A 230,686-nucleotide genomic window follows, 5' to 3' on the forward strand; every position below is an offset into this window, starting at 1 on the left:
ATAAAAATTAAAAGTTTAAAATCGTTTTTAGTGGTGTCATGGCTTTCAAGGCATTTGCCCTGCCCCATCAGCTGCAAAAAACCGCAATATCTTTGTCACTATTACTCAGAATAAATCATACAAGTGTATCTAAATGCGTCGATATGTTTTGTTCAGGCGAAAAAAAACCGAGACACTTACGAGTCCCGGTTCTCAAATTTTATTACTCGCCTGTAATTACACGACAGTATTACTCGCCAGAGTTGCGACGAGATTGACCACGGTCGCCACGAGGACCATTACCACGGTTTTCGCTGCCACGGTTACGGTCGAAACGACGTTCGCCGTCACGGTTACCACGGTAGCCACCGCCTTCACGGTTACCACGATGACCTTCACCACCACGACGGTTACCACCGTCACGACGAGGGCCACCATCGCGACGTGGACCACGAGACTCACGGAAGTCATCAAAGTCACACACTACAGCAGCGGTTTCTTTTTGACGAATACGCAGTTTACGCAGTTTACCCGCAGTTTCAGAGTTCATTGCTTTTGGAAGCTGAACAAACGTATGGCCTTGAGCCAGTTTGATTGCACCAATAGAACCTTTAGTTAAACCTAGTTCGTTTGCTAGAGCGCCAACGATGTCTTTAACTTGAACGCCTTGGTCACGACCCACTTGCAGTTGGTATGTATCCCAATCTTTGGTTTCGCCGCCGTAGCTACGACCGCCTTCACGACGACCATCGCGGCCACCGTCACGACCGCCTTCACGACGTTCAGTGCGACGTTTCTTATCGCGCTCGATAGCTGCGATCATTGGGTCATCACCTACGTAGAATAAAGGACGTTTGCCTTGTTGACGACGTAGTAGGATTGCCGCAAGTGTTGCTGCGTCAATTTCTAAATCATTTTGTAGCGTTTCAACTAACTCAGCGAATTTCTCTACAGAGCTGTGTTCTTTATCAGCAGCAAGTTCAAGACCTAGCTTAGTTACACGAGCTGCTGCTACTTGGTCACGCAATGGAAGTTGGATTTCTTCCATAGATGACTTAGTTACGCGCTCAATAGTGCGAAGCATACGCATTTGGTTAGTACGAACCAATAGGATCGCTTTACCCTTACGTCCAGCACGGCCAGTACGACCAATACGGTGAATGTAAGACTCAACATCAAATGGAATGTCGTAGTTGAATACGTGAGTAATACGAGGCACATCAAGACCACGAGCCACAACGTCAGTTGCCACTAGAATGTCGATTACGCCACGTTTAATGTTGTCTACAGTGCGCTCACGTTGAGACTGAGGAATGTCACCGTGTAGTGCAGAAACTTTAAAGCCACGGTCAGCAAGGTAGCCTGCAACGCGCTCAGTATCTTGGCGAGTACGTACGAATACGATAGACGCATCGGTTTCTTCAGTTTCAAGAAGACGAGTCATTGCTTCATCTTTCTCGATACCTTTAACAACCCAGAATTTTTGCTCTACTTTATCAACTGTGTGGTTTTTACCCGCAACGTCAACAAACGCAGGATCACGCAAGAAGCGCTCAACAATTTTCTTAAGCATTGGAGGCATAGTTGCAGAGAACAGTACGCGTTGAGCCGTCGCTGGAGCGTGCTCAAGGATTGCAGTTACGTCTTCTACAAAGCCCATGTTTAGCATTTCGTCCGCTTCATCAAGAACGAAAGTTTTTACTTCGTCTAGGTGCAAACGGTCACGGTTAATCAAATCTTGAACACGGCCAGGAGTACCTACAACAATGTGAGTACCATTTTTAAGGGCGCGCATTTGATCAACGATAGAAGTACCACCGTAGATTTCAAGAACTTTAAGACCACGGATGTTGCGGCCAAGGTTTTTGATTTCAGCAGCTACCTGAATCGCTAGCTCACGTGTTGGAGCAAGGATGATTGCTTGAGGTTTACGCTGGTCTAGTTCCAATTTGTTAAGAAGAGGAAGAGAGAAAGCGGCTGTTTTACCAGTACCTGTTTGTGCTTTACCTAGTGCATCTTTACCTTCAAGAAGGAAAGGAATTGACGCTGATTGAATTGGTGTTGGAGAAACAAAACCCATTTCATCAAGGGCAGAAAGGATTTGTTGGTTTAGTTCTAAATCGCTGAATTTAATTTCAGATTCTTGCATCGGGATCCCACTATAAGTCAGTGTGTTCATTAATACGGTCCCAGGTGCTCTCTAAATTCATACACCGATCCAGCAATACACACTAAATCCATTCGGAAGGAAAAGTATATAAAACGCATCAAGCCGCTAGGGACAAAATAAGGTGGCGAATTCTGCCCTAAAAATCAGACAATTACAAGAAAATATTGAAATAGATCACAAATTCAAGCAAATCCGCCCCTCACACGTCTTCCAAAAGCAACATTAATCCCCTATTCTGACCTGTGCATTTTGTCAGCAAAGCCTTTTCAAACCCTTACTCGGCTTAACGATTACTTCCTATATCCCTGCATATCTGAATGAGTGTATTTAACCAAGTTTTGGCGATCCTGCTGCGACATATTATCTGAGCCAGAATGAGCACAACCCGCTACAAAGCCTACGCATAACATAATTAATACTATTTTCATGACGCTTCCTCTTCATCTGCTTTCACATAACTTTTGTTATGTTGTGTATGTTTACGCGCAAACTCAGAAAATGGATCGAATTTCATCGACTTTATAGGCCGCTCAGCGCAGATTCTCGGTGAATTCAAAAACTTACACACTCTTTGTAAGCAGGTGCTCCCTATCACAGTCATAAATAGTTCAAAGTAACGTAACAAAAACACTTAAAACCAAGGCGCAATTTTCAAACAAAAAGCCTCGGTAAGTCGTTATTTTACAATCAAAAATTATAGCGAAATGTTCAAGTGTTTTATCAAGCTAAAGTAAGCTGTTAATTGCTAACGATTGGTATTATACATTTGTATCAAGAGTCGGTAAGATGGCGCGTAAATCACTGCCTTTCCTATCAACCTTGCCTAAGGGTTGCAATAATAAAGGCATAAATTAGCCCCCACAATTGTCAAAGATTATAAAGTATTCAATGTTTGCAGATAACCCGTTGCTTGCTCAACTAAAACAGCAAATTAAAGAAAAGATCCCTACTAAAGAAGGGACGATTAAAGCGACAGACAAAAAGTTTGGTTTTCTAGAAGTAGACAACAAAACCAGTTACTTCATTCCGCCTCCTTATATGAAGAAGTGCATGCACGGCGATCGCGTTGTGGCATTAATTCGCACTGAAAACGACAAAGAACTGGCCGAGCCAGATCAACTTGTCGAACAAGCCGTGACCCGTTTTATTGGCCGAATCAAACTGTTTAAAGGACGCTTAAATGTTGTTCCAGATCAGCCACAGTTGCGCAATCTTTCTCTGAAAGCCAAAACGGCGAAAGGCCTCAAACACGATATGTTCGCTGAAGGCGATTGGGTTGTTGCGCAGGTTATTCAACACCCTCTAAAAGGTGATGCAGGCTTCATGGTCGAAATCACCGAGAAAATCACCGACGCCAATGACAAAATTGCACCTTGGTGGGTAACACTGGCAGAAAACGACCTGCCAAAAACCGAACCTGCTGGCATTGACCATTGGCAGTTGCATGACGATGCCGATCTTATCCGAGAAGATCTTACCCATATTCCTTTTGTCACCATTGATGGTGAATCAACAAAAGATATGGACGATGCGCTGTACGCTCGTAAAACAGAAAATGGCCAGTTTGAACTGACTATCGCTATTGCTGATCCTACCGCGTACATCACGCCGGATGATGAGATGGACAAAGTGGCTCGTGAACGTGGATTTACTATCTACTTGCCGGGTCGCAACATCCCAATGTTGCCTAGAGATTTAGCTGACAATCTTTGTTCGTTAATTCAAGACCAACAGCGACCTGCACTGTGCTGTACGGTAACCATAGATAGCGATGGCACCATACAAGATGATATTCGCTTCTTTGCCGCTAATATCCAATCTCACGCACGTCTTGCGTACAATCATGTTTCAGACTATTTAGAAACGGGCTCTTGCGAACACTGGACACCGAGCAGTGAAATCGCCACCGTCGTCAATGCGCTGGCGGATATGGCAAAAGCACGCAGTGAGTGGAGAGAAAGCAACGCGGTTATCTTCCCTGATCGCCCAGACTACCGTTTTGAACTAAGCGAAGATAACGACGTGATTGCGATTCATGCCGATATGCGCAGAACAGCAAATAAATTGGTTGAAGAAGCCATGATTACCGCCAACATCTGTGCCGGTCGTGTTCTTAGCCATAAATTAGGCATGGGCATCTTTAATACCCATTCGGGTTTAAAAGAAGACAAAGTCAATAACGTTATCGACTTAGTGACTGAATACGGCGCACAAGACTTTGATGCACAAAACGTCACCACTCTTGAAGGCTTCACCGCGCTACGTCGTTGGTTGAACAATCAACCGACCCAGTATTTAGACAATCGCATCCGCAAACACCAAAGCTATGGCGAAATGGGTAACACCCCTGCTCCACACTTTGCAATGGGATTAGATATCTACGCTACTTGGACATCACCGATTCGTAAATACAGCGATATGGTCAACCATCGCCTGCTTAAAGCGATCATTCTAGATAAAGCGTCAGTACAAACCCCTGATGACGAAGTGGGTGACGAATTGGCTTTGCATCGTAAACATCACCGAATGGCGGAACGTAAAGTCAGTGATTGGCTGTACGCTCGTACTCTGAAGAAAGACGTTGCAGCGCAAACTAAATTTAAAGCCGAGATTTTTGATATTGGCCGTGGCGGTATGCGCGTACGTTTAATTGAAAACGGCGCGGCGGCATTTGTGCCAAACTCTTTGATTATGGATAACAAAGAGCGCATCGAATCGAGCACTGAGCAAGGCACAATTTCTATCGATAAAGAGCAAGTGTATAAACTCAGCGATACCGTTGAAATAGTCCTAACGGATGTTGATATCGAGAAACGTAATATAGTGGGTAAACCTACTGACGTTTTTGCAGATCTTCCTGCTGAAGAAGATCAAAAGCAAGATTAGACACAAACGTTAAGCTTTAAAATGACCACCCTGCAGAATGCTGATAAAGCTCTGCAGGGTTTTTTATTCTTTTTAGAATGTACATAGCAAAATCTACACAATCATTGCTTCACTTAACTGAGCAGTTAGATAAGATAATAACACTCACTTAAAAAGGCTTTCTTGTGTCGCCGTTAGTATACTTATCGCTGTCTCACCTACCTTCTGCACAGCAGCATGACTCGTTGGCAATGCCACTGGCATTTGTGCGTGTGCACAACGGCACGACAACGCCTCATATCAAAGACGCACCACCAGCGGCAAACTCTATTCAACTACACTGTTGCCTAACTAAAGATCTCAGTCACTTTTTATCCTCAAATAGGCAAAAGGATGTAGCAATAGACGCTGTGCTATTGGAATTTGCCAGCTTAGAAGCATTTCTTGAGTCTCCTTATTTACTAGAGCACGATTCATCTCAATATCTGCAATTAGAAGATAATGAAAAACAGGGCCCTGACATAAAGCCCAGTGCACTTGCTAGGATGGAAACATCAATTGAATGTGATGTACTGGAACAACAATTGTTTGATGCTTTAGTGACTTGCGCACAAAGCTCTGATTATCTAGCACAAGTGCAATGTGGGTTATTAAACAGTTTTTTGCTGCAAGTTGCGCACCGCAATCCCAGAGTTATCGACACTATAAAAGAGGCAACAGGGACTTACCTTTCAGAAAGTGCCCGTTTTTCCGAAAAAGTGTCCTTCTTTCTTGATATGAGATTGGATAAAGAGATAAGCCTGCCTATGCTTGCACAACACTTGAAGCTTTCTATTTCAAGCGTGAAACGAAAACTGGCCGATGAAGGACTCTCTTTTTCACAAATGCTTAAACAGAAAAGAACTTACAAAGGTGCCACTATTTTACGCGCTGGGCGTACTAATATAAATGCTATAGCAAGCCTGTGCGGCTTCAATAGCGCCACCCAATTTACTAATGCCTTTAAAAGTGTTTATGGCTGTACGCCAAAAGTATTTCGTAAAGAGCGCAGAACACCATAACGATACGATCTCGACCCAGTACCTAAGCAACTAAGTAACTAAGTAACTAAGCAAATTCAAACATGGACGCTACCGACACCTTGCGCACATGACGACAGCAACGAAAAGGAACGATGACATGCAGTTTAGCTATTCAAATCCAACCAATATCTATTTTGGACAGTCTCAAATCGCCGCCATTACTCGCGCTATCCCAAGTGATAGCAAAGTATTGGTGATTTACGGTGGTGGCTCTATTAAAAAGAACGGCGTGTACGATCAAGTTGCCAACGCCCTATCTGATCACCAGTGGCAAGAATTTTCTGGCGTAGAGCCAAATCCTTCCGTCGAAACCTTAAACAAAGCCGTCGAAATTGCCAAAAAAGACAACATTACCTATTTACTGGCCGTGGGCGGCGGTTCGGTAATTGACGGCACTAAATACGTGGCCGCCGCTTCACATTATGAGGGTGACGGTTGGGATATTCTCACCGGCAAGCACAAAGTTAAAAGTGCTATTCCACTTGGCGCTGTATTAACACTTCCTGCAACCGGTTCTGAATCGAACAAAGGTGCAGTCGTCACCAGAAAATCCACTCAGGATAAATTGAGCTTCTTATCTCCTCATGTACAACCCAAATTTGCTGTCCTTGATCCTGATGCAATGAAAACACTGCCGCAACGTCAAATGATCAACGGTCTTGTGGATGCATGGGTACACGTGTGTGAGCAGTACATTACTAAACCGGCTGAAGGTATGGTGCAAGATGGATTTGCGGAAGCGATTCTTAAAAACCTCAAAGCACTGGGTGAAGACTTTGCCAATCACGACAGCAATGCGTGGCGCGCCAATTTAATGTGGAATGCTAACCAAGCATTAAATGGTCTTATTGGCGCAGGTGTACCACAAGATTGGGCAACGCATATGATTGGGCATGAGCTTACCGCCTTGTACGGCGTTGATCATGCTCGCTCATTAGCTATCATCCAACCTTCATTGCTGCGCAATCAAATAGAGTTTAAACGTGCTAAGTTGGAGCAAATGGGACAAAACGTGTTTGGTCTAGCGCAAGGGGCCGATCTTGCTGAGCGCACTATCGACCAAATCGAGAGCTTTTATCTCAGCTTGCAGGTTGCCACGCAACTTACCGAACATGGCACAGATAAACCAGCGGCAGTGCAAGCCATCCTAAATCAATTGCAAGCCCATAACATGGTGACGTTAGGAGAAAATCAGTCCATTACGCTAAAAGAGGTTGAACAAATCTTACAAGGAGCGATTGCGTAAACTGAGCGCTTTCTTCTTTCATTAAGCACTCTGTTATTAAGAACGTTTTCATTCAGTGCTTTTTCATCAAGTGCTTTCGATGAGAACCGAGATACTGAGGAGACAAACACGTCTCCTCAGATTAATGATTTAAGAGAAACTAACGCCTTTAAAGACGTCATTTAAAAGCGATAATAAGAAAACGCCCCCTGTCAAGGCTATATACCTAACAGTAAATGCCGCCAAAAGTTATGAAGCACGTCACAGTTTCAAATAAAACCTTTAAGCTAACTGCACATAATTATCTTTTAGTTACTTAACCATTAGACATAAAAGTTAATAAATCACAGTAATAACACCAAACACAAAACATACACACAACATTCCAATCAAAGCAAATAACAATAAAATACAAAATAACACAATAAATGTATTTTAATTAATATAATGCCTTGTTAGATAAATAGTGATACTAGAAATAAATATGTAATTCATATGTAGATTAAACTCAACCTAAACGAAAGAAAAATACGCATTTAACTGAAATAATTAATCATAATAGAAAATATTTTACCTTACGAACCGAATAATATTCATAAGCTGAATTTGTCACTTAAAAAAGCGTTCAATATTTACTCAACTAACAAGAAAAGTGACAGCTCACACAGAAAAACAACTGCAAGCCTTTGTTTTTAAAGAACTTAAAAAGCCAGCCTTCACCTATGCTGAGGCTATTTTTCTGCGAGCAATAAATTGAAGTACTGTAAATCAATGATATAAGAGTGTAGATTAATTAATTAATAGAAAATTAATGCTTAAATATTAATCCATAATAGCATTTTGCACATACGCCACAGCGTGCATAAAAATCGGTTAACTTTTGTAAAATTTTGGATTAATAAACATAAATTATCGGCATAAATGCATATATAAATAGCGCCATTTTTCCGCATTACTTGATCTTTTGGTCTATTGCCTTTATTTTCGAGCCTTGCTTTCGTCTCTTCATTGAGACTTAAAAATAAGGAAACTCGCAAACATGAAAAAGATTTCAATTACATTTGCAATGCTTCTGGCTGCTCTGACAACCACTACAGCATTTGCAAAAGACAAAGTTTATAAGATCGCGACTGATGCAGCTTACGCTCCTTTCTCGTTCAAAATCGATGGCGCATATACTGGTATTGATGTTGAAGTACTAGACGCTATTGCAAAAATCGAAGGCTTCGAATACCAACTAAGCCCAATGAACTTCAATGGCATTATCCCAGGCGTAGTATCTGGTCAACTTGATGGTGCTATTGCTGGTATGACAATCACAGAGAAACGCGCTAAGGTTTTAGACTTCTCTGAAGGTTACTACGAATCAGGTGTTATCCCTGTCGTGACAGTAGACAGCAAAATTGCTTCAGTTTCTGACTTCAAAAACAAACGTTTTGCAGTTAAGAAAGGCACAACTTCTGCGGATTGGGCAAGTGCTAACCGTAAAGACCTAGATGCAAGCATCCGTTACTTTGACGATTCTGCTTCTATGTTCCAAGAAGTAATGAACGGCAACGCTGACATCGCTTTCGAAGACTACCCTGTTATCGCTTACAAAATTTCTCTAGATAAAACTCCAACTCTAAAACTTGTTGGCGAGAAATTAACAACAGCTAAATTCGGTTTTGGTGTTAAGAAAGGCCAAAACGCTGAGCTTCTTCAGAAGTTCAATGAAGGTCTAGCAAAAATCAAAGCAAACGGTACTTACGAGAAAATTCTTAGCAAATACCAATAATATCTAGTTTAAAAACAAGATGTTAATAACACTGCTTTAAAATAAAAATATTTACTCAGGAAGGAGTTTATTGCATAAACTCCTTCTTTCTTTTCTAAATAACCTCTTAGATGAGCGCCTTATTTTGAGGTCAACATCTTTGCGACGAGGTTAAGTAGTTTTAAAAGGAAATTCGTATGTTTGAGCTATTCATGGATAGCCTACCTGCCTTTATCGAAGGGATGAAAATCACCCTGATCATAACGGTATGTTCGCTGTTCTTGGCAACTGGCATTGGTCTAGTATTAGGCCTTATTAATATTGGCAAAAACAAGTTTTTACGCGCGATTGCTAAAGTCTATATCGATATAGTCCGTGGTACACCTCTTATCGTTCAAGCCTTCTTCTTATACTTTGGCATGACAGGTTACCTTGGCTTTCATATGACAGCTGAAGTTGCAGGTACCATTGTTATCAGTATTAACGCTGGTGCTTACATGGCTGAAATCTTCCGTGGCGGTATTCAAGCTATTGATAAAGGTCAAATGGAAGCAGCGCGTAGCCTTGGTCTATCATCGACACAAGCAATGCTGAAAGTAGTACTTCCACAAGCATTCCGTCACATGATCCCGGCAATTTTGAACCAGTTCATTATTTCACTAAAAGATACATCAATCCTTACCGTTATCGGTGTAAGTGAATTAACACAATCGGGTCAAATCATCATTTCTTCAACGTACCGTTCGTTTGAAGTGTGGACAATGGTCGGCATTTTGTATTTTGTTCTTATCTATATTTTGAGCACTATCTTTAGACAAATTGAGGCGCGTTTGAACAATGATTAAGGTATCAAAACTAGTAAAAGCTTATGGCGATAACGTTGTTCTAAATGGTATCGACTTCAATGTTGGCGAAAATGAAGTAGTTTCTCTTATCGGTCCTTCAGGCTCTGGTAAGTCTACCCTACTTCGTTGTCTAAACGGTTTAGAAGAGCTCAATGGTGGTCACATCATTATTGATGGTGACGACTTAGCGAACAAAGATCTGGATATCAACAAGTTCCGTGAACATGTTGGCATGGTATTCCAATCTTTCAACTTGTTCCCGCACCTAACGGTAATGGAAAACATCACGCTCGCGCCATTAACACTGAAAAAAGCCAACAAAGCAGAAGCGCAAGCAACTGCGTTTGAACTGTTGGACAAAGTAGGTCTGCGTGACAAAGCGGATGCGTATCCGAAAAGCTTATCCGGTGGTCAAAAACAGCGTATTGCAATTGCACGCGCACTGGCAATGAACCCAGATATCTTGCTTTTTGATGAGCCTACTTCGGCACTTGATCCTGAGATGGTTGGTGAAGTTCTGCAAGTAATGCAAGATCTTGCCAACTCACACGGCATGACAATGGTTGTTGTAACCCACGAAATGGGCTTTGCTCGTGAAGTGTGTGACCGCGTAGTCTTCATGGCTGACGGAAAAATCGTAGAACAAGGTAAGCCTTGTGAAATCTTCGATAACCCGCAAAACGAACGTACTCAAGACTTCTTGTCTAAAGTTCTGTAAGCATTTTGCTTTACCCGTTCTCCATCTAAAAGTTTGGGAGCTGATTTTAATCAGTTCCCATTTTTTTATCTGGAGCTAGCGACATGAATTTTGGACAATAAAAAAGGACCTAAATAACATTTAGATCCTTAATCAATCGTTCAGTTTACGACTTATCTTTTTCGCAATTATCGCCGAAATTAAAAGAAGTTGATGGATTTACGCCCTGTTTTAGCGTTTTTATCACTGTCATCATCTTCATTGTTCTCTGCTACTTGAGTCTGCACTTTAGCGTCAGAGTGGTTGTCGGCAAAATGCTCTTCAACATATTCAGGCTCATCGTCATAACCTTGATCGCCAGCATCGTAATCCGTTGCCACCCCATCGTCTGCATAATCAGCTTCAACAACATCAGCAGGATCAACATAGATCACTAGGTAGAATTCTTCGTTAAATTGAACCAAATCACCGTCAACCAATTTACGACGTTTACGGGTTTCTATTTCGCCATTTACGGCAACATAGCCTTGGCTAATAGCTTGTTTCGCTTCACCGCCACCACTGACTGCATCGGCAATCTTTAGTACTTTGTAAAGTTCCACCGGTTGAGTTGACACCTCAACACCAATTGCTTCAATTTCAATTTCTTCTTCTAAGTGATCCACTGCATTTCCAACTTAAGTTTTCGAGCGATGCTCGTTAATTGGCGACATTCTAACTGCTATTGGAACTCAGGCATAGCACCAAGTTTATTGTGCCAAACTTGGATATGGGAGTATTGCTCATCAAGCTCCACTGAAAATGCGCCTTTCATTAGGTTAATAAACAAAAACCCAGTGATATCTGCAACTGACAGCTCGTCACCCGCAAGATAAGTCGAATGGGCCAATCGGTTTTCTAGTTTCGTTAAAAAGGCAATCGCACGACCTTTTGACTCTTCGCCCCACTCGCTTACGCAATTTTCTCGGTCGGAATAAAAGCCTGTAATGTTTCTAAATGCCTGAAAACCAGCGATAAGTCCTTGAAACTCAACAATGCGGTGCCACATTTCAACTTGCGCACTCTGCACACCTGGCGCGCCAAATAGATTAGCCTGATTAGGCACAATATGATCAAAGTAACGACAAATTGCGACAGACTCACTGATGTAAGTACCATCGTCTAACTCCAATGCAGGCACTGTGCCGCTAGCGCTCTTTTGTTGGAACTCAGGAGTAATATTTTCACCACCCTTTAGATCCACTTGAACACGCTCAACCTCAGCCCCAATCAGCTTGAGAAAAATCGAAACACGTCTACAGCTTGGCGTTGCCGCCGACTCATACAATTTCATTTCATATTTCCTTATTAAAATTTCGCTTTGCAGCGCTTTTGAATCAGCTCTATAAGGCATTGTGATTTTAGGCAATGTTCCATCAATTACCTGACAAACCACTTCCTCATAACTGACAATACAAACTTACGATATTTCAAAATTAACCGAGCTCTGGGTAAATAGCTCGGCGTATACAACACTGTTTTAGCATGGCTAAAGGTTCTAAACCCTTCTTCACCATGATAACGCCCCATTCCCGAATGCCCTATCCCGCCAAACGGCGCATCTTCAGCCGCGACATGAAAAATGGTGTCGTTGACCGCCACTCCTCCAGAATGAGTATTTGCCAAAATATAGTCAACCGTCGGTTGTTCATTACTCATAACATATAGCGCTAAAGGCCGCTCATGGGCATTCACATACTCAATCGCTTCTTCAACTTTGTGATAGGTAATGATAGGTAAAATAGGGCCAAAAATTTCTTCCTTCATCACCGCTAAATCATCGCTTGGATTAAAGATAAGATGGGGCAATAACTGGTTTGGTTCTGTGGTGCTATTACCGGCAGCGACTTCTATTACCCGTACGCCATCAGTCGCTTTAGCTTGCTCTATATATTGCTGTAAACGCTGGTATTGATGACTATTAATAATATGACTGAACTGGCTGAGATCTTTGGCAAAATAGCGATTAAAACGCTGGGCAAATAGCTCGGCAAATTCATCGGCTCTGTTTTGATCAATCAGTACATAATCTGGCGCAACGCAGATTTGTCCTGCGTTGACACATTTGCCAAACACAATTGAATCGATGATTTTGTCTAACTGCGCATCAGGCGCGATTATCACTGGCGATTTACCACCTAATTCCAGCGTAACTGGCGTTAAATTTTTGGCTGCTGCTTGTGCGACCATGCGCCCAACCGATGTTGAACCGGTAAACAGCAAATGGTCAAAAGGTAACGCACTAAAATTCGCGGCGATCGTCGCTCCGCCTTGTATCACCACCACTTCTTCATCTAAAACCGACAAGATGTTAGTGAGCACTTCATTGGTCGCAGGAGTAAACTCGCTGAGCTTTAACATCACTTTATTTCCAGCAGCAATGGCAGTTGCTACCGGCGGTAGGCTCAGCATTACCGGGAAGTTCCACGGCGAAATCACTCCCACTACCCCAAGAGACTGATACTCAACTTTCACTTTTGAAGGAAACAGCATTAATCCTGCATGGCGCTTCGACGGTTTTGCCCATCGATTGAGGTTTTTTAAAGTGTATTTGATGTGATTGATGGTTGGAATAATATCAGACAGAACAGAATCAAACTCAGAGCGATTGCCAAAGTCTTTTGCCAGTGCCGAGACCAGTTGCGACTGCTGCTCTAATATTGATTGTTTGAGTAGTAATAAGCGCTGTTTTCGTTGCTCTAAACTTGGATTTGGTGCGTCTGCGTAACTCTTTTTTAAAGCGGTTAATTTCAAGTTTAAATCACCTGAGTCCCCTAAAGTGTCACTTGAAACCAAATTAAGTCGCGCCATTACTGCCTCTCATTAAATCTTCAACCGTCATCATGATTGTTGCTTGTGCAATCGATTGTAGGCGATGAGAAGCATTACACCTAACTCTGTTATCCAAAATTTTTACCCTTAGCAAAAACTTGCCTTAAATAGGTAACAATATGGGAGCAATTAGACATTTGTTGCTATCTGTTTTTTGTTCGACAATGAAAATTAAGCGTCACGGGCGCAACGCTTAATTCTTAATTCTTATTTATTACATGATATTTCTACGACGAGCTTCTTTCTTATAGCTGGACTCGCGATAAAGCCAAAGCAACCCGTTCGCGACAATCATTAGCCCAGTAAACAATACATAGTTCACCCACTGGCTCTTCACAAATGACGCAATACCCTGCTCACCGATAGAAGAATATTGAAAAGCGATACTAAACACTAAATAGAAAGCAAAAGAGCCAAGAGTGCTCTTAGAAAGCCAACTGAAGAAACCTTGCTCTCGTTTCTGATGCCAAATTTGAAACACTTTATCGTTCATATATTTACCTAACTTGATTATTTCTGTACTTAATTCAGTGCGTGTCACTTGTGTCGTTTCACACTAAATAAAGAAGCAAGCAACGCTTGCCATAATACTAAACCTTTTTACTATAAACTCGAACCCCAACGAAGAACGGGTAATACAAAAAGCTTACGAAAATTTGCGATACGCACTAACAAAGGGCGACATTATCTCACGATGTGCGTCTAACTGAATACACAAAGCTGACATTTGACGGATTTAACCTAACAAAACAGCTTTTGGTGGACGGAAAACCGTAAATTAGACTAACGAAGATCGTGAAGCATGAATCGCTAGTGACGAAAAAGCTTAGGTATGGAGAGCCTAAGTACGACCTAGCTTTCGCAACAAAAGTGATTACGTTATTCTTGCCAGTTGTATTCCATTTGCTTGGCTACTGTCTTGGCAAACGATAGGCCGCAATGTTTTGATAGCAAATGTAAACTCATATCGATACCAGCCGAAATACCACCGGAAGTAGTAAATTTTCCAGATGTGACCCAACGTTGATCTGTGATTACATTTAGATTTGGAAACTGCGAGATTAAATCCGGAATATCCTCCCAGTGTGTCGTCACTGTTTCTTCCTTAATGACACCCGCTTCTGCAAGAAGAAATGCACCAGTACACACTGACACCACTTCATTTATATTTTTAGCTATAGAAGCAAGCCAACTTAAAATATGGGGTTTGCACATTTCATCGATATGAACGCCCCCGACTACAATGAATAAATCAATATTAGGGTGATCATATATGGTGTAGTCAGCCAATACTTTAAAACCGCCACGGGCAATAACAGGTTCAGAACTCTCAGCAACTAAAAACACATTTAAATGCTTAGCCCCTAACCTTTTCGCTGTACTAAACACTTCATATGGGCCCGAAAAATCAAGGACTTCTGCTTGGTCGTAAATATAAATACCTATGTTCATCTTCCCTCCTTGGATAATGTTCAAAACACTAGCAAAACGCTTCGAATCCGTCACTTTTACACATTGATACGAACCATAACGTACAACGAATCTCTATCCCCTATCGATAAGATAGTCGAGACCAGTATCAATGAAATCATCTATAAATATCATTGAGTCAATAGTCTATGGTTTGTCGATTGACAAGGGTAGAACAAACGCTCTACTATAAAGGTAGAGCATTCATTCTACCCAATGAGATACATTATGCTAAAAGAGCAAATCGCATCCAGCCTAGAGCGAGAATTTAGTGAGTTTGGTTTTGCCGAGCCCAGTGTCGCACAACTCAAAGTAGCTTGTGGTGTCAGCCTAAGAACTTTATACAAACACTACCCTTCAAAAGAAGAGATGATTGTAGGTGCTTTACAACACCGTCACCAACGTTACCTAGCGTTCTTATTGGCTGACGTTCCTGAGACAGGTATTCACTCTCTAAAACATATTTTCACTAAGTTGGGTGTATGGATGAAAGAATATGCACCGCACGGCTGTATGTCTATGAATGCACTAGCAGCATTTCCTGAAAATGACTTCATTTACCAAGCAGTCAAATCCCATAAGAAAGACGTGCAAAGATTTCTAGGTGAACAAAGTGTACGCCCAGATTTATCAACACAGCTATTTTTGCTTCATGAAGGCGTGTCGAGTGCTTGGCCGGTTATTGGGGAGCAAGCTCTCGATGCCGCCCAACACACAATTATAAAATTATTATCTGAGAACTAATCATGACAACAATACCAACCGCTATACCGGACACAATGAAAGCGATACTACTTAATGGTCATGGTGGACCTGATATGTTGGAATATCGCCAAGATATTCCTGTCCCAACGCCAAAAGATCACGAGGTGTTGATTCGTGTATCAGCCGCTGCTGTAAACAACACCGATATTAACACCCGTATTGGTTGGTACTCGAAAAGTGACCACAGTAAAGACGATGCTAGTTGGGGTGGAAATGCATTAAATTTGCCCAGAATCCAAGGCGCTGATGTCTGTGGAGAGATCGTTGCGGTAGGCGATTGCGTTGATAACATTCGTATTGGAGAACGAGTGTTAGTTGAACCCTGTTTAAGTGACGTGAACGGTGAAAGTGTTTCCCCTGCATGGTATTTAGGTTCGGAGTGCGATGGTGGTTTTGCTGAGTATACCGTGGTGTCTGCAAAGCACGCTTATAAGATCGACTCAGATCTCACTGACATCGAACTGGCTTCTTTCCCATGCTCCTACTCTACCGCAGAAAACCTGTTAACGCGCGCTCAAGTCGTTAAAGGTGATCGCGTCTTAATATCTGGAGCATCTGGAGGCGTGGGTTCTGCAGCCATTCAGCTTGCAAAAGCACGTGGCGCAACGGTTATAGCGATCACAAGTGCTAGTAAACATGATTTGGTATTAGGGCTTGGCGCAAATACTGTGGTTAATCGAAATGAAAACCTCGGTGAGACTCTAGGCACAAACAGTGTAGATGTTGTTATTGATCTTGTGGCGGGTGAACAATGGCCTCAATTTTTTGACGTGTTGCGGCCTAAAGGTCGTTATGCCGTTTCCGGTGCAATCGGCGGAGCATTAGTTGAGCTTGATGTACGCACACTCTACTTAAAGGATTTAAGCTTCTTTGGTTGTACTGTTCTAGAACCGGAGGTTTTTTGCAACTTAGTGAGCCTCATTGAACAAGGTAAGATAAAACCACTCGTGGCCAAAACTTTTCCTCTTGAAGCAATTTCACAAGCCCAGACTGAGTTTCAAGAGAAGAAACATGTCGGAAAAATAGTGCTGACAGTCACAGAATAAAAATAACTTGCTCAGCACTACATAAGTGCAAGTAAATCACATTCAAAAAATCAAGATACAAAGCCCAACGATGGTATGAAAGATGCTAAATGTTGGGTAGCGCCATGTTATTGATTATGGGCGTACTGCAATGTCTTAGTATAAAAACGCTTTGTTCTGGTAACAGGTTCTGGAATTCCGCAGCGTATTAGGTATTAAGTTAAAATTTTGAAGTATTGCCCAAATTAGCAGCCAACTTTCTTGTAAGTGGAGCAGCTAAGCTCAAAACTCCCTGTCAAAACCCCGTTAAACAAAGATACCAAGGCTACACACAATAACGGGTTCAGAACTCTCAACAACTAATAACACATTCAAATGCAGTCCCTTCGTCTTTTTGCTGTGCTAAAAACTGCAAATAAATCTAAGAAACCAAGGACATGTACTTAGCCATCTCATTACCTTTTAACTTTCTGACAAAGCAAAGCACGTTTATTTTTTATCGATCACTAAAAAATATATGACGTTTGCTATTGACAATGTTTAGCGATCAATACAGAATGCGCGCATCCAATTCAGTAGCGAACACTACAGAATATTAATCAAACAAGTTCTCTTACTAAGATCGACAGAATATGCAGGAAATAACAATGACTAAAGAAACCGCAATCCAAACACGTAGCAACATGAAAACAGTCGTAATTACAGGCAGCAGCAGTGGCTTTGGTAAAATGGCAGCAAAACAATTTGCCGATAAAGGACACAAAGTTTACGCCGCGATGCGCAACGCAGACGGCAAGAATCAAGCAGTGAAAAATGAACTAGAATCATACTCAGAAAACATTGTTGTAGTTGAGATGGACGTTCTTAGTGATGAGTCTGTAAACACAGCGATTGCACAAATCATGCAAAAAGAGAGTGCGATTGATGTACTGATCAACAACGCGGGCATCATGCACATGGGTATAACTGAAGCATTCAGTGTTGAGCAAGCACAACAACTAATGGATACCAACTTCTACGGTGTTATCCGCTCAGTTCAAGCCGTTGCGCCACATATGCGTAAAGCAGGTAAAGGCCTAATCATCAATACGACCTCTGTTATTGGTCGCGTTTCATGGCCATTTACTGGCACCTACAGCGCAAGTAAAGCAGCGGTAGAAGCTTACTCTCAGAGCCTAAAATTTGAATTAGCTCCAAGTGGTATTGAGGTGGTAATTGTTGAGCCAGGCCCATCATCAACTAATTTGGGCGGCTCATTTAAACCAGAAGCACACACTCAAGTGGTCGCTGAAAACCCACAGCTTAAAGCCACCATCGACAACATGATTAACTCTGTTGGCCAAGGCTTAGAAGATCCAAAAACCGATCCGCAAAATGTGGTAGATGTGTATCTAAACTTGGTGGATATGGAACACGGCACACGCCCAACACGCACAGCGATTGGTCTGGTGAACAACGTGGATAAAATCAACGATTTCTTCCAACCACTTCAAGACCAAGTGATCTCAGATTTCCAACTCGATTTCATGCTAGAAACTAAAGTTAACGACTAATTACTTCGCTATCTCAACGTAATAAAACAAGGTAAAAGCTTATGTCATTCAACATTTCAAATAAAGTTGTGTTCATCACTGGTGCAAACCGAGGTATTGGTAAGTGTATTACTGAGCACTTTATTGATCAAGGCGCGAAGAAAGTGTACTTAGCAGTTCGCAATCCAAATTCAACTAAGGCTTTAGAAGAGCGATACGGCGAAAAAGTAGAGACAATTCAAGTCGATATTACCGATGAAGCATCTATTCTGGAAGCGGCAAAAAAAGCAACGGACGTTGACGTTGTCATTAATAACGCAGGAATTATTTCAACAGTGGCTCCTCTGGACGACAATGCGCTCGATACCTTGAAAGAAGAGATGGAAGTAAATGTCTACGGACTAATGCGCGTTGCCAAAGCATTTGAAGCGGCCTTGATTGCCAATCAGGGTTCATTAGTGCAATTAAACTCAGTCGCTTCAATCAAAAACTATGTGAATATGACCACATACTGCACATCAAAAGCGGCATCTTATTCTGTCACGCAAGGTTTGCGTGATCATTTTAAACCTCATAACGTTAGCGTTCTGAGTGTTCACCCTGGCGTGGTTGCAACCGATATGGCGGATCTTACGGGTCTTAGTGATATCGCATCGTCACCACAAATCGTACCAATCGAAATTCTTTCTGCATTGGATAAAGGCGAGTTCCACGTATTTCCCGATGCCATTGCAAAACAAAGAGAAGCTGGATTTAAATCTTACGCCGACAACGTCATCATGAAAGACTTTGCAGAAGAACGATAATAACGTATCTCTTGATTCATAAATTACCTTTTTAAGGGATATAGAAGCCAAATAGTTTCTATATCCCTTAAAAATACAACCTATACCGCCATTAACCAAACCAAATATCATGAAAAAGGGCCTATTGGCGCATCGACAATACTAACTTTTAGACATGAACACATTATTATCAATAGCTCGTAATATATAAAAGTGCTATGCATACCTCGTAAACACTTATGCATCTTTTTCATCTGCTAAATCGTCATATTTAACCTGTGTTTTTATTATAAAATGCATTTACAACAAGCACTTACAAGTGATATTTTGACGACGTGACTTACAAGAAAGCAGGAGGTTATCCTGCTGCTAATTAATAAGCTGTTATGTATAAATGATAATGCCAGAATTCGAGCTAGGAACTTTTTCTATAGGAACGTTAATTGGGCTTTTACTCGGGGCTTATGTTGGCCATGCATTAGCTATTCGTAGAGGTAAAATACAGTCTAGGCACAATGCTGCCATAGAGCTTAAAAAGGCATTTAGCCGTTGCGCCTTACAAATAGAAAATGGCGAGAATCCAACAATTATGGTTTCCGCTGAATACCATAAGCAGCATGAAGCAGCTATGGATTACTCAGCAACGCTCAATGGCAGAGCTTTAAAAAACTTTAATCGTGCGGTTAACGAATACACTGAGTGGTTTAAAGTGGTCTGTAATCGTACGGCTGCTCAAACTCTTTATGAAGAAGTGTAGTGGTTTAATGATCCCGGACACCCAATTAGGTGATAAAGTCACCACAATTAATGAGGTGTTCAATGACAAAACGACAACGACGTACATTTTCTTCTGAGTTCAAAATGGATGCAGCATGCTTGGTTCTTGATCAAGGTTATTCTGTTCCCGAAGCAGCACGCTCAATGGATGTTGGTGAAACAGTTTTACGGCGCTGGATCGAACAGCTTAAGATCGAGCGAGGTGGTATTACCCCAACGGCCAAAGCGCTTACTTCGGAGCAGATAAAAATCCAAGAATTAGAAGCCCGGATTAATCGACTTGAGAGGGAAAAGTCGATATTAAAAAAGGCCACAGCTCTCTTAATGTCGGACGAGCTCGAACGCTCTCGTTGATTGATCACTTAAGGGAGCATGAATCAGTCAAGTTGTTGTGTGAGCTTTTTGATGTAGCTACATCTTGCTATTACGAGTTTAAACAGCGTAAACCCGATGCTAATCGTGTTCGGCTTGCTAGCAGGATAAGAGAGCTTTTTAACATTAGTCGTGGCTCTGCTGGAAGTCGCACGATTGTGTCTATGCTTCGCTCAGAAGGCATCAAAATTGGCCGATTTAAAGTACGGAAGTTAATGCATGAGGCCTGTTTAGCAAGTAAACAACCCGGCTCCCATCGATATAAATCGGCTAAAACAGAACGTCCAGACATCCCGAATTTGTTGAAAAGAGAATTCTCGGTAACCATTCCAAATCAAGTTTGGTGTGGTGATATTACTTATATTTGGTCAGGCTCAAGATGGGTATATTTGGCAGTTGTTCTAGACCTTTATAGCCGTCGAGTTGTTGGCTGGGCTCTATCCAACAAACCCGATTCGGCTCTAACAACTAAAGCTTTAGATATGGCTTGGGAACAGCGAGGGCGACCAGATGGTGTTATGTTCCACTCAGATCAAGGGGTTCAATACGGGAGTCGCAAGTTCCGTCAAAGACTCTGGCGATATCGAATGGCTCAAAGCATGAGCCGACGTGGAAACTGTTGGGACAATGCGCCGATGGAAAGGTTATTTAGAAGCCTGAAAACAGAATGGATTCCGGCAACTGGTTACATGAACCAAAACCAAGCCCAAAAAGACATCAGCTATTACCTGATGAACTATTACAATCGACAGAGGCCACATCAAGCAAATGATGGGGTTTCGCCGGTTACTGCCGAAAATCGGCTTAAGATAGTGTCCGGTATTTGTTGACCACTACAAAGATGATCCTGAGTATCTAAAAATAAAAAATAAAGACCCCTTGGCACTAATCAATGGCATGCTTAAATATGCAAACACATAACAAACCCGCTTACCAAGACGTTATAAATCACTCAAGTTTCGTACCATAGAAAATTGGTGTTATACTCTGGTCATAACATCAGTTCGAGGTTAGAAATGTGGATGAGATTGACGTCCTATTAAGTATGCATGGCGAACAAGTTCATCGCGATGACGGGTATTGGTGGAAAATTGAGGCTTGGACTGTTCCACCAACGAAAGAGCGACCTCACGGTATTCGTTATAATCTAACTTTACATAATAAGTTTAATAAACGTATTTTTGGGCATGATAACGCTCATGCTGTAAAACCACCGAAAGGTAAAAAATTCAGTGGTAAACGTTATGAATATGATCATTTGCACAAATCAGCAATTGATCAAGGGACACTTTATGAATTCTCGGATTGTTACACATTACTTCAGGATTTCTTTGAAGGTATAGATAGAACCATTGCTGCAATAGAAGGTAAATAATATGAAAGCAAGAATCGGAATTATGTCTGAAAAGCTCATTCGTATGAGGTTGCTGGCTATGGCGCAAGGCAAGTACACACCTCAAAAGAATGAACCTAAGGTTTGGTATACATCAATTAACGCGATCTCACAGATTCTTTGTCCGGAGAATATCGAGTTATTACGTTTAATGGACTCGGAACGACCTGAAAGTTTGACTCAATTATCAGAATTAACCGGTCGTGCGAAGTCAAATCTTTCCAATACATTGAAGACATTAAGTGAAAAAGGTTTCGTGCGTTTAGAACAAGGTAGCGGTAAATCAGTAAAACCGGTTGCTCTATTTACAGACTTTGAAATTGTTACAAACTCTGAACTTGAACATTACTTATTACAGTTATCAATAGGTCAATCTGCAGCCTGATTTATAACAAATAAGGATAGATGTCGCCCATCTGATATCTATCCTGGTTGTTGAACAAGCACAGCGCGACTTTATTATGTAAATTGTACGATAGATTTTTAAGTGGACTTCACCTTGGCACTGCTCTTAAGGTAAGCGCAACAATCGGCATTTCGTAGCTTAGTGGTATGCCAACTTAACGTATTCACGATCAAACTTAATTGCCCACCTACCCCATCATCAAGAACAACGTTATCTTGAATCATAAGATACAAAAAAGGGGGTAAACCCACTATGGACACCCCGCTTTTTCGTATAGTGCTTATACAGCTTGTTAGCCTGTGCTACTGACCGCTGCGAGTCGGTATCGTATTGAGCGCATAGTCCATGACTGATTCTGCAACCTGTTGTGACTCTCCCGCGCGAACCTGAGTAGAGAGGCCATAAACAACTGATAACAAGTATTTTGCTTGCAGTTCTGCGGTCGCAGACTCAGTGATTACACCCTCAGATTCAATCAAGGTTGTGAGCAACTTTTTGGTTTTCAATCCAAATTGTTTAATGTACACCGTGGCTTCCTCAGGAAAGGCAACACTGTCAGACTCATTCACGCTTTTTACTAATAAGCATCCTAACGGAGTATCAGCATCCGAAAACTTTTGAATCAGCTCATAGAAACACGCTCGTAGTTTTTCTATAAAATGTGCATCAGAGGGTTCAGTGATATGGCGATAACACGGCTCACTGTATTGTTTGATGTAATGTGCAACCACTTCTTTGAATAGCTGCTCTTTATTGCCAAAAGCGGCATATAAGCTAGGCGTATTGATGCCAAGTTCTGAGGTTAGATTCGCAACAGATGTAGCGGCATAACCGTTGTTCCAAAATATGCGCATTGCCTTATCGAGTGCTATATCTCTGTCAAATGATCTCTTTCTTCCGGCCATTGCCTATGGTGCTCCTACCTAAAATAGCGTACTGATACATATTTTGTAGCATTCACTAAAAAATGTCAATTTCATTGTCGACTTTACTTATCGATCGGTACAGAATGTACTCATGAATTCCAACTGATGCAAATGATGACGCCGTTAGATACGGCCTGTCTACTATCAAGTTCTGACCGAAACACTTGGGGAGGCGACAGCTTTATGGCGATAGAAATGGAGGATTCAGTACTAGGCGAACCGGCGATGATGGCGCTAAGAAATGTTATTAAAGGCTGTCCCGAGCAAATGAAAATAGCCGAAGCAGGACACGTTTGTTAGCACATGAGTGCCGTGATTCTTTTTAACCTTGTAATAGATATTAAGTTAGAAGCTCTGTTGTGAGCAGAGCTTCTAATCTTTCGTTACATGTGCGTCATTATTTTTCGACACTAAGCAAACTGATTCATGGTGTTGTTTTCACCCGATGCTTTCAGTGCTTGGTCACCAGAGAAGTATTCTTTGTGATCATCACCTATATTCGAGCCAGACATGTCTTGGTGTTTCACCGAAGCAAGCCCTTGACGGATCTCTTTACGTTGTACCCCTTTAACGTACGCTAACATGCCCATTTCACCGAAGTAATCTTTAGCTAGATTGTCCGTAGACAGTGCCGCTGTGTGATAAGTTGGCAGGGTGATCAAGTGATGGAAGATACCTGCATCTCGGGCTGCGTCTTGTTGGAAGTTTTGGATTTTGATGTCCGCTTCTCTTGCCAACTCCGACTCGTCGTAGACGCTGTTCATCAGTTTTTCACGCTCATAAGCGGTCACATCCATGCCCTGCTCTTGCCACATATCAAACACTTGCTGGCGGAAGTTTAGCGTCCAGTTAAACGATGGGCTGTTGTTGTACACCAGTTTGGCATTCGGAATCACTTCCCGAATTCGGTTAACCATGCCTGCAATTTGTTGAACGTGCGGTTTTTCTGTTTCAATCCATAATAGATCGGCGCCATTTTGTAGCGAGGTAATGCAATCTAACACTACGCGATCTTCGCCTGTATTGGGTTTAAAGCGCACTAGACCATTCGGTAGACGTGTTGGCTTGATGTACTTGTCGCCTTGCTTGATCACCATCTCACCACTGGCTAGCTCTTCAAGTTTAGTCACTTCTTCGCCATCAATGAATGAGTTGTACACATCGGCAAGATCACCTTCGCTCTGACTCACAGGGATTTTCTGAGTTAAGCCTGCGCCAAGAGAATCTGTTCTGGCAACGATAACGCCATCATCTACACCAAGTTCCAAGAATGCATATCGAACTGCATTGATTTTCGCTAAAAAGTCTTCATGTGGAACCGTAACTTTGCCATCTTGGTGACCACATTGTTTGGCATCAGACACCTGATTTTCAATCTGAATACAACATGCACCAGCCTCAATCATTTTCTTCGCTAGCAAATAGGTTGCTTCTTCGTTACCGAAGCCTGCATCAATATCCGCAATAATGGGCACAACATGAGTTTCAAAGTTATCGATTTGATTTTGCACTGACTGAGCCGTGACAGCGTCACCTTCTGCACGTGCTTTGTCGAGCGCTTTATAAAGGTGGTTAAGCTCGCGAGCATCAGCTTGCTTTAAAAAGGTATACAGCTCTTCGATTAGCATTGGCACTGAGGTTTTCTCGTGCATCGATTGATCTGGCAGTGGACCTAGCTCAGAGCGCATGGCCGCCACCATCCAACCGGATAGGTATAAATAACGACCGCGAGTGGTCTCGAAATGCTTTTTCACTGAGATCATTTTTTGTTGACCAATGAAGCCATGCCAGCAGCCCAAAGATTGGGTGTAATTAGCATTATTTTCATCGTAAGCTTGCATGTCTTCACGCATGATTTTGGCGGTAAAGCGTGCGATATCCAACCCACAGGTAAAGCGATTTTGTAGCCTCATGCGCGCGACATATTCAGGATTGATTGCCGCCCACGTTTGCCCTTGCTGCTCAATGGTGCCTTTTGCTGTCTCTATTACTGATTTGTAATTATCCATAATGGTTCTCTCCAGTTATTCAGTTGGCTGTGTGTTGAATTATCGTTTTGCTTGTAGGCGGTACTCATGAAGTAGTGGTTCTGTGTAGCCATTTGGCTGCTCAGCACCTTGAAAAATTAAAGCTTTCGCACATTGAAATGCATAGCTAGTGTCTGTATTTGGCGTCATTGGTAAGTACCCCGGTGTACCTTGGTTTTGCGCATCGACGGTGGTCGCCATCTGCTCAAGCACATCGTTAACTTGATTTGAAGTACAAATGCCATGTTTTAACCAGTTAGCGATATGTTGACTGGAAATTCTTAAAGTCGCTCTGTCTTCCATTAACGCCGTGTTATTAATATCCGGCACTTTAGAACAGCCCACGCCCATCTCTATCCAGCGCACGACATAACCAAGAATGCCTTGAATGTTGTTCTCTAGCTCTCGAATCACGTCTTGTTCGGTTAGTTCGTTTTCTTGCGCCATAAGGGGAATGTTTAACATGCCACGCTGGTAGTCTTCGCTATTGGCAGACAAACGTTGCTGCTGCTGTTTTACGTCTATTTCCAAATAGTGCAAAGCGTGCAAAGTGGCGGCCGTTGGTGATGGCACCCAAGCGGTAGTTGCGCCCGCTTCAAGGTGAGCAGTTTTTTGCTCCATCATTTGCGCCATTTCATCAGGCATTGCCCACATGCCTTTACCAATTTGCGCTTTACCCGCAAACCCGGTATTTAAACCGGTAGAGACATTGTTTTTCTCGTAAGCGTCAATCCAAGTTTGATGTTTAAGCTCTTGCTTAGGTAAGAATGGGCCGGCTTGCATGCTGGTATGAATTTCATCCCCAGTGCGGTCTAAAAAGCCAGTGTTGATAAAGAACACGCGTGATTTTGCAGCGCGAATACACTCTTTTAAGTTCAATGACGTACGACGCTCTTCATCCATAATGCCGATTTTGATGGTGTTTGGCTCAAGCCCCAACATGCGCTCAACGCGATCAAATAACTCACAAGAAAACGCCACTTCTTCTGGGCCGTGCATTTTTGGTTTTACGATATAAATGCTTCCAGTGCGGCTGTTTTTCATACGGCACTGCGAAGGATTTTTGATTTCGATAGCGCCTATCATGGCCGTTACTACCGCATCGATAATGCCTTCCGGCGCTTGCTCACCATTGGCTAGGGTGATTAAGTCACTGGTCATCAAGTGCCCTACGTTGCGAATCAGCAGTAGCGAGCGACCGTGCAGGTTGTAATCTTCACCGCTGCGGCCGTTATAGCTTTTATCCCCTTCTAAGCGGCGGATTTGTGTTACGCCGTTTTTCTCAAAAGATGCACTCAATGAACCTGTCATCAAACCTAACCAATTACGATAGGCATCGATTTTGTCCTCGCCATCCACCGCGGCAATCGAGTCTTCCAAATCCATGATGGTGGAGATCGCTGATTCGATGTTGATATCATCAATGTGTGCTAAATCGTGCTTACCGATTTTCCCTTGACGGTTAATGATAATTTCAACGTGCAAGCCATTGTTTTTAAGTAGAATTGAGGTTGGCTCTCTTTCTGGATCACTGGCACCTACAAACTGACATGGCTGTTTAAGTCCGGTGTGTGTCCCATCAGGGAAATGTGCGAGCAAGCTATTGAAATAGATGGTGTAGCTTTCCACATCGTGATGCGATCCTTGGTCTAACGTAAACACTCTGTCTAGAAAATCTTTAGCGTATGCAATCACGTGTTTGCCACGTGCAGGGTTGTATTTTTTGCCCGCTTTCATTCCTGGCTCTGTTTGTGCAATCACATCTGTGCCATACAGCGCATCGTATAAACTCCCCCAGCGCGCATTAGCAGCATTTAGTGCAAAGCGTGCGTTTTTAATAGGCACTACCAGTTGCGGGCCTGAGATGCTGGCAATTTCTTGGTCTACGTTGGTAGTTTCGATAGAAAAATCATCACCCTCAGGTTTTAAGTAACCTATTTGAGTAAGAAAGTTTCGATATTGCTCAGCGTTAAACGAACGATGCTCGGCATGGAAAGTGTCGATTTGTTGTTGCATCTGCGTGCGAGTGTTTAGTAATGCTTGATTGATGGGCGTTAGCTCAGTCACCAGTTGTGTAAAATCATCCCAAAACTGTTCGACATTCAAACCCACAAGTGGCAGCACTTCAGTATTAACAAATTGGCAAAAGCTTTGTTGTATCTGGCATTCCTTCGTCATTGGTAGATTCATGGCTCTATTCCTCGTGATCATTATTGAAGTGCTTTTTTCACTCAACGTTGTTTCTATAACTTCGCTTTGAAGCGCTTTTTTCGTGCTGCTGTTGCAAACTAAACATTCAATCTGTTACTGAAGTCGAATATTTACTCTACACATTTTTACTTTAACCAATGTTTCACTAAAATTTCACAATAGAAATTACACAGTGTAAATTTTACAAAAATGAAGAGTAAAACCAGTTTGTTCAGACAGTCGCATTTTCTCGGTACGAAAATCCGTAATCTGCGTAAAAGAAACCACCTCACCCTTGAAGATCTTTCCTCACGGTGCGTCAAATTAAATCCAGAATCTGCCCCTTCGGTGTCGTATCTTTCGATGATAGAAAGAGGCAAACGTGTTCCGAGCGAGGACATGCTTGAAGTGGTGGCGGATGTGTTTCAAAAGCCAATAAATTGGTTTTTAGATGATGCTAACGAACAAAGTGAACTGGTTCCCGAAAAAGGCACGAGAGGCGGCGTAACAGGCATGGCGCTTGAGCCTAGCTTTTTGTTTTCTCATGAGATTTTACAAATTGCCATCCCAGAAATGTTAGCGCAAACAGGCACGACGGGGCGGCAATTTGCCCATCTATTGATTCGCGCACACCAAGAGCACAATCAAAATCACTTTCCTGATTTAGAGCGCGCCGCTGAAGAAATTGGGCAAAAGAAAATGCCTCTATCTGTGGACGATCTTCTTGAAATCTGCACTGGTGTTGGACTTAACGTAAAGTGGTTTAAAGAACTGCCGCAAAGCGTGATTGAAGAGAGCGGCGACAAAAAGCAGCGAGTGGTTCGCTCCTATTTTGAAGCGCCCAACATTGTGCATGTAAATAGCATTTTGAAGAAAGATCCCATCCGCCTTAAATACGATCTAGCGGTAAATATTGGGCATAAAGTGCTCCACCAAGGGGATGGAGAAAAGAGTAAGCTCATGTCTGATAGCAAGCCAAGCTACGGCGTAAGAGATGAAAATCAGCCTACCAGTTCCGCTGAATTGGACTCCACCAAAATTTTACACGCATGGCGCGACTTTGAATGTTCTTTCTTTGCCGGTGCATTGCTTTGCCCTAGAGTGCCTTTTCGCCAACTGCTTGATAGAAACGGCTACGACATCAGCGTTTGCAAGCTCGCAGGCGTTTCCGAATCTATTGCAATGCGACGCATGACTGCGGTCTCACCCTACCCTCACTGGCATTATTTCGACGCTTATTATCCGGGGACACTTAAAGCAGTGTATCGCGGAAATGGAATACCTCTGCCTTGGGGAAACATGAAGATGGTCGAAGATCCGTGTCAGCACTGGGCGGTTTTTCGCATGACCACTAAGGACACCGACTTTAATGTTAGCGTGGCGCAAATCTCCATTTTGATGCAAAACGATGTGCCGCATATTTATTGCTGTGAATCCGTTAAGGTCAAAGATTTTGCCGGCAACTCGCATGTATTATGCAGCGGCCTTGATTTAAACCCAGCCATCGCCGCACAAGGGTTTAACGCTATTGATGTTGCGCAAAGGCTTAAGCAATCTTGCATAGATAACGGCGGCACTGGGCCAATTCCGAAAGACATTAAAGAGTTGCTACTCACTGTGGGCAGAATTTTAAATATTAACTGGATTGAACGCGGCATAGATAACAGAGCAAGGCTCATCTGCTCAAGAGGCTCAGTCTGCCCTAGAGTGCCGCAATGCAAACGCCGTCAAAAAAAACCGATTAAAGTCGTACAAGAATAAACTCAATCGGACAAAAACAAAGAGGGTTGCCAAGTATAACTGGGCAACCCTCTTTTTTATTTTTCGTGAATAGCTTATTTTACGCCAGACTGCATTTTTATAGTGACTAAGATACTGAGCGCATCTTTGACAATAACTGCTGACTCGCCAAAGTAGGATCGCTAGCCGCCGAAATGGCCGACACAAGTGCGACACCATCAACACCTGTTTTTGCCACACTTTGGATATTGCTCTCATTAATGCCGCCAATAGCCACCAGCGGTTTGGTTGACGTTTCAACCGCGCTTTGTAGCCCTGCCAAGCCCCAGTGTTTAATGGTGTTGGTTTTAGTTGGCGTGGCAAAAATAGCGCTGACACCCAGATAATCAACAGGTAAAGACTGCGCTTCTAGCAGTTGCTGCTCGCTTTCCACCGATAAGCCCAACAACTTGTCTTTACCCAGTAAACGTCTGGCATATTCTACCGGCATATCAGACTGCCCCAAATGAACTCCGCAGGCATCAACCGCTAGTGCAACATCAACGCGATCATTGATAATAAGCGATACACCACTGCCTGCCATCACCTCTTTTACCGCGCGGGCACGCTCGATAAACGCACGCACATCGCCGTGTTTTTCACGAATTTGCACCATAGTGACGCCACCGGCAATAGCTTGCTTTACCACAGTGCACAGGGTGTCAAGATCTTGGTGATCGTCGGTCACAAAGTAGAGTTCATAAGGGTTCATGCTGCGTCCTTATACAATTTGCAGTTTTAAACGAGACAAAACCGTATCTGTGTCTAGCTGATACAAGGTATCTAACAAGTTCATTTGCAGTGAACCAGGACCGGCTGATTTCTCAGCGGCGATTTCACCTGCCACCCCTAAAATAGCGGTAGCGGCAACACCTGTCACTTCGCCAATGGCAGCAAATGCACCCGTGATCGCGGTGTGCGAACAGCCCATACCCGTTACATAAGGCATCATTTGATGACCATTATCGAGCTTATAAGTGGCTTGCTTAGTCACGACATAATCACTCGCGCCAGAGATCACCACGTTTGCGCCATAGTGCTCAACGCAGAACTTGGCGGCGTTGACCGCAGAGTCGCTGCTATCCAGTGCATCCACACCTTTTGATTGCGCTTGTTCACCGGCCAAAGCAATGATTTCTGAGGCGTTACCACGGATAATCAATTGGTCGGCTTGCTCGGCAATTTGACGCGACACTTCGGTGCGAAGCGTACTTGCGCCGCAACCGACAGGATCAAGAATGACCGTTTTACCGTTGATATTGGCTTGCTCTACTGCAAACAACATCCGTGGGATCCATACACTGTCTAGCGTACCAATATTGATCACTAAGCTGCCTGCAAAGCTCATCATTTCGGCCATTTCTTGCGCCGAATGCGCCATAATTGGCGAAGCACCAATAGACAACAAGGCGTTTGCGGTGTTGTTCATTACCACATAGTTGGTGATGTTTACCACTAGCGGTTTGCTGTCACGCAGAGTTTGTAAACTGGCTGCTATTTGATTTTTATCCATTGTTTAATCACCTTATGTAATGGCGTTACAACCTATTTGAGGACGTTGTAACCTTGCTCCCAAAACGCAATTTCCATACGAGTGGCAGTTCTAAATATCTCTATAAGCTCTTTGCCACGAGCACTATCAAGCGCAATATCTTTGATAAGATCATCAAGATTAGCGGTGCATTCTACCACTGATTGCTGAAAGTCTTGGTCCGAATACATTTCCAGCCAACTGCGATACGGATTGCCTTCTAGTTTGGTGCTCTCGCGACCAATCAAGTTCTTGCCAATCACTCCGTAACCGATGGCACAAGGCGCTAACGCTGTGTACAAATCCGTTAGATCGCCGGCGCTACCAGTATCCAGTACGTAGCGAGTGTAAGCGACCGTACCGAAATCTTCGGTTTCCGCTTCCATTTCTTGCTCACTGATGCCCCATTTCGCACAAAAATCCACATGATGACCAATCTCGGCATCCAGCAGTGCATGCAAACTGGATAACGCACTGCGCATCTGAGTCAGATTTTTGGCTTTATAAATGGCGAGTGCATACGCTCTTGAGTATTGGACTAAAAACAAAAAGTCTTGCTTTAAGTAGTGTAAAAACACTTCATGCTCAAGAGTGCCGTCAGCAAGCTGATGTACAAAATCATGCTCAATATAACCTTGCCACTCTTGCTGACAAGCTTGAATTAGTTGCTCTGTATTCATTGGACTGCCTTAGAAACTAGGTAGGTAGTTGGCACTGTTTGGCACGCTACCAATAATTTTATTGTCAAACATAAACTGTGCGTAGTTGTCATAACGCTGGCGATCGACCGCTGCTGGACGCAGAGCAAATCGAGTTAAAGTATCTTCCCAAGCGCGGCGGTTAAGCTCGTTGTTTAAGGTATCTGGTTTGTACGCAACAAACTCTTTCCATGCTTGCTCTGGGTGATTAACAATATATTGTGTCGCCAGTTCGATTGCGTGGTTAAAACGTTTTAACGCATCTGCGTCATAGCTGTTGGCATTGGCGACGAAAACCAATTCATCATAAGCCGGTACGCCATGCTCTTCAGGGAAGAACGCTTTCGCTTTATAGCCTTCAATAGCCAATTGGTTGGTTTCAAAGTTTCTAAATCCGCCCCAAATAGCGTCTACTTTTCCAGAAGCTACCGACGACGACAGCGCCCAACCTACGTTTACAATTTCAACGTCTGAGAATTTCAAACCTGCAGAGCGCAGCATAGTGCCGATGCTTGCCTCTTCGTTGCCAGCAATGGCAATACCCACTTTTTTGCCTTTCAGATCTTTGAGTGAGTTAATTTTACCGTTGTCGATCACCATCATGGTATTGAGCGGCGTTGAAACCAAAGTACCGCTGCGAATCAAAGGCAGTCCTGCCGCGACATCAATGGTCAGTGTTGGCTGATAAGATACCGCAAGGTCAATTTTGTTCGCCGCCACCAATTTTGCTGGAACGCTAGGATCAGCGGGCTCTTGAATATTCACTTTTAAGCCTTGCGCTTTAAACAAACCGCGCTCTTGGGCGATAACAATTGGTCCGTGATTTGGGTTCACAAACCAGTCCAGCATTAACGTGAGCTCTTTGTCTTTGGCTTTTGCGCTATCACTGGCAAGTGATAATGGGCTAAATAAAACAGAAGTAGTTGCCAGTAACGCAAGCAAAGTCGAGATAGATCGTTTCATTAGGGTTCCTTTTCCTTGAAATAATTATTACGGGTTAAAAATCAATAAGATAGGTATTACTATCCGGGATCGTTTTTATAATATTAAGCTGTTGCATAAAGTGGCTGTAGTCGTCATAGCGCTGTTTATTCATCGCCGAAGGACGCAGTGCAAAGCGGGTTAAGGTATCTAACCAAGCTCTATGGTTTAATTCGTTATCCAGAGTGTCAGGGTTGTAGGCCACAAACTCTTTCCATGCTTGCTCTGGATGATTGACAATGTATTGAGTGGCTAACTCAAGGGCTTTATTAAAGCGAGCAATAGCGTCTTTATCGTAGTGTTTCGCGTTGGCGACAAACATCAATTCATCGTAGGGTGGAATGCCGTGCTCTTCTGGGTAAAAGCTCTTGGATTTATACCCTTCAAGCTCTAACTGGTGCGATTCAAAGTTGCGCATTCCGCCCCAAATAGCATCAACGCGACCCGACGCTAACGACGACGAAAGCGCCCATCCCACATTCACAATTTTAATGTCTGAGAAATCAACGCCGTCGTTTTTTAACATGCGGCCAATAATGGCTTCGTCAGAGCCAGAAACGGATACGCCGACGGTTTTTCCTTTTAGATCCGCTAGCGTATTAATTTTGCCGTTGTCTAATACCGTCAAGGTATTTAAAGGGGTGGCCAGTAACGTGCCGCTCCACACCAAAGGTAAACCCGATGCTACATCAATCAAAAACGAGGGTTGATAGGAAATGGCCAGATCCACTTGGTTCGCCGCCACAAGCTTTGATGGAACGCTCGGATCGGCTGGCTCTTGAATAGTGACTTTTAAGCCTTCTTTGGCAAACATACCCTTTTGCTGGGCAATCACAATTGGCCCATGATTGGGGTTTACAAACCAGTCCAGCATTAACGTCAGTTGTTTCTCTTTAGCAAAAACCGCATTGCTAAATAAAAGCGCAACGCTTGCTAATACTGCGCTGAATTTTGTTTTAAACGAGGTCATGTCTCTTCCTTAATGACATAAATCCAACAGTTAATCGAACTGCCACGGGATAAATTTATTGAGTAATCGGTCGGTGATGAAATACAAGGTGACGGAGATCAGCGCCAAAATAAATAGCGCGGCAAACATCTCATCGATCATCATGCGAGCATTGGCTTGCAGCATTAAATAACCCAAACCGGCGCTAGAGCCTACCCATTCACCCACCACTGCGCCTATCGGTGCCACCACTACCGCAACACGGATGCCGGACGCTAATGCAGGCATTGCTGCAGGCAGTCTTACTTGAGTCAGTTGTTGCCAGCGAGAGGCGCCCATAGTTTTGCTTAAATCAAGGTACCCTTTGGGCGTATTACGCAATCCATCGTAACAACAGGTAGTGACTGGAAAAAAGATAATCAGCGCCGCCATCACCACTTTTGAGGCAATGCCATAGCCAAACCACAGCATCAAAATGGGTGCAATGGCAAATACAGGAATAGCTTGTGAGGCAATCAAAATAGGCAACAACCAACGGCGCAAAGGCTCAAACAACAACATTTGCAACGCAAACATCAGCCCCATACTTAACCCCAAAATCAAACCTAAGATGATTTCTTGGGAAGTGATAATGGTGTGTTGCCACAACACATCACTGCGGGTGCCTAAGCGGTTAAATACCGCCACCGGCTCGGGCAAAATAAAGCTAGGTAAATCAAAAAACGTTACCACGGCTTGCCAAATGCCCAGCACCACTAAGCACGAAACCACTAAGCGAAATACCATAGATGAATTGGCTTTCACGCGACTGGTTAAGCCTTGCTGAACCACGACAGGTTTACTCACCTCGGCCTCCTAATTGCTCAATAATGCTTTGTTGCAGCTGCGCCATTTCCGCGCTAATAAGACGAGGAGCATCCCCAACAGGGACGGCAACGGTTTCTACATTTTCAGAGGATTGCATCAGATAAATGCGGTCGCTCAAACGAAGCGCTTCTTGAGGGTCGTGGGTAATAAGCACCACGGTTTTTCCCGCTAACATTTCGCAGGCCAGATCTTGCAAGCGATAGCGCGTTACCGCATCTAGCGCCGAAAATGGTTCGTCCATCAGAACGATGGGCTTGTCTTGCATTAGTGTGCGCGCAAGGGCCACGCGCTGCTTCATGCCGCCGGATAGTTGCCTTGGGTACACCTGCTCTTGTCCAGACAAACCCAATTTATCTAGCAAAGCACTGGCTTGCTGTTTTCGTTGTGCCTGTTGTGGTTTGGTCAGTTTTGTAGAAGCGAATCGGTCACTAAAGCAGACGTTATCTATCACCGTCAGCCACGGCATCAATAAGTCTTGTTGCGCCATATAAGCGATGGACTCTGACAACGGATTGGCAAAACTGCTGTGGATAGTACCGCTCCAATGTACGCTGTCAGGTAACAATCCCGCCATAAGGCGCAACAGACTGGTTTTGCCACAGCCACTTTTTCCGAGCACACTGCTCCAACTGCTTTGTTGAAAGGTCAAATTGAGCTGGCTAAATAACGGAGCATCGGCATCAGCGAACTGCAAACTGCCATTATTAATCACTATGCCTTGTGCGTTCGATTCAACAACCGGATGAACACCATCTTGAGAAGGATGACTTTGCATGAGTCGATTACTTAGTGTTTAGTGCGTAGAAGTGATGTACAGGACCGTGTCCTTTACCAATATGAAGTTCATCTGCATGCGCAATTGCGTTAGAAATATATTCTTTCCCTAACGAAACCGACTCAAGTAAGTCCCCTGTTTGCGCCAAGTACGAAGCGATCGCCGATGACAAAGTGCAGCCCGTACCGTGGGTGTTTTGTGTATTAATGCGCTCTACGGTAAAAGTGTCTACTTTATCTGCAGTAATGAGCAAATCAGTGCTGGTGGCTTCACTTTCTAAGTGACCGCCTTTTAGCAACACCGCTTTGCAATCTAACGCCCGCAGATCTTCTATCATCGCCTTCATCTGCAATTCAGTCGTCGGTAACTCTTGATTTAACAAGGTGGCCGCTTCGGGCAAATTAGGCGTGATCACATCAGCAAGTGGCAGTAACTTAGTCTTTAGAGTTGCAATGGCCGATTGTTGCAGCAACAAATCTCCGCTCGTCGCTACCATCACAGGATCAACTACCAAGTATTTAGGTTGGTATTGTTTTAGCTTTTTCACCACAGCTTCAATCAACGCCGCTTCAGCTAACATACCCACTTTTACCGCAACCACGTCTAAATCGGTAAATACCGCATCCAGCTGTTGTTCAATAAACTCGGCAGAAATCGGCAAGATACCACTCACACCTTGAGTGTTTTGCGCAGTTAACGCGGTAATCACCGAACAGGCGTAACTTCCTGTGGCAGAGATGGCTTTAATATCGGCTTGAATACCTGCACCGCCACCACTGTCAGAGCCAGCAATAGTAAGGACAATAGGTGTTTTATTTGTTTGAGACACGAAGACATTTCCTTTTCGTTAGACGAACGAAACCAATGCCTACTGCGCTAGAAAAGTTGAGATCTATAGCTAGAATGGCGATTAGTTCCCTACGTCAGCACTAACTGAATCAGGTTCAACGGGTTCGCTATTGCGATCTCAGCCTATTGGCTCCCCGACTAATACGATGCAGCGATACTATCAGAGTCCCTATGGTGAGGGAACCAGAAAAGGAAGAAATTCAGAGCCTTGACAGTAAATGCTAAATCTGGACATACCTTCGTATACTCAAACTCAACAGAAATAAAACAGATACCCACAAATACCACTAACCAATACACAAATAAAAAATGATTGTCATTGATGAGTGAACGTTAGGTATATGGAGCAAACGTTGGTATTTTTCGCCGTGTTGCCAAGTGCGCACAACATCGACAAGTCAACACTTGCAGTACCTTCTACTCCTTACATGAGATAATTGCTTAATATTTTAAGGAAAAAATTGCCTCAATATCACATTCACTACAACATGGTGAGCCTGATCACATATTCAGCAAACGAATAGAAGCTCTCTAGCAATAAAAAATACAATTTGTTACGGTTTCAGCATTAACACTTACATATATTAACAAAACAACAAATTTACCCCCTTAAATATTAAGGATTTGCAGTATTTTTGTCCCAACATGGAAGTTTGGTGCATTTTGAAGTTATTACGGGTTTCCCCCTCTCTCACAAAACCGAGAAACAAACAAGCTGGCATCTCCCTTGTCGAGTTTTCTGTTGTTTTTAGCTTATTTTTCCTACTGTTGTTTACCATTGTCGATTTTGCTCTATTTGGCTACGTCAAACTCACTATGCAACATGCGGTTCGTGAAGGGGCTCGTTACGCCATTACCGGTAGAACAGATTCCGATCCAGACCAAGACAATCCTTTGCGAGAAAACGCTGTCCTTACCGTCATTGAGCATTCATCCATTGGCATATTAGAAAAAGTGATGGATATCAAAGATATTCGCGTTGAAGACGTTGATGGGCACAGTGTGTCTGGTTTTGGCTCTCCAGGACAATTGGTGTCTATCCATCTCGACTGTGAGTGGCACAGTCTTAGCCCGCTCATTATCCCGATCCTGACTGATGGTACATATAAATTTACCGTCAGTGCCACGATGAAAAACGAAGAATTTAACGAGCAAGTATAAAACATGCAGACACGATTCTTTAGAAAGCAAGCTGGATTAGCCGCCGTTGAAATGACCTTAGTCACCCCTGTGCTGCTGTTGTTATTAATGACTATTTTTGAGTTCACGCTCATTCTACAAGCCAAGAATATTATGCTTAACCTGAGTCGAGAAGGTGCAAGCCTGATCTCGCGCGCCAGTAGCTACACCGTAGAAACAGTAATGGACATCATCGCCAACAGTGCGACCCCGCTGGATATGCCTCACGATGGCACCATTATCATCAATCAAGTGTCTAGACGAGACAACGATGAAGGGGAATTTATTTACATCTCTAGACAAGTAAAGTGGATGGATTCGGCCATTTCTGCCACCAGCGCGATATGGGCCAACTGCCCCTCGTGGAGTAACGTCAATATTGATGACGACAATGAGGATGATATTAAAGAATGTAACCTGCCCGATAATGACGCGCAGATAAAAATAGATAACTTCCCGACCGTCACCATCGATAACGCACAAACCTCAGTCATCCAAGATGGCGAGTCCACCTATATTGTCGAGGTGTACTACCGCTATACCCCTATTTCTAGTTTTTTACTCAGCAATGATTTCATCATCAGTGAGCGTACGTACTTATAATGCAAGGAAGCAAAATGTATAAGCGTTGGATAAAGACCCCAACTAACCAGAAAGGCGCCATCTCGTTATTTATGGTAATCGCGCTTCCTTTTATGATAATTCTGGCGGCTTTCACCATAGACACTGGCCGTGCTTATATTGCAAAAACTAAATTATTTGCAGCGGTTGATGCTGCCGGAATTGCCGCCGCACGAGTGTCATCTTTGGGTGAAGATGCGGCGAAAAACGCCGCTCAGCGCTATTTTCAGGTCAATTTTCCTAGTGGTTATTTAGATACCTCAGCCTTTATAAAATCATGGAATTTTAGCGTCGATGAATGGGGAAAAGTCACTATCGATCTCATTGGACAAGCCGATATGCCCACAATTTTAGCTAAGCTGGTAGGTATTGACACTTGGACACTTACCGCAGAATCCCAAACCACCCGTCGCACCGTGGATATCTCTTTGATTGTGGACAACTCTAGCTCATTAAGTGGCGTGTTTGATACGGTCAAAACCCGCTCTAAAGAGTTCTTATCGCACTTTAACCCTGCCTATGACCGAGTTGCCGTAACCAAATATGGTTATGGCGCACAAACCGTAGTGCCATTTGATCCCGACGTTCGTCAGTACGATGCTAGCGCAGTAGAACAAGCCATCGACGACATGACCTATGACTATAACTACACCAATACCGCAGAAGGTTTTTACAAAGGCTACGGTCAATTCAGTGTCACCGGGGCGGCGCTGCCTGCCAATTTAAAAGTCATCGTGCTGTTTACCGACGGCGCACCTAATACCTTTAGCGCCAATTTTGATATAGATGGCGTCGATAATTTTGCTTCTATTTCTACAACAGGGTCAGCGGCAAGAGGCTTATGGAGTGCCAGCGAAATGGCCACTCGTATTAGTTACAATATTTGGAGCAATTACCAACATAGATGGGTCACCCAATATCCAAGTAACTACAACTCTGAAGAAATTTATCGTTATGTGAATATTTTATCCGATGACAGTTATGCCTCATTCTCTCTCCTAGGCGGCCCTAGAGCGGGCAACCAACCTTACAATGAAAATACGTACTCCAGCAGTTCTCATAAAACCGAGTTCCATAACTTAATTCGCGGTATATCACGGGATTTACCGGAAAAAATGGCGTATGCCGCGCGAGCCGATGACATTTATATTTTCACTTTAGGCCTTGGCAGTTCACTCACCTACTCGATGGACATCAACGGCAGTAACGTCGGCACCGGCGAAGATATGCTCTACCGAATGGCAAATGACACTCGGATGAGCAGTGCTAATGGCTATGATGCACAACTCTACCCGCAACTGCATTTTCAAGCCGATCAAACCCAAGGTCTGTATTGTTATGCGGAAGATGAGCGGGATCTTGGGCCGTGTTTTGACAAAATATTGGACTTTATTACTCGCCTGACTTTGTAATGCAGGAGCAGCACTGCAATTACGATTAATCAAACTAACTGCATATTATAAACTTATTGATTCTATTGCTTTTTTGCCATTGATTTTTTGCTACTCTTAATCCTAAAAGGAATTGATGGCGACAGGATGAGAATTACCGATCTAAATTCATTGAATGTGTTTTTAACTTTGATGCAAACACACTCAACACAACGCGCAGCCAAGAAGTTGGGGCGTTCTCAATCGTATATTTCAAAGGTACTGGCACAACTTCGCGAAGAGCTTGATGACCCCTTGTTCACGCGCAGTGCCGAAGGACTTTCTCCCACCTCTTACGCGTTAAGTATTCAACCCAAGTTGCATCGCGCCATTGAACAATTATCGCAATCATTAGAGCCCGAAACCTTTTGCCCCACCCATATTGACCGCATTGTAATTCACGGCCTAGAGCCACTGTTAATTCAATTTGGTAAAGCTATCATTGAAACCATTCGCCAAGAAACTGACGCGATCATTGAAATCCGTAATTGGACAAAGTTATCTGAAGGGATGATCTTAGATGAAGAAGTCGATTTAGGGCTACACGTTTTAACCGATAAGCCTCAAAGCTTATATCAAAAAAAACTCTACACCAGTTCAGGCATAGTCACTGGCAATGAAGACGGCGAATACATTAAATATATTGCACCGGGTGTCAACGAATATGAAAACCGTTTTCAGAGAGTTTTACCTGACGTGGAAGCTACCATTTTTGTCGATAACCATATGTTAATGAATAATTTAATGGAAATGGCTTATACAATGCGCCTCGCCAGCTACAGCCAAAATACTGACCTTCCTGAACTTGGCATCGACATTGCCATCATCCAAAAAACCTCTAAGAGAAAGTCACCTAAAAATCTATGGCTGGAAAAACTCATCACGCGCTGTGTTCGAGAGCAGAATAACAATGGTAAGTAATGAAGAATGCTAAATAATGCAGCTTAAAAATAGTGATATGTAACACGTTACAAAATTCATTGGCAGTGATGATGGTCTAATAGTTTCAGAATTCAACTCATGGGCTTCTACCAGAACTGATGGATCGCTAAACGAGTTATTGCGATTTTCAATGTTGCAGTTCTTCTTGCTACAACATACTAAAGGATAGCTAACGCCTACTTAAACTATAAGTGACGTGTACAATATTTAAGTGCTAGCTAGTTCGGCACGCGCCCACTCTCGCAACTCAGATTTAAAGCGTGATTATGTAACAACCTTTTCTCGGATTCTATTCAGTGAATCAGTTACATGGTCAGGGTAATTACCCGTAAAATACTCAAATATTAATGGATTGCCAGTGTAAAAATGAGAGCAAAACTCAACCCAGAAATCTACAGAAAACTCACCATTAAACTTAAATAATTTAATATTTTTTGCTTTAAGTGAGTTTAATGACTTACTGTCAAAGTTAAAGTCCATGTCAATTCTCTGATGGTATTCGTTGGGCAAGAAATGCTGAACAGCGCCGTCAAAATGTCTAAATGCTTTTTTATTAAGATCATATTCTGCATGAATATACCGGACAGGATGATAGGTTACACCATCTAGTTCAACTGTTACGTCTTCGTGTTTAAACTCTAAAGCCTGAAAGGTTCGAATATTACCTTTGCTACTCCATTTAACATCGAGAGAATAAGCATCGTTAAATATACTATTACTTAGCACTCTTTCTATATCAAGTGGTGGCCTTAATTTAGATATGCCGTCGGGAATGTTTTCTATATTTCTATCGAAAGGAGCTCCAAACCATGTGTCAGCCTCCATATAGAAAAATGATTCAGTATTGAGCCTAACGTTATCAAAATCTAGCGCAATATAAGCATCAATGTTGTCGTCCTCTACTCGCCAAAATAGCTCTACAAATAAAGGAGCCCAGTTGTTTAAAAGAAACATCCCTCTTCTAAAGTATGGGTGAACCATTACTACAAAGTCATTCAATCCAATATAACCCGCCATTTGGTTTGAGGACTGCAACTTATCTTTAATAAAATTCCAAGAGACTAGCCCATCTTTATCCACTGGTAAATCAGGGTATATATCTTTAAGAATGTTTTTCCGTCGCGCTACGACACCTATTGTTTGAATATAATCGAAATCATCTTTAAGGACTGATATGTTGTGCTGTTCACAGTATAGCGAAAACTCTTGTATTCTTTGTCTATGCCTATCCAACTCAAACTCTTTTTCTTTTTGGGGTTGCTGAGAATTCATTTCTTTTTGATAAATTTCCATATTGATTACCACATAGCGACGGTGTACGCATAATCACAAAACATTTCTTATTAATCGACTTTCTCGTTTTCCTTCTAGCCTAACTTTCATTCAAACTACCATAAATCATTAAAAGATCATGCGTATACATCACATTTTCCAATCATCATTTAGGTAAAAACGAGCCTGCATGCTATCACTTTCAACCATGCTCATTATCTTAAGTTAATGTTGCATTTAATCTGATATTAACAATCACTTACTCGATATCTCATCGACCAAACGAGGTTGAATTCTAAACAAACTATCTCATTTTAAAACATAAACGAGATCGAACTATTAAACCAACAAGCACCTATCTGACTAGAAAAAGTATCTCGAAGCTTTACTATGCCTGTTCTACTTTCTGTGTGAAATGCTCAAAAGCCGTAATCTTTGAATAACCCTCAGAAATATATAGCTTTCTAGCCGTTTCATTATCAACAGCAGTTGCTAGTTTAACTGTTAGAGCATTTGTTTCTAAAGCATACCTTTTTACATGCTGTAATAGTGCTTTGCCCACCCCCTTTTTTCTTGCTGGTTCAGCAACAAATAGATCATTTAAATACCACATGCGCTTCATTGCGACTGAAGAAAAAGATGGATAAAGTTGAACAAAACCTAACAGTTTATCTTGATGATCGATTGCTAGGAAAATGACTGAATCTGAACAATTTATTCTTTCTTCAATAAAAGCTCTAGAACCAGATAAGTTAGGCTCTTGACCATAAAACTGACGATATAAATCAAATAGTTGAGCTATATCTTCAAAATAAGATTTATCTACTTTTTCTATTTTCAAAATGACACTCCTTATCAATTTGTGAGGAAAAACTATTACGCTAAAACGACTAACAGCCGCTTTTCCTCTTACATAATGACGTCTTTCATTTACTAGTTCAACGCATAATCAATGACTTAGTCACTATGTAAAGTAATTAGATTGCTAAAATAAGCATGATTTTTAGATGAGTTGAATTCGGATAGTTTACTGTCTAGCAAACTCACCTTAATAAGGTTTGAATCGATACTGTGGCAGATTTACAGCTTTTCCAAGATAAAATGTTGAGTCCACAACCGTGTAGGGCTAGAACATCACGTATAATAGAGCGTTTCCAGTTCTTATTTGAAATAGATTTATTGGAAGGATTAAACTTTTTTACGAACAAAAAAATGAAAGCCTGATAAGTCTCCTCATCAGGCTTTATCGTTCTTGTAGTGGTCAACAAATACCGGACACTATCTTAAGCCGATTTTCGGCAGTAACCGGCGAAACCCCATCATTTGCTTGATGTGGCCTCTGTCGATTGTAATAGTTCATCAGGTAATAGCTGATGTCTTTTTGGGCTTGGTTTTGGTTCATGTAACCAGTTGCCGGAATCCATTCTGTTTTCAGGCTTCTAAATAACCTTTCCATCGGCGCATTGTCCCAACAGTTTCCACGTCGGCTCATGCTTTGAGCCATTCGATATCGCCAGAGTCTTTGACGGAACTTGCGACTCCCGTATTGAACCCCTTGATCTGAGTGGAACATAATACCATCTGGTCGCCCTCGCTGTTCCCAAGCCATATCTAAAGCTTTAGTTGTTAGAGCCGAATCGGGTTTGTTGGATAGAGCCCAGCCAACAACTCGACGGCTATAAAGGTCTAGAACAACTGCCAAATATACCCATCTTGAGCCTGACCAAATATAAGTAATATCACCACACCAAACTTGATTTGGAATGGTTACCGAGAATTTTCTTTTCAACAAATTCGGGATGTCTGGACGTTCTGTTTTAGCCGATTTATATCGATGGGAGCCGGGTTGTTTACTTGCTAAACAGGCCTCATGCATTAACTTCCGTACTTTAAATCGGCCAATTTTGATGCCTTCAGAGCGAAGCATAGACACAATCGTGCGACTTCCAGCAGAGCCACGACTAATGTTAAAAAGCTCTCTTATCCTGCTAGCAAGCCGAACACGATTAGCATCGGGCTTACGCTGTTTAAACTCGTAATAGCAAGATGTAGCTACATCAAAAAGCTCACACAACAACTTGACTGATTCATGCTCCCTTAAGTGATCAATCAACGAGAGCGTTCGAGCTCGTCCGACATTAAGAGAGCTGTGGCCTTTTTTAATATCGACTTTTCCCTCTCAAGTCGATTAATCCGGGCTTCTAACTCTTGGATTTTTATCTGCTCCGAAGTAAGCGCTTTGGCCGTTGGGGTAATACCACCTCGCTCGATCTTAAGCTGTTCGATCCAGCGCCGTAAAACCGTTTCACCAACATTCATTGAGCGTGCTGCTTCGGGAACTGAGTAACCTTGATCAAGAACCAAGCATGCTGCATCCATTTTGAACTCAGAAGAAAATGTACGTCGTTGTCGTTTTGTCATTGAACACCTCATTAATTGTGGTGACTTTATCACCTAATTGGGTGTCCGGGATCATTAAACCACTACAGAGACTGTCCTAAATTCTGTGTAATTGCCTAAACTAAGCCTTAAAGGCTAAGGATAGGCAATATGAATAAGAAAGAACTTGAAGCTTTCGCTAAGGAAGCTGCTAAAGGAATTAAAACTCCTGAAGACTTAACTGAGTTCAGCCAAATGCTGAAGAAAATAACGGTTGAGGCTGCTCTCAATGCAGAGATGGATGCGCACCTTGGCTACGAAAAACATAAGCCCTCTAAGTCTAATAATTACCGCAATGGCAAGAGCAGTAAACGCGTAAAAACCGAAGATGGAGAGTTTGAACTTGATACTCCTCGGGATCGCCTTGGCTCGTTTGAACCTAAACTGGTCAAAAAACACCAATCACGATTTACCTCTATGGATGACAAAATCTTGTGGCTCTATGCCCAAGGAATGAGTACTCGCGATATCGTCAATGCTTTCGATGAATGGTATGGCGCAGATATATCACCTAGCCTCGTATCACGAGTGACAAATGCGGTAATAGAAGAAATAGTTGAGTGGCAATCTAGGCCACTTGACGCCATTTATCCCATCGTTTATCTCGATTGTATTGTGGTCAAGATCCGCCAAGACAAACGTATTATCAATAAGTCGGTCTTCCTCGCTCTAGGTATTAACACTGATGGTCAGAAAGAACTCATGGGCATGTGGATAGCAGAAAACGAGGGCGCTAAATTTTGGTTGAGTGTTTTAACTGAGCTCAATCAACGTGGTGTTGAAGACATTCTTATTGCTTGTGTGGATGGATTAAAGGGGTTTCCCGATGCCATCAACACGGTTTTCCCCCAAACGCATATTCAGCTGTGTATCGTCCATATGGTACGAAACTCATTAAAGTATGTGTCATGGAAAGATTATAAGGCCGTCACAGCTGACCTAAAGCGTGTGTATCGCTCAGCTACAGAAGATGAGGCTTTACTTGAGCTAGAGCGCTTTGGCGAAGCCTGGGATAGTCAATATCCACAAATCTCCAAGTCCTGGCGCAATCATTGGCAGAACCTCAACACGCTGTTCAACTACCCTGAAGATATTCGTAGAGCTATCTACACAACTAATGCTATTGAATCTCTCAACAGCGTGATACGTAAAGCACTAAAAAAACGAAAGATCTTCCCAAACGATGAGGCTGCAACAAAAATGGTATACCTAGCGATCAAAGACGCCAGCAAGAAATGGACGATGCCCATTCAAAACTGGCGTCAGGCTATGAGTCGGTTTATTATCGAGTTCGAGGAACGTCTCGAAAAGCACATTAACTAAATGGCAATTACACAGAATCTGTTACAGCCTCCATAAAAACAGCAATATAGATATGAATGACTGTATAAATATACTTTGCACAAAAAATAGAACTAGGTGCATATGTGACTACTATAACTCAAAATCTAACCGCGTCTAACGTCGCGAATAAAACAACTACCCGACTTGCTTCAATAGATGTCATGCGTGGTATCGTCATGCTTATTATGTTGTTGGATCACGTCCGTGAACGTTTCTATTATCACCGACCCGTTGCCGATCCAATGTCTTTAACTGAAACTGAACCGGAATTGTTTTTTACCAGACTGCTTGCCCACCTGTGCGCGCCTTTATTTGTATTTCTTACTGGGTTGTCTGCTTGGTTGTATGCAAATCCAAACAACGGCATCAAAAGAGATCCAAGCGCATTTCTTTTAAAGCGTGGGCTATTTCTGATCTTTATCGAAGTTACGCTCATTAATTTATCTTGGTTTGGTAAGTATGAAACACTTTATCTACAGGTAATTTGGGCGATTGGGCTTAGTATGATCGCACTCGCATTGCTGTGTAAGTTGCCGCGAAACATGATTGCAGGTCTTGGGCTACTCATTGTGTTCGGGCACAATCTTCTTACACCAATTAACTTTGCACCGGGTGAGTTTGGATACATATTCTGGACCATCTTGCATGATGCAGGGTTCTTAGTCAGTGAAGGTGCACTAAAGATCAAGCTTTCTTACCCTGTCTTGCCTTGGATAGGAGTGATCTTACTCGGTTATGCAGTAGGCCCAATTTTTGGCAAAACGTATGATGCTAAAACTCGTCGCGCAATATTGATTAAACTCGGCGCCTCAAGCTTAGGCTTATTGATGATACTGCGTGGATTCAATATTTATGGAGAAACATTAGATTGGCAGGCTCAATCAACTTTCATACTAACAATTATGGACTTCTTTAACTTCAGCAAGTATCCACCGTCATTGCATTATATTTTAATGACATTAGGGCTAGGTATGATTCTTTTGCCGTGCTTTGAAAAAATAAACAATAGTGTAACCCGCGCATTACAAACCTTTGGTTCAGCACCTATGTTTTTCTACATATTGCACCTGTACGTATTACTGTTTGGCTATCGCCTGATGCTCAATACCTATGGGTCAAACTATGGTGATTTATTTGCTTTACCAAGTGTTGATTATATTTGGTTGACTACTATTTTGCTCGCCACCGCTCTCTACTTGCCAGTAAAAACGTTTGCCAATTATAAACATAACTCACAAAAAGCATGGCTTAAGTATTTGTAATTAAAGATAAAGATTAAAAAAGGCGAGCACTGCTCGCCTTTGTTTTACCTAACCATCTACGTTGTTATATTTTATTTGATTACGTAGTCTGGGCCTGCAACATCTGCTGTAATGATCTTAAGCTTAGAAGCGTCAGCGCCTGCATTTTCAGCTGTTTCAAAACCATTCACATGAGTAATCTTCGGTAACTTATTAGAGTAGTCAGAAATAAGCTCAGCTTCAGTCACTGCACCAACATACACTTCATCCGCATAAGTTGCGCCGACTAGTGGGAAATCTTTAGTTGCTCTAACCGCAACAAACTCTGGGTTTTTAGAGTTATCAATCAAGTTATGCTTGAAATGAACGTCTACGCCACCAAAGATATTAGACACTTCCTTGTTATTAAATAGGCTTACGCGGTGTGTTTGGTTGCCGTACACAATGCCCCACTCTGTATCAACCAAGGTATTGTTTTCTATTGTAATATTTTTTGGAGTCCACTGTTTATTCAGCTCTTTACCCTTAACCGATTGGTCAAGTTTCTCGCCGTTTTTAACATCAATAATACCCGTATTAATCACGATACCGCCACGCAGATCGGCATTACCTTCAATCAAACCATCACGTCCGCGAGTATTGGCAATGTAGTTATTACGGATCACATGATCTTCATCATAAATACGCATACCACCAGTCAACAGCTTTTTATTGCCCAAAATCACGTTGTCTTCAACAATGTTAGCTTTACCGTGGCGAAGAGAGATCAAAGAGCTGCTTTCAAAAATGGTATTGCCACCGATAACGTTGCCACCTGATTTAATAGAGATAAGCTCACGCTCACCGTCCATACTGATCAATAGGTTATCTACAAACTGGCTATTTGAAGGCCACTGTGACGATTTTGAATCACCGATACGAATGGCTTCCCAGCTGTTGCCGTTGTAACGAATCGCTTCTTTAATATCAAACTCATTAAATTGGTTTGGTTTTTGGTCAAGGAAGATGTTGTGCTTAATAATATGATTATCTGGCGTGTCATCTTTTTGCACACCGATTAAAGTGCCGCGTTTCTGCTTGCCTTCAAAACGGTTGTTGATGACTTGACCATCTTTACCCCACAAAGAAACCCATAGGTACTTCGGGTATTCAGAGCGACGAGCATCAGGCTCATAAGTGTAATCGTCATTAAAGTAGTAGAATGTCGAATTTTTCAGTACATTGCGATCGCCCATCATGCGAACGCCACCAAAACGCTCGTTTGGACCACCTTCAGTAAATACCAAGCCATCTAAGGTAATATCATTGCCCTTTAGCTCAAACTGAACAAGACCCGTTACCCAAGCCGTGCCTGCTTTTCTTGCTTTAATGGTAACATTGTTGGCTTCGATGGTTAGTTGACCCAGGTTACGATATTTGCCTGCTTCAATCTCGATGATATCGCCGTCTTTAGCATTAAGAAGTTTAGTGCGAAGTGCATCAACTTCCCCTTTATACGCATCTTCTACCGATGCACGCTCAACCACGTTCAAGCGTGGGCTGTCTAAAAGCATTGAACGATCAACTTGCGCTAAAGTGTTGGATTCAGTTTTGGTGTCACTAAATAGACTACAGCCCGATAATGTCAGCGCAGCGGCCAGTGCGATTGCTGTTTTTTTCATTTTTGTCCCTTCTATAAACTTAAGAATTGCAAAGCAAAAAAATGCGGGCACCAAGCCCGCATCAATTAAAAAGTCGTTATTGATTATTCTGCAGTTTGTTCACGCAGTTCTTCAACTGTGTCATCAACAGCTTTAACCAGTAGCAAACCAACACCTAGAACAATCGCGCCACACAATACGAAGATGAAGCGGCCCCATAGTGGGTTAGGTAGCAAGAACATTAGCATTACACCAACACCAGCTACTGCGATAAGAGTACCAAGCATACGACGTTGCTTGTTATCCAGTACTTTCTGCTCGTTAGATTCTGCAACTAGTGGTGTGTCTAAGTTTTCGAAGAACTTATCAACATCAGCTTGACGCTCAGCAGATAGTGGCTTGTAGAACAACGTCGTTAGACAGAAGAAGCCAGCAGTAAATACAAGGTGACCAATTAGACCAATTGCAACTTTAAGATCAGACCACTCACGACCTGTTAGCGGCTCAAGGTTGAACCAGTTTGCAACCATTTCTGCATTGATTACGAAACCAACGTAGTAAGAAACAACCGCACCAACCACTAGAGTTCCCCAACCTGCCCAGTCAGGAGTCTTCTTAATGAAGAAACCACAGAATGCTGGAATAGTCATCGGGAAGCCAATTAGCGCACCTACATACATCATGGTGTCAAATAGGCTCAAACCTTTCAGAGAGTTGATGAACAGTGCAACTAGAATGATTGCGATACCAAAGAAGGTAGAAGTTAGCTTAGAAACTACTACAAGCTCTTTTTCAGTCGCGTTTGGACGACAGATTGGTTCGTAGAAGTTCTTAACAAAAATACCCGAGTTACGGTTTAGACCTGAATCCATTGAAGACATAGTTGCAGCAAACATTGCAGCAATCAGTAGACCAACCATACCCGCTGGCATGAAGGTTTCAACGAAATATAGGTAAGCAAAGTCGCCCGCTTTAGAACCTGCTTCTGGGTAGATAGCCGCTAGATCAACACCTTGACCGGCAATAAACCAAGAAGGCATGAACCAAATAGCTGGCCCCATAGTCATTAGAACACACGCAAGCAATGCGGCTTTTTTCGCGTTCTTAGAATCTTTTGCAGCTAGGTAACGGTATGAGTTAAGCATGTTGTTCGTAATAGAGAACTGCTTAACGAAAATGAAGAACGCCCAAATGCCGAAGATGCTTAAGTAGTTTAGGTTGTTACCTGAAACGAATGATGCGCCGTTATCTGTTGGGAAGTTTGCAACGATTTCGCCAACGCCACCACCTTGAATGATAGCAACAACAGCACAAGTTACTGTTACAGCCATGATGATAACCATCTGCATAAAGTCAGATGCGATTACCGCCCAAGAGCCGCCAGTCACAGACATCACTAGTACTACAAGACCCGTTAGGATAATGGTCGTAGTCATGTCAAAACCGAAGATACCAGATGCAATAATTGCTAGACCATTTAGCCAGATACCCGCAGAAATAACACTGTTTGGCATGCCAGACCAAGTAAATACTTGCTCGTTGAAGCTACCAAAACGCATGCGAATCGCTTGAATTACCGTTACAACACGTAGCTGACGGAATTTCGGAGCGAAATACAAGTAGTTCATTAAGTAACCAAATGCATTGGCAAGGAAGATGACTGCTACTGCAAAACCATCTGCGTACGCTTTACCAGCCGCACCGGTAAATGTCCAAGCACTAAACTGAGTCATAAACGCTGTTGCGCCTACCATCCACCAAAGCATGCTGCCGCCGCCTCGGAAGTAATCACTTGTTGTGCTTGTAAATGTTCTGAACATCCAACCTATTGCAATTAAGAATAGGAAATAGACGCCAACAATAGTTGTATTGAGATCCATCGTTAAACCTTTTGGGATTGCTGTTTAATAAAATTTAGAAAAGTTTAACGAGAACCAAGATTAACTTGTACTACAATACGCTTTAATTGTGACAGGCACCTCGTGTTTCAATTATCTATAAATCATACAAGTGATCTGGATCTAAGATTCAATATCGTGACAAATCCTTTTAAAATTAGCGCTGAAATATCTCGTTACATTTAAAAACAAGCGCTTACCGCTATATATATTTTTAATTAATCATACCTATGGCCATCTATATTTGATTTTAAAATCCATTATCAATATATATTGTATTACTAATAACCATGAATTAAATGTAACGTAAACACATTGTTTTTAAGGACAGGCACCAATTCTATTCCGTAATACTATGCCACTGCATTAGTAATTTGTGACCGATGATTTAGGGACAGGCACTAATAATGGTCTTGAATAAACACCAATAACCCAGTGCAGGAAAGCGGTCGAATAAAGCATTGTTTATGCTTATTTGTAACCGCCGTACTCCCCTACCCAGGTTACAACAGGCCGAGTTCATAACAGCCAAAGAGGATGGCAGCTAATGTGATTGCTATTCCCAAAAGTTGGCACATTGCATTTAATGACACACCAATTTTCTTCTTTAATACCATGCTACTGATCTAGTAATTTGCGGCCGAAGATTTAAGGACAGGCACTAATAACACTTTGTTTATCCGTATTTGTAATCGCCATACTCCCCTAACCAGGTTACAACAGGCCGAGCTCATAACAACCACAGAGAGTGGCAACTAATGTGAATTCTATTTGCAACAGTTGGCACACTGCTCTTAAGGAAGCTTTTAAGGACACACACCAATTTTGTCGACCGGAGATTTAGGGACAGACACTAATAATGATCTCTAATAATGCACTCGAATAAACACAAATAAGTCAGTGCAAAAAAGTGCCCGAATAAAGCAATACTTATACGTATCGGCAATAGCCAAGCTCGCCACTCTACTTACAACGGGCCAAAGTCATAAATGCCGAAGAAGATGACGAGTATTGTGATTGCTGTTTGCAGCAGTTAGCGAAACATTCTATTGAACGCGTCATTTAACCACTTAAACATATTGGCTTTATAAGCAAAAACTAGAGTGCCGATAGACCTGAAGATAAAGCGCCACGCTGCAACTACAATAAATAGCTTTATGACACCAAATTTTGGCAAAAAAAATGCGGACATTTCTGTCCGCATTCATCAATTAATTTAGCTTAAGTGGGTTGATTACTTAGCAACACTCTCTTCTAAAGAGTCTACTGAGCTATCAACAGCTTTAACAAGAAGCATACCAACGCCGCTAACAATTGTACCACATAGGATGAAGACTAGACGTCCCCACATTGGGTTGCTTAGTACAGCCATGAACATGATGAACACACCAGCAACTGCAATTAGTTTACCTAGCATTTGACGCTGTTTGTTATCAAGTTTTTGTTGAGCAACTGATTCTGCAACCAACGGTGTAGCAAGGTTTCCGAAGAATTTATCAACGTCTACTTGACGCTCTTCAGAAAGAGGTTTGTAGAACAGAGTTGATAGGATGAAGAAACCACCAGTGAATACGATGTGACCGATTAGACCAATCGCAACTTTCACGTCAGACCATTCACGTTTAGTTAGCTCTTCTAGACCAAATGCGTGAGATACCATGTCAGCGTTGATAACGAAACCAACAACATAAGAAACGATACCACCAACAATCAGAGTACCCCAACCAGCCCAGTCTGGAGTTTTCTTAATGAAGAAACCTAGGAATGCTGGAATAGTCATTGGGAAGCCGATTAGAGCACCAACGTACATCATTGTATCGAACAAGCTCAACCCTTTCAGAGAGTTAATGAACTGTGCGATAAGGATGATTAGAATACCAAACACTGTTGAAGTGATTTTTGATACTGTAACCAACTCTTTCTCAGACGCTTGACCTTTACGAACTACTGTTTCGTAGAAGTTCTTAACGAAGATACCTGAGTTACGGTTTAGACCTGAGTCCATTGAAGACATTGTCGCTGCAAACATTGCTGCAACTAGAAGGCCTACCATACCTGCTGGCATGTATTCTTGTACAAAGTATAGGTACGCGAAGTCACCTGCTTTAGAACCTGCATCTGGGTAAGCAGCAGCTAGGTCTACACCTTGACCTGCAATGTACCAAGAAGGCATGAACCAGATGAATACACCACCAAGCATTAGCACACACGCTAGAAGCGCTGCTTTCTTAGCATTCTTAGAGTCTTTTGCCGCTAGGTAACGGTATGAGTTAAGCATGTTGTTCGTAATAGAGAACTGCTTAACAAAGATGAAGAATGCCCAGATGCTGAAGATGCTTAGGTAGTTAAGGTTGTTACCTGCGATAAATGAACCAGAGTCGCCTACTGGGAAGTTATTAATTACTTCACCAACACCGCCACCTTGAACAATCGCAACAACAGCACAAGTAATTGTTACCGCCATGATGATAACCATCTGCATAAAGTCAGATGCGATTACCGCCCATGAACCACCAGTTACTGACATTGCTAGTACAACTAAACCTGTAATCCAGATTGTCATTGTCATATCAAAGCCGAAGATACCTGATGCAATAATTGCTAGTGCGTTTAACCAAACACCTGCAGATACAACACTGTTAGGCATTGAAGACCAAGTAAATACTTGTTCGTTCGTAGCACCGAAACGCATACGAATTGCTTCAATTACCGTAACAACACGTAGCTGACGGAATTTAGGAGCGAAATACGCAAAGTTCATGAAGTAACCGAATGCGTTCGCTAAAAAGATTACCGCAACAGCAAAACCATCGTTATATGCTTTACCTGCCGCGCCTGTGAATGTCCATGCTGAAAACTGAGTCATAAACGCAGTCGCACCAACCATCCACCAAAGCATGTTACCGCCCCCACGAAAATAATCGCTTGTGGTACTTGTAAATGTTCTAAACATCCAACCTATTGCAATTAAGAATAGGAAGTAAATGCCAACAATCGTAGTATTGAGATCCATTGCATTACCTTATAACTGTAAATAATTATTTCAAATCCAGTACAGTTTAATCCTTAACTTAAATCTTTTGTATTACAATACTTCATAAATGTGACGCATGACGCAAGACTTTTTATAGGTTAAATCATACAAATATTCCTTCCTCTATTGACCTGCTTGTAATATAGACAACAACAGCTCTTGATCACCTTTTAAATAGCCAAATGGAGGCCGTAAATAGGCACTGCAGCCCTCTTAGCACCTGATACTTAATGTATTTTTTTGTAAGAAAGCTCAGTTCAGTTAAATGTAAGTGTCGTAACAAGCATTAACAATTGTAGGACTAAACAAATTTAATAAAGGTACTTATAATTAATTGGATTATCAGATTTGTTTTCTTATTTGATTTACGTATAAGAGGCCTAAGCTGCCACAAAAAATACAATTAATAGGCAGAACTTGGATGGCATTGGCGACTAAACCAGTGAAGTTTTGTCAAAAAAAAACCCATAGGCAAGTGCAAGCCTATGGGTTAAATCGGTGGTGTACCGAGCCTAAACACTAGAAGGGTATGCTTAGGCTATTCATAATAATTATGGAGCTTTACTAACAAGAGCCGGCTTAGGTTTAAGCCCACCCTATTTAGTATTCGTTTTTAAAGTCCTAGCTTGAAGAAACTTGACCTTGTAAAAACAGACAGTTAACAGGCGATATGTAGCCTGTTGCTGTCCGATAAATTATATTGTATTACAAATAGCAAAAGCAAGTTATATTCACAATAAAGATCCAAAAAATAGACAATTACACGACTTTTTCACTTAAATCGTTGCAAAGAAAGCTACGCATATAATAAGACGAGTGTTAAATCGTAAGAACAAACATCAGACAAGAACTGTTATTGACGCCATTAATGAGAATACATCTTAATTGCAATAATGGTATCTACCTCTGTATTGGAAATCCCCCATCAACCTTATGTTAAGCCACCCTTTTTCCCGTACCTCTATATCGCATGAGATACTCCTAGATATTTCGCTATATCAATCACTGTTATAAGTGTTCAGAGATAGCGTGGGAGTAAGCTAAGAACGCTAGGCGATTAAAGTGTTACCTTCATATAATCACAAATGCAACCAGTCGAAGCTGAAATTGATTTTATTTCTTTCGCTAAAATATAGTTAAAAAAAAGGCCGACAATTTATGTCGACCTTATTATTTATGCAGTCAGATAGATTTAGAACAAATCTGATGCTACGTTGTCAAAATAACTATAAGTACCCGCAGTGCCATTATCACCTACATACATAACAAATGTAGTTGGAGCCAGTCCATCATCAAATTCTGCTTTCAAATCACCCGGAATCACTTCACCGTTAACAGTTAGTGTGATGTCATCGCCAGACCACGCAATAGTAACATCAACCCATGTATCTTGTTCATACTCAGCAACATCTTGCTGAGAAGCATTTTCATCTCTAAATTTCACATCACTAGCTCCAAAAACTATTTCTGTGAAACGTTTTGATGAGGAAGCACCTTTATCTGTGCCTAAAAATAAATATGATGATTTAACATAGCCATCAGACGGGATATAAACAGATGCTGAAACAGAACCACTTTCCGCTGCACCATTTTTAAACTCTTTTGATACTAGAGGTTTCGTACCCTTAATTTCAGGGTCAGAATCTGCAACTAGCGCGCTGTTATCTTCAAGATATAGAGATTTTCCATTAGAGTCTGTTGGGTCAACTCTAACTTCAGCAAATGTAGTTGTACCATCAACATTTGTTGCAGTGTAACCGTTCAGACCGTCAATTTGAGCACCAATGTCGTATGATTCAAAATCATCTGCAATAACAACTTCTTCAGAACCACCGTCGTCCTCAGAGCCACCATCATCTTCAGAACCACCATCGTCCTCTGAACCGCCATCATCTGCAGCGCCAGATTGGTTTTGAACTGTTGCTTCATTCGAGTTGCTGTTATAAGGGTCAGCTGACAGGTTGTGGCCATCTGCATAGCTATCAAAGTTGTCTTCAAATACTAGCTCTTCTGTGTCACCTTCAATGTTGTAAACCTTGAAGTTGTCAGCAAGCAGTTCGAAGTGAGTCGTATTGCTGTTGTCGCCCATCTTAATTGCGATAACTTGTACTGCTGCATTTTCCATCGCGTAGTCAAATGGACCGTACGAAGTACCGTTGATGTTGAAAGAGTACTGGTTGTTTTCGCCCCACTCTAGTTCAACTTCAAGTTTTTCACCTAGAGTGTAGGTACCAATTGAGTCAGAAAGCTGAGGTTTACCATCAACAACAGTATTTGAACGGTAGAATACTTCACCATCATTCAGAACTAACTCACCGTATAAGTTAGAGTTACTAGTACCCGTGCCGTATAAGCTAATGTACGCATTGTTACCATTGGTATCTTCAGCTTCAGTAGTGTCTTCATGCTTTTGGTAAGTCAAATCAATGGTAATTTTACCTTGAGCAATTGAATCAACCAATGCACCCGTTGAGCCATCAGATAATTTCAGACGAAGTTCACCTGTATCGTCAGTCTTAGTATCGATGATCTGAACAACATTGTTAAAGCCAGCATCAGCATTTGCTTTTTCTACTGCTGCTTTAATGTCAGCATTATCAATTTGGTTTGTACCTGATAGGTCACCAAAAGCGCCAGTGCTTACAACTAGCGCACCGTCAGTCAAAGTATAAGAACCATCAACTTCAGTTGAGGTACCATCGTGGTAATAAGTAAATGTAATATCACCATCAGATTCAGTGTACGGAGTTACTGTGATTTTGTACTCACCTGGAGTTGCATCATCATCGTAATAAGTTTGATTAGTGCCATCAAACACATAAATATTAGGTAGGTCTACAGATTGTGTTGAAGAAGATGTACCTGCTAATTCCCAGTAAGCTCCAGACAAAGCTGAGCTAGGTGGTGTTACAGTCCCGCCACCTGAAGAGCTTTCTTCAGAACCAACATCGAAATCACAACCGAACAAAAGTCCGGTAGACAGTGCTACTGCAATCGCTGACTTAGAAACTTTCATATTATCTCTCTTTATATTTCACTGTTTGTTATGTAGGTGAGCGTCATCTATTTTTTATGAGCACTCACCCCATTTTGGATGTTATTTTATTTATTTTTAGAAGTCGTATTTCAGGCCTAGACGAGTTCTTGCCTGACGGTCACCAGAAGTTGAACCGTAGTCAACTGTCCAGAATTCTGCGTAAGGAGTAAAGTTGCCCACTTTGTAACCAACGATTAGACCGAAATCCCATTCCCAATCTTCATTGTTTGCTAGACGCTCGTTGTCATGGCTCTTGGTGTAGTTACCTTCATAGCTCAAACGTAGGTTTTTCAAGCTGTCTACTGGAATCTTGTAAGAGCCAGTAAGTGTGATTTTACTTTTCTGAGTTGTTTTACCAGAAACGTCAGTTGAACCGCCGCCTGCAAGAGAAATAGTTTGGCCGTCGTTTGTGTACTCACGGAACTCATGACGGTAACGAAGTGCAGTTGTTAGGCCGAAGTCAGCTTTGTAACCAACGCGGAACTGAGGTTTATAAGTTGTTCTGCCGTTACCAAATGTAATTGGCATACCAGGTTGTAGGTACCATTGTTTAGTCAATGCATAGCGAACACCCCAATCAAATTCTGAATCGCCACGCTCTACGTGACTCCAAAATGCTTGATGACCATTCTCATCTGCTTCACTTTGGAACTTTTGCTCAACACTAAAGTACAATTTCGTCTTATCTGCTACATTCACAGACTCACCAATTTTGATTCGGTGTGCGAAATCTTCGTCTTTATGTTTGTATTCGCCACGGTAGTTCAGTGATCCTGCACTTACCGCACCAGTGAACAGTGTTGCTACTACAACTAAAGCAATTTTATTTTTATTCATGATGAGATTTACCTTTTTTTATCCATCGACATTTGAATTAATGTATGACAATTAGTTTAGTGGAAGCCTCAGAGGCAAACTGTGATGTGAGTACAAAAAGTTAATTAGGCGCAATGTGCATACCAGAAGCGGGAGTCAGATCGCACATTTACCATGGAATTTAGGTAGTCAACTTGCTTGTTTTATGAATTTTTGCTTAAATTTTCGGTTTTTATTTTTTTAGGTGCTGATTTTCACCGTTCATAGTTGTCTTATTAAAGACGGGGCTGGTACAAGGTCTCACTGGATCGTTTAATTATTATGCGGTTATTAAGGTGGTGTAGATTTAAGAAAAAGAATACTGAGATACCAAACCACGCAGCACACCTCAAAAAAGTTCACATACAGAGCCCCTATTATAATGTGAACTACCTGATACGAACCTATTGACACTCCCCTATCCTCGTTTCCAACCAAGCATTTTCAATTACTCATTACATTCTTACGAGCAAAGATCTGTTCATATTGGATTGGTACTACAGCTATTAGTATTTCTTCGTAGAATGGCAAATATATAGATAGTGCTTAAAAGATTTTTTAAGGACACACACCGATTCTTAGATCGTTATAATAAGTGTTAGAACCTTAGTAGTACTATTTCCTCATACTCAACGTCTTCTATATAGCCTCAAGATAGCGAGTCAGATTCAATTCCGTATCATCTGAATTTTTGGGGACACACACTCAATAGCAGTAACAAAAGGATATAAACCTAAACGGACTGAACTACTATCCGAAATTAGATAAAGGCAATTTGGAGGGATAAGTTGAGATGAAGAACAAGTTGCAACCCTTGAACGTAAGAAGCGTGATGATGAAGCTTGTGGTAAGATAGAAACTGCATACCCTGGTTATCTAGGTTCTCAAGACACTTTCTATGTCGGGAACTTGAAATGTGTTGGTCGCATTTATCAACATACCTTCGTTGATACCTACATCAAAGTCGCTTTCGCTGGGTTGTACACAACCAAAACACACATTACGGCTTCAGACATGTTGAATGACAAAGTTCTACCGTTCTTTGAGGCTAAAGAACTACCAATGCTTCGAATCTTAACTGATCGTGGGACGGAATACTGTGGACGTGTCGACCGGCATGACTACCAACTCTATCTTGCAATTAATGATATCGACCACACCAAAACTAAAGCTATGTCACCACAAACTAATGGCATCTGTGAGCGCTTCCACAAGACCATATTGAATGAGTTTTATCAAGTGACTTTTAGAAAGAAACTGTATAGCGCAATGGACGAATTAAAGTAAGATCTGGACGAATGGATGGACTACTACAACAATCAACGTACTCATCAAGGAAAAATGTGCTGTGACAGAACACCGATAGATACATTAGAGGATGGGAAAACCATCTGACAGGCACCAAGTAAAAAGTGGGTAACTGTCAGATCAGGTCTAAATTAGTACAATTTAGCCCTGAACCTAGACTCTTCAGGATCATTTAGGTTCGTATGAATCCAAGCTAGTAAAAAACACCAGTTATGATTTAACTCTATAAATAACACACAGTCTCATGGACCTATGCTCAACTTAAAATGGCTGTAGATCGATTACAGTAGTTCAGAGCGTGTATGCCTTCCAGTATACAAAAGATGTGGCTTTCCTCTAATTGGGTCACTTTTATATAGCCTTGGACAGTCAATATCCAATCCACATCCATATCCATTTAGGTTCGGGTGCAATCACTGGCATAACTTCAATACACTCTTAACTACCCAGAAGATATCAGCGAAACGATCTACATAATCAATGCTATTGAATCTCTCAATAGAGAATACATAAAGCACCAAAAAAGAGGAAGATCTTCCCGAACGATGGGAGCCTAGCAAAAATGGTACATCTAGTGATAAAAAATGCCAGCAAGAATTTGACGATGCCTATTCAAAACAGGCATCAGGTTATGAGTTGGTTTGTTATCGAGTTCGAAGTACATCTCAAAAAGCACATTAGCTAAATGGCAATTACACAGAATCTATTGCAACCTCGTTAAAGCCTCAGTTTGGTACCCTTATACTAGATCAAAGGTCTAGCCATCAGGCTAGACCTTTACAAGGAATCTAAGACTATCTAATAGACCAGACTTTTTTATTGACTATATCGTTAATATCTAAAACAAGTCGGACTTCAAGTTGTCAAAGTATGCAGTATTTGCATTGCCAGACTTATCACCAGTGTATAGCGTTAACTGTGTTGGAATATTTGCTGCACCTAGACCTGTAGTTGACTGTTTGATGCCTGACTTCACAACCTTACCGTTCAACGATACTGAGAATGTACCATCCTGAGTCCAAGATAGATTTACTGTGTACCATGTATCAGGAGTAATATCAGCGATTTTAATATCGGTATCGCCTGCTTCATATTCAAGCTTTTTGTTAGTTTGTTTAAGCTCAAAATATCTATCTGCATTGTCTTTACCTACACCAACATTGATGTATGTAGATTTAACATTTGCTGAAGAAAAGTAAGCATCAATAGAGACAGAACCACTTGGGGCTGCAGCTTTAAACTCTCGAGTAGCAAACGGTTTAGTAGTAGTACTTTCATCTTTTAACATCAACGAATTAATACCACCATTCGCAACAACTTTACTAACTTCAGCGGTTGTTGTTCCGCTAGCATCTGCAACAATATTATTTGTTTTCCAAGCAGTAGATGCTTTGCTAATTAGTGTGCCTACTGTATAGCTTTCGAAGTCATCAGTAAGTGTAGCTGTAGTAGAACCAGCATTCGCTCCATCTGTAGCGCCTGTATCAGTATTACCTTCACCGATTACAACAGCTTCATTTGTATGATCATTGTAAGGATTACTAGTTAAACTATCTCCGACTAAATGACTTTCAAAATTATCTTCAAAAACCGTCTCTTCGCCAAGACTATCAATGCCAATCACTTTTACATTATCAATCAACAATTTATAAGGCGTCGTATTAGAAGTATCACCTAGCTTGAATGAAACAACCTGAACAGGTTTGGTAACAGGACTATTTATAGCAGCCCCAACCTGAGTACCATCAATTGAAACAAAATATTGACCGTCACCCCACTCAAGCGCAACTTCATGTTTTTTATTAACATCAAAGTGCCCGATGGCATTTGACATTTCTAGTTTACCGTTGTCATCTTTGTTATCAGTACGAAGTTGAACATCGCCCTTTTCGTTAAGAATTAATTCACCAACCAAAAAGTCGTTACTAGTTCCGCCAGCACTATAGAGAGAAATATATGCATAGTTACCTTTACCGTCGTCAGGTGCATTTTCTTCTACCGCATAAGTTAAATCTACAGTTACTTTACCTTTTGCAACTTCTTTAACAGACGCCTGCATTGCATTTTCAGAAAGTTTAAGGCGAAGCTCACCTTTTGCACTTGTCGATGTATCCGTAATTTGAGCCAGTTTATTAGAAACTGAACTACCAGTATCAGGAACTACAACACTACCCGCATTTCCTGTACTACCGTTACCTGCAGCAGGAGTGCTGCTTTGTGGGCCAACATCGAAATCACAACCAAATAACAATACACTTGATACCGCTACAGCGATAACTGATTTAGAAATTTTCATAGTATCTCTCTTATATTCTGTTAGCTACGTGCTGAAGGAGCAGAGCCCCGCTCCTTCAGTAGATATAATTCATATTTACGTTAGAACTTGTATTTCAAACCAAGGCGAGTTCTTAGCTGACGAGTATCAGTTTTAGTACCTGTTTTACCCTTCACATCCCAAAGTTCGATGTATGGTTGGAAGTTTTCAACTTGGTAGCCAATGATCACACCAGCATCCCAACCCCAGTTTTTACCGTTTTCAATACGGATGTTGTCGTAGTTGTGGTTGTAGTTAGCTTCATAGCTCAATTTCAAGTTTTTCAAACTTTTTTGAGGCAACTTGTATGAACCCGTTAAAGTAATTTTACCTTGTTGTATTGTTTTGCCTGCACGTTCGATTTTTTGACCATCAACGTCAGTTGTTGTGCCTGCTTCGCTTGTATATGTTTGGAATTCGTGACGGTAACGAATAGCTGTAGTCAAACCAAAGTCAGCTTTGTAACCAACACGGAATTGAGGTTTATACGTTGTTTTCTCTGTTGAGAACGTAATTGGCATACCTGGTTGTACGTACCAGTTTTTATTAAGTTTGTATTGCACACCCCAATCGAACTCTGAATCGCCGCGTTCTACTTCGTTCCAGAAATCTGATTTGTCATTACTATTCCATTTTTGTTCAACACTAAAGTAGACCTTAGCTTGGTCTGAAGCTTTTACTGAAGACCCGAGTTTGATGCGATGTTGGTATTCATCTGAGTTGTGTTTGTATTCTGCGCGATAATCAATTTGGCCTGCACATGCAGAGCCAGCAAAAATAGTAGCTACAACAGCTAGAGCAATTTTAGATTTAGTCATGAAGAATTTACCTTTATATCCGTTTGGGTATTGAACTTAATGTATGACAAATAGATTACGGTAACACTTAGTTACAAACTGTGACGGATGTAGGATTTTTTACTTTGATAATTAAGTCCACGGAACTTGGTGGAGAATTTGTACTCACCCTTTAAATTTACTGAAAAGCAACAAATAAAAGAATTAAATGCCACGAAAACACCAAATAGCGACACAAAATCCGCTCATAGACGCCAATTTAAGTGCATAATAAAAATATGCCAGATATTTCATATTGGCGATACAGGTCACACTTTTTGATTTCACTGGATAAAAAACATATCTAACCAGCATTTAATTTGTAATAAAGCATTACAAAAACACCAGTGGCATTATGAAATTACACGCATAAATAATACTATTATTGATCATTAAACAGACTGATAACTCTGTTAAATACTACTTAATGACAAGGATACCCTTTCCTTTCTTATCTATATTGGTTAGACATTTGATCTGAGATCCACTTTCTTCAAGGAAGAAATACACATCATTCTCAAGATGGAAAAGACAACAGGAAATATGAAGACTAAGGCTTAAGCGTTTCACTGTTTACGAGACGAGGCATGCATAACGCAAGGCGATAAATAGAAGGGAGAGTTCTCTACTTTCTTGTTGATAAAACTGCAATCAAAGCATTGGGCATCGGAGAATGAATTTACACAAAACAGCATGACAAAACCCAGAGTAGATCTATTCATTAGTTTACTGCAAAAAATATAACGCTTCTTATCTATAGGTGAATATTCAAGTTCAGTGCCATTGCTCTTAAAAAGGGGATTTAGGTCAGAAAACCAATAATGATAAAACCATCATATCAACCTAATTTAATGCACATTATTGCTTAAGATTGAAATTCTATAAGGTTTAAAGAATGGTTTGTGACTTCATTGCAAGGGAAGTTCAATTAGACATTGCGGTAACATATAAAACCTTAAAAGGTTATCCCCTCTATATACTCTACCGAGATCAGTGAATCTATTTCTGATTCTATACTTTTATAATTTCACCATTTTGTATTACTAATAAGTGTAAATACTTTAGATATGCAGCGAATAAAAACGGCTTTGAGTTTAAAATCAATGAGCTAAAAAATACCTACCGTTAACTACATTTAATCACAACTCATTAAAAACAATAACTTACAAGCACCCTCATAATATGACATTAATTTTCAACAGCCTAAATTTGAGTCGAGTCACAAAGCTGAGCACCTCAACTTTCATATGTATGACAATATGATTAGAATATTTATAAGTTTTTAGAATTAAGGTATATCAATATGAAGAAGCTGGCCTACGCAGTTGCACCACTTTTTTTAGCAATGGCATTAGCAGGATGTGGAGGTTCTGACTCAAATTCTAGCAGTTCCGATAACAGTACTCCTGATATTGGCAATGGTAACGGCGGTTCTGATAACGGCGACAACGGCCAAGTTGAACAAAATGCAGGTTGGGACATTAATCAGTGGAAACTTACCCTACCTGTTAGTTATGCCTATTATAAAGAGTTCCATGGTGAAGGTAATCTTAAAGATGATGACAGTGCTGCAGAACTAATTCCAGCCGATTGTAGTCACAAAAACGAACTCACAACTGACACCAAATTACCTTACTTCTATATTGATGCTAACAACAGAACTCACTTTATTGTTGATCTTGGCGGCGATGGCATCGCTACAACAGGTAATACTAACAAGGCTCGCTCAGAACTGCGTGAACTCTACAACTTTAATAGTTCCGATCGCTGTTCATCTAGCAACCAAAACTGGGCTATTAGTGACAGTGCTAATCATAAACTTAACGCCACTCTAAATGTTGAGAGGTACCCTAGCGGCATCAATAAAGATCCAAAAGTTGTCATAGGTCAAGTTCATGGCTATGACATCAAACAAGCATTGATCAAGTTGGTATGGGAAGGTTCAAATAAACCGGTTCGCGCTGTCATGAATGATAGTTTTGTATTCGGCAACGTTGAATGTAATAGCTGCAACTCATTTAGTGTTGACTTAGGTACTGCAAAATCAGGTACTGATTTTTCTTACCAAATTGACGTAAATAGCCAAGGTGTGGTTTTAGAAGCTGCCGGGGTTAGAAAGAGCTTTAATTGGGGTATAAACATTGAAAATACGGGTCATGCCCTGACACCAAACTGGGCAAATAGTAACACCAAATTTTATTTCAAAGCGGGCATTTACCCTCAAATCATCCCTAGTTCTAGCTATGCCGGCCAAGTGTTTGACGTGAGCTTTAGTAAAATTGTTATCGAGCATAAATAAGCAAGCACGTCTTATATTTTCATCAAAGCGACCTTTCAGGTCGCTTTTTTATGCCTATCGGATACACACTAAGACGCACTCACAAGCATTGATTTTATTAATATACATGCACACAAACTCATTTAAATAAAATGATGTATTTTCACCCTACCCATCTCTGCCCTCAGTTATACCACCAAATAAATATTCAAAAATACGGATAAAAATAATGACAAGCTGTTTGCTATCAGCGTATTATCGCGACTTTATTTTATTTGTCATACCGTAAGACAAAGTTACAGATTTATGAAAAATGATTAAAAAGCACCAGATTACGTTATTCATTACAGCTACCGTGGTTGCTGCATCCGCAAACGCTGCCTCAGTAGACTACCGTCAAGAATATAAACACAATGATAAAGCCTATGCCAGCCGTGTCAAAGTTGGCAGCAGTGTTGGCAATCACTTCTTTAGCCTTGAAGCTAAACAAACCGGTAAACCAATTTCAGATTGGCAAGCGGCAGATAATGAATTTGTCTATGGCTATAACTTCAAAGTAAATAAAAAATGGCGCATCACTCCCTCAATGCCCATCACATTCGGCAATGATCGCGTCACTTACAAACCGCAAGTTCGTGTTCAATATAAATTTGATTCGGGTTTAACCAGTAAACTTCGTTACCGTCACGAGTTCCGCGACTATACTGGCGAAAAGTCGGATAAAGACTCTATCGACCGTAGTAAGATAACCGGTAACCTAGATTATAAAATTGGCGCATTGCAATTGGGCTTTGAGGCTAACTATGCGCAAGATTTCTTCCATGACAATGAATGGTTTGGCGGTAAATCAGCGAAACGTCACAATGAATGGGATTACAACGTTAAAATTGGCTACAAAGAAGCGAGTTGGAGTTGGAGACCTTACATAGAGTTAGGTAACGTCCAATACAACAGCGGACCTAGTGCAACTAACAGTAACCGCCAATTGCGCACCCGTGTAGGCCTTACTTATAGCTTTTAAGCTTTGAAGATGTAAAGCGAACCAAACGATAAGGTCATACTTGGTGCTAGTAATAAAGTAACAAGTATGGCTTTCCCCTACTGCCAATCACTATCTTACTTGATAATAGTGATAGTGAATGTTCAAAACTAACCTAGCAGAAATACCCTAGCCTTAACCGACAAAAACAAAGCTGTGAAGCTCATCACCAAATGCCGGTTATGCTCATCTGGTTTCATATTAAAACACCTAAATTCAGTTCGATTACCCGCACATAACTGAAGGTTTAGTTGTTTTTATGCAACTTAATGCATCAACAATAAACACCCATAAAAACAATAACTTGCAATCAACAAGCACTGCATTAAAAAATATAAACGCCTAAAATCAATATTTTCAGTGAGCTGGCTCACATGCATATCCATCAGCGAATCCTTAAACTAATTGTCATACATTAACACCAACAAATGACTCCTAAGGGTTATCAAATGAAAGCTTTAAACAAAGTTACTCTTGCTCTAATTACCACTGTGGCAGCCGCTTCAGTAAGCGCTGCTTCTGTCGATTTCCGTCAAGAATATAAGCATGAAGACGAATCATACGCTAGCCGTATCAAAATTGGCTCTAGCGTCGGAAATCACTATTTTGGTTTAGAAGCTAAACAAACCGGTAAGCCGTTCTCTGAGTGGGGTTCTGCTGACAATGAATTTGAATACGGTTACAACTTCAAGTTAGACGATCATTGGCGCATTACCACTTCTATGCCTATCACTTTCGGCGATGATCGCATCACTTATAAGCCACAGGTGCGCGTACAATATAAGTTTGATTCAGGACTCACCACAAAGCTTCGTTACCGTCATGAATTTAGAGACTACGCAGATTCTACTGACAAAGACTCAGTTAACCGCAGTAAGATCACAGGTAACATTGACTACAATATTGGCGCACTGCAACTTGGCTTTGAAGCCAACTACGCTGAAGATATGTTCAATGACGACAAATGGTTTGGCGGCGATACCGCTAAAAGAACCAATGAATGGGATTACAACATTAAAGTGGGTTATAAAGAAAAAGATTGGAGCTGGAGACCTTACTTTGAGTTAGGCAACGTTCAATACAGCAATGGCCCAAGCAGCACAAATAGCGATCGCCAGCTTCGTACCCGTGTTGGTGTGACTTACAGCTTCTAATCGCCTAGTATGCCTTGCGTCTAATGCACTAAAGCAGAAATAATAAAGCCAGTAACAAGGTTACTGGCTTTCAAACTGAACTAGATTACTTGCTGAAAATTAACAGCTTAGCTTATACAAATAGCCAAATTTAATATCATGCTCGGGTTCTAAACGCTTCATCTGCGCCATTAATAGCTCGGCAGTGGCTAAAGCATCACTCAATGCATTATGTCCGTTATATTCTGGCAGCTTATAACGTGCTCTTGTGCCCGATAATGTCAAATCTACGTCTTCAGTATCGTTACGTGCTTTTGCCATTTTCTTCTCAATACATAAGGTATCGAGCCAAATTAACGGCAGATCCCACATGCGATAGTGGGTTTTTAGATACTGATTAATGAAATTAGCTTCCACAATACAGCCATGAGCAACAATGATTTTGCCTAACGCCGCGTCATAAAAAGCCTTCATCGCATCATGGATAGACACCCCTTCGGTGAGCATTTCAGGTGTAATATGATTAATGATCGCCGTTTCAGGTTTCACTTGTGACTCTTGGTTAATATAGAAATGACACGCACCCGATAGGTCGATCTTTCGTTTCGAGATCACAACCCAGCCAATGGATAAAATCAGGTCATTTACACTATCAAGTCCAGTGGTTTCTAGATCCAAAACAATATAGTCAAGCTCACTGGATAAGGTGCCCACATCTGGGTTTGGGCTTTCCAGCAATCGCCTAAATAACAAAGGCGTAGCCATATTATCGACCAAAGCTTTACGCTCACGTTTGGTACGCTCTAATACATGAAAATATTCAAACATAGCTTATCGTGTCCCAAAACGAACTTTAACTGCATCTTGCAGATCCGCAATGATCCTAAACGCATCTTTTAAGTGGCCTCGTTCAAAGCTACCGAAGCTGTTTGGATCGATATTGTTGTTCGGCTCTTCACCATTTTTCAGCGCAGTCAACTGATGGTTAAATCGGAACGACAAAATAAACTCATACGCGCCTAAAATATTTTTGTAAGAGTCTTCAGACAAAAATCCTTTCTCATAGGCGGCCTGGAAGCGCTTATCTGTCGCTGAATGATCGCTTTCTACGGCTAAACCATAAATACGTGCCAAGTCGATAATCAAGGTGATTGCGTATTTCTTCACATTCAAGGTTTTCTTATTTTCGCCAGATTTTTCAAGTACCAAGCTATTAAAGATACCCAGCGGAGGACTGGTGTTGGTTGCATCATGCGTTAGCATCAGCAAGAACTCACGACTTTGACGAATATTGGCATACATTTCATCACGCAATACTTTTTCAAAGTGGTTATTGCCGTAAATAGAACGGATTTCCAAGAACACACTGATATTAAGCAGGCGTTCGTATTCAGGATTGGCAACCCATTTTTTATAGTAATGTTTCCAAACACTGACTGGCTGACACCATTTTGGATTCATCGCCATATAGTCACCCGAACAAAGCGGGTAATCACAACTTGCCAAGCCATTACACACTAGGCTCGCCAAATGCTTAAAGTAGATCTTGTCATTTTCAGTCACATCATCGGCCAATACAATGGCGCTATCTTGGTCTGACAGCATGTGAACTTCATTACGTGCATGTGAACCGGCCACTATCCAAGCAAACTCACAAGGTGGTGGTCCCAATTTATCAATGGAAATTTGAATAATGCGGCGGGTATAGGCATCCATGATCATGGTCATTACCTGCCCTATCACTTCAGGGCCCACCTTACCTTCAACCAAGGCTTCAAATATGGCTTGTCTTTCTGGCGTAAAGCTCGCCAGTGTTGACACGCTCGTGGCGTATTTGATTTTTTCAATCAAGAAGATGGCTTGTACGCGGTGGTTTTGCACTAAGTGCGAAGTGGTCAATAGACCGATAACTTTATTATTTTCTACGATAGGTAAGTTGCGGATATTAAACTGCATCATGACCGATGCGGCGTGCAGTACCAAATCATCTGGCTTGATAGTCAAAGGTGAATACGTCATTACCGTAGAAATTGGCTGATCAATTGAAGCGCCTAATGCAATCACGCGTTTTGTCATATCACGGTCGGTAATAAGACCAACAATTTCGTCCTTATCATAAATTACCGCACAAGAGGTTCGCTTAACGATGCGCATCTCATGCGCCACTTCCTGAATGGTTTGATTGGCTTGTACCACCGCAACGCGACCGCTAGCCACTTCTTTAACGCGCTTGATAAAGAGGCCCTTCTCTTTATCAGACCACACCACATCTAACGCCGACTTAAGACGAACTTGAGCTTTAGAAGCAAAGTGCTCTGCACTCTCTGGCGAAGCTTTGAATAACTGCTGTAACGCTGAGTGAGGAATCAAATAAAGCAAGGTATGCTCAATCGCTACCGCTTTATAGCCTTTATCACTGTCAATCGTCCCGTCTAAGAAGGTAAAGCCGAATAAATCTTCCGCACCTAATCGAGCTCTTAATACGCCGTCAGATTTGCGTTGCTCCATCGAACCGGTGCGCACTATATAAAGGTATTTTTCATCCCCTTCAGTACACAGATCGACATTTTCACCTTTACTTAAATAAGTAATCTGTACTTGTGAGGCAAGTTCACGTAGCGCTGCTTTCGGGATCTTGTCAAAAGGGTCAATCTGACTCAGAAATTGAATAATATTGGGTAATAGAGATTCTGGCATATTAAGTCTCATCCACTATGCTGAAGGGGGAAATCCGCCGTATAGTATTATTATATAGCTAAAGATTGATTTAGTAAGCAAAATGTAACTAATGTGAAGTGTAATACCGAAAAATAAATTTCAAAAAAAATTGAAAAAAAATTAAAAAAAAAACACGCAGAAGCGTGTTTTTTGACTAAAGATGAGGTTTTGACTAGCTTACCGCAGGTAAACGGTGTTTACCTTCTTGCAGATGATTAGCAGAAGCTTGTCTCGCTTTATCGCTATTGCCTGCCATAATCGCATCGTAAATTTCACGGTGCTCATTAATACAGGTGTTACCTTCTTCTGATGAGTGAACAATAAAGTTGACAAACATAGTGGTAAGAATATTACCAAACGGTAGATAGAAATCGTTACCAGTTGAATTAAATATTAAACTATGGAAACGCATATCAACATCAGTCCAACGCTCAATATTTAATTCATCTTCAGATGCTACTTCTACCATCTCTTGAAACGTTTCTGAAAGCTCTATACGTTGCTCAGCTGTTGCAAACTGAGCTGCTAATGCACACGCTTCTGGCTCAATTGCACGGCGTAAGCCTAAGAATTGAAAACAAAACTGATCGATATCCGCTAGACCATCCATCCACTCAATCAATTGAGGGTCTAAAAAGTTCCAATAAGCACGGTCGACTACTTTTGTACCCACTTTAGGGCGAGACTCAAGCAAGCCTTTAGAGGTAAGTAGTTTTACCGCTTCACGTAATGCAGTTCGACTGATACCGAACTGTTCACAAAGCGTCATCTCACCAGGCAAAATAGAGCCTTGAGCAAGATTTCCAGAAAGAATTCCCCGAGCAATCTCTCGAGCAACTTGTACATGCAGGCTTCGTTTAGAGCCTGCTATTGAATTAAATGAACCAGCCATAATTTTAACTTACTTTTATAAATGTATTATCTAAGGTTGAATATAGCACCTTGAATCACATGCGTCACAACCAGACCCGACAAACGTGATACACCCCAGTAATTGCAAGCTTATTGCGACACAAAAACCGATAACCAATGACACTTTCTCGCTACACAAGGCATACAAGCGCATAACATTAGACTTGTTAAAATATTATGGCAATTTCTATTTTCGTGACTAATGTCTTAATTTAGACTTGCAATTTGCCAAATTAGAGATAATTAGTTGAAGTTGTAAAATGTTATTGTATTATTTTAATAGCATAAAAAGTCAGGTAGGATTATGAATATGAAAGGTTCAATCGAATCTAGCATCATACATATTCTCTTTATCCAATAACGTGCATTGATACAAATTAAAGTACGTAAAATAAAGACATCGAATGCGTTATATTTCTTTGTATTTATTAAAGTAAGCGATTATTTCTCCGCGCTACTTTAAAAGGCATATTCACCTATCTGAAATTTAAAAAGGTCTGCTAAAGATCTTGCTGTCGTTAATTAAATAATGACTTTTTAAGCTAGCTAAAGCTGGCTTTTTTAATATGACTCAGGTGGTAAAATGTCGTTTTTCGCGTTGGTAGAGAATTCAGACCGTAGAATTCACGTTCAAGTAGCAAGACAAATCGCTCGCAAGATTTTGTCTGGTGAACTCAAAGAAAATCAAAAGATTCCTTGTGAAACTGAATTATGTGAAGCATTCGGGGTAAGTCGTACGGCGTTAAGAGAATCGACCAAGCTTCTTTCTGCAAAAGGATTAATTGAATCTAAGCCTAAAGTGGGAACCCGTATTTGTCCCCGTGGCGAATGGCACTTCCTTGACCCTCAATTTATTGAATGGATTCAAGATCTAGAAGATATCAAACCATTTCTGGCACAGTTTCTAGGCCTTCGTAAAGCCATCGAACCAGAAGCTTGCGCACTAGCAGCCAAAAATGCCACCGTAGAGCAACGTAAAGACCTTTCTAAATACTTCCAGTGCATGACCATCGCTGCCAACGAGTTTGACTATGAGCGCTGGGGAATTAACGACCTTTTGTTCCACCAAACCATCTTTTTGGCGACAGGGAATCAATTTTACGTACCGTTTAGCAATATATTGTCGGCCATCTTTAAACAATTTATCGATTACTCAGCAATGGGTGGACGTTTTTGCATGACTGAGCACCAAGCGATCTATGACTCCATCATGTCTGGCAACTCAGAACAAGCACGCATTGCATCAAGAACACTGCTTGATGATGGCAACCAAACATTAGCTAAAGTTTCATAAGCTATAGCTTCATAAAACAAAGTTACGTTAAAAAAATATAAACTAACGTTTCATTTATTGATTACATGCTCATTCAGTGGCATGATCTGAGTCTTAAACGACCCTAATTGCGCTTTCGCCAGCGCATTTAATACCAATCACACTAAGTAAGTGATCAGAACTAGCGCCGGAAAAATGCTCAAGAACAAGGCAGAATTTTTCGATAAGTAGTTATTCTACAATCAAAAATTCTAACGCCGTTATCGAGTATTTTAACAAGCTAGAATGAACAGTTATTTAGTACGATTGGTATAAGTCAATGCTTTAAGACTCTTTAATCAATAAAGGTATCCTGTGGCCGCTCAATCCTACATCAAGAAAAACATTTCTATCGCTTGGCCACTGGCACTCAATGCCCTTCTGATGCAATCCATGCTGATGATCGATACCTTTCAGGTTTCTCCCCTTGGTGAAGTCTCACTTGCCGCTATGGGTATTGCAGGTACCATCGTTGCCTTTATTATTGGCATTCAAATGGCATTGGCCAACGGCACCCAATTAGTGCTTAGCCGCGCGGTAGGCTCAGGCGTTAAATCCTCATTAGCAAAAGGGTTTTGGGCGGGAATGAGCATCAACTTTACTGTTGCTGTTATATTTCTAGCGCTGCTACAAATATTCAATCATCAATTAATAGAAGCACTTACTAGTGACCCATCGCTTTATCATGAAGTGAATCAATATTTATCTGTCTCACAATATCTGGTTTTATTTAATGCGATTACCCAAGTTATTATTTCGCTATTTAATAGCCTTGGGCGAACTAAAATCCCCTTTAAAGGCTACTTAATTGAGATGCCGCTAAATGCGCTAATCTCTTATCTACTTATATATGGGTTTGCCGGCTTTGAAGGCATGGGATTGAAAGGCGCCGCCACCGGTAGCTTAATCGCGATCATGGTGCGAATGGCGTACTTATTGTTATGTGTTCGTTACGCCGATGACATTGAGCTGCCGTTTAAAAAGTACATAAATGGCTTGGCAATGAGCATTAAAAATCACTTTATTGAAGTGTTTCCTATTGCCGCCAACATGACCATTTTATCCATTGGCGCAACCGTATATCAACTGCTCTACTCACAACTGCACATCAACGCTTATGTAGCCATCACCCTAATTATGCCGTGGCTTCGCTCTGGTACGCAGTTTATTACCGCTTGGGCATTATCTTCCGCTATTTCTATCAGTCAGGCCATTGGCTCAAACAAAATGGACGATTTGGTGAAGAACGTAGACACGAGCATCAATATCGCGGTGGTCATTTCTATTATCTGTGCTCTGTTCTTTGGTGTATTAAGCTTGATCATCGCTAAAATCTACCCGCACCTTGATCCTGAGACGTATGTTGCTCTTGCGACCATTGCACCCTTGTATATCTTCTTGCCTGTTGTGCGTGGATACAACACAGTTCACGGACATGTACTGCGTGCTCTTGGCAAAACCTCTGCGGTATTTAAAATTAACTTCACTGGCCAATGGGTAATTTCAATTCCATTGTGTGCGCTCATCATTATGAGTTTCGGTGGGTCTATCTTCTGGGCATTTGCTATTCAACCTTTAGAAGAAATCGTCAAAGCCCTACCCTTTAGGCATTTAGCTCGCAAATCTTTGCGAGAGTTTGATGCCGAAAAAGCAAAGAAATTGATGTACGACTAATTTTAAGCGTACCTATTGCCGAGCAGATATTGCATACCCATACCTAAGCCAATAGCCTTACATGCAGGCCACGTAAATAAAATTAAAACATAAAAAAACGGATGTAAGCTAAGCCTACATCCGTTTCGTTTTTTGCGTTTTAGTTTACTAATCCAAACGGATTAGCTAGCTCTTAAAGTTGAGCAAAAGAACCTGTCCAAGTGAACGCACCAACTGTGTGCTCGCCTTGCTGAGCGCTTTCTTCTAGGTTAGAGATACCGAAGTGGTATGTGTTACCTGAAGTCGTCTTAATGCACACTACCGTGCCTACTTCATTGTTTTCAGCCACTGTTACTGATTCAACAAGGCCACGAGCATTAACAGATTGCTCGAACTCTTCGTTGAAGTAACCGTGAGTTTCAAGAACAGAAGCAAATACATGATCTTTACCAGATTGGCGGTGGATCATTGCAGGTTCGCTACGTAGGTTGAAGTCAGGATCGTTCGCGCCTAGACGTGCAAAGATCACTTCGCTGTCTGCAGTAGCGCTAGTCACTAGCGAGTAGTAGCTGTTGTTTACCAGCCAGCTCACAAGAGAACTGCCTTCTACTTTACCTGAACCTAGGTTCCAAAGGTGTTGGTAACCATCAGAATCGCCTACTGGTTTCAGTGTAGATTCAGTTTGGTATTCAAAATCAGTACGGATGATTTGACCTGTGTAGTGTACAGGTAGGTCGTATTGATGCTCTTGCTCTGATTGAATGCGGTACACATCAATAACCAATGGTTTTTCAAATTCAGGTAGATCAGCAAGTAGAATGCTACGTTGCATGTCCGTACCTTCATAGTAACCAGAAATACGACCAGACATACCTTGTAGCTTGTCGTTTTCAACGTTAAAGAAGTGTTTTGCACCAAACTTAGACTCAGCCAGCGCTGTGTTGAAGTTGTTTTGTGTTTTCTGATCAACCGTCACTGTGTTGTGGGCAACAGTTTGCTTACAGTAAGACTTGTTTTCAGGGATGTAACGACCGCCAAACTTAGGCTCAACGTTAACCCAACGGCCGTAACCGTAATCGTGAAGCACTTCAAGACCGCGGTTGAATACACTTAGGTGTAAACCGTCGTAGTGACCGTGATCCAGCGCTGAGTGATATTGGTGATCAGAACCGTGCTGACCAAACCAAATAAGCGCCATTGTGTCGTCATCTTGCTCATCACGATGACGTAAAATGCCTAGGCCGCCTTTGTCGCCTTTAGGGCCGTCGGTAATGTACAAGCTACCCCAGTTAAATGGCTTGATTTCGTCCGCCGCTTCAACCGCATTCGACAGAGTCAAACCTGAAGTGTGCACCCAAACATTTTGTTGGTGGTTAGCCATTGCAAGTAATGTTTCAGCTTGCTCATAACGATGGAAACAAACGCTGGTTGCCATAACCACGCCTTCATCGTTGATAGAAATCGTTTTCGATGAATCGTTACATGCTGGCAATGAACCATCAGGGAATGCTGTTTTAAATACCGCGTAAGAAGTGGTCTTAATAACAGAGTCGTTGAACTCGTAGATGCCGATTTCTGGTTGACGACGCTCAATCGCTTCCGCGAACAAGTAAATTGGGCGTAGTGAGAAGCGGTGGTAGTAAGGACCTTCCATGTAGTAGCCGTCTGGCGAGAATAATTGGTCAAGTTGCGCTAGGAAACCGCCGCTTACTTTGTCCATTTTCAGGCCATACAACGCTTTATCAACTGACGCTTGGTCGTTGATTGCGTAACCACAAATACCGACTGCTGCTACCGCCCACAAACCGTGGTTGTGTACGATGTCGAAATCGTGACCGTAAGTCACCACGAACAAGTCAATCATTTGCTTGAACAAGTCGTTTTCGATAAGCGTTTTTTGCTCATCAGATAGAGTGTGGAAAACACAAGAATACGCACAAGATGCGTACAGCATCCACATGTTTTCATTCAGTGTTTGGTGGAAGATTTTACCCGGAGGGTTAGTATCTTTACTTACGTTGCTTTCCAGTGTTGGGTACACTTTTGCGTATGCCGTTAGCATCTCAACAATGTAATCACGGTACTTTTCTTCTTCAGTGATCAAGAACAAACGACCAGCAAGATCCATATGGATGTAGTTTTGCTTGTGACGGTTGTGCTCGTAGCCACCACCTTCACCGTGTCCTGGTACTTCAATACCCACTTGTGCCATGTAAGCATCAGTTTGCTTGATATCACGAGCCAACGCTTGACCTAGTAGGCTATCCTTACCAAGTTCTTTACGGAGTTCAACTGCTTCTTCAAAATTAAGCAGTAATGGTTGATAGCTCATTAATTAATCTCCTGAGATTGTGTTTTGACTTCCACTGAATAATATCCTGTCCAGTTGAAAGTGTGTTCATTAAATGTCATTTCGTTAACAGTAGCAGCGTCTGCATCAGATTGATTCGAAACAAGCACAGTCACTACCGAATTTTTGGTGGTGATTTCAATGGCTGAGCCAATTTCGTTGTGACCAATCACTTTAATATTCGACACTTGACCACGGGCATTCACCGATTGCTCAAACTCTTCGTTAAAGTAACCGTGTGTTTCTACTACAGAGGCAAACAAAGTGGATTCGCCGCGACTGCGCAGCATAAAGGCCGGCTCGCTGCGCAAGTTAAAGCTAGGATCGTTAGCACCTGAGCGGGTAAAGATCACTTCACCAGTGCTGTTTGAACCATCGCTGTTTGAGCTAGTGCCTAGCCAAGTATGGTAGCTATTATCTTGCAACCAACTTACCAATGCGGTTTCGTTTGCTTCGCCCGCTGCTACTTTCCATAGGTGCTGATAACCATTATCTTCACCTAGGGTATTTAATTCTTTAAATGTTTCATACTCAAAGTTAGTACGGATAATTTGACCCGCATACTGATGAGAATAATCGTATTGATGTTCGCCCTCACCGACTAAACGGTAAAGATCTATTAATAACGGCGCTTCAAGCTCGTCTAGATTCAATAAAAAGACGCTACGTTGCATAGCAAAACCATCGTAATGGTTATTAGCAAATGCGCTCATCCCTTTGATATTTTTATCATTTACTTCAAAGAAATGCGGCAAACCATGTACAGAATCAGCACGTTCAACATCAAAATAGTTCTGACAGGTTTCATCAATCGTTACACTATTGTGTGCAACCGTTTGACGAGCGTAGGACGGATTCTCTGGTAAATAACGGCCGCCAAACTTAGGCTCAACGTTCACCCAACGAGCAAAACCGTATTCGCGCAACACTTCATGGCCGCGGTTAAACAGGGTAATCCCCAAAGTATCAAAGTGACCGTGGCCCATACCGTGCATGCCGTAGTTCATCACCAATTGTGATACATCACCGCTTTTGTCTTGCATGCGCACAAAACCTTGCGCGCCTTGCTCGCCTTCTGGACCTTCGTTAAGTTCCATACTTGGCCAATACGGCAAACCGATTTCACGCTCAGCAGAGGCTTTTTCATAGGCGCGAGACACTTCAAGACCGCATGGATGCATCCATACGCTGTCTTGGATCTTCGCCATACCTAAAATATTGTCATCCAATGCGTAGTGCGCGCCATAAATGCTCACCGCCACTTTAACGCCAGCATCCGCAATGCTCATGCTTTGCGAAGCATCGTTCATCGCAGGGAAAACGCCGTTCGGGTATGCGGTCGCTAGCAATGCTTGTACCGTATTACCCACCACGCCGTTTTTATAATTGTAAATATCCACTTCTGGCATATGGCGATGAATAATCTCAGCCAATAATACTAGAGGACGAATAGTGAATCGTGAGTAATAAGGCCCTTCTAGGTAGTAACCAGAGGGTGCAAATAGGTTCGACACTTGATCTAAGAACCCGCTTTGCTGTTCACGATCTTTACCGTACACCGCCATTTCTAAATATTCTGGTCGGCCAATTGCTACCGCACAGGCACCCACTGCGGCTACAGCCCACACGCCGTGGTTATGAATGTGGTCAAAACGGTGTGCGTATTTTTCAGTGCTCATCTCAATCATAGGGATAAAGATGCGATCAATGATGCGCTGGCGTTGCGCTTCGGTCATCTCTGACGCAACACAAGAGTAAGCGATACTGGTAAAGAGTAACCAGCCATGCTCATTTAGGATCTGGTGGAATAGACGACCGGTTGGGTTGGTGTTCTTTTGCACCTGAAAGCCCAACTCCAAGTATTTGTCTGCGTAATCTTCTAGCAGAGCAATCACAAAATCAGCGTAACGCTGCTCTTGAGTCACGAGGAAAAGACGACCCGCTAGGTTCATATAGGTGTAGTTGTCTTTATGGCGGTTATGTTCGTAACTCCCGCCATCACCATGTCCTGGTACATCTAGCGGCAAACTCATAAAAGCTTCAAGCGCGGTTACGTTTTCTGCAATCGCTTTACCCATTAAGGTAGAGCGGCCTACTTCTTTACGAAGTTGCTCAATTTCTTTTGCGGTCAATAATATCGGTTGTGTCGTCATTGTGCTGTGATTCCTCAGCTAGCGAGAATTATTAAAAACACGATAAAGTAATACAATATTAACTATAATCCTATGTGACGGTCAAAAAAGAATGAATGAGGTCACACAAACAATTGCTTCCTGAATTATTTTCTGACTATTATTAAATACTCATAGAGTCAAGCTAAAGTTTAACGTAACAAAAAGACCTACACTTGACCTAGGTCACACAACTATAAACTTATTGTATGACAATTAAAAATAATCCATTATTATATCCTTAGTAATAGTTAATTTTTTAGTTTGTAAAAACTCAAACCTATAAAGGAACATATCATGAATCCATTTTTCATTTCTAAAGACCAACCTTGGGAAGACTTAGGCGACGGTCTAAGCCGTCAAATCGTTGGTTACACTGACGAGCTAATGGGCGTTCGTGTACGTTTTGAAAAAGGCGCAATCGGCCATCCTCACGCGCATGAAATTCATGACCAAATCGGTTACGTGATTTCTGGTAGCTTTGAAGCTGAAATTGAAGGCCAAAAGAAAATCCTAGTTGCGGGTGATGCTTACATCGCTCCTAAGCACTTTGTACACGGTGCAGTTGCACTTGAAGAAGGCAGCGAGCTTTTAGACCTGTTCTCTCCAGCACGTGAAGATTTTCTTAAATAATCAATAAAGCACAATTAAGCTTAGGTAAGCATATGAAATCATTAAATATTGCGATCATTGGCGAGTGCATGATTGAGCTGCAACAGAAAGGTGACCTTCTCAAGCAAGCGTTTGGTGGTGATACACTAAATACTGCACTGTACCTTTCTCGTCTGACTCACAAACATGGCATCAAAACTAGCTATGTGACCGCTTTGGGCCAAGACCCATTCAGCACAGACATGCTCGCTAAATGGCAAGCAGAGAACATCGACACAAGCCTAATCGCACGTCTTTCAGACAAGCAACCTGGCCTTTACTACATCGAAACAGACGATACTGGCGAGCGTAGCTTCCACTACTGGCGTAACGATGCAGCTGCAAAATTCATGTTTGACCAAACTGAATCTGCAACACTCATCGAAACACTAAGTGGCTATGATGCAATTTACCTAAGCGGTATCACGCTAGCTATCTTGACTGAAAACGGCCGTAACGAATTATTCAAGTTCCTTGATAAATTTGAAGGTAAAGTCTTCTTTGATAACAACTATCGTCCTAAACTATGGTCGAGCCAAGAAGACGCACAAAAGTGGTACTTAAAAATGTTAAGTTACACTGATACTGCCCTTCTAACGTTTGACGACGAGCAAGACCTTTACGGTGACGAACACGTTGAGCAATGTATTGAACGTACTACAGGTGCTGGCGTAAAAGAACTCGTAATTAAACGTGGCGGTAAAGAGTGTCTAGTTGTTGAAGGCGAAAACGCTAACTACGTTTCTGCAAACCAAATTGACAACATCGTTGACACCACTGCGGCAGGCGATTCTTTCAGCGCAGGTTTCCTAGCTAAACGCCTATGTGGCGGTACTGCTCTTGAATCAGCAGCAAGCGGCCACGCGGTAGCAGGTACTGTTATTCAATATGCTGGCGCGATTATCCCAGTAGAAGCGATGCCTGAACTGTCTTTATAAATTGTCCTGCTTATGCAGACTCACACATTATTTGATGAGAAATAAAATGACAACTTTAAACGAAAAACTAGCAAGTCTTAAAGTGATCCCAGTAATTGCAATCAACAAAGTTGAAGATGCAATTCCACTAGGTCGTGCGCTTGTTGAAAACGGCATGCCTTGTGCAGAAGTGACTCTACGTACTGAATGTGCAATCGAAGCTATCCGTGTTATGCGTAAAGAATTCCCAGACATGCTAATCGGTTCTGGTACTGTTCTTACTAACGAGCAAGTAGACGCTTCTATCGACGCTGGTGTTGACTTCATCGTAAGCCCTGGTTTCAACCCTCGTACAGTTCAATACTGTATCGACAAAGGCGTTGCAATCGTACCTGGCGTAAACAGCCCTAGCCTAGTTGAGCAAGCAATGGAAATGGGTCTTCGTACTCTTAAATTCTTCCCTGCTGCACCATCAGGCGGCGTACCAATGCTTAAAGCACTAACAGCAGTTTACCCAGTAAACTTCATGCCTACTGGCGGTGTTAGCCTTGCAAACGTTGACGAGTACCTAAACATCCCTGCAGTTCTTGCATGTGGTGGTACTTGGATGGTTCCAACTAAACTAATGGACGAAGGCAAGTGGGATGAACTAGGCGCTCTAGTTCGTGACGCTGTAGCTCACGTTAGCTAATTTAGTTGTAAACATGACTCTGTAAAGCGAGCCTAGAGCTCGCTTTTTTTATGCCTGCTCTTTATGCTTGTCCCTGATACCTTTTCTTAGAGTCTATTTTTAAAGACCATTCTTGATGCTTGCTCTTATACCACTCTCAGAGACAATGACTTATTGAAATGTCTTGCTATCACCACTCCCAATCAATAAATGATCATCTTTGCTGTTCAAAACCCAAAGCGTCCACCGTTAATACCACGTTAAATCACACACAAAATGGCAACCAATTGTTCAATATTGAAAGATTGAATTACCTGGGTACATTTCACAATCTAGCGGGTATTGAATAAAAAATACTCGTTGCGAATTAAGTTCAAGCAAACCTTAAAAACTGGTCTACGCTATTAAACATTAAACTATTCTTACGTTTATATGAAAAGATTACATCTTGTAATACTAAAGCAAATGCACAAGCGTTGCATAATTAAACAAAAACGGGATATTTTTTATTTTTAAAAAACATAAGCTATTGATTTTTAAGTAAAAAATATCAACTTGATATTCAAATCCAAAAATGTGACCTGGATCACGTTAAGTGTATATTGTAGTACAATTAACAGTGGAAAAAAGCTAAGCTTGACCCTAGTTAATCTAAGACCTTAAGGCTGAAATAAATGACTATTGATACTTTTGTTGTGATCGCCTACTTCTTCTTCTTATTAGCCATTGGCTGGATGTTCAGAAAATTTACAACATCCACCAGTGACTACTTCAGGGGTGGCGGTAAGATGTTGTGGTGGATGGTTGGTGCAACTGCTTTTATGACGCAGTTTTCCGCATGGACATTCACAGGTGCTGCTGGACGTGCATTCTCCGACGGTTTCGTCGTAGTAATTCTCTTCCTAGCTAACGCATTTGGCTATTTCATGAACTACATCTATTTTGCACCGAAGTTCCGTCAACTTCGCGTAGTAACAGCTATCGAAGCAATTCGTCAGCGTTTCGGCAAAACTTCAGAGCAGTTCTTCACTTGGGCAGGTATGCCTGACAGCATGATTTCAGCCGGTGTTTGGTTGAACGGTCTTGCTATCTTCGTTGCTGCTGTATTCCATATCCCTATGGAAGCAACCATTATCGTTACTGGTTTAGTTCTAATGCTAATGGCGGTAACAGGTGGTTCTTGGGCGGTTGTTGCTTCTGATTTCATGCAAATGCTTGTAATCATGGCGGTAACAATTACTTGTGCTATCGCTGCATACTTTGCAGGTGGTGGTATTGGTAACATCGTTAGCAACTTCCAAGGCGACTTCATGCTGGGTAACAACCTTAACTACGTGAGCATCTTCATCCTTTGGATCGTGTTCATCTTTGTTAAGCAGTTCGGTGTAATGAACAACAGTATCAATGCGTACCGTTACCTTTGTGCTAAAGACAGTGACAATGCACGTAAAGCGGCAGGCCTAGCTTGTGTCCTTATGATCATTGGTCCACTAATTTGGTTCTTACCTCCTTGGTACATGGCCGCTTTCCAACCTGATTTTGCAGCACAATATGCAGATATGGGTAGCAAAGCTGGTGATGCTGCATACTTAGCATTCGTTGAAAACGTAATGCCTGCTGGTATGGTTGGTCTACTGATGTCTGCAATGTTTGCAGCAACAATGTCTTCTATGGACTCAGGCCTAAACCGTAACGCTGGTATCTTCATCATGAACTTCTACAGCCCTATTCTACGTCCACATGCGTCGCAGAAAGAGCTAGTAGCAGTAAGTAAAGCAACCACTGTTATTCTTGGTTTGATCATCATCGCGATTGGTCTATTCATCAACTCATTGAAACACCTAAGCTTGTTCGACATTGTATTGAACATCGGTGCGTTAATTGGTTTCCCAATGCTTATCCCTATCCTACTAGGTATGTGGATTCGCAAGACTCCAGACTGGGCTGCATGGACGACTCTAATTGTCGGTGGTATTGTTTCTTACATCTTCGGTATCGCGCTTACAGCGCACGATGTAGAACACATCTTTGGTTTGGATCAAGCACTGACTACGCGTGAGTGGGCTGACCTTAAAGTAGGTCTAAGCTTAGCAGCACACGTAATCTTTACGGGTGGCTTCTTCTTGCTAACAACACTTGCGTACAAAGGTCTTACACCTGAACGTGAAAAAGAAGTTGACCAACTATTCACTAACTGGAACACCCCTGTTGTTGCAGAAGGTGAAGCTCAACAAGACCTTGATACTAAACAACGTTCAATGCTTGGTAACCTAATCTGCGTAGCGGGTTTTGGTGTACTAGCAATGGCACTTATTCCGAACGAACCAACAGGACGTCTATTGTTCCTAGTTTGTGGTTCAATCGTATTGTGTGTTGGTATCCTACTTGTTAACGCATCAAGAAAAGGCGCACGTCAAGCAGCTTAATCGCTGATACTGACTAAGTCGCTATACTAAAACCCTAGTTAATCTATTAACTAGGGTTTTTTGTTTCTGTCCTATCCCTTCTTCTATCCCCTTCTATCCCCTCTATTTTTGATTCTATTTACTGCTTATGTAGCAAACTTGAACTGAGGTTCGGCTTATACCAATCACACTAAGTAAGTGATCAGAGCTAACGCAGGAAAAATGCTCGAGAACAAGGCAGAATTTTTCGATAAGTAGTTATTCTACAATCAAAAATTCTAACGCCGTTATCGAGCATTTTAACAAGCTAGAATGATCAGTTATTTAGTACGATTGGTATTAATATCCCTGCACCATAAAACATCTGACCCGCGCACCATTACAGCGCACCAATTTAGTGCCAACACAACAGTTATGCACCAAAACAATGCACCACATCACATTATCTATGTTTAATTGCACAACATAAGAGCGTTACTCCACTACTTTTTATCTTGTTATGCCGACAAAAACAGCACATTGAACAGGTTTTGCACGGTTTTCACAAAAACCTGTACTGTTTATTCAGTTAAGCCAAAAACTGGAACGTTTTTTGCAGTAATAAATCCAGAAATTAGACACTCATCTGGATACAAATTATGGACAACATTAGTCAGGCAATTGGTGCCGTTGCGCAGAGCGCAGATACTTTATTCATCCTTCTTGGTGCCATCATGGTTCTTGCGATGCACGCAGGCTTTGCTTTCTTAGAAGTGGGGACTGTACGTCATAAGAACCAAGTCAATGCCTTAGTAAAAATCATGGCCGACTTTGCACTGGCAACCGTGGCTTATTTTGTGATTGGCTACCAAATTGCTTACGGACAAAACTTTTTTGTCAGTGCCGACACCTTAGTGCAAAACCACGGCTATGAACTGGTTAAGTTCTTTTTCTTACTGACCTTTGCCGCCGCGATTCCTGCCATTGTTTCTGGTGGTATCGCAGAGCGAAGCAAGTTCAAACCGTTTCTATTTTCATCGGCACTTATCGTCGCTTTTGTTTATCCATTTTTCGAAGGTGTCATTTGGAACGGTAACTTTGGTTTCCAAGCCTGGCTAGAGAACCAATTTGGTGCACAGTTCCATGATTTTGCAGGCTCTGTTGTGGTGCATGGCATGGGTGGATGGTTGGCATTAGTGGCGATTTATCTACTGGGCTCTCGTCGCGGCCGTAAACCAGGCATTGCTTTTGCGCCTTCTAACATTCCATTTCTAGCGCTTGGTGCTTGGGTTCTGACTGTTGGTTGGTTTGGCTTTAACGTCATGTCAGCACAAACCTTAGACGGTGTGAATGGACTGGTTGCGGTAAACAGCTTAATGGCGATGGTAGGCGGCACGCTCGTTGCGCTTATCGTAGGCAGAAGTGATCCAGGCTTTATTCACAATGGTCCATTAGCCGGTTTAGTTGCAGTATGTGCAGGCTCAGACATCATGCATCCTGTTGGCGCATTTGTTGTCGGTGGTATTGCCGGTGCACTATTTGTTTGGGTATTTACCAAATTACAGCGCAGCACAAAAATTGATGACGTGCTAGGTGTATGGCCGTTACACGGATTGTGTGGTGTATGGGGCGCAATTGCAGCAGGTATCTTTGGCTCACCGCTACTAGGTGGTCTAGGCGGCGTTAGCCTTATCTCACAAATCATTGGTACTGTTGCGGGCGTTATCGTCGCAATCGTAGGCGGTTTTATTGTGTACGGCATCATCAACAAGCTATTTGGTTTACGTTTAAGCCAAGAAGACGAATTTATTGGTGCTGACCTTGCTATCCATAAAATCGGCTCCACCAGCGCTGACAAATAATTTCTAGTCGTTATCCTCCATCCTCTATGGCAACCTGTCACTTTATCAGTGGCAGGTTGTTTTTTATCGCCTCAAGCGTATTCATATCGCACACTCGCTCACTTTTCGTTACCATACGCTTTTACTTCACACTAGCGCACTATGACTGACACCCCTCTGATTGACAAAGAACCCCTACGCCAAGATCTATTGCAAGTGCTGCATGCTCAGCGTCTCAACGCATTAAAAGCGGCAGATAGTGCGCACGGTGACGCCACCCATGAACAAAGCGTCGCCGAGACTCAATATGACACAGTAGCGATTGAAGCTGCCTATCTCGCTCACGGACAATCGCAACGCGTCGCCGATTGTGATGCTATGATCAGCTGCCTTAATTCATTGGTACTGCGCGACTTCGACGATCTTGACGAGATATCACTGGGGGCCATTGTCACCCTCGATAATGGCATGACTTGCTGGCTGTTGCCTGTTTGTGGTGGATTTAAAGTTGATAACGACAAACTGGTGGTGATTACGCCGCAGTCACCTTTGGGACAGATGATCAATGGCGCGGAAGTTGGGGATACGCTGGCCAATGGCCGAACGATCACTGACTTACAGTAACTGTACTCTATAAAAAAATAAAGGCTTAAGTTACAGCGTAACTCAAGCCTTCTAGTATGCAGTCGTGGCTTAGATAGTGATCCAGGATTTAGAGCGGTAAATCACGCATGTGGCATGCGGTAGGTATCACCGGTTAGACTGATTTTCTTCGCATTCACCAATTCCACCAGCACTGCTTCTACTTTACTGCGCATCGCTTGACTGGTACTTGAAAAGCCTAGCACTTCAGTCACACCACGAATCAAATCATCTTGTGGGATAGAAAAAGTATCATTAACAGTTTCGACTGCCGCTAATGCAATTTCATCGTCACAAATAAAGTCAAACTTACGTTCATTGTTCGGCAAGTTTTTGCGGTTACGCACGCTGGTTTCTTTATCATGATAAATCACATAATCACCATCAACATGGAGTTTACCTGTGTGTTGCAACTCCTGTAACGCATCCCCGATAGAGCGCATAATACGCGCGCCAGTACGGGTCGTACCGAGTGCTGACAACAAGCGTATCGCCAAATGCTTAGCGTGCATTGGCGACTCTACTTTCAATACCGTTTCTATGTCGCTAGCCAGTTGATACTGCTCCATTTCAGGAATGGTATTACCCGGTTTTAAATACAGATTTTGCACGTCAGCCACTGCATAAGTTGCGCCAGATTGTTCGACTTCAACTTGGCTTTCCACTCGCTCAATACTGGCTTTAGGCGCGGGTTTTTGCGCAGGTTTTGGCTTGACCACTTGCTCATCAAAATTAGCATAATAAGCCTTGGCGGAGCGCAGTGCGTCATCCAAACGTTGCGACTCTTTATGACGATTTCTAAACCAGTCAGTACTCCAAATACGATGGAAACGCCAACCAAGCCCTTCTAACACACCTTGACGAATACGGTCTCTATCTCTGGCGCTTTTTGAGCTGTGATAGGTTGCGCCATCACATTCAACCGCCAACATGTAACGCCCCTCTTTGCTTGGGTCACGCACCGCAATATCAATATAGAATCCCGCACAACCCACTTGCGGTTGTACGCTATAACCCAGGCTACGAATAGTGGAAATCACCTCTTCTTCAAACGGAGAATCCGGCTCTTTACCCGTTTCCTCAGCGCGAATCAGTTGCTTGGTGTCGGCATAATGTAGGAAATGCTTTAATGCGCGCACGCCAAATGGCGATTCTGCTGTGGTCGGCATTTCTTCTGATTTAAAGTTACAAAATACCTGCATTGCCAGGCGAGAACGCGAGATCAATACATTCAAACGGCGCTCGCCCCCTGCTGAGTTGACTGGGCCAAAGCTCATTGGCAAGCGCCCTTCGGCTGTCTTACCGTAACCGATACTGATATAGATACTGTCCCTTTCATCACCCTGCACGTTTTCTAAGTTTTTCACAAAGAAATCTTCGCCTTCTGGGTGGTGCGCAAAGAAATGCTCCAACTGCGGATTTTCTTTACGCAATCGCTCGACTTCAAGCAATATCGCGTCACGTTGCGCAGTACTAAATGCCACCACACCCAATGTTTGATGCGGCATGGTTGTCGCATGCTCAATCACCGCTTTAGCAACCGCTTGCGCTTCGCCAACATTGACTCGCGCGCCACCTCGGTCATAAGTGGTTTCAGGTAGATAGTTAAACGTCAGTCCCGTTGCATCCGGATTAATGCCTGATGATGGGAAGATCATCAGCTTGTTGTCATAAAACTCTTGGTTAGAAACGGCAATCAATGATTCATGGCGACTACGATAGTGCCAGCGCAGCATTCTTTCAGGTGCTCCAGAGGCTAAGAACATGCCTAGAATACTTTCAATATCCGCCGTTAAGCTCTCTTCGGCTTCTTCATCATCTAAAGTGAACTGACGACCAAAGAAGCTAGTTGGTGGCATCTGCTTGGTATCGCCCACCACAATTACTTGTTTGCCACGCAATATTGCGCCTAAACCATCGGCTACTTTTACCTGTGACGCTTCATCAAACACCACCAGATCAAACTCAATACTGCCCGGCTCAAGATAGGTCGAAATTGACATCGGGCTCATCATAAACACAGGTTTAATTTGCTGAATGGCTCTGCCCGAACGATTAAGTAGGCGGCGGATTGGCAGGTGTCTGCGCTTTTTATTAAACTCTCGGCGCAGCGTTTCCACCTCACCACGAGCACTTGGGTTTGGCAAACGTGCGTATAAATCTTCCACTAATTTCTCTTGAGCAAAACCAAACAGCTGTTTGTCTATCACTCTAAACTGCTCGATGCAGTGCTCATGCCCCACTCGGTCAAATTCACTGATCGCTTGTTCTTTCTCATACACCTCATTCACAAGTTGCGAGTAGAACTGATATTGGAACGCCAGTAACAAGGATTCAGGTTTACTCTGCCAAGTGCGAGCGAGTATGCTCCAAGCGGATAACTCTTGTTCATCTAATCTTGCGCTAATACGGTTAAAACGCACCAATTCATACAAAGCGTCTAGATCAATTGGCAATGCTTGTAGCTGTTGCATGGAGCGTAGACTTAGCTGCTCAGCAAAGGCTTCGACATCCATTTGCAATGCAATACACAACTCATCAAGCAAAGCATCATGAGTAGCAAGCTGCTCATTGACAGTATCCATTTGCCCTTGCGATATTGGGCTTTGCTGCGCATCAAACACGTTTGCTACACTAGGGTCAATGCGCTGCTCATTAATCGCGGTAGTGGCTTGATACAACCACTGCAAAGGCTCAAGTAGCGAGCCCCAATCGGTGTTTGAGTTTCGGTAGTGGCTACCAATAACGGCAATCGCCACCTGCGCCGACTCAACAAATTTCTTCTGCTTAGATTCAAAGTCTTGCATTGCATCAATTGCATTAAGCCAGTCGTTGACGTCACCCTTAAGGCCGTCTTTTCGTAACCCTGCATAACTGGCCTTCATTTTTCTAAAGTCGCCTGATAAGAAGCGCCACCACTTTTTACCTGTGGTGGAAAATGTGCCGCGAAGCGTTGTCCAATCGTAATCAAATGCGGCATCGACAAACTCACTTTCTAGGGTTTGTCTATCCGTTTGCAATGACAAACCTTGCTCAGCAAACTGCAAAATCGCTTCGCCCTGTTGCGACCACTTTGAAGTATCACTATTTAAGCCTTGTAAATTTGGCTTTGAGGCAATCATCTGCAATGAAGCAAGCGCTTTTAAGGCATCACTATATGACTCTATAGGTAAGGCAAGATTGGCGCTGCTTGCTAAAGTTTTTACCTGTTCAATCAACTGACATTTTGCGTCCACCAGCTTTGATGACAGTGTTTTGCTACTGGAAAGCAGTGCTGGTGAGGCTTCACACAAGGTGGTCGGGTTAAAGGCATTGTCCATTGGCGAGCCATGCGCGCTAATGTAATCCACTAACTCTTGAATATTGCCTAGCGCTTGTTTGTATTGGCTTTTTGACCACTGACTAATAACTGGCGTGATTTCAGGTAATAGGGTTTTATCAATGTCGCACTCTTGCAGGCGTTGCTCAGCTTGCAATGAATGGCCTAATGCCACTTGATAACTAACGCCAGTATCGGCAATCGGCGTATTCACCGCTTTGCTGTAGTTATCCAATTGGGCGCGCAACGCCACCAATTTTTGGATATCGTCACTGCGCTGAGGTGTCACTGGCGCTTTTTGTAGTAAAGTCTCTTCAAGAGAGCCTAACACCGCTTTTTTATTGGCTTTATGCGAGTGAAGCTCAAGTACCGAATCACCAATATTACAGTTGTCTAAACGTCGTTTTACCACATCTAATGCGGCCATTTTCTCCGCCACAAATAACACTTTTTTATCGTCGGCTAAGGCTTGCGAAATAATATTAGCGATCGTTTGCGATTTACCTGTCCCCGGCGGCCCTTGAATTACAAGGTTCGCGCCAGATTTAGCCGCTAGTACCGCTTCCGTTTGGCTAGAATCGGAATCAAGTACCAACTGAATGGCTTCGGCTTTATTGACATCCATTGGCGTGGAATCTAAACGCGTGCTATCAGATTCAAAACCGCCACCGAATAACTTTTGAATCACCGCATTTTCTGACGGTTTTTGTCCATCAGGCCACGCCTCATCAGACAGGTCTTGGTACATCTGAAACTTACCAAAAGAGAAAAAGCTCAGAGCGATTTTGTCACTGACCACCTGCCAGCGTTTTTCTTTTGCGACCGCTTCGCTGACTAACTCAAAATAGTGCTGTAAATCAAACTCGCCATCGTCGCTTTCACATTTAGGCAATTCAATGGCAAAATCCATTTTGAGTTTGGCTGCAAGGGTTAAGTTGGTGCCCAGATCCGCTTCAGTATATCTAAGCTTAAACGCATCACCGGCTTCTGCGCGGGTCAGTTTAACGGGAATTAAAATTAGCGGAGCGTAACGGGCTTTACTGGAATGGTCGTCTTCGTACCATTGTAAAAAGCCAGTAGCGATATACAAAAGATCCACACCTTGCTCTTGCACATAAGTGAGCGCTTCTGAGTGAATTTTAAGTAGACGAGTATCTAAACTGCGGCGAAATAATTGAGTTTGCAGTGAATTATCTTCGTGGCGTTTATCGCCAACACTGCCTTGCAGATGCTCGGTCAATTCACTCAATAACAAAGGTGAATTTTCATCTTCTAAAGCATCAGGAGCGGCAATGAATTTCATTTCCCGACTCTTATTCACCAAAGTATCAAAAACCTGAGAGGATTTTTCATCCACAATTTCTAAAACCTTAGCACCCTTACCTAAGCTAAGCAGTGTGTTGCCACGCAACCCCATGTCCAAGAGCTCTTGGCGACTTTTTTCAAACACACTTTTGATTTTCATACTCATATCTATCGCAAATTTTCTTTAATATTCAGACGTTAACTGATACATCCTCCATTGCATCACATCGCATACGAATGTGTAGACGGTATTATTAGTTTCCATTTCTTAAACAGCCCGCTACACAAGGCTTGTACCCTATGCCGAATTGCTTCCTGAAACTGTGATAGAAGTGTAATTAGGGAACATTGAATTAATGTAAATAAAATCATGTAATTACCGCTGCATAAAGCGCAATAACTCGAATAATTCAGAACGCATAACCTAAATTCTGGCGCGATTTCCTTTGTCGGCTAAACCACACGCAAAAGTCGGGTTTTAAGTTTCAATAATTGCCTAGGCTTCATCCTTGCTTAAAAAAACAGCCTAACGTTAAAATCGCGAGCCATATTCAACTAAGTGCTTTGAACAATGTATATTGAACAACTGATGATGTTACTAGCGGTCGTCGAGCGAGCCTCTTTGCTGTTAATGGCGCTGTATTTTCTGACTCATACGCAAATTTTTCAGGCCATCATTACTAAACAAAGTCGCAGTAGTATGGAACTGACCATACTGACGTTGTTTTTTACCCTCTTTGCGATTTTCAGCACTTATACCGGGGTTAATGTCGAAGGTTCGTTGGTGAACGTGCGTATTATCTCTATTGTTTCTGGCGGTATTTTGTTTGGCCCTTGGGTCGGTATTCCAGTAGGGCTAATTTCTGGTGTGCACCGTTATCTTATTGATCTAAATGGCCCCTCTTCGATTCCTTGCCTTATCACCAGTGTATTCGCCGGACTGTTAGCCTCGTGGGTACATATTCGAGCCAATTACGCTCACTATGCCAAATATGGCGTGTTGGTCGCCGCAATATGTGAAGTGATGACCATGGGGTTAATTATCATTCTAAATGACGATAAAGTGCTGGCGTATTCGATTGTGCATGCCATTGCTCTACCTATGATCATCGGCGCTTTGTGCGTAAGTCTGATTATTAAGTGGCTACAAGATACCGAAAGTGAAAAAGATAAAGTCGCGGCCTATCAAGCCAAGCAAGCATTAAAAGTAGCGAACCAAACTCTGCCTTTCATTCGCCAAAATACGGGCGATGCCCTAAAGAAAGTGTGCGATATTATTCGCGCCGAAACCTATGCCGATGCGGTGGCAATTACCGATACTAAAGATGTGCAGGTGTATGTGGGCTATGGTGAAGAGCAGTTTTATAATCATCACACTCAGGTCAGTTTGATGACCTTAAAAGCGATTCAAAACAACACCATCATAGAAAGCAACGACATCCGCGAGCATGCCTTTCGTTCGTTGATGATTATCCCATTATCCGAAAATGGACAAGTCACTGGCACACTGAAAATCTTCTTTAGTAAGCCCCATCAAATTACACTATCGCTACATGAAATGGCGATTGGTTTATCACAACTTATCTCCACACAATTGGAAGTGGCTAAAGTTGAACAACTTAAAGTGATGGCTAATGAAGCCGAGTTTGGTGCACTGCAAAACAAAATAAACCCGCACTTTTTGTTCAACACCTTAAATGCTATCTCAACACTTATTCGTATTGAACCAGATAGAGCTCGCGATTTAGTCGGTAAACTGGCCGGATTTATGCGCTTTAACCTAGAGAATGTGGCGGAAATGATTCCACTTGAAGCTGAACTGCAACAAGTCGACGACTATGTATCGATTGAAAAAGCCCGCTTTGGTACCAAGCTAACCGTACAATTTGATATCGATGATGTGGCTGTCTCTGTGCCACCTTTGATTATTCAGCCGTTAGTGGAAAATGCCATCGGCCACGGCATAGTGCCAAAAGGCAGTGGCGGCACGGTAAGCATTTCGGTAAAACAGCAAGATGATCGCGTTAAAATCACCGTCTGTGATGATGGCGTAGGAATACCACAAACCGTAATAGATGGTGTGCAAGCCGGCACTTTAGATTCAAAGCGCATCGGTTTAAATAATGTGCATCAGCGCATTAAACTCTTGTATGGGCAAGGTTTGGATATTCAGCGCCTTAATTCTCTATTTCAGGATCAGGAGCTTCAAGATCAGGGGCTTCAAAACCAGAAGCGTCAAAATCCAGAGTCTCCAGTATCCGGTACTCAAATCTCATTCACTATTCCATTGGGAGCAACACTGTGAAAACCGCCATCGTAGTAGAAGATGAATATTTGGCCTGTGAAGAGCTTAAATACTTAATTCGCAAATACAGCGACTTAAACATCATTGCTGAATTTAGCGATGGATTACAGGCATTGGAGTTTTTGCAATCCACACAGGTTGATGTGGCGTTTTTAGACATTAATATTCCTTCAATCAACGGCATGATTTTGGCTAAAAGCCTGTATAACTCTAAATCTCAGCCCGCCATTATTTTTACCACTGCCTATAAAGAGCACGCCGCTGAGGCCTTTGAAATTGAAGCCTTTGATTACCTGCTCAAGCCCTATACCGAAGATCGCGTCGAAAAAACACTGAATAAGCTCACCACTGAATTAGCCGATAGCGACGCACCGAGTCTAGCCTCTGACAGCAGCGTCAATCTGTATCAAGGTAGCCGTATTCGAGTCATTGAAGTCAACGATATTCTGTTTGCCTCGGCCAACGGTAAAATCACCGATATCGAAACCCTACACGGCGCGTTTACCTCGCCGATGATGCTCAGTGAATTTGTAGAAAAAGTCGATAACGCTAAATTCTTTAAAGCGCACCGCTCTTATTGGGTAAACTTAGAAAAAATAGAAGAAATCACCCCGTGGCACAGCGGTACTTATCGTTTGAAATGCAAAGGCGTAGCGACACAAATTCCAGTGAGTCGCTCTAATATCAAAGAGTTTCGTGAACGTATGGGCTTGTAATTCATTCCGTATTTTTGCATTTCATTCTCACATTGATACAGTTCATTTTCTATCATCCCCTTGCCATTGAAGCCTTAAAAATAATCTCTTAATTTACACGCAATTGATTTATTTTTGAGGCATCTCATGAGCACTACTCTTCGCTCTCGCGACAAATGGTCGACGTTACTCGGCACCGTTTTAATTGAATTTGCATTAGGCTCTGTTTACACATGGAGCTTATTTAACGCCCATCTGGCAGACAAATTGGACGAACCCGTTAAGCAAGTGGCGTTCTCATTTGGTCTGCTCAGCCTTGCACTAGCGGTCGCATCATCGCTATCGGGTAAACTACAAGAACGCTTTGGTATCAAAAAAGTCATCGCGTTTTCTGGGCTGTTGCTTGGGGCGAGTCTGTACCTTACCTCTGTTGCTTCTAGCTTAACTGCGCTTTATGTGTGCGCGGGTTTCCTCGTGGGTTTTGCCGACGGTACTGGCTATCTGTTGGCCCTCACCAACTGCATTAAGTTCTTCCCTAACAACAAAGGCATTGCGTCTGCCTGCGCGATTGGCGCGTACGGTTTGGGCAGTCTGGGCTTTAAATACATTAATATGTATTCACTGACTCACTTTGGTTTGTCGTACTCATTTGAAGTATGGGGCGTCACTGCAATGGTACTCGTGTTAATTGGCGCTATGTTAGTGAAAGATGCGCCAAAACAAACTGCGCAAAACAGCGCGAATGCTGAATCTCATCACCATTTAACTCTGCAAGAAGCGCTCAAGAAACCTCAGTTTTACATGCTAGCGCTGATGTTTACCACTGTATGTATGTCGGGCTTATACGCTATCGGGATTGCCAAAGACATCGGTCAAAACTACGTACACCTATCCATGGACATCGCCGCAACTGCCGTCTCTGTGATCGCCGTTGCCAACTTAGGCGGACGTGTCGTACTTGGGGTACTATCAGACAAAATTACACGCGTGTACGTCATTACCATTGCATTGGTTATCTGCCTTGCTGGGGTGAGCGTTCTAATGTTCATTCCGCCAACACAAAATACCTTCTATTGGTCACTGGCCTGTATTGCATTTAGCTTTGGCGGAACCATCACCGTATATCCGTCTTTGGTGAGCGACTTCTTTGGCTTAGAACATGTTGCGAAAAACTACGGCTTAATTTACCTAGGTTTTGGTATCGGCAGTTTTGCAGGTTCGGTTATTGCCTCACTATTTGGCGGATTCTTAGCCACCTTCCACGTAATGTTGGCGCTTATTTTGGTTTCGATTGTGCTCTCTATCATTATCAAAAAACCAAACCGTCAGCTTGCGATCGCTTAATTGGGTTTAGGCTTAATCAGGCCTAGGCTGAATATAAAGAGAAAGCCAGTGCACGTGCACTGGCTTTTTGTTGTCATGGATTTTTATGCCTGCTATCAATGGTAATCCATCACCATAGAAGCCTGTAACTGATAGCCCATCGAAATATTGCTCGTGCCATCTACGATATAGACATCCTCTGTGGTTAATGAGGATTGCATTACGCCTTCCACCCACACGGGATATTGCACCGTTCGCATAGCGTAGCCTTTGGTATATGACACTCGCACAATTTGATTGGCAGGCGGAGGAGGCATATGAATGCACGCCCCTGCCACTGGCACCAATAAAAACTCAGTGGCGACCATGGCATCAGAGAATTGAATGGGCACTAAAAATCCGGGGATGCGCACGTTTTTACCATCAAATTCGGTGGTAAGAGACTGTGAGGCGAGTTTTTGCGCTTCAATGTACGCCTCACGCATTTTTAGCAGTTCAATGGCATCAATATTGTCTTGCTTGAGCTCTGCTAGCAGCGCCGTTAGCTGTTCTTCATCTGCGGGCTCAGTGGAGTGCATCAAAGTAAACACGTTTTGTATTTTACTTAAATGCTCACGACTCAGCTCTGGAAGCACAATAGGATTGGGCTCAGCCGCAGGTCTTAGGTTATCCCAATCGACTGTAATGGCAGTGCTGGCAATCGCACTATTGGCAAATACGTTTAAAGTGAACAACAAAAATAGAAGACAAATACACTTTTTAACATCCATGTTGACTACTTATATCCTTAAATAACTGTGTTAACGTCATTGAGCTAATCAGCAGGTCTATCGACTGGCTAACACATAACCTTGCAAGCCGATAAACCTGATATTGATTTACCTTTGTCTAAGTCACCCTTGCTTAAAGCTACCCTTGCTTAAGCTACCGTTATTTAGCCTATAAGGTATTTTTGTAAATCACGCCATCTTTCATGATCAGCTGAATAGTCTCTGGACTGTCCACACGTTTTTCCGCGCCAAACCATTTATCACCTGTACCCACCACTGAAAAGTCTTGCAGTGGGTTGCCATCCAGTAGCAATACATCGGCATACGCTCCTACTTCAATCACACCTAATTTTGCCTCTGGGTAAGGGTTAGTGAAGTCGCCCGTTAGCGTGGCAATTTCACCGCCGATTGAGGTCAAGGTTTTTAATGATTCATACGGGCCAAAAAAGTCATTGTTAAGCTTTTTCTCGTAGGCAATTTGGATATTACAAGCGTCGACAGAGCCTACACAGTCGGTTTGAAAACCGCGCTTAACCGGACACTTTTTCATGTTCGGAATGTAGTTTTTAAAAGACTCGGTAGCAGACTTCGCTTTGCGATAACTCGAAGGGACGTTTTTAATGGCGGGGATATCCATCAGGCCCGGATCAAAAGCGGTTAAGTTGGTGGTGATATACGCACCTTTGTCGTTCATCACCTCGGCAATCTCACAGTCAAACGAAAAGCCATGCTCAATGGACATGACGCCCGCATCAAGTGCGCCTAAAATGGCTTCTTTACGGTAAGAGTGCGCCATTACGTAACTGCCGTAGCTTTCAGCCACCGCGACCGCCGCAGATAATTCTTCTGGTGAACCTGCAAGTAATTGCCATGGGTCAAACGCTGAGACTACGCCGCCAGATTGCATGTATTTGAGCTGAGTGGCGCCCATGCGAAAGTTATTACGCGCGTATTTTTTAACATCCCCTACGCTATCTACCTCTTGCGCCATATTCAGGCGAGTAAAGTTCGACTCTTGACCTACTGGTGCAGAATAGTTGGCAAAATCAGCGTGCCCTCCGCGAGTACTCAAAAAGGCGCCTGACGGATAATAACGCGGTCCAATAATCTCACCGGCATCAATGGCGCGGCGCAAGCCACCATTTGCACCGCCAGCATCTCGCACTGTGGTAAAGCCTTGCATAAGATACATTTGCGCCATGCGCGAGCCGTGTATGGCAAAGTCTTCCCAGGTTTTACCTGACTCCATCGCTGGCAAACTTGGGCCCATTAACATTAAGTGAGCGTGGTTTTCAATAAAGCCTGGAGTGAGCGTTTTTCCCTTACCATCAATTATAAGTGCATCGTCACGGACAGTAATTTCGTCGCCAGAAATGCTTTTGATTTTATTCCCTTCAATCAAAACATGATGATTTTCATACAGTTTGTTTTCTGTACCATTAAAAATATCTACATTTTTAAATACCGTCTGCGGCAGCGGCGCTTGTTCAGTAGCCGCTTGTTCAGTAGCCAACGCCATAGAGGTCATCAGCGCGAGTGTTGATGTTAATACAACTTTTTTCATTCATAAATCCTTCTATGAAAAATAACTTAAGTTTTGGGGGACACAGCTAAGCTGTACTAAAGAAAAAGTTTAGTTGTATTTTGAGCTTTGAATGGTTTATTTTTCAGAGAAAGTTCAATTATTTCAATCACAAGAGAGTTATGTGAGTAGGTTCTCAATAATTGGTGAAAGGTTAGAGGTGTTACGCTACTTCAATACTATTTAGAAAAGAGATGCATAACAAAATCTGCATATAAAGAGTATTAAAGTAGCGCTAATAGAAGGCTTATAGAATCACTATGAAAAAATCGGGGACATCCCATAGCTAGGTATCACTATCAGTAACACCCCAAGCACGATCAAAAAGAGTCCGGCCAGACATTTCACTAATGTTGGCAATACAACGCTGATACTAGAACGCGTTGATTTGGTGTAATACTGGATAAATTTTCGTCCGGTGACCGTTAAAAAAGCGATACTGGACGTGGTTATGGCTGTGCCTATCGCCATTAAAAAAGCGCCGATGACCCCAAGCCAATACAGATGCGTTAAGTTTGCAAAGAACAGCACTAAGATAGCTCCAGAGCACGGTCTTAACCCTATACTCAAGATAATCATTAAGTACTCTTTCGGCTTCGAGATAGTATTTAATTCAGCAGCATTCGCTGAGTGTTTGTGCCCGCAAGCACAGTTGTCGCCATGTTGATGATGCTGATTGGCTTTACTCGACGCATACAGATACTTAACCGCGCTATAGATAAGCTGAATGCCCAATAGAGCTACCAATACGCCGCTGTAGGTGGCTAATTCACTGACTGTGGTATTGAGCTTGCGCATAGTTTGATGAAACACAAAAACAAACGTGCTGACCAAACCTACCGCAACAAGTGCCTGCACAACCGCAGAACACATGGTGATAAAGATGCCCGCTTTAAGTCGCGTTTCATTGGTTGCCAAATAGGTGCTGACCACCACTTTGCCATGCCCAGGGCCTAACGAGTGCAACATCCCATATAAAAAGCACACGCCTAATATAATGAAATCAGCTTTGCTATCACCGCTATAAAACTGCTCCGTCAGATAATCCAATGACTCTTTTTGCAGATGGATGCTGTTGAGTAAAATGACTGGCCACAAAAACCATAACGCCACAACAACAAGTGCCAACACGACAGCAATCACCAGCATAGATTTAGACATGCTCACTTTTGCTTGAGCCAGTGGTGCAGATAGTGGCTTTTGTTGAAAAATCGGCTGCGATACCTCAAGGGGAGTGATTTTATTTATTTTCATTTTGGCAACTGTCCATGTTTACAACTAAAGCTCAGTGTTTGGGTAAATACTTTGCCCAATTGGGTATCAGGAGTAGCGTCAACGGGTATCGACATGGCTTTATTGACTTGCGAAGCCGTTGGATGCGGCTCAATCAAAGATGAAGAGCAATAAGGGGCAAGAGTACTGGCAAATTGTACGTCACTAGCGGCTCGCCAAGACATATCCACATAATAAGAAGGGTCAAAAATACGCAAAGCGAGCTTTTTGCCATCAAATAGATAAGGTTTGTTTAACAGCAAGGTAAAGCTCAAAATCGCTTTGCCTTTAACTTCCTTTAACTTCGCATCAGTGACTTGTTGATATTTGAAAGAGTGTTTGCCTTCATCTAAATAAGTGAAGTCATGTGAAGGCCGCATGTTATCAATCACAGAGGCTGAAATTGTGTTCAACGTCTGTTGTCGATGTTCGGGCGACATATCTTCACCATCGAACAAATACGCAGTCGTCATCCTATCAAACGTCCATTCCATCTTAAAACCATCAATAGCTTGGCTATTGCCTAGTATTTGCGTCTTAGTATCTATCCACGAGTGCGGATGAGCCACAGCTGACTGGCAAAATAGCCACAGCAACAGGGTAACTAATACAGTTCGGAATGTCGGTTTGATAGGATGCATATTGTACCTACTTCATGCTATTGGCGATAACAGTTACGTTATGTTTAAAGGCTTTCGCGTAAGTATTTGCCTCGTCAGTCAAAGACAGTGCTTCTGGGTACAGCTCACCGCCCTCTTTCGCGCCACTTGCCGCCGCCACTTGCTTAACTAAACGCGGGTCGGTTTGGTCTTCCATAAAGTAAACTTTTACTCCTTCAGATTTGATCTGATTGATAAGTTCAGCAATATGTTGAGCACTGGCTTCAGACTCTGTTGAGTAGCCTTGTGGTGCTAGGAAATCCACATTGTATTGCGCGCCAAAATAACCAAACGCGTCATGGCTAGTCAGCACTTTGCGTTTTTCTCTTGGAATGGCGTTGAACGTAGTTACGGCCCAGTCATTAAGATCAGACAATTGTTTGATGTACTGCTCGCCGTGCTGCTTAAAGTAATCTGCATCTTCCGGATCTGCTTTGATCAACGCATTCATTACGTTAGTGGCGTACGTTACACCGTTTGCCATGCTGTTCCATGCGTGAGGATCAATGATCTTTTCACCATCATCAATCATGCTACGAGTTTGAATGCCGTTCGATGCAGTCACGACCTCGCCTTTATAGCCAGAGGCTTTTACTAAGCGATCCATCCAACCTTCTAAGCCCAAGCCGCTAACAAATACAACGTCAGCTTTGTTTAAAGTCACGCTGTCTTGCGGTGCAGGAGAAAATGAATGAGGGTCGCTTTCAGCGCCAATTAAAGTGGTTACCTGCACGTGTTCGCCGCCAACTTGCTGCACGATATCACCCAATACAGAGAAGCTCGCCACTGCATTGACTGTTCCCGCCATAGCGGTGCTGCTTGCTGCAATAGCCAAAGTGACACTTGCAAGTTTTAATAGTTTCATTGGGGGTTTCCTAATAAGTAATGACATCCATTACTGTCGAAGCATTCCTTTCTTGCTTCCACAGAAAATAGACAGAATAAAAATAAACATAGCGACCAAAATAATGGCAGGTCCTGCCGGTATGGATTGGAACCAAGACCAGCTCAAACCAAGTAGTGAGCTGACCATGCCAAACACAATCGAAATCATCAGCATATGCGGTAATCGGTCGGTCCAGCATCGCGCTGAAATGGCTGGCAACATCATTAAGCCCACCGACATTAACGTGCCGAGCACCTGAAAACCTGCGATAAGATTTAATACCACCAGCCCCATAAATAAGGCATGGATATAGATGGAATATCGACTTGAATAAATAGAGAAAAAGCTTGAGTTAAATGACTCATAAACAATCGCTCTATAGCAAATAGCCAGTGTTAATAGGGTGATGCTCACCACCACGCCAATAAAGACTAACGCGCCGTTATCCACGGCCAGCAATGAGCCAAACAATAGATGTAATAGATCAATGCTGTTCTTGCGATACGATACCAAGATCACCCCTAAAGCAAGTGAGCCTAGATACAGTCCGGCAAAGGTGGAATCTTCACTAAGTTTGGCGCGCTTACTGATCCAACTGGAGGTGAGCGCGACAAATAGCCCGGCAAAAAAACCGCCGACACCCATATAAAACAGTGACATTCCTGCAAAAAGGTAGCCAATGGCCACGCCCGGTAATACCGCGTGCGACAGCGCATCGCCGACTAAGCTCATGCGGCGTAATAGTAAAAATATACCCAGTGGTGGTAAGCTAAAAGACAGCACGACACAGGCAACAAGTGAGCGTCGCATAAAGCCAAACTGGCAATACGCATCGAGAATATGAATGGACATAGTGTTAGTCTGTTACCTGATTTACGTTATTTTGTTCAAAAATCGCCTGTCCATTACTCAACCGGATAATGTCAGTAAAGTAGCTTTCAACCATTGAGATATCGTGCAACACCGCCACAATGGTTTTACCCTTGCGGTGAAGCTCTAAAATGAGATTTAAAATCAACATTTGGGTATCTTCATCAATACCGGCAAAAGGCTCATCCATTAGCATTATTGGCGCATCTTGTACCAATAAGCGGGCAAATAACATGCGCTGAAATTGCCCTCCGGATAAACAATTGATGCTGGTCTTTTTAAGCTCGGTAATCCCGACTTGTTCTAGAGCCCAATCCACGTTTTGCATGTCTTTTTTCGACAAACGTCTAAAAATGCTTTTTCTCGGCCAGCACCCCATAGAAACCACTTCAAACACATTGATTGGAAAATCCTGATCAATATTTGATTTTTGTGGCAACCAAGCAATGCCTTTTTTGTCTACATTTTCTAGGCTTGTGGTGCCTGAAATAGCAGGAATTAACCCACAGAGTGTTTTCAATAACGTTGATTTGCCTACCCCATTCGGCCCTACAATGGCAGATAAAGAACCTAGCTTTACCTGACCGGATATGGAGTGACACACTGCTTTGTTCTGATAGCCAATGACTAAATCATTAAAGTGAATCATGCTAGAGAGATCGCCCATTTAATTGCCAACCATAAAACGCAAAGCCCTACCGTGCCCAGCAACACTCGACTGAGTGCAGACATCGCCAGCAAATAACGCTCGTCATTGGTGTTTTCAGTTGCTTTGATATTCATTAAATGTGATAGAGTTCAAATAATTAGGTCGGACGTTATAACATAACATTTTTGATTTGAATAATATCGATGTTCAAGCACTGTAATATCACATTCACTAAGCCATTGTTTAATAACAATAAAAAGCAGTAGACCTTCATTTTCTGAATTTAACTTTGCTAAATTGCACGAAATAACAACATTCTGTACTTAACAATAGAGATAGTTTCATCATCATTGATGTTATACATAAAACTCAGCACGCCCAGCTAAATCAGCAGCGCAAGGGAGGTTATGGAAGAGTTCAGTAGTCACTCTAGTAAGCGATTAAAAGTATTAGTGCTAACCCATAATTGGCGTAAATATCCCATAACAGCCTATATTTATTCCTACTAATGTCGTCAAATTCATGTGCATTGCCGTGGCTAAATTGATAAGGTGATCGACACATGCACTACCAATGACTAATAGTTTGAATAATCAACAAGGTATGGTTAAGTTCCAATCGCTTAACAAGTGGTACGGCGATTTTCACGCCCTAAAAGACATCGATTTATCAATCCACAAAGGCGAGATTGTTGTGATCTGTGGCCCGTCAGGCTCTGGTAAATCAACGCTTATTCGTTGCATCAATCAGCTTGAGCCTTTTGATAGCGGTGAGCTTAACGTGCTTGAACATACCTTACCCTGCCCGTTTAAAAACCCCGGCAAGGTGGGGATGGTTTTTCAACACTTCCACCTATTCCCGCATTTAACGGTTCTTGAAAACCTCACTCTTGCGCCCATTCGCACCCTAAAGAAAAGTAAGCAAGAAGCAGAAAAAGTGGCGATGCACTATCTAGAGCGCGTGCATATTCAAGAGCAAGCACACAAATATCCAGTACAACTTTCTGGCGGACAACAGCAACGCGTCGCGATTGCACGCTCTTTGTGCATGAAGCCTGAGCTATTATTATTTGATGAGCCCACTTCTGCCCTTGATCCTGAAATGATCAATGAGGTACTTGATGTTATGGTCGATCTTGCCAAAGAGGGAATCACTATGGTTTGCGTGACCCATGAAATGGGCTTTGCCAAAAAAGTGGCCGACCGCGTTATTTTCATGGATGAGGGACAAATAGTGGAATCAAATAGTCCGCAGGCATTGTTTGAAAACCCGCAACACAAGCGCACGCAAGCTTTCCTCAAGCAGATCTTAAGCTACTGATGTTTGGGCGTATTATTAAACCCACCCTGTTTGCCATACTGCAAATCATTGTTCTGGTAGCGGCAGTCACTTGGATATTGAATTCGGGCGCACAGGCTATGGGCTATCACTGGCAATGGGATAGAGTGCCGGATTACATTGCCATCTATGAAGATGGTCAGTGGTGGTCTGCCGAATTGCTCGACGGGTTACTAGTCACGATACAGATCTCTTTGATTGCTCTCGTGGCCACGCTAGGCATAGGTTTAGTGACCGCGCTTCTCAGAAACTCCAATTCAGTGGTGGGCAGAGCGTTAGCCACCGGCTATGTGGAACTGATTCGTAACACCCCACTGCTTGTGCAAATTTATCTTTTGTATTTTGTGTTTGGCCCCGTCATTGGGCTAGATAGATTCAGCACCGCAGTATTGGCACTGGCACTGTTCCAAGGCGCGTATACTGCGGAGATTTTCCGTGCGGGACTAAACAGCATTGCTCGTGGGCAATTTGAAGCGGCTCACTCTCTAGGCTTATCCCGCCTATTCACCTTTTGGGATGTGATCCTGCCACAAGTGATTCAAAGAACATTACCTCCATTAACCAATGAGGTGATTTCACTGATTAAAAACTCTTCTATTGTGAGTGTTATGGCGGTATTTGACCTAACCACACAAGCCAGAAACATTGTTTCTGAAACTGCGATGCCCTTTGAGATTTGGTTCTCGGTGGCCATCATTTATCTTGCGCTTACTCTTTCACTCTCTGCCATCGCCGCTTGGTTAGAACATAAGCTTGGCGCTAACTGGCGAACCCAATAAGGACCACTCAGCATGAAGCTATTTAAAACCGCAATTACGGCACTACTGGCGCTCGCTGTCAGCTTGCCTGCATTTGCGACTAATACGCAAAATTCAGCTACACCAAATTTAGACAAAATATACGATAGAGGCACTTTGCGAGTTGGCATGTCGACCTTTGTCCCTTGGGCAATGCGCAATAAACAAGGCGATCTGATTGGTTTTGAAATTGATGTAGCCAAACGCTTAGCCGCCGATTCTGGCTGGAAAGTAGAATTTGTGCCAACCGCTTGGGACGGCATTATCCCCTCACTGCTCTCACAAAAGTTTGATGTGATCATCGGCGGTTTATCCATTACCGAAGCTCGCTCAAAAAGTGTTCTGTTTACTGACCCTTACTCACACTCTGGAGTACAACTGGCAGCCAGTAAAGAACTGGCAAAGGGCTTTAATAAAGTATCAGATTTTAACTCTCGCCGCATCAAAATAGCGGCACGTCGCGGCGCTGTTACCGTGCAAGTGGCGCGTGAAACCTTCCCTAAAGCGAAGATTCTTCAATTTGATGATGAAGCCCAAGCCTTTCAAGAAGTGCTAAATGGCAATGCACAGGCGGTGATTGCATCCAGCCCTAAACCTGAGCAGGAAGCCATCAGGCACTCGGACTCACTATTTATTCCGTTTACTGAACGCCTATCACAAGGCAACGAAGCCTTTGCAGTGCGTTTAGGCGAAACCGATAAAGCGGAGTTCTTTAACCAATGGATCAAAGATCGCACCGAAGATGGTTGGCTAAAAGAGCGCTATGAATACTGGTTCTCTACTCTAGATTGGCAAGATCAAGTGGCTCAAGGCCAGTAGGCTAACCAATAAGTGAACCGTGCTTGTTAGTAGTGGGCACAGTTCACTTAATATTCAATTAAAACAACGCCATACAAAGCAATTAACATTAGGAATAACGTGAGCAGACGCAACACACCCACTAAAGCAGCATCCACTAAAGCAACAGCTCTCGCTAGCAAGCGCTATTGGTATCAGAGCCTCAATCTATTAGACGGTGTCTTGCTGGCCATTATTGGTGTGTTCCTCGCTTGGCTATATTACCGCTCCGCTGTCGGCATCAATTACCATTGGCGATGGCAAGACGCTATACGTTTGATTTTTGTTCCTCCTTCTGAGGGCAAGCTCCCTTACTTCTTCCAAGGTCTAGTAGCAACACTGCGCCTGAGTCTTTGGAGTATGGTGCTTGCACTCTCTTTTGGCACCCTGCTTGGCATTGCGAGGCATTCAAAACTGGCGCTATTTAAAACTCCTGCACTGCTGTTTATTCAGTTGGTACGCAATATTCCACCTTTGGTGTTTGTGTTTATTTTTTACTTCTTTATCTCCAATCAACTGATCCCGCTACTGGGCTTACAAAGCCTGCTTCGTGAGCACCAAGGCGACCTTAATGGCGTGCAGCAGTTTCTATTTGGCCCAGCGAATTTGTGGGAAAACTTAGCTTCGGGCGTCATCTGCATTGGCTTATTGTCATCGGCCTACATAGCGGAAGTGATTCGCGGCGGCCTTGAAAGTATACCTAAAGGGCAATGGGAAGCGGCCGACTCTTTAGGTCTCTCTGGGCTTGATAAATATCGATTTGTGATAGGCCCGCAGGTGCTCACCGCCATTACGCCACCTTTGGCGGGACAAACTATTTCTCTGGTCAAAGACACTTCGATTGTCTCGTTAATTTCCATACAAGAGATGACCTTTGTCGGCACAGAGATGGCCAATTCATCAGGAATGATTTTTGAGATCTGGTTGATTGTTGGCGTTGTGTATTTCTGTTTGTGCTTTGCACTGTCACGCCTGTTTAATCGAATAGAAAAACGCTCTAGGGCTTATTTGTAGTAGCTCACTATTGCTAGCGATAGATGCAAGCATACGTTCATTAGGACGTATGATGCTTATGCCATTTGCTCAGCATAAGCGGGCTCTTTTTGTTTGGTTTTATGTAAGATTTTACATGTTGTGCATGACCTCACTTACTTGATAACTCACTCTGCACCCATAACATTCAAACCTACTCACCGGATCTCACACCAATTCTCTCTCAGTACTTGAGGAACGCCTCCACACGCTTCCACTGCGGCAATAATTTCTTTAAATCTCTCTATTTCACCTTAACAATCCGTGCTGGACTATACCACTGGGAATTTAGCCATAAATAGCTAGATTGCTGCTTAATAGAAGCAAGATTCACACATTTCGTAGCAAAATTAAGTTCAGATCACCCGTAAAACAATACATCACTGTCATTTAGCTGTCATATTAAAACTCTAATCTTTACTTAAAGATCTGGTACAGACCAATTAAATGAGTTACAAATAAGATACAGAATCGTTTTATTCATAACTCATTCGACACATTAGTCGCTAAGCGAGTCTAGGAAGCCAGCACAGGAAAGAGTGTGGCACTCAATACGATTTAAAGCCTACATGTGAGATTTTTACAGGAGAAATCAATGCAAGAGATTAGCAGAGAGCAAGGCGATATTAACTTGTCCCAACGTCGCCAAGATTACCAACAGCAGGCGCTTAGCCCACAGGCGGCAGAGCTTATCCAACGCGATAAAAACGCATTTTTACATCAAAGCCTAAGTACGCCAGTGATGCACGCGATTGCCAAATCAGACGGTGCTTATATCTATGATTTTGAAGGGAATAAATTTCTCGATTGCCATGGGAATGGTGTGCATGCTGTCGGTTTTAATAACGATTACGTGTGCGAAAAAGTCGTGCAGGCATTGCGTGATAAGAACACTTTTACCTCTCGTCGCTACACCAATACCAATATTGTGGCGCTTGCAGAAAAGCTCATTGAAGTCACACCAGACGAGCTAGACCGCGTCTCATTTTGTCCGGGAGGCTCAGAAGCTATTGAGCTTGCTGTATCGCTGGCTAAGTCATACACAAAAAAATGGAAGACGATCTCCTTTTGGGACTCGTATCATGGCAATGGCTTTCAATCGGCCAGTCTAGGCGGCGAGCGTCTATTCAAGCAAGGGCTTGGACCTATGGTACCCGGCGCGTTGCACGTTGAATTCCCAAATTATCAGAACAACCCATGGGACTTTACCGACCCAAGAAAAGTCGATGATGAGATCCTTCGTCAAATGGAAATCTTATTTGAAAAAGAAGGCGATATCGCGTGTGTGGTGGGCGAGCCGATCAGTGCTACACCCAATATGCCCACTCAATACTTCTGGAAAAAAGTGAAAGAGTTGTGCGAAAAGCACGGCGCACTGCTTATTTTTGATGAGATTATCGAAGGGTTTGGTCGAACAGGTAAAATGTTTGCATGCGAGCACTACGTCACTCCAGATGTGCTAGTGATGGGCAAATCTTTGGGCGGAGGTATAACGCCGTTTGCTGGCATAGTGACTAAAAACAAGTTCAATGTCTTAGAGACTCAGTCTATTGGGCACTATACCCATGAAAAGAATGGACTGTGTGGCGCAGCAGGTCTGGCAACTCTTGAATACATCGAGGCTCATCAACTTGTTGATAATTCACGTAAGTTGGGTGAAAAATTAATCGATGGATTCAAACAAATGCAACAAGCCTACCCTATGGTCGGCATGGTGGATGGCATAGGTCTACATATTGGCGTTGAGATACTCGCGTTAAGTGGGTCTGGCGAACGTGGCGTCGATGAGGCTGAACGCATCATGTATCGATGCATGGAGCATGGTTTGGCGTTCAAACTGATTGAAAAGAGCGTCATCACCTTGCGCCCTTCTCTGGTTATCACTGAACAAGATGCGCAATTTATCCTAGAGACCATTCAAGAAGCGATTGAATACGTGATGAATGAATCTAAATAATTTGGCTCAAGCTACATTTGCCTGAAATTAAAGCTGGTTCCGCGATCCTATCTTTCATGAAAATAGCACTATCGCAAAGGAACCAGCTATTTATAAATACAACTGAACTGACGTGTTATATTAGTGAACCGTAATACTTACCGAGCTGCAGGTATTGTTATTACAGGCTTTGATCTCATGCTTACCTGATAATGAGTGTGCATCTATTTGGTTTGCACTCACATTGCCATCTAAATACCAGCGTACATCTGGGCTAGAGGCTTTTAGTGACAGAATTTGTCCTGCATAGGGATAAATATGACTGCCGTCTTCAGGCTGAATAATATCGATAAAGCGTTGTGACTTAGAGTGCACTTTCTCCCATGACAACAGCTCTTGCGGCCAATTATTTGCTACAGATAAACGTTTATCTCGGCGCAGCGTTCTTGGCGTAACGCCATCAATAGTCCACGCCAAACGTTTTTGCTGACAATTGGCTTTCGAAACCATCTCAGCGGCTAAACCACTCGGCCAGCAAATTGACACTTGCTCCACAGCTTTAGGTTTTTCTACCACTGTCACGTCTTTAGGCAATAAATCAAACACATCGAATAAGATTGGCGCAGCCATAGTGGCGCCGGTTTGCCCAACATATGGCGAACCGTCAGGTCTGCCCATCCACACCCCTACCGTATAATCATTGCTGGTGCCAATAGCCCAAGCATCACGAAATCCAAAACTGGTGCCCGTTTTCCAACCGATTTTTCTACCAAATTTAGCGCGAGGTCTATCTGGCGAGCGTATATCTTGCAAAATAGTGCGCGTGATCCAAGCACTTTCAGAAGTGAGCAATTGCGCCTGTTCTATTTTATCGAACTGACTGAGTCTCGGCTTTATCGCGACGCCTTGACGGCTTAGAGCGGTGTAATACATCACCAACTCACGCAGCGTTGATCCACCGCCTCCTAACACCACAGTTAAATTCATATCAGGCAATCGTAAAGATGAACCCAAAATCTGCATTCGTTTGACAAATTTAGGCACTTGGATTTCATTTAGCAGATACACAGCCGATAGATTTTTTGAACGTTGTAAGGCTTCAGTTGCTGATACTCGTCCCTGAAAATGTTTATCAAAATTCTGCGGTTTATAAGTGCCAAACTGCATCGGAATATCCATCAACAAACTTTGCGAATGAATCAATCCTTGCTCCATCGCTTGCGCGTACACAAACGGCTTTAACGTAGAACCAGGAGAGCGAATCGCTTTGGTCATATCAACATGCCCATAACTGCGAGAGTTATCCATATCCAATGAACCTTTATAAGCAAGCACAGCGCCAGTTTTATTCTCCACCACCATCACCGCCACAGACAAATCATTAGACAAAGCCGTAAACCGCTGCTTAACAATAGCATCAACATTTTGTTGCAACTCACTCTTTATAAACGTCTTTACTGAAGAGAGATTCGGTGCCTGTCCCTGAATTAAATTCGGTGTGTGTCCTTGGATCTCTTGCTGTGAATTAGCCGCTTTAAACTCCTCTGCTGAAGAAGAATTCAGTGCCTGTCCTTGAATTAAATTCGGTGTGTGTCCCTGAATCTCTTGCTGTGAATTAGCCGCTTTAAACGCCTCTACTGCAGAAGAATTCAGTGCCTGTCCTTGAATTAGATTCGGTGTGTGTCCTTGAATCTCTTGCTGTGAATTAGCCGTTGTAAACGCCTTTGCTGAAGACGAATTCGGTGCCTGTCCCTGAATTGATTTAGGTGTGTGTCCTTGAATCAAGTTGTCATTTGTCTGCTTAAAATAAGCAAGCTGGTGTTTTCTTAACTCACGAGCCAATAAGGGAACTTTGCGCTTAATTGGCTCTCGCCCGGCAATTACCGCCTCTTTACTTAGCAGTTGATATTCTGACTCGGAAAGCATGTCATTGGCGATCAAACGTCTTAGTACCTTATTGCGAGCACGCTGAGCATTTTTGGGGTGACGATCGGGGCGATAGACACTTGGTCGTTGTGGAATAACCGTCAGCAATGCAGCTTCAGAGATGTTTAAATTTTTCGATGACTTACCAAAATAGCGCTGACTGGCCGCTTCAACGCCTTCGATATTGCCTCCCATAGGCACATGGGTTAGGTACAAGTTCAAGATTTGTTGCTTGCTGTAGTGCGCTTCAAGTTGCAAAGCGCACAATATTTGAATGAGCTTGCCCCCATAGGAGCGATCGATAGGGTAAATGATACGCGCCACTTGCATGGTCAGCGTCGAGCCGCCAGAGACGATTTTTCCATACCGAATCCGCTGATATAAAGCGCGGAACAGCGCCGGAATATCCACCCCAATATGCGAATAAAAACGGCTGTCCTCATAAGCAAGTAACGATTTTAAATACAGCGGTGACACCTCACCTACCGTCACCGGAATGCGAAAAGTGCCTGTGTCATCGGCAAACTGGCGCAGTGTATCGCCTTCCGCCGATAACACATTAAACGCGACGCTTTTAGGGGTAGCACTTGGCAAAGGAAAAGCCCAATTAAGCACTTTCCAAGCCAAGGCTAAACCAATAATGAGTGCAACTATGGCCAATGCCACAGTTGCAACCCAACGTTTTACAGGCGAACTCATTTGATTTGAATACTAGAAACAGAACCAGGCTGATACACAAAACGCTCAGGCGCATACATATCTTCAATAAACAGATTTGGCACCTCTGAAATGCCTTGAGTCTCAGCGCGCATTACGTAATAGAAGGTGTATTCATAGCCACGCGAAAAATCAAGGGAAGTCACATAGCGGTCGTTTCTAAACTCTTCCATTTCTGCGCCAGATGACACAAAATCCAGAGATTTCAATAGCTCTTTAGAGTCCGTGAAATCTGGGTTTTCAAGCACCATCCCCGCCGGTAGATAATCTACTAACATCGCTTTATCGATATTCTCTTTCAGGTTAACCACGACTTTAGCAATGATTCTATCCCCAACATGCAGTGTAGCGCGGTTTAAGCGTTTGCCTTTGCTATCAAAATAGGTTCTAGACACCTGTTTAAACTCTACCGAACTTTGCAACGCATTAGGGTCGGCGTACCCGTCAATAGATTCGGTCACATAAGCCACATCGTGTGATTCATTTTGAAATCTATCCCCAAGCTGCATAGAGACAGCTTTAGACGATGGCACAAGTTGGCCGTTTTTAGAGATTTGTATTGGTTTTTTGTTCAACGCTTGCAAATCAAAACCGGCCTTGGCTAATGCATAGCGCTCTTGCGTACTAAAATAGCTACGTTTATTCAGCGCTTTAAAGATCGCTTTTGCCGACTCAATGCGCAGTTCAGACATTTGACGATTAATCGGCCCTTGTTTTTCTAAGTCACTGACTATCGACACAATTTTAGCGCGCGCCGATAACAACGAGTCGTAGTAATTATCATCATGCAGCTCAATAGCGTATTCGGCTTGTCTAAAGTAGTCTCGGCTACTGCGCATATCTCCAAGGCGATAGAACACCGCCCCAAGATAAGCATTACTAAGGCTATTAAATACAGGCACCTCTTTTAAATACGTCTTAGCATCAGAGAATGACAATTTCCCGGCTTGAGTTAACACATAAGCGGCATACGCTTGATCATTGATTCCAACCTCTTGGTTAAGGTCACCATAAATGTACTGGCGCATGCGTCTAGTGATTTTATCCAACACTGAGTTACTGACCATATTTGGGTAGCGCTCATTCACCGTAAACAGGAAGCTTGCCACATAACTTGTCAGCCAAGGTTCTTCTTGCGAATACGATCCCCACAAGCCAAATCCACCTTTACCATTTTGATAATCAGCCAAGCGCAACACCGCTTTTTGCAGCATATCAACATCACTTCGCTCCTCTAACACCTCTTTTTTCAGTGACACTAGTGAGGCATCATCAAGCAACCAAGGGTAGCCCGTACTGGTGGTTTGCTCTACACAGCCATAAGGGTAGTTAAACAAGCCTTGTACAAAAGCGGTTGGCTCTATCTCTGGCACTCGACTAAACGAAACAGTGCTAATGCCATGATCTTTAGGTAACACACCTTGCCACTGGGCACGCGTTATATTGACAAAATCCCCTGCCGCTAACGTTCTGGTAGTCTTTTTAGTCACATACGGTGACGGCGAGCGCACTGGAACGCGCCAATTTCGCTCAATCTGATAAGCGCGGCTATTCACTGATAAAGTCAGGTTGGTCATGGTCACTTTATTACCGGCCTCCACCTGCACCGCGAAGTGCGCTTTTTGTTGTGGTGCAAGTTCTAGCACTTTCGCGCTTTGTCCGACTAATCGAATACCATCATCGGCGCGCAAGCTAAGCGTCACTTTCTGCATTTCTTTAGTTTGGTTTGACGCTTCTACCATCACTTGGCTTTGATTATTGGTGGCAAAGAATCTAGGTATTGAAAGTTCGGCGACAATTGGCGCACTTACCGTCACATTCTGCACTTTTTGTCCAAATTTAGCCCCTGCAAAAACCGTTGCTACCATTTGCACTTCGCCGTTGTAATCGGGTATTTGCAACTGAATATTCGCTTCACCTTTTTGGTTTAATTTCACCGCTGGCAATACCTGATTAAAAGTTTTGCTTTCCACTAAATTATTAAGCGGTTTACTTGAATTAATCCCTTCATCACCACCATAACGGTGACGAATAAATGGCGAAGGGCGAGACTCAAACTGTCGAGAGTACAAATCAATAATATCCGCACCTAAACGTTTTTGTCCGTAGAACCAATTGAATATATCAGCCACTTTATAGTGGGACATATTGATGATCCCTTTGTCGGCAACGGTTAACACTACGTATGCGTCTTTAAGGTTGGCAGCATTGTCCACTTTGACTTTAATTGTTTGAGTAGTAAAAGGTTCCAGCCTTTGCGGCGCTTGAATAGACACAGCCAGTTTCCGATGGTCACGGAACAGTTTTACCGGAGCAACCGCTAACGAACGGCGCACGTACGCCTTATCAGAATTAACAAGCGAACCAATCAGATATAGATCGTGACGATCAATATTATTCGGCAATCGTAAACGAATGTTTTGCTTACCTTTTACTTGCACCGTTTTATGCAAATAGGTTTTATCTGCCACTAATTCTAACGATACTAACCCAGCCCTTGGCGACGCCACTTGCACATTGATGTAATCACCAGCTAAGTAGCTTTCTTTATCCAATTTCATTGACAGTTGATCAGGCTTAACTGGAATTTGCGTATCGCCATCTTCCCAACCTGCATACAATGAATACACGGTTTCTTGACCACTTGGCGCTACCGCCGTAATGCGATAATCGCCCCACTCTACAGGCACCACAAGCTCATTGTGTTGAGCATTAACATGCATCACTTTAGATTCTGTCACGCGCCAGTTATCGTCACGACGCAAATCCCAACCAGAGCTTTGGTTAAACACCCAGTAATAGCCACCTCGGTTACGTTCAACCTTAATGCGGACATCGCCCGATAAAGTATTCTCACCTTTATCATCAAGCAGCAACAGACTGAATTTAGCCTTTGTAAAATAGCCAAAATCCTCGGAGTTAGGTTTTAAACCGACAATGGATTTCCCGTTTGATACCAATAATTTATTAATGCGCGTAGTGGTTGCGCCGCCCGTTTCAAACAACTGATTATTAGTCGTTAACATTGCAGGACCGTCTAATGCGTCCTTAGAAACTGCGTTAAGAGTAAAATGCGCCTTACCCTGTTTATCCAGTTTTAAATCAATATCATCTGGCGCATTCGAGCTTGAAATGTATTTTTGCTTACCCACCAAATAATGAGCGTATTTTCCCGGGAAAGAAGCAATAGAACGCAGTGTTGAACTGATGGTTAAGCGATTGCCATCCGCCACTTGCCCAAACAAGTAACGTCCGCTCGCCTGCCCTTTTATTGGCTCACCAGCCATAACTAAATGAGGAACAGATACCGTCAAATCCATCCGCTCAGGGACAAATTCTTGCACGTTAAAATTAAAACTGCCGATCACCGCTTTTGATTGACGAGTCGAACGTACTACCGCGCTCCATTTACCCAGTTTTGCGGAAGCAGGAATGGTAAAGCGATAGTTAAAGAAGCCTTTTTGTGATTCCTCAATATTACGTGACAGTATCACTTTCCCGTCAGGCGCAATCACCTCCATAAACAGAGAATTCAGCGCCGTTATTTCGCCTGACTCTTTACGTAGTACAATATTAAGTGGCACCTCCTCACCCGGTTTAAACAGATCTCGGTTAGAGAACATGTAGCCACTCAATGATTTAGACTGCTGACCATCCACTTTAAAGTCAGAAAGATCCAGCGGCACCTCTTTCATTGGCAATACCGCAACACTCGCGCCGCTTTGCACCACAAACACATCTTCACTAGAACGCTCACCGTAATCAAACTGTACGAAACCATCCTTTAAATAGGCAATATCACGAACACCATTTTGCCCCACAATGCTCACTTTGGCCGATTGCAACGGTTTATGAGTAGCAAGATCAACTGCTTGCAACGACACTTTTTTATCAAACACTTTCGCTTGCACGCCAATATCTGACAACAACACATGAAAAATATCAGGACTATCAAAAGAGTTAGACGGCTTAATCGCAATAATGTACCAACCGTTCGCCAAATTATCCGGCAACTTCAAATTAGTCACCGTTGAGGCATTTTCTTTGGCAGCCGGAAGTTTAAAACTCAAATCCGTTTGATGGGTAAAATTCTTTCTAAGACGCTGCGCCGACCAATTACTTAGCGTTTGAGAGTAAAAATAATCCGCAAACAACTTAGGCGTATCATCCACACGATAAATAGACGCAAGCACACCCGTCGCATTCACACTTTCAATAGGAATCGCGCGATCGCCAGTAGCATTAATAAAAGGCCCCTGCCCCAACACCCGCACCGAAGGCGACGCCTCATAAATATTGATCGTCTCAAGCGATCTTAGATCCTCTCGGTCAAATCCCGCCAACGACACCGAATACTCCCCAACGCCAAAGTCATCAATAGACAACGACTGAAAAGTACGGTCTTCGGACAAAACCCAAGCACGATGAACCCGCTTTTTATCTTTAACCACTGGTAAATCAAGAGGATGCGACAACGCCCCCTTCAAGCTAACTACAATGCTAGTCTTGCCATTAATCTTGCCTTCCGTCACATCCGTAACCGTAGCGGAAAACACACTACTGGCAAAAACCAACATATATATAAGAGTGAAAAACTGAATGAATAACTTGCGATGAATTCTCATTTCAACGTCCTTTTAGATTCTACCAATCCATAATAATTTGCTATGCAAAAAAGCATGTATTGATTTCATCAATGGAATGTAAGAGTTGTGTAAGTTGTTATTTTTATGAGAGTTAGGTGGGTAATTTATAAAATTTAGGGCATGGTTTTGGAGGTATGTGGATGAGGCATCGGTATGAGCTATTGTAGATAACTTGCCGGGTATTAATGTGAGTTGGGGCACAAACATGGGTGCCCCTCGCTAAAATTACACAGAATCTGGTACAGCCTCTGCTTGAGCAAATCGCTTTAGCGCCTCATCTTCAATCATATTAAGGTTTTTAGGCGCTACGACAGATTCAGTCATTACTTCGACTTCGGATAAAGCAATATTTTTGTATATACCGAGATACTCTCGATTGATAGCCATACTCTTAACAAAATAACTAGAGATAGTATCAGACAAGACCATTTTATAGTGATTAGAGAACTTTACGTTTAGGTACCAACCTCCATACTCTCTAGACTTAACTTCTACAAGCATGCCAAATCCCCAAATACGGTGATCTATGGTAATTCCATGTTCTACCTTAAAATCTTTAGCAAGATCCCCATCATATTCTATAAATATGGCTTTGAATGATTGTTCACTATCGTACATAACCTAATTTTTATTCCTGTAACAACTCTGGCATACGATTTAGTTTCTCATTCCCGAGCGTATTTGCACCATCGACTTTAACTCCATCACAGTCTATATAGATTTTTCCATTTCGTCTGATTTGAGTACATTCATCGGGGATAACTTCGACCTTTTTCTCAACCACTTTTTCAACTGGAACCTCTACACGTTTTTCTACTGGCACTTCCACGCGTTTTTCCACTTCTTTGATCAATGGCGCTTCTGTTACCCATCGATACATCCGATATAGACCGAGTACAGCCAAAGAAATCAAAATAATAATAAGGATGAGCTTTAGAATTGTATTCAAAGCACTTTGCAGCCACCTACTACGTTGATGTTTAAGTCGCCTCGAATCCCTTTCTTGCTGGATTCGTTGCGATTTTCTTAACTCATAAATCTCTGCATTCGCACGCTCTCTCGCGAGTTGAGCTGTCACTTCTTCTTTTACTATTTGAGAATGAACTTGCTTTCCTTTTAGCGTATTCAATTGCTCCGGAGATATAGTCCCCTCATGAACATGAGTATCCGCTTTTTCTCCTGCAATTTCGGCCGCAATTTTTTCAGCTTCTAGCTGCTCTTGAAGTAGTTCTTTTCTATATCTAGCTTCATCAAGCTTTCGTTGATGTTCTTTTAACCGTTGTAATCTAAGCCAATTCTGGCGATTCGACTCTTGTAGTTTGCTCAGATCTAGACTGCGCATTGAGTAGTTCCTCTAGTTCATCACTGGTAATATTCTCAGGAATTGGGACAATTCGTTCATGGATGATGATTTGTGGTTCTTTCACTATCATCGGCTCACTGACCTTCTGAATTCGGTCAACATAAACCGGAACTTCAACCTTGACTGGAACTTCGACAAATTTCTCAATTTCTACTTCAACAATCTTTTCAACCTCAACAATGCGTTCAACTTCTTTCTCGATCTCTACTTCTACAATTTTTTCTACTTCAATTGTACGTTCGACTTCTTTTTCAACCTCAACAGGTACTTCTACTATTTTTTCTACTTCAATAATTTTGGTGCGCCTACTAGCCCAAACACGCATATATTTGAGTAATTTTGCCAACGCAATGTCTCGAATATCACGGCGCTCTCGCTTCAGTAGCAAACTGTGTTTTCTTCTTTCTTTATGCTCTGGAGTACTCAGTGATTTCAGTAAGTTTAGAATGAAGTAAACAGGGTATATTAAGGCTGATATAAAACTAATAAATGCACCAAATGGGTCGTCAAATTTCACCTCAAACCAAGAACTGACTTTGTTTACGATCGATACATACATCTGTTTCTTTTGATCATAATCTGTTTTAGTTCCGGAATGGGTGTTGTTAACTTTCGCAATCTCACTTCGCAAACTATTCATTGTCGATCGCGAGTTAAAAATGTCTGATTCCAACTTACGTATATTGTCACTATTCGCTTCTTTATCTTTTTGCGAGGTTTTTATATTTCGATTTAGCGAGTCTATTTGTTTTTTGAAATTAGCAATTGCAGCAGCACAATCAGGGCTTTGGCTACAATCTCTAGCTGTTTTTCGCCTTTCGCTATCTTGAATACTAATCGCTGATAGCTCTTTTGTGTCACTTTCAATTTTATGGTCAATATTTACGTTTCTAGCGCGAAGGGCAATCAACTCGGTATTAAAATCTTTAATATCTCGAGATATATCTTCAATTTGATTCTGTCTAGTCTCATTATCATGTTCAGCAGTTAAAACAATTTTGACATCATTTGTAGCCAGACTGTTAAGATAGCTATTGATGCCGGTATAACATAGTAACCAAAATGCTGGCACAATTAAGAACAATGAAACCTTTAAAATTCGACTTGTAGAATACCAATCTTTGATTACCGATGAAGTCCAGATAAGCACAGCTAATTCAGCAATAAACAACAATATGGCAAACGGGTTAACCGGATAATCTCTGTTTGGAAATAGAATTTTATAACCCATAACATTGAACCAAACAATAAGAAATCCCATCATTACAAGCAATAATGTTACTGCTTTAAATTCAACATTATCAAAATTAATACTTTTCATTACATTTTTTCAACTTTCATATATTTATTAATATTACTTTCGGTCAAAATCAACATCTGATTACGATCATAATTGTGCATAAATTCATCATATAGTTTTGAGCTACCACCAATATATTCCCAGTAAGGCTTGTAAACCTTATACACATGTTTTTTAAAACGTTCTGTATCAGGTTTGCTCGGGTTATATGGTCGGTGAAACCCAATTTCTGCCCCTGGTTCAATTTGTTTAAACACCCCAGAAGCATAAATAATTCCGCATGCGGAATAACACTTCATATATTGATCACTAGCAGAGCCCCACTTGTTCTCTTGCATATAAGTGCCAATTTTAATCGCCTCATTCATCAAACCACCAGGGCTATGTATCATCAGGCGATTTAAAGCTATACCCTTCCCTTTGTAATAAGCGACATAACGTAAGAACTTGTCGTAAGTACCCTCAGTAATCTTTCCTTCGCCGTATAAGTAATAACCTTTTTTATCTTGCCCTAGCATAAAAATTATCTTGGTACTATTAGCTAAAGGATGACCAATTTTTTTTGGCGCCATAATTGGCGGCATTTTCTCAGGCAACGGTGGCGCTATATGTTTTTGCACCGGAGTATTTTTAGCTATTGCCTTATCAGCAGCCTTTGGACGCTTATGCGATTTTTTATTTGGCTCATGAGGGACAGTCTTTGCGACTTTATGAGTACTTTGCTTGGTAAGTATTTTCTTAGCTGATGTAATAGAGTTATGTTTAGAATTCGTTGCAGAATTCGGTTTTACTATAGGAGCTACTGTTAGTTTTTTTGAAACTTCTGATTTACTATGAATTAATTTTGCTTGCTCACTTGAACATCCTGTAAACAATATAGAAACAGTTAAGGCAATAACAAACCAACTGCATATTCTCATAGCTATTCGCTCTTATAAATTACTAAACGTAAATAGGTTGATAATTAAACCACTTATTACCTATATTATTAATGTATACCAGCACAATGTGTTACTGTAAATCCACCCGACACACTAACATTTCTAAATAAGGACTTTTATTGGCGTAGTCTTAACTACCTATACTTAGGTTTAATTAAAGACATAGCGATTAGAAACTCAAATAGTGCAACAAATACCTTACAATTGAATAAATGCAAACATTCAAAGTAATAAATTATATCACTATGCTTTAGAAAATATAAGGCTACAACTCCCTTTGTCTTATAATTAGTCAAGGTTTATATATATTTATATGAATCAAATATAATGCGCATCTTGTTTTGTATTTACAAAAAAATTCATTCATCTGCGTTTTTATGGAAAATAATAACTTGTGGTGAAAGCTACCAACTTATGAGGCTAATTTCTTATTTGCACAAAGAGTAAACAGTAAAAATTAATAAGAAAATTTGAATACAACATTTAGAAGGGGTTTTAAAACGCCACCAACCTAGTGGCGCTATTGATTAGTTATTTATGCTCTCTATTGAAGAGGGATTCCATTTGCCATTAATTTGTTATTATCTAAAGTAACTTTAGTTGTATAATTATTAGCCTCATCTATCGTCCAGAAATGATTTAACATTTGTTGTGGAATGCCTAACTTTGTAACTAATTTTGGTGTCAATGTGATATCTACTTCAGACGAAATTGCATTTTGCACTTGGCTCTCAAACTGATATCCAGTTAAGCTCCCATAATTTGCTTTGTTAAAGGTTAATTGTCCCTTCACATTGGAATCATTTACAAACATATTTACATCTGAAAACGTAAAGCCGTCACCTAAAATTCGTATCAGCAAGTCTTCAGCAACCGTATGTTGATTATTGCTAATTGCATCATTAAATGCGGTGATTTTCTGGGTATCAAAAGACCCAAGCTTACCCTTAAAGCCCACAGTTGACTCTGGCAGAGAGAGCTGAGGTGTATTGACATTTAACGAACCTACCACCCAATCATAATACACGTCGGTTTTTTCACCGACAGTTGCTTTGGTATTCAATTTCACATCATTAAACGCTATTTGAGTTGAAGGATCTGACACCCTAGCATTCAATATAGTCAGATCAGCGGTATGTAGTGTTGAGCTTGAGACTGAATCCAATGTTGTTTTACCAATCTCAAAAATATTGTTGTTTTCATTAAACATGGCGCCATCAATAATGATTTGTCCAGCATTATCGTCTACCGTACCAGCAACATTCAACGACAATTTACCTAACTTTAAGCTAAGATGACGATCACTAATCACACCTAATGTTAAGCTACTCTTAAGATCGAAGTGCTGACTGGTCGGCGATAACTCATATTTGATGTTTTCATTAAACGACGTCACCTCTTTAACAAATTCAGCCGCTAAACCTTTATCTTTGGGTAATTGTAACTGACCATGCACTTTTAATCCAAACGGCGCTACTTTCGCATTATGAGTTACGTAAATAGGTTCAGGAGTGCGCTCTTGCCCGTTAGTTAGATAAACGGCAAACTCTTGTTCTACATCGCCACCACTTATTTCGGTTTTTATAATCTGAATGTCTAAGAAATTATCATTCACGTTATGAACCGAGTCTTCTACTTGATTGACAAGTTGTTCGGCTGCAGCATCAACCATCACTTTGTTTGCTACATAAGTACCGCTACCCACTACACCTGCAATCACTACCGCTAAAATGCCTTTATTCATCGAATTACCTGACCGTTGTTATCTGTATTATTTTTAGAATCTTACACTTACGTGTTTATAGCATTGCTTCATTATTAAAAATAATCATTTAATTCTATAGGTTATTTGACCTAGATCGAAAGATTCCAGTGCAAAGAGCATGTTACCTGACATAAAAGTTACCCCGAATTCAGATAATAAGTGGACACTCATAGAAAGGCATAGAAGAAGAGGAAGCAGCAAAGATTGCTATAGTTCTAAAGAGGCACATCAGTCGTCAGTCTTACATCGAAGTAATGCGAACAAGTATAAAATCCCGACAGAGCGGATAGATTTCATTCGGTTTTTAGAACATGCAGACTGGAGTCATGAGCAAATATCTAATGTGTTAACGATGACAGGAACCCCCGTTAGCCACGAGTGAATCTATCTATATCTAGCCTATGACAAACGCTTAGGTGGTGTAGTGGCAAACTATATTGCCACTTGAGACAAGGCCATAGAAGATATAGCCTAAGCACTAGATACGAAAGTCTACTTTGTTGATCCTCATTATTCTTGGGAGAGCAGCACAAATGAAAATACAAATGCCCTTCTGAGACAATATATTAAAGAAGGCACCTACTTGAGAACAATAACAGATGAGCAAGTCTTATATGCACAAACTAAGACAAATAGTCGACCGAAGAAGTGTTTAGGGTTCAAGCCCGAATTCAATTCTGAAGTGCGACACTCTCTAAAATATCAAGTGTGTGATTCATAGACATCCTTTCAACTATACTGGGTGTATATGGACAGAGAAATCCAACAAAGTCTACAGTGGGTAAAAATGTATGAGGAATGTGATGATGCAGGCCTCGTATGTCGACGCTGTGGTATTTCCAGACCAACATTACGCAAGTGGGCTAAGCGATATAAGCAGTATGGAATCGTTGGTTTGGAAAGCCAGAGCAGACGCCCTCACTCTTCTCCAAGTAGCAAAGTCACTGATGAACTAAGAGCTTTGATCCTTACGATGCGTGAGAAACGCAATTTAGGAGCACGACGTTTACAAACAGAATTAATCCGACTTCACCAAATACACTTAAGCACTGCGACACTCCATAAAGTTTTATCCGAAGCCTCAGTCTGCCCCATCGTAACTTACCGATGTAAAAAAGATTACCAAAGATATGAGCGCCCAACTCCTGGTGATAGAGTCCAGATGGACACCTGCAAAATAGCGCCTGGAATTTATCAGTATACAGCTATTGATGACTGCTCTCGCTATCGAGTTCTAAGGTGCTACTCTCGGCGCACAGCACTAAATACCGTCGACTTTGTCGATTGTGTCGTGGAAGAGATGCCATTTCCTATCCAGCGTATTCAGACGGACAGAGGACGTGAGTTCTTTGCAGAGAAAGTCCAAAAACAACTCATGATTTATGGAATCAAGTTTCGCCCAAATAAGCCTGGCTCACCTCACTTGAATGGCAAAGTAGAACGTTCACAGAAAACAGATAAAAGTGAATTCTATCCGACCATAGATGTCTCTGTGGGGCTGGAAAAGCTCGATTTACTACTAGCTGAAGGCAACACTACTATAACTGGGAACGGCCCCACAGTTCGTTAAATGGGCGAACCCCGATGGATAAGATTACAGAGGTCGCTGATCAAACTCCTTTGTCTGAGGAGGTATCTCAGCACTACCAGATCAAGAAAGAGCGGTTTCAACAACAGAATTATAAGCTCGATCTTCAGCTAAGAAAATTGAAACCATCTCTATGAATCACACACTTCATGTTAAAAAATCTCCCCTTGTTTTGGCTGGAGTTCATAATCCTTCAGAAGATATAGTTTTTCGACCACTTTTTGCCCAATACCTTTTACCTTTAGTAGCTGACTCAGCTGGTTAATCTCTTCCCTAGCAAGAGCTTCTTTGACCTTAGTTAAATCAGATTCTCGTAATCCAACAGCTGATTTAATCTGTAGTGGGCTCTCAAAAGACAGAACCAGCTTTACGTGCTCACACAAAGAATCTTTTGCCATAGGGTCGTAAAAGTATATATCTACGTCGATATCTAGAGTGTCTAGATATTCCTGCATTATACTCAAGCTTCTCTCTTTCCCTAATCCACCTTTATCCGCACCGAGTAAAGGAAATGCAATTGATCCTACATGCTTTTCCTTGTAGGTTTCGACAAACTTTTCAAGCCCTTTTCTCAAATACTCTTCTTTAGAAGGAAACTTCCAATGCTTTTTGGTTGGAAAATTCAACACTCTTTGAGAGCCAACATTGCCATATATCCAAATTTTACCAATATCAAGCAAGCCATCTTCACAAAATTGTTGATATTTTGAAAACATATCTGGGTATCTTAATCGATACTCCAAAGCTATACCCGCCCCCATTATTCCAACACAATTAACAGCATTAACTATAACATCTCGTTTACTATCAAAAATATTACCTGAGATTTCTGTAACCATATAAACTCACTTAAAAAACATATCTGGAGATACTTTAATCAAGGAAGCGCTAACTAACATTCCTTCAAGTACTCTTTTTGTAAAAATAGAATTACAGTGTATAGCCTTAATAAATCTGCTCTCTATTTTTGGATAAATTAAAACTTCTGCACATTTTTTCCGCTTACCATCATGATGTTCACTCCAATAATCTGAATTTATCACATCCCAAGGTAGTTTATTCAGCTCTCCAATATCACTGTAAAATGCTGTATCTCGCGAGGCTGCATTACCATCTGATAGAAGAAATTGTCCTGCCCTAAGCGCAGAAATATCTATCTCCAACAAGCATAATTGCTTGGACAAATCCTTTTTTGCGAAAAGCATCGGGTTTTTGATGCTAATATAAGTTGGTGCGTAGTCGTGTAGCTTTCTTCTGTAGATCGGTTCTGATTGCTTCCGGTATTCTTGAACGTCTGCATTTGATATATCTTTAGGACTATACTTGCTATGCGCTAGTGAGTTACTCAGTATGCCATGCTGAAGTATATTCTTGACGTTATCAATATGTGTCATATGCCAAAGTGAAGTAACACCAAAGTTTCCAAATGTTCGTGATGAAACACACCCGTTATTAGGTTCGCCTTTCCAAACATTTACCCTATCTCTAACGGTAGCTTTAGTGTTATTAGTATGGCGTTCATATATGTTATTACGATTTACATCAAAAATAGAATCCGAAGAAACAACACTCTTCTTAGCTATATCGCTTTCAGCAAATACAAAAGAGCATTTAAACTGAGCGGCGCCAGAGCCAGAATTACCATTTTTAAAACATGAATTACTGGAACACCTTGGACAAAGAACTTCCTTTGCATGTTTTTTATCCGCTAGCTTAATGCTAGGTCGAATACTACTTTGATTACTCTTAATTGAACCGGAGTTACTTTCTCGTATAGCTGTTTTATTTATCTGAGAATCAAGAGCTTTTAATTTCGCTTTATTACTCTCAATGAGCTTAGATATATCTACTGTCGGTTTATTCTGACTTTTTGCAGTATTAGCAGGTTTGGTTGGTCGAGGTGCTCGTATATCAACTGCCGGGCGCCTACTGACGTTCGAGCCATCAGCAGCCTTAGGCTCAACATTGGCCCAAATGGAATTATCTAACTTTTTAGTTTGCTTCTTTCCAGTTCTTACCACTCCCGTCGGTGTTTGTAAGTTAGCCTGTGCTTTCTTAAGCGGTTTGCTAAGCTGGTTATTCTTCCTATTTGAACTACTCTCTTGGCTAATAGCCGTTTTAGGCTGGTAGCTAGTTTGACCAACCTTTTCAACTTCCTTCTTCCGCTTAGACTCTCGACGGTTCAGCCATGTCCCTATCACCACAGTGATAAACAAGACATGTGGCACCGCAGCAATCAAACATACCGGATTCAGGCACAACCCGAAAAACAGTAGCTGATTCAGAAACATAACTACTATGAAGGTTCCTGTATACAGGGTTGCAACCTCTTTCGTTCTCTGCCAGAGCTTAGACAACCAATTCATTTCAAACTTACCTTAGAACGGTTGTGGTGACCTTGCAAACTTACTGAATGGCCTAAGCCATTTATTTATATGATATTTTAAACCATACCAAAGCTTGGTGTAATGTTTTTTGTTAAATTTCCCTTGTTAATAGCCTTAAAACTTAACAAAAATACGATAAGTCGAAAATTAGCATTGCGACTAGTCGTAAGCTACGTCAGCGTCAATTTCACCAGATAAATTCTTTAGCTGACCGCCACATGCGGAAAGGGGCTTAAGAGTGTTAGCTTCAGCAACACCAACACAACTTTGGACAGAAGTGTGTTAGCTCTACTGAGGCCTATCTACCCAGCAGTCTGGCAAAGAAGCCTTTTTTAACGGGCTCAACAATATCAAATCCGCATTTACACTTTTTACCATAGCGATCTTGATAGTCTTGCTGAAAACCTAGTTGTTTCGCTTCTCCTAGTGTCATGCTTTTATTGTATTGGAGCTGATGGTCAGAGTTTGCGTCGATTGATGTTGAAGCCCGCCAAACGATCAAAGTGCTATCTGGTAAAGACATGGCAAGGTCATGAACTCGCTGATCCTCTTCAGTTCTTATAAGATCATCCGGATGGTGATTGTTTACATCCCAATCCCCATTTTCAATATCAGTTTCAACATATTCAGCCATCGCGCCATATATTCCAAGCTCATCAATTTCTTCAAAGATGCAAGCGAATGTCTTGGCAATTCTCGTAACCTGTCGTTTAGGTAAGGATTTATAATTGGCTTTGAGGTCAGAGAGTTTACTCTCTGACATGTACTCCAACTCGAATTGATACTCTTCCCAAAGCGCGTGTTCTAGCTGATTTTCCAACAGAGGCAGAGATTCTGTATATTTCATATTTAGAGGCGCTATCTTTAGATTTGCGCAGCACAAGCTACATAAGACTCAATAACGGCATTATCAAACTTAAACATTGTGTCTTTTGTAAACATGCCTTGCTTCAGGTGTAGTGGTTTAATGATCCCGGACACCCAATTAGGTGATAAAGTCACCACAATTAATGAGGTGTTCAATGACAAAACGACAACGACGTACATTTTCTTCTGAGTTCAAAATGGATGCAGCATGCTTGGTTCTTGATCAAGGTTACTCAGTTCCCGAAGCAGCACGCTCAATGAATGTTGGTGAAACGGTTTTACGGCGCTGGATCGAACAGCTTAAGATCGAGCGAGGTGGTATTACCCCAACGGCCAAAGCGCTTACTTCGGAGCAGATAAAAATCCAAGAGTTAGAAGCCCGGATTAATCGACTTGAGAGGGAAAAGTCGATATTAAAAAAGGCCACAGCTCTCTTAATGTCGGACGAGCTCGAACGCTCTCGTTGATTGATCACTTAAGGGAGCATGAATCAGTCAAGTTGTTGTGTGAGCTTTTTGATGTAGCTACATCTTGCTATTACGAGTTTAAACAGCGTAAGCCCGATGCTAATCGTGTTCGGCTTGCTAGCAGGATAAGAGAGCTTTTTAACATTAGTCGTGGCTCTGCTGGAAGTCGCACGATTGTGTCTATGCTTCGCTCTGAAGGCATCAAAATTGGCCGATTTAAAGTACGGAAGTTAATGCATGAGGCCTGTTTAGCAAGTAAACAACCCGGCTCCCATCGATATAAATCGGCTAAAACAGAACGTCCAGACATCCCGAATTTGTTGAAAAGAAAATTCTCGGTAACCATTCCAAATCAAGTTTGGTGTGGTGATATTACTTATATTTGGTCAGGCTCAAGATGGGTATATTTGGCAGTTGTTCTAGACCTTTATAGCCGTCGAGTTGTTGGCTGGGCTCTATCCAACAAACCCGATTCGGCTCTAACAACTAAAGCTTTAGATATGGCTTGGGAACAGCGAGGGCGACCAGATGGTATTATGTTCCACTCAGATCAAGGGGTTCAATACGGGAGTCGCAAGTTCCGTCAAAGACTCTGGCGATATCGAATGGCTCAAAGCATGAGCCGACGTGGAAACTGTTGGGACAATGCGCCGATGGAAAGGTTATTTAGAAGCCTGAAAACAGAATGGATTCCGGCAACTGGTTACATGAACCAAAACCAAGCCCAAAAAGACATCAGCTATTACCTGATGAACTATTACAATCGACAGAGGCCACATCAAGCAAATGATGGGGTTTCGCCGGTTACTGCCGAAAATCGGCTTAAGATAGTGTCCGGTATTTGTTGACCACTACAAGGGTTACTTTAACTGTCTTATCGCCATTAACTTTCATAGTTTGGTAAAAGTTGATATCAGTTGCCCACGATCCTAACCCTGTTGGTTTAAGAGTGGTTGTCTTTGGCTCACCGTAACGAGAGTACGTTACAAACTGCACGTCCTTTTTAGTGTCAAACTTAGCAATAACACCTTCCTGACCATGTTTCACAAGCAGTACAAGCTTGCGGCGTCCATCATCATATGCGACAGATGCTACGGATGCATCTTCGAGGTATACGTTCTTAGCGCCATATTTATCTGACATTGCTATGCAGGATTGACCTTAATCTGATACACGATGAAGTGCTGTACTACTATGCTCTTGTGCAATTACTGTAGTGTCTTCGGAAGCCATTGCTAAACCAGATATTGTTAAAAGTACTGTAGAGAAAAGAAGTTTTTTCATAATGCCAATTTCCGTGCCTGTTTAAGTTAAGCGGAATGCTAGCATTATGTATTTAGAGTTACTTACCTCCTTCCGCCATTATAAAGACATTTCGTGTCAGTCAGTAAACTTTTACGCTGAGAAGGTTTTGGACAAAAGCTTGTCAGTTGTATTGCTAAATTAGGATATAACGGATTAACTGAGTTATGGGAAAGTAACGCCCGCTTAAGGCGTGAATAAATATGTGCCAAAATGAGGGCGAAGCGAAAAGACCCTGGCATTAATTCTGTGTAACTGTCGGAGTTAAACCAATTCAAATGGCTCACAAGCTGTACCTTGATGATATTTCATTTGCCACCTAGTACCTGTAAAACACCAAATTGAACTACGTTTTGCGTGATTTGTAACGGTACCATTATGATCCACTAATGCCATTTCATAACGCAAAAGCTGCACTGATGCTTCAAGCTGACTACACTCAAAATTCTGAGCATGCACTTGAATATCTGAAGGTTCCTCAAATTAGTCGCTCTTGGACAGCGCATTGGGACAACCTCAATACTCTGTTCAACTCCCCAGTGGATATCCGCCGAGCGATCTACACGACTAACGCCATTGAATCCCTCAACAGCGTTATTAGAAAAGCGATTAAGAAGCGCAAGCTGTTCCCAACAGATGAGTCAGCTCGAAAGGTGATCTAATTGGCTATCCGAGATGCCTCCAAGAAGTGGACGATGCCAATAAGAAACTGGCGACAAGCACTGAACCGCCTTATGATTATGTTCGAAGACCGACTCACTGAATAGATGTAACCCCGACAGTTACACAGAATTATTTACAGGGTCACACCTGAAGTGCCCCATAATTCTCAGCTCTAACTTCCTTTTTCTAATTTCGCCTCAAAGCCGTATTTATGGCTTTGAGGCGTTGTCGTTTGGAGAGAGAGATCACAAGACAAACAACATAACATACTGTTTTAATGGGTATTTACTACTATCAGTTATTCAATTTCTGAATTAAGGATGCCCATGAAACCATCACAGATCTTGGCGGTCAAGCCATCGCTAGGTTTTCCAATACTTGGAACTATACCCCTTCTATCACGCATTATCTTTTCCACCGCATTAGCAGCGAAGCGCGAAGAACAAGAACTGGCCGAAGAAAAAGCAAACAGCTCATACAAGAGGTCAGATTGGACCCGTCATAAGCGAAAGGATGAGCGCGAGAGACGTGGATTTTTACCTTATGAAAGGGGCGAGAAAGAACTTAATGACAAAGAGTCCTTGGTGAAGTTTGTTAGGTGGGCCAATTTCTTTGTCCTCATCATGATGCCATTTTTTTGGTTCGAGGTGTTCTCCCATCCTAAAGTAAGAACTTTGTTAATTATCTCAGTGATCTTTTCAGTCTGTGCGATTTGGCTGGAAAAAAGTACCAATGACAAGGTACAAAACACTGAAATGCGGGGCGTCGCATCTGTTGCTGTATACTTGTGTTACCTGATACCAATCCCATTAACGCTAATAGTTGTCAATGACCTAGCAGGCGCTACGTTCGTTGGTTCTCTGGGTGATATTGGCGTTTACGTCGAATATGTCGGACTGCTAATTTTGGCCTTCTTTGGTCTAGCTTTACCAATTGCTCTATCTCTTGGGCTTTGTATAGAACGTGTTGCGCAATTGATTGGCTCAGGGAGGCCGAAGCGCAAATCGCTGAGACCAAGCCTCCTAAGTTTCTAACCCTCGAGGATTATGAAGAGATAGAAAGGTTGAAATTTGCCGAGATCGATGCGCAAAAACAAGATCGGGGGTCGCGCACAAGGAAGGTGCGAGGCATTCCACTGCGCGAATGGCTCTTTCCGAGAGCGACAGGGACTACATGGCTGAATTGCAGAGAGTGGGATGAAAAACCTGAGCCTTTATATCGCATAGTTACCTCTTTTTGGGATGCCCCATTTAACATTTTTGTCGTTCCATTTATCGATGTTTGGAAAGATATAGGCAAAGAAAAGCATTGGTATATAGTCTTGCCCAAATTGGTAGTGCTGCCGTTTTCCGCATTACGTTTAATCTTCAAGAACGCAGTTCGGACAATTCGAAACTTGTCTGGTTATCAAAAGCTATTTGTAATTATCGAGACATCCTTAATTGGGTTGGTTGTTGTGACTTACATGGCCCTACCGGAGCGAATGAGCCTAAGTGCATTCGCTCCGCCTAGCCTGTTAAATTATCAGGACTTTGCAAGGTCATATTCAGCCTACTATGCGGTATTACTTGCCATTCCTGCCGTTTACAGCTTGCTTAATTTGGTTTTTAGAGCGAGAAGTGAGACCGCTTGGTTTCAACGTTATAGCTACTACTTGACTCTAGTGGTCTTCGCCCTGTTAGCGGCGACAGGGCTAGAAAACGTTGTAGTGTCCTCACATTACGCTGAGTATGTTCTGAAAACTGCTCTCACGGCTATAGGTCTTGAATAGCCATTTATTGGCAGCTACTAAGCACATACCTAAAGAGCAGTCAATTGACTGCTCTTTAGGTTGTCGGCTGTGGGGTGTTGGTTTCCATTTTGATACCGCAATCCCAAAGTAGTGGGACGCTAGCATGATGACTTTTTCCCCAATTTTATTAGTGCTGGAGCTGAGTCTTTCTTGTCGCTCGTGGAACCATTGTTCTTTTAGATCGTCAGGTAGTATGATAAGCATTGATTCCGCGTCGTCTTTAACTGTCACATCCCCAATCATGAAAGAGTTGAATGCATCAGCCATAAGTTGAGCATTCTCAACTGCATACGATTCCAGATCAGAGATTCCCCGCGCAACGAACCATTCATTCCAGCCAAAAGCAATTGGGGTTCTGTTTCCTTAAGGATTTCGGCATTGGTGCGCACCAAAGGAAGGTGATAGTGAGATTGCGACCATTGAGGCGATTTCTACGCCTGGTACGTAAAAATTGTAAGGATCGATTGGGTTGTCTAATTCCCACAGTATCTTTTCGGTATTAATTGTTTTCCTTGTTTGCTCAAGTCACTTCAACTTAATGGTGCGTTGGTTATCGTTAGTGCTGTGTGTGCCAGCTTGACCAGTCGTAACAGAGCTATAGCAAGAAAAGTATAGGCGACCACCAGGCAGAAAAGTCCGTATAGCAGGCCATCATTAGTTATCGGAAAAAGGTAACGGACGCGCTCCTTGCTATTCATGCTTCGGAGTAATTTAAAGTTTCTGTTAAACTAAACGCCACAAGGCTTGCTGTTCCGCCTAGTAGAAAGTTCAGCAGTAGTTCTAATTTCTCAATATACATCTAGTAAAAAAGACTGCTTTAGGTGGATTGCGGTGAGCTGACAGGTGTGCTGAATCTGCGTACCAACGCTATCGAAGGTTGCCACTCAGTGAGTGGCGACACTAACAATACCGACCGTTTATCCATCGACGATTGCTCATATCTGCGAGGCATCTCGCATTCCCCTCTTTCCTGCGTCACGTCTGCACTTTGAGTTAGTGCTGTTTCAAATGTGTTGATACAGGCCATCTCGGCGTCCCATGATGTTCCTAGTAACACCCATATTTGACCGTCATGCGAGTTAGGAGGGGTGATGTCAAAGGGAGTTAAATGACCTCCGGCAAAGCCGGAGGCTTATTGGGTGACGCCCTCTAAGGGCTTAAGTAAGCGCTCAAGGCGCTAAATTCCTAATTTCAATTGATCTCGGTGCTCATCTTCTTGTTCTTGATTCCGTATATATTCAAGAACTGTCTCTTCATCTAAGCCTACAGTTGAAACAAAGTATCCCCTCGCCCAAAAATGTTCACCATTGAAGTTTCTCTGCCTACCTCGAAACTTTTTAGCTATTGATATCGCACTTTTTCCTTTGAGGTAACCCACGACATTAGATACTGAATATTTTGGAGGAACACTGATACACATATAAACATGATCCTTCATCAAATGTCCTTCTTCAATTTTTATGCCTTTACGCCTGGCTAACTCATGAAATGTGGACCCTAGATGCTTCCTAATTGCACCATAGATCAATTTTTGTCTTTTCTTTGGAATAAATACCACGTGGTATTTACAATCCCATCTTGTATGAGACAGACTCTTATAGTCTCGCATAGGTTGTTTCCTCTTTACTTTTGGTCGAGCAAAGAAGTTACATATACCGTTGTCACGGTCAAACCTATGCGAGTCACCCCTGCATAGCTGGGGGTTTATCAATGTTTAATTACTCCCTTCTAACGTATTTCGAGCCAAAAAACAGTAAGCGCTGCTCTGACTGACTCGAAAAAGGGCATAGGCTTTTCATAATGTTTGAAAAGTCTTTTAAGTGTTTTTGGAGGTCTATTTGCTCATAAATTTAAGCTCATCCAAAAGTTCACCACAAAAATACTGAACTGTTCTTTAGCAAACTTGAATTGTCAGTAATTCTAACTTGCCAAGTGAGCAACGACTTTCTGAGCGCTCACCTTGCCAATTCCACTGATTTGAATCAAATCACTTTCAGTAAATTACCTTCATAGCTGTCCTTAAATCCATTAAAACCTAACAAAAGCTCAAGGTAACTCCGAACAATAAAGTCAGCATAAAAAAGTTTACAGAAGTTGCAACACTCGCTGTAAACTTTTTCTCTCAAACCCTTGCTATGATTGACTCAAGTCATCAAACTTAACAAAACTAGGTCTCAGGTAACCGTCAAAATGGAATATCATCTTCAAAATCCATTGGTGGCTGTCCCCAGCCACCATTAGAGCCACTTGGGTCATTCCCTAAATCACTCTTAAAACTAACCGTTCTATTGAGTGTCACATTCTCCATGAGTTCCTGCTCGTCATCACACCAATGAACCTCTCTTTGACAAGTCTCACAAAAACGGACTTCCTCTGCTCTTGTTTTGCTCAAATTTTTCCAGCTCGAGGTGCAAGAGAAACCCAATGCACAGTTTCTAATATATTGCTTGCTCATAATCTACCTTAACCACCTAAAGAAAAGAATACTGGAGTAGCGACTCTTCCAGAGCGAACTTGCCATTCACCCTCAATGATGGTTTTGACTTGCTCACTCAATTCTTTTCGATAAGGAAAATCATTTTTATAGTCACGTGAATCTACCCACCAATAGCCAAACCCTTGATCCAACCATATAGATACCTGACTACCATCACTCAGTACTAACTTAAGAGTTCTTGCATGTGGCATCTGATTCTTCGGAATTGAATGGAATTCAATATCTAGTCCAGTCTCGTCAATACAGGCATCAACTAGTGCCAACCGGTCACTCTCATATTGCCAGTTGTCTTGAACACTTATCGGTTCATACCGTCCATCTTGCAAAGTTGAAGTAACGATTTTGGCTTTACTCCCCTTATAGTGCTCTAACAGCGCACCAATCGTACTCAGGCATAGTGAAAAAGGTAAAGGTGAGCTCAAATATCTGTCGCTATATATGATTTCAACAATCTTGTTATTTTGCATTTTTTCCAGTAACAAGCTGGAGGCTTTAAACACATGGGTCCAAAATCGGCTACCAAAAGCTTTCACTTCACTATTGAGTTCATCCTTTATGAATGCCTTACCAATATCATTCTGACTCGAGTCGATTTCTATATTTAAATCAGCATACTCAACCGTTCTATCTTTACCTGTAATCAGTTGTGATTCATGACCATTCTTGGTTCCCCAACATAGCGAGAACTCATCATCTGAAACCTCCGCTAGTAATGTTACCGTTTTATCCTTTATTTCTGTCCGCTTTAGCTTCACATTCGGATGATTAGCAAGCCAAGATAATGTGATGGAATCAGATATAGAAAAACGCTTGTCATTTTCACAATTTACAACAATGGATAAAGTGGATTCCCTAGCCCAATCGTACATCGCATTCAGCAATGGCCACTCGTCAAGTTTGTCTAATTGTTCAACTGATAGGTGCAAATTTAATAGAGCGTTTTCATCATGAGACAATGCTTGTTCTATTGCTGTAGTCAAAGGTCTCAGTTCTCTACGGCATTGCCACTCAAAAATCTGGAGATCATCAGGTAGTGCCATACGATTGAAAAAGTCTATGCTGAGAAAATTCACAACTTTATGACGATTAAGTAGCTCTAATGCATGCTGTGATGAGTAATCGACCAGGCATTTATGGCAAGCTTTGTCACAGCCACAACTTACTGCCTTTTGTTTAGCCTTTTGCAAGAGCTCAACCAAAAACTCTGATGCTTTAATCGAAAATCCAGCTCCACCAGATGCAACATCATATAAAACAATAGCTTGAGCTTCTTGTTCATTGTAATTAATTGGCTTAGTCAAGCAGCCCAATTCGTCATTATTGATTCCTAGCTTGTCCGCTAGTTCATTGCGTAGAAACACAGAAATTGAACGTGCTGTTTTACGATCTTTAAGAGGAGAACCATCATCATTGAATAACACCAACTCAAATACATCAGAATGCGTACTATGCCCTAATCTGATTGGCCCCTTAATAGCGAAGTCTTTATCGTTACCTTCACAGGTATGCTCTGCTTCCCTATTCATTTGTCCTTTACCACCGCGTAACCTGCGATGATTTGCCAATACATCAAATGGACTAACTTCATCAGAATCAGGCATAGACTCCATACGGCCACACTCTAAACAAAGCGCATATCCAGCTTCTGATAAACCTGCACTATGATAGTAAATATGACCATTGTGACTCTCTCGAAAAGCCCCACTAGGGTTGCTACTGACTTCCTGCCATTGGCTATCGTCAACGGTAATCCAAGGGTCATTAAATGGTACATAAACCAATTTTGAGATGTCATTATGTGGTTTGTTTCGAATATCGATAGAAAAGCTACTTGGCTCCAAAAAACGATGGAAATGTTTGCTGTCTAGCTCTGACTCACAACTTGTACATTCTTTTGGCATTGTCCTAGACGTGCCACTCGCACCACAGTGGCTGCATCGCCAAGCCCAAAGCAAAGATTGTATCTCCTTAACTTGGTCTGCGGATGCCGGACTATGCCAATTCAACAAAACACCACTCGATTGATATACCTGTCCGTCTAGCACTACTTCTGATCCCGGAGCATAATCGCGCAAAGCAACCGAGAGATCTCGAGAGGGGTAATCCCTCGCACTTTGCAAGTTATCTATGCGATGTTCGAGCTTTTCATTGGCAGAAGATTTGCTTTCTTTAATCGCCTGAATTAGTCGTTTTCTACGATTAATTGACTCAATATTATCGTTATTTAACGCGACTACATCGGTTGGAAAACCATAACCAGGCAAGAAGCCCTTGCGTGCCATTTCAGATAATAGAAATTCGCCTTCTAACCTGTGGATTTGTGTTTCCACTGCTGCCTGAGCAATAGACATCGTCGTATTACTCTCTTTTACTGCCTCACTTTGTTGTACTAATAACTTATGCTCTGACAACCAGTTGTCTTTGATTTTTTTCAGTTGTGCTGCAGCCTGAGAAACGAGCTGATGCCTTGGTATTGAACTTAGTATCGTTCTATAAACAAGTGAGCCCAGTCCTGCATCAATGGCTGGTAATGCTTCAGTTTTGCACCAATCAACGAATAATTCAGCCTGTGATGGCGCATTCTCATGCAAGCGTAAAAAGAAGTTACCACAGCTTAAACGTAAAGAATTTTCACTTCCTGATTTACGCAAAAATACCGACAACAACAGTGCGTTAATGTGTCGTCTTACTATGTATTCACTCGACAGCGATACATTAGGCACCAAGATAGGCGTATCAAAAGCCCAACGAGTTTGCTCAAAGATATGCTCGCCATGCGGTGTGTTCTTGCATAATGTGAGTGCCACCGATTTACTCTCACCTCGGCGGCCTGCTCGACCTGCTCGTTGCAAGTAGTTAGCAGGGTTTGGTGGGGCATTATTCATAGCAACAACCGATATGCCGCCAATATCTACACCCATCTCCATTGTTGTTGAACAACTCAATACGTTAATCATGCCTTTTTTAAACTTATCTTCGTAATCTCGAAGCAGTTTTGCTGGCAACTGTGCTGAATGCTCTGCAACCCGGAAGTAAGGAGTCCGCTCGACTATCCTGTCAGAGATATCTGACCATGCATTCTCCCTACGCAGTTCCTTAATAGAGTCTTGTTCTTGCCATTCTCGTACTTGGGAAAGTGGCACTTCAGTACCATCATCTAAACGTCTACCGTAAGGGTACTCATATAAGGGCGTCTCTAACTCTCTACAAAGCTGATCCTCATACCTCCCTCTAGTACTCAAATACGGTGTCACTTTTTCCAGTGGAGTATCAATGATTTTTTGCGTATGAGGACATTGCCATTTATTGCTGAACAAGCTGAAACTGACTTGTTTCTCCAACTCCAAACGGCTTCCGTCACCACTAGCAGTCAGCACATTCCGTTGGAGAACCTTCCAAGCTTCTTGGAGAATGACATTAATCCTATTCTTGGAAGCAACATCTTTAACATCTAAATGAAAAGCCATCGCCAACAATCGAACTAATCTCGGTTGTACCGCTCCTTTCCTAACTAAAGGCCAACCCGAGATGTTGTTATGGGGGCTTGTTTCTCCCGGAGCAATCAATAGACCAGCGCTAAACTTTGCACCAATCCATCTTTGCTGCTCCTCAGACATTGAAATAGCTTTCATTGCTCGAATATGGAAGTTAATACACAAAGTCAAAAAATCGACCCACTTGTTCTTCCCTTCATCTACGCTGGAGAATAAAGAGGTCCACTCCTGTGGTGCTGTACTCCCCTTATCTTTGATATTTGGATATTCCATCCTAATTAAACCAAGGGTTTCCAAGGTGTTTTGGCGTTTAGGGCGACTGTTAAATTCTCTAAGTAACAACAATCTAGCCAACATTAATGGGTCTTGAACCATGACCATTTTGTCATCAAACCGGCTGTAGGATTCTTTTATCCAATACAGCAGCTCTTTCTCTTTTGCGAGCTCTTGCTCCACATCAAACCAAGATATTTGTATTTCGTTATCTTGACTTAACTCAGCGAGTTTGCCTTCCACAAACTCAATCATGTCTTCATCGCCATTAGTTTTAAGCCTCGCTAGAAGACTTTTATATTTTATAAAATCTGCTTCTTGCTCAGGTGTGAGATTGCCACTTTTCAGTGTTCGATCAATCACGAGATGAAATAATGCCGAGCGCAAAAACTGACGTTCTGAATCCTGCTGTGATTTAGCGGAAAAGCGGGCGGTACCTTGCCTGCTATCAGTGAATGTAATCATACGACGGCCATTCCAAGGCCCCTTCGCTTGTTCTTTCTTACCGTCTTGGCAAAATTCAAGCAACGTTGGAAGCACCGTTGATAGCATAAATGGCGCTCCATTTCGGAAAAAACGGTAAAACTCGAAATTTTGTATTTTCGTATGCTGACAACATGGACAACGCAGCGCTAACCCTTTCCCATTCGATTTGGCATAGCCTTCTACACGGTGAACGGCAAACCCTTGTTCCGGTTTTACCAGAGTTAAAACTCCCTGATTGTTTAACCAAAGCTGCCCAGTTTCATCGAAAGCCGATTCAGAGAGCAGGCACAAGCTTGTATGTTCTTCTTGTTCATCCTCCTGTTCTTCATCTGTCTCTATTGGCTCAATATCTAGTGCAAAATCATCAATGCTGGAGTCTGGTTTGATTAGGGATAATCGGCTATCGCCTGTTTCTACGTTAGTCGCCTCATTGGCAACCAGTAAACTTGTGCCGCAACCATTACAACTTGCCATATCAAAAACTGGAGAACCACAACTGCACGTATCACGGCGCGACATATAAACCATGCCAAAGCGCCAATCTATTTCATCAAGAGGGGTTTCTTTTTTAGCAGAGCAATTGGGATTTGAACAAGCCCACAAACCACCAGCGACTCGATGAAAAAGGTGAAGACGGAAAGGAATAAAGGCTTGTCCATCCTCCCCTTGAGTAGAACCACACACATCCATCCACTGTAAAGCTAAACGAGGCTCTATAGGTGTCTCTGTTGCTGATAAGAGCTTACAAATTTCTTTGAGAGATAACCTATTATCTTTAGAACACAAATGTTGCCTTAGAACTCGCAACGGCGGCATAGCTTCAAGCATCTTATAACGAGTAAGCATGTCTTCTTCTTGCTGCACTAAGTCCAAGTCCATTGGCAAGAGATCATCTACTTGAGTCAAGTCTGTAAATTCACGCTCCCCTTTTACTAGATATACCTGAGATATATCGACGCCAGCTACATCGGCTAAGAACCCTCTCAACTCTTTATCGGAGTCCTGACCACCAATGGTCGCAGAGGTTGCAACAAATCTTACTTGATCAGGGGTAACGCCAAATCCATGCATAACTCGTCTAAGCAACAGAGACAACTCCGCGGCTTGAGAGCCTATATAGGTATGAGCTTCATCTAAGACAATCCAACGTAGCTTGCCCTTAGATTTATTGAGGATTGGCTCATCTTTTTGACGCACCAACAAGTACTCCAACATCGTGGAATTCGTTACTAATATTTGCGCAGGATTTTCCCGCAAGCCTTTGCGAGACAATTGTTGATTAACATACTGTCGTTGTAACTGAGCTGGAACTTGCTCTTTAGTTTCACCGTTATATAGGCAAAACTGCACGTTCGATCCTAACTGATGTGTCCATGCAGCTAAACGATCTCTTTGGCTATTAATCAATGCATTAAGTGGATATAGAAACAAAGCCTCTACACCTTCAGCTCGGCTATTTCTGCGAGCAATATCATTGAGAATAGGAACTAAGAAACATTCTGTTTTACCTGAGCCTGTACCACTACTTACTATTACGGATCTAGGTTCATCTGCGGTTAGATGTTTCCATGCTTCATGTTGGTGCTCATAGGGGTACCAATTCGAATCAAATAAATAGTCTTCTTTAAGCTCTTTTGGAGGGTTAGCCATTGCGTTAACAACGCTCTCTTCTAACATATCGCCAGATAGAGATTTCATGGTTTTTGAATAGGGCTTCCACCCAAAGGTGGCTTCGAACACAGGGTCACCTAAAAATGAGCCTTCAATACCTGGTGACTGCGAATACATTTGCCACAAAAACTCTCGTAAAGGCTTCGAGCGCACACCAAATTGCCCTAACGTAGCTCGAGATGCTCGCTTTGTCAGTTGGTCGATTATTGATTCAAAATATTCCATATTTCACTCAGTAATTTTGTTGTTTTTTAGTTAATGCCGACCGTTCTAGCCTTTAAGCATTCCTATAACGAATTGGTGTGTCAGAGAGAAAGCCTCATCGAAGTACACTTCGTCAAATCGACGATATTCACGAAGTGCGTGCACAACCTCTGGAGTCATAGCTAGATCAGCTTGACCACAAGTAGACAAAGCTAAAACGATGGGTGCATTCATTACCGAGTTCTTAAACGAGTGCTTATCGGTCAAGCACAACTTCACCCACTCAGGGTTCATCTTTCTGATGACTTGAGAAATAATGCTATCAGCCGAAAACGATGGCCACCTCGCATCTATTTGGCGTTGTGAAAGCTCATTTCTAGCATCAAAAATACGCTGAACAAATGCTGCTGTACCTATGCTCGGTCTAGTTTGTTTACTATCAAACTTAGATAGTAGTAACTCAGATAACGGACCAAATGCAGGGTAATAAGAGACTAACTCTCGCAACTTGTTAGAAAGCCGGGTAACAGCTACATCTGCCATATCATCACCCAAGCGCTCTATTAGGTTGCTATAAAACGCATTACAAACCTTTCGCGATGATTCAATCTTGAGGGCATACCACATAAAGGGGAATTGTTTATCTACTTGCCAAACACGATCAATTTCACTCTTGTTGGCATTCAGCAGCATCGCAAAAACAAATTCATTTTGTCTTATTGCACCTCGCCATAAATCAAAAGTAGTAAGTGGTACATTGTCAAAAGCTAAAAGAGTACGAACGTACTTCCACTCTGAGCGTGTAAAATCATAAGCTATCGCACTCGCTACATCAGAAAATGCTGTCAAACGGTCCCTACGGGAACCATATCCAGAAGCCACTTCGAAGCCATTTTGTGTCTCTGGGAGCAATTCTAAATCTTTACTCCACATGACAGATCGTATCCCTTGACTCAAATCTTTGTTGTATACCAACCAAGCGCCCGGTGCGAGTTCATTGTCAGGAATTATCCAAGCTCGTCTTAGCGAATCTCCTTGAGTGTCCGCTTCAACCAATGCAAGAGGCGTTTGATCTGGCTGTCCAAGCGGAACGGTATAAAGCTCAACGTTTTGTTCTGCTAGCTTTGAGGAACTCAGCTCAACTACGTTGGCGTCTCTATTTGGTAACAGTGATTCACTATAAGCTGCAAAGCTGCAGTTGTAGACCTCTTGCCCGCGGTTAACCACACTTAACTTCACTGTCGCATCAAGGCTATCTGATAAAGCAAATAACGCTTGAATATCGTCTCTATAAGAAGCTAATGCTAATCCATTGGCCAACGCATCTATATTTGGCAGTGTGGACATAAAGAAAGCACTTTTTGCGAACGCGCCACAAATATTTCTAGCATGCAAAGTAAACTGAAGTTCAATTTCACCAGTCAAACCATACCCGTACAGCTCGTAATTATTTAGGTTATCTATTAGCAGCTCACTGTATTTATCTACGCTCTGCCCATGCCCATCAAGAAGGCAAACACCGCGGCTTGGGTACGGTAGATCTATGGAAATTGACTTAGCCCTATCAAGCCACCACAAATCAATGGTAATAAATGCCGGTGGTTGTTCTGCGCTAAATAAATCGAGTACTAATGAGTCATTATCCTGTTCGACCTGAGATAGAACTGAGTGTTGGTATTGCTTATCTACTGCCACCATAGGTAAGCTAGAAGCTAAAATCACAATCTTACCTCGATGAATATTCGAGCTAGGAACGATCTCTACATCAAAATCTTTTGGTAATTTCGACAATCTGAACCTTTTCTTAGGTTTGCCATTCTCAACATACGCTGTTTCATTTTGACCATACGGCATGGTCGTTAAAGATAGCCATTGCTGCTTGCTCTTATCATGCCAACGCACTTGGGCAGGGCTAATATTTTCTCTACGTCCCTGAGCATCAAGTCGAATTAAACAGGGCTCACCCACAAAGCACTTAGCTGGGTTTGTTTGATACGGTAAGGCATCTCCATTCCAGACATATTCAATGTGCTCACTCTGAGATGAACCTAGCTCTACTGCATAGGTTCCAAATCTATAACTACCCTTTTGTTGTAATGCGACGATAGTTTTATCCGGTTGCTCTAAATTGCCGACAACCTCAATATTGTTCACCGATGATGATAAGGTGCTAGTAACGACGAATGCGCTACTTTCTTTGCATTTCACATCACCAGTAGAGTGGAGTTGAAGGCTATTATCTCTATCGATGAACACCCAAGGCTCATCCTCATCAAGCGCACTGCCACCAACTAAAGGAGCGAACCAAGTTTTTCCACATTCATCCTTTAGCATTAACTGCACTTCTTCAGGAAACCAGTCGCTAGGTAACATGCTAGTAATAACATCGAGTAAAAACCTATCTTTGTTGTTTTGTGGCAAAAATGCTTTTGCGACAAGCAAGGGCTTTTTACCCACAGCAAACAAACTAAAACGCTCTGGCAATGTTGGAATTGAAAATAGTTGCTGAATATACATCGCGTTTACACGTGTGCGTAATGTCAGTTGTGATTGAAGAGCCCAAGAGTAAGTGGCTTCTGCAGCGTCATCTAGATTGTAGGTATGTCGATCAAATTTTTTATGGAGGCTACGAACTAACCGAATCGTATTTGGCATGCGTCTCTGTATGGTGATCGCCTTGCCAAGGGCTCGCTCCAACAAACCTTTCGCTATCGAATGTTCAATATTGATTGGTAAGGTATCCAACCAATTTGGCGCTACCGCATCTAAGTAGCGAACAGGATCTTTTTGTTCATCCAACCCATATTGATCAGCAAGATTGAACACCGACTCTGCGATTTTTCCCACAATCGTATAAACAGTCTCGTTTCTAAAAGAGGCCGCAATGTTGTGGTCATGGACGCGAGCGATCTCTATTGAATTAGGCTTGGAGAGGTTAAATTTACCAAAGTCTTGTATCACCTGCTCAAAATAGTGGGCAAGCTTATTGTTGGGATCAGAAACTAGCTTAAGCGGTAAGCCACCTTCTACGGCTACTGTGCCAAGGTACATATTTCCTTGTGTATTGGTCAGTACTGGTCTTCGCCAAAACCGAAACCCTCCAGCAATAAGCCTATTACGTTGTGGGGCTGTGATTTCATTCCCTGTTAAGCCTAGTGATTCAAAAATAGGGTCCCAACTCCAAACCCCACCAGAGAACTCTTTACGCCACCATTCAGAAGCGTATAAGACAAAAGCGCCTGCCCAATCTGAACTCACACTAGAAGGAAGATAAGATTCTAAACTTTGGCTTTTCAAGCTATTTATCAAGGCCAGTTTTAATCCATCAAACTCTACTTCAGATAATTTGTAACTGTATAGAGGCGAACCAGTGGTTCCTAAAATTCCTCTACTTTTCCAAATATCTAAAATAGATTGGCGAAATGTTTGCATGGTAAGTAACCTCTAGCTTGATAACGTTGTATACAGAACAATATGATTACGTCTTTAAAGACTGCTTATTATATAAATTTTAATTTTGTCTCTGCCTTAATTGGCTTTTAATCTCAGCTGCCTTTGGCCATTTCACTCTAGACTCTCCCTTCAAAGAGATATCAAACGGAACAACCCAGAGCTTTAGACCACCAGCAAAATCAAAACAATACTCTATCGGCTCTCTAAATCCATCGTGACTTGGGTAAATCAGGTATAGATCACCCTTACCCTCAAGATACTTGTGTCCGTAGGCGAACATCTGATACATGTCGGATTGGGAGATGCCGTAGTTGTGCTCAGTGACGTTTAAGATTTTCCATTTGGTGTCTAGGACAATAAAAGGCTTACTGGACTTCTTGATTAGAAGATCAGGCTTAAGCAAAAACTTGTTTTTATCTTGGTGAGTGACCAAGTACTTTGATCTAGCTTGGGTTAAAAGCTGGGCTTGATTGCCAATCTGTTTACTCAATATTGAGGCAACATAGCTTTCAAATACCGCTTCCATTGGGAACAATAAAGAGAGTGCGCTGGAATCACCTTTCATGCTTAAAGGAGAGAAGCCAGCCAGAATGAGCTTTGCCCAGTCAAGTGGGGCATGATAGTCATTCATGCCTCTATCTAATCTCACTGCATTAATGTCTTTCGCGACTGACTTTGAGAAAGGCACGTCAATAAAGGCAAACTGCAGCTCTCGCAGTAGCTTTTGATTAGACGGCATCCGAGTATATTGAGCGACTTTTTGTAAGGCGGTTGCAATTAGTCTATTCGCAGGTCGATTTACTAAGAACTCGTCAAATTGGACATAGAATTTATGTCTGTTGACTAGGTTGTGTTTGATTTGCTGACCGACAAGTAATTTGCCTTTCTGAAAGTTGAGGTTGTCTTGCTGGGTGACATAGTCACTTTTAAGACCGCGCTTAATTAGCTTATTTACCGATTGTAAAAACTGATGAATAAACACCTCAAGCAAAGGCATTTTCTTATTCGCGACGCTGGCCTGATTGGCACTGATATATCTAAATGAGCCAAGATGTGCGAGCATCATAAGAAGCATCTGGCGAGAATTTTCGATTGCGCGTTCTTCACTCTCAGCTTTGCGCCCGACTTTTGGCAGAACCTCAATATGCTCACCAGTGGGTATGAATAGCACACCCACATAGTTTTTCACCTGAATAAGCTCCACCCCATAGCACTTGGTTAAGCTAAGGCACTTATATAAATCGCCCTCTTCCGCACTCAAACTCACCTCTTTAAGGTAATTAAAAGCGCGAGTAGAGATTCGAGATGCACCCAAGGATTCAGCATCTTTGGAATAGGTTAAATAGCCATACTCAAATACAATAGTATGCATGCCTATGAATCATCCTCAGCATTCGCATAGGTTTGTTCATTGGCATCAGCCTTTGGGGATATGCTCTGATAAATACCTTTATAAGCATTTGGATCTTTCCAAACCGCAGCTGACTCTTCCATTAAGGTATATTTAATGATGGCCTCACCATAACCATCGAGCTGATGATTGCGACCAAATAGCTTAGTGAGATCATCACTTGCTTGTTCTTTCCGAGTCACAAACTGCAAGGCTCTGTTTTCTTTATTGTCTTTTTGATTGTCAGCCAACACCAAGCGGATTTTTTCCCAGTCTTCGAAGAAGTACTCTGCCAGTAGCGGAATAATCTTGTTTTGAAAGACGGAAACTAAATCATCAAAGTTTTGAACTCCCATGAAGAAAGCATGACCTAAGGTATGCTCTCGGTCATACAGGATTTCGATGCGTTGGTTTAGAGCCTCAAACAGATTTTGTAGATCAATACCGTCAACCACCTTGCCTGCCAACAAGCTTGGATTTGGCATCATCTCTTTAAAATCAAAACGGCGACGTAAAGCGGTATCCATCATGGCAAGGGAGCGATCGGCTGTGTTCATGGTGCCAATAATATGCAGATTATTTGGCACCGAAAACTTATCACCTGAGTACGGCAAAACAACTTCAATCGCCTCAAACTGTCCCTTTCCAGATCGCTTCGACTCCTCTACCAAGGTAATTAACTCGCCAAATATCTTGGATATATTTCCACGGTTGATCTCATCTATCACCAACACGAAGTTTTTAAAATCTCGTGGCTGTGCTTCCCTTTCTACAGGTAAATTATGAGTCTCAACTATGTACTTTAGGATCGCTTTGACATAGGACTGGTTATATATCTGTTTTGCTTCGGCACCAGAATAAAGCTTACGAATACTATCTATTGCTACAGGATAACCATTTCCCAAGTCGTCATGGCTGCTTTCGTGGGGAAAAGCTCTAAATGTCGTATTGCCGTGATATTGAACATCAAATTTGTTACCGCGTTGAGTTCTCAGCGACAAAGACTTTACACCCTCTTCTAAATCACCCTTTAGTTTCTCCAGAGCAATTTCAAAAGGGTCATTACTCTGTTCAACGCCTCGACTAGCTTGTTCGCAAATCTCCTTAAAAATACCTGATTTCACCTCATATGAAATCTCGCCATCAGTAGAAGTAGCACTCAAACCCTCCACAAATTCTTCGTAACCGAAACTTTGATGAAAAGTAACAAACCTTATTCGTTCAGAATCGGACAACTCCTTGAACTTGAATTGTAATTGTTCCCTCTGTTCTGGTGTTGCACCAACTTGAGCTTCGATGTTTAAATTCTCATAAAAGCTTGGCTCTGCGGCTCTCACTGCAGCTTCAATAGCGTGGTAAGTTTTTCCTGTTCCAGGAGGACCATATAGGATTTGATTTAAAGCAGTATGACTATCGCTTATTGACCTATTATCGCCATAATTAGATGCCATTGGCTCCTCTACCGAATCTCCCAGTCTATTTTCATTCAAGTCTTCATAGGTATGCCAAGTAGCAATATTTGAATAAAAGTAGTCGTAGTCTTTCGGAAGCACTTTTGAAATAGCAGTAGTAAACTCTTGATTTAATTCGAACCAGTTACCTGTCATCGACAAACCAAGATTAAATCGCTCGTTCAAGTAAGAAGCGGCAATTATGAAATAACGCTCGTCTACAGTAGACGTACAAACCTTTGGCGCGATTGATGCGAAAGCACGATTTAGTAATGCCTTATAGTTTTTCTTGAGAATTTTTTTCTCTTTAGCCTCTCTCATAAAACCTTGAGCTTCTAGGTAAGTCTGAGCGGTTGGGCTATATTTAATCCTCTTTGTTAACTCTCGCAGCATGGGTTTAGCTTTTTCAAATTCATCTTTTGAAGGTGCACCCTGCATCAAGCTTGAAATAGAGTTGCCTCGCTGATACCAAATCAAATATAGCGTTTCATCGGAAATTTCATAATCGGCTTCTATCTGCTGACAAGTTTTCTTATAGTCTTTGTACCAATCCATCGAACCATTAGTTGTATCTAAAACATAATGATTAAAGAACTGCTCTAGGCTTTTTTCATTCGAATATGACTCTGAGTTTTCCATAACATTACCTACAAAAAAGCACGCCAGATAAGCGTGCTTAGTAATTATCTATTAAAGGTTTTCTGCGGTTTTCTTAGCAGCGCGCTTTTTGGCAGTTTCTACTTTCTTGGCCGCTTTTGCCAATGCTTCGGCTTCCTTGCGAGCCTCAGCAATGCGTTCTAGTAGCTTATCGGCTGGCTCATCGTTTGGATCTTGTGGAACCAACTCACCTCGGAAGGCTTTTGCTAGAATGCTTTGAGTTAGGTTGTCTACTCTAGCTTGCGCTTTTTTAACTTGAGCTTCGATAGTAGCTGCGAATGCGAAGTATTGGTCGACTAGGCGGACAATTTCTTTTTGTTCTTCTATCGGAGCACAAGGAAATGACAAACCCTGTACAGTAGATTTATTCAAAGCCTTTTGATTGTTTCCAGAGCCAACTCTTCGAGTTTCTTCATACTTTTCCCATAAGTAGTAATAGAGATACTCTGAAACACACATTTCCTTAGGTACTCTGAGAGCTGCAGTATTCTGGTTATGAGCAGCGGGAATTTTAAGAATTGCAGGTTGTCCCCTAGTCTTTCCTTGCCCAATCATCGCAAGCATAACTGTTCCATCAGGATGTATTTTAGTGGAAGAATTTGACAACCCACTTTGTGTGATTTTCTCAGTAGTGTTTGAAATTAAGCTGAAAGCGACTTCTCCACTACTAACCCAAGGTATATCCCCTTCCCAATATGTTGGTTCTTTTCTGCTAGGTGTTGCGCCAACATGAACATCAAAAACGACACCTATGTGCGTGTCTAACCATGTATCAGGAAGTGCCGTACTATTTTGATTTTCGAGTTTAATTTTAGGGCCTGTGTATTTTTTTCCTTGATTCGCATATTTATCAAGCCAGTAATCCGAAAAGTCAGTTGTTTCTAATTTTTCTTGAATATTGTTCCCTCGCCACTCTTCCGTCAGCTTCCCTGATACAGCGGAAGCGAGGACGGATTGGCGGAAGCGTTTTAGCAGGCCTGGGATACCATCTAGGCGGGCTTTGATGGTGTCGACCTGTGCCAATACCTCATCGAGTTTTTCAACGATACGTTTTTGTTCAGAGTCAGGGGGTAATTGAACATCTTGAGCATACGCATCATCTCTATTCAAACCAGGTATTGCTGTTGAACGATTTAGTTTTGTAAGAGGAAGATTCTTCAATTGATAGTACCAATATTTCATTGTTCCAGAAGGAAACGAATCAACAAAATAAGTAGTATCAATAGGTGAAAAGTCGTCTTCACAAAGATGAACTTCACCAAAAGATCCTTTTCGTCCAACAATCAAGCCTCCCCCAGAGACTAAAGCTTCAGTGTGTAAACCGACTACTCCATTAGAACCATATACAGGGTAGCCAGTTCCACTACGTTGTTTAGCAGGTAGCGATTTCCCATACTTTAACTCAATAAGATCGCCTAACTTTAAGTTAAGCCACCCTTTTGGTAACCCACTCATTACTTCAACTCCGGTTTATCTTCCAATCCAAAGGCTTGCTCAAGCAATTGCTTCTGAGCTTCAGCTTCATCATTCGCCCCAAGCGCTTGCATCAACTTATAGATCTCTGAAATAGCCTCAGTCAGCTCTACCATTGCCTCACCAGCTAGCACTTCTGGCTCAGGTAGGTTTTCCGCACTAGTCGCCTCTAGGTCTTTAAGCCAAGAGATATCTAGGCTATCGCCTTTTTGATCGCGAATGTACTCACGGCTGAACTTGCGGAAACGAGCGCTATCTACCTTGTGCGCTTTCTCGCTAATGTGCTCAACCTCTGCACCTTTCTCTGCATAAATGGCACCTAGGGTTTCATAAACACCTTCAGTACGCTCAGATTGACCATTTTTATCTGAGCCATAAGCGTCAATAAAGGCATCAAAGTGCTTCTCTGTCAGTGGGCGACGCTTACCAAAGGTGTTCATATTGGTTCGCATATCGAATACCCAAGTTTCCTTGGTGCAGCCTTTATCTTGAGTTGGGTTCTCTGGGGTGCCTTTTTGGAAGAAGAGCACGTTGGTTTTTACGCCTTGTGCGTAAAAGATACCCGTTGGCAGTCGCAGAATAGTATGCAGATTACACTTGTCCATCAGGTCACGACGGATGTCTGTACCTTTGCCTCCCTCAAAAAGCACATTATCTGGGATCACCACTGCTGCGCGGCCACCCGGCTCAAGCGCGTCATAGATATGCTGCATGAAACACAGCTGTTTGTTACCTGTTGGGTGAACAAAGGTACGGGTAATATTACTACTAGAAGCACTGCCAAATGGAGGGTTAGTTAAGATCACATTCGCCTTAGGCAAACTCTCCCCTGCACTACCTAATGTGTTACCTAAATGAATTGCACCTTGGTTCTTATCCCCTTCGATGTCATGCAGTAAGCAATTCATTAAGGCTAAGCGGCGTGTTTCTGGTACTAGCTCCAAACCAACAAAGGCTTTGGTCATTTGAAAATCTTGATCATCATCGTCTAGATCATCTAAATCGTTGGTTTGTGATTTGATGTATCTGTCGGCTTCAATCAAAAAACCTGCGGTGCCGGCGGCTGGGTCTTGAATGACCTCACGAGGTTGAGGTTGCAGCACTTTGATGATGGTGCTGATTAATGAACGTGGCGTAAAGTATTGACCTGCTCCAGACTTGGTTTCGTTAGCATTCTTTTGTAGTAAGCCTTCGTACATGTCGCCAAAGTCATCTCGGCTTTTACCTTGCCCACCATCAAACCACTCTAGTTGATCCATACTGCTCACCAACTCTGTAAGTTGGCGAGGTTCACGAATCGTTGTATTTACATTTTGAAATATTGCCCGAACAATTGCATGATTATCATCGCCCAATTGAACCAGCATACTACGATAAAACTGATGTTGAACTTGACCCAGCTTCCCTTTTAGATCTTTCCATCGAAAGCCTTCAGGTAATAACTCTTCTTCTTGACCTGTCTCTTCACACATTTTCAGAAACAATAACGACGCAAGCTCGTTGACATAGTTTTGGTAAGACACCCCACCATCTTTTAAGTTGTCACACAGTTTCCACAGTTTGGCGACTAGATCATTATTGTTCATGTTTGTTCTCTGATTTGTAAAATGTTTGCTGATCATTGAGGCGATCAACAATCAAACTATTTGCTTTAACTAGATTGTACGGGGTTAAGCTGGCTCGTCCCACATGTATTCTTGGAATTGAGTGAGTATGCTGTCTAAATCGTCATTAAAGACATTCATAAGCTTACGTTTTCCGCCTTTGCGCTTGTAATTGCCAGTTTTGAAGGTGTCATCATCTAGCACTACTTTATCTTTGATACTGGATGCAATGCGATCCAACCAATTGAGCTGCTCTTGGTTCCACTCTTTTTGCGACTTGATTTTATCCAGCGCCATCTCCACTCGCAGCTCAAACGGCATTAACGCATCGCCCATAGCGGCGCGTCTGATATGGCCGATAAGGCGAGCGGCTACGTCTTGGTTTTTGGTTTCTTTCCACGCTTTTTTTAAAGTGGGCTCATTAAAGTGTTGTGCATCAAACCATTCTTGCAGTTCTAGCAGACCCTTACGGGTTAAATCTCTTGGTCGATTGATAATGATATCTAATGCTTCTTGCTGGTTAGAAGATGAATCTACCAGCGCGTCAAAGGCCTCTAGGAAATCTTGCGCTGTACCATGCTCGCCATAAACCGTTTCCACACGCAGCAAAGTATCATCGACATCTGTAAAGATAGGCATGTCACGTAAATCGTTTATCTCTTGCTTTAACTGCTCTAAGCGGCCTACTAGGTTAGGAGCCTTATTGAACACCTCTGCTGACCATCTTGGACCTTTTTGCTTTAGGGTTGAGGCTAGGTTTGCAAAATCACAGCCTGCAGAGTCTTGGCATATTTCATCAAAGCGTTTGATGTGGCTGTCTATCTCTTTAGACTTAGTGCGATTGAAGCTGGCATGGGTCGCGATACGGTGCAGCTTTGCCACCAGCTGTTCATGGCTATGTTCAGCAAAGCTTCTGCCATCCGCCTCAAGGGTTTTATAGGTTTCGGAGTCAGTAATTTCATTGACTAAGGTTTGCAACTCGACTTTAGGGCGCACCACAACTGGACGCATGGTGTCGACGCTTTGCAAGGTGGAGTAAAGATCTACCGCATCAAATATCTTGAATGACGTTTTACCCACATCAGGACACAAGCGTGTTGCTCGTCCTTTCATCTGTTCATACAAAATACGACTGCGTACTTTACGCATGAACACAAGATTACAGATGCTTGGGACATCAATACCCGTAGTGAGCAAGTCAACAGTGACTACAATGTTTGGCAAACGCTCTAATTTGAAGCGCGTGATCATTGACTGAACCTTAGTTGAATCTTTGTCAGAGTCACCGGTTATTTTAATAATGGCGTCGTGCTCAAGCTCTGAGTATTTAGCTTTAAAAGCTGTTCGCAATTCATCAACAACAGTGTCGGCATGAGCGTTATTAACACAAAAAACCAGAGTCTTTTGTGGGCTAGTAGGATCGATATGATTGACTAACTCTTCACACACAACTCTATTAAAGTTTGATGCGATCAGGGCTCGGTTAAAGTCAGCCACCTCAAAACCTTGCTCATCTTCTAAGGTATCGTTAATTAGTTCACCCTGATTGGATAAACGCTGTACTTCGGTACCACCCGATAAATAAACCCCTTGCTCACTAAGCTTGGTGATGATGCGAATGGGTGGTTCTTGGTCTGTTAGATATCCATCAATCACGGCCTTGCGGTAACTGTAACGATAAACGGGTGACTTTTTCTCACCACCAAAGATGTCTATGGTGTGCAATGCAGGCGTGGCCGTCAGTGCAATCTTTACAGCATCAAAGTGATCTATAATGCGACGATAAGAAGAAATGAAGTCTTGCTCATTACGGAACTTTTCCTCTCCTTCCGTCTGCTCTTTATCAAGGATATAACCTCGGTGGGCTTCATCGACTATGATGCAATCGTAACGCCCTACTGGCATCACTTCGTCACTTTGTAATGTGCGTTTAACCAATGACTGCACGGTAGCAACATGAATTTTGGTACTGTCTTCAGGAAAACGGTCTGTCAGCCCTTTAACGTTAAAAATGGCGTTGAAGGTATCGCCTTTTATGCTGGTATCTTCAAACGAATCAAGCGCTTGCTTACCAAGGGAGGTGCGATCCACCAAAAACAGCACTCTCTTGAATCGCTGAGATTGAATCAAACGATACATTAAAGCAATGGCGGTGCGTGTTTTACCCGTACCTGTGGCCATCGCTAATAAGATGTCTTGCTGACCATTGACTATGGCTTGCTCTGTCGCCTGTACCGCCTCTTCTTGGTAGTAACGAAGTCCAAGGTCATTCATATCTTGATTGCGCGCAAACCAGTTATTATTGAGTTGATCATCACTCTCTAATTTGGCGACTAATTCTTCTGGCTTGTGCCACTCTGGTAGCGCCTTCGGCATATTAGTTGGATGGCGAACATCTCGATACCAAATACCGCTTTTGGTCTTTATGGCTGCTTTGTAGCCACGACCATTGGCAGAAAAGCAAAAAGGAATTTTAAACGGTTGCGAACCGCTAGAGTCAGCCCAAGAAGGGAGATAGTTGCCTAACGCCTCTTCAACCTGCTCTTGTTGTTCATTACCACGAGCTGCTTGTCTTAACTCGCCAGTCAAGAAGTCAAAGTCGAAATACTTACTGTAGCGGTATGCTTCATTCAGCTTAGCCGAAACATCTTTATTAGCTTTTTTCGCTTCTACAACCGCTATGGGCTTTAACCCAACGAACAATACATAATCTGCAAAGCCTGTATGGCCTGTCTCATCTTTGCCTGTTGACCATTCGGCAATAGCCATATTTCGACCCACTTGAGGGCGAGTGCCGTTGGCAAAGTTAAGGTTTTTTGTATCCGCATCCCAACCTGCTTTACGAAGCTGATTATCGATGAGGTAACGAGTCTCACTTTCGCTTAGATTAAGAGCACGCGAAGACGCTTCTTTAGTGATCTGCTGTTTGTATGCCTTGCGCTCAGATTCCGTCTTCTTCGACAGCTCTATTTCTTGCTCTTTGAGTTTGGACTCCAGAGCACAGATGCGAGCTTGGGACTGCTCTTGCGTCTCTTCTTGGTTACTTTCCAATACGGAAATATAGCCATTTAACGCCGTTAGCTTGGCTTGTTGAGCTTCTACTTCTGCTTTAGTCTGCGTTTCACTTTGGCGAGCTAATGCTAGTTCTTGCTTGAGGCTAAGAAGCTCTTCTTCAAATTGCGTGCCATTTTCGGAGCTAGGAAGGATAAACTCAGGAGCTGGGAAGTCGAAGTTTTTAGTGACTAATCGGTAGTACCAAACCGCAAGGCGGAATGCGAGGCGCAAACACATCTCAGCATCTTGCAAATCATCGTGATATTCGTGAACAGCTTGGTTGCCAATTTTACGTAGTTTATGGAATACATTTAAGATCCCATCATCAACAAAGGGGATTTTACCCAGTTCACGTAACAAATCATGCTGATTTTCTGGTGTGTCTATATCTAACAACTTAGCGAGGTGCTTTGCTGTTGCTTCTCCAAACTGACGCAACTTTACGAGCGTAGTGTTGGGATCGTCTGGATAATTGTTCTCTGCCGCACGCGCAACGGTAAACAAAAAATCGTTCACACCCCTTAAAAACTCAAAATTGGACTTCGACATCAAGCTCTCCATAAAACCTGTAATTGCTTCCTCATATGTTTGAACACAATAAATCGAAGGAAACGACCTGCCTTTTTGATGCAAGCTCAATTATAACTATCACAAACCTAAATATATTGAATTTTATCAATAAGTTGATAATCCGCACCTAATGTGGGCAACGATAGACGCGATTGTATAGGTTTGGGCCCTTAATTTGAGACTTGAAAGCTAATGATGCGTTTTCATCGCCATAGTATTGCAAGAGGTTTGCATAGCAGGGGGCTAGCCATTCATCTATGATTCTGTGAATAATTCGCTTATATGAATTATCGTCTGATTTCCCTTTATTTTGTTGAGTAACAGACTCATATCGGCTCAAGCGTACGATTTCTGTGAAATCGCTTCCGAGTTGGTCATCTACATCGACACCAAGCTTAAAAGCTTCAATTGCGAATTCCTTAAACTCCCCAATATCTTGGGGTATTTTTTTGTAAACTGCGTAGTGATGCCTAACTAACTCATGAATAATTACTTCCAATTCATAGCGATTCAAGAGGTAACTAGAGCTCTCATCAAAGCCATCTAATTCAGCGTGGCCAAAGGGAAAAGCACATTCCAAACTAGGTGACATTAGTTCATTATGTTCATCTTTATCAATGAAGCGGTACTGGAGCAAATGCATTGCTTCGTGAGAGAGTGTTCTTTCACTAGACTCGCCACTATATCTATCAGCTAATACAACTGCATGTCTTGAAAGCACGCAAGCGCTACCTTTAATCTCACTTCCACTTTTGAAGTTAATATCGTAACTTTTATGAAGATTTAGCTTAACAGCACGATAAAAACCTGAGATCGCGACCAGCGTTCTTTTGGGGTGCCTAATCAAAATGATCGGTAACAGAATAAAAGCAACAGCTATCTTCCTTTCGCTTACTTCATTGCCAAATGCCAGTTTAAGCAGCGTCAGAAAATCTTCGATAACACCAACAGCTTTTTTTAAACCCGTATCTCTTACTGTAAAAGAAAAATCTCTTACACCATCAATAGACAAAGCTGAAACAGGTTCCCCACCAAAGTCTTTAATGAGTTGTTGCTGAATACTTCTCTTCATTCTCTTTTCACTTTTAAGTAGGAAATGAATCCTTAGTTAAATTTTCCCGAAACCCCACCAGGTTTCGCCAGACCAGCCTGCATCATGCTGAAACGCCAAACTTGAATCTACATTTAGCTTGTTGCACAGTTCAGCGGGATCAATATCATCGCTCTCAAAGTCGAAAAGCTCGCGAAGCTTCGGGTGGACGTACGAATACATGCATACATCAGATACATAGCAGAACAGAATTGTAGGATCTTCTTCAATTTCACCGTCACCCGCTTCCGCTTTATCAAACAGATCGATCATGTTTTCTGCATGTTCGCCGTACAAAACAAGGCCCGAATATGGAGAGAACAGTGCTTCTCGGTCGTCTTGAATTTTTATTACTGGGATAGCCATTTTCAATTACTCACTTACTACTGGGCAAAATACAGTCCAACAATCTCCTAGTAGGAAATTTCCACACTGTCGAAACGCGATTAAGTCACTTCTACCAAGAATCCCAAGCAACTGCTTAGCATCGACTTCAACCTCTTCGGGGTCAAAGTCGATACCATCTAGTAGTGTTTTAGACAGATATAGGTATTCCTGATTCTCTGCGTCATAAACAAAAAGAATTGATTGATCTTTTGAAGGGGCGGCCTGAAGCTCCGATAGTTCTTGATAAACTTCATCATCAAGATTCTGGCCGTAAATCATTCGACCAGTGAATGGTGAATGAATATTCTGCATATCATCACAGACTTCGATAATGGGTGTAAGCATTCGAGCTCCTCAATTCCTAAGATGGCGACATTCTATATGTGATTGTTCACATGCACGCTTTATAAGCTTATGAACTTACCCATATTTCTTGAACATATTATCTAAGACTGTGGAAGTACGCTGATCACTTTGCGCCAAGTCATTTAAGAAAAAACCATGTTCGAAATGAAGTGACCCCATAAAATTAGGCATGGCTTTTAATAAACTATCAAATAACTATCCTAGATTTCCATCGAGAGCTTTCTGAACATCTGTGGTAGAAGGCGGCGACATAATGAACCTAAAATCTATACGTCTATTCTTAGGGTCACTAGTTGGCTCAAGATGAGCATGACCTGTCACAGGCCTATCATCACCGTAACCGCTGACACTAAATATTGGCTGGTGTTGCTTGTTCTGCATCAGCTTTAAAAGTTCAGTATCGTTCACCAACTTATTGAATGTATAGTTGGCCCGTGCAGTAGATAGATCTCGGTTGTCTGCGAACTGGTTTAGCAATGCTCCCCTGATCGGTACATTATCCGTATGTCCTTCAATGAAGACTGAGTTCAGTTTGCCTTTTGTCTCTGGAAGACAGTGCAAGTTGCTCGGCTGTTCGTCGGCGTAACAAGGGAGGATTTGAGCTAGAACGTTGGAGACAGTCTGTAAGCGCTCAAGATAAGTGTTATTTAGCGTAGCCTTACCCGTTGGAAAGAGAATCGCGTCTTCACCAAGGCGCATCACGCCATGCTCCATATCCATGTCTACCACCAACCCATGCTTCTGAAGAGTACTTTCGATGGTATTGAGTAAAGCAACACGTGTTTGCGAGTTTTCTACTATCCCAGAAAGATAGCCCCTAGCAGCGTTTCTTTCGGAAATGAGCTTATCGTTCTGCTCTTCTAACTGTGCTTGAAGTACCTGAGACGCAGCTTCTTTCTTTAGTAACTCTGCGTTCTTTTGTTCTAGACTGACTCGCATCTTGTTAGCTTGTTGTTCTTTTTCAACGAGCTTTGCTTCTCTACTTTTGAGTTTTGCAATGTTGGCTTGATATTCATTCTCTTTACGCAAACTGTCTTCGTTTGCTGACATCAAAGAAATCATAAAAACAGCGAGCAATATAATGAATACAAAAATCAAACCTGACATGATGTCTGAGACAGAAAGAATATAGCTTCCATCGTCTGAGTACTTTTTACTTGCCACGTTACTTCACCATGTAGTCAGCACGTTTAGGTGCAAACTTTGTCGCATTCTTTAGCATGTATGAAGCTCGATACTGCCACAGACCGGTTTTACTCAAATGAATACCTAGGTTGAACTTGAGTTCTGGCAACAAGGAAACAACCTCATTAAAGCTGGTTACTTTAGTACCTAACTCAGCGATAAAACATGCTTCAGCTTGAGTTGAATAAGCAACAACAGCATTCCCAACTTGCATTATCAAATAGATATCATTATTACTGATCTCGCTTAATACTATACTTTGAGGGATGTAACGACCAAGCTCTGACCATGTCTCTGATGAGCAATAAATATCAATGTTTGAAACAAGCCCTTGTTTAACGTAGACGCGGAAGAAATGGTTCACCCAATGGAAATTAGGTGAATCAACAAACTCACCTGTTAAGTTACTGAAGAGTTCAAATTTTTCATCTATCCACGCTAGGTGCTGAGCTTCTAGAGCTCCAACAAAGCTACTAATATCTTTATCTAAGATTCCTTGATGATTGGATGCAAAACGCCTAGCTCTACTAGAACCAAGTTTGACATCTAATGAGAGATTGAAGATGTCAGAGGCTAGTTCTGGTAGTTTCGTCGATAACCTAGACTGGGTAAGATTGTTAATATTAGTTAAAAGCACATCACAACTAATGACATCATTGCGCGACTTAAAAACCGTATAAGCTTGTGGCCAGAAATTTTCAACTTCCAGTACATTACCCATAGCAGCTCGCTTCGAGGGTTCTAAAACACATAAATGCGCCATAACCCTTTGACCGTAAAGAGAAACATTCTTGGTATTTAATTTATTTTGCTGAGTTAAGTGCTCTGTGTGCTTAAAACCTATGCGCAACTCGTCATCCGTTGGTGCCCAAGATTGATTAATTAATTGTGTATGTATATGCCTCGAAGCATTTGCTAATGACGATGCTACACTGAACTTATTCATTAGAGGTTTCCCTCAATTGCATTCTGAGCTTCAGTTACAGTTGGTGGAGTCATAATAAACCTGAAGTCAATGCGTCGGTTTATAGGATCATTTTTAGGGTACGGATGTGCATGTCCTGGAACAGGCCTGCCTTCACCATAGCCACTCACACTAATTACAGGTTGAGCATTGGTGTTTAACATTGAAGCTAGCAGTGGTTGACTGTTAGTGACTTCACGATAAGTAAACATGGCTCTATCCGCGGATAGCTCCCAGTTATCCTTATACTTTTTAGCAAGTCGCCCTCCAATTGGGACATTATCCGTGTGCCCTTCAATAAAAACTGAGTCGATCTTTCCTTGGGTATCAGCTAGGCACTTTCCATTATCAGGTTGATTGCTACCATAACAAGGTAGAATCTCTGCTAGTACTTGCGCCACAACCTCCAAGCGCTCTAACTGCTCCCCACGTAAATCAGCCGACCCCGTTGTAAATCGTACAGCATTCTCATTTAAACGAAGTACACCATGCTCCGCATCGATATCTACCTCGATGCTGCGTTTAGCTAGAGCATCTTGAATATCAGTCAGCATAGCACCACGCATACGATTGTTTTCTTCAAATCTACTCAAAATCTGAGTTAACTCTTGCATTTTCTCTTCGTGTTCTCTCGATGCAATCAAGAAGTCGATAACGAAAATTGCAAGGGTAATAATGAAGATAAACATTAAACCGGACATGATGTCTGAAACAGACATCATGTAACTTGAGTCCTCACTTTGCCTTTTCAGTCTCACGCTTGAGCTACCTTCTTATACTCGGTACTCGAAAGGTCGTTTACTAATGCACCAATCTCATTCGCGGCTTCCATTAGGTTATTTGCAACATCTGCAGACTTACTATCCATGTTCAGTAGCTGCTTGTTCGCGTGAGTAGCATATTGCTCTAAGCCTTGGTTGAGTTGTTCAAAAGACTGGTTCAGAGAAGCTTCAAACTGAGTGGCAAAGCCAGCTTGCGAAGCAACAAGTGAATTCAATTGCTCGGCAGCCTTAGAGATAGCTTGGTTTGATTGAGCTGTAGTCATTACACTCACTTGAGCGTGCTCTACCAAGCCTTGGAACTGCTTAAGGGTGTTACTTGTTTGTTGATTAGCCTCAACGAACTGATGTGATGCAGAATCTAGATTAGTCATCACTTGGTTGAATCCTTCCAAGCAGTTCATCGAGCTTGAATTCAGCTGGTTGACCACTTGAACATTGCCAACAAGTTCAGCATTCATCTTCTTGAAGCTATCGACTACATACGGAAGTTGAGCTATCGAATCTGCTACAGCAGATTCTGCAGTGCGCATCTGCTGAGCTAAATTAGAAACTTGCTCACTCAGGCTTTCGGCTACCTGCTGTAACATCAGTGGCAACATTTCACTGGTCAATGTCTGATATTGCTGCAATGAACTATTCATGTGTTCAGACGTTAGCTGAGCCAACTGGTGCGGGATATTCGCAAACTCAACTGACGTTTGGCGCATCGTGGTTGTGTAGTTTTCAGAAACCTCAATAACTTTAGCTTGAACAGTGTCTGTCATCGCTGAAACTACGTTTTCTACGTGAGTAATCACTTCTTGTTCACGAGACGACATCTCTTCAACTGAAGTCGATAGCTGTTGAGTTAAGCTTTGAACTGAGGCCTCTAGATTCGAGGTCAATTTTGAAGTGGTTTCCCAAGTCTTGTCTTGCGCTTCCGAGAAACGCTCTATATTAGACAGTAGCCCAGTATTCATCTCCTGTAGGACAATACCCATCTGCTTGATCTCTGTGCCAGCAGTCTTCAGTAAGGATTCTCGGAATTCACGAGATACACGGCTAATGGTTTCGTCGGTGATTCGTTGTTGGTCTACTTGGAAATCAGTCAGTGCTTTTGTCTGAGCTTCAGTCGCTTCAAGTTGCATTGCAGCCAACTTATCAGAATCAATCACTTCAACATGTGAAGCTAGGTAGTCACTAAAGTCTTTAACTGTGACTTCTAATTTATGGAAACGCGATTTCTCATACCAAGAGAAAATCATAGAGCAGATAATACCCACTACAGAGGTGGTAAATGCAATACTAGCACCAGATAGAAGTGGATTTAACGAAGCTTTAGCCGATTCAATATCTGATGAACTTAAGCCTACAGAAGCCTCACTAATACCTATCATCAAACCAACGAAGGTAAACAATAAACCTGCGCCCGTCAGCATGTTTGGGATCGCGGTGTATTGTCGAACATTCACATGAGGCTCAACAACCGTTTCCATATTGAACACTGAGTTTACCTGTACTGTATTTCTCAGCACTGGCGCTTGACCCGGCTTACGAGTGTAGTGAGTATCCGGAAGCTGCATACTTCTGCAATAAGATCTCCACGATGGTGCTAAATACTTTACTTTTTGAATCAGCGAATGAATCTTGTCGTAATTTTGATATGCAATAGATGCTGAATTAGGTATCCAATCCTGTTCCACTTCATTACCTTCGTCATCGTCATCAACCTGATGCTTTAGCTTACCAAGTTCGCTAATTGCCTGATTAAGTTGTTTAATCAGTTTTCCAGTCGCACCATGCAACGTAAATGCAGCCACTAGCGCACCAATGATGATCAATGCACTAAAGATAACCGTTAAAGGATCTTGAAGAATTGTGGTCATTAAAATCTTTTTCCTGTTTTGAAGTAGGTCGCTTTGTCATAAACGTTGTGATAACGCCTATCTAAATCATTATTTACTTTTAATTGCTGGTCAGCCTTCAATGGTTGTAACCAATATGAAGGGGCTTTTTTACCTAGTTTCACACCCTTACCATCTAGGAATCGAGCAATACGATGTTGGTAATAGCTAAGGTGGTCTAAAACCCAATCAGGTTCTAAGGTGCTAATATTTTCTGCATCTATATATTCACTTTCGAATAAGACTCTTTCTATTTCGTCACTTCGCAGGAATATGCCTAGATCAAAATGGGAGCCTATAAAACGTTCGACGATAAAATAATTTCCTACATCAAAGATGCAAATCTCACTCTGATCATTCAATGGGGAGCTTGTCATTGTTTGGACTCTTAGTTCATCTAAATCTACTTTGTCCTTAAGTAGTGACCATGAACGATTAGTCAAAAAGAAGCGAACCCTTTTGAATTCATCGGTATAGTTTGACCAAAACATTATCCTACTTTGTAAGTTCCGAACTTGTCGCTCATTCAACGAATCATCGTTACTTGTTTCTATCAATAATTTAAAGAGATTTGAAACAGACTTATACTCAGTAACATTGAATAAACTCTTAAGCTTTAACTGAGACTCTTTAGAAAGCCGATACCAAAGCGTATTTTTTGAATCCGGCAAGCAATGGCTTTTTATCCATTTTTCAAATGGTGACTCTGCTGTTATCAGAGAAACCTTAGTCAACAGCCTCTCTAACTGTTCAATAGTTTGATCTTGTTCTACTAAGTCTTGACAGCTTCGCCACCAAGTCAGTTGAGCTGTACTAGGATTTTGTGGCAATGCACACTCAGCTGCATCAGCAATATGGGTTACGTGCGATCCTTTTGATTCCATTTTTAATGATTTAAAGAAGGTAACAATACTCTTGCCATTGGCAAGTATGGCTTTAGCACCTAATTCAAACTGGCGATTAATCAAGTAGCGTGTAATTTCTACCTGCTGTTTCGTCGTTCTAGAAAAATGTCTTGGTAGTACTCTAGGGAAATCACACAACAAGACTTTAGCCATTGAGACATAGTCACGTGCGATGCCGGAGATTAGATTAAGGCTAAGTTTAGAAAATCGAGATTCATCTTGTTGAATTGCCTCCCAAACTATCGCAACAACACCTTGCCTAACCCTTTCATCTAAAGACTCATACTGCGATTCAGATCGCAGTAAAATAAGCCACTCTAGTTCTGAGAGCTTTCCTGACTCCTTCAGCTTCGTTGCTAACGTCGTGATTTTCTTATCGGCTAAAAATAAGGTATCTGTATCTCGCTTCGCCATTGAGTTCGTGGTGTCATCTATTAACTCAGCCAGTTTGGTAAACTTTGGTAGCACAGGCTCAATAAACCATGATGTTGACTTCATATTACTTGCCCATCAACTCCGTAAGATCACGACTCTTAAACTCGAACCTGAACACTACTTCCCTATTTTTGTATGCAGGTCGTTTTGGTTCAGCATCTAGGTTTCCTCGAGCAGCAGGAAGAATCTTGTCCATAAACTGTCCTTTATAAGGAAAGATCATCTGTTCAATATAACTCGTTACTGCCTCAGCTCGATTAAGACTGAGAGACAATGCTCTTCCCTCTCCTTCACCTATATCCGCATTTCCTTCGATAACAAGGTGTAATACTTCTTTAGATGTGCTCTCATTGAGAAATATAGCTTGGCTATAAATTGGTATTAACTTCTTAAGAAATAACTTCGATGGCGCATTTATCGATGAACTATTGTCCCCGAAATTCAAGCCCTCAGTTAACGATAGTGAGCCTGTTTGCAAATCAACTTTTGACTGTATTCCAGCCTTATCTAGTCCTTTTTGAATCTCTTCAATAATGACAATACGATTACTTTTAGATTGCTCTTGATACTTATAAAGTTGTGCCAAGGTGACAATCAAGAACAAAGCAAATACCATCAACAAGCCTGCCATTAGATCACCTATGGATAACCAAGTACCTGTTTCGTCTATTTGTTCTTCTTCATGTTGTTCTATAAATGTATTCATTAGACAACCAACGCTTTTTCTTCTCTAAGCGATGCTTTTTCTTGCTGCGCTTCTACTATAACAGTACTCATAAGTTCAGCCACATAACCCAATTTGTTGTAGATACTCGTAGATGCAGCATCAAATGACGCAAAGTACTCTTCAGTTGACTTGTTAGCACGCATAAAGTAATCATCCATTTCTGGGCGCATTTGGGATGCGACCAATGAAAACTGTTTCGATGCTTCACTAAATGACTTACCTAAATCTGCAACTTGACGACCAATTGACTGCTGAACCAATTGAATCTCACTTGTCCAACTGGCCTTTTCTAGCCCTATAGCTTTTGCCATTGATTGAACTCGCTCTGCCGCATCAGCCAATTGTTCATGCTGCTTATCAAGCTCTAAGAACAACGCCTTACGTTTCTGGTACTCATCTTCAAATGCATCTTTGAAGTTTTCTACAACCTCATTTAGGCCACTCTTCTGCTCATTCAGAGACTCGTCTAACAATCTATTTTGTTCGGTAAAATAATGAGTAAGATTTTTTTGATAATCTTCTCTAAAGCGCTCTAGTTCACCCTGAATAGTTGAAGACATATTTAGAACTTTAGTATCAATATCACCTAAACCCGTCTCCAACTCTTGCCTTGCATTCATCATAAGTGACGCAGATTCCACACCTACACTTTTCAGCGTATTTGCTTGCTCATCAAACATAGACTTTGAATCAGCGATAATCGTTGAGAATGATTCCGTTTGTTGCTTAATCGACTTATTGCCAAGCTCGACAATTCCCTTAACTTCTTCAGAAATATCTGAAAGGGCCTTTGTACTATTGTCGGCAAACTCATTTAATGAGCGATCCATTGAGCTTGCAAATGCACCTAGCTTAATAAGAGTTTGTTTTTCAAAGTTAACAACTGTCTCTGTTGCCTTTGACATTTCTTGGACTGAATTGACCACATTTTGATTTAGCTCATCGGTTACATCAGCAAAGCGTGAAACCACTTTGTTAGTATCGCTCAGCTCATCAGTAACCGGTTTAACTACCTCTTCACCCATTTTCTCTACAAGATGCTCGAATTCATTCATTCTTGATTTAGAAAGATCTTCTATGCCAGCGACAGTAGATGCCGAGTGCATATTGATCTCTTCTAGCTTGGCAAAAATTGGCGTTGAAATGACTTCTGCGAGAGCTTGGCGTAACTGAGTATCAGACGATTGAGCTATCAGCAATTCATTAGTATTTGCGACACTCTGAGCAATATTGGTCGAAGAAGAATTAAGAGCTGATAGGTTCTGAAGAATAGGTTTTTGCAATTCTTGCTGTAATGCATCGATTAGCTGAGCTTGAGTCAGCGGCTCATTATTCTGTTGAGTTAGTGATCCTAGCACTTCCGAGATGGCAAACATTGCTGTGTTTATCTGCGAAGACTCTTGAGCCACTTGACCTATAGCTGAAACTGTTGGATTTGTTACTTTCGTTTCCAAGTTGTTTTCTAGAATATCTGGAGTAACTTGGTTCTCGACTAATGTGTCAAGTCCCGACAGTCTATTAGTAATATTGGATAAGTCTTCACGCAATGGTTGGGTAACACTTGTTTCGATTGCTGTGCCAATATGCTGAGCAAGTGATTGTCCTAATAAGTCTTCATTATGCTTTAGAGATGAAACTATAGAAATGAGGTCTTTATGCAGTATTGAGATACTCTGTTCTAATGCTTTAGCATTTTGACCGGAGAATTGTTCATATTCCTCACTAGTAAGCGCTGAAGGTTTCGCAACGAGCGATTGTAGTGAGTCAACCAGACTTGAAAAGTCTGCTAATTCATTTTTGCTTTCTTTCTGATGTTCAACTAGTTGGTTCAACAAGTCACTTCCAGAAAGCAGCTTAGAGCTATTTTGAATTTGACGAAGCACCTTCTCACGCTTCTTAGCTTGAGACGCAATCAATATGGACAATATTGCCATAAATATAAAGCTCGCTCCCATACCTGCTATCGAGGTTTGAAAAGCTGTACCTAAGCCCTCAATTAATCCCATAGCCTTTGATACTAACTGTTCAGAATTAGCGCCAATGCCATCTAAAGAGCCTAAGCCAATGGTGATACCAAAAAAGGTACCTAAAATACCTATGGTAGTTAGAATTGCGGGTACTGATTTGAATGCTGCGCTACTAAAAGACGGTACCATTACATCTGCTGGACGTAATAATAATACCGTAGAGCCCTCAAACGACACTTTCTTCGTATTTTTACTGGTATGTGTCGCACATGATTGACTTGCCAACGCTTGAGCTTCTTCGCTTAGCCTGTCGATTGGAGAGTCTTTACTGGAGCTTATTTCTTCAAACGCAGCTAAAGTTTGACCGATAGTATACGCGTATTTTGCTCTAGCACTTCCGAGCCTAAATAGGCACCAAACCAATACTAAAGCGGTAAATGTGATAAAAGCAATATTAATTAGAGGCATAGTTCATTCTTTGGTTGTGTTGCACTTCGAAATTCAGATTCCGTCAAAAGCTTTTGCAATAAATATTTAGGTATATGTTCGGCATTCCATTTAACGTCACCGTCAGAGGAAAGGACTGTGCGATCCCCAAACCTGACACTATAAGTATTGCCATCTGGATGGTTTTCTAAATCAGCTTTAAACCAAACCACTTTTGGGTAGGTTCTATAAAATTCTACTTGCCAAGCTGATTTTTGTTCTTGTAACTGTTTTGCAATATGCTGATTAATATACGGTTCACTATCGTTTCCTGCAGTTTTCCAAGCCCGATTTATCACTGTTATTCGTTGTACAAAATCGTTTAATGTCATCTACATCTCGTTAAAGTTAGAGGAAAGCTGTCGAATACAACCAGCAATATTAACTTACCATGCGACCAAATTAATTGTGCCACTACAGATCAATTAATTGCAATCTGCCATATTCAAAATAAATGTATCTTACTAATTCAATTACTTACATCCATTTCATTGTTATAAATGAAATAAAGACTCAACTATCATTTTGATAGAGTGATGATTTAATAAAGAAACGTATAGATAAACCATTGTACAACCTCTTTATTAAATTCAGAAGATACTAATATTAAAACTTCCGTATTTTATTTTATGTAAATAAAACAAGATACTCTTGGTACTACAACACATCACCCCAAAATAAAATTAACTTAATTTAAACACATTTAACCCAATAAAACACAAACACCTATCTCTAGTCATGATTTAACCATCAAATAACAATACCTGTTATCTAATTTTGCAGGAACTTAAATTTTTTGATAGTTACTTTCCTCACACTACACGGTTCACTATACGACGAAGTATTTGCTATTCAATATCGTAAATTATAACCATTTTTAGCCAACAAATGGAATATAAGGTATTCCAAAATTAATCTAACTACACGAGTAACTATAAAAATAAAATATCATATAAGCTGACAGATTATTCATTTATGCGCATATAATTACAGAAATGATTACCTCATCGTATCGCTAATATTGGTAGCCAAGCAGTAATCTAATTTTAATATTATAAATTACGCACGTTTTAATCCTAACCATCTAGCAAATGGTCATAATTCAACATCCACATTCAAACATTTCGTTGTTGACATTTTCGTCCCCACAGGAAACTGTCAGCTCTCGAATACAAAAAAAAGAGCCGCTTACGCGACTCTTCCCAATTCAAAATTTCCCCGAATTATCTAAGACTCACTCTTTCCCAAACACATTATTCTCTTGCTCTTGCACGCGAATAAACGTAGTACGCTTAGTCAATTCCTTCAGCTTCGCTGCACCCACATAAGTACATGTAGAGCGCACACCGCCTAGGATGTCTGAGATAGTGTGGTGAACACTGCCACGGAATGGTAATAGTACGGTTTTACCTTCTGCTGCGCGGTATTTTGCGACGCCGCCAGAGTGTTTCGCCATGGCTGATTCTGATGACATGCCGTAGAACTTCATGTATTGCTTGCCGTCTTTTTCTATGGCTTCGCCGCCTGATTCTTCGTGGCCGGCTAGCATGCCACCTAGCATGACGAAGTCTGCGCCGCCGCCGAAGGCTTTTGATACGTCTCCGGCGCAGGCACAGCCGCCATCGCCGATGATCATGCCGCCAAGGCCATGGGCTGAGTCGCCACATTCGATGATGGCTGAAAGTTGTGGGTAGCCTACGCCAGTTTTAACGCGAGTGGTACATACGCTGCCTGGGCCGATGCCGACTTTTACGATGTCTGCGCCAGCAAGGATTAGCTCTTCACACATGTCGCCGGTGACAACGTTGCCTGCTGAAATGACTTTGGTTGGGAATTCGGCGCGCACTTTTTCTACGTATTCGACAAGGTGTTCTGAGTAGCCGTTGGCGATATCAACACAGATGAAAATCAGCTCTTCTGACAGTGCCATGATTTGTTTGGTTTTCTCAAACTCTGCTTCTGAAGTGCCAGTTGATACAAACACATTTTTTAGTGTTTTGCTGTCTGCATTTTTAACGAAGTCTGCCCACTGCTCTACTGTGTAGTGTTTGTGTACGGCGGTCATTACGTCGTGTTCGGCTAATGCGGCGGCCATTTCGAACGTTGCAACAGAATCCATGTTGGCGGCGATAACAGGTACACCAGACCATTGACGACCACTATGCTTGAATGTAAAATCGCGGGTTAAATTTACTTGGGAACGACTTTTTAGTGTTGAGCGCTTAGGGCGAAACAGTACATCTTTAAAGCCTAACTTAAGTTCTTGTTCGATACGCATTGTGCATTTCCTTGATTCTTATAAATGACGTGCCAATTACAATGCAGGTCGTGCTTTGGCAGAAGCGTTGACCATTCTTCGGACACAAAAAAACCGGAGCGTTGGCAGACGCTCCGGTTTTCAGCATTATAGGTTCAGATTAAATTGTCGCAAGACTGATTTTTTGTTTTTATTTGTGCTACTATTTTGAAACTTGCAAATCTGCGCCCTTCCTAATTTCGTTTATTCTTTTAAATCAATAACCTATATTCCTAAACTTATTTCCAGATACTTTTAGTTACATTATGCGCTCTGTTATAGCGTGATCCGAATCACTAAAGTGAAGTAAAAGCCGCATTTTCCTTATTAAAATTGCACGTTTTATGGCTGATTTTTCTACTTATTTTGCTACTTTTCTTAAATTTCTGATGTTAATTCTAATTTTGGTTTATTAACGTACGAATTTCAGGCAATAAATCTGACGCAAGCATCCCTATGGTCCCCTCTTTTTTAGCCTTATTATCCGCCGCTGTAGAATGTAGCCATGCACCTAAACACGCTGCTTGCATCGGCTTTAGCCCTTGGCACACTAACCCAGCAATAACGCCCGTTAATACATCTCCCATGCCGCCAGTCGCCATGCCTGAGTTACCCGCAGTAATCACCTGCGTACTTTGTCCATCACATATTAATGTGCCCGCGCCTTTAAGAAGAACCACGCATTGATATTTTGCCTGTAGCTGATTAACCGCCGCGTATCGATCTTTTTCTATGTCAGTAACGGTAACGCCCAATAAACGCGCCGCTTCACCAGGGTGTGGCGTTAAAACACAATCATGTAAGTCAAATTGTTCGGTGCTACTGGCTAGCAAGTTAAGTCCATCAGCATCAATGATTTTAGGTTTGTTTTGTGCCATCGCCCAATTAAATAAGGTCTTTGCCCAAAGGTCTGTCCCTAATCCTGGGCCAATGGCTATCACGCTGCTACTCGCAAGTGCGCTATGGCTAACCAGTTCGTCTATTTCATGCTGGTTTTGATTTGTAATGGCCATCGCCATGATCTCGGGCTGACGTACCAATAAAGGCATAATGGAATCGGCATGGGTCATCACGTTAATTAAGCCTGCTCCAGTTCGAGCGCAGGCTTGCGCGGCCATAATAATAGCGCCGCTCATTCCTTGATTGCCTCCGACTAACAAAGCGCGACCGCAGTTACCTTTGTGAGCAGATGCTTCCCTTTGTGGAATAAGTGTCAGTGCTTGAGGCTTTGCAAAAATGTTCGTGTGGCTTGACTCTAAATGGGAAAATTGAGGCGAAATACCTAGGTCAGCTACGTATAAATTGCCGACTACATTGCGCGCCTTGCCGGTTACTAATCCAAGTTTATTGCCGACAAAGGTAATGGTTTCAGTCGCTTTTATTGCACTACCTAAGATCTCACCGGTATTGGCCTGTAGCCCTGAAGGAATATCTAAACTCAATATAGGGACGTTAAGCGCGTTGATGCGGGTGATATCGAAGGCGAGGTTATCCCTGACCTTATTGACAAGACCAGTACCGAGCAAACCATCCACAATAAGATCGTATTTGTCATTACTTTCGATGGTGTTAAGAATACTTTGGTTGTGCAAAGACCACTTCTGTTTTGCTTGATAAGCGTCAGATTGAGTGTCGGGGTTTTTGCAAGTGCAATAAGTTGGCTGAAAAACATCAACCTCATAGCCCGACTCTAACGCTAAGCGCGCCACAACAAAGCCGTCTCCGCCGTTATTGCCAGAGCCGCAACACACCAATATTTTACCTAAATCGGGAAGCATCACCTGCACACGTTCAAACGCGGCTTGCCCTGCACGTTCCATCAATTCGTACAGCGTTATTCCAGCAAGCTCTGCCGCGCTAGCTTCGCTTCGTTTGATTTGCTCGGCAGAATATAAAGTATTGATGCTCATTAGTTGCCTCGTTTTACAATGGCGATAACTAATAATACCAATCTCTGCAATTAAGTGATCAAAAAACCGCTATAGCCTATTAAGCGATAGCGGTTTTAAAAAATGGTGGCTTATATTGTCACTGTGTCTGCAATTAAGACGTTGTTATTGTTGTCCTAGACCCAACTTACGGTTGGTACTTTTATCCTTAAAATAGAAGTAGACGTAGGTTGTTGCAATTGCAAAAAACAAATATGACAATGAGAAGATCAGCGGAGAAGTAATAAGGCCAGCTTTAACCCCCATAATGGTAGACACCACCGTTATGGTCAGTTTGCATAACATCCCCATCAACAACAAAAATACCGCCAGTTGTGGCCAGCGCGATGAACGAAATGCCAACCAAAAACAGACGCCCACTGCTAAAGACGCAGTGCTCAATCCATATAAAAATGATGTTAAGTGTTCAGCAGAAGCGGCACCCGCCGAAACAGAAATAAAGAGTAGTAAAAATATTTTCATTTAGACCTCACTAAAGCTGCGCAAAGTGACCTTTCATAATTGGAATCTAAGTTTTCATCGCATTTTGACGCAAATACGTACGATTGCAATCGTTAATTTCGATTCAAAACTCATACAACTCGTTGAAAACTACGTTATTTTTACAACTTATTAACATGGTAACATTGTTGTAAATCAAGAAATCATTGTTTTTACTTAAAACACCTGAAAACCCTATATAAATCACATCGATTGTTAACAAATGGTTGCAAAAAACTATTTTTTATAAATGTTTCCTACCTCACATTTGGGGTGAAACTCAAGTCTGCAAGTAAACGATTGCTTGATAAAACGTAAGCAAATCTTTCAGAATTCACGTGAATCACAACCGCAACAAACACAACGGAAAATTATTTTCCATTTTTGGTAAAAAGGGATTTAAATCAAAAATAACTTGTGTACAATTCGCGCAACTTATACTTAGAAATGTTGATGAAACTAAAATATTTTTGAACATTTCGAGTCGCTAACCTAACTTACCTAGCCCTAATGGCACTGAGAAAAAACGATGAAAAAGATCGATAAAGCGATGCGTATCCTCCTAGCAGGATTCTGTATCAACCTTTGTTTAGGCATCCTTTATGCTTGGAGTATTTTCAACAAAGCTCTAGTTACCGATCACGGTTGGAACGCAGCAGATGCATCACAACCTTATGCCATTGCTACGATAACTTTCTCTATCGCTCTTTTAGTTGCAGGTATTTTGCAAGATAAAATGGGCCCAAGAACGATTCTAATGCTTGGCGCAACGCTTACTGGTTTAGGTATGATGGCTTCAAGCTTTGCTACTACCCCAGCAATGCTAAGCATGACCTTTGGTGTGGTTGCAGGTGCAGGCATCGGCTTTGGTTATGCGTGTCTTTCGCCAGCTGCAATGAAGTGGTTCCACTCATCGAAAAAAGGCTTAGTGAATGGCTTAATTGCGGCAGGGTTTGGTCTTGCTGCGGTTTATCTTGCGCCTCTTACATCGGCTCTTATTACCAATTACGGCATCGACCAGAGCTTTCTAATTTTAGGTATTGCAGTACTTGTTATCGCGGTACCTCTCGCGGCGACTATTACCAACCCACCTGCGGACTATGTGCCACAAGCGCCTAAAGTAAAAGCGGGTAAAGCCCCTATCGCAGTTAAGCAGAATAGTGATATTTCATGGAAAGTGATGCTGAAAACGCCGCAGTTTTACTCACTGTGGATCATGTACGCATTTGCTTCTGCAACTGGCCTTATGATCATTGGTAATATCACCACTATCGCTAGCGTGCAAGCTAACCTGCCTAATGCGGTTTACCTAGCCTCTATCTTGGCTATCTTTAACTCTGGCGGTCGTATTGGCGCGGGCATTTTATCTGACAAGATTGGCGGTCTACGCACTCTATTTATCGCTTTTGCACTGCAAGGCATCAACATGGCTTTGTTTGCGACCTTCAAATCAGAAGCGGCTCTTATTTTAGGCACCGCAATTGCGGCAGTTGGCTACGGTACACTGCTTGCGGTATTCCCATCGATTACGGCGGAATATTATGGTCTGAAAAACTACGGTACTAACTATGGCGTATTGTACACAGCATGGGGTATTGGCGGTGCGATTGGCGCGGCGGTTGTCGGCTTCTCTATGACTCATGGCGAAGGTTACACTATTGCTTACACCATCTCTGCGGTAATGATGGCAATCTGTGTGGCGCTGTCTCTGGTTACTCGCCCTATTTCTGAAGAGAAATCTTTGCAACTTGCTACGGCTTAAGCCCACGCCTGCATTGCACATTTGAATTGATAGGCTCGCTTTGGCGGGCCTATTTTATTTTAGGCGTTTATATTCCCCTTAAATAACCGACAATCAGTACTCACTTCTCTGTTAAACCTTCCCTGCCTCAATTAATTTTCAGCAACGCAAAGATTGATACTCTTCACAAACAAACGGTGCATTTGGTTGCGTACATTGATCACGATCAAACATACGTTCATTAAACGTAAGTATGTGATTTCAATCTATAAAAAACTTCTAAATATGCGCCATAGTAAACACAGTAAATCGTTGCAATTCTTCAAGGAGTGAAGATGGAAGTTATTATTTATAATTGCAATAAGGGCGATGAGATAGAAAGATTTCAATTATCTCCCTATAAAATGGAAATGTTTTTGGAGCAAATGCATTGCGAAAGTCAGTGTGATATTTGCGACAACGGTGTATTGATTGAGCTTTATTATGCCGGCCGATTAACTGTAGCCAAAAGAACTCGCTTTACTGATTCGTTAAAGCGTACCCTTGAAGCCAGTAAAGAAGCTTTTGCTTAATATTGGTATAAATAGATAGAAGGGGTTTAACTCAGGGTGAGATCGTGAACGATTTTTAGCCACTCAGAACGATCGATTTGACGATCACATTTAGCTGTGATCATATACTCTCTTTTTTGGGAGATAGTGATGCACGACGCCTTTACAAAGCACTTCAGCACGTTGAAAGACCCAAGGCAATCAGCAAAGGTGAGTTACCCACTTTTTGATGTCCTATTCTTAACTGTTTGCGCCGTTATCACTGGTGCAGAAGGCTGGGAAGATATAGAGGACTTTGGTCGTGCTCATCTCGGATGGTTACAAGATAAAGGGCTATTTAAAGAAGGTTTGCCTGTGCATGATACGATAGCTCGTGTGATTTCACGCCTCGATGCTAAGCAGTTTCAAGAGTGCTTCACGCGCTGGGTTAACAGTCTTTGTGAAGCGACTGAAGGTCGGTTTATAGCCATTGATGGTAAAGCTCTAAGAAGCTCATATGACCGAAGCTCAAGGCAATCAACTATACATATGGTGAGTGCGTTTTGTGCTCAGAATAAACTGGTACTCGGTCAGGTAAAAACCGACGTAAAGTCAAATGAAATCACGGCGATACCAGAGCTACTTAAGCTATTAGATATAAAGGGTTGCCTCATTTCCATAGATGCAATTGCCTGCCAGAAGAGTATCGCAGAAGCGATAGTTAAAGACGGCGGTGACTATTTGCTCGCTGTAAAAGGCAATCAAGAAAAGCTTTTTGAGGCCGTAAAGTCAGAGCTAAAGAGCGCTGATGGTGAGGTGGTCAAGTCCAAAACCGAGACGAAACATGGTCGGGTAGAGGTGCGAGAATATCGAGTTTTACCTGCGCCAAAATCCAAGCCATTTTGTGATTGGCCTAGCATCAACTGCATCGGTGAAGCTATGAGTTTTAGGTACGATAAGTCGGGCAAGAAATGTTCTTTGGAGTACAGATACTACATCAGTTCTAGAGCATTGAGTGCGCAGGATTTTGCGATTGGTGTTAGAGAGCATTGGGGAATAGAAAATAGTCTTCACTGGGTACTAGACACAGCATTTAGTGAGGATGCTTGTCAGATCTACCGTGACAATGCTGCCGAAGTACTTGCTGCTATTCGCCATATGGCAATTAATATGCTGCGGAATGAGACCACAAGAAAAGCGAGTATTCGAAGAAAGACTAAAATGGCTGCGATGGAAATCGAGTATCTGGAACAAATTTTAGTTGGTAATTTGAGCACTGATTAAAAGTCGAACACTCATGCTCTCACCCTGGGGTTTAACTCCCTTCTATGATGTTTGGTGATTATTTAAAGTCGAATTTAACGTATATTAGTTAAGAATTTATCCTTACTGCCAATACCGCATCATCACCCTTTAACTTCAAGATTCAGAATATATTTGGATAGCTTCAATAGCATTATCAGCAAAGACAACACCTCTTTCTTTAAAGCCTTTCGCTTTCGCTCTGTCTATATTATCCGGCGTACCTGCTTTACTCACATCAAAGGCTATAATATCTTCACCGTTCACCATGATTTGATACTGATATCCTGATTCTTCTTGATGACCAGAGTCGCTATCTGCGTTCATCGAATTAAGTTTTGAACCACAATGCTTACACAACAGTGCTTCGGCTTTCACAAGTTCGGCGCACATCGGACACTTGCGCAAATCACCACTGCCAATCGCTTTTTCTTCAACTTTACTTTGAATAGGAGAAGCAATCAAAGCACCAATAAAACCAATAATTGGCGATAGCAACACCGCCAACAAAAAGAAACCAAACCCCGAACGCCCTTTACTAGACGCATACACACCACAAAAAATAGAAAGAACAAACCATCCAATAACCGTAAACACAGTACAACTCTCATAAATAGTTAATTGAAATCCAATTCTATCAAAACAAGCGGGGTCAGGTCTTGAAATTTGCAGGTGCCGTTGGTTCTATCTTTTTGTACTTAGCACTTCCCGTTGCACTTTATTGTGACGATCATCAAATATGAGAACATAGCTTCAACGCCTCCCATGCTCTTGGTTTCATTTATAATTCAGCGCATATTACCAGCCTAAATTATTCCTTTCCGTAGATGGGTATTCTCACAACGGATTAAAGATCACTGGGGTATATGAAGTGCTACTTAGGCTAAATTCACTATTTATGGAGTGTTCATGAATCTATTCAAGACAACGGCTATTGTATCAAGTCTATTAATGTTGAGTGCGTGTAATAGCAATAATGATATTAACGCTGATAAACTTGTTCCTAAATTATCGGCTAATGAGAAAAGCCAATTAAATAATTATATCGATACACAAAATGGTTTTGAGTTTAGTCATAACTCCCCTTTATATAATGCATTGGATAGCCTGTACGCTCTTTCAACACAAAGCAAAATCACACTACAAGACATTAACCCTGGTAGCACTCAAGGTCTTACCATGACCCTTAAGCCTGGTGCATTTGCCAAGCTACCGGAAAAAGGTAGCCAAACCAGTCTTACTTTTGATGCATCACGCGCCGTGACCTTATCGGCAACAGGTGCAGCTACTATGCACCAAGAAGAATGGCACTGCTACGGTTCAACACCTATGACTGTTGACGTTGATCGCCAAGGTATGACAATTAACGGCACATTGACTGAGTACCAATATCAATCGGGCTGTAAAGCTAGTAACACAAAGATCATCTCTTATAATTTTAAAAACGCACATCTAAATCCTAGCTTTGTCTTCGATTCTGGAAGTGTTGAAGATCTGCTTAGCCAAAAAACACTTGCTGGAAATCAGCTGTTGCTAACAAGTATAGAAAGTGGCGTTGAGCACGCCTTTGGTAAAGCATGGCTAGCACAATGGCAAGCAGGGGCGAAAAGTGCTGGAAATGACTTTTTGAAACTAGACGATGGACGTATCAAGTACCAACACATTCCTGCAAGTATGGTTGATTACAATACATTAGATAACTCAAAATTACTTGCCGGCACTGTGTTTGGTGGTCAACCGGGAAGTGGCATTGCCAGTGCTAAATGGTGTCGTATCGTGAACGTTCCACAAGGTTTAGATATAGATAGCCAGAAAGTTCAAACCATGATCGCTGTTAACTGTGCTCGTTCTGTTAAGCGATACTGTGAAGGTGAAGCAGCAGGAATGCAACCAGCAACTTCTCCTGTGGCATGGAGTGATGGTGTATACAACTTAGCAATGGTCAATACAAACGCTCAGAAAGAAAAATATGCTCAAGGTCATTTTATACTAAATAGTAAAGCACAAAATGTGTTTTCAGCAACTCCACAAAGCCCATTAGGTATTCCTTTTTCTGGTGCATTAAAAGCAGTCTACGGATACACTGATGTAAAAGACGCTAACCCAACTAGTCATACCTTTAACAACGCTGGTACAAATAGTTTCACAGGTCACCCAGGACATTGTCAAAATGAAATGGCTGATTGGGTCATGACCACTGGTCTATCATTTCAACAAGTAACCCAAAATGGCGTAACAGGCATTGACTTCTTAACCCAGAACTTTGCTAAATAACAAGAAAAGCTAAACACCTATTATTAAGCCCCAATTAGTTGATCACTGTTGGGGCTTTATTAATTTGAACCTTAATAGATAGATGCCCTTCTTCATCACTACACCTTGCCGTAAATCAACATGATATTTAATTCATGGCCTTCAATTAACAGTGATGCAAATTTCAAGACCTGACCCCGCTTTTCTCAAATCTGTGTCAAAATAAACGCCTGATGACAACATCAGACGTTCTATTTTGGTATTCAATCTTTGATCTAAACACCATCAACAAACAGCGGTGCAAATTTCAAGACCTGACCCCGCAATTAGGACAGGATTCTGGCGCGGAATTTGCGGCCTTTCATTTTGCCGTTTTCTAGTTTTTTGTGGGCGATTTTTGCGACGGATTTGTCTACTGCTACGTAGGCGCGCATGTCGAATAGGTTTATTTTGCCTACTTTTTTACCGTCAATGCCGTTACCGCCGGTTAATGCGCCTAGGATGTCGCCTGCTCTTACTTTTTGCTTTTTGCCACCTGAGATTTCAATGGTCACCATTGCTGGTTGTACTGATGAGGTGGTGCTGGTTGTTGGAAGTGACTCTGGCTTAATTTCGATGTCCATGTATTCATCGATGAGCGCTACGCGGTAGTGCTCTTTTTCGCTAAAGATGCTACATGCGACGCCTTTGCTACCTGCGCGGCCTGTACGGCCGATGCGGTGTACGTGTACTTCTGGATCGCGTGATAGCTGGTAGTTGATGACTGCATCTAGGTTTTCTACGTCTAATCCGCGAGCGGCAACGTCAGTAGCCACTAGGATAGAAACACTTTTGTTGGCAAATTGAACCAAAGTTTGATTGCGCTCTCTTTGTTCAAGATCGCCATGTAAATCAATTACGCTAAAGCCTTTGTAGTGCAACTCATCTGCGACTTCTTGTACTTCTCGCTTGGTGTTACAGAAAATAACCGCTGACTCTGGTTGGTAAGCAAGCAGAATAGTCTCTAGTGCTTGCAAGCGTTGATCGTTGTTGTCTACTTTATAAAAGTGTTGAGTAATGCTGCTTTTATCGTGGGTTGATTCCACTTTAACTAACTGTGGATCTTGCATGATACGCGAAGCGACTTGTTGAATTTTTTCAGGGAAAGTGGCACTAAATAGCAAGGTTTGGCGCTGTTTTGGCGCTTCTGCGATGATAGCGTCTAGAGCGTCTTGGAAACCCATGTCTAACATGCGATCAGCTTCGTCTAATACTAAGGTATTCAGCTCAGCTAGGTTGATGCGCCCTCTTTCTAGGTGATCCAAAATACGGCCCGGTGTCCCCACCAAAATATGAGCGCCGTGTTCAAGTGAGCCAATTTGCGGCCCCATAGGAACGCCACCACAAAGAGTCAACACTTTAATATTGTGGATGGTGCGCGCTAATCTACGGATCTCTTTCGCGACTTGGTCAGCCAGCTCGCGTGTTGGACACAATACTAAAGACTGAACACGGAATCGTTTCACATTGAGGTTAGTCAGTAAGCTCAAACCAAACGCCGCTGTTTTACCTGAACCTGTTTTACCCTGACCAATCACATCTTTACCGTTTAGCATTAGCGGCAAGCTTTGCGCTTGAATTGGGGTCATCTCGGAATACTCCATCGACGCCAAATTATCGAGCAAAGGCTGAGATAAAGGTAACTTAGAAAATTTATTGTCGCTCAAGGGAGATTCCTTTTGTAGATTAGGGGTTGGCAGGTCTTGCAAGGTTGATGACCCTAAAGGGTCGACACACTAATTGCAAGTGAAACTCGGTAACTGTGCCCAAGTTTAAAGGGTCTAGCGGTAAAGAGATACACAAGATTGCGGTTTTCTGATCTGCACAATCAACGGCGGTTGCTTATGACTATATGCAACCACTACAAATATGAGCTTCACCTAACAATAGAAAGCCATAGGTTCACAGTTGAATAAGCATATCTTTATTTCCATTTATCGCTTAAATATCAACCACACTAGAGCCGATCAAGATCACATTTTCTATTAATAATTAGAGCTAGCTCTCAATCTATTTTGGCAAAGACGAAATCTAGCTATTTTCTATTTTGCTTCGTCATAGCCCCTCTATTTCCCAGAAATACCCTTAACAATAAATACTACTTAATGACTAGTTTTCAATAGCTTACAAAGAGCCATTCACATTTAAAAACAATTTAAACCCGTTAAAATCCCTTATAAATCAAGTGGTTAATTATCATTCAATTCATCATTTCGTCATCAAAGCGTCACCGCTCATTCATATTTGAGTCATTAGACATTCATATTTCAAATCTAAATTAGCCACAAATCAAACGGGCTTGAGCTCGAATAAATAACTCCTGAGTAAGTACTCAAACTTTATAAAATAGGAAATTTCAAAATGAAAAAGGCAGCACTAACTACCGCAATTTTAGCTGTAATGGCTTCTGGTTCTGCAGCAGCAGCAACTGTATACAAAGATGATGCTTCTGAGCTAAAAATTGGCGGTCGTGCGGAAGCTCGTTTCAACATTTCTGACAACAACGAATCAGTAGATAACAGCACTTTCGAAGATAAGTCTCGTGCTCGTTTAAACATCGTTGGCAAAACTCAAATCAGCGAAGATTTTTACGGTTTTGGTAAGTATGAAGCTCAGTTTGATACTGATGCAGACATCACTAACCGTTACGTTTTCGCAGGTATCGGCACTAACATCGGCGAGTTCTCTTACGGTAAGCAAGACACAGCTCAAGTTATGCTAACTGACGTTACTGACGTAATGGCGACTTTCGGCGCAGACGCAGCTGACATCGTTTCTGGTAACAAAGACAAGCGTACTAACAACTTCCTATACGCTGGTGAGTTCGGTGGTTTTGACATCCAAGCTAACTACCTAGCAAACGACGAAAAAGACACTGACAGCTACGGCGCTGCAGCAATGTACTCTTTTGACTTCGGTCTAGCTCTTGGTCTTGGTTACGTTGCTCAAGCAAACGGCAACGATGACGACAGCCAAATCAACTTTGCAGCTGAGTACTCAATTGCAGATTTCACTCTAGGCGGTTTCTACGCACTAGGTTCTGTAGCTGACGAAGACGTAAACTCATTTGAAGTTTCTGCAGTTTACAAGCTAGACAAGTGGACATTCGCAGCAGTTTACAACTACCAAGACGTTGAAAGTGTTGACGACGCAACTGTTGATAACGCAGCTATCGAAGCAGTTTACAAGTTCAACGGCAACCTTCGCACTTACGCTGGCTACAAGTTTGAGCAAGTTGAAGGTGAAAACGACCAAATCCAAGCGGGTATCCGTTACGATTTCTAATATCGGTTAACGCCTAATCTTCTGATTAGACAAACTGAATATGCTATTGACCGAGCCATTGTGCTCGGTCTTTTTATTTGTTGCTACCCAGTCATTCATTTTGTTTTTTTACGCTAAATTACACAATGATTGAAAGGTTTTTTGATTAACTATGTTCTACTTTATTACTAGGTCTACAAAAGGAACGGTAGCATGAGCAAACCCATTAAAATCACACTGTATCGCTGGGGAGGCAGTTGGGGCCCATTTAAGGTCAATATCCCTTGCGGTGAATGTACTCTCACCAAAGACATTCTAAAAGACACCTTCGACAATGAACTTAAAGATGTGCCGATTGAGCTTGAAGTCAAAGACTGGCTATCGTATTGGTGGGAGCCATTAAAAATGGGCGCATGGCATGCTCCAATTTTAGTGGTCGAAGGTAAGGTAATAAGTCAAGGTGAAGCACTAAACCGAGGCGTGCTAGTACAATCGGTGATTGCTCAGTGGACTAAACAAGACGAGCTTAAAGGCAACATCGTTTTTGGCAAAGCCACCTGCCCTTACTGCGTCAAAGCCAAAGATTTGTTAGACAAAGCAGGGATCTCCTACACCTACCTCGATGTAGTCAAAGACAGCGCAGCTCTGTATCGCATGATCCCCGAAGTAAAGGCACATATTGGACAAAAAACGCCGGTTACTGTTCCACAAATTTGGATGGATGGGCAATATATTGGGGGCGCTGATAATCTAGAGAAATGGCTACCCAGTGAAAGCAATACTGTACTGCCGGATAATGTGGTCGATATTCCCGCGCGAACAGGCAATGATTAACCCCTGCCACTCCTAAAACAAAAAAATCCGCCACTTCAACTTTCAAGAGGCGGATTTTTCACTATGACGGTTTAATATAGCGTCTGCTTATTTTCTTTTTGGCTGTTGGTAAGTTTTACCGGCCATTTTGTAGGTGTCACTTTGCTTTACGTCAAAGTAAGCATCAAAGAACCAAGCAACAAAACGAATCACATGCTCGTCTGTATTCATGATGTGTTCTACAAACTCTTGTAGATCATCACCTTCTTGCTGAGTCGTAACATGATAGACGCGTTGTTCACCTTCTACTTCAGCAACCGCAAATTGCCCTTTTAAAGATAAAGCCACTTCTGACACTTCTTCATGCTCGCATTCTTGCAGTAATTGCAAAGCCTGTGGAAGATCATCACATTGACTTGCCAGCAGCACCAGTTGGGTAAATTCGCTTTGGTTCATTTACTATACCTAAATTAAAGAGACTCTTGAGACTTATTATTCTGTGAATCATGCTGACTCGCAAGTAATACTTCCTCTTCTTTCATCATCTGAATCAAATTGTCACGACGAGCAGCAAACTTGGTCATCTCTTTTTTAGGCACAGATTCTGCCATTGGGATGTTTGCTGTCATTGGGTTGACCGGACGATTACGGATCAGTAGTTCATAGTGCAGGTGCGGGCCTGTGATGCGCCCTGTCGCGCCAGACAATGCGATGCGTTGACCACGTTTTACTTGCTGTCCTTTCTTCACCAAAATACGGCTCAGGTGCAAATATCGCGTTTTATAAATTGAGCCGTGCTCTAAAACAACATACTTACCCGCGTATGGATGGTTGCGAATCATGATCACTTTACCATCACCCGTTGCCAGTACCGGAGTGCCTACTGGCGCGCGGAAGTCTGTGCCATTATGCGGAGAAAGTCTTCCCGTTACAGGGTGGCGTCGTTTTGGATTAAACGGTGATGTTACATGGTGATTCGCTTCTGGGTAGCGCATAAAGGCACGTTGCAAACTTTCGCCATTTTCATCATAAAACTGACCATCTGTGTGTAAAAACGCACTGATGGTGCGACCACGATTGAAGATTTTAACCGCTTCAATTTCACGACTGCCCGTTTCTACACCATCCACAGACTGTATTTTATGAACGACAGAGAATTTATCTCCGGCACGTAGATCGCGAGTAAAGTTCAGCTTATCTTTCATCAATGTGGTAATAGTACGGATCTCATTGATGCTTAAACCTAAATTATGCGCGGACTTAGAAAAGCTGCCGTGTACCGAGCCTACCAGTGCGTTAGTATCCCATTGCCCTTTTACCGAAATATCTTTAAAAGCATAAGCGCCATTCTCAACGCGAGAATATTGCACCATATCTGCAGGGTTAAACTTCAACTGCATTTTTTCCAATACACCGGATTTTTCGTTTATCCAAAATAGCAGTCGGTTGCCTGGGCGTAAGGTATCTAAAGAAAGGTGATTGAGATCCTCTTCCATAATGCTCAATAAACTGGCGTAAGAGATGCCAAGCTTAGAAAAGATAACACTCAAGTTATCGCCATTTTTAATGGTATAGCTGTATGTAGGGATAGAAACTGACGCTTTATTATCAGATTTGCTGTCTACAGCGGGCGCGGCTGAGCTTTGTATATTAAGCGGTACAAACTTTCGCTCATCTTTATTGTGGGACAACACAAAAGTTGCGATTAACACTAAAGGTAAAACCAACAAACCCTTTTTAATTCTGGAGCGAGATTGTTGACTAAGTTGATTTAGCTTTAACACCGAAATACCTACTGAAATAAAATTGAACACGCTAAAACACTCGTTAGGCAACGAGAATAATTCGCCTATTCATTGTAAAAATTGAAGAGCTTAAAGTCGCTCGTATTCGTTATCTTGCTTCACTCTATGATGGTGAGTCGATTTAATAGCAATTGCATCAGGTAAATGCACCGAACTTTATTGCCATAATGCTCGGTAGTAATGTTTGAACCACTTTATAGAGAAAAAGTTCAATTCTTACGTTCAAAAAGTTGATTGCCAGAAAGCGTAAATCGTCTCGTGATCAATTCGTCAGGGGCTTCCGCCATTGATTGACTTAGAGTGTGTTGTTTGAAACTAAGCTCAAGCGTGTTGTTGTTATAAACCAATGATTCAATCTCTATGCGATCGCCCAAGAATAACTCTTGTGCTATAGAGTAATGACCATCATGTTTTTGGTTTACATCTAAGTAATAAAACGCCCCACTTCCTGAAGTTCTCACGACAGATGGGACTACCCAAAGTGGTGCTTGCGCTCTATTTTTTTTGATTTCACATAACCAGTGTGTATTAAGCAGTAACTTACTTTTTACTTGGTTATAGACATAATCAGATTCATACAAGTAAGGGTCATCGATACCTCGATGAAACTTAACGCTAGATTGAATAATAACATCAGTCAGCGTGCCGGGCTTTACGACCAAAGATTTGGGTAAATCAAATTGCGAATGATCACAACGGCTGTCTAATGACACTTCACTTGCTTTATACAGCCTAACTGTATGCTTTAAATCATGTTTGCTATAAGAACCTGCGCTTACGACTCCCGCCATTAATACAGAACCAACAAGCATGATTTTAAAAATTTTTAACATGTGACTTAACCAATTTGTATTCTAAGCCATATGCATCTAGACAAGGCTTTCGCTGCGCGTATTCTAACAAGCCACATCATTTTTTATAACAGAGTTTTGTCAAACTTTGATTGCATATAGCACAAACAGAAAAGCCTCGTTCTAGCCACTTCTTTAAGCGATTGATTAATCACCACATTGATTAAATTTATACCAACAAGGCGCAAGCTCACTTGCCTTTTGTTACAACTCGCGTCTGCTTATTTAACCTTCAAACCGAGGTGAAATTCGCTTCATATGAAAATATTCATATGAAAACATGAGAATGAAACCTAACTGTAATCATATTTTCATTTAACTCTGTTTAAATCTGCCATCAACATAGAAGTAAGGGCTAAGGTCAGGATTCTACTGCCTAGACGCTTAAAACACAAAGCCCTTGAATTGTAACAATCCCCGATCATCAATCACAGATCGCTTCTATAAAAGACATAAGCTAAGAGATAACATGCACGAGATAAAACTAGGAATTGATGTCATAAAGGATAAAAAAGCCGTCGAATATCAATGGGTAAGAACCATGTACGTTGAAGGATATTCGAACGAACGCATTGATCACTACATCAATGAATGCTTTGGGGGCGATCCTGTCTTCTCTCACTTATTTAGAAAAGTCGCTCTGCATCAAGAAAGCGTATATGTCCTAATGCAACATTTAGGACATGCCCCATCCAATATCGAAAATATTTAAGTCATTAAAAAAGGAAGCTCGGCATCTCAAGTCACTGTGGCTTCCTGCTTCTTTCACCTTACAAACGTACTCAAACGCCTTAATGTATAGTCACGCCAGACTTGTTGAGGCGTTTTTTATGGGACACATTATTGCTATGGCGTATTCTACAGCATAAAGCTCTAGCACATTATTGGACAAAAGCTTGTTACGAATTCGTGGTGATTGCGAGATCTTGGATAAGTTCTGCTAAGGTAATTTGTTCAAAACACCCACGGACTAGTGGTTTGTTTTACTCATCCACTACATATTGAAGTACTAAGTACTATAATTAAAGATAGTTAAGCATGCGTTGATAGACCTTGAACTAGGCCACTTACGAGCACTAAGTCCAACGATAATTTGAAACTCTCTTTCTTTCGGATATTTCGGGTAGTTTCATGGTATGCAGATTTGCTTAACATGTCTCGGCCAACTTTCATTAAGCTTCTTGAGTTAAGTAATATACCGCTTAGTCGTACTGGCAACCGTAGAAAGGAAGCTTTTGCGGATCTTGCTGAACTATCTGCGTTATGCCAAGAAACGGGAATGGGATATTAATGGCGTAATATAAATAAAGCCTAACTGTGTACTACTGCTGTTAAAAACAAATGCTGGGCCGAAATCGTGAGTAGAAAGAATGCGAAAATTAACCACAGGACAACATATCATACAAAGTATCGATAAATTCGGCCCAGATAGATTTGATTATTCGGAAACGAGTTACGTCACCGCAAAGAAGAATTGCACTTACTTCTGTCTTTGGCATAAAGAACCAATTAAAGTTGTCACCTTCCCTGATAATCATTTAAATATAAGATTTGGTGGGTGCACGGAATGTAGCAGACTTTCAAAGTTTCAGGGTACTGAGCAACATGAATACTCATTAGCTCTCTCTAATATCAAAAAGCACTTCGACCACTATAAGCACTTAATCTACCAAAAATCGTCTTCTAAGATATCTTTTACCTGCATAACGCATGGTGAACAGAGCGAGCCAGTTTTAGATTTTCATAAATATCAATGCAAGCAATGCAGAGTCGAAGAAAGAGAGCAGGAGTTTTGGGCTTCGCTCACACCAGAATTACATGAGTTATATATTTACCCCAAAAAACAACTTCTATCTCATCTCCCACTTTCAAGTAGATTCCAGTCTGTAAGTGCGATTTGCAGGAAGCATAAAGAGTGCTTCACACATGGACTCAATAGACATCTCCATGGCCAAAGTGGATGTCAGTCATGTATACAAGAGAAAAAATCTAAGACTCGTAAGAAAACTCACCTTGCAACGGTCGACAGTAAGATTGAGAGCTTCAAAGATAATGTCTCTGCATATGAAGCGCTCGATGAGTATTACACCTACCCCGACCTAGAAAAGGAAATCTCTGAACAAACAAAGAAAATCACTGTCGTTTGCAGAAAGCACCCAGATAAACCCTTTAAAGTAATCAAAGAGCAACACAAGTTCAGAGGTGAAAAACGAGGACACGGATGTCCTGAGTGTAAGCGTGAAAAGTTGAGGCAGGACTTTAGAACGCCCTTCGAGGACGTGAAAAAAAGATTTCAGGAGGTGGGTCTGGTAGTGCAAAGTAAAGAGGAAGAATATACAAATCAAGATTCCTTACTATCAAGCAACTGTCAGAACTGTGGATCAACTGAAGATGTAAGAGTATCTAATGTATTCCGGCCGGATACTAAGACCAAATGCCCGAACTGCGCAAGGTTTGCCCGTTTTGGAGTACAAGAAGATTTAGCTCGAAAAATACTAGAGAGCTATTTTAGTTCCAAATTTCCAGTTGATCACATAACAGACCATCCAGACTATAACCATTTAGAGCTAGATGGCCACTCACTACAACTAAATATGGCCTTTGAATATCAAGGACCAACTCACTATAAACCAATTCATGGCGATGAAGCCCTACGAAAACAACAAACCCGTGACCAAGATAAAGCTGCTCATTGTCATAAATTAGGCATTCAATTACTCGTCATTCGACACTTTGAAGTGCGGAATGGTGTCGTCAACGCCTCAGGAGCCATAGATAATATTAGGGAGGCTTTTGAAAATATAGGGCTCACTGTGGATGATAGCGTGCTGACAGAAGAATTGGTGTTAGAAACCTACGGCAAAGTCTGCTTAAACCCTAGACTCCTTGAGAAGCTTGATGAGTTTTGTTCTACATACAACTTAAAACTCCTCTCCGAAAGGATTTATCGAGGGGTCGATCATAAGCAAACATTCGAATGCAATAAGTGTGGTCATGTGTTTAAAAACTATTGCATTACGCAATTGAAAGGTCGAGGTGTCCTTTGCTCTTGCCGTAAAGTGAAACGGAAGAAGCGCCCATTGCCAGAATCGCTACAAAAAGAAAAGCTAAAACAGCTTTATGACCGGATCTTTGATAGAGGCATTTTTCTTCTCTCACAAGCATGGGTGGGCTCGAAGCCTAACAATCTATACAGTGGCCTTTGCTTGCACTGCGAGGAGTTAACCCACTTCAAATACAGTACCGCAGCGCACGCATCTAAGCCTCTATGTAAATGCCAACATAAATCAAAAGGCTACAAAAGAACAGAGAGTAAGCAGGCAGCAATAGTCTCAAAGATATCTTCCGAGATTGAACTGGAATCCAACGGCTTATTCCGATTAGAATCTAGCTCACCACCATCCACCGTGAAATCATCTCTAATTATCGAAGTTACCACGCAAAGTGTAGGATTTAACTACATAAAAGTGGGTAGCCACGATAATTGGCGCCGTAGGGGCACATATAGAAAAGTAGCCCACCAAATAAGAAATGGTGAATCACTTAATCCAAAAATCCAGATATCTACTGACCTTCACTCCCTTAGACTTAGTTGCGTTAGGCTTTAACACTTTTGGTGCAGGTGCTTGCCCTGCAATTGCTAGCTTAGACTCACCTGACTGACCCTGCTTCAGAGATGGTGTTTTAGTCAGATTATGACGATTCACTCCCAGAGTACTGAAAAGATCGAATGTAGCTTTAATTGTAAGGATTACTACAAGAAATTAAGAGCCCCTTACAACCGGTTAACTTTTGTTAGAAGTTGTATGGCTTTTTATCAGTGTGAAAAGTAGAGTTTTCTATTCGAAACTTGTTTTGGGGCATAAATGAGTTTACCAACACTCCCTGATTACAAATAAAAAATACAAACTTTAAACTTACGGCGCATAAAAAAGGAGCTCAATGAGCTCCTTCAGTATTCACACCACCAAAGCGCAATGCCTTGGCTGCCGCTTTCATTTATAACAAGCAATAAATCTACTTAACCTTTCACACCGCCTGATGTTAAACCGCCCACCAGCCAACGTTGTGCTAACAAGAACACAATTGTAATCGGTAGTGCTGACAATACCGCCGCTGCGGCAAAATCGCCCCATAGGTAGTTTTGCGGGTAAAGATACTGCTGCATGCCCACTGCTAGGGTGTATGAGTTCACATCTGACAGTAGCAAAGACGCCACTGGCACCTCACCCACAACGCCAATGAAAGATAAGATAAACACCACGGCTAAAATTGGTACCGACAATGGCAACAATACCAAACGGAATGCTTGCCAAGGGGTTGCGCCATCCAATGCTGCCGCCTCTTCCAACGAATTATCGATGGTTTCAAAGTAGCCTTTAATGGTCCAAACGTGCAGTGCTATACCGCCAAGATAAGAGAAGATAAGACCGCCATGGGTATTTAGCCCCAAAAATGGAATGTACTGACCTAATTTATCAAACAGCGCATAGATAGCCACCAGCGCCAATACCGCTGGGAACATTTGGAAAATCATCATCGCTTTTAAGATGGTGTTCTTGCCTTTAAAGCGCATGCGAGCAAACGCGTACGCTGAGGTTGTAGACAGCGCCACAATCAAAATAGAGGTAATGCCCGCCACTTTCACTGAGTTCCACAGCCATAACAGCACAGGGAATGGTGGTGGCGTTACGCTACCATCAGCATGGGTGACCGATAAGCCAAGGGCTAACTTCCAGTGCTCCAATGAAGGATTGTCAGGAATCAAGCTACCTGTGGCAAAGTTACCTTCTCGAAATGAAATGGCGATAACCATCAACAAAGGGAAGATAATCAAGGACAAGAAGATCCACAGAGCGATATGCGCTGCCCAAACACGGTATTTAAGGTTTTTTCCTTGTACCATAGCCATTGTTATTGCTCCTTAATCTTGAGATAGCTTAGTGAAACGAAGGTTCAGTAGTGCCATACCACCCACTAATAGGAAGATAAGCGTTGCGATAGCACTTGCTAGACCAAAGTCTTGACCACCACTGCCCTCAAAGGCGATGCGGTAGGTGTAGCTCACTAACAAGTCGGTGTAACCGGCAGGCTCTGAGGTACCTATCATGTTTGGACCGCCGTTGGTCAATAGCTGAATCATGACAAAGTTATTGAAGTTAAACGCAAAGCTGGCAATTAGTAGCGGCGTCATGGGTTTAATCATCAAAGGTACGGTAATGTGGAAAAAGTTCTTAAATGGCCCTGCACCATCAATTGCAGAAGCTTCATACAAATCATCAGGGATGGCTTTTAATAGCCCCATACACAAAATCATTATGTATGGGAAACCAAGCCAAGTGTTTACTATCAACACCATGGTTTTTGCTAAGAAGGGATCAGAGAACCAGTTTGGCGAAATGCCAAATAGTTGACTGAGCACTAAGTTAATTTCACCAAAACTTTGGTTAAACAAACCTTTGAATATCAAGATGGAAATAAAGGCTGGCACCGCATAAGGCAGGATGAGCAACACGCGGTAAATCGCACGTCCTTTCAGCTCTTCCCACTGCACTACGCTGGCTAACACTAAGCCAATCACCAGGGTAAAAATAATCGTTAATACTGAGAACAGCACCGTCCAGATGAATATCGAGATAAACGGCTCTTTGATGCCATCGTCTTTCCAAACTCGTTCAAAGTTGCCCGTGCCTATTCCGACAATAAAACCAGGTGAAACGGTCGCACCCACAAATTCGCCATCGGCATTTACGGGCTGATAGAAACCCACCTCCATATTCGGCATGAAGGTCTCGCCCGTTTCATTGTTTATCATGGTTTTGCCGTCGGCTTGCAGCGTAAACAGCGGCTCAACGCCAGCAAATTTACGCAGCCCACTCATACGAACGGCTTCACCACTTGGTTTGATCAGATCAATGTTACTCAATATAGGGCGAGCTTTAATAATGCTTTTAATCGGCTCTTTATCACCTTGAATTGAGTTTGCATCAATCGCAGTCAGTTGCAGCTCTTTACTGGTCACATCTTTAGTCAAGCTAAACTCTCTTGTGACTAAAGTATGCTCGCCGTCTTGCAAGGCAATAATATGCCCACCAGCGGTTTTGAGCAGTTGGAATGGATAACTGTCACCACTTTGGAAAGTGCGGTTAACCAGCACCGTTTGCGCTCGGTCAAAGGTCAGCTGGTTTTTGGCACTGTAGTTGGTGAATGCTAAGTTAACGGTATAGGCCAGCGGGAAAAGAATGAACAGAATCATTCCCGCAATACCCGGATAAATATAGCGATGTGCGTAGGTTTTCTTACTACCGAAGATATATAGCGCTAACGCCGTTAAAATCAGTGTGAGAATAGCAAAGGCTACTTCTCCACGAGAATACATCAACACGGTTGCATAACCGTTTACAATTCCGACTAAGCCAAGGGTTGCCCATTTCAATACGGATTTTGTATTTCCGGCAACGGAAGGAGTCTCAACAGAACCAGAAGATTGAACTGTCTGCATAAAAAGAACCTACTAGCGAATAATAAATAGAGAAAAGTAAGGAGGGGTTACCCCCTCCTTAAAGGGTTTACTTAAGCATTTGTTTTTTAGCGTCTTCTAGAGCAGCATCTACCGATTGACGACCATCGACTACATTGATGATGGCGTTTTTCGCAGAACTCCAGTAAGTGTTCATTTGCGGAATGTTCGGCATGATCTCACCGTGTTCTGCACTCGCCATTGTGGCGGCAATGCGCGGATCAGATGCCAATTCTTTTTGGAACGATTTTAGTGCAACCGCGCCCAGTGGCTTGTCGTTATTGACGTCACGTAAGCCTTCATTAGTCAGTAAGTAATTCTCTAGGAATTCAACTGCAAGATCTTTGTTTGGTGACGCAGTGCTAATACCAGCGGTTAGTACACCAACAAACGGTGAAGAAGCCTGACCTTTGAACGTAGGTAGCGTCGTTACGCCATAGTTCACTTTGTTGTCATAGCCACCCCATGCCCAAGGGCCATTGATGGTCAGTGCAACATCGCCTTTAGCAAAAGAAGAATCCGCAATAGAGTAATCCATATCTGCTGAGATCACTTTGCTGTCTACTAATGACTTAATGAAGTTCATTGCATCTTTAACGCCAGCATTATCAATGCCGACGTTTTTAACGTCATAACCTGCATCAGTGTGCTTGAACGCATAACCACCATCAGCAGCCATTAGTGGCCATGTGAAGTATGGTTCTTTTAGGTTCCACATGATCGCTTTTTTGCCATCTTTTGCTAATTTAGCATCCAGCGCGGCGACTTCTTCCCAAGTTTTAGGTGGGTTTGGCACAAGATCTTTGTTGTAGATAAGCGCTAGGGCTTCGATAGCCACTGGGTAGCCAATAGTTTTGCCTTGGAAGTTCACTGCGTCCCATGCAAAATCTACGATACCTTCTTTGATTTCTTTAGACGGTTTAATTTCAGCTAGCAAACCGGCTTCTGCGTAACCACCAAAGCGATCGTGTGCCCAAAAGATGATATCCGGGCCGTCACCTGTTGCGGCAACTTGAGGAAAGCGAGACTCTAAGCCATCAGGGTGCGCAACCGTCACTTTGATGCCTGTATCTTCTTCAAAGCGTTTACCGACTTCTGCCAGACCATTATAACCTTTATCGCCGTTGATCCAGATTGTCAGTTGACCTTCTTGAATTGCTGCGTGAGCACCAAAAGAACCAAGCGCAACAAGTGTTCCAAGTGCCACTGTACTTAGAGCTTTTTTCATGTGTGTAATCCTTTTTATTATATGTGTAGGGCTATCAAAGTTATTCCTGAAAGCCAAATTTCAGCATCTATCATCCGCTAGTCCCAATGAATCATCATCATCCCGACAACTACGCCCTATCTAAACGAGCCGAGTTTCGTGATCTGGCTCTCTCAGGTGAAGTGAAGCCGATCACAGAACAGTCAAAAATGTGATGCAAAACAATGGGAATACCCCAATAAAAGAGAGGTTGATCCGTTTATTCGCGGGCCTGTTCTTCCCCCCTCCTCCCTTACTACTCCCCCTACAAAAATACCGTTCAGGAGGATGTACTACACCAGCAAATTGCACAAACTAACAACATCCGAGATATGGATAGCAAGAACCCTTTTCTAACTTGTTTGTTGGGATAACATTTCAAACCTAGCTAGTAGTAACTTAATTGACGTGCGCAATGAACATCATTACGGGGAACGCGGCAACTAAGGTGCGGGGGATATTAGCTAGAATTGGGGATGGTCAGGTGATGTGACCAAAACAGGCTGAAGTTATTGACTCTTAGGGTGAGTCATTAATCTTCGCGTTTTGTGTTCATCACCTTTTTTCTTTCCTGTTCTCTAAAGAAGAGTTTGCACCATTACTTCTGAATTTCTATTTTAGTGCTCATGGCATAATCAATAACCATAACTGAGCGCTAATGGGTAAAATTAATATTGAGGATCCACTCAAATGACCAGTGTCACGCTAAAAAATGTATACAAATCCTATGGTGACGTAGAGATCTCTAAAAACGTCAATCTAGATATTCACGAAGGCGAGTTTGTTGTATTCGTGGGGCCATCTGGTTGTGGTAAATCGACTCTACTGCGTTGTATTGCAGGCTTAGAAGACATTACCTCTGGCGATTTATACATCGGCGAGCAACGAATGAACGATGTCGAGCCGTCAAAACGTGGCGTTGGTATGGTGTTCCAGTCTTACGCACTTTATCCGCATCTGAATTTATACGACAACATGTCTTTTGGTATGAAACTGGCAAAAGCGGATAAAGCCGAAACGGAAAAACGTGTTAAACACGCCGCTGATATTTTGCAACTGACGCATCTTTTAGACCGACAACCTAAAGCACTATCGGGCGGTCAACGCCAGCGCGTCGCCATTGGTCGTACTTTAGTCTCACAGCCGCAAGTTTTCTTACTGGATGAACCTCTATCTAACCTTGATGCGGCATTGCGTGTACAAATGCGCAGTGAAATCACTAAATTGCAACGTCAATTAGGCTGCACCATGATCTACGTAACCCACGATCAGGTCGAAGCTATGACCATGGCCGATAAAATCGTGGTGCTAGACGGCGGTTATGTGTCTCAAGTTGGCCGACCTCTGGATTTATACCACTACCCGCAAAATCGTTTTGTGGCTGGCTTTATCGGCTCACCTAAAATGAATTTTATTAGTGTGCACGCCATTGAAGCCTCGGCAACACAGGTCAAAGTCGAGCTTGAAAACAAAGTGGCGTTTAATATTCCCGTTGATGGCAGCACGGTAGTTGTGGGTGAGCGCATGTCGTTAGGCATTCGACCTGAGCACTTATTAATGTCGGACTCTTCAGAAGCGACGATTGAAGGCGAAGTCACCATAGTAGAAAAACTAGGGCAAGAAACCCAAGTGTACCTATCTGTTGAAAGCGCCGATACCGATATCAACTTTAGACAACCTGACACCTTAGAGGTTGAGCCAGGGGATCACTACGCGATCGGTATTGATCCTAAACGCTGTCACCTATTTCACGATGATGGACGCGCTTGTCGCCGTTTACATCAAGAAGTTGGCGCGAATATTCCTGACGCATAAGCAGGCAACGTCTATTCACTGAACCCCACTAAACCCCTTATTCCTATATCAAATAGGCGTAAGGGGTTTTTCCAAGGCATAAAAAAACCGAGCGCTAAACGCTCGGTTTTAATTATTATACTAGTTAACTTAATGAACCGGAGTCTCTGACTCTGAGTAAAACTTGCCAAAATACTGTTCTAGTATCTCTGGAGTTAACTCACCCGCTTCTTCAAGTTTTTTTAATTCTGCCGCTATTTTCTTTTGCTCTTCTATTGAAGGCAATTTCTCTTCTGGCTGATCTCCGGCTTGCTCGGCCATTGATGCTAGCTCTTTTTCTAAATCACTCACGACTAATACCTCATATCGAAACTAAATCGAGTGTACTTAGACCTGAATAGAAGGTCAATCTTATAGCTATCGTTCTCTAGGCGCTCTTTAGCTATCCTGCAAAAGAAGCATCATTAACAACGGCGTAATATCAGTCCACATAAGTATTTGATTACGAGTACTTATCCGGGTTGATATAACTGAAAATTTGCAATTGATGTAGAGTAAAAAAGGCCCCTCAATAATTGAGGGGCAAGAGTCCATCGCTTATTATTATAGTTAATTTTGCAAATTTAAACGGTGCTATTAACCAAAATCACCGTTTACGTAACCTTGAGTACGATCGTCTTGTGGGTTACTAAATATGACTTGTGTTTCATCATGTTCAACCAACTCACCCATCAAGAAGAAAGCAGTACGGTCTGAAATACGACGTGCTTGCTGCATTGAGTGAGTTACGATAACAATGGTGTAATCCTTTTTCAGATCTTCCATTAGTTCTTCGATTTTGTGTGTCGCAATTGGATCAAGTGCTGATGTTGGTTCATCCATCAAAATCACATCTGGTTCCATAGCGATAGTACGCGCAATACACAAACGTTGTTGCTGACCACCTGATAGACCAAACGCGTGTGATTTAAGACGATCTTTCACCTCATCCCACAACGCTGCACCGCGCAGTGATTTTTCAACCACTTTATCGATGTGCTTCTTGTCTTTGATGCCTTGAGCACGCAGACCGTAAGCCACGTTTTCATAGATGCTCATCGGGAATGGGTTTGGCTTTTGGAATACCATGCCCACTTTGATGCGCAGGTCAGCGACATCAATGTTGCCATAGATATCTTGACCGTCCATTTCCACAAGACCAGTAATTTTTACGCCTTCAATCAAATCGTTCATGCGGTTTAGACAACGTAGTAGCGTTGATTTACCACAACCCGATGGGCCGATAAGCGCCGTTACTTGGCGAAGAGGAATTGGTAAGTTGATGCTTTTTAGCGCTTTATTGTCGCCGTAGTAAAGATCTAGGTTTTCGATATTAAATTTGTTCATTTTCAGTATCTCTTAAATTCTTTGTGTCTATCTAACAACAATTAGTAAGTCGCTTTGTTGAAACGGCTAGCGATAAGTTTGGTTAACATATTAATCAGAAGTACCACCACAATCAGTACTGTTGCCGTACCGTAGGCTTGGTTCCACTCATCAATAGTAAATAGCTCTGTTGTTAACTTATATAGGTGAACGGTTAGCGTACGTCCTGAATCAAGAAGCGTATCAGGGATACGTGCCACCATACCTGCTGTCAAAAATACCGGAGCTGATTCACCAATTACACGACCAATACTCAAGATAACAGACGTCAAAATACCTGGCATTGCGCTTGGTAGGATTAAGCGCCAAATAGTGTAGATTTTTGACGAGCCTAAAGCATAAGAACCTTCACGGAAAGTTTGAGGAACCGCAATCAATGCTTCTTCCGTTGCACGGATAATCACTGGCAGAATCAAAATACTTAACGTTAGTGCACCCGATAGGATAGAGAAACCGAATCCCATAATGGTCACAAAGAAGGTCATACCAAATAGACCAAAGATAATTGACGGGATACCCGCCAGTGATTCAGTACAAAAACGAATCACTTTTACGAACTTACTACCCACTTGCGCATATTCAGTCAGGTAGATAGCTGTCATGATACCCAAAGGCGCTGCAACAGAAATCGAAGCAATAACCATATAAATCGTTGATACGATCATTGGGAAAATACCCTGAGAATCACCAGTACGACTGTAGTCGCCTGTCACGAAGTCCCAGTTTACGAATTGCAAACCATTCGACAAGATGTACCAGATAATCCAGAACAAAAAGCCCACGGTTAAGCCAGCTGAAAGCCATACAAATACGTTAAGCATGTTGTCTTTGCGCTGACGAGATTGTTTTAGTTTTACTGTATCCATTACTCTTATCTCGCTTTCTGACGGTTAAGATACAAAAGAGCACCGTTTAACATCATAATGAAGATCAACAGAACCACACCGGTCGCGTACAATGCATTTGCGTGAAGCCCGCTTGCGTACGACATTTCGATTGCGATGTTGGCGGTCAGTGTACGCGCCGCGTCCAATAGTCCTTCAGGCATTGCCGGTGCATTACCCATAACCATGATGATCGCCATTGTTTCGCCAAGAGCACGACCAATCCCCAAAATAACACCCGTCATAATGCCTGAACGAGCCGCAGGAACGAGGATCTTAAAGATGGTGTAAATCTTTGAAGCACCTAACGCTAAAGAACCTTCTTTATAAGCACGTGGCACAGCGCGAATAGAGGTTTCAGAAACGGTAATTACCGTAGGTAAAATCATTACGCCAAGTACGATGATACCGGCCAAGATAGTGTTACCCGCAGGTACGTCGAAGATTTGCTGGATAAGTGGAACGATAATCACCAGACCGAAGAAGCCGTACACTACCGATGGAATACCAGCCAATAGCTCGATTGCTGGGCGGATTATGTTACCCACGCGCTTAGGCGCAATTTCAGCAATAAAGATGGCGGTTAATACACCAACAGGGACACCAAATAATACCGCACCGAGTGTAGAGACCAGCGAGGCAACAATCATAGTTGCAACACCGTACAGTGCAGGTGGTAACCAGTTTTGTCCTAAGACGATTCCGCTAAAACCAGCGGCTTGGAATGCAGGGATACTTTCTTTAACGATGAAGTAAGCGATTATGGCTAGAGAAACAATACCGATTACAGCACTGGATAAGAACAATCCGTGAAAGATTCGTTCTCTCCAGTCAACGCCACGGTCTTCCCTTAATGAAGAGCCTGGAATAACCGAAGCTTGAACATTGTCATTTTTCATTGAAAAATTCACTATAAAATTGCGATGGGAAAATCAAATACGCAAACAAGGTGCGCGGAAAAAGCTCAGCCTTCACAGGCTGAGCAAAATAACTTTTTTCTATTACTTAGCAGCGATGTAACCTTTGCTTGCTACTAGTTTTTGTGCAGCTGCAGATTCCATCCACTCTAGGAATTTCTTAGTTTCAGCAGAAGTGTTAGCTTCTTTGTAAAGAACTAGGAAAGGACGAGCAACGTTGTAAGAACCGTTCTGAACGTTTGCTACAGAAGCAGCAGCGCCGTCGATTGCTACAGCGTGAACAGTGCTGTCTACAGTACCAAGAGAGATGTAACCGATAGCGTATGGGTTAGAAGCAACTTGAGTTTTAAGTGCGCCGTTACCGTTAGCTACTTGAGCACGTTGAGAGATAGCAGAAACTTTTACGTCGTTTACTTTCATTTTAAGACCCATGATGTCTTCGAAAGCGCCACGAGTACCAGAAGCTGTGTCACGTGTAATAGTTACGATTGGCTTGTCAGCACCGCCAACTTGTTTCCAGTTTGAGATTTCGCCTTTGTAGATAGATTGAACTTGTGCAGAAGTTAGACCTTCTACAGAGTTCGCAGGGTTAACAACAACTGCGATACCGTCAAGTGCGATAGTTAATTCCGTAAGAGCAGGCTCTTTCTCAGAATCTTTAAGATTACGAGAAGACATACCTAGGTTTGCTGTACCAGATTTAGCAGCACGAACACCTGCAGAAGAACCAGGGCCTTGAACTTCGATAAATACGTTGTTGTTCGACTTCATGTAAGTTTCAGAGAAAACTTCCATAAGAGGAGTAACGCTGCTTGAACCAACTGCTGAGATAGTCTCTTTAGCAACTGCAGGAGTCATTGTTAGTGCGCCTAGAAGTGCAACTGCACCGATTACTGTCTTTTTCATCTGTTTGTCCTTAATGGGAATAACGTTCACAACATTCACTATGCTGTGGGTTTGTTTAGTTGACGAGGGACACTTTAAGGGTGTTGTGTGACACTTATGTTTCAGAACTTTGAAGGCTAAATGACAATTTCCACAAAAACCAACCAGAATGAGCATGGGAATTATCAGGCGTATAAATAAGAGGGAGTGTTGAAGGTATACTTAAATGGAGGCTGTTAAATACACTAGCCACACACTTAACAGTGAAATAATTACAATTAAAAACAAACACTTATAGCATTTTTAAGTTTTCACCCTTCAACAATCGCAAAGCTTAACAAGGAATAAATCATACAAATTCGCTCACATCTCATACAAATTTTTAGCGATAAAAAGCGCGGCGACTGCGCTTTACCCCGTCACCAAACTGTCATAAATAAAGATGAAAAAAATGAAATATTTCACTGTGCACAAAGCCGATCAAATTAAAGCGTGATGCGAAATAAGAATTTGGGCAAAAAAAAGCGAAGACCTAAGTCTTCGCGAGTATCTATTTGGCTAATTCAGTGTGAATTAATCATCATTCTTTGGTGGTGTTTTCTTTTTAGGTATAAATACCGCGTCACCTACTGCCACATTGGTGTGGAAGGTTTTATCACGCTTAACCGGTTTCTTAGCCACTTTTTTAGCCGCTGTCGGCTTATTATTGCTCTTGTTCACTTTACCGCGGAACGCCGGCTTCTTAGGTTTGATGCCTTTGAACTTACCTTTAAGCCCTTCCAAGACGTCAAATTTAAGATCTTGCTGTAAGAAGCTTTCTACGCGCTTAAAGCTGTCCCAATCTTTTGGCCCAACTAAAGACAAGGCAATGCCTTTATTACCTGCACGACCGGTACGACCGACGCGGTGCACATACTCTTCGGTATGTTTTGGCATATCAAAGTTAATCACGTGCGATACATTGGCAATATCGATGCCGCGCGAGGCGATATCTGTGGTCACCAAGATCTTAAATACGGTGCGCTCAAACTGACTCATAATGGTATTACGCTGAGTTTGAGTTAAACCGCCGCTTAATGCGACCGCTTTTAAATTCAGTTTGTTCAATTCAACAGTTAAACGTTCAGTATCTGAGCGCGTTGCCGTGAAAATCATAATCTGATTGTAATCAGCATCTGCGATGATGCGATGCAGTAATGCTTCTTTATGATCGAGGTGATCACAAAGATAAAATTTCTGGTCGATATCTGTATGGTGCGCGTTACCGCTATCAATCGAGATACGTTTTGGAGCGTTTAACATCTCCATTGCCATATCGTGCACTTCGGCGTGATCGAGCGTTGCAGAGAACATCAATGTTTGACGGCGGCGGTGCTTAGCTAGCTTGTGAATGCGCATCAGCTCAGGAGCAAAGCCCAAATCTAACATGCGGTCCGCTTCATCAAGCACTAAAGTGTCTAAACCGTCTAAGAATAGAGAGCGATGCTCAAGGTGATCGGCTAAACGTCCTGGCGTTGCCACGATAAAACGTGGGTATTTACGCAGTGCTTTCACTTGGTCGTTAAAGTTTTCACCACCAACAATTAAAGTCGCCGTGTAAGAAAGACCACCTAGCATAGTGCGAAGCTCGCCATAAACTTGACGTGCCAATTCACGCGTCGGCGCTAAAATCACGCCGCGAGGATCTTTGGCAGAGAAGGCTTTGCTTTTTAATGCTTTGTGCAGCATTGGCAAAACAAACGCTAAAGTCTTACCAGAACCGGTTTTAGACGAGGCAAGTAAATCCTTACCTGCAAGTGCTACAGGGATTGCCTGTTGCTGAATTTCGGTCGCATTCTTAAACGAATAGTGATCCAAATTCTTCATTAAACGATTGTCTAAACCTAATTCTCTAAACTTCAAAGTACTCTCCAAAAAACGGGATGATTTTGCTTTCTATCTGCGCAAAATGAGATGTAGAGAAAGCAACTTATACAAAAATCGGGCTAATAGTACCTTAGTTAACGACTCAGATCACAAAAATATCCGCTATTTGAGGGGCAATTGACGCAGGTTTTCGTGATAATTACCTAATTTCTATAAATTATTCGAACATACTTTATTCTACGTCTACACTATTTAAGCCATCAGAAATAAGTGGCATAACTAAAAGAAATCAGGGAGTTCGTATGAATAAAAAAATTATACTTGCAGCAGGAGTTAGCTCAGTATTATTGTTGGCAGGCTGTGCATCAGGTCCAGATGAGGCGACCAAAGCACAAATGGCTGATACTGATTCTAGAGTATCGCAACTAGAGCAAGATCTAGCAGCGCTAAAAGCTGAACATGAAAAAGACTCAGCAGAAAACAAAGCAGCCGCTATGCAAGCTAAAGAAGCCGCTATGGCTGCACAAGACGAATCAGCTCGTGCAAACGAACGCCTAGATAACGTCGCACAATCCTATACTAAGTAGTCTCCACTACTTCACTAAATTTTAAAGCCAGCTATTGCAGCTGGCTTTTTTGTTCGGCGCGTTTTATCAATAATAAGTTTAGAAAATAAATAGATTTAGAAAACAACCGCCATTAATGCGCACTGCCATCATGCACCATAATCGGCATACCGGTTTGAATTTGAATCACACCATTCACTTTGGAATAGGTTTCAGGATAATGCTCCAAGGTGCCGCTATCTAACCAGACTTGCAGCTCTAACGGCCAATCAAAGGTTTGCTTCATACCATCTCGCGCGGTTAACGGCTCGTGAGATTCAATAAAGACGCTGCTATCGGGTTCAACCGCCATTTTGATGGGCTGATTAACAATCTGCACTCTAGTGCCGCGCCCCACTCTTTCAAATAGCCACTTAATATCCTTTGGCTCCATACGAATACAGCCACTACTAACCCTAAGCCCTATGCCAAAATCCTTGTTAGTGCCGTGAATCAAATACTGCCCTGCTCCATAACGCAAGCGCATAGCGTATTCACCCAGCGGATTATCAGGTCCAGCGGGAACAACTTCAGGCAGTTCAATGCCGTCTTCTTCATAAGCCATGCGAATAGACTTTGGCGGCGTCCAAGTCGGCGCTTCTATCATAGAGCTAATAGAGGTGACCATTTGCGGGGTTTCGCGACCAATGCGACCAATTCCGACCGGAAATACATGCACATGCTCACCATCAGGATCAAAATAATAAAGGCGTAGCTCGGCAAGGTTTACCACTATTCCTTGTTGTTTTGCAGAGGGCAAAATAAAGCGATTAGGAATGGTTAATACCTCTCCTTCTTCAGGAAGAAAAGGGTCAACCCCACGGTTGGCCGCGATAAGACTAAGCAGACCAACATCATAATCTTTAGCAAGCAGTGCGAACGTCTCTCCCGCCTTTACTTGGTGACGCTGTAATTTACCCGCCACATGACTGCCATCCACAGGTAACCGATAGGTTGCGGCCAGTACGCTTGGGCTCAACAAGGATACAGACATTACCAATGGCAACCACATGCCTAAACACTTAATCCAAAACCTAACATTCACTATTCTTCGCTTCCTTATACATCTGTAGCGCTCTTTGCCGCTGCTTTTTATGATCAACGATAGGATCAGGATAGTCTAAACTGGCAAATTCCTCCCATAACCAAGGCGAATGAATGTATTTATCTGGCACAGATTGCAGCTCAGGAAGCCACTGTTTTACAAACTCACCTTGCGGATCAAACTTTTTGCCTTGAGAAATAGGATTAAAAATCCGAAAGTAAGGTTGTGCGTCACAGCCGGTAGATGCCGACCACTGCCAACCGCCATTGTTGGCGGCAAAGTCACCATCGACTAACTGGCTCATAAAATAGCGCTCGCCAAAACGCCAATCTAGTAATAGATCTTTGCTTAAAAAGCTCGCCACTATCATTCGCAGTCGGTTGTGCATCCAGCCCGTCTGGTTTAACTGCTTCATGGCCGCATCCACAATAGGATAACCCGTTGTACCTTGTTGCCAACTTTTAAGATGCTCAATGTCACCTTGCCAGCGAATATTGTTACACCACGCTACAAAGTTTGCGCCTTTGCATAGCTTAGGTTGGAAATAAATAAGGTGTTGATAAAACTCACGCCATATCAGCTCGCTCAGCCAAGTCTGCTCACCCTCACTTAACTGTTGAGGGTGGCGACCATTAAGTAAACGAGCGATGCATTGGCGAACCGATAACATGCCTAGAGCAAGGTAAGGTGAAAGCTGACTGGTGCCTTTTATTGATGGCACATCTCTGTTGTCATGATAATTATTGGCTTTTTGAAAAGAAAATAGGCGCAGTTGGTTAATGATGGATTGAGTGTCAACCTGCCAATTTTCGGTAGCGTTGTTGTGGGTAGTATTGTTATGAACAACTTGAGAATCATCGATATTGGAAGGTAATTCCAAGGCTTGTCTGGCATCAAATAATCCATTTGTCGCCAGAGCAACCGGTTTACGCACCACTAACTGCGCGGGATCAAAACGCTGCAACCAACTATTTTTAAACGGAGTGAATACTTTAAAGTAACTGCCCTGCTTATTTAAGATGCTTCCCGGCGCAAACACACACTTATCTGCACAGAGCGTAAAGCCAATGTTGTCGGATTCAAGCCTGCTTTTAACTTGTTCATCCCGCTGTTGTTCGTTGAATTCATAATCGCTATTCGCAAACACATGTTCTATCGACATACGCTCACATAGCTGCGCTATTAAAGAGCCACAATCTTGATAGCTATCTACGACTTCAATGTGCAGCGGCACCTTTAACTCAGCTAATTCGCGAGTTAATGCCTGTAAACGGCGGAAAATCAGTTGTTGCTGCATTGCCGAAACCGCATGCTCTTGCCACTGTTTCTGCGTCACTGTAAACAGCGCAATCAGGCCTTTATTTGCACCGCTGGATTGTTCAACCTTATCCATAGCGCGAATCAGCGCCGTGTTATCTATCGTTCTAAGATCGCGGCGCAACCAGACTAAAGCTCGCATTAAACCTCCCCCTTATAGGCTGTAACGCAAACGCAATTCTTGAGGATGCGGCGCTAAAAATTTTTGACTCTGCAAATAAGCATCTGGATACAAAGTTAAATAATGTCTGATCAGCGTAAGTGGGCTTAATAGTGGCAACAAGCCCTGACGATACTCATCAATAACCGCGCGCAATTCTTGTCTCTCTTGCGCTGACAGCGATTTTTTAAAGTACCCTTGAATGTGCATCAGAACATTGGCGTTATTTTTTCGACTCGCTCTATTGGTCAAAGCTTGCATGAATTTCAGGCGATAGAGCTGATAAAATTCTTGATTATCATAATCAGCTACCCTAGCCACTAACTGCCCAAGCGCTTTATATGACATTGGATCATGCGCCATCAAAGTCAGCTTATATCGAGAATGGAACGCCACTATTTTTCCAGATGTTGGCGCATCGCCTAAGCAGTCGTAGAAATCTTTTAGACTGAAGATTCGTGAAATGAAATTCTCTTTTAAAACAGGATCGTTTAAACGCCCATCTTCTTCCACCGGCAACCATGGCATTTTTTTCATTAACACATCGGTATATAGCCCAACACCTTCATTGCTTGCACCCGCTTTGGTGTACACTTTGACTCGCTCCATGCCACATGTGGGCGACTTTGCGCAAACAATGTAGCCACACAGCTCAGCTTGAGTCAGCTCTTCCACTTTGTGCTGTGAGTAATGGGTCATTTTTTCAGTGTGATCGATGGATTGATCTTTAGTTTCAACCAAAGCAATACGCTCTTCATTAGAAACTAAACGTATGGTCGGACGTGGCACCGTCATGCCCACTCCTACTTCTGGGCAAACAGAAATAAACTCAAAAAACGGCGCTAACTCTTTGGTGACAAATTTACTGGTTTTACTTCCGCTATCAAAACGCACTTTCTCGCCGATGACGCAGGCGCTAATGCCAATTTGAATAGAGCGATTTGATTCGTAGTCCGTGTGAGCATTCATCATGTTTCTATCCTTAAATGACGTTAAATCGGTGTTGTGAATCCATCTTTAAAATGTACGCAAAACAAGCAACAAGCGATCATATTTATATTTAAAAAGTGTTTATTGTGTTAATTTTAGATAGAATCAAAGTTCTAATCACAATGAACAAATAGACGTGCCTGAGAAAATCACCCAACACATCATCGAGCTTAATTTTTGCAAAAATCCATTATGTGCAGACTTTGGTTCATTAAATGCGGCGAATTATTCAATTCTCAGCGAACGAAAAAATCCACAGATTGCCTGTGCCAGTTGTCACAACATCTCTCCAATTATTTGGCCCGACGAACTGCAAAGCGAGCTAAGTTCACAACGTGAATATTTGCAAGCTAGCCTCACCGCATGTAACAACAAAGCGTGCGACAATTTGGGCTACAACGTGCAGCTTTATCCAGAGAAGTACTACTCATTTGGCTTTAGTGGCGATAAACAGCGATACCGTTGTAAGAGTTGTCAAAAGACCATCGTTGATCGATTTTCTGTAGCGAATCCCAATTTAAAAACGCACGTCACTATTTTGGCGCTGTTATTAACCGGATTTAGCTTGAAAGAAATCGCCATAAAATTGCAGATGCAAGCCAAAACCTTGAACGATCACATCAAAACCATGGCTGCAATTTGTCGCCATAAGTCGTCGGTTTTTGATCATCATTGGCAAAATCAATCACAGCAGTATTTATTAGGTAGCGACTATCACTACCTGCAACCCAATAGCGATAATGGCGTGCTTTGGGTGTGTACTCTCGATTTAAACTCTCACTATGTGGTGCATCAATCGGTCAATTTAAGTGAACAACCCAATTTATCTGGCAATCGCATCATTGCGAAAGAATACCTTGCCAGTATCAATACGCCGCAGTCAGAGCCTGCCAGCAATAAACTGGCTGACATCATTATGGCCCGCTTAAATGATCATCGAGCCAGAAGCCATCGCAATAACCCACTGCACAATAAAACCCAGCTCAATTACCCCGTTAAAACATCATTGGTGACGCCGATATACTGCGTAACTGCGCATTATCATCAGATAAATCAGTGGTTTCAGGAGATGAATAAGCTAACGCTGAGTCTCGCTTTTGAACCTATGCTCGCAGAAGCGGCAATCACCAGTTTTAATGGCATGCGTCAAAAGCAATCACTGGATCTGCTTTACCAAATTGATGATCCGGCATGGATAGAAGGAAGATTGGGCAGTAAACCGCAGCCCTTAATTTTTGCGCACAACAAGGTGACTTGGTCGTTGTCAGAACAAAAACACATTCGAGCAAACACTGAGCAGCGCGCTATCTGTCAAATCATCGAAAGTAATTTGACGCAAAAACAGGCTCACCAACTGCCTAAACACACGCCTATCAACAATTACATGGAGCGTTTCCATGTCATGTTCAAAAGCAGCGTCAATGAACCTCGGCGTAAGCGTCGCCCAGAAGGATTATTGCCTTTGTTAGATATCTATAAAGCGTGGAATAACCTGTGCCATCAGAACAATCCGGGAGAAACTCCCGCTGTTAATGCTGGGATATCTGAGAAGCCGTTATCGTTGGATCAATTGTTGCGATAGTTTGTCTTTCTTAAGACTCAGAGCGATTTACCCCATCAACAGCATTGCCACACCCAAAATAGCCACCAGCGTGCCAAATATTGAACGTCCAGAGAGACTTAAACCTTTTATCTTATAGATCAACAACATAAACAATGGACTGGCCGCAATTAAGGTTTGCGCAATGGCAGGGTTTGCGTATTTCAAGGCCACTTGTTGTAACCACAAGGCGAGAAATGTACCGACTGTAATCGCGGCTAGCAGATAATATCGGTCTGTTTTAGCCATCTTTTTTGCCGAACTCAACAAATGCGTAAACGGCTTAGGCTGAAAAAATGGAATGATCATCGCCACGGCCAACACGCCAATAGACAAACGCAACAGCGCGCCTAGCAGCGGATTGATATCCCCTGCCACCAAAGCAAAGTGTGAAATCACCACCCCGCTGGCTTGGCAAACACTGGCTAACAAACCATACGCTATACCTGATTTAGAATGTGCGTTATTGCCTGATGATGAGGGCTGTATCACGACAAATACCACCGCTATCGTGGTGACAAATATCCCCATCCAATTGAGCATACTAAGTCCTAACCCTAGAAAGATTAGCGCAAATACACCCGATAATGGCGGCGCAAGAGACTCGAGCAGTAAGGTATTATTAGGCCCAATTCTCTTTAATGCGGCAAAATAAGCACTGTCACCAATCGCAATACCAATGACACCAGAAAGCCCCAAAATAAGCGCGTGTTGGCTAGAGATCTCTATGTGTGGCACAGGCAATAATGGTAGCACTAACAGCATCATTGCGGAGCCCACTACACCTTTAATAATATTGAGCTGTAGCGCACTAAAGCGGTGACTAAATTGACCGTATATCCATGTCGCAATCGCCCACACCATAGCCGCACTCACCGCAGCGATTTCGCCTACAAAACCCACATCAAACCCTTAATTTGTAATAGTAAAATAGCGGCGATTCAAAACGCCCTAAACGCTCATTTAACAACACCCGTGACCGCTTGTTGAACACTAACTGCAACAGAAGTGAGTTACAAATCAGCAATTGTTAATTACATTTAACAAGCCACACCCTAAATAAAATCTCTTATAATCAATAAAGTAGTTGTATTCGCCAAAATAAAAGTTAAAAATATTACAACAATATCAGAACAAGCATTACAAGGATGAAACATGCTTCTCGATTACGTTGCTTTAGGATTATTAGTTTTCGTTGCTCTTGTCCTTTTCTATGGGGTGATAGTCATTCACGATATCCCCTATGAAATCGCCAAAAAACGAAATCACCCTCACCAAGATGCCATTCACGTAACTGGCTGGATCAGCCTGTTAACCCTACACGTTATTTGGCCGTTTCTCTGGATATGGGCCACCTTATGGCGCGAAGACCGTGGATGGGGAATGACGCAAATCAAACAAGAACAATCTGATTTACATCATGATATTACCCAGCTAAATCAGCAACTTCATGAACTCACCCAGCAAGTCGCCGAACTACAAAATCTCCAACAGCAACAACAGCAATCTCAAACTACGCCTAATCGACCCCCTCAATCTACTGAAGGAGATGCGTAATGGATCTACTACTGATACTGACCTACACCGCATTTTGTGTCGCAATATTTAAAATATTCAAAATCCCATTGAACAAATGGAGTGTCCCTACCGCTGTGTTAGGTGGCGTGATTTTGATTGGCACCTTAATACTACTGATGAACTACAACCATCCATTTACGCAAATTGGTCGCCAAGTTTACAACACCACACCGATAGTGCCGACGGTGAAAGGTCGAGTTGTTGAAGTCAATGTCAAACCCGATACATTTATTGTAAAGGGTGAGCCCTTGTTCACAATTGAATCTGAACCTTATGAAGCGGAGTTGATGAGCAAACAGGCCGATTTAGCCGCCGCAATACAAGCTGTTTATCAATTAGAATCGGATTACAAAGCCGCGCAAGCAGAAGTGATCAGAGCCATCGCTGAGCGTGACCGTATTCGACAAGAGTTTAATCGTTACTATTCGGGCTACAAAAAAGGCGCGTTTACCGCTCAACAAGTAGACACACGTCGCCAAAACTTAAAAGGTGCACAAGCCGATTTAGAAGCAAAAATCGCTATGGAAAACAGTGCTCGTGTCGCATTTGAATCTGAAATAGAGGGTGAAAACACCACAGTTGCTCGCTTGCAAGCTCAAGTTCGACAAGCCGAATTTAACCTTGATGAAACAGTGATCAGAGCCCCTACTAACGGCTTTGTCACGCAACTTATCTTACGTCCGGGACAAATGGTGGTACCTCTGCCACTGGCACCTTCAATGGTATTTATCCACGCTGAAGAGTTTTATTACGCTGGAGCATTTCGCCAGAATTCATTGCAACGCCTAGAGCCGGGATTTGAAGCTGAGTTCATGTTCCCAAGCTTACCGGGCAGAGTCTTCTCTGGCGAAGTGGTCAACGTCATTCCCGCCATGGCCGAAGGTGAAATCCAAGCGTCAGGCAGATTGTTAGGCACACAATCACTGAATGTACCTGGCCGAGCACTGGTAAAACTAAGACTTCACGATGACATATCCCAATACCGACTGCCATTAGGTGCCTCTGTAGAAGTTGCCGTTTATTCTGATAGTTTCCACCACGTCTCTATCATGCGTAAAATCTTGATTCGCATGAAGAGCTGGCAGAACTACCTGTATTTGGATCACTAATCATCCATTGATTCGATGTATTAAAAACCCCGCTACAGAGGGATCTGTAGCGGGGTTTTCTGATCTATTGGCTGTTGTGGTTGGAATGGAGATTAAAACAATTGGTTTAACGTAGAGCTACTAATCGTCGTTGAACATTTGGGTTTAAAACTCGGCAATAAAGATTAGAACTATGATAATAAAGCTCGAAGCTTTTCGATGATTTTGTCCCAAAGCTTGGTGTCACAAGCCCACAAATGACCCATCAGTTGTAATGATAGATACGCAGGAAAATTTTTTTCTTTGCAAAATTCAAGACCTGACCCCATTGACACACGTTAGTTTAAATTCGCACTAAAAAATAATATGCATCTGCTTGAATTCATCTCAATAAGGTACCATTTCAACTGTGAGACTAAGAGTCTTATTGTGGGAATAATAGAGGTATCTATGGCTAAGAATATTCGTGGAAATAATGATGGCACAAATGGTGAAAACGATTCATACACGATACCGGGGCGTGGTGCAGTTGATCGACAAACTTTGGTTAACGAAACTCGAAATGGCAATCACCCCAATCATCATGTTGTAAGGATCAACGGTGAGGATTACGTGAGAGCTAATCCAGACGCGAAAAACTCAAACAACATCAATAAATAGATTGGAGGGATTATGGCTCGAGCTGATTTACTATCAGATATAACGAATATTGTGGAGAGCTACGGCTTTTTACAATCAAATGACCAAACCCCATTTACCTATCAGCGCTCTGTTCGCTACCCAAGCTTAATCGATGAAAAAAATGATACTGCGCACTTTGTTTTGCATACAACAACAGAGCGTATTCAGATCACGGTTAAGTGGCAAGAAGTTGGCGGAACTGCGATTGAAAAATTGGGGTATACAGTTTTAGACGCTGGTCGCACCGCCTATGACCGATATTGGGTCGTGTGTGGTGGCGATGAATTAGTCACTAGAGCAATAGATTTTTTAAATGGACAAGTTGCTCAAGCACCAAAACTCTTTGCTATGGAAGTTCATACATTGGAAGAATTATTGTCTGATATAACCACTGGTGAGTTAGCGTAGACTGTAATGTTTAAGCTACAAAGCGTTCAATTTGGACAAAAAACGCTAGGTTTTTTGACTTGAAGTCAAGTTTAATGCCATCGTTTTTTGTCCATTAATACGACGTTATATTTTCATTTGAATTAGTTAGGTGCAGATGTGGCTAAATCTAGAAAAAAACTTGACCCTAAAATTAAGCAAAAAGTTTTAGATGAGTGTGGAAATAAATGCGCAAATCCAGGTTGTTCCAATTTGAGATCTCACATTCACCATATCGAGCATTGGGCAATTTATGAGTCTAATGATGAAAAGATTTTAATACCTGTTTGTCCTTCTTGTCATGATGCTATTCACTACGGAAGCATTAAAATAGATGATAAAAAACTATATGAATGGAAAAACATTGATCGTCCCTTACAATCAGGAAGATCTCATATTTACATAGAGCCTTCTCGAAATATTAAGCTTTTAACAGGTACAATTGCTCTATCAACTAAAAATAGAAAAGTTACGATTTTCAAACTATCAGAAAATAATAAATTAAGTTTTAAAATCCTTGATGGTGAAATTTCTTTAATAAATTTGAAGATATCAAACCTAAAAAACAAAGAAGTATTAAAAGTTTCAGATAATCACGTTAAAGTTCATGATTTAGAAAGTATTACCTTTAAGCAGGTCCCTGGCCACATAATTGCTTCGACAAAGAATGCAGAGCAATACATAGATTCATATTTGTTAGAAAAAATGAAAATAGAGCAACCAGATTACCATGTAAATTCAGAACTAATTCTTCTTGAATTAGAGGTTATGAAACCTGGACTAGTTAAAGTTATGGGGTGTTGGGCTGATGATGAGAAAGCAGTAATAATAACTAATAAATCGCTGTCTTTTTTGAGTCATGATTTACAGCAACCACTAAGCATGGTCGGTGATGGTGAGAACTCTGTACTCATGTATACAGGTTCCGTAGATTGTTCGCTATTTGGATTTAAAAAAGATTCAAGTAATAGTGCGTTAAAAATATAACAAATAAAGATAGATGTCACTCAGCCGACATCTTATCTCATTGTTGAGTAAGCTCGGTGCTACTTTACTATGTAACTTGTAGGATGGATTTTGAAGCAGACTTCATCGACAGTCTACGATCCATATATTAGGGAGCGCGTCAGGGAGCCATAAGTCAGGATACTGTGGAATGGTCTCGCCACACCTTAGCCATCGCGGTGTTTAGGCTTTATTAGCTCTTAGAAAAGCGAAAAGCACCCCGCAGGGTGCTTTCTAGAATGCTCAAGTTAGAGATATTGGCGAGAATTTTATTACCAACACTGTAGCCTAACGAGCTAGTGACTAAATTATGGTATAAAGCTACTGTAGTGTCAACTATACAACTCCAGGGAGTATAGTAACTATGCCTCGCTTGCCAATAACCTCATGTACCTTTGAACTTTTTACTATACCATTAAAACGTCTTTTCGCTTGTGCGGGTGTTAGTATATTGCTGTATGAAAGAGATTTGTATACATCTAGAGCTTCAATACTTGTAAGCCAATCAAAATGTGATTTGTAATGGGAGTCCAAATAATCGTTCTTTCTATCTTCGGATACCCAGCCTAGTATCCGGCACAATCGCTCATTTAAAGTCTTCATTCGCTGAATACTCTCTTCTGGTGTTGATGCCGCAGGATAGATTTCTTGGTTGGTTCTGTAGTGTTTGATCTGAGTGAACTTCCAAATAGGTTCGTGGTGAGCAATTCGGTTTCTTAGTTCATTGACCTGACTCAACCGCATTAAAAAGTCTTCTAGTGCGTTTTGAGACCAGTAAGTAGAATGGAGGGCGAAGTGCCCTTTAAGCCCTTTGAATAGTGCGCTTTGCCAATCTATTGAGTTGTTCGACGAAGTATCATTAATTAAAAACCCCCAGAAACCAAAACTTTGTGCCGCGATTACTTTTCCTGGTGTTGGTGCCGGATTTTTCGCTATTAATTGATTTCGATTTCTTCTTCCGCGACCTCGTGATTGAAAATGGGTGACTTTTCGAATCATATCCACTGTCTTAGGCTTTAATTGACCTAGGGTAATCAGGTGCTCATACCAATCATTATCGAATGCATGCCCTTGCTGTCGGTGCGCATTGAATTGGTGAGACAGCTCCCTATGAATAGTATTGCGAAGAGCTACTTCAAAGATACTAATTAATTTGAAAAAGGAAGCAGAAAGAGCGTCATTCCACAAATACAGCCCTAAGCACTCTTCATCTGAGTTCAGATGAAAGTAGCTACGGTAACTATTGAGACGATCGGAAGAGATCGTGTTAATGGTTTCAGTAATATTGTTAGGCTTCATATGCTTGAGGGTAGAAAAAGAAAAGTGCATTGTAAAGTGGATTTACGTGCGCGTCTAAATGCATTTACAAGCATTTAATATGGCTTCCCAACGCATGGCATTTTTCATTCCATCGTTAGGTATCATGGTACCGTTACCCACCTTAATGCCGCGTTAGCGGTCACGGAACTTACGAAGCTCAAAGTGATAGTATGTAGTGGTCAACAAATACCGGACACTATTTTAAGCCGATTTTCGGCAGTAACCGGCGAAACCCCATCATTTGCTTGATGTGGCCGCTGTCGATTGTAATAGTTCATCAGGTAATAGCTGATGTCTTTTTGGGCTTGGTTTTGGTTCATGTAACCAGTTGCCGGAATCCATTCTGTTTTCAGGCTTCTAAATAACCTTTCCATCGGCGCATTGTCCCAACAGTTTCCACGTCGGCTCATGCTTTGAGCCATTCGATATCGCCAGAGTCTTTGACGGAACTTGCGACTCCCGTATTGAACCCCTTGATCTGAGTGGAACATAACACCATCTGGTCGCCCTCGCTGTTCCCAAGCCATATCTAAAGCTTTAGTTGTTAGAGCCGAATCGGGTTTGTTGGATAGAGCCCAGCCAACAACTCGACGGCTATAAAGGTCTAGAACAACTGCCAAATATACCCATCTTGAGCCTGACCAAATATAAGTAATATCACCACACCAAACTTGATTTGGAATGGTTACCGAGAATTCTCTTTTCAACAAATTCGGGATGTCTGGACGTTCTGTTTTAGCCGATTTATATCGATGGGAGCCGGGTTGTTTACTTGCTAAACAGGCCTCATGCATTAACTTCCGTACTTTAAATCGGCCAATTTTGATGCCTTCTGAGCGAAGCATAGACACAATCGTGCGACTTCCAGCAGAGCCACGACTAATGTTAAAAAGCTCTCTTATCCTGCTAGCAAGCCGAACACGATTAGCATCGGGTTTACGCTGTTTAAACTCGTAATAGCAAGATGTAGCTACATCAAAAAGCTCACACAACAACTTGACTGATTCATGCTCCCTTAAGTGATCAATCAACGAGAGCGTTCGAGCTCGTCCGACATTAAGAGAGCTGTGGCCTTTTTTAATATCGACTTTTCCCTCTCAAGTCGATTAATCCGGGCTTCTAATTCTTGGATTTTTATCTGCTCCGAAGTAAGCGCTTTGGCCGTTGGGGTAATACCACCTCGCTCGATCTTAAGCTGTTCGATCCAGCGCCGTAAAACTGTTTCACCAACATCCATTGAGCGTGCTGCTTCGGGAACAGAGTAACCTTGATCAAGAACCAAGCATGCTGCATCCATTTTGAACTCAGAAGAAAATGTACGTCGTTGTCGTTTTGTCATTGAACACCTCATTAATTGTGGTGACTTTATCACCTAATTGGGTGTCCGGGATCATTAAACCACTACAATATAGTATCACTTTAGTATTCTTTTGGAGCGACAACTATGAAAGTTGAACTGGTAAGTTCTTGTTAAGCAAGCAATAGGTAAAGTAAGCAGCTATCAAACACACGACAGTATCTTTTCTAGCAATACGTCTATATTCAATGCTCCCCCGCCTAGGGGGAGCGACTACAACTTCAAGGCATCATAACCTTCTATAAATTAAGCCTTACCCCAGTGAAGAAACCTCACTTCATTTCCCTCTGTCGGATGCGCAGGAATATTCAAAGACAACAACAAAGAAACCCCTGCCATTACTGCGCCAATTACAAAGACCAACGATGGTGAGGTCAGCCAAATGATGCCAAAGGTTACTGGAATGACAACCGCTGCAATGTGATTAATGGTGAAGCTTACCCCTGCCGTTGATGCCATATCTGCGGGATCAGCAATTTTCTGGAAATAGGTTTTGATGGCTAATGCTAATGCAAAGAAAAGGTGGTCAACCACGTACAAGGCAGCAGCCCAGTGTGCTGATTTTACGACTGCGTAGCCAATGAAGACGCAAATCAAACCAAAATATTCAAACATCATGGATTTTCGCTCGCCAATTTTGCCAATCAAACGACCAATTTTCTTGGCGAACAAGAAATTAAACGTGTAGTTGATCAAAAACAGCAGGGCAATATCTGCGGCCGAATAGCCGAATTTCTCGACCATTAAAAAGCCTGCAAATACAGTAAAGATTTGGCGACGTGCACCGCTCATAAAGGTCAAAGCATAGTACAGCCAGTAGCGTTTTCTTAAAATTAGCTTTTTGTTTTGCACAGTGTCGGTATTAAATTGAGGGAAACAAAATGTCATTACCGCCACTAATACAATGGTCGTGCCACCAGTAATCGCGTACACCACGGAATAATCCAGTTTGAGCACCTGCAACATTACCCACAATGCGCCGTAAGTAACCAGTGAGGCTAACGCTCCGATGGATATCATCTTGCCGAGCATTTCTGGCGCTTCTTCTTTTGATAACCATTGCAATGACAGAGATTGCTTTAAGGTTTCAAAGTAATGGAAGCCACTCGACATTAATAATGTGGTTAGCAATAGCCCTGTTAAACTTGGGTAAAATCCTGTCAAAAGCGTGCCTAATCCAAGCATCACTAATGCCACTAGCATGAATTTTTGCTCACGAATAAACAACAGCACAAATACAACACTAAAGGCTAAAAAACCCGGGATCTCACGAACACTTTGTAGCAAACCAATATCTGCACCATTAAAATGGGCTTTTTCAATCACAAAGTTATTTAACAGTGCCATCCAGCTTGAAAATGCCACTGGCACAATGATGGAAATTAGAATTAAGAAATTCTTTGGTGTTTGCCACGATTTGTTATTTATCACTCAAGCTTATCCTCAAATTGGTCTGCATAGCCTTTTGGTGGTGGCGTCCACCCTCTTTCAGCGCGTGAATCACCGTCATGACGATCTGAACCCATGGCATCACGTATTTTATCTTCAAGCTCAATAAACAGCTTAATGAAGTTATTGTCGTAACGCTCACCCTCAGAATCATCCAACCAAGCATTATATAATTCATCTGAGCTCTGTTTCTCTACGTAAATATAAGAATGACGTTGTTGTTCTATTTGAAAAGGATGAAACCCCATACAACGTAACGCGACGGTGCCTACCTCTAGTGCAGAATGGAAGGTTTCACTTTCGATATGATGAGCACCCGCTTGACGCAGTTGATAAAAGTGTCCTCGGTCAAAGGCTCGGGCAATGACTTTAACTTGCGGGTAGGTGTGCCGAACGTACTTCACCAATTGTACTGACGACTCTTGATTATCAATGGCAACCACTAGCGCTCTGGCCTGCTCTATGCCTGCGGTGTGCAATAGATCTGGTTTAGTGGCATCGCCAAAGAAGGTTTTGGTGCCAATTTTGCGCAAATTACTGACCTGCGTGGCCTGATGATCCAGCACCACAGTCTCTACGCCATTATTTACTAGCAGTCGGTTCACTATCTGTCCGAAGCGCCCTACCCCTGCAATAATTACTTTGCCTTGCTCATCAATCACGTCTTGTTCGCCTTGATTGGTTTGCTTTTCAAATCTAGGCACAATAATTTTTTCATAGACAATGAATAAGCCGGGCGTAAAGAACATCGACAGCGCCACAACCAAGGACAAGGTACTCGCAATATCACTAGGCAGTACATTGTTTTGCACGGTAAAGCTAAGCAGTACAAACCCAAACTCCCCTGCTTGCGCAAGGCTTAGTGCAAACAGCCAGCGATTAACCCCTTTTATTTTAAAGACCACCGCGAGACACCATAAAACAACGCCTTTAAGCAGCATTAAGCCTAATGTGAGGCCAAGAATAAGAGCAAAATCATCAAACAAAATACCAAAGTTGATGCCCGCGCCAACGGTAATAAAAAACAGCCCTAACAATAAGCCTTTAAACGGCTCGATATTGGATTCTAATTCATGCCTAAACTCACTGTTTGCCAATACTACCCCAGCTAAAAATGTGCCTAGTGCAGGTGATAAACCGACTAATCCCATAAGCGCGGCAATACCAATCACTAGCATCAGTGCTGTTGCGGTAAAAATCTCTCGCAAACCGGATGAAGCCACAAAACGAAACAGTGGACGGCTAACAAAGTGCCCTCCTACAACGACCGCCACAATAGAAGCGGTGATCACTAACCCATACGCCCAGCCCGGAAGTCCGGCAACTAAACTCAGTTCAGGGTGATGGTTTGCACTTTCGACCACTGCTGACTGAGCGGCAGTGATCAACTCAGGTAAGGCAAGCAATGGAATAAACGCCAACATAGGAATCACGGCGATATCTTGAAATAGCAATACCGAGAAAGCGTTTTGTCCGCCTTGAGTTTTGCTCAATCCCTTTTCGCTAAAGGTTTGCAGCACAATGGCGGTAGATGAGAGGCAGAAGATAAGACCGATCGCCAGCGCAATCGACCATTGCACCTCTAGCATCAACGCGATAGCCATTACTATGCCCGCAGTGCCCGCCACTTGAATCCCGCCAAGCCCCACTAGGCGATTGCGCATGTTCCACAGCATCTTAGGTTCTAGCTCTAGCCCGACCAAAAACAGCATCATAACGACGCCAAATTCCGCAAAGTGCTGAATAGTTGCCGTCTCCGCGCCCACCAAACCGGTAATAGGCCCAATTACGACCCCTGCAATTAAATAACCTAATACCGAACCTAGACCAAGACGCTTTGCAATCGGCACTGCAATAACTGCCGCAATTAAATAGATAAATGCCTGTAAGAAATATCCAGTCATTACGCCTCTCCCTTTGTTTGTGGATCTGCATCAACGCTAGATAACAATGCTGATTCTAATAACAACGCCGAATCTAAATGCCCACTTAATTGAGGTAACCGACCCGCTTTTTCAAGATCCACCCTATCTTCAACGATGGCATTTAGTAGTAATTGCCACTGCTGTAAATGCTCACTCACCCGCCCTTCTTCAACTGCGGTTCTTGCGCCAAATAATACAAACGGCGCCCAATACTGCATGCCGATTAATGAGGCGGTTTGCTCTATAGGGTGCAACAGTTCTCGAATGGTGTAATGGTTGTAGCCATCGCATTGATACGCTTGTTCTTTACCGCCTGCGGTGATGGCGCACAACAAACGCTTACCGTGTAACGCAGTCCCTTTAGGGCCGTAGGCAAAATTGTATTCTAAAACTAAATCTTGCCACTCTTTAAGAATTGAGGGGGTTGAATACCAATATAAAGGGAACTGAAAGATCACCACATCATGCTCTCGCAGTCGCTGTTGTTCTCGCTCAATGTCGATGTCGTATTTGGGATAGTCTCGATATAAATCAACGCACGTCACGCCAGTAATGGTGTTAGCAAGCTTAAACAATTCGGCATTCACTTCTGAGCGCGCTTGCGAAGGATGCGCAAATAGCAATAAAACGCGCTGTTTGGGCGTTACTGCACTATGACTATTGACTGGTTGATTCATAAAATCCCTTATTCTTTATCCATTCAAATCACTGAAATAAAACACAAATATTTTTCAATAAACTGCACTTAGCATCAATCGAAGCAACACTTAGCATTAACCAAATAAAAACCAAAGGTTAACCAAGTTATTTCATTTGAGTTTGTAAAAAGTGATCCACCGCAAGCTATTGTTTTGATTTCAGGTTTAGGCTATGTGAAACTTGTTGCTTTTGTTAATTACTGTTACACGTGACCATTACAGCATAGTCAAACAAAAGCCACTATCGATACTGATTTATTATCCGCAAGGTATTGTCTGCAAGGAGCCGCAGTGAAGTCTTATTCGTCCATATTATTTCTGGCATTTCTATCCCTATTCTTTTCTCCATTAAGCATTGCAGCCACCGGCCATAGCGCGCCCGATCTTACTCAATCTGGCGTCGGCTATCTGGCACTGTTCATTTTTGCCATTGCTTATTGTTTGGTGATGGGAGAAGAGGTGCTAAAGCTGAGGAAATCAAAGCCAGTGTTAATGGCGGCGGGACTGATTTGGATCTTAATTGGCTTCACTTTTTTAAGGCTTGGTGAGATTGATGTTGCCAAGAGCGCACTTGACCACAATTTATTAGAGTATTCCGAACTGCTGCTGTTTTTACTGGTCGCCATGACCTACATCAGCGCAATGGAAGAGCGCCGTCTGTTTGACTCACTGCAATCATGGATGGTCAGCAAAGGCTTTAACTTACGTTCCCTATTTTGGCTGACCGGGATCTTATCCTTCTTTATCTCGCCGATTGCCGATAACCTCACCACCGCGCTGTTAATGTGCGCTGTGGTCATGAAAGTGGGCGGTACTAACTATAAATTTATCAATATCGCCTGCGTTAATATCGTGATTGCCGCCAATGCCGGCGGTGCATTTAGCCCCTTTGGCGATATTACGACGCTGATGGTATGGCAGGCAGGCCACGTCAACTTTGAACAGTTCTTAACCTTATTTGTGCCCTCAGTGGTGAACTACATCATCCCTGCGGTCATCATGTCTTTATTTGTACCGACTACTCAGCCCGATACTGTGCATGAGCATGTGGAGCTAAAACGTGGCGCGCGCCGCATCGTGGGCTTGTTTATTTTAACCATTGCCACTGCGGTTGCCTTTCACGGATTATTCCACTTCCCTCCTGTTATTGGCATGATGATGGGACTGGCCTATTTGCAATTTTTTGGCTTTTTCTTACGCAAAACTCTGCCAAGTTCACTGGCGAAGAAAAGAGCATTAGCAGAAGCTCGCCATGATGAAGCGGCACTACAACGTTTAGGTTCAGTAGTACCATTTGATGTATTTCGACGCGTCTCGCACGCTGAGTGGGATACGCTGCTCTTCTTCTACGGCGTAGTGATGTGTGTGGGTGGGTTGAGCTTGCTAGGCTATTTAGGGCTAGTTTCTGAAATCATGTATACCCAGTGGGACCCTATTTGGGCGAACGTGATGGTTGGCGTGTTATCCGCCATTGTCGATAACATTCCGGTGATGTTTGCCATATTAACCATGCAACCAGAGCTTTCTATGGGTAACTGGTTGTTAGTAACCTTAACCGCAGGTGTGGGAGGAAGTTTGCTCTCCATCGGCTCTGCGGCGGGGGTGGCATTAATGGGCGCCGCGCACGGCAAATATACTTTCTTTGGTCATTTAAAGTGGATGCCCGTAATTGCCTTAGGTTACGCTGCTAGCATCGTCACACATTTATGGATTAACGGGCATCTGTTTTAAAATCGGAATTGAAATTGATCTAAATCAAGAATGAGCGCTACGCAATATGGGTAACTAGGCGCTCATGAATAGATATAGAAGTAATTCAATGACACAAGTAGATCAAAACCGTTTAGTAGATAACTTTCTGCATTTAGTAAAAATTGATAGTGAATCAGGTAACGAAAAAGAAGTTGCCCTTGATATTGAATCACAACTGCAAGGGTTGGGATTTTGCGTAGAGCGCCTTGCCGTGCCTGAAACGCTATCCAATGGCTTCAACATTTATGCAAAATTACCGGGCACACTAGACGGCAGCATCGTACTTAGCTGTCATATGGATACGGTTACTCCAGGTAACGGTATTCAGCCAATCATTGAAGATGGCATCATTCGCTCAAATGGCGAAACCATTTTAGGTGGTGACGATAAATCTGGCATTGCCGCTATTTTAGAAGCAGTGAAAACTCTGCAAGAGAATAACCTTGCGCATAAAACCATTGAAATCGCATTCACTGTGTATGAAGAAGGCGGCCTGCGCGGCTCACAAGAATTTGATTGCGCTAAGATTGAATCAGAAGTGGGCATCGTTTTAGATTCAGGCGGCCCTATTGGCACTATCATTGCTGTTGCCCCGGGTCAGCAAAACTTAAAAGTGACCATTACAGGTAAACCGGCTCACGCAGGGCTTGCGCCAGAGCAAGGCATCAATGCGCTCACTGTTGCCTCTGATGCTATCAGCAACATGAACCTCTCTCGCATCGATGAAGAAACCACGGCTAACATCGGCGTAGTCTCTGGCGGACAGGCGACCAACATCGTAATGCCAAGCCTATACCTAGAAGCAGAAGCACGCTCTTTGGATGAAGGTAAACTGGCGCAGCAAGTATCGCACATGGTCGAGACTTTTGAAGCGGCAGCAACTAAGCATGGCGCAAAAATTGATATCGTTTCTAGTCGCGCCTACAACCCGTTCCAAATCCCTGAATCGCACCCGCATATTCAGTCGGTCAAAGAAGTGTTCACTCAACTGGACATTGAGCCTATCGTAACTTCTACAGGCGGCGGTAGTGATGCGAATATCTTTGCAGAGAAAGGCTTAACCATTGTTAACCTATCTACGGGTATGGCAAAAGTGCACACCACCGAAGAGTATATTGCTATTGAAGACATGCGTAAGATTTCGCAGTTCTTAATGGCGTATTTAACCAAATAAAAGCATTTAGCCAAATAAAAACAGAGTAATAGGGCTCACCTAGGCGCATTTAAGCGTAGGTGAGCCATACAAGCTAATCTGCATTCAAAGCTAGACTTTGCTCGGTATGTAAATCAAATAAATGACACTGAGCAGTATTAAAATGCAATAAGGCTTCATCGCCACTTTTAGCAATGTGCTGACCATCAAACGGCACGCGCGCCACCAACTTGTCGTCACCTACCGTGAAGTACAAATACAGCTCGTTACCCATAGATTCCACCACATCGACTGGATGCGTTTGCGTATTAACGGCTACGGCTAAATCATTGTCTTGATGCGCCAATTGAATATGCTCTGGACGCACGCCAAACCACACCCACTGACCGATTTTATCTCGCGCGATAGCTTGCTTATCTTGCGGTAATTGCCAACAAACCCCACTTTCAGACTCGACGCTCATCACCCCATCAATCTCAACAATTTTGCTTTTTATTAGGTTCATAGCAGGCGAGCCAATAAAGCCTGCCACAAACTTATTCGCCGGGTATTGATACAGGTTCATCGGCGTATCCACCTGCATGATTTTTCCTTGATTTAACACGCAAATACGGTCACCGAGCGTCATCGCTTCCACCTGATCATGGGTCACATAGATCATGGTGGCATTTTGCCCTTCTCGTTTTAAATCACTGTGCAGCTGTGAAATGCTCACTCGCGTAGACACGCGTAATTTAGCATCTAGATTGGATAATGGCTCATCAAACAAAAATACATCCGGCTTGCGCACCATAGCGCGTCCTAGTGCTACGCGCTGTCTTTGCCCGCCGGACATTTCGCCGGGTTTATTATCCAATAAATGTTCAATATCTAAGGTTTTAGCCGCCACTGCGATACGCTCTTGTATCTCGTCTTTAGGCAGTTTTTGCTGTTTTAAGCCAAACGCCATATTGTCGTAAACGGACATGTGCGGATACAGCGCATAGTTTTGGAACACCATAGAGATGCCGCGATCTTTTGGAGGCAAATCATTAACGCGCTTATCACCAATATAAATATCGCCGCCTGAAATATCTTCCAGCCCTGCAATCATGCGTAAAGTGGTGGATTTGGCACAGCCAGACGGGCCAACAAACACCATAAACTCGCCTTCACGAATATTAAGGTTGATGCCGTGTACCGCTTTAAAGCCATTTGGGTAAGTTTTCTCTACCCCTTTTAGTGTTACTTCAGCCATGGTTTACCCTTACATCAATTCGTTAAATTCGGTCGGGTTAAAATCCGCCACCGAAGCAATCACAATATCAGCCATCGGCTCTAGCTCATGTTGCTGCGCCGTACCGGTTAATACACCGACGTTTTTTGCGCCCGCATTGCGACCAAATTCCATGTCCGATACCGTATCGCCAAACATAATCACTTCGTGAGGCTTTATTCCACACTGCTCGCAAAACGCATTGAGCAGTGCTGGAGCAGGTTTTGGTTCAATATCACCATCGGAATAGCCGACATAGTCAAACAGACCCTCTAATCCCGATTGCTGTAAGGTATAAAGAGTGGAATCTTTAGTGTCTGCTGTGGCAACGCCGAGGAGCATACCTTGCTGTTTTAACTGGCTCAGCTTGTCACCAATGCCCGGCAAAGCCTCGATCCACTGCGGATTTTGTTCCACTTGCTCATTAAACGCCAGTTTCGTGATTTGGGTAAATTCTACTAACGTCACTTTCGGTTTCAGCAGTTCAAACCACACTAGCGCGGTATCTTCCACAGGATTTGACGCCAATAATCCATAGTTATCAACCACATCCCCTTCAACGCCAATCGCTAATAAAAGCTCACTACTGGTCACATTTGAGTTGGCATTGTGCTGTTCGCTATACGCTTTAACTTGCTCACAGGCGGCGCGCGCAACATTGAGCCACATGTTATGAAATTCGAGTAAGGTACCGTCTTTGTCAAATAACAGTGCTTTATACTTCGTCACTATTTATTCGCTCCATTAGTTCTCCCCAAGTATCGACTAGGGGTTGGTTAAATTGTGGTTTTGAGCCATCAAATACTGCGTTAATGCATCCTTCAAACTCATTTTGTTCAGCGGCGATGTTCCCGCTATCAGGCATATGTCCGCGCCGAATATCGACGCGGCACCAAGCGTACCCTTGGGCAATACGTACCGCTTGCGGCTGCTCGCTCAGCGCAATACGCGCTACGACAGCACCATCGACAATACATTCTGCGTAATAGGGATGATGGCTATCGGTCACCGATAACTGATAAGTTAACTCCTGCCCTTTTGAGTCTTGTCCCGGCTGTAACTCTGTCGCGCTATCATCCGAGTAAATAGCAAACTGCAAACCGCAGCGACGCTCTATATAAACCTGTCCGTTTCTAAGCCCTGACAATATCCCTTCACCACTTAAACCGTGGCTATACACAAAGGTAGAAGGATCGCCATATAGCGAAGGCTCACTGGCTTTTGGATTACGCTCATAAGGCTGTAAATGACCATCACTGCCGCCCACGGCAGTAATTCGATGGCCGCAATTCCACATTTGCGTGAGTACCAGTAGCGCATCGTCGGTCGCTTTGGCCGAGGTAGACCAAGTGGGATCGCAACACACTTCAAAGGTAGAGACTTGTGCTAGGGCAATATCTTGATACTGCCAATGCCAAGGCTTCATCATCGGATGATTTAGACTTATCGAGCTATGGCCTTGGGTAGCGATATCTAAACCCGCCTGTATGGTGGCAACACTGCTGTGTTCAATCGCTCTTAAATCCAATGAGCTAGTCGGCCCATGCACATTGAAATGCCCTAGATCGGTAGTGACTTCGATTGCAGGTAAAAAGAGACACTGCTTTGATATAGGCAGTTTCGGCTGACAAATGTTGTGCTCAGTGAAAAAGAAAAAATCAAGATCTTGCGCTTCGACGATATTGTTCGCCGCTTGCAAGCTATTGTGCCCATCTGAAAGTTGACTATGGGCATGCAAATCGCCCCGATACCAACGTGACTCAGTACAAAGCAGATTTGAATAATCAAATTCAATGCCATGCGCTGGAGTTACGACTGAAGTGAGCTGTAAATGCTCGGCGTAGTCTTGCACTTCATCAACATAGATATTTTGTTCTTGACTGAAACACTGCACCGCCACCTGATATTGCATGCCGCGCTCACCGCGAAATTCGCCCTCTAAGTTATACAATTCCAAATACCATTCGCCTGCGCTGATCTCACCATCAATTGCGCCGAAACCTGAGTTTTGGGATTGGATAAGCAAAGATTTGTGCGACTTTTCAAACAACACTTTGCCACGAAAAGCGTGCTTTGCATCGTAAACCGCAGCGTATAAGAATCCCTTAGTCACCGTGGTACCGGTAATTCTTACCAAATCAGTGTCAACAGGCACGTCAAAAAGCATGCGCTGTCTGCCAAATGTGACTTCACCTGTAAATAAGGTCATTATGTTCACCACGTTCATCTGGGGTAAAAGGGATAATTAAAAATGGCCCACCCTAAAGTGGACCACTTCTGTATGCTAAATCTATGTGCTTGAAACGTTAGACGCACATAGATAATTAAGCCGTGACTAAGAGCGGTTGGCTCTATCTAGTGCACGTTGTGCTCTCTTAGCCGCTTGCTGCAGTGCTTTTTCCGCAGGCACGTTTTGGATTTGCACCTGATCGGCGGCCAACTTCAATGCGTCCATGATCTGGCCGTTGGTTGGGTCTAAGAAGTCTTTAGTTGCCGTGTTCGCCTGCTTCAAAGGAATCAAAGCTTGCGGGTTTTGCTGAGTAAACTCTTGGTATTCTGATACTTCAGAAACGCTGTTACGCACTGGAATGTAACCAGTGAACATTGACCAAGCCGCCGTGTTTTTCGCATTGGTGTAGAACTCAACAAATTCAAACGCCCCTTTGGCAGCAGCGTCGTCAGTGCCTTTTGGCATTACGTACACCAAAGCACCTGCTTGTGGCGCAGCTGGATGTGAACCCCAACCTGGCTGAGTTGTTGCGCTGAGCTTAGTAAAATCAAGGTCACCCTGATCGCCTGATGAACCGGTATAACCCAGAGCTTTGTCTTTCATGACGTCATCAATGGTTTTGTACCAGTATTCCCAGCCTTGACCGCCGTAATGAATGCGCATGATTTGATCGTCATGAATCCATTTGCGGAAGCTATCCCACACTTCAACCCACTGCGCTGAATCAATCAGCACGGTTTTGCCGTCGTCACTGATGATTTTCGCGCCATTTGAAAATGCAGCATCAATTAAGTTATCAGCGCCCCACATTGGCTCCCAGCCGTAAAACGTCACGTCACCTTTCGCATCGCGTTGGGTGACTTTTTCTGCCACTTTTGCCACGCCCTGCCACGTGCTGAGATTTTTTTCAGTAAAACCATTATCAGCCAATACTTGCTTGTTGTAGTAAAACACTTGCGTAGTGCCGTATGCAGGCAAACCAATCACAGAGCCATCTTCTGCGGTAACTTGATCTTTAAATGCGCCAATGAAGTCAGAAAAATTAAATTCCGCGTCCATAAAGCTGGTCAAATCACGGCTCAAACCACGGTTATGCATTGCCACCGCGCGACCTGAATCTAGCAGAACCAACTCTGGCGCCGTTTTAGAGGCTAAACCTGCTTGTAGTTTTTGGTACGTTTCTGAATAGTTACCCTGCAACGCCCCTTTGACCACATACTGGTCTTGACTGGCATTAAACTCTGCAATTAACTCATTCATCATCTTCTGTGGTTTAGTACCACCTGAGTACCAGAAGTTAACTTCTGTAGCAGCCAGAACATTGCTAGAAAACATTGCAACGGTTGCTGCGCTTGCGCACACAAGTGCTAAGGTTTTTAGTTTCATTTCTATTTACTCTTTTACGCCGTTATCGGCGATACCTGAAAGAATCGTCTTTTGACAAATGACGAATAAAATTAACAAAGGCAATACGGCTATGGTGCTGGCGGCCATAATTTGCGACCAGTTCAAGCCGTAGTTACCCTCGGCAATAAAGTAGTGACGAATCCCGGTGGCAATCAGGTTTAATTCCTGAGAGGTAATCACCAAGCTTGGCCACATATAACTGTTGTAGTTAGTAATAAAAGTGATCAGAAACAGCGTTGCCACTGCCGCTTTACATTGCGGTAAGATGATTGCCCATAAAATTTTAAGCTCACCTGCACCATCAATTCTTGCCGCCTCGATTAAAGACGGATGAACTTTGATAAACACTTGTCGTAGATAAAACACGCCAAATACTGAGGCGGCGTTAGAGGCAATCAAGCCCAAGTGCGAATCAATCAAACCCAATTTTGCCAAGGTGATGTACGACGGAATGTAAGTCACTGCGCCGGGCAGCATGTAACAGCCCATCACCACAAAATAGAGTACGGTTTTGCTGCGAAACTTTAGCTGTGTCAGCGCATAGGCAAACATCGCAGAGTTAACAATCACCAATAAAGTGGTGAACAGCGCCACGCTAAAACTGTTGAAAATATACAAACCAAACGGCGCACTATGGAAGGTCTCGACAAACGTCTCCCAGCGAAACTGTGCCGGAATTAAATCCAACGGATTGGCGAAGATCTCGTCATTGGTTTTTAACGAACCCGATAGCATCCACAAAAACGGGAACACCATAATGGTTCCGCATACCAACAAAAACAGGTGCTTGGCTAACGCCAGAAACGACAGACGCTGTGCCTGCAATGCCCACCCTTGAGTTGTACCCATCCATAACGACTTTATTCTTTTGTTGAGTGCGATGTGACGGAGCTCTTCACTTGCCTCTAACACTTGCGTGCTCATAATTTCGTCCTCAAAAATTGTTTAGTAATACACCCAGCGTTTACCGATATAGGTATTCGCCAGTGCCAGTAATCCGGTAATCAAGAAGATGACTAATGACGTTGCCGCCGCAGGCCCCATTTCATATCGCTCAAACGCTTGTTGATAGAACAAATACAGCAATGTTCTGGTTTCGCCGCCCGGCCCGCCTTGAGTCAGTATTTGAAACTGATCGAACGCCTGCATGGCAGTGATGATGTTGACCACCACCAAAAAGAAAGTGGTTGGCGAAATCAATGGCAGCGTGATTTTTAAGAAACGGGTCAAACTGCTACATCCATCAATCAAAGACGCTTCATATAAAGAGTGTGGGATCTTGTTCAGAGCGCTGATATAGAACAGCATGGTCCAGCCTATCGCCTGCCACACAGTCACGATAATGACCGCCATCAACGCTGTATTGCCGTTTTCTAACCACGGAATGGCGCTAAAACCCATTGACTCTAAAAGATGATTTGCCAGCCCTGATTTGGTCTCAAACACCCATGACCAAACAATCGATACCGCCACTGTTGGTGTGATCCAAGGAGAGAAAATCACCGCGCGATAGAACTGACTACCATGAAAATTTTTGTGTAGTAACAGCGCAAAAACCAAACCTAAAATGATGGTTGGAATCACAACACCAAGGGAAAACCAAAAGGTGTTCAGCGCCGCTTGCACAAATTCAAAATCCTCAACCATGTACTCATAGTTTTCTAAACCAATGAATGAATAGTCAGGCGAAATGTAGTCCCAATCGGTGAAGCTGATGTAAATTGAATACCCAAATGGCATCAGCCAAAAAGTAAACAATGGCACCAGCAATGGCGCGGTAAATAACAGCACCTTTAAGCGATTTTTCAGTGGTTCAGAGAAAGCACTCATGGTGACCTCGTTCTTGTTTCGTATGGGTACAAATTACATTTTGTTTATGACAACTTCGTAGAAGCGCCTTTCATTTTTTTTATGGGTATCCATAAGAAAATCTTTACTCGGCTTCTCCCTCTTGCATTTGGTGATACAGCCAATCACAGAAGAAATTTACTTTGGCATTGCGGCGATTTTTAGTAATTAAATAGTGGGCAGACTCAGCCGGCATGCTTGAATCACAGGCCAGCACTAGCTCGCCTTTATCAAGCAATTGCGACACCACCAGCGAGCGCACCAATAACATGCCAATGCCATGCTTGACCGCTTCTAAGGCATGTAGGGAATTGCTCACCTCTAACAGAACCTTCGGCATCGTCATTTCAAATTGATTGTGGCTTAGCCATTGCAGCCAGTTTTCTCGATAGCCCTTCACCTGCACGGTGGCCAGTGAGGAAAAGTCATGCTGACTCAACTGCTGCTGATGTTGCGCTTTAAAAGCAGGGCTGCAAACCAACTGCCAATGCTCTTGAAACAAGCGTTCGCAGTGGGTGTCTTCGCTTTCGACTTTGCCATTAGTCAATTCAATATCAACGCTCTGGCAAGGCGTTGTTGAAGGCCAGTCAACTTGCTGAATGTCTAAACGAATAAACGGATATTTTTTATAAAAAGAAGGTAAGCGAGGCAGTAGCCAGCTGTGACAAAAGGTATGGTTGACGCGCAAACTCAGGACATCCGTTTCTTTTTCGCCAAACAATATTTGAGTTTGTAATTTAAGATGAGCAAGTGACCCCGACACAATCGGCTGATATTGCTGCGCCGATGAGGTCAGCTTTACCCCTTTTGAACTGCGTTCAAATAAGGTTGTATCTAGAAAGGCTTCTAAACTTTTAAGTTGCTGGCTAACGGCGGCTTGAGTAACGCAAAGTTCACGAGCAGCCGCGCCAATAGAGCCAAGACGGGCAACCGCATCAAATGCGACCAAAGCGCGCAGTGGAGGTAACATAGCTTTACCTAATCGAAATAAAAGAAGAAATTACTTCAATTAGGTTGCATAAATTTGCCACTTTAATGACAGAAAAATGAATGGTACTAAATAAGGAAGGTGTATCTAGCAAGGAAAAGCCGCCATTGCTAGCACTTAAAAATTCGTTTTATCAATGAGTTACCGAGTTAGAGAACACATTGATGATCACGGTTCCCGTTAAAATAAAGCCAATACCCACCACGGCATAAATATCTAATTTTTGCCCGTAAAACATCCATGCGATAGAGGCCACCAATACCATGCCTGAGCCACACCAAATCGCATACGCAACGCCCAGTGACATACTTTTGACGGTCAACGACAACAAATAAAAGGCACAGCCGTAACTTGCCAATACCGTTAAGGTGGCAGGTACTGAGGTAAACTGATTGGTTTTTGGTAATAAAGACGTGGCAATGACTTCCAAAATAATCGCCATCGACAGTGCTAATAAAGGGGGTAATGATGACAGCATTGGGTCTCCATAATATTAATTCTTCTGTTAATTTACGTCCATTTTATGTCGAAACGATGCCAAAAGTAGATAGAGAATATTATCAATCTCTATAGGTTTTATGATTAGCCGATAAAATAGCCTTAGCGCTATAAACTTCCGCTCTTCCCCCTCTTTCGCCTTTCCCTTACAATGGAGCCATTAATAGACTCAGTTGTATAAAATAACTTTATGAATTACTTCACCAATTTCCTGAAAGGGTTGGCTATGGGTGCAGCCGATGTTGTGCCTGGTGTTTCTGGTGGTACGGTTGCCTTTATTACCGGTATCTACGACACCTTGCTAGAAAGTATCCGACGCGTGAACCCTTCGCTGATTGGCGTATTGCGCACAAAGGGAATTAAAGGCGCTTTTGCGCATATTAACGGCTTATTTTTGATCTCTTTATTTGCCGGTATTCTTACCAGCCTGCTAACCCTAGCTAAACTTATCTCTTGGCTACTGGTTACCCATCCTGTACCACTGTGGTCATTTTTCTTCGGCCTTATTTTAGTCTCTATTTGGCACATTATGCGTCAGATAAAGTCTTTTGCATGGACTCGTTGGATTGGCTTTGCATTGGGCGTAGGCTTAGCGTATGCCATGACAGTATTAAACCCACTGCATCTTGAACCGACCGCCATCAACATTGTGTTATCCGGCGCGATTGCTATTTGTGCGATGATCTTACCGGGCATTTCAGGCAGTTTTATTTTGCTGTTAATTGGCATGTATAGCCCTGTTCTGGGCGCATTAAAAAGCCTAGATATTGGCTTTTTGGTGCTGTTTATTGGCGGTTGTTTGTGTGGTTTGCTGAGCTTTTCACATCTGCTTTCTTGGCTATTACAACGCTTTAGAGACATTACCTTAATGTTCTTAGTGGGTTTAATGGTCGGTACACTGCCAAAAATTTGGCCTTGGAAACAAACGCTTAGCTGGCGCATCAACTCCAGTGGCGAACAAGTGCCTTTGTTACAAAAAAACCTCATGCCTCACAGTTTTGAGTCGATAACGGGGACTTCGTCACAACTTGTCTTAGCAATTGTCATGATGTGCATTGCAATTGGTTTAGTATTGGCATTGGAGAAATTTGCCGAAGACAAGTAATGAATAAATTATTAAAAGGCCTAGCGGTGCTTTGCGCGCTCGGACTAGGCTTTTTTTCTCAAGATATTTATCGCACTATCCAATCAATGAATGCGGATAACGCATCCATTGAACTCAGTCAAACCTGCCCACTTTCTACCACTGCTTGTACTATTGATGATGTAAACATTGTCCTTGCTAAAGATGTGGTTTCCCCAATGCAACCAACTGATATTGAAGTGACTTGGCCTGCCAATAACGAACCTCAATTATGGGTTGAATTAGAGGGTAAAGAAATGTCGATGGGGGTGGCAAAATTTGTTCTCACCAACCAAGGAAATGGTCATTTTGTGGGTACTTTATTACTGCCGGTTTGTCACAGTGATGCCATGACGTGGATTGGCTCTATTCAATCTAAAACCGAACAACTTCCCATCTCAGTAAGGATGCAAAGATGAGTAGAAATTGGGTACTGACCCTAATTATCGCCGCCGCACTCGGTTTTGGCGTAAAAAGCTACCTTGATGCGCAAACTCAAAAACAGCAACAGCTCATTCGCGAGCAAGCCAATAACCCGATAGTCACCGGAAAAGACAATCAGCAAATGCCATTGTTTAATCCCAATGATCCGCGCATCAACGTGGTGTATTTTGGTTTTACTCGCTGCCCTGACGTTTGCCCTACTTCATTGGCTATGCTCAGCGCCGCGCTGAATCAAGTTTCCGAAGAAACGCGCCACAAAATTCGCCCTATTTTAATTACCTTAGATCCTGATCGTGATTCTGGTGATGACGTGGCTCAATACGCCCAATATTTCCATAACAGCTTTGAAGGCTATCGAGCTGAACCGGACATCCTTGATGCTTTAGCCATAAAATATGGCGTAATCCATATCAAAACAGAACTAGAAAACTCAGCGTTAGAATACACCGTAGACCACAGCTCTTATTTTTACTTTCTGGCTCCTGACGGCACAGAAATACTCAAGGTTCCGCACACTCTTACCCCTGCGCCACTGATTAAAGCTATCAACGATATCACTACGGAGACACCAGCATGATCGCACGAATTTCGACCCTTATTTTGTTACTACTTTCGCCACTGGTTTACGCGCACAATGCAATTACCGTTTCCGATGCATTTGTTAAAGAAACGCCGCCAACGTCAACCACCAGCGCAATTTTCTTAAAAATTGACAACCCGAGCAGTGAAGATCGCGCCTTAGTTTCTGCCAGCACTCCTGCGGCTAAGATCACTGAACTGCACACCCATGCGATGCAAGATGGAGTAATGAAAATGCGCCAACTAGAACGCATTGCATTACCTGCTAAAACTGAAACGGTATTAAAGCCGCACAGCTTGCACATTATGCTATTTGATATCACTGAGCCTTTAAAAGAAGGTATGGTGATCCCTCTTACATTAACCTTTGATAGCGGACGTACTTTGAACCTATCTGTACCGGTTAAAAAAATGAAAATGATGAAACACTAATGAATTTACAACATCTTGGCTGGCAACCCTTTTTCCAGCAACAATTAACGCTGGATGATTATGAACAGGCTATTGTTGCCAGAGTTAGCGCGCACCACCGCTCCGGTTATCAACTATTAACCGAGAGTGAAGAAGTCTCACTGCCTATGCACGACTCACTGCCCGCTATGACAGTGGGTGATTGGGTGCTCCTTGATCATCAAATGCAGTTTCAGCGCTGTCTTGAGCGAAGCTCGCTGTTTTCTCGTAAAGCAGCAGGCTCGAAATTAGCAGAGCAAAAAATTGCCGCGAACATCGACACCGTTTTTATCGTCATGTCACTTAACGATGATTTTAATTTGAGCCGAGTGGAGCGTTATTTAGCTCTTACCAACGAAGCGCAAGTTGAAGCTGTGATTGTATTGACTAAAGCCGATCTTTGCCCTGATGCGCAGAACTTAAAACAGCAAGTGCAGTCGCTCGATCCTATGCTGCTCATCGAAACGGTAAATGCGCTCGATTACGACAGCGTTAAAGCCCTCACCCCTTGGTGTAAGACGGGCAAAACCGTTGCGTTTTTGGGCTCATCAGGGGTAGGTAAATCAACACTGGTGAATACACTGCTGCAAGAGCAGACGCAACAAACAGGCGCAATTCGAGAGGATGACAGTAAGGGACGCCATACCACCACAGGGCGTACGATCCACACTATGCCTAGTGGCGGCGTGTTATTAGACACCCCAGGGATGCGTGAGTTGCAACTGGCGAACGTCAGTCAAGGGCTCAGTGAAACCTTTGCTGAAATTGAAGAGCTTGCAACGCAATGCCGTTTTTCTGACTGCTCTCATCAAAATGAACCCGGTTGCGCCATTCAAAAAGCGCTACAAGCGGATCAATTAGACGAAAGGCGACTTAATAACTACTTAAAGCTGCAACGTGAACAAGCGCGCAACAGTGCTTCTCTGGCTCAGCTTCGCTCGCAAGATAAGCAGTTGGGCAAAATGATTCGCTCTGTACAAAATGAGAATCGATCACGCAAGAATAAGTAAAGTATGTGGAGTGCATAATTTCAGATCAACGGATGCGGGTGAATAGATGCTATTCACCCGCATTTTTTATTCCACACCATCACCGACTAAACAGCGATAGCCTTTTGCCGGCACCGTAAATTCAAGCCTGCCGTCGTCCGGGTAAAGCGCTTGTTGCTCGACTAAATCAAACATCGCTTTCTGCCAACGAATCCGCACGTTAATCGCAACATCTGACTTATTAATTGCCACTAAACCATTTTCTGCGCGGCTAAACACAATATGTTCGTCGCTGACCTCTAGCACTGTCATCGGTAAGCTGTGCACATGATTGTGAAAATCAATCAGGGTTTTCATTCTCGGATCTTGCCATGCATTCATCCAGCGCGGATGACCACTGCTATCATTTATTCCGCTGGTATCAAGGTCGGTATACACCAAAGGCACTCCGCCATCGCGGCACAATATGTAGCAATACCCTAGCCACTCATATTCCTCAGTCATGATCAGCCCTTGAAACACATCGTTGTTCGGGATGTCATGGGTGATCACAAAAGTGATGGCGCGCTGACGTTTTAACGCTTCACCCACGTTATACGGGTCAATTAACGCTGACATGCGCCCTTGCCCCTGTAAGGCTTGATGAACGGTATTAAACAGCGGAAAATCATATGCCCCTAAACGAGTCTTATTTAAATAAGGCTTGAGAAAAAGCTCATACTCTTGTTTAGTTGCACCGCCATCGGTGATGATTTCACCAAAAATGTGCACCCCTTCGGTGATTTCTTTAGTCCACACCTTGCGCAATTGATCAATAGAAATGTGTTTGGCGGCATCAATGCGAAAGCCTTTTACGCCCATCTCTTTCATAGCCAGTAAATAGGCGCGCTGCTGCTCAATCACATGCTCGCAATCGCGCAGCGTTGGCAAGCCTGCATCGTGCGGCCCTCCAGTGATGCGGCCATTTTGCACTTGCCATTTGTCGCGCCAATCTTTTATGCCAAACGCTTCTACAAAGTCGTTTTCCGTAAACAGCGGACGGCTAAGATCGCCAAACAATCTTAACGATTCATAATATTCAGGATCATCGGCATACGCTTGCAACTCTTGCTGACTCGGATATTGTAAATCCGATCGTAGATAAGCCTCATTGGCCATGTGATTAAACACCACATCCACATACACGCGAATACCGTGTTCATTTAAGCAAGTCATCATCGAGCGAAAATCTAGAGTATTGCCCAGTTCGTTATCAATGATTCGATAATCTTGTGGCTGATAGCGTTGCCACCATGCCGTACCTGTTTTGTGCTTCAAGGATTTCATCGGTGGAGACACTAACACCGTTTTGTAGCCAAGCTGACTAATGTGCTCGGCACGCTCTGCAATCGTTTTATAAGGCCAATCAAACGCATGTAAGATAACATCCGTCGCCTGCGCAGAGTTCTGATTCAAAGTAATTGGGTTCAACATAAAACACCTTTTACAACTTAAGCTGTTTTCAGCCAGTTACTATACCCTACAAGATGCATGCCATAGCGAAAATCATCCTAAATTCATTATTCATAGGGTGGATGAATGATTGTATAGGGTGGAAATGGCTCATTCGTTTTTATCGATAAAGTATGAGAAGAGGGCTTAGTTAGCACATTTATCTTTATATTATCTCATCTATAGTGATACTGTGCATAGCAACACCTACAATTCAGATAATAATGTCATAGGTTAAATTCTCTCTATCTACCAAAAAACTAAACTATCACCGCACTTATTCTCTGAATTCGAATTTTAAAGACCGGTGAGAGATAACTCAAAGTGTGTTTATTAACGCCACGGCGCTTTTAACCTTGGTTTTTGATTTCTGGGATCGCTGGCAGGTTTGCCTCCCAACTTTAAACCTAAATAATACATATGCGCGGTAAACTCATTTACGCCGTCATTAATACATAACTGCTCAAATATTTTATCCGCCGTATCTTTGGCAGTTGCTGGCAAATATTCACAGCGTAACAACTGATAAAGCGCGTCATGCACTAATGATGCTCGCATATTTTGCGTGGTATCAACTACAGGCCCAGACGGACCATCCCAAGCATATCCTGAACGAATAGTTAGCCATCCATCTAGGTTTAAACTAATAAATTCCATCTCTATGGCTTGCGGCGGAAATACCTCTAATTTAATCACAAACTGCTCGGCTAATTGATACTTATAACCTGCGCGATACAAAATATGTTCGGACATTGAATTTGCCTTTATTGATAAATGCTTAAGTCAATACATCGATAAATACATTAGTAAATCTAGTGCATTCTGTTTTAAATCCCCTGCTGTTATTTAAGCAATTTGTAGTGCGTTATTTAATTCGTGAGTTAGATCAAAATTCTTATTTCCGTCTATACTCCAAACACTAGATACAAAGGAGAAGTATCATGATTCGTCTTGTTTGCCTGTTATTTTGTGCCCTTAGTTTTAGTGTTTATTCCAATGATTATCTTAAGCTGTACGAATCGGAAAATGAACTAGAATACAATGACTTAGTCATCAGTGTGAAAGGCTATAAAGTGCCCACTCGCGCCGCCTTTAGAGGCTGGATGTTAATGAATCGCGCCGAAGATAGGGTAAAAGAAATTGCCCAACAACTTAAAGACGCGGGCATTACCGAAGTCCCACTAAAAACCATGCCCATGCACCTTATTCTGTTACAAGGCACCAACTGGGCCATGAACGGAACCGCCGTCTTTAACATCCCAGATCGTAAGCTAGTACCGAATATGGTGCGCACTGTGAAGTTTATCCAGCAACATGTCGAGCCTGTATTGGGGCCTCTGGTGCCGGTTTCTGGTGATAGAACTCAGTATTATAACCAAACCTCTGGCGGGGCGACCAAAAGTAAGCACTTAAGCTTCTGCGCTCTCGATCTGGTGCCGATCAACGATATCAGTCGTGAAGAGCTACATAAAAAGTTGTGGGGGATCTACAAAAGTGAAGGCAAAAAGAATGATATGGGAATGGGACTCTATTCTGGGGTACGTTTTCACATAGATACTTGCGGATATAGAAATTGGTAAGCGTGACACTGTATTGGATACATTGAAAACAAAAACAGGGTTCTAAACCTTAGCTTAGGACCCTGTTTCTTTGTCTACTTGACGACTCTCAGCTTTAACTAAGCGATATTCAAATACTTATGCGTTTGTACCGATAAACGCCAATTATTGGCAATACAAGTATCAATGCACAGCTTGGTTGCTCTCGGCTTTTGGCTAATTGGTTGCAACAAAATCTCAGTATTAGGCTGTAACTGACTGCTTGCCAATAGCGCTTTTAAATCTTCAATATCCGATTGCGTGCCCACTGGGTGTTTTACTTCATTGGCTCTCGCCATCGCACTAGCTTGAATAGGTAATTTACCTTTCATGCCAATTTTTGGCGAAACCGTCACCCAAGTATTTGCAGTTGCTTGAATGGCAAAGGTGCCACTGGTTTCAATTTGGCAACGAAACCCGTGTTTTTCTAACAGAGTCGTAAGTGGCAACAAGTCATACTGACACGGCTCGCCACCGGTAATGACCACATGTTTGGCACTATAATGTGCTAAACAATAAGTCACTAAATCTTGTTCTGACTGCTGGCACCAAAACTCATCATCGCCCGATTTAGCAATAATGGTTCCAAAATCAGTTTGTTTCTCTTCCAACACATCCCAAGTTTGCTTAGTGTCACACCAAGCACAGCCTACAGGGCAACCTTGCAAGCGAATAAAAATAGACGGCACACCGGTAAAGAAGCCTTCACCTTGGATAGTTTCAAAGATCTCGTTAATTTTTAACACGTTATTCGCCCGTGTAAATGCAACCAGCAGTGCACGTTTCTTTGATTTCTACTTTGCTCAAAAGCGGCAATAATGGTTTAGTTTGCTCAAAGACCCATTTTGCCAGCACTTCACTGGTTGGGTTTTCTAACCCTTCGATGTCATTTAGGTAATGATGATCAAGGCGGTCATAAATCGGTTTAAAGCTCTGTTTTACATCCCCAAAATCAATGATCCAACCGGTGTGTTGATCCACTTCCCCTTTTAAATAAAGGCGAACTAAAAATGAATGTCCGTGTAAACGTCCACATTTGTGCCCATCAGGTACGTGAGGTAATTTGTGGGCCGCTTCAAACATAAATTCTTTGTAGATTTCAGTAGTCATTGGGGTCTTCTGTAAGTTGAGTCAATTTGAACAAAAAGATAAGGGCACGAATTGTAGCAAGTTTACACAAAACCCCCAATCAAAATTGGCTGTCTGCCCAGCGAATTATTGGTATCAAATAGAAAAGCAGAGCTAATAATAGCTCTGCTTTGATGGGGGTGACAAAAGATGTTCTAAGAAAAAGAATTATAGATAGTAACGAACACCTAGTGCGTAGCGATCATCATCGCTTGAGATATCATCGCCCAAATCAATTTGATAAGCAGCGTAGCCGACAAATGTTGGCGTAAAGTCATATTCAACCTGCAACGCCATCTGACTCAACTGAGTTTCGTTGTTGTCGTCATCTTCAATGCTCTCATAGTTAACAGAGAAGTTGAGGCTGTTTGCCAATGCATAAGCAACGATGGCTTCGATATTGGTTGTATCAAAATCACCATAAAACTTACTGCCCATTTCATATACACCCGCTACGTACAGACCGTCGCCGTAGCTGCCATATTTAGCCGATAAAAGGTTTGCCATTGCATCATCATTTTGGCCTGTTTTAGAGCCAGTGGTAAAACCATAACCGACCATAAACTTGCTGAAATTAGCCGACACCGTTACCTGAGCACGATCGCCGTAGTTGCCATTTTGCCCCTGCCAACCTAAACCAAAGTCTAAGCCAAATGAATCAAAGTCTAAGCCTTTACGATACGAGAGCATTCTTTCAGCACGAGCCGTACCTAGATTACCGCCATCAACATATAAGAAGTCATTGGCAAACGCGATTGGCAAATCCGCAATACCACCCACATCATAGTAAGGTGACCATTGCGTTCCACCTACCACTCGACCCCACATGTCGTGTGTAACACCGATGTAGCCCAAACGAGTTTTAAATGATTCTCCACCGCCTTCAAGCATATTCAACTGCCACTCACCCTTTGCGTCAGCGGTAAAGCCTCCACCAAGGTCTTGAGTTGCATTAAAGTTGATACGAGGTGACAAAGACTCAATGACTAAATCATCATCGGTAATATATGCGTCATCATTTGAATCTGGATTACCTAAACCAACAGAAACGTGTCCGCCTAAGGAGAAAGTAGTACCGCCATTATTATACAACTCTACAGCGAAAGCCTGACCGCTAAATGCGATACCTGCAATTACACTTGCTAATACTGTCTTTTTCATAATGTCTTTCCGTTTACCTATGTGTATAAAGATATGTGTATAAAAGTATGTATAGTTTTGTAAGCTGTTTTAAAACACTGTTAATAT

178 protein-coding genes, 4 pseudogenes and 1 riboswitch are annotated in these 230,686 nt (G+C 42.4%); of the genes and pseudogenes, 71 read left to right on the top strand and 111 right to left on the bottom strand.

From position 1 onward, the window contains the following. Positions 1–229: 229 nt before the first annotated feature. Entirely contained in the window at positions 230–2,128 is a 1,899-nt protein-coding gene (locus tag OCU38_RS15915) for a DEAD/DEAH box helicase (RefSeq protein WP_261824971.1), read from the bottom strand. Positions 2,129–3,037: 909 nt separating this feature from the next. Between OCU38_RS15915 and rnb the strand changes: the two genes are divergently transcribed. The 6 genes from rnb (at position 3,038) to OCU38_RS15945 (ending at position 10,640) form a co-directional block, all read left to right on the top strand. Then, the gene (gene rnb / locus OCU38_RS15920) at positions 3,038–5,035 is read left to right on the top strand and encodes an exoribonuclease II (protein WP_152822665.1); all 1,998 of its coding nucleotides are present in this window, start codon (positions 3,038–3,040) and stop codon (positions 5,033–5,035) included. Between the two features lie 164 nt (positions 5,036–5,199). Beyond that, complete coding sequence (locus OCU38_RS15925) at positions 5,200–6,075, top strand: AraC family transcriptional regulator (RefSeq protein ID WP_261824477.1); 876 nt, start codon at positions 5,200–5,202, stop codon at positions 6,073–6,075. A gap of 118 nt (positions 6,076–6,193) precedes the next feature. Next, positions 6,194–7,342, top strand: coding sequence for an iron-containing alcohol dehydrogenase (locus OCU38_RS15930; protein WP_152822664.1), 1,149 nt, complete (start codon positions 6,194–6,196; stop codon positions 7,340–7,342). Positions 7,343–8,360: 1,018 nt separating this feature from the next. Continuing rightward, on the top strand, positions 8,361–9,098 hold the full coding sequence (locus tag OCU38_RS15935; RefSeq protein WP_261824478.1) for a transporter substrate-binding domain-containing protein: 738 nt from the start codon (positions 8,361–8,363) through the stop codon (positions 9,096–9,098). A 176-nt stretch (positions 9,099–9,274) separates the two neighbouring features. Further along, entirely contained in the window at positions 9,275–9,922 is a 648-nt protein-coding gene (locus OCU38_RS15940; RefSeq protein WP_261824479.1) for an amino acid ABC transporter permease, read from the top strand. Continuing rightward, positions 9,915–10,640, top strand: coding sequence for an amino acid ABC transporter ATP-binding protein (locus OCU38_RS15945; protein ID WP_261824480.1), 726 nt, complete (start codon positions 9,915–9,917; stop codon positions 10,638–10,640). The genes OCU38_RS15940 and OCU38_RS15945 overlap by 8 nt, the downstream gene beginning before the upstream one ends. A 400-nt stretch (positions 10,641–11,040) precedes the next feature. Here the strand turns inward: OCU38_RS15945 and OCU38_RS17115 are convergent. The 5 genes and pseudogenes from OCU38_RS17115 to OCU38_RS15970 form a co-directional block, all read right to left on the bottom strand. After that, positions 11,041–11,284: pseudogene (locus OCU38_RS17115) on the bottom strand (RNA-binding S4 domain-containing protein); the annotation flags it as partial. Between the two features lie 56 nt (positions 11,285–11,340). Then, positions 11,341–11,952 carry a glutathione S-transferase family protein gene (locus OCU38_RS15955; RefSeq protein ID WP_261824482.1) on the bottom strand — a complete coding sequence of 204 codons (612 nt, stop codon included), beginning with the start codon at positions 11,950–11,952 and terminating at the stop codon, positions 11,341–11,343. Positions 11,953–12,038: 86 nt separating this feature from the next. Beyond that, the gene (locus tag OCU38_RS15960) at positions 12,039–13,469 is read right to left on the bottom strand and encodes a coniferyl aldehyde dehydrogenase (protein WP_261824483.1); all 1,431 of its coding nucleotides are present in this window, start codon (positions 13,467–13,469) and stop codon (positions 12,039–12,041) included. A 235-nt stretch (positions 13,470–13,704) separates the two neighbouring features. Beyond that, on the bottom strand, positions 13,705–13,983 hold the full coding sequence (locus OCU38_RS15965) for a hypothetical protein (protein ID WP_261824484.1): 279 nt from the start codon (positions 13,981–13,983) through the stop codon (positions 13,705–13,707). Positions 13,984–14,369: 386 nt separating this feature from the next. Beyond that, complete coding sequence (locus tag OCU38_RS15970) at positions 14,370–14,942, bottom strand: DJ-1/PfpI family protein (RefSeq protein ID WP_261824485.1); 573 nt, start codon at positions 14,940–14,942, stop codon at positions 14,370–14,372. A 246-nt stretch (positions 14,943–15,188) separates the two neighbouring features. Here OCU38_RS15970 and OCU38_RS15975 point away from each other — a divergent pair, with 246 nt between their 5' ends. From OCU38_RS15975 to OCU38_RS16010, 8 genes are all read left to right on the top strand, one after another. Beyond that, complete coding sequence (locus OCU38_RS15975; protein WP_261824486.1) at positions 15,189–15,704, top strand: TetR/AcrR family transcriptional regulator; 516 nt, start codon at positions 15,189–15,191, stop codon at positions 15,702–15,704. Positions 15,705–15,715: 11 nt separating this feature from the next. After that, entirely contained in the window at positions 15,716–16,771 is a 1,056-nt protein-coding gene (locus OCU38_RS15980; protein WP_261824972.1) for an alcohol dehydrogenase family protein, read from the top strand. 626 nt (positions 16,772–17,397) lie between these two features. Beyond that, entirely contained in the window at positions 17,398–18,303 is a 906-nt protein-coding gene (locus OCU38_RS15985) for an SDR family oxidoreductase (RefSeq protein WP_172972789.1), read from the top strand. 41 nt (positions 18,304–18,344) lie between these two features. Further along, positions 18,345–19,088, top strand: a complete 744-nt coding sequence (locus OCU38_RS15990) for an SDR family oxidoreductase (protein WP_152819973.1) — start codon at positions 18,345–18,347, stop codon at positions 19,086–19,088. Positions 19,089–19,467: 379 nt separating this feature from the next. Beyond that, positions 19,468–19,824: a hypothetical protein gene (locus OCU38_RS15995; protein WP_261824487.1), complete on the top strand. Its 357-nt coding sequence runs from the start codon at positions 19,468–19,470 to the stop codon at positions 19,822–19,824. A 62-nt stretch (positions 19,825–19,886) separates the two neighbouring features. After that, positions 19,887–21,046, top strand: a protein-coding gene (locus OCU38_RS16000) for an IS3 family transposase (RefSeq protein WP_261824123.1) whose coding sequence is annotated in 2 segments (ribosomal slippage) — positions 19,887–20,145 and positions 20,145–21,046 — 1,161 coding nt in all. Because the reading frame shifts where the segments join, the coding sequence is not laid out codon by codon here. A 188-nt stretch (positions 21,047–21,234) separates the two neighbouring features. Beyond that, positions 21,235–21,591: a DUF6516 family protein gene (locus tag OCU38_RS16005; RefSeq protein WP_216643768.1), complete on the top strand. Its 357-nt coding sequence runs from the start codon at positions 21,235–21,237 to the stop codon at positions 21,589–21,591. Position 21,592: 1 nt separating this feature from the next. Further along, on the top strand, positions 21,593–21,994 hold the full coding sequence (locus OCU38_RS16010; RefSeq protein ID WP_152819975.1) for an HVO_A0114 family putative DNA-binding protein: 402 nt from the start codon (positions 21,593–21,595) through the stop codon (positions 21,992–21,994). Between the two features lie 323 nt (positions 21,995–22,317). Here OCU38_RS16010 and OCU38_RS16015 read toward each other — a convergent pair whose 3' ends face one another. Continuing rightward, the gene (locus tag OCU38_RS16015) at positions 22,318–22,869 is read right to left on the bottom strand and encodes a TetR/AcrR family transcriptional regulator (RefSeq protein WP_261824488.1); all 552 of its coding nucleotides are present in this window, start codon (positions 22,867–22,869) and stop codon (positions 22,318–22,320) included. A gap of 183 nt (positions 22,870–23,052) precedes the next feature. Here OCU38_RS16015 and OCU38_RS16020 point away from each other — a divergent pair, with 183 nt between their 5' ends. Next, the gene (locus OCU38_RS16020) at positions 23,053–23,241 is read left to right on the top strand and encodes a hypothetical protein (RefSeq protein ID WP_152819977.1); all 189 of its coding nucleotides are present in this window, start codon (positions 23,053–23,055) and stop codon (positions 23,239–23,241) included. A gap of 110 nt (positions 23,242–23,351) precedes the next feature. Here OCU38_RS16020 and OCU38_RS16025 read toward each other — a convergent pair whose 3' ends face one another. Next, on the bottom strand, positions 23,352–24,950 hold the full coding sequence (locus OCU38_RS16025; protein ID WP_023403996.1) for an isocitrate lyase: 1,599 nt from the start codon (positions 24,948–24,950) through the stop codon (positions 23,352–23,354). 39 nt (positions 24,951–24,989) lie between these two features. Further along, entirely contained in the window at positions 24,990–27,158 is a 2,169-nt protein-coding gene (locus tag OCU38_RS16030; RefSeq protein ID WP_152819978.1) for a malate synthase G, read from the bottom strand. A gap of 210 nt (positions 27,159–27,368) precedes the next feature. On the opposite strand from OCU38_RS16030, the gene OCU38_RS16035 reads away from it, so the two are divergent. Next, positions 27,369–28,919 carry a DUF3612 domain-containing protein gene (locus OCU38_RS16035; protein WP_152819979.1) on the top strand — a complete coding sequence of 517 codons (1,551 nt, stop codon included), beginning with the start codon at positions 27,369–27,371 and terminating at the stop codon, positions 28,917–28,919. A gap of 106 nt (positions 28,920–29,025) precedes the next feature. On the opposite strand, the gene thiE is transcribed toward OCU38_RS16035, so the two are convergent. The 8 genes from thiE to thiD are packed head-to-tail and all read right to left on the bottom strand — an operon-like array spanning position 29,026 to position 35,567. Beyond that, positions 29,026–29,649 (bottom strand): thiamine phosphate synthase, encoded by a 624-nt coding sequence (gene thiE / locus OCU38_RS16040; RefSeq protein WP_152819980.1) that lies wholly within the window; start codon positions 29,647–29,649, stop codon positions 29,026–29,028. 9 nt (positions 29,650–29,658) lie between these two features. Then, the gene (thiM, locus tag OCU38_RS16045) at positions 29,659–30,450 is read right to left on the bottom strand and encodes a hydroxyethylthiazole kinase (protein ID WP_152819981.1); all 792 of its coding nucleotides are present in this window, start codon (positions 30,448–30,450) and stop codon (positions 29,659–29,661) included. A 32-nt stretch (positions 30,451–30,482) separates the two neighbouring features. Further along, entirely contained in the window at positions 30,483–31,148 is a 666-nt protein-coding gene (gene tenA / locus OCU38_RS16050) for a thiaminase II (protein WP_261824489.1), read from the bottom strand. Positions 31,149–31,157: 9 nt separating this feature from the next. Then, on the bottom strand, positions 31,158–32,129 hold the full coding sequence (locus OCU38_RS16055) for an ABC transporter substrate-binding protein (protein ID WP_021713717.1): 972 nt from the start codon (positions 32,127–32,129) through the stop codon (positions 31,158–31,160). A 34-nt stretch (positions 32,130–32,163) separates the two neighbouring features. Continuing rightward, on the bottom strand, positions 32,164–33,117 hold the full coding sequence (locus tag OCU38_RS16060) for an ABC transporter substrate-binding protein (RefSeq protein ID WP_261824490.1): 954 nt from the start codon (positions 33,115–33,117) through the stop codon (positions 32,164–32,166). A gap of 30 nt (positions 33,118–33,147) precedes the next feature. After that, complete coding sequence (locus OCU38_RS16065; protein ID WP_390625276.1) at positions 33,148–33,900, bottom strand: ABC transporter permease; 753 nt, start codon at positions 33,898–33,900, stop codon at positions 33,148–33,150. A gap of 34 nt (positions 33,901–33,934) precedes the next feature. After that, positions 33,935–34,738 carry an ABC transporter ATP-binding protein gene (locus OCU38_RS16070; RefSeq protein WP_261824491.1) on the bottom strand — a complete coding sequence of 268 codons (804 nt, stop codon included), beginning with the start codon at positions 34,736–34,738 and terminating at the stop codon, positions 33,935–33,937. A 7-nt stretch (positions 34,739–34,745) separates the two neighbouring features. After that, the gene (gene thiD, locus OCU38_RS16075) at positions 34,746–35,567 is read right to left on the bottom strand and encodes a bifunctional hydroxymethylpyrimidine kinase/phosphomethylpyrimidine kinase (RefSeq protein ID WP_261824492.1); all 822 of its coding nucleotides are present in this window, start codon (positions 35,565–35,567) and stop codon (positions 34,746–34,748) included. Between the two features lie 69 nt (positions 35,568–35,636). After that, a riboswitch (TPP riboswitch) is annotated at positions 35,637–35,734 on the bottom strand. Positions 35,735–36,250: 516 nt separating this feature from the next. Between thiD and OCU38_RS16080 the strand changes: the two genes are divergently transcribed. The 4 genes from OCU38_RS16080 (at position 36,251) to OCU38_RS16095 (ending at position 39,738) form a co-directional block, all read left to right on the top strand. After that, complete coding sequence (locus OCU38_RS16080; protein ID WP_390625268.1) at positions 36,251–36,748, top strand: TadE/TadG family type IV pilus assembly protein; 498 nt, start codon at positions 36,251–36,253, stop codon at positions 36,746–36,748. A 3-nt stretch (positions 36,749–36,751) separates the two neighbouring features. Further along, positions 36,752–37,369: a TadE/TadG family type IV pilus assembly protein gene (locus OCU38_RS16085; RefSeq protein ID WP_261824494.1), complete on the top strand. Its 618-nt coding sequence runs from the start codon at positions 36,752–36,754 to the stop codon at positions 37,367–37,369. Between the two features lie 14 nt (positions 37,370–37,383). After that, positions 37,384–38,799 (top strand): pilus assembly protein, encoded by a 1,416-nt coding sequence (locus OCU38_RS16090; RefSeq protein WP_261824495.1) that lies wholly within the window; start codon positions 37,384–37,386, stop codon positions 38,797–38,799. Between the two features lie 126 nt (positions 38,800–38,925). Then, a complete protein-coding gene (locus OCU38_RS16095) occupies positions 38,926–39,738 on the top strand; it encodes a LysR family transcriptional regulator (protein WP_261824496.1) in 813 nt (270 codons plus the stop codon). Between the two features lie 285 nt (positions 39,739–40,023). Here the strand turns inward: OCU38_RS16095 and OCU38_RS16100 are convergent, their stop codons facing one another. The 3 genes from OCU38_RS16100 to OCU38_RS16110 all read right to left on the bottom strand — a co-directional run bounded on the left by OCU38_RS16100 (position 40,024) and on the right by OCU38_RS16110 (position 43,452). After that, entirely contained in the window at positions 40,024–41,052 is a 1,029-nt protein-coding gene (locus OCU38_RS16100) for a hypothetical protein (protein ID WP_261824497.1), read from the bottom strand. A 367-nt stretch (positions 41,053–41,419) separates the two neighbouring features. Continuing rightward, positions 41,420–41,872 (bottom strand): GNAT family N-acetyltransferase, encoded by a 453-nt coding sequence (locus OCU38_RS16105; RefSeq protein WP_023403964.1) that lies wholly within the window; start codon positions 41,870–41,872, stop codon positions 41,420–41,422. Between the two features lie 420 nt (positions 41,873–42,292). Then, positions 42,293–43,452, bottom strand: a protein-coding gene (locus tag OCU38_RS16110) for an IS3 family transposase (protein ID WP_390625264.1) whose coding sequence is annotated in 2 segments (ribosomal slippage) — positions 42,293–43,185 and positions 43,185–43,452 — 1,161 coding nt in all. Because the reading frame shifts where the segments join, the coding sequence is not laid out codon by codon here. Between the two features lie 129 nt (positions 43,453–43,581). On the opposite strand from OCU38_RS16110, the gene OCU38_RS16115 reads away from it, so the two are divergent. Together OCU38_RS16115 and OCU38_RS16120 are read left to right on the top strand one after the other, a co-directional pair. Continuing rightward, on the top strand, positions 43,582–44,793 hold the full coding sequence (locus tag OCU38_RS16115; RefSeq protein WP_261822543.1) for an IS256 family transposase: 1,212 nt from the start codon (positions 43,582–43,584) through the stop codon (positions 44,791–44,793). Positions 44,794–44,897: 104 nt separating this feature from the next. Continuing rightward, positions 44,898–46,076, top strand: coding sequence for a DUF1624 domain-containing protein (locus OCU38_RS16120; protein ID WP_261824498.1), 1,179 nt, complete (start codon positions 44,898–44,900; stop codon positions 46,074–46,076). A gap of 71 nt (positions 46,077–46,147) precedes the next feature. Here OCU38_RS16120 and OCU38_RS16125 read toward each other — a convergent pair whose 3' ends face one another. From OCU38_RS16125 to OCU38_RS16145, 5 genes are all read right to left on the bottom strand, one after another. Then, a complete protein-coding gene (locus OCU38_RS16125; protein ID WP_261824499.1) occupies positions 46,148–47,716 on the bottom strand; it encodes a polysaccharide lyase 6 family protein in 1,569 nt (522 codons plus the stop codon). A gap of 83 nt (positions 47,717–47,799) precedes the next feature. Further along, positions 47,800–49,575 (bottom strand): sodium:solute symporter family protein, encoded by a 1,776-nt coding sequence (locus tag OCU38_RS16130; protein ID WP_261824500.1) that lies wholly within the window; start codon positions 49,573–49,575, stop codon positions 47,800–47,802. Between the two features lie 1,252 nt (positions 49,576–50,827). Continuing rightward, positions 50,828–52,606: a sodium:solute symporter family transporter gene (locus OCU38_RS16135; protein WP_152820701.1), complete on the bottom strand. Its 1,779-nt coding sequence runs from the start codon at positions 52,604–52,606 to the stop codon at positions 50,828–50,830. Between the two features lie 1,213 nt (positions 52,607–53,819). Next, entirely contained in the window at positions 53,820–55,643 is a 1,824-nt protein-coding gene (locus OCU38_RS16140; protein WP_261824501.1) for a hypothetical protein, read from the bottom strand. A gap of 96 nt (positions 55,644–55,739) precedes the next feature. After that, positions 55,740–56,501 (bottom strand): oligogalacturonate-specific porin KdgM family protein, encoded by a 762-nt coding sequence (locus tag OCU38_RS16145; protein ID WP_152820697.1) that lies wholly within the window; start codon positions 56,499–56,501, stop codon positions 55,740–55,742. 813 nt (positions 56,502–57,314) lie between these two features. Between OCU38_RS16145 and OCU38_RS16150 the strand changes: the two are divergent. Next, positions 57,315–57,914, top strand: a pseudogene (locus OCU38_RS16150) (integrase core domain-containing protein); the annotation flags it as partial. Positions 57,915–58,665: 751 nt separating this feature from the next. On the opposite strand, the gene OCU38_RS16155 reads toward OCU38_RS16150, so the two are convergent. Then, complete coding sequence (locus tag OCU38_RS16155) at positions 58,666–60,123, bottom strand: hypothetical protein (RefSeq protein WP_261824502.1); 1,458 nt, start codon at positions 60,121–60,123, stop codon at positions 58,666–58,668. Between the two features lie 80 nt (positions 60,124–60,203). Beyond that, positions 60,204–60,959, bottom strand: coding sequence for an oligogalacturonate-specific porin KdgM family protein (locus tag OCU38_RS16160; protein ID WP_152820691.1), 756 nt, complete (start codon positions 60,957–60,959; stop codon positions 60,204–60,206). 1,321 nt (positions 60,960–62,280) lie between these two features. Between OCU38_RS16160 and OCU38_RS16165 the strand changes: the two genes are divergently transcribed. From OCU38_RS16165 to OCU38_RS16175, 3 genes are all read left to right on the top strand, one after another. Further along, a complete protein-coding gene (locus tag OCU38_RS16165) occupies positions 62,281–63,276 on the top strand; it encodes a polysaccharide lyase family 7 protein (RefSeq protein WP_261824503.1) in 996 nt (331 codons plus the stop codon). A 292-nt stretch (positions 63,277–63,568) separates the two neighbouring features. After that, positions 63,569–64,276 (top strand): oligogalacturonate-specific porin KdgM family protein, encoded by a 708-nt coding sequence (locus tag OCU38_RS16170; RefSeq protein WP_261824504.1) that lies wholly within the window; start codon positions 63,569–63,571, stop codon positions 64,274–64,276. Between the two features lie 467 nt (positions 64,277–64,743). After that, positions 64,744–65,448, top strand: coding sequence for an oligogalacturonate-specific porin KdgM family protein (locus OCU38_RS16175; protein ID WP_261824505.1), 705 nt, complete (start codon positions 64,744–64,746; stop codon positions 65,446–65,448). A 99-nt stretch (positions 65,449–65,547) separates the two neighbouring features. On the opposite strand, the gene OCU38_RS16180 is transcribed toward OCU38_RS16175, so the two are convergent. From OCU38_RS16180 to OCU38_RS16190, 3 genes are all read right to left on the bottom strand, one after another. Further along, the gene (locus OCU38_RS16180; RefSeq protein WP_152820683.1) at positions 65,548–66,255 is read right to left on the bottom strand and encodes a 3'-5' exonuclease; all 708 of its coding nucleotides are present in this window, start codon (positions 66,253–66,255) and stop codon (positions 65,548–65,550) included. A gap of 3 nt (positions 66,256–66,258) precedes the next feature. After that, positions 66,259–68,124, bottom strand: coding sequence for a DUF294 nucleotidyltransferase-like domain-containing protein (locus OCU38_RS16185; RefSeq protein ID WP_261824506.1), 1,866 nt, complete (start codon positions 68,122–68,124; stop codon positions 66,259–66,261). Between the two features lie 193 nt (positions 68,125–68,317). After that, the gene (locus tag OCU38_RS16190; RefSeq protein WP_152820679.1) at positions 68,318–69,037 is read right to left on the bottom strand and encodes a FadR/GntR family transcriptional regulator; all 720 of its coding nucleotides are present in this window, start codon (positions 69,035–69,037) and stop codon (positions 68,318–68,320) included. 603 nt (positions 69,038–69,640) lie between these two features. Here OCU38_RS16190 and OCU38_RS16195 point away from each other — a divergent pair. After that, positions 69,641–70,351, top strand: coding sequence for a FadR/GntR family transcriptional regulator (locus OCU38_RS16195; protein WP_261824507.1), 711 nt, complete (start codon positions 69,641–69,643; stop codon positions 70,349–70,351). A 402-nt stretch (positions 70,352–70,753) separates the two neighbouring features. Next, positions 70,754–72,043, top strand: coding sequence for an MATE family efflux transporter (locus OCU38_RS16200; protein WP_261824974.1), 1,290 nt, complete (start codon positions 70,754–70,756; stop codon positions 72,041–72,043). Positions 72,044–72,215: 172 nt separating this feature from the next. Here OCU38_RS16200 and OCU38_RS16205 read toward each other — a convergent pair whose 3' ends face one another. Beyond that, positions 72,216–74,354 carry a heparinase II/III domain-containing protein gene (locus OCU38_RS16205; protein WP_261824508.1) on the bottom strand — a complete coding sequence of 713 codons (2,139 nt, stop codon included), beginning with the start codon at positions 74,352–74,354 and terminating at the stop codon, positions 72,216–72,218. After that, on the bottom strand, positions 74,354–76,525 hold the full coding sequence (locus OCU38_RS16210; RefSeq protein WP_261824509.1) for a heparinase II/III domain-containing protein: 2,172 nt from the start codon (positions 76,523–76,525) through the stop codon (positions 74,354–74,356). The genes OCU38_RS16205 and OCU38_RS16210 overlap by 1 nt, the downstream gene beginning before the upstream one ends. A gap of 315 nt (positions 76,526–76,840) precedes the next feature. Between OCU38_RS16210 and OCU38_RS16215 the strand changes: the two genes are divergently transcribed. The 6 genes from OCU38_RS16215 (at position 76,841) to OCU38_RS16240 (ending at position 83,630) form a co-directional block, all read left to right on the top strand. Next, positions 76,841–77,176 carry a cupin domain-containing protein gene (locus OCU38_RS16215; protein WP_152820674.1) on the top strand — a complete coding sequence of 112 codons (336 nt, stop codon included), beginning with the start codon at positions 76,841–76,843 and terminating at the stop codon, positions 77,174–77,176. A gap of 32 nt (positions 77,177–77,208) precedes the next feature. Further along, positions 77,209–78,132, top strand: coding sequence for a 2-dehydro-3-deoxygluconokinase (locus OCU38_RS16220; protein WP_261824510.1), 924 nt, complete (start codon positions 77,209–77,211; stop codon positions 78,130–78,132). A gap of 46 nt (positions 78,133–78,178) precedes the next feature. Beyond that, entirely contained in the window at positions 78,179–78,802 is a 624-nt protein-coding gene (locus OCU38_RS16225; RefSeq protein WP_152820670.1) for a bifunctional 4-hydroxy-2-oxoglutarate aldolase/2-dehydro-3-deoxy-phosphogluconate aldolase, read from the top strand. A 653-nt stretch (positions 78,803–79,455) separates the two neighbouring features. Further along, complete coding sequence (locus OCU38_RS16230) at positions 79,456–81,207, top strand: sodium:solute symporter family transporter (protein ID WP_261824511.1); 1,752 nt, start codon at positions 79,456–79,458, stop codon at positions 81,205–81,207. A 617-nt stretch (positions 81,208–81,824) separates the two neighbouring features. Further along, positions 81,825–83,027, top strand: coding sequence for an ammonium transporter (locus OCU38_RS16235; RefSeq protein ID WP_023403582.1), 1,203 nt, complete (start codon positions 81,825–81,827; stop codon positions 83,025–83,027). Between the two features lie 141 nt (positions 83,028–83,168). After that, positions 83,169–83,630: a GreA/GreB family elongation factor gene (locus OCU38_RS16240; RefSeq protein WP_261824512.1), complete on the top strand. Its 462-nt coding sequence runs from the start codon at positions 83,169–83,171 to the stop codon at positions 83,628–83,630. Between the two features lie 101 nt (positions 83,631–83,731). On the opposite strand, the gene OCU38_RS16245 is transcribed toward OCU38_RS16240, so the two are convergent. After that, positions 83,732–88,432, bottom strand: coding sequence for a DUF3320 domain-containing protein (locus OCU38_RS16245; RefSeq protein WP_261824513.1), 4,701 nt, complete (start codon positions 88,430–88,432; stop codon positions 83,732–83,734). 411 nt (positions 88,433–88,843) lie between these two features. On the opposite strand from OCU38_RS16245, the gene OCU38_RS16250 reads away from it, so the two are divergent. The 3 genes from OCU38_RS16250 (at position 88,844) to OCU38_RS16260 (ending at position 92,616) form a co-directional block, all read left to right on the top strand. Next, positions 88,844–90,577: a LytS/YhcK type 5TM receptor domain-containing protein gene (locus OCU38_RS16250; RefSeq protein WP_261824514.1), complete on the top strand. Its 1,734-nt coding sequence runs from the start codon at positions 88,844–88,846 to the stop codon at positions 90,575–90,577. Then, entirely contained in the window at positions 90,574–91,293 is a 720-nt protein-coding gene (locus OCU38_RS16255) for a LytR/AlgR family response regulator transcription factor (protein WP_261824515.1), read from the top strand. Before OCU38_RS16250 ends, OCU38_RS16255 begins: the two co-directional genes overlap by 4 nt. Before the next feature lie 126 nt (positions 91,294–91,419). Beyond that, positions 91,420–92,616 carry an OFA family MFS transporter gene (locus tag OCU38_RS16260; RefSeq protein ID WP_261824516.1) on the top strand — a complete coding sequence of 399 codons (1,197 nt, stop codon included), beginning with the start codon at positions 91,420–91,422 and terminating at the stop codon, positions 92,614–92,616. Positions 92,617–92,711: 95 nt separating this feature from the next. Here OCU38_RS16260 and OCU38_RS16265 read toward each other — a convergent pair whose 3' ends face one another. The 7 genes from OCU38_RS16265 to OCU38_RS16295 all read right to left on the bottom strand — a co-directional run bounded on the left by OCU38_RS16265 (position 92,712) and on the right by OCU38_RS16295 (position 99,301). Next, positions 92,712–93,365, bottom strand: coding sequence for a DUF3299 domain-containing protein (locus tag OCU38_RS16265; protein WP_261824517.1), 654 nt, complete (start codon positions 93,363–93,365; stop codon positions 92,712–92,714). A 169-nt stretch (positions 93,366–93,534) separates the two neighbouring features. Then, positions 93,535–94,929: a metal-dependent hydrolase family protein gene (locus tag OCU38_RS16270; RefSeq protein ID WP_261824518.1), complete on the bottom strand. Its 1,395-nt coding sequence runs from the start codon at positions 94,927–94,929 to the stop codon at positions 93,535–93,537. A gap of 276 nt (positions 94,930–95,205) precedes the next feature. Next, positions 95,206–96,201, bottom strand: a complete 996-nt coding sequence (locus OCU38_RS16275) for a nickel/cobalt transporter (protein WP_261824519.1) — start codon at positions 96,199–96,201, stop codon at positions 95,206–95,208. Beyond that, complete coding sequence (locus OCU38_RS16280; RefSeq protein ID WP_261824520.1) at positions 96,198–96,860, bottom strand: DUF1007 family protein; 663 nt, start codon at positions 96,858–96,860, stop codon at positions 96,198–96,200. Before OCU38_RS16280 ends, OCU38_RS16275 begins: the two co-directional genes overlap by 4 nt. A 7-nt stretch (positions 96,861–96,867) precedes the next feature. Next, positions 96,868–97,743, bottom strand: coding sequence for a metal ABC transporter solute-binding protein, Zn/Mn family (locus tag OCU38_RS16285; protein WP_261824521.1), 876 nt, complete (start codon positions 97,741–97,743; stop codon positions 96,868–96,870). A gap of 30 nt (positions 97,744–97,773) precedes the next feature. Next, positions 97,774–98,616, bottom strand: coding sequence for a metal ABC transporter permease (locus OCU38_RS16290; protein ID WP_261824522.1), 843 nt, complete (start codon positions 98,614–98,616; stop codon positions 97,774–97,776). 4 nt (positions 98,617–98,620) lie between these two features. Continuing rightward, entirely contained in the window at positions 98,621–99,301 is a 681-nt protein-coding gene (locus OCU38_RS16295) for a metal ABC transporter ATP-binding protein (RefSeq protein WP_261824523.1), read from the bottom strand. A gap of 555 nt (positions 99,302–99,856) precedes the next feature. Between OCU38_RS16295 and OCU38_RS16300 the strand changes: the two genes are divergently transcribed. The 5 genes from OCU38_RS16300 (at position 99,857) to pbfA (ending at position 105,244) form a co-directional block, all read left to right on the top strand. Next, complete coding sequence (locus tag OCU38_RS16300) at positions 99,857–100,603, top strand: amino acid ABC transporter ATP-binding protein (RefSeq protein ID WP_315972566.1); 747 nt, start codon at positions 99,857–99,859, stop codon at positions 100,601–100,603. Continuing rightward, positions 100,603–101,400 carry an amino acid ABC transporter permease gene (locus OCU38_RS16305; protein WP_261824524.1) on the top strand — a complete coding sequence of 266 codons (798 nt, stop codon included), beginning with the start codon at positions 100,603–100,605 and terminating at the stop codon, positions 101,398–101,400. The genes OCU38_RS16300 and OCU38_RS16305 overlap by 1 nt, the downstream gene beginning before the upstream one ends. A gap of 12 nt (positions 101,401–101,412) precedes the next feature. Further along, on the top strand, positions 101,413–102,237 hold the full coding sequence (locus OCU38_RS16310) for a transporter substrate-binding domain-containing protein (RefSeq protein ID WP_261824525.1): 825 nt from the start codon (positions 101,413–101,415) through the stop codon (positions 102,235–102,237). Positions 102,238–102,438: 201 nt separating this feature from the next. Further along, positions 102,439–103,269 carry an amino acid ABC transporter permease gene (locus OCU38_RS16315; protein ID WP_261824976.1) on the top strand — a complete coding sequence of 277 codons (831 nt, stop codon included), beginning with the start codon at positions 102,439–102,441 and terminating at the stop codon, positions 103,267–103,269. A 613-nt stretch (positions 103,270–103,882) separates the two neighbouring features. Further along, complete coding sequence (pbfA, locus tag OCU38_RS16320; RefSeq protein WP_261824526.1) at positions 103,883–105,244, top strand: (R)-1-hydroxy-2-aminoethylphosphonate ammonia-lyase; 1,362 nt, start codon at positions 103,883–103,885, stop codon at positions 105,242–105,244. A 120-nt stretch (positions 105,245–105,364) separates the two neighbouring features. Here pbfA and OCU38_RS16325 read toward each other — a convergent pair whose 3' ends face one another. The 7 genes from OCU38_RS16325 to OCU38_RS16355 form a co-directional block, all read right to left on the bottom strand. Then, on the bottom strand, positions 105,365–107,848 hold the full coding sequence (locus tag OCU38_RS16325) for a penicillin-binding protein 1C (protein WP_261824527.1): 2,484 nt from the start codon (positions 107,846–107,848) through the stop codon (positions 105,365–105,367). Continuing rightward, complete coding sequence (locus tag OCU38_RS16330; protein WP_261824528.1) at positions 107,845–112,491, bottom strand: alpha-2-macroglobulin family protein; 4,647 nt, start codon at positions 112,489–112,491, stop codon at positions 107,845–107,847. The genes OCU38_RS16325 and OCU38_RS16330 overlap by 4 nt, the downstream gene beginning before the upstream one ends. Before the next feature lie 246 nt (positions 112,492–112,737). Then, the gene (locus OCU38_RS16335; protein ID WP_261824529.1) at positions 112,738–113,130 is read right to left on the bottom strand and encodes a hypothetical protein; all 393 of its coding nucleotides are present in this window, start codon (positions 113,128–113,130) and stop codon (positions 112,738–112,740) included. 10 nt (positions 113,131–113,140) lie between these two features. Continuing rightward, on the bottom strand, positions 113,141–113,854 hold the full coding sequence (locus tag OCU38_RS16340; RefSeq protein ID WP_021713469.1) for a hypothetical protein: 714 nt from the start codon (positions 113,852–113,854) through the stop codon (positions 113,141–113,143). After that, a complete protein-coding gene (locus OCU38_RS16345) occupies positions 113,799–115,196 on the bottom strand; it encodes a hypothetical protein (protein ID WP_261824530.1) in 1,398 nt (465 codons plus the stop codon). The genes OCU38_RS16340 and OCU38_RS16345 overlap by 56 nt, the downstream gene beginning before the upstream one ends. After that, positions 115,196–116,095 carry a hypothetical protein gene (locus tag OCU38_RS16350; RefSeq protein WP_261824531.1) on the bottom strand — a complete coding sequence of 300 codons (900 nt, stop codon included), beginning with the start codon at positions 116,093–116,095 and terminating at the stop codon, positions 115,196–115,198. Before OCU38_RS16350 ends, OCU38_RS16345 begins: the two co-directional genes overlap by 1 nt. A gap of 565 nt (positions 116,096–116,660) precedes the next feature. Further along, positions 116,661–117,860 (bottom strand): hypothetical protein, encoded by a 1,200-nt coding sequence (locus tag OCU38_RS16355; protein WP_261824532.1) that lies wholly within the window; start codon positions 117,858–117,860, stop codon positions 116,661–116,663. 769 nt (positions 117,861–118,629) lie between these two features. Here OCU38_RS16355 and OCU38_RS16360 point away from each other — a divergent pair. Then, positions 118,630–119,606, top strand: a pseudogene (locus OCU38_RS16360) (IS481 family transposase). A gap of 15 nt (positions 119,607–119,621) precedes the next feature. On the opposite strand, the gene OCU38_RS16365 reads toward OCU38_RS16360, so the two are convergent. From OCU38_RS16365 to OCU38_RS16375, 3 genes are all read right to left on the bottom strand, one after another. Next, positions 119,622–120,308, bottom strand: a complete 687-nt coding sequence (locus tag OCU38_RS16365) for a macro domain-containing protein (RefSeq protein ID WP_261824533.1) — start codon at positions 120,306–120,308, stop codon at positions 119,622–119,624. 6 nt (positions 120,309–120,314) lie between these two features. Then, complete coding sequence (locus OCU38_RS16370; protein ID WP_261824534.1) at positions 120,315–121,835, bottom strand: DUF4433 domain-containing protein; 1,521 nt, start codon at positions 121,833–121,835, stop codon at positions 120,315–120,317. 319 nt (positions 121,836–122,154) lie between these two features. Continuing rightward, positions 122,155–122,703, bottom strand: a complete 549-nt coding sequence (locus OCU38_RS16375; protein WP_261824535.1) for a hypothetical protein — start codon at positions 122,701–122,703, stop codon at positions 122,155–122,157. A 175-nt stretch (positions 122,704–122,878) separates the two neighbouring features. On the opposite strand from OCU38_RS16375, the gene OCU38_RS16380 reads away from it, so the two are divergent. Further along, positions 122,879–124,038 (top strand): IS3 family transposase gene (locus OCU38_RS16380; protein ID WP_390625264.1). Its coding sequence is split into 2 segments (ribosomal slippage): positions 122,879–123,146 and positions 123,146–124,038, totalling 1,161 coding nucleotides; the frame shifts between segments, so codons are not numbered across the junction. Here OCU38_RS16380 and OCU38_RS16385 read toward each other — a convergent pair. Next, positions 124,013–124,333 carry a hypothetical protein gene (locus tag OCU38_RS16385; RefSeq protein ID WP_261824536.1) on the bottom strand — a complete coding sequence of 107 codons (321 nt, stop codon included), beginning with the start codon at positions 124,331–124,333 and terminating at the stop codon, positions 124,013–124,015. The two genes, OCU38_RS16380 and OCU38_RS16385, sit on opposite strands and share 26 nt — an antisense overlap. 18 nt (positions 124,334–124,351) lie before the next feature. Next, positions 124,352–124,474 carry a hypothetical protein gene (locus OCU38_RS16390; RefSeq protein WP_261824537.1) on the bottom strand — a complete coding sequence of 41 codons (123 nt, stop codon included), beginning with the start codon at positions 124,472–124,474 and terminating at the stop codon, positions 124,352–124,354. A gap of 488 nt (positions 124,475–124,962) precedes the next feature. Between OCU38_RS16390 and OCU38_RS16395 the strand changes: the two are divergent. From OCU38_RS16395 to OCU38_RS16405, 3 genes and pseudogenes are all read left to right on the top strand, one after another. Beyond that, positions 124,963–125,259: pseudogene (locus OCU38_RS16395) on the top strand (transposase); the annotation flags it as partial. A 222-nt stretch (positions 125,260–125,481) separates the two neighbouring features. Continuing rightward, positions 125,482–126,189: a hypothetical protein gene (locus tag OCU38_RS16400; protein WP_261824538.1), complete on the top strand. Its 708-nt coding sequence runs from the start codon at positions 125,482–125,484 to the stop codon at positions 126,187–126,189. Positions 126,190–126,218: 29 nt separating this feature from the next. Beyond that, the gene (locus OCU38_RS16405; RefSeq protein WP_261824539.1) at positions 126,219–126,926 is read left to right on the top strand and encodes a hypothetical protein; all 708 of its coding nucleotides are present in this window, start codon (positions 126,219–126,221) and stop codon (positions 126,924–126,926) included. A 1,198-nt stretch (positions 126,927–128,124) separates the two neighbouring features. Here the strand turns inward: OCU38_RS16405 and tnpA are convergent. From tnpA to OCU38_RS16520, 23 genes are all read right to left on the bottom strand, one after another. Continuing rightward, on the bottom strand, positions 128,125–128,556 hold the full coding sequence (gene tnpA / locus OCU38_RS16410; RefSeq protein WP_261824540.1) for an IS200/IS605 family transposase: 432 nt from the start codon (positions 128,554–128,556) through the stop codon (positions 128,125–128,127). Between the two features lie 576 nt (positions 128,557–129,132). Then, the gene (locus OCU38_RS16415) at positions 129,133–129,402 is read right to left on the bottom strand and encodes a hypothetical protein (protein WP_261824541.1); all 270 of its coding nucleotides are present in this window, start codon (positions 129,400–129,402) and stop codon (positions 129,133–129,135) included. 8 nt (positions 129,403–129,410) lie between these two features. Next, complete coding sequence (locus OCU38_RS16420) at positions 129,411–135,593, bottom strand: DEAD/DEAH box helicase (protein ID WP_261824542.1); 6,183 nt, start codon at positions 135,591–135,593, stop codon at positions 129,411–129,413. Between the two features lie 45 nt (positions 135,594–135,638). Continuing rightward, positions 135,639–139,004, bottom strand: a complete 3,366-nt coding sequence (locus OCU38_RS16425) for an STY4851/ECs_5259 family protein (protein ID WP_261824543.1) — start codon at positions 139,002–139,004, stop codon at positions 135,639–135,641. A gap of 79 nt (positions 139,005–139,083) precedes the next feature. After that, the gene (locus OCU38_RS16430) at positions 139,084–140,397 is read right to left on the bottom strand and encodes an McrC family protein (RefSeq protein WP_261824544.1); all 1,314 of its coding nucleotides are present in this window, start codon (positions 140,395–140,397) and stop codon (positions 139,084–139,086) included. Between the two features lie 2 nt (positions 140,398–140,399). Beyond that, a complete protein-coding gene (locus OCU38_RS16435) occupies positions 140,400–142,505 on the bottom strand; it encodes an McrB family protein (RefSeq protein WP_261824545.1) in 2,106 nt (701 codons plus the stop codon). Positions 142,506–142,556: 51 nt separating this feature from the next. Next, positions 142,557–143,978 (bottom strand): restriction endonuclease subunit S, encoded by a 1,422-nt coding sequence (locus tag OCU38_RS16440; RefSeq protein WP_261824546.1) that lies wholly within the window; start codon positions 143,976–143,978, stop codon positions 142,557–142,559. Then, positions 143,978–145,582 carry a type I restriction-modification system subunit M gene (locus tag OCU38_RS16445; RefSeq protein ID WP_261824547.1) on the bottom strand — a complete coding sequence of 535 codons (1,605 nt, stop codon included), beginning with the start codon at positions 145,580–145,582 and terminating at the stop codon, positions 143,978–143,980. The genes OCU38_RS16440 and OCU38_RS16445 overlap by 1 nt, the downstream gene beginning before the upstream one ends. 84 nt (positions 145,583–145,666) lie before the next feature. Then, positions 145,667–149,203, bottom strand: a complete 3,537-nt coding sequence (hsdR, locus tag OCU38_RS16450; RefSeq protein WP_261824548.1) for a type I restriction-modification system endonuclease — start codon at positions 149,201–149,203, stop codon at positions 145,667–145,669. A gap of 148 nt (positions 149,204–149,351) precedes the next feature. Then, positions 149,352–150,296 (bottom strand): hypothetical protein, encoded by a 945-nt coding sequence (locus OCU38_RS16455; RefSeq protein ID WP_021713450.1) that lies wholly within the window; start codon positions 150,294–150,296, stop codon positions 149,352–149,354. A 36-nt stretch (positions 150,297–150,332) separates the two neighbouring features. Continuing rightward, complete coding sequence (locus tag OCU38_RS16460) at positions 150,333–150,680, bottom strand: hypothetical protein (protein ID WP_021713449.1); 348 nt, start codon at positions 150,678–150,680, stop codon at positions 150,333–150,335. Between the two features lie 6 nt (positions 150,681–150,686). Next, entirely contained in the window at positions 150,687–151,046 is a 360-nt protein-coding gene (locus OCU38_RS16465) for a hypothetical protein (protein WP_261824549.1), read from the bottom strand. 216 nt (positions 151,047–151,262) lie between these two features. Further along, positions 151,263–152,231, bottom strand: a complete 969-nt coding sequence (locus OCU38_RS16470) for an OmpA family protein (RefSeq protein ID WP_021713447.1) — start codon at positions 152,229–152,231, stop codon at positions 151,263–151,265. Position 152,232: 1 nt separating this feature from the next. Continuing rightward, the gene (locus OCU38_RS16475) at positions 152,233–153,198 is read right to left on the bottom strand and encodes a hypothetical protein (RefSeq protein ID WP_261824550.1); all 966 of its coding nucleotides are present in this window, start codon (positions 153,196–153,198) and stop codon (positions 152,233–152,235) included. Next, the gene (locus tag OCU38_RS16480; RefSeq protein WP_261824551.1) at positions 153,198–153,938 is read right to left on the bottom strand and encodes an OmpA/MotB family protein; all 741 of its coding nucleotides are present in this window, start codon (positions 153,936–153,938) and stop codon (positions 153,198–153,200) included. The genes OCU38_RS16475 and OCU38_RS16480 overlap by 1 nt, the downstream gene beginning before the upstream one ends. Positions 153,939–153,970: 32 nt before the next feature. Continuing rightward, complete coding sequence (locus OCU38_RS16485) at positions 153,971–155,863, bottom strand: hypothetical protein (protein ID WP_261824552.1); 1,893 nt, start codon at positions 155,861–155,863, stop codon at positions 153,971–153,973. Next, entirely contained in the window at positions 155,863–157,284 is a 1,422-nt protein-coding gene (locus OCU38_RS16490; RefSeq protein WP_261824553.1) for an EH signature domain-containing protein, read from the bottom strand. Before OCU38_RS16490 ends, OCU38_RS16485 begins: the two co-directional genes overlap by 1 nt. A gap of 1 nt (position 157,285) precedes the next feature. Continuing rightward, a complete protein-coding gene (locus OCU38_RS16495) occupies positions 157,286–157,927 on the bottom strand; it encodes an OmpA family protein (RefSeq protein WP_021713442.1) in 642 nt (213 codons plus the stop codon). Then, positions 157,927–160,383, bottom strand: a complete 2,457-nt coding sequence (locus tag OCU38_RS16500; protein WP_261824554.1) for a hypothetical protein — start codon at positions 160,381–160,383, stop codon at positions 157,927–157,929. Before OCU38_RS16500 ends, OCU38_RS16495 begins: the two co-directional genes overlap by 1 nt. After that, positions 160,374–160,733 (bottom strand): hypothetical protein, encoded by a 360-nt coding sequence (locus tag OCU38_RS16505; RefSeq protein ID WP_261824555.1) that lies wholly within the window; start codon positions 160,731–160,733, stop codon positions 160,374–160,376. The genes OCU38_RS16500 and OCU38_RS16505 overlap by 10 nt, the downstream gene beginning before the upstream one ends. Positions 160,734–161,635: 902 nt before the next feature. Continuing rightward, positions 161,636–162,679 (bottom strand): GMP reductase, encoded by a 1,044-nt coding sequence (locus OCU38_RS16510; RefSeq protein ID WP_021713439.1) that lies wholly within the window; start codon positions 162,677–162,679, stop codon positions 161,636–161,638. Positions 162,680–163,095: 416 nt separating this feature from the next. Then, positions 163,096–164,607 carry an NAD(P)H-hydrate dehydratase gene (locus OCU38_RS16515; RefSeq protein ID WP_261824556.1) on the bottom strand — a complete coding sequence of 504 codons (1,512 nt, stop codon included), beginning with the start codon at positions 164,605–164,607 and terminating at the stop codon, positions 163,096–163,098. Between the two features lie 144 nt (positions 164,608–164,751). Beyond that, positions 164,752–165,108 carry a hypothetical protein gene (locus OCU38_RS16520; protein ID WP_023403540.1) on the bottom strand — a complete coding sequence of 119 codons (357 nt, stop codon included), beginning with the start codon at positions 165,106–165,108 and terminating at the stop codon, positions 164,752–164,754. Between the two features lie 547 nt (positions 165,109–165,655). Between OCU38_RS16520 and OCU38_RS16525 the strand changes: the two genes are divergently transcribed. The 3 genes from OCU38_RS16525 (at position 165,656) to OCU38_RS16535 (ending at position 168,681) form a co-directional block, all read left to right on the top strand. Beyond that, positions 165,656–166,888, top strand: coding sequence for an L-lactate MFS transporter (locus OCU38_RS16525; protein ID WP_261824557.1), 1,233 nt, complete (start codon positions 165,656–165,658; stop codon positions 166,886–166,888). Positions 166,889–167,202: 314 nt separating this feature from the next. Continuing rightward, entirely contained in the window at positions 167,203–167,439 is a 237-nt protein-coding gene (locus OCU38_RS16530) for a hypothetical protein (protein ID WP_261824558.1), read from the top strand. 126 nt (positions 167,440–167,565) lie between these two features. Next, positions 167,566–168,681: an ISAs1 family transposase gene (locus OCU38_RS16535; protein ID WP_261824559.1), complete on the top strand. Its 1,116-nt coding sequence runs from the start codon at positions 167,566–167,568 to the stop codon at positions 168,679–168,681. A gap of 135 nt (positions 168,682–168,816) precedes the next feature. Here the strand turns inward: OCU38_RS16535 and OCU38_RS16540 are convergent, their stop codons facing one another. After that, a complete protein-coding gene (locus OCU38_RS16540; protein ID WP_261824560.1) occupies positions 168,817–169,296 on the bottom strand; it encodes a zinc ribbon domain-containing protein in 480 nt (159 codons plus the stop codon). A gap of 312 nt (positions 169,297–169,608) precedes the next feature. Between OCU38_RS16540 and OCU38_RS16545 the strand changes: the two genes are divergently transcribed. Next, positions 169,609–170,973 carry a hypothetical protein gene (locus OCU38_RS16545; RefSeq protein ID WP_261824561.1) on the top strand — a complete coding sequence of 455 codons (1,365 nt, stop codon included), beginning with the start codon at positions 169,609–169,611 and terminating at the stop codon, positions 170,971–170,973. Between the two features lie 305 nt (positions 170,974–171,278). Here OCU38_RS16545 and dbpA read toward each other — a convergent pair whose 3' ends face one another. Continuing rightward, the gene (dbpA, locus tag OCU38_RS16550) at positions 171,279–172,658 is read right to left on the bottom strand and encodes an ATP-dependent RNA helicase DbpA (RefSeq protein WP_261824562.1); all 1,380 of its coding nucleotides are present in this window, start codon (positions 172,656–172,658) and stop codon (positions 171,279–171,281) included. 694 nt (positions 172,659–173,352) lie between these two features. Between dbpA and OCU38_RS16555 the strand changes: the two genes are divergently transcribed. Together OCU38_RS16555 and OCU38_RS16560 are read left to right on the top strand one after the other, a co-directional pair. Next, positions 173,353–174,276 (top strand): porin, encoded by a 924-nt coding sequence (locus OCU38_RS16555; RefSeq protein ID WP_261824563.1) that lies wholly within the window; start codon positions 173,353–173,355, stop codon positions 174,274–174,276. Positions 174,277–174,468: 192 nt separating this feature from the next. Next, positions 174,469–175,089, top strand: a complete 621-nt coding sequence (locus OCU38_RS16560) for a glutaredoxin domain-containing protein (protein ID WP_261824564.1) — start codon at positions 174,469–174,471, stop codon at positions 175,087–175,089. 87 nt (positions 175,090–175,176) lie between these two features. On the opposite strand, the gene OCU38_RS16565 is transcribed toward OCU38_RS16560, so the two are convergent. From OCU38_RS16565 to OCU38_RS16575, 3 genes are all read right to left on the bottom strand, one after another. Next, positions 175,177–175,524: a hypothetical protein gene (locus OCU38_RS16565; protein WP_261824565.1), complete on the bottom strand. Its 348-nt coding sequence runs from the start codon at positions 175,522–175,524 to the stop codon at positions 175,177–175,179. A 14-nt stretch (positions 175,525–175,538) separates the two neighbouring features. Then, positions 175,539–176,858, bottom strand: a complete 1,320-nt coding sequence (locus tag OCU38_RS16570) for a peptidoglycan DD-metalloendopeptidase family protein (protein WP_390625277.1) — start codon at positions 176,856–176,858, stop codon at positions 175,539–175,541. Between the two features lie 224 nt (positions 176,859–177,082). Next, positions 177,083–177,706, bottom strand: a complete 624-nt coding sequence (locus OCU38_RS16575; protein ID WP_261824566.1) for a hypothetical protein — start codon at positions 177,704–177,706, stop codon at positions 177,083–177,085. Positions 177,707–178,193: 487 nt separating this feature from the next. Here OCU38_RS16575 and OCU38_RS16580 point away from each other — a divergent pair, with 487 nt between their 5' ends. Together OCU38_RS16580 and OCU38_RS16585 are read left to right on the top strand one after the other, a co-directional pair. Beyond that, the gene (locus tag OCU38_RS16580) at positions 178,194–178,436 is read left to right on the top strand and encodes a hypothetical protein (RefSeq protein ID WP_261824567.1); all 243 of its coding nucleotides are present in this window, start codon (positions 178,194–178,196) and stop codon (positions 178,434–178,436) included. Between the two features lie 658 nt (positions 178,437–179,094). Next, entirely contained in the window at positions 179,095–181,332 is a 2,238-nt protein-coding gene (locus OCU38_RS16585) for a hypothetical protein (RefSeq protein WP_261824568.1), read from the top strand. A gap of 413 nt (positions 181,333–181,745) precedes the next feature. On the opposite strand, the gene malG is transcribed toward OCU38_RS16585, so the two are convergent. The 3 genes from malG to malE form a co-directional block, all read right to left on the bottom strand. Next, a complete protein-coding gene (malG, locus tag OCU38_RS16590) occupies positions 181,746–182,636 on the bottom strand; it encodes a maltose ABC transporter permease MalG (protein WP_261824569.1) in 891 nt (296 codons plus the stop codon). A gap of 12 nt (positions 182,637–182,648) precedes the next feature. Beyond that, the gene (gene malF, locus OCU38_RS16595; protein WP_261824570.1) at positions 182,649–184,226 is read right to left on the bottom strand and encodes a maltose ABC transporter permease MalF; all 1,578 of its coding nucleotides are present in this window, start codon (positions 184,224–184,226) and stop codon (positions 182,649–182,651) included. A gap of 67 nt (positions 184,227–184,293) precedes the next feature. Next, positions 184,294–185,472 carry a maltose/maltodextrin ABC transporter substrate-binding protein MalE gene (malE, locus tag OCU38_RS16600; RefSeq protein WP_261824571.1) on the bottom strand — a complete coding sequence of 393 codons (1,179 nt, stop codon included), beginning with the start codon at positions 185,470–185,472 and terminating at the stop codon, positions 184,294–184,296. A 708-nt stretch (positions 185,473–186,180) separates the two neighbouring features. On the opposite strand from malE, the gene malK reads away from it, so the two are divergent. Further along, positions 186,181–187,305 carry a maltose/maltodextrin ABC transporter ATP-binding protein MalK gene (gene malK, locus OCU38_RS16605; RefSeq protein WP_261824572.1) on the top strand — a complete coding sequence of 375 codons (1,125 nt, stop codon included), beginning with the start codon at positions 186,181–186,183 and terminating at the stop codon, positions 187,303–187,305. 129 nt (positions 187,306–187,434) lie between these two features. Here the strand turns inward: malK and OCU38_RS16610 are convergent, their stop codons facing one another. The 6 genes from OCU38_RS16610 to OCU38_RS16635 all read right to left on the bottom strand — a co-directional run bounded on the left by OCU38_RS16610 (position 187,435) and on the right by OCU38_RS16635 (position 193,297). Next, on the bottom strand, positions 187,435–187,635 hold the full coding sequence (locus tag OCU38_RS16610) for a hypothetical protein (RefSeq protein WP_023403519.1): 201 nt from the start codon (positions 187,633–187,635) through the stop codon (positions 187,435–187,437). A 285-nt stretch (positions 187,636–187,920) separates the two neighbouring features. Next, positions 187,921–188,670: a phosphate ABC transporter ATP-binding protein PstB gene (gene pstB / locus OCU38_RS16615; protein ID WP_261824573.1), complete on the bottom strand. Its 750-nt coding sequence runs from the start codon at positions 188,668–188,670 to the stop codon at positions 187,921–187,923. A gap of 41 nt (positions 188,671–188,711) precedes the next feature. Further along, the gene (gene pstA, locus OCU38_RS16620; protein ID WP_261824574.1) at positions 188,712–189,575 is read right to left on the bottom strand and encodes a phosphate ABC transporter permease PstA; all 864 of its coding nucleotides are present in this window, start codon (positions 189,573–189,575) and stop codon (positions 188,712–188,714) included. Positions 189,576–189,580: 5 nt separating this feature from the next. Then, the gene (pstC, locus tag OCU38_RS16625; protein ID WP_261824575.1) at positions 189,581–190,492 is read right to left on the bottom strand and encodes a phosphate ABC transporter permease subunit PstC; all 912 of its coding nucleotides are present in this window, start codon (positions 190,490–190,492) and stop codon (positions 189,581–189,583) included. Positions 190,493–190,594: 102 nt separating this feature from the next. After that, entirely contained in the window at positions 190,595–191,416 is an 822-nt protein-coding gene (locus OCU38_RS16630; protein ID WP_261824576.1) for a phosphate ABC transporter substrate-binding protein, read from the bottom strand. A gap of 552 nt (positions 191,417–191,968) precedes the next feature. Then, a complete protein-coding gene (locus OCU38_RS16635; protein WP_261824577.1) occupies positions 191,969–193,297 on the bottom strand; it encodes a DEAD/DEAH box helicase in 1,329 nt (442 codons plus the stop codon). A 266-nt stretch (positions 193,298–193,563) separates the two neighbouring features. On the opposite strand from OCU38_RS16635, the gene OCU38_RS16640 reads away from it, so the two are divergent. After that, positions 193,564–193,848 carry an Lpp/OprI family alanine-zipper lipoprotein gene (locus OCU38_RS16640; protein WP_023403513.1) on the top strand — a complete coding sequence of 95 codons (285 nt, stop codon included), beginning with the start codon at positions 193,564–193,566 and terminating at the stop codon, positions 193,846–193,848. Positions 193,849–193,960: 112 nt separating this feature from the next. On the opposite strand, the gene OCU38_RS16645 is transcribed toward OCU38_RS16640, so the two are convergent. The 3 genes from OCU38_RS16645 to OCU38_RS16655 are packed head-to-tail and all read right to left on the bottom strand — an operon-like array spanning position 193,961 to position 197,357. Beyond that, positions 193,961–194,878, bottom strand: a complete 918-nt coding sequence (locus OCU38_RS16645) for a L,D-transpeptidase family protein (protein ID WP_261824578.1) — start codon at positions 194,876–194,878, stop codon at positions 193,961–193,963. Positions 194,879–194,900: 22 nt separating this feature from the next. Continuing rightward, positions 194,901–196,370 carry a deoxyribodipyrimidine photo-lyase gene (gene phrB, locus OCU38_RS16650; RefSeq protein ID WP_261824579.1) on the bottom strand — a complete coding sequence of 490 codons (1,470 nt, stop codon included), beginning with the start codon at positions 196,368–196,370 and terminating at the stop codon, positions 194,901–194,903. Positions 196,371–196,382: 12 nt separating this feature from the next. After that, positions 196,383–197,357: a YbgA family protein gene (locus OCU38_RS16655; RefSeq protein WP_261824978.1), complete on the bottom strand. Its 975-nt coding sequence runs from the start codon at positions 197,355–197,357 to the stop codon at positions 196,383–196,385. A gap of 157 nt (positions 197,358–197,514) precedes the next feature. Here OCU38_RS16655 and OCU38_RS16660 point away from each other — a divergent pair, with 157 nt between their 5' ends. After that, a complete protein-coding gene (locus OCU38_RS16660; RefSeq protein WP_261824580.1) occupies positions 197,515–198,960 on the top strand; it encodes a hypothetical protein in 1,446 nt (481 codons plus the stop codon). Positions 198,961–198,987: 27 nt separating this feature from the next. On the opposite strand, the gene OCU38_RS16665 is transcribed toward OCU38_RS16660, so the two are convergent. Beyond that, the gene (locus OCU38_RS16665) at positions 198,988–199,842 is read right to left on the bottom strand and encodes a DMT family transporter (protein ID WP_261824979.1); all 855 of its coding nucleotides are present in this window, start codon (positions 199,840–199,842) and stop codon (positions 198,988–198,990) included. A gap of 291 nt (positions 199,843–200,133) precedes the next feature. Between OCU38_RS16665 and OCU38_RS16670 the strand changes: the two genes are divergently transcribed. From OCU38_RS16670 to OCU38_RS16690, 5 genes are all read left to right on the top strand, one after another. Then, positions 200,134–200,535 carry a DUF3302 domain-containing protein gene (locus OCU38_RS16670; RefSeq protein ID WP_261824581.1) on the top strand — a complete coding sequence of 134 codons (402 nt, stop codon included), beginning with the start codon at positions 200,134–200,136 and terminating at the stop codon, positions 200,533–200,535. Next, complete coding sequence (locus OCU38_RS16675; protein WP_261824582.1) at positions 200,535–201,665, top strand: HlyD family secretion protein; 1,131 nt, start codon at positions 200,535–200,537, stop codon at positions 201,663–201,665. Before OCU38_RS16670 ends, OCU38_RS16675 begins: the two co-directional genes overlap by 1 nt. Before the next feature lie 429 nt (positions 201,666–202,094). Further along, on the top strand, positions 202,095–202,304 hold the full coding sequence (locus tag OCU38_RS16680) for a DUF3892 domain-containing protein (RefSeq protein WP_261824583.1): 210 nt from the start codon (positions 202,095–202,097) through the stop codon (positions 202,302–202,304). Positions 202,305–202,316: 12 nt separating this feature from the next. Then, on the top strand, positions 202,317–202,733 hold the full coding sequence (locus OCU38_RS16685; RefSeq protein WP_261824584.1) for a PD-(D/E)XK nuclease superfamily protein: 417 nt from the start codon (positions 202,317–202,319) through the stop codon (positions 202,731–202,733). Between the two features lie 138 nt (positions 202,734–202,871). Beyond that, entirely contained in the window at positions 202,872–203,738 is an 867-nt protein-coding gene (locus OCU38_RS16690) for an HNH endonuclease signature motif containing protein (RefSeq protein ID WP_261824585.1), read from the top strand. 354 nt (positions 203,739–204,092) lie between these two features. On the opposite strand, the gene OCU38_RS16695 is transcribed toward OCU38_RS16690, so the two are convergent. The 5 genes from OCU38_RS16695 to OCU38_RS16715 all read right to left on the bottom strand — a co-directional run bounded on the left by OCU38_RS16695 (position 204,093) and on the right by OCU38_RS16715 (position 210,484). Beyond that, on the bottom strand, positions 204,093–205,085 hold the full coding sequence (locus tag OCU38_RS16695; protein WP_261824586.1) for an Abi family protein: 993 nt from the start codon (positions 205,083–205,085) through the stop codon (positions 204,093–204,095). Between the two features lie 170 nt (positions 205,086–205,255). Then, positions 205,256–206,415 (bottom strand): IS3 family transposase gene (locus tag OCU38_RS16700; RefSeq protein WP_261824123.1). Its coding sequence is split into 2 segments (ribosomal slippage): positions 205,256–206,157 and positions 206,157–206,415, totalling 1,161 coding nucleotides; the frame shifts between segments, so codons are not numbered across the junction. A gap of 264 nt (positions 206,416–206,679) precedes the next feature. Beyond that, complete coding sequence (locus OCU38_RS16705) at positions 206,680–207,864, bottom strand: MFS transporter (RefSeq protein ID WP_261824587.1); 1,185 nt, start codon at positions 207,862–207,864, stop codon at positions 206,680–206,682. Then, complete coding sequence (locus tag OCU38_RS16710; protein WP_261824588.1) at positions 207,861–209,786, bottom strand: monovalent cation:proton antiporter-2 (CPA2) family protein; 1,926 nt, start codon at positions 209,784–209,786, stop codon at positions 207,861–207,863. Before OCU38_RS16710 ends, OCU38_RS16705 begins: the two co-directional genes overlap by 4 nt. Next, on the bottom strand, positions 209,786–210,484 hold the full coding sequence (locus tag OCU38_RS16715) for an NAD(P)H-dependent oxidoreductase (RefSeq protein WP_261824589.1): 699 nt from the start codon (positions 210,482–210,484) through the stop codon (positions 209,786–209,788). The genes OCU38_RS16710 and OCU38_RS16715 overlap by 1 nt, the downstream gene beginning before the upstream one ends. A 339-nt stretch (positions 210,485–210,823) precedes the next feature. On the opposite strand from OCU38_RS16715, the gene nhaD reads away from it, so the two are divergent. Continuing rightward, on the top strand, positions 210,824–212,236 hold the full coding sequence (nhaD, locus tag OCU38_RS16720; protein ID WP_390625279.1) for a sodium:proton antiporter NhaD: 1,413 nt from the start codon (positions 210,824–210,826) through the stop codon (positions 212,234–212,236). A gap of 88 nt (positions 212,237–212,324) precedes the next feature. Then, positions 212,325–213,431 (top strand): M20/M25/M40 family metallo-hydrolase, encoded by a 1,107-nt coding sequence (locus tag OCU38_RS16725; RefSeq protein WP_261824590.1) that lies wholly within the window; start codon positions 212,325–212,327, stop codon positions 213,429–213,431. A gap of 73 nt (positions 213,432–213,504) precedes the next feature. Here OCU38_RS16725 and OCU38_RS16730 read toward each other — a convergent pair whose 3' ends face one another. From OCU38_RS16730 to OCU38_RS16765, 8 genes are all read right to left on the bottom strand, one after another. Next, the gene (locus tag OCU38_RS16730; protein WP_261824591.1) at positions 213,505–214,647 is read right to left on the bottom strand and encodes an ABC transporter ATP-binding protein; all 1,143 of its coding nucleotides are present in this window, start codon (positions 214,645–214,647) and stop codon (positions 213,505–213,507) included. A gap of 9 nt (positions 214,648–214,656) precedes the next feature. Then, positions 214,657–215,334, bottom strand: coding sequence for an HAD family hydrolase (locus OCU38_RS16735; protein WP_315972571.1), 678 nt, complete (start codon positions 215,332–215,334; stop codon positions 214,657–214,659). Positions 215,335–215,380: 46 nt separating this feature from the next. Then, positions 215,381–216,874, bottom strand: a complete 1,494-nt coding sequence (locus OCU38_RS16740) for a CehA/McbA family metallohydrolase (RefSeq protein ID WP_261824593.1) — start codon at positions 216,872–216,874, stop codon at positions 215,381–215,383. Between the two features lie 126 nt (positions 216,875–217,000). Beyond that, on the bottom strand, positions 217,001–218,281 hold the full coding sequence (locus tag OCU38_RS16745) for an extracellular solute-binding protein (RefSeq protein WP_261824594.1): 1,281 nt from the start codon (positions 218,279–218,281) through the stop codon (positions 217,001–217,003). Positions 218,282–218,287: 6 nt separating this feature from the next. Continuing rightward, positions 218,288–219,151, bottom strand: coding sequence for a carbohydrate ABC transporter permease (locus OCU38_RS16750; RefSeq protein WP_373277883.1), 864 nt, complete (start codon positions 219,149–219,151; stop codon positions 218,288–218,290). A 96-nt stretch (positions 219,152–219,247) separates the two neighbouring features. After that, complete coding sequence (locus OCU38_RS16755) at positions 219,248–220,132, bottom strand: carbohydrate ABC transporter permease (RefSeq protein WP_261824595.1); 885 nt, start codon at positions 220,130–220,132, stop codon at positions 219,248–219,250. Positions 220,133–220,235: 103 nt separating this feature from the next. Then, a complete protein-coding gene (locus OCU38_RS16760) occupies positions 220,236–221,120 on the bottom strand; it encodes a LysR substrate-binding domain-containing protein (RefSeq protein ID WP_021713390.1) in 885 nt (294 codons plus the stop codon). A 151-nt stretch (positions 221,121–221,271) separates the two neighbouring features. Further along, positions 221,272–221,616 carry a DMT family transporter gene (locus OCU38_RS16765; RefSeq protein ID WP_261824596.1) on the bottom strand — a complete coding sequence of 115 codons (345 nt, stop codon included), beginning with the start codon at positions 221,614–221,616 and terminating at the stop codon, positions 221,272–221,274. Positions 221,617–221,826: 210 nt separating this feature from the next. Between OCU38_RS16765 and OCU38_RS16770 the strand changes: the two genes are divergently transcribed. From OCU38_RS16770 to rsgA, 5 genes are read left to right on the top strand one after another with little or no spacing between them, the layout of a single operon-like run. Then, positions 221,827–222,741, top strand: a complete 915-nt coding sequence (locus OCU38_RS16770) for a DUF368 domain-containing protein (protein WP_261824597.1) — start codon at positions 221,827–221,829, stop codon at positions 222,739–222,741. Then, a complete protein-coding gene (locus tag OCU38_RS16775; RefSeq protein ID WP_023403491.1) occupies positions 222,741–223,178 on the top strand; it encodes a hypothetical protein in 438 nt (145 codons plus the stop codon). Before OCU38_RS16770 ends, OCU38_RS16775 begins: the two co-directional genes overlap by 1 nt. After that, the gene (locus OCU38_RS16780) at positions 223,175–223,780 is read left to right on the top strand and encodes an SCO family protein (RefSeq protein WP_261824598.1); all 606 of its coding nucleotides are present in this window, start codon (positions 223,175–223,177) and stop codon (positions 223,778–223,780) included. The genes OCU38_RS16775 and OCU38_RS16780 overlap by 4 nt, the downstream gene beginning before the upstream one ends. Beyond that, entirely contained in the window at positions 223,777–224,214 is a 438-nt protein-coding gene (locus OCU38_RS16785; protein WP_023403489.1) for a copper chaperone PCu(A)C, read from the top strand. The genes OCU38_RS16780 and OCU38_RS16785 overlap by 4 nt, the downstream gene beginning before the upstream one ends. Further along, positions 224,214–225,242 (top strand): ribosome small subunit-dependent GTPase A, encoded by a 1,029-nt coding sequence (gene rsgA / locus OCU38_RS16790; RefSeq protein ID WP_261824599.1) that lies wholly within the window; start codon positions 224,214–224,216, stop codon positions 225,240–225,242. Before OCU38_RS16785 ends, rsgA begins: the two co-directional genes overlap by 1 nt. 66 nt (positions 225,243–225,308) lie before the next feature. Here rsgA and OCU38_RS16795 read toward each other — a convergent pair whose 3' ends face one another. Together OCU38_RS16795 and OCU38_RS16800 are read right to left on the bottom strand one after the other, a co-directional pair. Then, the gene (locus OCU38_RS16795; RefSeq protein WP_261824600.1) at positions 225,309–226,694 is read right to left on the bottom strand and encodes an alpha-amylase family protein; all 1,386 of its coding nucleotides are present in this window, start codon (positions 226,692–226,694) and stop codon (positions 225,309–225,311) included. Between the two features lie 351 nt (positions 226,695–227,045). Beyond that, positions 227,046–227,465 carry a DUF1353 domain-containing protein gene (locus tag OCU38_RS16800; protein ID WP_261824601.1) on the bottom strand — a complete coding sequence of 140 codons (420 nt, stop codon included), beginning with the start codon at positions 227,463–227,465 and terminating at the stop codon, positions 227,046–227,048. A gap of 188 nt (positions 227,466–227,653) precedes the next feature. On the opposite strand from OCU38_RS16800, the gene OCU38_RS16805 reads away from it, so the two are divergent. After that, positions 227,654–228,292 (top strand): D-Ala-D-Ala carboxypeptidase family metallohydrolase, encoded by a 639-nt coding sequence (locus tag OCU38_RS16805; RefSeq protein WP_023403485.1) that lies wholly within the window; start codon positions 227,654–227,656, stop codon positions 228,290–228,292. Between the two features lie 98 nt (positions 228,293–228,390). On the opposite strand, the gene queE is transcribed toward OCU38_RS16805, so the two are convergent. The 3 genes from queE to OCU38_RS16820 all read right to left on the bottom strand — a co-directional run bounded on the left by queE (position 228,391) and on the right by OCU38_RS16820 (position 230,599). Further along, on the bottom strand, positions 228,391–229,056 hold the full coding sequence (gene queE / locus OCU38_RS16810) for a 7-carboxy-7-deazaguanine synthase QueE (protein ID WP_261824602.1): 666 nt from the start codon (positions 229,054–229,056) through the stop codon (positions 228,391–228,393). A 1-nt stretch (position 229,057) separates the two neighbouring features. Then, a complete protein-coding gene (gene queD / locus OCU38_RS16815) occupies positions 229,058–229,420 on the bottom strand; it encodes a 6-carboxytetrahydropterin synthase QueD (protein WP_023403483.1) in 363 nt (120 codons plus the stop codon). 186 nt (positions 229,421–229,606) lie between these two features. Continuing rightward, the gene (locus tag OCU38_RS16820) at positions 229,607–230,599 is read right to left on the bottom strand and encodes a porin (protein ID WP_261824603.1); all 993 of its coding nucleotides are present in this window, start codon (positions 230,597–230,599) and stop codon (positions 229,607–229,609) included. Positions 230,600–230,686: the final 87 nt, after the last annotated feature.

This window comes from Vibrio neonatus (assembly GCF_024346975.1).
Classification (GTDB): domain Bacteria; phylum Pseudomonadota; class Gammaproteobacteria; order Enterobacterales; family Vibrionaceae; genus Vibrio; species Vibrio neonatus.

Bases quoted from the DNA above. Each gene is read 5' to 3' on its own strand.
- OCU38_RS16170 (WP_261824504.1), top strand. From the start codon at position 63,569: ATGATTAAAAAGCACCAGATTACGTTATTCATTACAGCTACCGTGGTT.
- OCU38_RS16420 (WP_261824542.1), bottom strand. From the start codon at position 135,593: ATGGAATATTTTGAATCAATAATCGACCAACTGACAAAGCGAGCATCT.
- OCU38_RS16565 (WP_261824565.1), bottom strand. From the start codon at position 175,524: ATGAACCAAAGCGAATTTACCCAACTGGTGCTGCTGGCAAGTCAATGT.
- OCU38_RS16390 (WP_261824537.1), bottom strand. From the start codon at position 124,474: ATGAAAAAACTTCTTTTCTCTACAGTACTTTTAACAATATCTGGTTTA.
- OCU38_RS16010 (WP_152819975.1), top strand. From the start codon at position 21,593: ATGAAAGCAAGAATCGGAATTATGTCTGAAAAGCTCATTCGTATGAGG.
- OCU38_RS15960 (WP_261824483.1), bottom strand. From the start codon at position 13,469: ATGGCGCGACTTAATTTGGTTTCAAGTGACACTTTAGGGGACTCAGGT.
- OCU38_RS16465 (WP_261824549.1), bottom strand. From the start codon at position 151,046: ATGCTTACACCCATTATCGAAGTCTGTGATGATATGCAGAATATTCAT.
- OCU38_RS16765 (WP_261824596.1), bottom strand. From the start codon at position 221,616: ATGCTGTCATCATTACCCCCTTTATTAGCACTGTCGATGGCGATTATT.
- OCU38_RS16030 (WP_152819978.1), bottom strand. From the start codon at position 27,158: ATGAATCTACCAATGACGAAGGAATGCCAGATACAACAAAGCTTTTGC.
- OCU38_RS16805 (WP_023403485.1), top strand. From the start codon at position 227,654: ATGATTCGTCTTGTTTGCCTGTTATTTTGTGCCCTTAGTTTTAGTGTT.
- malG (WP_261824569.1), bottom strand. From the start codon at position 182,636: ATGGCTATGGTACAAGGAAAAAACCTTAAATACCGTGTTTGGGCAGCG.
- OCU38_RS16305 (WP_261824524.1), top strand. From the start codon at position 100,603: ATGTTTGGGCGTATTATTAAACCCACCCTGTTTGCCATACTGCAAATC.
- OCU38_RS16685 (WP_261824584.1), top strand. From the start codon at position 202,317: ATGGCTCGAGCTGATTTACTATCAGATATAACGAATATTGTGGAGAGC.
- OCU38_RS16095 (WP_261824496.1), top strand. From the start codon at position 38,926: ATGAGAATTACCGATCTAAATTCATTGAATGTGTTTTTAACTTTGATG.
- OCU38_RS16555 (WP_261824563.1), top strand. From the start codon at position 173,353: ATGAAAAAGGCAGCACTAACTACCGCAATTTTAGCTGTAATGGCTTCT.
- OCU38_RS16245 (WP_261824513.1), bottom strand. From the start codon at position 88,432: ATGAAAATCAAAAGTGTGTTTGAAAAAAGTCGCCAAGAGCTCTTGGAC.
- OCU38_RS16665 (WP_261824979.1), bottom strand. From the start codon at position 199,842: ATGGTGTGGGCGATTGCGACATGGATATACGGTCAATTTAGTCACCGC.
- OCU38_RS16130 (WP_261824500.1), bottom strand. From the start codon at position 49,575: ATGGATCTCAATACAACTATTGTTGGCGTCTATTTCCTATTCTTAATT.
- OCU38_RS16695 (WP_261824586.1), bottom strand. From the start codon at position 205,085: ATGCACTTTTCTTTTTCTACCCTCAAGCATATGAAGCCTAACAATATT.
- OCU38_RS16775 (WP_023403491.1), top strand. From the start codon at position 222,741: ATGAATAAATTATTAAAAGGCCTAGCGGTGCTTTGCGCGCTCGGACTA.
- OCU38_RS16510 (WP_021713439.1), bottom strand. From the start codon at position 162,679: ATGCGTATCGAACAAGAACTTAAGTTAGGCTTTAAAGATGTACTGTTT.
- malE (WP_261824571.1), bottom strand. From the start codon at position 185,472: ATGAAAAAAGCTCTAAGTACAGTGGCACTTGGAACACTTGTTGCGCTT.
- pstC (WP_261824575.1), bottom strand. From the start codon at position 190,492: ATGAAAAATGACAATGTTCAAGCTTCGGTTATTCCAGGCTCTTCATTA.
- OCU38_RS16415 (WP_261824541.1), bottom strand. From the start codon at position 129,402: ATGAGCAAGCAATATATTAGAAACTGTGCATTGGGTTTCTCTTGCACC.
- OCU38_RS16365 (WP_261824533.1), bottom strand. From the start codon at position 120,308: ATGGTTACAGAAATCTCAGGTAATATTTTTGATAGTAAACGAGATGTT.
- tenA (WP_261824489.1), bottom strand. From the start codon at position 31,148: ATGAATACAGAGCAACTAATTCAAGCTTGTCAGCAAGAGTGGCAAGGT.
- OCU38_RS16115 (WP_261822543.1), top strand. From the start codon at position 43,582: ATGAATAAGAAAGAACTTGAAGCTTTCGCTAAGGAAGCTGCTAAAGGA.
- OCU38_RS16015 (WP_261824488.1), bottom strand. From the start codon at position 22,869: ATGCGCATATTTTGGAACAACGGTTATGCCGCTACATCTGTTGCGAAT.
- OCU38_RS16270 (WP_261824518.1), bottom strand. From the start codon at position 94,929: ATGAAAAAAGTTGTATTAACATCAACACTCGCGCTGATGACCTCTATG.
- OCU38_RS16180 (WP_152820683.1), bottom strand. From the start codon at position 66,255: ATGTTTGAATATTTTCATGTATTAGAGCGTACCAAACGTGAGCGTAAA.
- OCU38_RS16140 (WP_261824501.1), bottom strand. From the start codon at position 55,643: ATGAAAGTTTCTAAGTCAGCGATTGCAGTAGCACTGTCTACCGGACTT.
- OCU38_RS16680 (WP_261824583.1), top strand. From the start codon at position 202,095: ATGGCTAAGAATATTCGTGGAAATAATGATGGCACAAATGGTGAAAAC.
- OCU38_RS16475 (WP_261824550.1), bottom strand. From the start codon at position 153,198: ATGAATAAGTTCAGTGTAGCATCGTCATTAGCAAATGCTTCGAGGCAT.
- OCU38_RS16335 (WP_261824529.1), bottom strand. From the start codon at position 113,130: ATGTACGATAGTGAACAATCATTCAAAGCCATATTTATAGAATATGAT.
- thiE (WP_152819980.1), bottom strand. From the start codon at position 29,649: ATGAACCCTTATGAACTCTACTTTGTGACCGACGATCACCAAGATCTT.
- OCU38_RS16085 (WP_261824494.1), top strand. From the start codon at position 36,752: ATGCAGACACGATTCTTTAGAAAGCAAGCTGGATTAGCCGCCGTTGAA.
- OCU38_RS16640 (WP_023403513.1), top strand. From the start codon at position 193,564: ATGAATAAAAAAATTATACTTGCAGCAGGAGTTAGCTCAGTATTATTG.
- OCU38_RS16730 (WP_261824591.1), bottom strand. From the start codon at position 214,647: ATGGCTGAAGTAACACTAAAAGGGGTAGAGAAAACTTACCCAAATGGC.
- OCU38_RS16035 (WP_152819979.1), top strand. From the start codon at position 27,369: ATGAAGAGTAAAACCAGTTTGTTCAGACAGTCGCATTTTCTCGGTACG.
- OCU38_RS16495 (WP_021713442.1), bottom strand. From the start codon at position 157,927: ATGAATACATTTATAGAACAACATGAAGAAGAACAAATAGACGAAACA.
- OCU38_RS16645 (WP_261824578.1), bottom strand. From the start codon at position 194,878: ATGTGGTTGCCATTGGTAATGTCTGTATCCTTGTTGAGCCCAAGCGTA.
- OCU38_RS16230 (WP_261824511.1), top strand. From the start codon at position 79,456: ATGACTATTGATACTTTTGTTGTGATCGCCTACTTCTTCTTCTTATTA.
- OCU38_RS16385 (WP_261824536.1), bottom strand. From the start codon at position 124,333: ATGTCAGATAAATATGGCGCTAAGAACGTATACCTCGAAGATGCATCC.
- OCU38_RS16300 (WP_315972566.1), top strand. From the start codon at position 99,857: ATGACTAATAGTTTGAATAATCAACAAGGTATGGTTAAGTTCCAATCG.
- OCU38_RS16675 (WP_261824582.1), top strand. From the start codon at position 200,535: ATGGATCTACTACTGATACTGACCTACACCGCATTTTGTGTCGCAATA.
- OCU38_RS16445 (WP_261824547.1), bottom strand. From the start codon at position 145,582: ATGAACAATAATGATCTAGTCGCCAAACTGTGGAAACTGTGTGACAAC.
- OCU38_RS16480 (WP_261824551.1), bottom strand. From the start codon at position 153,938: ATGATGTCTGTTTCAGACATCATGTCCGGTTTAATGTTTATCTTCATT.
- OCU38_RS16280 (WP_261824520.1), bottom strand. From the start codon at position 96,860: ATGCATCCTATCAAACCGACATTCCGAACTGTATTAGTTACCCTGTTG.
- OCU38_RS16820 (WP_261824603.1), bottom strand. From the start codon at position 230,599: ATGAAAAAGACAGTATTAGCAAGTGTAATTGCAGGTATCGCATTTAGC.
- OCU38_RS16770 (WP_261824597.1), top strand. From the start codon at position 221,827: ATGAATTACTTCACCAATTTCCTGAAAGGGTTGGCTATGGGTGCAGCC.
- OCU38_RS16440 (WP_261824546.1), bottom strand. From the start codon at position 143,978: ATGAGTGGGTTACCAAAAGGGTGGCTTAACTTAAAGTTAGGCGATCTT.
- OCU38_RS16240 (WP_261824512.1), top strand. From the start codon at position 83,169: ATGACTGACACCCCTCTGATTGACAAAGAACCCCTACGCCAAGATCTA.
- OCU38_RS15970 (WP_261824485.1), bottom strand. From the start codon at position 14,942: ATGAACATAGGTATTTATATTTACGACCAAGCAGAAGTCCTTGATTTT.
- OCU38_RS16545 (WP_261824561.1), top strand. From the start codon at position 169,609: ATGAATCTATTCAAGACAACGGCTATTGTATCAAGTCTATTAATGTTG.
- queD (WP_023403483.1), bottom strand. From the start codon at position 229,420: ATGACTACTGAAATCTACAAAGAATTTATGTTTGAAGCGGCCCACAAA.
- OCU38_RS16200 (WP_261824974.1), top strand. From the start codon at position 70,754: ATGCAATCCATGCTGATGATCGATACCTTTCAGGTTTCTCCCCTTGGT.
- OCU38_RS15935 (WP_261824478.1), top strand. From the start codon at position 8,361: ATGAAAAAGATTTCAATTACATTTGCAATGCTTCTGGCTGCTCTGACA.
- OCU38_RS16330 (WP_261824528.1), bottom strand. From the start codon at position 112,491: ATGAGAATTCATCGCAAGTTATTCATTCAGTTTTTCACTCTTATATAT.
- OCU38_RS15930 (WP_152822664.1), top strand. From the start codon at position 6,194: ATGCAGTTTAGCTATTCAAATCCAACCAATATCTATTTTGGACAGTCT.
- pstA (WP_261824574.1), bottom strand. From the start codon at position 189,575: ATGGATACAGTAAAACTAAAACAATCTCGTCAGCGCAAAGACAACATG.
- pstB (WP_261824573.1), bottom strand. From the start codon at position 188,670: ATGAACAAATTTAATATCGAAAACCTAGATCTTTACTACGGCGACAAT.
- OCU38_RS16430 (WP_261824544.1), bottom strand. From the start codon at position 140,397: ATGCATACTATTGTATTTGAGTATGGCTATTTAACCTATTCCAAAGAT.
- tnpA (WP_261824540.1), bottom strand. From the start codon at position 128,556: ATGCGAGACTATAAGAGTCTGTCTCATACAAGATGGGATTGTAAATAC.
- OCU38_RS16210 (WP_261824509.1), bottom strand. From the start codon at position 76,525: ATGACGACACAACCGATATTATTGACCGCAAAAGAAATTGAGCAACTT.
- rnb (WP_152822665.1), top strand. From the start codon at position 3,038: ATGTTTGCAGATAACCCGTTGCTTGCTCAACTAAAACAGCAAATTAAA.
- OCU38_RS16275 (WP_261824519.1), bottom strand. From the start codon at position 96,201: ATGAAAATAAATAAAATCACTCCCCTTGAGGTATCGCAGCCGATTTTT.
- OCU38_RS16735 (WP_315972571.1), bottom strand. From the start codon at position 215,334: ATGTGGCTCAATGTTGCGCGCGCCGCCTGTGAGCAAGTTAAAGCGTAT.
- OCU38_RS16020 (WP_152819977.1), top strand. From the start codon at position 23,053: ATGATGACGCCGTTAGATACGGCCTGTCTACTATCAAGTTCTGACCGA.
- OCU38_RS16425 (WP_261824543.1), bottom strand. From the start codon at position 139,004: ATGCAAACATTTCGCCAATCTATTTTAGATATTTGGAAAAGTAGAGGA.
- OCU38_RS16350 (WP_261824531.1), bottom strand. From the start codon at position 116,095: ATGAGAATATGCAGTTGGTTTGTTATTGCCTTAACTGTTTCTATATTG.
- OCU38_RS16235 (WP_023403582.1), top strand. From the start codon at position 81,825: ATGGACAACATTAGTCAGGCAATTGGTGCCGTTGCGCAGAGCGCAGAT.
- OCU38_RS16485 (WP_261824552.1), bottom strand. From the start codon at position 155,863: ATGACCACAATTCTTCAAGATCCTTTAACGGTTATCTTTAGTGCATTG.
- OCU38_RS16710 (WP_261824588.1), bottom strand. From the start codon at position 209,786: ATGACTGGATATTTCTTACAGGCATTTATCTATTTAATTGCGGCAGTT.
- phrB (WP_261824579.1), bottom strand. From the start codon at position 196,370: ATGCGAGCTTTAGTCTGGTTGCGCCGCGATCTTAGAACGATAGATAAC.
- OCU38_RS16250 (WP_261824514.1), top strand. From the start codon at position 88,844: ATGTATATTGAACAACTGATGATGTTACTAGCGGTCGTCGAGCGAGCC.
- OCU38_RS16215 (WP_152820674.1), top strand. From the start codon at position 76,841: ATGAATCCATTTTTCATTTCTAAAGACCAACCTTGGGAAGACTTAGGC.
- OCU38_RS16580 (WP_261824567.1), top strand. From the start codon at position 178,194: ATGCACGAGATAAAACTAGGAATTGATGTCATAAAGGATAAAAAAGCC.
- OCU38_RS16175 (WP_261824505.1), top strand. From the start codon at position 64,744: ATGAAAGCTTTAAACAAAGTTACTCTTGCTCTAATTACCACTGTGGCA.
- OCU38_RS16715 (WP_261824589.1), bottom strand. From the start codon at position 210,484: ATGAATCAACCAGTCAATAGTCATAGTGCAGTAACGCCCAAACAGCGC.
- OCU38_RS16220 (WP_261824510.1), top strand. From the start codon at position 77,209: ATGAAATCATTAAATATTGCGATCATTGGCGAGTGCATGATTGAGCTG.
- OCU38_RS16725 (WP_261824590.1), top strand. From the start codon at position 212,325: ATGACACAAGTAGATCAAAACCGTTTAGTAGATAACTTTCTGCATTTA.
- OCU38_RS16560 (WP_261824564.1), top strand. From the start codon at position 174,469: ATGAGCAAACCCATTAAAATCACACTGTATCGCTGGGGAGGCAGTTGG.
- OCU38_RS16795 (WP_261824600.1), bottom strand. From the start codon at position 226,694: ATGTTGAACCCAATTACTTTGAATCAGAACTCTGCGCAGGCGACGGAT.
- OCU38_RS16745 (WP_261824594.1), bottom strand. From the start codon at position 218,281: ATGAAACTAAAAACCTTAGCACTTGTGTGCGCAAGCGCAGCAACCGTT.
- OCU38_RS15945 (WP_261824480.1), top strand. From the start codon at position 9,915: ATGATTAAGGTATCAAAACTAGTAAAAGCTTATGGCGATAACGTTGTT.
- OCU38_RS16750 (WP_373277883.1), bottom strand. From the start codon at position 219,151: ATGGGTACAACTCAAGGGTGGGCATTGCAGGCACAGCGTCTGTCGTTT.
- OCU38_RS15990 (WP_152819973.1), top strand. From the start codon at position 18,345: ATGTCATTCAACATTTCAAATAAAGTTGTGTTCATCACTGGTGCAAAC.
- OCU38_RS16190 (WP_152820679.1), bottom strand. From the start codon at position 69,037: ATGGCTGGTTCATTTAATTCAATAGCAGGCTCTAAACGAAGCCTGCAT.
- OCU38_RS16290 (WP_261824522.1), bottom strand. From the start codon at position 98,616: ATGTCCATTCATATTCTCGATGCGTATTGCCAGTTTGGCTTTATGCGA.
- OCU38_RS16340 (WP_021713469.1), bottom strand. From the start codon at position 113,854: ATGCGCAGTCTAGATCTGAGCAAACTACAAGAGTCGAATCGCCAGAAT.
- OCU38_RS16785 (WP_023403489.1), top strand. From the start codon at position 223,777: ATGATCGCACGAATTTCGACCCTTATTTTGTTACTACTTTCGCCACTG.
- OCU38_RS16655 (WP_261824978.1), bottom strand. From the start codon at position 197,357: ATGAATGCTCACACGGACTACGAATCAAATCGCTCTATTCAAATTGGC.
- OCU38_RS16585 (WP_261824568.1), top strand. From the start codon at position 179,095: ATGCGAAAATTAACCACAGGACAACATATCATACAAAGTATCGATAAA.
- OCU38_RS16525 (WP_261824557.1), top strand. From the start codon at position 165,656: ATGAAAAAGATCGATAAAGCGATGCGTATCCTCCTAGCAGGATTCTGT.
- OCU38_RS16515 (WP_261824556.1), bottom strand. From the start codon at position 164,607: ATGAGCATCAATACTTTATATTCTGCCGAGCAAATCAAACGAAGCGAA.
- OCU38_RS15985 (WP_172972789.1), top strand. From the start codon at position 17,398: ATGACTAAAGAAACCGCAATCCAAACACGTAGCAACATGAAAACAGTC.
- OCU38_RS15915 (WP_261824971.1), bottom strand. From the start codon at position 2,128: ATGCAAGAATCTGAAATTAAATTCAGCGATTTAGAACTAAACCAACAA.
- OCU38_RS16500 (WP_261824554.1), bottom strand. From the start codon at position 160,383: ATGCCTCTAATTAATATTGCTTTTATCACATTTACCGCTTTAGTATTG.
- OCU38_RS16025 (WP_023403996.1), bottom strand. From the start codon at position 24,950: ATGGATAATTACAAATCAGTAATAGAGACAGCAAAAGGCACCATTGAG.
- OCU38_RS16165 (WP_261824503.1), top strand. From the start codon at position 62,281: ATGAAGAAGCTGGCCTACGCAGTTGCACCACTTTTTTTAGCAATGGCA.
- OCU38_RS16160 (WP_152820691.1), bottom strand. From the start codon at position 60,959: ATGACTAAATCTAAAATTGCTCTAGCTGTTGTAGCTACTATTTTTGCT.
- OCU38_RS16460 (WP_021713449.1), bottom strand. From the start codon at position 150,680: ATGGCTATCCCAGTAATAAAAATTCAAGACGACCGAGAAGCACTGTTC.
- OCU38_RS16630 (WP_261824576.1), bottom strand. From the start codon at position 191,416: ATGAAAAAGACAGTAATCGGTGCAGTTGCACTTCTAGGCGCACTAACA.
- OCU38_RS16060 (WP_261824490.1), bottom strand. From the start codon at position 33,117: ATGACCTCGTTTAAAACAAAATTCAGCGCAGTATTAGCAAGCGTTGCG.
- OCU38_RS16155 (WP_261824502.1), bottom strand. From the start codon at position 60,123: ATGAAAATTTCTAAATCAGTTATCGCTGTAGCGGTATCAAGTGTATTG.
- OCU38_RS16285 (WP_261824521.1), bottom strand. From the start codon at position 97,743: ATGAAACTATTAAAACTTGCAAGTGTCACTTTGGCTATTGCAGCAAGC.
- OCU38_RS16325 (WP_261824527.1), bottom strand. From the start codon at position 107,848: ATGAGTTCGCCTGTAAAACGTTGGGTTGCAACTGTGGCATTGGCCATA.
- OCU38_RS16295 (WP_261824523.1), bottom strand. From the start codon at position 99,301: ATGGGCGATCTCTCTAGCATGATTCACTTTAATGATTTAGTCATTGGC.
- OCU38_RS16135 (WP_152820701.1), bottom strand. From the start codon at position 52,606: ATGGATCTCAATACTACGATTGTTGGCATTTACTTCCTATTCTTAATT.
- malK (WP_261824572.1), top strand. From the start codon at position 186,181: ATGACCAGTGTCACGCTAAAAAATGTATACAAATCCTATGGTGACGTA.
- OCU38_RS16370 (WP_261824534.1), bottom strand. From the start codon at position 121,835: ATGAATTGGTTGTCTAAGCTCTGGCAGAGAACGAAAGAGGTTGCAACC.
- OCU38_RS16345 (WP_261824530.1), bottom strand. From the start codon at position 115,196: ATGAAAAGTATTAATTTTGATAATGTTGAATTTAAAGCAGTAACATTA.
- OCU38_RS16490 (WP_261824553.1), bottom strand. From the start codon at position 157,284: ATGAAGTCAACATCATGGTTTATTGAGCCTGTGCTACCAAAGTTTACC.
- OCU38_RS16070 (WP_261824491.1), bottom strand. From the start codon at position 34,738: ATGCAAAGTCATCCTTCTCAAGATGGTGTTCATCCGGTTGTTGAATCG.
- OCU38_RS16225 (WP_152820670.1), top strand. From the start codon at position 78,179: ATGACAACTTTAAACGAAAAACTAGCAAGTCTTAAAGTGATCCCAGTA.
- OCU38_RS15965 (WP_261824484.1), bottom strand. From the start codon at position 13,983: ATGAACGATAAAGTGTTTCAAATTTGGCATCAGAAACGAGAGCAAGGT.
- OCU38_RS16260 (WP_261824516.1), top strand. From the start codon at position 91,420: ATGAGCACTACTCTTCGCTCTCGCGACAAATGGTCGACGTTACTCGGC.
- pbfA (WP_261824526.1), top strand. From the start codon at position 103,883: ATGCAAGAGATTAGCAGAGAGCAAGGCGATATTAACTTGTCCCAACGT.
- OCU38_RS16400 (WP_261824538.1), top strand. From the start codon at position 125,482: ATGAAACCATCACAGATCTTGGCGGTCAAGCCATCGCTAGGTTTTCCA.
- OCU38_RS16145 (WP_152820697.1), bottom strand. From the start codon at position 56,501: ATGAATAAAAATAAAATTGCTTTAGTTGTAGTAGCAACACTGTTCACT.
- OCU38_RS16520 (WP_023403540.1), bottom strand. From the start codon at position 165,108: ATGAAAATATTTTTACTACTCTTTATTTCTGTTTCGGCGGGTGCCGCT.
- OCU38_RS16760 (WP_021713390.1), bottom strand. From the start codon at position 221,120: ATGTTACCTCCACTGCGCGCTTTGGTCGCATTTGATGCGGTTGCCCGT.
- thiM (WP_152819981.1), bottom strand. From the start codon at position 30,450: ATGGATAAAAATCAAATAGCAGCCAGTTTACAAACTCTGCGTGACAGC.
- OCU38_RS16125 (WP_261824499.1), bottom strand. From the start codon at position 47,716: ATGAAAAAAACAGCAATCGCACTGGCCGCTGCGCTGACATTATCGGGC.
- OCU38_RS16530 (WP_261824558.1), top strand. From the start codon at position 167,203: ATGGAAGTTATTATTTATAATTGCAATAAGGGCGATGAGATAGAAAGA.
- OCU38_RS16265 (WP_261824517.1), bottom strand. From the start codon at position 93,365: ATGGATGTTAAAAAGTGTATTTGTCTTCTATTTTTGTTGTTCACTTTA.
- OCU38_RS16375 (WP_261824535.1), bottom strand. From the start codon at position 122,703: ATGAAATATACAGAATCTCTGCCTCTGTTGGAAAATCAGCTAGAACAC.
- OCU38_RS16455 (WP_021713450.1), bottom strand. From the start codon at position 150,296: ATGAAGAGAAGTATTCAGCAACAACTCATTAAAGACTTTGGTGGGGAA.
- OCU38_RS16185 (WP_261824506.1), bottom strand. From the start codon at position 68,124: ATGCCAGAATCTCTATTACCCAATATTATTCAATTTCTGAGTCAGATT.
- OCU38_RS16670 (WP_261824581.1), top strand. From the start codon at position 200,134: ATGCTTCTCGATTACGTTGCTTTAGGATTATTAGTTTTCGTTGCTCTT.
- hsdR (WP_261824548.1), bottom strand. From the start codon at position 149,203: ATGTCGAAGTCCAATTTTGAGTTTTTAAGGGGTGTGAACGATTTTTTG.
- OCU38_RS16195 (WP_261824507.1), top strand. From the start codon at position 69,641: ATGTCGTTTTTCGCGTTGGTAGAGAATTCAGACCGTAGAATTCACGTT.
- OCU38_RS16100 (WP_261824497.1), bottom strand. From the start codon at position 41,052: ATGGAAATTTATCAAAAAGAAATGAATTCTCAGCAACCCCAAAAAGAA.
- OCU38_RS16780 (WP_261824598.1), top strand. From the start codon at position 223,175: ATGAGTAGAAATTGGGTACTGACCCTAATTATCGCCGCCGCACTCGGT.
- OCU38_RS16055 (WP_021713717.1), bottom strand. From the start codon at position 32,129: ATGAAACGATCTATCTCGACTTTGCTTGCGTTACTGGCAACTACTTCT.
- OCU38_RS16800 (WP_261824601.1), bottom strand. From the start codon at position 227,465: ATGTCCGAACATATTTTGTATCGCGCAGGTTATAAGTATCAATTAGCC.
- OCU38_RS16205 (WP_261824508.1), bottom strand. From the start codon at position 74,354: ATGAGCTATCAACCATTACTGCTTAATTTTGAAGAAGCAGTTGAACTC.
- OCU38_RS15995 (WP_261824487.1), top strand. From the start codon at position 19,468: ATGCCAGAATTCGAGCTAGGAACTTTTTCTATAGGAACGTTAATTGGG.
- OCU38_RS16310 (WP_261824525.1), top strand. From the start codon at position 101,413: ATGAAGCTATTTAAAACCGCAATTACGGCACTACTGGCGCTCGCTGTC.
- OCU38_RS16755 (WP_261824595.1), bottom strand. From the start codon at position 220,132: ATGAGTGCTTTCTCTGAACCACTGAAAAATCGCTTAAAGGTGCTGTTA.
- OCU38_RS15975 (WP_261824486.1), top strand. From the start codon at position 15,189: ATGCTAAAAGAGCAAATCGCATCCAGCCTAGAGCGAGAATTTAGTGAG.
- OCU38_RS16740 (WP_261824593.1), bottom strand. From the start codon at position 216,874: ATGACCTTATTTACAGGTGAAGTCACATTTGGCAGACAGCGCATGCTT.
- OCU38_RS16505 (WP_261824555.1), bottom strand. From the start codon at position 160,733: ATGACATTAAACGATTTTGTACAACGAATAACAGTGATAAATCGGGCT.
- OCU38_RS16090 (WP_261824495.1), top strand. From the start codon at position 37,384: ATGTATAAGCGTTGGATAAAGACCCCAACTAACCAGAAAGGCGCCATC.
- OCU38_RS15955 (WP_261824482.1), bottom strand. From the start codon at position 11,952: ATGAAATTGTATGAGTCGGCGGCAACGCCAAGCTGTAGACGTGTTTCG.
- OCU38_RS16435 (WP_261824545.1), bottom strand. From the start codon at position 142,505: ATGGAAAACTCAGAGTCATATTCGAATGAAAAAAGCCTAGAGCAGTTC.
- rsgA (WP_261824599.1), top strand. From the start codon at position 224,214: ATGAATTTACAACATCTTGGCTGGCAACCCTTTTTCCAGCAACAATTA.
- malF (WP_261824570.1), bottom strand. From the start codon at position 184,226: ATGCAGACAGTTCAATCTTCTGGTTCTGTTGAGACTCCTTCCGTTGCC.
- OCU38_RS15940 (WP_261824479.1), top strand. From the start codon at position 9,275: ATGTTTGAGCTATTCATGGATAGCCTACCTGCCTTTATCGAAGGGATG.
- OCU38_RS16355 (WP_261824532.1), bottom strand. From the start codon at position 117,860: ATGAATAAAGGCATTTTAGCGGTAGTGATTGCAGGTGTAGTGGGTAGC.
- OCU38_RS16575 (WP_261824566.1), bottom strand. From the start codon at position 177,706: ATGTTAAAAATTTTTAAAATCATGCTTGTTGGTTCTGTATTAATGGCG.